We start from the raw sequence: 162876 nt of genomic DNA, 5'->3' as shown, positions 1-162876 counted from the left end.
GGAATTCATTGAGAGATTGAACTCTCAAAACTGAACGAACAAAGAACGTCACGTTTCTTGTAAATATTCCTTAGAAAGGAGGTGATCCAGCCGCACCTTCCGATACGGCTACCTTGTTACGACTTCACCCCAATCATCTGTCCCACCTTAGGCGGCTGGCTCCAAAAGGTTACCCCACCGACTTCGGGTGTTACAAACTCTCGTGGTGTGACGGGCGGTGTGTACAAGGCCCGGGAACGTATTCACCGCGGCATGCTGATCCGCGATTACTAGCGATTCCGGCTTCATGCAGGCGAGTTGCAGCCTGCAATCCGAACTGAGAATGGTTTTATGGGATTCGCTTAACCTCGCGGTTTTGCAGCCCTTTGTACCATCCATTGTAGCACGTGTGTAGCCCAGGTCATAAGGGGCATGATGATTTGACGTCATCCCCACCTTCCTCCGGTTTGTCACCGGCAGTCACCTTAGAGTGCCCAACTGAATGCTGGCAACTAAGATCAAGGGTTGCGCTCGTTGCGGGACTTAACCCAACATCTCACGACACGAGCTGACGACAACCATGCACCACCTGTCATCCTGTCCCCCGAAGGGGAACGCCCTATCTCTAGGGTTGTCAGGAGATGTCAAGACCTGGTAAGGTTCTTCGCGTTGCTTCGAATTAAACCACATGCTCCACCGCTTGTGCGGGCCCCCGTCAATTCCTTTGAGTTTCAGCCTTGCGGCCGTACTCCCCAGGCGGAGTGCTTAATGCGTTTGCTGCAGCACTAAAGGGCGGAAACCCTCTAACACTTAGCACTCATCGTTTACGGCGTGGACTACCAGGGTATCTAATCCTGTTTGCTCCCCACGCTTTCGCGCCTCAGCGTCAGTTACAGACCAAAGAGTCGCCTTCGCCACTGGTGTTCCTCCACATCTCTACGCATTTCACCGCTACACGTGGAATTCCACTCTTCTCTTCTGCACTCAAGTTCCCCAGTTTCCAATGACCCTCCCCGGTTGAGCCGGGGGCTTTCACATCAGACTTAAGGAACCGCCTGCGCGCGCTTTACGCCCAATAATTCCGGACAACGCTTGCCACCTACGTATTACCGCGGCTGCTGGCACGTAGTTAGCCGTGGCTTTCTGGTCAGGTACCGTCAAGGTACCGGCAGTTACTCCGGTACTTGTTCTTCCCTGACAACAGAGTTTTACGATCCGAAAACCTTCATCACTCACGCGGCGTTGCTCCGTCAGACTTTCGTCCATTGCGGAAGATTCCCTACTGCTGCCTCCCGTAGGAGTCTGGGCCGTGTCTCAGTCCCAGTGTGGCCGATCACCCTCTCAGGTCGGCTACGCATCGTGGCCTTGGTGAGCCGTTACCTCACCAACTAGCTAATGCGCCGCGGGCCCATCTGTAAGTGATAGCCGAAACCATCTTTCAGCTTTTCCTCATGTGAGGAAAAGAGTTATCCGGTATTAGCCCCGGTTTCCCGGAGTTATCCCAGTCTTACAGGCAGGTTGCCCACGTGTTACTCACCCGTCCGCCGCTGACTTCAGGGAGCAAGCTCCCATCTGTCCGCTCGACTTGCATGTATTAGGCACGCCGCCAGCGTTCGTCCTGAGCCAGGATCAAACTCTCCATATAAGAGTTGATTAAGCTCGTTTGTCTTTTCGAAAAAGACTAATGATTAAACGTTGACGTTTCTGTTTTGTTTAGTTTTCAAAGAACTAATGTGCTAACTTCTTTCGAAGTGACAACGATATTCATCTTATCATCTTCTTTTAAGTAAGTCAACAGCTTTTTTACTTTTTTCTATTCAATATTCAAACAGATAAAAAGTTTCATTGCCGCTGAGCGAATAACCCTTAGCGACAAAAACTATCTTACAATAATTTATGACCTAAAGTCAATACTTTATATAAAAAAATTGCATACGCCATAATTTTTCTCAAAACCATGCGCATGCATCTTTTCGTCTTTAGAGAATATACCTCTGTGTCCATTCTTCAATTATGTCCAGCATTTCAGCGCTCAGCGGCTTTGAAAGACTTCTTTTATAAATCGACTTCAGCTTTAGCATAGAAGTTTCCTCTTCCTGATCTCTAAGAAGATGGTTCATATTCGGGACTTTATAGCTCTCAGCTGGGCCATTCACTTTTTCAGCAAAAAGATGCACATGCTCAGGATCCACTTGAACATCTTTATTACCGGTAATAGCAAGAACGGGACATGTAATTGCAGCCAAATCTTCTTCCATATTATATTGAAAGTGCTCTCTTGCCCATTTTGCATTGATCTTTGTAAATCCCTTTTTCATTACTGCCTCTTCTGATTCCATCATTTCATCGAAAATTTTCTTTTGTTTGGAAGCAGCCGTTTTATGAACTTTTAAGGCACGGAGAATAACTCCATTAAATCCTTTCATCACTTTAACTTCCTCTTCCAGCAGTTTTACTTGCAGCTCAGATGCATTCCTGACATTTTCCGCGTGACCGGCAAGAAAGATAATACCTGCAGCTTCCGCCTTCTTATTAATAGGAGGAATTAATGTACATCCTTCACTGTGACCCAGCAGAAAAATTCTTTTATGGTCAATTTCCGGCAGTTCGAGAGCCGCCTTTACAGCTGCTGCTCCGTCGTTAACTAAATCCCACATGCCTGTTTGATAAAAGTCACCGCCGCTCACACCGGCTCCCCGTTTGTCATATCTAAGAACCGCCACCCCAAGGGATGCAAAAAACTCAGCAAGCATCTTATAAGCATTCATATGCATAACCTTCGCATTGCCTTCCCGGTCAACAGGGCCTGAACCATGAATTATAATAATAAGAGGAAGCTTTCCTTCTGACTCCTTCGGAAAACTCACTGTCCCCTTTATTTTTACATCTGTATTAAATTCGAACTCACGTTCTTTCATTATGAGTACCCCCAATTAATGACTTTACTTATGAGACGCTTATTAATAAATATCGTTCAGTTTTTTAATTATTTTTTTGAGGCAATACTAAGAGCAATTCTTATTCGTATTAGAAAGGGCTGATTTTATGCCAAGGAAAGCAGCATCAGCAGACAGCGGGGAAGAGACCAAGAAGGATACTGAAGCACCATCAAATACCCCTATCACAAAAAATGAGGATGACATCAGCAAGCTAAATCGGATGCTAGCTTCTGTTTTAAATTATCTATCGGATGATGAGGTAGAAGAAATCGATATCGAGTATCTGCTTGCAAATACGGAAGGACTGCGGGAATGGTGGAAGCAATACAGGGAAAATAATAAGAAACAAATCGAGGAAGAAATTAAGAAGTCACTTGGCTCATTATCGCTTGAGGAGCTCGAGAGTATCCGCGAACAAATAAAGAGTAAATAGCTTTGCCATTAAAAAGGACTCGTTTGCCTATAGCATACGAGTCCTTAACTTTTTATTGTTCCACAAGCTCTCCGCCTGTTAACTCAATATGTCCTTCTCCCCAGTTGCACATCGCATCCAGGATCGGGCGAAGTGACCATCCGTAATCTGTTAGTGAATATACAACCTTAGGGGGCACTTGATCATAAACAGTGCGGTTTACAACTCCATCCTCTTCAAGTTCGCGAAGCTGCTGAGTCAGCATTTTTTGCGTAATCCCAGGCATAAGGCGTTTAAGCTCACTGGTTCGCTTTTCACCTTTAATTAAATGACACATAATTACAACTTTCCACTTCCCGCCAATCACATCTAAAGTAGCTTCTACCGGAATATTGTAAGCCAACTTCCTTCCCCCTCTTTTTGATAGGCACTAGAAAGTACCTACATTACTTTAAAGTGCGTACTATTCATTTCGAATCATGCCATCCATAATAGCATAAGGAAGCATAAAACAACATGGTGAAATTGACCATAGGGTACTTTTTAGTGCCTGCATTACTTTAAAGTACGTACTGTTCACTATGTTTGACATGCTCCATACTATCTATCATAAGATTGCATGGCCAAGGCGCCTGGCTATACTTTCTTAACTGCTATTACTTTAATAAGGAGGATTCATTGCTGATGAATTCAATTGCAATAAATAGACAAAAAGAAAAAGGCAGTACTCCAGCCCTTTTTGCACTCGCAATCAGTGCATTCGGCATAGGGACCACAGAGTTCGTGCCTGTAGGGCTTTTATCTACCATATCAGGTGATTTGGGAATATCCATTACATTGGCCGGTTTATTGATTTCCGGTTATGCCATGGGAGTTGCCATTGGTGCACCTGTACTAACTGCTTTAACCAGTAAAATGAACAGAAAGTATTTGCTTATGTCATTAATGGTTTTATTTATCATCGGAAATTCTGTCGCAGCCATGTCTTCATCTTTTGCCCTTTTGCTTGCTGCGCGTTTTATAACAGCTTTTTCACACGGCATCTTTTTCTCAATTGGTTCGACCATTGCTGCTGATTTAGTTCCTGAAAATAAACGGGCCAGTGCGATCGCCTTTATGTTCACCGGCTTGACTGTAGCAACCGTGACAGGTGTACCGCTCGGAACGTTTATTGGACAGATATTTGGCTGGAGAGCCACCTTCTGGGGAGTGGCTCTGTTAGGGATAATTGGGATTATCGCCAGTGCCATACTGATTCCTGCAAATCTTAAACAAGCACCAGCTTCCAAGTTTAGTGAACAGCTGAAAATTTTAAACAGCGGAAAACTGCTTTTAGCATTTAGCATTACTGCACTCGGATACGGAGGAACTTTTGTAGCTTTTACCTATCTGACACCCCTTCTCGAAGATGTAACAGGGTTTAGCGCAAAATGGGTCAGCATTATTCTGCTTGCTTACGGAGTGGCCGTGGCTATTGGCAATGTTCTTGGCGGAAAAGCTTCTGACAAAGATCCATTAAAAGCGTTATTTTGGATGTTTACTCTGCAAGCCATTATTTTGGGCCTTCTCACTTTTGCAGCACCTTTTAAAATTCTTGGGCTTATTGCTATTTTTCTAATGGGCTTATTTGCTTTCATGAATGTGCCAGGCCTTCAAATTTTAGTGGTAAACCTGGCTGAGAAATATGTTCCTTCAGCTGTCAATGTGGCTTCCGCATTAAATATCGCAGCGTTTAATATCGGGATTGCTATCGGCTCATTTGCCGGCGGACTGATTGTCGACTCTATCGGCTTAATTCACACACCCTGGATTGGCGGAATAATGGTGCTTGGGGCCGTATTTCTGACGGGATGGCTAAAAAAACTTGAGAAACAAATTGACTAATTAAGGAGTGACTTATATGAATAAACTATCTTTATCTGCTACTGCAGCACTTGCAAATGGAGTTAACATGCCCAGGGTTGGCCTTGGTGTATTTAAAGTGGAAAAGGAAGAAGAACTAATAACAGCTGTTAAAGCAGCAATTGAGATTGGATATAGAAGCATCGACACAGCTTCCATCTACGGCAACGAGGAATGGGTCGGAGAAGCCATCCGCCAGTCTGACTGTAATAGAGAGGAACTTTTTATCACTTCAAAAGTGTGGAATTCCGACCAGGGCTACGAAGCAACTCTTAAGGCGTTTAACACCTCATTGGAAAAAATGAGGCTTGAATATCTTGACCTTTATTTGATCCATTGGCCTGTTGAGGGGAAATACACGGAAACTTGGAGAGCACTGGAAGATTTATATAAAGAAGGCAAGATCAAAGCGATTGGCGTCAGCAACTTTCAGATCAGCCATTTAGAAAATCTATTGAAAGCAGCTGAGGTCAAACCTATGATTAACCAAATTGAATTGCACCCGAAATTGGCTCAAACTGAACTTCGCGCCTTTGCTGCCAAACATAACATGCATATTGAAGCGTGGGCTCCACTAATGCAAGGCGGATTATTCGAAAACGAGGTCCTGACTGAAATGGCTGAAAAACACGGAAAATCCATTGCCCAAATTGTCCTGAGGTGGCACCTGCAAAACGGCATTATCGTCATCCCTAAGTCAACAAAACCTCATCGCATAGAAGAAAATGCAGGTTTATTTGATTTTGAACTATCTCAGCAGGACATGGAATTGATTAATTCCTTAGATGAACATTTACGCGTCGGCCCAGACCCTGACAATTTTGATTTCTAAATATACCGACGAGGAGCAGCAAGCTCCTCGTCTTTTCTTATCAATAACTTGATCAGGTTACTTAATAAAACAGCCTTTAATGAACAAGATAAAAAGAAACAATCTAAGTCGTTTGAAAAAGAGCCAGAGAGACAAAGGGGGTTCCTGCATAATGATTTTTCTTATATACCTCATGATCAATATGTTCGTATTGTTTCTTTTTATTAAACTAAAGAAACATCTGCATATTTTGGAAGTCCTCGTCTATTGGATGGTGAGCTCGTATCTTTTTCAAAATCTTTCAGCCCTATGCTATATGAACTTCAAAACTCTCGTCATTCCGGAACAACTGAGCTATGAATTCGCCCATTTTCTTAATCGTATTTTGCTTTTCCCTGCATTGATGGTCCTTTTTTTGAACTATTTTCTTATCCAGAAAACATACAAGAAAAAGCTCCTTTTAATCATCTTTTTTATCTTGATCTTAGGCGGGCTGGAATGGCTTGGGCATACAGCTGGAGTGCTGATTCATGTTCATTGGAAAATTTGGTGGTCATTTACTTTTTGGCTGGTGTCACTACTGGCATTAATCGGCTTTATGAAGTTTTTCCGCAAAATCCTATATAGAGGGGATTAGACTTTATGAATGTAACATTTGATTGGAATGAATGGTTCTTTATTATATCTTCCGCAATTGCCATACTCTTATTTCTGCCGATCCGTAAGTACTTCCCCCCCGTTTTAGTAACGGTCATATGGATTTATAACCTTGCATTGGTTGCAACCATTGATTACTTTCTCCTGGCCACGCCTTTTCAGATGTATCTATTTGGTGACAACCCTACTTATGAACTATCGGGGGCCCTCTTTCATTTTTTTATGTACCCTTGCTCTGCTTTGCTGTTTTTATTTGGCTTTGACCGCTGGGAGCTATATGGCAAAAAGTCTATTTGGTACATACTTGGCTGGAGTGCCTTTTCCCTATTCTTCGAATGGCTTACTGTTAAAAATCATGCACTGATCTATACAGGATGGAAGCTGGTCTATTCAATCCCGGTTTATCCGGCAGCGGCTGTCATGCTCATTATTGTGTTTCGCTTTGCAAAAAAGAGACTTATGGATCCCGAGCTTGAAGGTTCTTCCAAGATAAATTGAAAAAAGCAGGGACTCTAAAATGGTACCTGTAGGAAGGACACTCGAAAAAGAGAGTGTTCAACCTACAGGTATTTTTTATATACTTGAATTAAGAATATGGGGATTAGGAGACATTATGAGTAAAATAACTTTTTCAGCTAATGAGATAAAGACACTTCAAAAAAATCCAAATGTACAGCGTGTCAGTGAAAGCTCTATTACCTACACAGATGAATTTAAAAGTAGATTCATAGATGAATACCAAACCGGCAAACTCCCTCGTCAGATCTTTGAGGAGAATGGATTTAATGCGGACATCATCGGCATTAAACGAATTGAACAGTCAGCTCACAGGTGGAAAAAAGCCTATGAAAAGAATGGCCTAATTGGACTTAAAGATTCAAGGAAAATGAGTTCCGGAAGACCTATGAAACGCGAGCTTACAGCAGCTGAAATAATTGAACGGCAAAAAGCAAGAATTGAGCTTTTGGAAGGACAGGTGAACTTGTTAAAAAAGCTAGAAGCGACAGAAAGGAGGCTGCTAAACTCAAACGAAAATCTAACTCCGAATAAGGCATACCAATTGATCCAGGAAACTATTGAACAAAATGGCTTTAAGGGGATGACCAAGTATTTTTGTGGTCTTCTTGATGTATCCCGTTCGGGATATTACAGCTACCTGAAAGCCTCCTCTGTCCGGGAAGCAAGGGAGAAACTTGACCTTGAAGCAAAGGGAATCATCCTAAAGGCATTTAACAAACGCGGATATAAGAAAGGTTCCCGCTCCATAAAAATGATATTGGAGAATGAATTTAACATAGTCTTTAGCCGTAAAAAGATACAGAGAATCATGAGAAAATACGGAATCGTTTGTCCTCACAGAAAACCCAACCCTTATAAAAAGATTGCGAAAGCTACAATGGAGCATCAGGTTGTCTCCAATAAACTAAACAGGGAATTTAAGCAAGGGATACCGGGAAAAGTGTTGCTTACGGACATTACCTATTTACCATATAACGGTAAGTGCATGGCTTATTTGTCGACCGTAAAAGACGCTTCCACCAACGAAATTTTGGCTTACCATGTGTCTGACCGAATCACATTGGACATAGCCACGAAAACGATCCATAAATTAATGAACAACAAGAAAGTTAAACTCCATAAAGATGCCTTTATCCACTCAGACCAAGGAAGCCATTACACAAGTCCGAGTTATCAGAAGCTATTAAAGAAAAACGGTCTGGGTCAGTCCATGTCAAGGAGAGGCAACTGTTGGGATAACGCTCCACAAGAATCATTCTTTGGCCATCTTAAAGATGATGTTGATTATAAATCGGCCACATCATTGAAGGAATTGCGGTCAAAAATAAAACATTATATGGTCTACTATAACAATTACCGTTATCAGTGGAACTTAAAGAAGATGACCCCCATTCAATATAGGAATCATCTTCTAGCTGCTTAACCTCTTTTTTTATATTGTCCTTGAAATAGGTGCCAGTTTACTCCCCCTGCTCTTTTCAATTTATTTAATTGTTTTTAAAAGCGGCAATGTAATCTCTATTAAAGTACCTTCACCAATCTTGCTTTTATATACAATGCTGCCATGATGCTGCTTAATGATCTTATGGCAAATCATAAGTCCAAGACCTGTCCCTTTTTCTTTTAATGTATAAAAAGGTTCACCCAGTCTCGGCAGAAATTCGTCAGGTATTCCGCACCCCTGGTCCTGGAATGAGACAATACATTCCCCGTCATTATTACTCTTGAGGGAAACCTCAATCTCCCCTCCGTCATCCATAGCTTCCATGGCATTTTTTAAGATATTCAAAAAAACCTGTTTGATTTGATTTTTTTCACATAATATCAAAAAATCACTATCTGCAAAATTCAGCTTAAACTGGATTCCGTTCATATTTGCCTGCGGAGATAATAAATCGACTGTATTCTCAATAATATCCGTTAACTTAGCTGTGTCCATTTGTATGGCCTGAGGTTTTCCAAGCGAAAGCATTTCAGTGGTGATATTTTCAATGCGCTCAAGTTCGCTTAGCAGCAATTCATTAATTTGGCTATTGCCGCTCTTATAAAGCTGCAGAAACCCTTTAATGGTTGTAAGCGGGTTTCTGATTTCATGGGCAACCCCGGCTGCAAGCTCCCCGACAATCGATAATTTCTCAGACTGCAAAAGAAATCCCTCTGCTTTTTTTCTCTCAGAAATATCCCTGCTAATCATGACGACATGCTCGATTACACCATTTTCACCTTCAACCGGCATACAAAGTGATTCAAATTCTATCCAATGGCCTTCTCTATGCTTTAGGCGGAACTCCATAGCCATTCTCTCATTATTCTCAAATATCCTTTGCATGCCTGCCTGAAATTTTTCCGATTCATCAGGATGAAGAACAATATCCACTTCCATCTTTTGCAGTTCGGTCACTTCATATCCTAAGACGAACTCATGAGACGGAGATAGATAACTCAAACTGCGATCCCTGTCCATGACAGCGATAAGGTCTGATGTATTTTCAGCGATTAACCGGTACTTAGACTCACTTTCTTCCAGCGTTTTTTCCATCCGCTTTTTTTCTGTGATGATTCGAATCAGCCTTTCATAGGATTCAATCAGCAAACTCCCAACAATGACACCAAGACCCACAAACAGAAGATATTGCAGATGAAAAATCGGGCTGTCTCTAAAAACGTTAAAAATGATAGGCACCGTTATAATATAAATGACACAATACACACCATATAATATGACCGTTTTTTTAACCGCCTTATGGTGCTGGGTATATCTATGTATGACAGTGAAAGCAATCAAAATAAGCAGCAGCCCTATTACAGCAGGCAGCCAATTCTCACTGACTGCAAGCCTTGTGACAAGAGCAATCATTGCGGTAATAAAACCTGCTCCCGGTCCCAAATAGGAAAACACCAAAATCAGAATGGCATATCGAATATCATAGGAATAACCCTGCTCGTTAAAAGATAAACCCACTAGAATGACAGAAATAATGCCTGCATATATGCCGCCCAAAAGATGCAGGTCCTTAAGCGGTTTATGACTCATAAACGAGCGGAGAATTAAAGGCACACTGACCAGTAATGAAAAAATGGAGAGATTGACAATGTAGTCTAATAGTATCAAGGAGGTTCCCACCTATATTGAGAAATTCTTAATATTCTTTCTTTATCATAAACCAGAGGTGATGACCTTTCCACTACTATTTTAGTACCCGCAAAAGGAAATGTAAAAAAGGCCAATCCAGGGAAGGAAAGGCCTTTTTTCGCTATACTTTCTTCACAAACTCCGATTTCAGCTTCATGGCGCCAAAACCTTCGATCTTACAGTCAATATCATGATCGCCCTCCACCAGGCGAATATTTTTCACCTTGGTTCCAATCTTAATTACAGAAGAAGTGCCTTTCACTTTAAGATCCTTAATGACGGATACCGTATCTCCATCAGAAAGGACATTTCCATTAGAATCCTTAATCACCTTTTCGTTCTCAAGACTGTTGATTTCGGATTCCGCTGTCCACTCATGTGCACACACAGGACAAACTAAGAGCACCCCATCCTCGTACGTATACTCTGAACTGCATTTTGGGCAATTAGGCAAACTAGACATTTCGTTTTCCTCCATTGTTCAGCATTTTTTTCCGTTTAGCTATGAAAACCAATACCATTATAGCCGCTATAATAACGAATGCAATAACAGTATATAAGATGTATGTTTGATTTTCATTCACATCCTGTGGAATAAACCGGTTCGCAATAGGACCCACAGATATTAAAAAGGGAATTATAATCGTAAACCATGTTTTTGTATAAATAGCAGAAACAATAAATATAACCGCACAAACAGCCACAATTACATTATTCTGTATGGGGGTTGCTGTAAAAATCGGTTCAAAACCCTGTTTCTGATTCCAAAGTAAAACCATCACCATTATGCCTGTCATAGCAGCGCCAGTTCCTAAAAGAAGAACCGTACTCCACTTGGAATGAAGAAATTTAGGAAGCACTCTGAAAATCAGAACACCATAACCTCCGACTGCGATTACTCCTGCGATAATAGCGATCCAAAGTATACCTTTGGATAAAGAAAAGTTCCCTTCAATTGCAGGGCCTATGCTGACATAAGCACCCAGCATAAGAATCATCAGCGGCACCAGTCCCGCCACCTGACGATAATCGGTAGTCATTGATTCTCCGATGCTTTTCATATATCGCTTTGGGCTATCCCCGATAATATGAGACACATCTTTCCCATCGGCTTCAGCTTCCATTAAATGCACTTCAAGCTCTTCTGTTATTTCATTTATCTCATCATCGTTTTTTCCTTTTGACATCAGGTAAAAACGAAGCTCTGTCAAAAACTGTTCAGACTCTTTTGAGACCATTGTTTATATCCCCCTTTTATTCAATACATTCTCAACAGATGAACTTACCTGTTCCCAGCGCACAATAAACAGGTCCAGCTCCTGTTCCCCTTTTTCAGTTAATGTGTAATATTTTCGTTTAGGTCCAGCCGTTGACTTTCGCAATGTAGCACTGATCAGCTCTTCCTTTTGCATACGCAGAAGCAGCGGATAAATTGTGCCCTCGCTCAATGAGCGAAATCCATATGACTCCAATTTCGCCGCCAGTTCATACCCATATATCTCCCCTTCTTTAATGATAGCTAATAGACAACCGTCCAAAATTCCCTTTAACATTTGCGTGGTATCTGACATTCACCTTACTCCTTCCACTACCTTGTATTACAAGATAATCACCTGCAGTTAAATACCTTGCAATACAAGATATACTTTTAATATAACCCCTCACTATATTGTAATGCAAGGTATTTTTATAAAAATAGGAAATTTATTACCATTTGATTAATCAATTTTACCTTGCATGTCGATTGTTTTCAGCCAAAGAGGGAATAATAATTCAATGCGGACCAGCCGCTGCTTAACTCATGCTTAATCACATTCTCAATTATATACTTAAATCTCATATTAGTTGAGATTATCACAGGCAAAAAAAAGGTAATAATGATAAGAAAGAGTTATACTGTTTTTAACGGAATCAAGGCTGCTTTTAAAGTTCCATTCCGAACTGATATCACCTATAAAAAAAGCGGAATTTATATTGGCTTCCTATCTGTGCATTTAAAGTTTCCGCCAACCAGGCGAAAAGGGACAAAGTTCACAGCTTTTCCCTTGACAAAAAAATCAACGTATATGATAATTATTACCGAATTAGAATTATTATTAAATAGTTCGCTATTTAATTAATAATCATATCACTCAACCATTTTAAGGAGGAATTTAATCATGGCATTAATCGGTTCAGAAGTACTACCATTCGCAGCAAAAGCTTACCATAACGGTGATTTCATCGATGTTACTGAAGAAAACTTCAAAGGAAAGTGGAGCGTAGTATGCTTCTACCCTGCAGATTTCACATTCGTATGCCCTACTGAATTAGAAGACCTTCAAAATGAATATGCAACTTTAAAAGATATGGGAGCAGAAGTTTATTCTGTATCAACTGATACTCACTTCACTCATAAAGCATGGCACGATAATTCAGAAACAATCAACAAGATTGAATACGTTATGATTGGTGACCCTAACCAAAGAATTTCCCGCAACTTCGAAGTTCTGAACGAAGAAGATGGACTTGCAGAACGCGGAACATTTATCATCGATCCAGATGGCATCATCCAAACTGTTGAAATCAACGCTGGCGGAATCGGCCGTGACGCAAGCCAGGTTGTAAGCAAGCTTAAAGCAGCTCAATATGTACGCAACAACCCAGGTGAAGTTTGCCCGGCTAAGTGGAAAGAAGGATCTGAAACACTTAAGCCAAGCCTTGATCTAGTAGGTAAAATCTAAGGAGCACGATAATCATGTTACTTGATGCAGATATTAAAGCACAATTAGCTCAATATCTTCAGATGATGGAGGGCGACATCCTTCTAAAAGTCAGCGCTGGGTCAGACAAAGTATCCAGCGACATGCTGGCTTTAGCAGATGAGCTGTCCAATATGTCCTCTCACATTAAAGTTGAGCGTACTGAATTACAAAGGACGCCAAGCTTTAGTGTAAATCGTCCAGGTGAAGATACTGGCATTACCTTTGCAGGCATTCCTCTTGGACATGAATTTACTTCCTTAGTGCTTGCTCTGCTTCAAGTTAGCGGAAGAGCACCTAAGGTTGACCAGAAAGTCATCGACCAGGTGAAGAAGATTGAAGGCGAATATCGTTTTGAAACTTATGTCAGCTTAAGCTGCCACAACTGCCCTGATGTAGTACAGGCTCTTAACGTCATGAGTGTTCTTAACCCTAATATTTCACACACTATGATTGATGGTGCTGCTTACAAAGAAGAAGTAGATGCTAAAGAAATCATGGCAGTGCCGACAGTTCTTTTAAATGGCGAATCATTCGGCAGCGGCCGTATGTCCCTTGAAGAAATTCTGGCGAAAATGGGATCAGGCCCTGATGCATCAGAATTTGCAGATAAGGATCCTTATGATGTGCTTGTCATTGGCGGCGGCCCTGCTGGATCTAGTGCTGCCATCTATGCAGCACGCAAAGGTATTCGCACGGGCATCGTTGCTGAACGCTTTGGCGGCCAGGTCATGGATACTTTAGGCATCGAAAACTTCATTAGTGTGAAGCACACAGAAGGACCTAAGCTTGTTGCAAGCCTTGAAGAACACGTGAAAGATTATGGCATCGATGTCATGAATCTGCAGCGTGCCAAGAGACTTGAAAAGAAGGACCTTGTTGAAATCGAACTTGAAAACGGTGCTGTTCTGAAAAGTAAATCAGTCATCCTTTCAACTGGTGCACGCTGGAGAAACGTCAACGTGCCAGGCGAAGCAGAGTTCAAAAACAAAGGGGTCGCTTACTGCCCTCACTGTGATGGACCATTATTTGAAGGCAAAGATGTAGCTGTTATCGGCGGAGGCAACTCCGGTGTTGAAGCAGCGATTGACCTTGCAGGGATTGTTAACCATGTAACGGTTATCGAATTCAATCCTGAATTGAAAGCAGATGCCGTTCTGCAGGAACGCCTGAACAGCCTTCCTAACGTAACGGTTGTTACAAATGCTCAAACAACTGAAATTACCGGAACTGACAAAGTAAACGGTATTTCATACATGGATCGTGAGACAGAACAAACACATCATGTTGAACTGCAAGGTGTGTTCGTCCAAATCGGCCTGGTTCCTAACACAGATTGGTTAGGCGACCAGATCGAGCGTACCCGCTTCGGCGAAATCGTTGTAGACAAGCGCGGTGCCACAAACATCCCAGGTGTATTTGCTGCAGGAGACTGTACAGACAGTGCCTATAAGCAGATCATTATTTCTATGGGATCCGGCGCTACCGCAGCTCTTGGTGCGTTTGACTATCTGATCCGAAATTAATTTCCAACCTAAAACCGCTTACTGCTTTTGGCAGGAGCGGTTTTTTTATTTCATTATTTACTCTCCATTGCCACTGCCTTAGAAAACTGCTTTCACCTATTTCAATCAAACGTTTGATTAAAAAAAGAAGCACAGACATAGCCTGTGCTTCACCATTTTTATCAATGTACCAATAAACCTTCTTTGTACTTTTTCTCAAGCGTTGGCCAATACTCCTTGTTGGCTTCGATAAGATCATCCAGTATCTTTTTCGCCACAATGGCAGATGGAATCGTCTTGTTAAGTGTAAATGCCTGCAAGGCTTTTTCATAAGATCCTTCTGTTATGGCCTCCACCAGAATTTTCTCTGATGCCAATTGCTGTTCGATCATGGCTTTGTGGAAGCACGGTATTTCTCCGACATACTCAGGAACAGGTCCCTTATTGGTAATTAGGGCAGGCACTTCAATCATGGCATCTGCCGGCAGGTTAGGAATGGTTCCTTTGTTTTCTACCATTACGAGATAGCGTTTTGCCAGATTCTGTGCAATGGAAACAGTGACATCAACAATAAAGATTCCGTGTACACCAACATGGAATGCATCGTCCAGGATGCCAGTCTCCTCAAACTTACTGACCGTTTCAAATAATGATTTTTCTCTGCCAGCCATAACCTCATTTGCACGGGTATACTCTTTGTTTGAGTTCTCTACAATATAATCCGGCAGCAGGTAATACTGCAGATAAGGGTTCGGAATGTAATCCGGGAAGAAATCCATTATCGGCTTGATGTTCTTAAATGTCTTGATCCAGGATGAATCGGCATGACGATAGTCGATTTTAGAAATGTCCTCTGTCAGCAGACCCCATTTGCTGATATGCTTACGAAGCTCAGGAAGACGGTCAACTCCATCCACTTCAACTTTTGTAAACCAGCCGAAGTGGTTTAAACCAAAGTAATCTACCACAAGGTCTTCTCTTTCAACCCCAAGGATCCCCGCCATGTTGCGCATCGTTGCCACCGGCATGTCGCAGATGTTAATGACCTTAGCATTGGGACGCAGTTTGCGAACCCCTTCCGCTACAATGGAGGCAGGATTTGAATAGTTGACAATCCAGCATGATTCCTTCGCATATTTCTCTACAAAATCAATAAGCTCAACCATTGGGAAAATTGTTCTTAAACCATATGCCAGTCCGCCTGGCCCACATGTTTCCTGGCCGACCACATTGTGTGACAGAGGAATTTTTTCATCCAATTCCCTCATTGCATATTTGCCGACACGCATTTGTGCAAACACAAAGTCTGCATCTTCAAATGCTGTTTCCGGGTCGGTTGTCTCGGTTATATTAATAGAATCTGTATACTCTGCAATAACCGCTTTGGCTGCAACTACTACCTTCGATTGACGCTCTCCATCAATATCGTAAAATCTGATTTCAGATAGCGGTAAATCTTCTAATCTATCCATTAAGCTTCTCACAATACCTGGTGTATATGTGCTTCCGCCGCCAGCAATCGCCAGTTTATACGTTTTCATAGTTAAGTCCTCCCAGTTTTTGATCGACTTGATCCCGAACAGATTTTACATTTAGTCCATATACAACCTGAACGTTGTTGCCTGACTTGATGACACCTTTTGAACCGGTTTCCTTTAACATCTGTTCATCCACTGCACTTGGATCCTTTAAAACAAGTCTCAATCTTGTATAACAGTTATCAACATTTTCGATATTTCCGCTTCCGCCAAGTGCCGTTACAATTGTCTCTCCAAGAGGAGATCCTGCTGAGGCATTTCCTTTTGCCTGAATGCCTGCGGGCTGAACCTCTGCTTCTGTCCCTTCTTCACGGCCAGGTGTCTTAAGGTTGAATTTCAAAATCAGGAATCTGAAGATGATAAAGTATGCTGCAAACATGATCAATCCTACGACAATGAACATCGGCCAATTAGACTTCTCCGTGCCAAGCGGCAAGTTATAAAGAAGGAAGTCAATAACACCATTTGCACCGATGGCATGAACACCAAAGATGTTTAAGAGCATCATTCCTGCACCGGCCAGAACGGCATGGATAAAGAACAGGATTGGAGCGGTAAATAGGAACGCAAATTCAATCGGCTCCGTTACCCCAAGCAGAAATGACGTGACAGCTGCCGGAAGCAGAATCGCTTTTGCCATTGCTTTTTTATTTTTATCAGCTGTAACGTACATGGCTAAAGCTGCGCCAATTAAACCGAACATCTTTGCCAGGCCGCGTGCATCCCAGTTCACTGTGCTGCTTAATACAGCCACACTTGGGTCAGCCATTTCCGCAAAATAAATATTTCTTGCACCATGGACGACTTCGCCTGCTACTGTTGCCGTTCCGCCTAATTCTGTATATAAGAACGGTGTATAAACGAGGTGATGAAGTCCTGTCGGAATCAGGATTCTTTCCAGGAAACCATAGATAAGGAAACCAAAGTCTCCTAGACTTCGAATACCATTAGCCAGTGCAGTAATACCATTCTGGACAATCGGCCAAAACTCTGCTGCAAGAGCACCTAAAATCATCGCACTTGGGATTGCCAAAATGGCGACAAAGCGGTGACCTGAATAGATGGAAAAAACGCCTTTAAATTCTGTATCGCAATATTTATTATGAAGAACACCAACTAAAGCTCCGATTAAGATACCTGCAAAAACACCCATTTCCAGAACTTGAACATTCAATACCATTGCCTGTCCGGAAATCTGCATTGCTTCTGCTGGAACTAAACGCTCTGAAAGATTCAGAACCTGATGCATCGCATTAATAAAAATGACAAAGGTTACTAATCCTGTTAATGCTGCATAACCTTTATCCTTCTTTGCCAAGCCGATCGGAATGCCGACCGCAAAGATCAGGGCGAGATTCTGAAGTATGGAAACTGCCGAAGAAGAGATAAACTTCCCGACATTTTGTATCATCGGATTTTCAAGAAATGGGACGTACTGTGCCAGATTTCCGTTACCAAAAACATTACCAAAAGCAATGAAAAGACCAATGATCGGTAATAGTAAGATCGGGGCAAACAAGGATTTTCCAAATAGCTGGAGACCATTCACCACTTGTTTCATAGTTGTCTTCCTTTCTAAGTAAAAGTAAACGCTATCATTTCATATCCACAGTATAGCTTGGAATCTAAACTGCAGGAATGGGAATGGCGGATTCTGTACAATGTCACTAAATAAAGTAACATGTTACATGGCCTAATATTCTTTGATAATCCCTTTTTTAATAGCTAAAATCAGAATAATATCAATGAGCATAAACATATTCGACTCAAATGAGGTAATCTCAAATTCACGCTGGGATTCGATGGTCGGATCAAGAATAGTAAACACAATATCAGCCAATTTCGCCGTTGTGCTTGTATCATTTCCTGTGAACAAAACGGTCTTTAAGCCCTTTTCCTTAGCAATCTGTACTTTTTCAATCACCTTGCTTGTCTCCCCGGATCGCGAAAAGACAATCATCAGCCGATACTTCTGGATATTATTAAAGAAAATCGCCCGGCTGTCACTAGTCGATGTATTTGAAACGTAATATCCGAAAAGCTCCAATTTCTTAGCAAGATAATTAGAGAACAGCGTAGAGAAGCCTGCTCCGTAAAAATAAATCATCTTATGCTTTTTAATTTCATTTAAAAACTCCTGGATGCTCTCCTCATCTATGTAATCAAATGTAGTTCTGATATTTTTTATAAATTCACCAATACCTGCTTCCATTGGAAGATGGATCTCTTCTACTGATCCAGCATCTGAACTGTGAACCTTCTTAACTTTAAGGCCAAGATTATATACAAACTCACTGTATCCGCTAAACCCAAGCTTTTTACACAAACGAATGATGGACGTAGTTGAAACAAACAGCTCATCCGCTGCTTTCCGAATACTTAATTGCTGGTCATCTATTCTGCTTTCGATCAAAAAAGAGAGTATCTCTTTCTCTGACTGATTCAGGTCTTTATCAATTGTATAATCTAAATAGATCTTCTCTGCATTATCCATTGGTTCACCTCTTTCTTATTATGGACGGGTGGTTTTATTTAAGCCATTTCTATTATAAATGAGACAGCTGAAAATTTTACTGTTTTACAGCAAAAAAGGGATGCCGCATTAACGCAACTCCCCTCTCGATCTTTAATTCACCGCCATTCTCCCCAGTGGCCCATTTTCATCAATAATATCCTGCAGATCATAAACGGATATCGGAAACATTGGGAATCCATAGGCGTATGGCGTGATTTCATATAGCTGGAAATAGACAACAAGCGCTTTGTCTGCAATGTAAAAATCCTGGTCTGGCTTGATTGCAGTAAAATCAACCAGGAGCGGAATGTCTCTTTCTTTAATTTGCACAGCAATCAAGTCAGAAATCCGTTTTACATAGTTGCTTCCCGGCTTGAATAAATCGTTAAGTGCCGCCTGCTTCCCCTTCTGAAGATCAAACGTCAGCGATTTTATTACTGTCATTCCATGAGCAGCATGATAATGATACACATAGTTGTTCAAAGACAAACTCAGCACATCCCGCTGATTATTTTTAATTTCATAATATCCATACAAATCCACAACGGTTGTATCCATATTGCCTGTCTGTTCGTTAATGAGCTGCTGGTTTTGCCTGAGAATGGTATTGTTTATAAATTCCTGCAGCTGCTTATTGTGCATGCCTGATACACGGGGGTAATAAACGACTTTGGTGGGCCCGGTGCTGATTGTCATCGTTTTAATGCCTACTGGAAAGTTGATTGCCACGGCCATCCATCCTTTTTGTTTTTTAACACATCCTATTCAACTCTGAAAAGTTGGCAACATCCATCTGAATATTTACATTTCTTTACTCAATTAAGCTATGCTCTTCCTGTGATTTTGTTATATAATATTATATAACGATATATTTCTGGAGGAGCCTTTATGAAATTAAACAATTCAAGTTCAAGGCCTTTGTATGAACAGTTAATGCATAATATAAGGGATGCTATTGAAAAGGAAGTGTATCTTCCAGGTAAAAAAATTCCCAATGAAGGTGAACTTTGTGACATTTATGGAGTCAGCCGAATCACCGTTAGGAGGGCCATTCAGGATTTGGTGGAAGAAGGCCTATTAGAGAGAAAGCAAGGAAAAGGCACATTTGTATGCAGAAGAAAGTTAGCGCGGGAATTAGTCACCATAGATGGATTCTCTAATTTCAGCAAGCAGCTGGGGAGAAAATCCTCTAAAAAAGTATTAGGCTGCGAAGAAATTAGAGCAACAAAAGAGATCGCGAAAGCTCTTCAGCTGGAAGTTGATTCTCCAGTATTAAAGCTTTCACGAATCATGTATTTTGATAATGAGCCCTTTTCCATTGATGTTGCACATTATTCTCTTGAACGATTTCCAAACTTGATTAAGAGGATCTTTGATTTTGATTCCACTTATGAAGTATTGAAGAATATTTATCATGTGGATATGCAGGCAAGTTCATCAAAAAAAATCCTTACGGCTGCACCGGCAACTGAAAAAGAAGCAGAACATCTTGACTGCGACATGGGAGATATACTTTTTAATATCGATAAAACGGTCTATGATGATAGTGGTGTACCTATTCATATTTCCATGACGAAAGTTCCCACCACACATATCGCCTTTACTATCTCAACATAAAAGAAGAACCAGCTCCTAAATGAAGCTGGTTCCTTATTTTTATCCAACCAATGCCTTACCAAATCCAAACGCACCATGGACTTCACATGTTCTTGCCGCTCTATAGGCAGCAGCCTGCAATGATTCTTCAATTGGATTTCCATTTAACAGATGTGTTAAAAACCCTGCTATAAATGAGTCCCCTGCTCCAAGTGTATCAATCACATTCGCCTCTTCAATTCCTTGATGGTATATGTTTGTCCCGTCTGACATGACAACTCCATTAGAGCCTCTTGTTATAACCGCGTTTGGGCACCCAAGTTTATGGATTTGGTTTATTAACTCTTCTATTTCTTCCTCTCTATAATCACTTCCTGAAACAAAGGCATAATCAATATAGGGACACACCCTTCGTAAAAGCTCATCGGTATAATGATTGGAAAAATCGTAGGAAATCGAAATAGATTCAGACAGTTTCTTCAGCTGATCATCCAAACTGCTGTAGATACTCGTATGCAGAACATCATATGTTCTAACATAATCATAATCATCTTCATCCAGTTTCAGCCTTAATTTTGATTGAATGCCACCTTTATTGGACTTGACAAAAATTCTGTCCCCTTCCTCATTCAGGTCCACATATGCTTTGCCGCTCTCTCCAAACGCTTTCCGGATTTTGCTGATTTCTACTTTACTTAGTTTCAGTGATTCGATAATATGTTCACCTTCAGCATCGCTTCCCACAATCCCAATAAATGCTGCTTCCTCAGCCCCATACTGTTTTGACAAAACCGCAACATTTAAAGCGTTCCCTCCAGGAAACATTTCGTTCCGATCCTTATATACATCTACAACATTATCCCCTATTGCAATTAATCTCATAATTCTGCTCCTCCTAACCTTTTACACTGCCTGATGCAAGCCCGCGAATAAAGTATTTTTGCATAAATAAAAATAAGATGATGATCGGTGCTGCAGAAATCATTAACCCCGCCAATAAAACTCCCCAGTTTGTTTGGAGAGCATCCCTGAATTGCATTAACCCTGCAGGAATGGTTTTTAATGCATCAGAATCAACGAAGATTAAAGCAAACATAAATTCATTCCAAGTAAAATAAGCTGTCAACACAACACCCGTTAATAATATTGGCAAATTAAGCGGAATAAAGATTTTCGTAAAGATCGCCCAAGTATTGCAGCCATCTAAAAAAGCTGACTCCTCTAACTCTTTTGGTACATCGAGAAAAGCTGCCCGAATCAGAAGGATGGTGATTGGAATACGATAAGCCACATACGGGAGGATCAGTGCCAGATAAGTATCATGAATACCCAATGCCTGAATGAGCTTATACAAGGGCACTAGGCTTACCTGCGGGGAAAGCATCATGCCTGCCATACAGATAATAAGCAATGCATTTTTGCCTTTAAATTCAAATCGGGTTAAGCCATACGCCCCTAGTGCACTAAGGAAAACCGTCAAAAAACAAGTAGTTATGGTAACAATCGTACTGTTCAAAAAGTATCCGGAAATACCTGTCTCCCATGCATGAGCATAATTTGAAACAAGCCAGCTTTGCGGTAAAGCCCAACTATTTGCGAAGATCTCTTCTGTGGTTTTGAAAGAATTAATAACCATCCAAAATAGCGGATAAGCTATGATAACAAAATAGAAGATTAATATGGAGAATAAAGGAATTCCTTGTATTGCTGATTTATACCTTACAGGCTTTTTAATAACTGGTTTAAATTCTTGATGCGCAATTGCTTTGTTCGTCTCCATCCTAACCATCCTTCCCTGTTTTAAATAACTTCATCTGCACCAGCGAAACCAATAAAGTCAGGATAAGAATGACTGTCGCAATTGCTGACGCATACCCCATTTGATCCTTGAAAAACGCTGAATTATAGAGGAGCGTTCCTAAAACCTCACTTGCATTTCCAGGCCCTCCCCCTGTTAAGATGTATGGTTCATTAAAGACGGTAAACGCTCCTGTCAAAGTGATCAAGGATGCCACAAATAGCATTTCTTTTACTTGAGGAACTGTTACGTAGATAAATTTACGAATTTTCCCTGCACCATCAATATCAGCAGCTTCATATAATTCCTTCGGGATGGCCTGAATTGCAATAATAAATAGCATCATAATGTAACCAATGCTCTGCCATTGAGATACAGCGATAATGGCGAAGATAGCTGTCTCTGACTGACCCAGCCATGCTCTTGTCCATTCTTCAAGCCCTAAAAGAGCAAGCAGACTGTTTAATAAACCGATATCAGGATTGTATATAAAACTGAATAATAGAGCGATGACCGTTATGGAAATGACAACAGGGAGAAAAAATACAGTTCGGAAAAAACTGCTTACCAACCTGGTAATAGGATCTTCCAGAATGGCTGCTAATACCAATCCTCCAAACACTTGAAAGATTATGGATATAACGGCATACCAGATATTATTTTTCAGTGCTATATAAAAAACCTCATCTTTAAAAAGAGTAAGGAAATTTTCAAAACCAACAAACACTTTATCAGGAGAAAATGCTGAAAACTCATAAAAACTAAATCGAAAGTTTTCTAGAATGGGATAATAAACAAATACGCCCATTAGCAGTAAACAAGGGGCAATATATAAAAATGGAACGAATTTTCGGCTAAGCATATTGGCCACCTCTTTCTTTTAAAAGGGGAGGCCAATATCAGCCTCCTATACCTTTGTATATGGTTTATTTACCTTATTTTTTTACCTTTTTTGCTGCATCTTGTACATCAGCCATCACTTCTTCTGGGGTTTTCTTTCCGTCCAGCATTTGCTGTGTGCCATTCAGGTATGCATCAACAATCGAAATATCAACAGCAGTATCAAACCATAGATACGTTTTATCAGCATTGATAATTAAATCAATTGCTTCTTCTTGTAACGGGGAGGCATTTTCGGATGTTGTTGTCCCTTTAACCGCACTATATTCACTAACTTCTTTCAGCTGTTCAGTACCTTTTTCCTTTGAAGTTAAGAACTTAACAAACTCCATTGCTTCTTCAGGGTGCTTAGTTTTAGAAGAAATCATAATTCCCTCTGGTGCAGCAGTGATTGAATTAGGGTTTCCTTCTCCTCCTTCAATGCTTGGTGTATTAAAGACGCCTAAATCCTCACCTAAAGAAGGTTCAATTAGCCCAATTTCAGCTAATTGGAAATAACCTATTGCTGCTTTGCCGCCATTGAAAAGTTCACGAGCGTATTGATGGTCAACTGAATTTACACCTTTATTGAAGTAAGGTTCAAGTTCCATAAACTTCTCCAATGCCTTCACATATCCAGGGTGCGAAAAAGCACCTTCAGGGTTGTTCGAATTATAATCCTTAGCAATTACATCTTCAGGAACAATCAGTTCATTTAGAGATCCAATATAATGAGAAATCGTCCAAGGTGCCTTGCTTCCAAACGTAATCGGAGTAATGCCGGCTTCTTTTATCTTTTCTGAAACCTCGATGAGTTCACTCCAAGTTGCAGGGGGTTCTAAATTTAAATCCTTGAAAATCTTTTTATTAAAGAAGAAGGCTTTTCCGTCCGTTGACCAAGGAATTCCATATGTTTTTTCATCCAATGTAAATGGCTTGAATTGGGACTCTATAATTTCTCCTGACCACTCTTTATCACTGTTGATATACTCTGTTAATTCAAGTGCCTGGCCGGCACGTACAAAGTTATAAGCGAATTCTCCGCTCCAGGAGAAATAGACATCAGGCGGATTCTTGGATCCTAGTACAACGCGGATTTTCTCTTTGTATGAGTCATTCAAGACCGCTTCTGTTTTAATCTTTATATTTGGATGCAGCTCTTCAAATTCTTTAACAGCTTTTTCAAAATATTGCTTCTTAGGTTCAGTAGGCCAACGATGAAAAAAACGGAGTTCAACAGTATCGCTATCACTTGAAGAAGATGTGCCGGCAGATGAATTACAGCCAGTTATTAAAGAAAGGAATAAAATTGAGAGAATCCCTGCGAGTGCTAACCTTTTCATCTTTATTTGCCCCCCTATAAATTAAATAAAGCAGTGGAAAAGTGGAGCCGCACTTTTCCACTCTATTAACTTAGTATTCTACCTTCCACATATATCTGCGCTTTGACAATGGGTGGTTACGCTGCTCTGCTAAATTGTCCGCATACTTTCTTAACACAAAATTTAGAACAAGAGGAGCAATATAACCTTTAACTCCTTCATCGATGCCTGAAAAGTCAAAATCTTTTGCATCCAGAACAACTATTTTCTTCCCATATTTCTTAGAGAAATCCAGTGCTCTCTCTTCTAAGTATCTTGTTTCATCCAGTCCCAGTAGAATGATAAAAGGTGTTTCCTCATCGATGATTTCAAATGGACCGTGGAAATATTCACCTGCATGGATGGCATGTGAGTGAATCCATTGCATTTCCATTAGGATACAAATCGCAAATGAATATGCAACTCCATAGTTTGCGCCGCTAGCCATGGTATAAATAATCTTCTCATCTTTGTACTGTTTTCCAAATTCTACAGCAGAGTCATGCGATTGTGAAGCCGCTTTTTCATACACAGATTGTAAGTTTTCAAGGCTCTTCTCAATCGCTTGAAACTTTCCATTTCCCTCCACCTCTTTTAGAACTCCAAATACGAGCTGATAGATAACCGAGTAGTTTGTCGTAAATGCATTCGCTTCTTGTCCCCACTCATATTTGAGAACAACATCTGAAGCCTGCGCCAAAGGAGAACCAGGCTCATTCGTTAAAGAAACAGCCAAAGCGCCTTTGCTTCTGGCAAACTTTGCAGCTTCTACTGTTTCAGGAGTTGTACCAGAATGGGAGCAAAGGATCACTAAAGAATTTTGACCAAGTTTCGAATGATTGCGATGAATGAATTCGTTGGAGCTATATAAATGAGCATCGATCTTACTTGCTTCCCGATCGATTGCATATTTGCTTGGATACATAAGCGCGGAAGAACCTCCGCAGGCAACAAAGAACACATTTTCAATATTTTTCTTCTTTACTTCTTCAAGTGCATGTTTAATTTGATTTTTTACATCTACCACTAATTCTGTTGTCATAAATAAACTGCCTCCTTGGTTTTTTTATATAAATAAACCTCTACCCTCCTCAAAACAATACACAACTTTATAATACGTTATATATTGTTATATTTGTTTATATAATATCCCCTACTGTTTTCGTAGTCAACATACTTTTCTGAAAATTTTAAATACAATTATCGACATTCCAGTTTAACTTCCTGTCGAAAATAAGTAGATGATGACGTTTCATAGAATTAAACTAACTGTATCGTATTGGTTATAGGTATGGGACATAATGTATAATTCTATTGGTTAGTAAATTTTTATGTGAAGACAGGAGTAAGAACATGGATAACCGCCAAACCAGCCTAAAACCATTCATTTCACTCATTCTATCAACAAAAATTCCAAAGACTGCGCTCATCATTGGTTTAACAGCGAGCATTTTAACCACCCTGACCGGGCTGGCGGTTCCGCTGCTGACCAAAAATCTGGTGGACGGTTTTTCGGTTGAATCTTTAAGCGTTCCGCTCATCATCGGAATTGGGGCAGCCTTTATCTTCCAGGCGATTATCAGCGGGATTTCCATTTACCTGCTTAGCTATGCGGGCCAAAAAGTGGTGGCTCGGCTTCGGGATCGGATGTGGATGAAGCTCATAAGGCTGCCGGTCCGTTACTTTGATCAGCAATCCAGCGGCCAGACAGTCAGCCGCGTAGTGAATGATACCAGCATTGTCAGGGAGCTGATTACCAACCACTTTCCGCAATTTATTACCGGTATTATCAGTATTATAGGTGCAATCATTATCCTGCTTGTGATGGACTGGAAAATGACTCTTCTGATGCTCACTTCTGTTCCTATTACACTGGCCATTATGATTCCTCTTGGCCGAAAGATGGCAAAAATATCACGGGGCCTTCAAGATGAAACGGCCATCTTTACCGGAAACATTACCCAGACACTCGGTGAAATCCGCTTAATGAAGTCTTCTGCAGCAGAGCAAAATGAAGAAGAAAAAGGATTGGATGGCATCGACAAGCTGCTTGGCTACGGTTTGCGGGAAGCCCGCATTTTTGCCATGATCGGCCCTACGATGTACCTGATCATGATGGTGGTCATCGTCATGATCATCGCCTATGGAGGCATGCGTGTGGCCAGCGGATCGATGTCAACGGGTTCTCTTGTTGCCTTTTTGCTGTATTTGTTCCAGATTATTATGCCGATCACTTCATTTGCGATGTTTTTTACACAACTGCAAAAAGCGAAAGGCGCAACAGAACGGATCATAGAAATCTTAGAAGAGCCATTGGAGGATGGACAGGACGGCATCGAGATGGATATCAGCAGCAAGCCGATTATAATCCAAAATGTTTCCTTCTCCTATAGCGAAGAAGAGAGTGTTCTGGAAAATATCTCACTGGAAGCCCAGCCAGGCCAGATGATTGCATTGGCAGGTCCAAGCGGAAGCGGAAAAACCACCCTGTTTGGATTGCTTGAACGATTTTACGAGCCAGCTGCGGGTGAAATTAAAATTGGCCATACACCCATTCAGCAGATATCACTTAAATCCTGGCGCAGTCAAATCGGTTATGTTTCACAGGAAAGCGCTATGATGGCAGGCACGATCCGTGAGAATTTATGCTACGGACTGGAAAATTCCGAAAGCATTCCGGATGAGAAGTTATGGGAAGTTGCAAAAATGGCATATGCCGATCAATTCATTGCCGATTTTCCGAAAGGGCTTGATACAGAAGTTGGTGAGCGGGGGGTGAAGCTTTCCGGAGGACAAAGGCAGAGGATTGCCATTGCACGCGCATTCCTGCGCGATCCTAAAATATTGATGATGGACGAAGCTACCGCAAGCCTCGACAGCCAATCGGAAGGCATCGTCCAGCAGGCGCTTATCCGCCTAATGGAAGGCCGGACAACTTTCGTCATCGCCCACCGCCTTTCAACAATTGTCGATGCGGATCAAATTGTCTTTATTGAAAAAGGCCGGGTGACGGGAATTGGCACACATTATGAATTAACACAAACTCATGGGCTATACAGGGAATTTGCCGAGCAGCAGCTTGCATAAGAAGTGGCCAGTCTATCGCAAACTGGCCTTTTTGCTGCAGAGCATAATTCCAGCTTTCATTAAAACGAAATATTGTGATAAAATGTGACAAATTATCCATACAAACGGAAAGTTAAATTCCTTATAATGGTATTAAGGTTACACCTACCCAAAAAGGAGGTTGTCGACTATGCCATTAGATCATACGAAAAACATGCTTGAAACGTTAAAATACTACAGCGATTGCCAGATCACTCAAACGTTTACAAGAGATCAGTCACAGGTTCTAGTGGTCCGTTATATAAAAGAGACCCATTCTTTTGAGGTTACTTATACGGGAACTTCAATAAAAAGAACGTATCCTTCTATTGATTCCGCTGCGGTTGCCATTGAACAGGCGATCGGAAATCATTAATTCCTCACATGTCTCCCATATCAAAAAACGCAGCCAGTACTCTCTATCCCGTACCAGAACTGCGTCCATTTCTTTTCAATCAAACGTTTGATTGATTTTTTTCTGCTTACAATTGTCCATTTACCTTGCTTCTTCAACCTGAAGAACCTTCTTAATCTCCCTGCTGTCTTTTGCCAATATGCTTTTCACATTTGGCCCGAACCATTCCAGTGAAGCGTCCATTTCCATCATTTCAGCAGCCTCTCTTAAAAACAGGCGATAGTCCACCGCTCCTTCAAACAGTGAAACCATGCCTTCCCTGCTGCCTGCTGCTGCATATACATTATTAGGGGCAAAGACGCCAAGCTTGCTGCGTGACTCAATATTTTTGAAATGAAAATGCGAAACATAGGGCTGGAGCTGTTTAAGAGCAAATAGAGGATCCACCCCTGATTCCCATATGTGCAGGACATCAAAATTAACCCTTAGTGCCGGATGGTCCGTTTCCTCAAGAAGCTGAAGTGCAGAAGATGGATTATCTGTCAAAGTATTCGGATGAGTTTCTACCAAAAGCTGCATTCCCTCTGCTTCAGCCATTTTACAAAGCATCTTCAAGCGCGAAACAAGCTCAATCCGCTCTAATCTGCTGATATCCGCACTGCCCTTGTTCCCGGCAAATGTCCGTATTTTGTCCGTTCCCCAGCGGTGCGCAAGTGAACATAGGGCGTTCATTTCGGCCATTAAGGCAGGAAGCGGTGCATCCAGGGGCAAATAATCGCTCAGCATACTTGTCTCCAGATTGTATGAGCTCAGCCACTCACTACCATAATGGATATCTTCCGCCAGATTTTTGGCATGGACACCCCATAATTCAATTCCCTGTAACCCATTATTTTGGGCCCAGTGTGCAATTTGGTCAATGGATTGGAGATGATGCCGGAATGAGATGGTGCAAAGAGAAAGTTTCATAGAATGGCCTCCTTCATATTTTGAGATTGCTGCAGTTCAGACCAGGCCTCAAAGCTCTCCTGCAGCCCTCTTTTTATTTGAAATTCCAGAATATTCTGTTCTTCCAGCTTTGCAGTAATTTCGTCCACTAACCGCCTGTTTCCAGTCATAGCGAGCTTCATGGCCCGGTATTGGATAGCTGTATACCCTTTCACAAGTTTTTCGATTTCATCACACCAGGCTTCAAATCCTTCTTCATCATAGCCAAGCGATTCCCAGAAAAACGCAAAAGCATGTTCATAGGCGTACTTCCGTATGGCGAGAACAGGCAATTCCCTTAAAGCCAGTGTCAGCCCTGACAGCGGAAACTTTTCTTGTCCAGCAGCATGAAGCTCGATGATTTTTGCCACAGCATCTGTCATTGGGTTGCAGTCATGCTTAATGCATGTGTTAAAATACGCTTCAACCGTTTGGGCAGTTGGCGGGATAATACCCGCAGCATCAAAGAAATAGCCGCCTTCAGCTGAAGGATCCTCAATGGCAGCCAGGATCCGGTCTCTTGGAAGCACTCCTTCCCAGCGAAAGTCGGGATCATACATAAACCATTCCTCTTCGTTTTCCGTCCTTTCCAGCATCACGTAGTGTGGAAAAGGGCTTTGATGAAATTTATTTTCCCGCTCAGGAAGCTTCGACAGATCGAGCATCACCATTACATACTGATGGGGCTTTTTGTTTTCCAGCAATCTCAGCATTTCCTTCATATTTTCCTGTTTGCTTTGCTTTTCGTCGTACCATTTATGCAGCTTGATGCCATAAAGCATTTCATACCACTGATGAAAAAAACCATGGTCGATCCGATTGGAATGATACGTTAAAACTCCATTTTCCAGCACATCAAAATCGGCATCCCATACTCCGAAATAATAGGGCCGATGGTCAGCTCCTTCTGTCTTTTTGACTGCTTCGCACACACAGCTTACAAAACAATGCACTTTAATCATCCGGATCCCTCCGCTGCAGCTGGCTCCTGCTGGCGCTCCAGAAAATCAGCCAGGCTTCCTGCCGTCCGGAAGTCTTTTGGCACAAGCATTTCATCTGGAATATCAAAACCCATGTCTACTTCCAAATGGAGGATCAGCTGCAAAATCATGATGGAGTCCATATACAGGTCTTCATTTAAGCGCGCGTCTTCATGGAAAGCTTGAATAGAAGGCAATTCTAATTGATCCCGCAAAATGTCATAGATTACCTGTAAGATCTCTTGTCTTGTCATGCCAGCACTCCTTCCCCCAGCCTTTTCCGGCTGACCTTACCGTTTGGCAGCTTTTCGATTTCCTCCACTTTCTTAAATTCCATCGGAACCTGGTATGGGGCGAGATAACCCCTGCACCATTCCCTCAGCTCCTGTTCTTCAATGGGTTCAGAGCAGACATACTGTGCACAAACTCTTTCCCCTGAAAGCGGATGGACTTTTTTATAAACAACTGCCTCTATAATTCTCGGTTCTCCCTGCAAAACGTCTTCTACTTCCTGCGGATAAACATTCAAGCCTGCTACATTAATTGTGTCATCCATTCTAGCCAGAAATGACAGAATACCATTTTCTAAATAGCCAAGATCTTTTGTATAAATTGTTTTTTCCGAATCATGAATAAGGATTTCACCAGGATTTTGGAAGCTTCCGGCCTCCACTTTGACGTGCGGAAGCGGGTAGCCCATTTCACGCGTGTCGCTCACATCCGGATGAATGGCCACACATCCCGCTTCAGAACAGCCATATTGCTGAAGCACTCGGTTTGAAACCTTCTTTAATGCTTCCAGCCAGCCTGCAGGCATGAGCGTGCCTGATGTCATGACAGCATCCAATCGCTGCCCATCCGTTATTAACAGTGTTAAAGTATGCAGCAGTGCAGGAGCCCCGTAAAGAATATGCTTAGGATGTTCCTTCAGCTTTTTCAGCACATACTTAGGGTTCATATTTGTCAGAATGACCGGTTCTGCCCCGCGCCTTATGCACGCCAATACACCGCAGATTAAACCATAGGAATGGGTCGTAGGACAGGCAACGACTGTTGCAGTCTGATTATCAGCCGGCAAAACTGAGACATAGCTGTCCAGCTCGTTCTCAATCGATTCCCATGTGCGTTCAATGCACTTCGGATCCCCGGTCGTACCCGAACTCATTTGCACCAGAACTCCTTCCTTCTTATTTATTTGCTGTGACAAGTGAATCGGCAGGTGGATATTTTCATAAAGAAGGAAATGGCTTCCGGCCTTAATTGCCATCCTGATGGCACCTTCTTTCGGTACAGAGGGATGGAGGGGGACAATGGATCCTCCTTTACTGCGTACAAATAAACAGAGTGCAAGCCATTGAAAAGCATCCGGCATACAAACAGCCAATCTACGATTCCGGCAATCTTTTAAATGAGGTATATTTTCAAATACCGTATATTGTCTTTTAAGATCATCCCGCGTATAGTACTGATCATTTACAAAAAACATCTCAATTCTCCTTTGGGTTCTATGCTAAAGAGTTAGTGACAAGATGGCGGAACCCGCCAGCTTCTTCTTTTTGGACCTTCCTTTTCAGCAGCGACTCTGCATAAACCATAGGGGCTGTATGCTGCAGAAGGTAATTTCGGAAAATCAATTCAGGATAGCAGCTCATGTGCCCGGCAAGCGTCTCGCCAGCCAGCGCCCAAAACTTTTTCTCACTGTAGCCGTACTGCTCTTCAAGCGCAAAAGACAGTTCTGTTAGATGAAAAACAAACAATGTATCCATAACAAGCTCTCGTAGTGCTTCAATGGAATTCATCCAATAGTACTCATTGTCCCCGCCTTTTTTAAACTGCTCATGAATCTCTCCAAAGTCAGGAATCCGGCTGGGCTCTGCCAAAAAGTCATGATGATACTCTGTACTGTCATGGAAATCCCGCAAAACAACACGGGTTGGCCAGCCGTTTTTATGAAGGAGTATCATGTTCTGGGCATGTGCCTCCACAGCTATGCCATGAGCGGCGAGCATATGCCAGACCGGAACCACACTTACTTCCATCAGCCTTTTTAACCAGCTTTCAATTCCATAGTATTTCAGCCATTCACCTATAAATGGGGAACCATCCCTCTCCATTAAAGGAAGTGCTGTAAAAGGCACAGCCTCCTCACCCTCTTCCATGTAGAGACGAACACTTTCCCGCCAAATAGCTCCCAGTTTTGCCTCTGTTTCTTCATCTGTAGGCTGATAGGCAATCCCTGCATACTCCTTCAAAATGATCAAGGAAGCTTCTTCCTTTAAAAATGGATCAGCTTCCACCGTGTCAGCTATCCATTTGGAAATATGGGGAGCAGCACAGATGGCGTGAGTGTCTAATGTTCTAAGCGATGAGGTATTCACCATATTCATAGATAGTTTTAAGTGAGCTTTCTTTGGATTCGCCACGTTCCAAAGCGTCCGGACCGACTGGGTTGCCCGGTAAGAATCCCCGCTGCTTTTTAGCAGAACGACATCTCCTCGCTCCAGTTCATCTTTTATATGATTTACCTGCCATGGATGTATTGGCAGAAAAGTGTATTCTTCAAAGGTTTTTCCCAGCTCATGCAGCTCGGTCAGCAGCTGTCCGAACAGAAGAGGACCCAGCTCCTTCTCCCAGAATTCCTTCTCACCATGTGGGAGAGCCATTTGGCTATGCTCCCGTCTGAATGCAGCCCATTGCAGCTCAAAAGATCGCCCTGCTTCCGGACCAAATGCAGCATGGTCTTCAAGAGAGAATCCAGTCCTTGCCTTAAAACATGGATGATAGGGATGCCCTTCCCAAACTTCAGACTCCAGGTCTTCATAACTGAATGTTCTCCTTGAAAGAGACGGCATGAGATATTTTTCATTCCATTCACTCAGCAGAATGGTTTGAAGCAGCTCGTGAATAAGCTTGTTTCTTCTATCCGGGTCGGATACAAGGTCCTCTGCCAGCTCCTCTATGCTCGTTGCCGTACGGGAACCATTGCTTTGCACGGAACAGATGCTGTCTTCCTTTAGCCGCACACGGTCAAATGCTGCAATCCTTCCCTCACAGCAATAAGTCCGCTGATTTCCGAAAACGGTGAAGCTCAATAAAGGTTCTTCCGGCTGGTGCGCTGTATTTTCATAATCCATCAGCCCTTCAAAAAGAACGGCCTCCAGTAACTGTCGTATGACTCTTTTTTCAGCTTTCTTAGATGGCAGCGGATGCAGCTTCTGCATAGTTCTCCTCCTCATTCACAAAGGCAAAAGGATTTGGGATATAGGTGTAAACGGCTTGTTCGTTCTTCGCCAGCAGTTCATCCACATCATGGAAGCGGGTCAGCAGGTTGGCTTTATAAGCAAGTTTTTCTGAGTGCAGGATATGGCCGATGAATTCCTTGCCCTGTCCAGACAGCTCTTTTTCAAGAATGCAAAGCTGTTTCCGGCACCATTCAATCAAACGATCTTCACTGATGAGTCCTTCCTGCCCAAATCGGCAGATGACTGAAAAGAGCTGATTCATAAACAGGTAATAGGTGAATCGTTCCTGAATGAGATCATCCTCATAAAATAGTTCCGGGCAATCTGCCAATGACGGCAGCAGTTTGCATAGATTTCCTCTATAAGAGTTTGATAGATAGTAGCCTTGATTATCACGGTAGTAATAAGCTTCCGGGTATCCCGAAGATAAATCCAGAACGCTGTTTTGCTGATGGGCCTCAAGTGCCAGCCCATGTTGATCATATAAACGGATCAGAGACTCAATTGAGCATCTCCAGTATTTTTCGAACCAGTCCATGCTGACTTCCAGCGGATCTCTCACTTCCGATTGTGCCAGCCTTTCAATCGTCCTCTTCAGTCTTGAGCGTTCATCCGGAAGCGGATCCTGAACCAATGCCGCGATGGAACTCATCCCCTTATCCGCTCCTTCTGGAAAAGGGTTGGACCGAATAATGACCTCGAACCCTGATTCTTTATGCCCCGGCAATTCAGCTGTTATATAGGCCGGATCATCAATCATCCGAAATGACGGATATTTTTCCGTAAAGCGAAGCTTATCCATTAGTTCCGTCATAGCGGTGCCTGCCTTTAGTTCATGAAGGCGGTTCGTCCTTAATGAATTCGTAATTTTTACCGGAACAGAAAATTTGAACATCCAGTCATTTTCCGGGCTGTAAACCGTTCTGATAGAAGAGGTAGCTGAATAATAGGCTCCCATTGGGCCAAGATCTTTTATAAGATTTTTTTCAACCGCCTCTCTGACATAATTCTGCTGAAGCAGCCATTGAGCCTGAAGAGGGTGCATCGGAATGAGGCAGTTGTTATGCGGGACAGTAAAATGCGGTATCGATTTCTTTAGTGAATGGAGTATAATATCGCTTGCGCTATTTCGATTAGCTGAAGCTTCCCTGATGAACTCTCGGTCTACTTGGAAATAGTGAAGCTGAAAACGGCCTTTTAACTCCGGTGCATACTGCGGATGCTGCCATCCAGCCATTCCCTGCCTGCTCTTTGGTGTAGGGTGAAGCCAGTGACCAAACAAAAGTGACTGCTCGGCTTCAATGAAGGTGCTTTCTTCGGAATACAGGCTATTCTCGTCATTCATTCTTTCTTCAATGTACGAAGCCATTGTCTGATAGCTCTCAATCAGCCTGAGCACCAGCTCATCAAAATGGGATGCAAGTTCATGGCAGCCATTTGATTTAGCCATTAAATGCAGTTCGTGGATAAACGCAATCATCATAGGAAGCCGATCCTGCTGCATCCATTCCCGCCTTTGGCTGCAATATTTAAAGGCACCGCCGATCAAATGCCTTCCAGTTTGTGATTGGTAAATCACTTCCACAGCAAATGCTGCAGATTGACCTGGAAGTTCTATCTCCACTACGAATTCGCCTGATAGAGTCATTGATGGCCGCTGCTCCTGCATCCATTCCTCCCTTTCCATCCAATGTCCGCAATCTACTTCTCTTAAGTAACTATTTATAAAAGCTTGAAACGTTGCATTTTCTGCAATTTGTTTGGCTGAATGATGCATAATTCCATCCTTTCACCGAGTCTTTAGACCTAGTAATTGATAACCATTCTCAACAATGGTTAAAAAATTTGATTTCTTCTCTTGAAAGAAATCAATGTAATGGCAGAGACAGGGACCTGCGAAAGTCCCAGCCTCTCATTAAGGTGTTTATTCACTTAGGAGCAAGGATTCAATCTCTTTCAATCCTTTTTGGCGCTCAATCGGATCCCAATATCCCCATGTGGTCTTAAGAGTATGTACGTTGCCGTTCTGAACAGCTTTCAGGCTTTTCCAAACCTCGCCCTGTGTAACAGAATCATAGAACTCTCCACTATTAAAATAAGAAACATCGAGGATATGATCAGGATTATACTTTGCTAATCCTTCAATCGAAATATTCTCACCGAAGTCCTCAGGAAGGTTTTCTGCAGGTTTTAATTTCAAATCATCAAATAGTAAGGAATTTGTTGCATGGTTTGTACGTCCATATACACGAATATCTTTTTTGTTAATTGCTACTGCCATAAATGTTTCATCGCCCATTTTTTCACTTACGCGGCTGCCGATATCTTCTGCTTCCTTCTCAAGATCTTCAATCACTTTCTTGCCTTCTTCAAGCTTGCCTGCTGCTTCGGCAACCTTCAGATGGTCTTCCTTCCAATCACCGCCAACTTCTACTGCAACGGTTGGAATGGTTTCAGACAGCTGATCATAAAGAGGCTTATAGCGATCACTGATAATTAACAGGTCCGGATCCAGCTTTAAAATTTCTTCCGAGTTAATTTCATCAGCATAAGGCAGTGCCTTCACACCTTCAAGCTCCTCTGTTAAATGCGGAGGAAACTCATTATCATACGCCATCACGGCATAAGGCTTTACACCAACAGATACGAGTGATCCTTCCCATGATACATGCGACAGCAGAACGATTTTTTTCGGTTCGGCAGGAACTTCTGCTTTTCCGTATAAATGCTCAACGGTTCTTGTTTCCTCTGTTTTCGCCTCTTTCTTCTTTTCAGCCGCTTCTGTAGAAGCTTCCTCTTCTTTTCCACAGCCTGTTAAAACAAGTAAAAATAACATAAAAACAATGCTCAAAGGAGCAAAAAACTTCTTCATGGATCATTCCTCCAAAACAATAATGAAATTCATTCTCAATGATAATCATTATCACCATAACTGAACATGGACATTTTTAACTTCCTCCATGAACAAAATGAATTTCTGTAATAAAAAAACAGCCGCAAGTCTGCAGCTGTTTCTTCTAAGCCGTTAAGCTTTTAGTTTGGCTTTAAGAATGCTTGAAGGAAACTCTTCCAGCATCCTCCTCCTCCCAATCGGACCCCACGGATCCCACTCATGGCTTTCAGGGTAATAGACTTCTCCGGTCCGGACAGCCCGGATTTTATTCCAACCTGGAGTATGGGCAGTTCTCCACACATCCTTTTCATAACTCCATAAAATGAGAAGCTTGTCAGGGTTCAATTCAGCAATCTCGTTCAAGCTGACTTTCCGGTAACCCTCCTCATGCAGATTTGGATGAGGCTGGAACCCCAGGCTTTGATAAAGAAGCTCGAGCAGTGCATGGTTTCCCTTCCCGTAAAGGCGTATTTCTTCCGGGCGAATCCAAATGACAGCCCACAGTCCATTTCTCGTTAAGGGACACAGCTCATCCCGCACTTTGCATTCCATACCGTGAATGTCTTTTTCTATGCATTCGGCACGGCTTTCGCAGCCGAGCAGCGATGCTATTTCATAAAGATAATGACGCCAGTCCTGCTTCAAAGGCATATGATGAACTTGCTCCTGTTTTGAAAACAGCACACTTTGAAGCTGAAATTGATGTAAGGGTGTTTTAATAATGCGGTCCGGATGGGTCAGCAAAATATCATCCGGCTGAAATGGTTTTTCTGCGTTTAACAATTTAGTTCCTTCGAGCTCTTTTTGAAGATAGCTCGGCACCCCGCTGCTCGCAGAATAGACGGTTGGGTAGGACGGAGCTGCAACCGGCTGGATTCCGAGTGAAATAAGATGATCCTGCAAAAACAGCTGGCTTACGACAGCAATTCGTTCACTGGCCCTTTTCATGAAAACAGTCGGGGGCATCCCTTCCCTGCTTTTGAAAAGGCGGCTGAAATAAAATTCATCCTGCAGCCCTATTTGCATGGAGACTTCTTTAGCTGTAATTCCTTTCTTTTGAAGCAGCAATTTTTTGGCAGTCTTCATTCGTTCTGCATTTAAAAATTCTTTCGGAGTCATTCCAGTCCTTTTGCGGAAAGCCCTTGAAAATGTAACAGGGGTCATATTTGCTTTTGAAGCTAATTCCGCAACGGTTAATGGACGGGACAGGCTGTTCCGGATCAGTTCCTCTGCTTCTTCCATTCTGTCGATTTCGGTTGCGTCTGTCAGAATGGACAGCATCTCCCAGAGCAGGGATTGAAATCTGCATTTGGCCGAAATTGATTTTTCCTGCCGGCTTTTCTTCATCTCTTCCCAGAGGGGGACCATTTTTGCAGGGACCTGGTCAGCAAGCGGACGGGATAACAAGTCTTTCAGCATATCGCCTTCTTTTGGCCAGGAAAGCAGATAAACAGAAAGAAGCGAAGAAGACGACGATGTGAGGGTGCAGGAATCCGCAAGGAAGAAGCTTTTGCCCTCTTCAGCCTTCAATCTCTGGTTCCCGCTTACCAAAGTACCCTTTCCCGATGATATGTATAGGATTATAAAATGACTGTACTTTTCATTTATTGCCTGAGAGCCCTCACGCAGGTTGAATGATTCAATTTCAAACATATGGCACTTCAGCATCATATTTAGACACTCCCTTCTTTTTCCTGAAATATGAATTGACAAATGCTGTGGAAGGATAGTAGATTAATTACGATCTTCTCAGACGATAACGATTCTCATTTTCACTTAAAAAAAACATAGAAAAGGACTGATCATCATGGCCAGAACTGCTGCTGATATAACCGAATCCCTGCAGCCCGTTCACTTAAAATCTATTAAATGGGGCCTAATTGGCTTAGTATTTGTTTTCTTTGGCCTGCTCGCTTCAATCGGACTTGGAGCCATATGGATCTCCCCTTCTGTCGTTTGGGACTCTTTTGTCTCTTTTCAAGCCGGCCAAATTGAACACCAGCTGATCAGGGAAGTGCGAATCCCGCGGGCATTGGCTGCTGCCCTAATTGGGGCAGCACTTGCGGTGGCAGGAACTATTATGCAGGGAATCACACGCAACCCGCTTGCCGATCCTTCAATCATCGGCATCACCCATGGAGCAGGGCTGGCAATCGCTATTTCGCTAGCATTTGTTTCGAGCGGATCCTACTGGATTCTTCTGGTCTGGTCATTTGCAGGCTCTGCTGTTGGCGCTATGCTAGTCCTCTCTTTTTCCATGATTTCAAAAGAGCGGATATCTCCTGTAACCTTGACGCTTGCCGGTGCTGCGTTAAGCACATTATTCAGCGCTCTATCCACTGGCATTGCCCTGTATTTCCAGGTGGCACAGGACTTGAGCTTCTGGTTTGCGGGAGGACTATCCGGAACCAAATGGCAGCATGTTTTTATACTGCTTCCCGCTGTTATCATAGGGCTGCTGCTGTCCATTTGGATCAGCCGCTCTCTGACTATATTGGCTTTAGGGGAAGAAGTGGCTGCGGGCCTCGGCCAATCCCAGCAGAAAGTCAGGTGGATCGGGCTCATAGCCGTTATTCTATTATCCGGCGCAGCCGTTTCCATTGCAGGTGCGATTGGCTTTATTGGCCTTGTCGTTCCCCATATAGTCCGGATGCTCATCGGATCTGATTACAGATGGCTTATCCCGTTAAGTGCCATTGCCGGTGCCTTTCTCCTCGTACTCGCCGATATCGGCGCACGGATGATCAATCCTCCATTCGAGACACCTGTCAGCGCAGTGACCGCCTTGATTGGCGTTCCGTTTTTCCTATATTTATCCCGTAGAAAAGGGGGTTATATGTAATGGATTGGAAGCTTGCTTTAAGACAGTCCAAAACCTGGCTGGCAGCCTTTGTCTTTATAATCATGGCAACCTTTGTATTGAGCCTGTCGACTGGCGTGATGCCCATCCGTTTTTCTGAAATACTGAACACGTTAGCCGGCAGCGGCACCCCGAGGCAGGAACTGGTTTTATTTCAGCTGAGATTGCCGAGAATGGTCATTGCCATGCTGATTGGTGCCGGCCTTGCTCTATCAGGCAGCATTCTTCAGGGACTTTCCAGGAACTCCCTCGCTGACCCGGGCATTCTCGGAATCAATGCCGGCGCTGGACTGGCTGTCGTTTTTTCAATCTATCTTTTCGGGCAGGAAAAAGGAAGCCTGCTCTCTGAACCTTTTTTTCTGCCCGTTTTCGCTTTTATCGGCGCTCTTGCCATTGCAGCTCTGATTTACCGGTTCTCTTGGAAAGGCGGTATAGACCCGGAACGCCTTCTCCTTGTCGGTCTCGGTTTTAATGCTCTCTGCGGTGCTCTTCTGATGATTCTGCAGCTGAAAATGGATCCAAAGGATTTTCAGCAGGCGGCCATTTGGCTGACAGGAAGCATTTGGGGAACCGGGTGGCCTTATGTATGGGCGTTGCTGCCATGGATTGTGATTCTAATACCGGCTGCCTTTTATAAAGCAAGGACCATGAATCTTCTTCAGTTTAAGCAGGAAGTTCCGGTTGCCCTTGGCTTAAAAGTGGAGTCTGAACGCCGCTTGCTTCTTTGCCTTTCTGCTGCCCTTGCAGGAGCATGTGTGGCTGTCGGCGGCGGAATTGCTTTTATCGGCCTGCTCGCTCCCCATCTGGCACGGCGGCTGTGCGGACCCAATTACTTCAGCAGCCTGCCATTGTCTGCACTGATCGGGTCAGCACTGGTGCTCATGGCAGACATGATTGGCAAAAACCTTTTGGCACCAGCTGATATTCCTGTCGGGATTGTCATCTCGGTTATCGGTGCACCCTACCTGATCTTCATGCTGCTGACCCGAAAAGGTTCCGGGATGAAGGTATAAATTCAGTAAAAATGCCCATTCCCCTTAATGAATGGGCATTTCAGCTTTATTTGACTTCTGCAGGCTCTCTGTATTGCTTTTGCCCCAGCACATGATATACATCCTGGCGGCTTTCAATAATAAATTCAGGCTTTGGCTTCCCGCGATTCGCACGATGGCCAGCAAGATGTACATCGCTTGTTTCCCAAGCCTTCCATGCTTCTTCAGATTCCCAGCGGATCATAACAATGATTTCTTCCTCTCCGCTGCGCTGTTTTTTCTTTAATACATTCAAATCAAGAAATCCGGGCTGCTCTTCGATGATTCCTTCTCCTGCAAAGCGGTCCACCATTTTATCCCCATGGCCCTCTTTAACCATAATTGTCTTTAATTGAATAAACATGCCTATTTCCTCCTCAGTTCTTTTTTGTTATTATAATTGATAACGATTTTCATTTTCAACTGTTTTAAAAAATAGATTCATTATTTTGTAAGTTTATAGTATCTTTAGATTATCGAAATTTTACTAATTGTGAGGCCGTTATATGTGGAAAAATAAAAATGTGTGGATTCTTTTAACCGGTGAATTTATAGCAGGTCTGGGCCTTTGGCTTGGCATTATAGGAAACCTGGAGTTTATGCAGGAAAAGGTTCCTTCTGATTTCCTTAAATCACTTATTCTTGCATCCGGTTTGCTCGCAGGAATTGCAGTCGGCCCCTTTGCCGGCAAAATTACAGACCAGCTGAATAAAAAGACGGTAATGCTCGGAGCAGGATTTGTCAGGGCCATCAGTGTTATTTTCATGCTGATTGCTATTCAAACGGGATCTGTGTGGTGGATGGTTCTGTTCCTGGTTATGATTCAATTGTCAGCGGCCTTTTACTTTCCTGCACTGCAGGCAGCCATCCCTCTTGTAGTTGCCGAGAAAGATTTGCTTCAGCTGAATGGTGTGCACATGAATGTGTCCACTCTTTCGAGGATATTAGGTACAGCACTGGCTGGTGTTCTGTTAGTCATTCTGCCATTATCCATGCTTTATATCGGGTCGCTGGTCGCTTATCTGGCTCTATTCGGTTTAACCTGGTTTATGGACTTCGAAGAAAAAGGGGAAAAGCAAGGCCCTGGAAAAGAATCTGCGAAAAACAGTGGAGGATTCAAGGAGGTTTTCCCGATTATTAAAGGCCTCCCCATTGTATTCATGACACTGATCTTAACCCTGGTCCCGCTGCTGTTTCTTGGGGGGTTCAATCTGATGGTCATCAACATCAGCGAGCTTCAGGACAGCTCATCCATTAAAGGGTTAATTTATACTGCAGAAGGAATTGGCTTCATGCTCGGCGCATTTATCGTCAAGCAAATCAGCCAAAAGCGTTCGCCATATGCTATTTTATTTTTCTTCTCATTTGTCATTGGCGTCTCACAGCTGCTTCTGTACTTTGCGGATGTGCCCGTTCTATCCATTGCGGCCTTCTTTGTATTCGGATTTGCCGTTGGCTGCTTCTTCCCAACTGCAGCCACCATTTTTCAAACAAGGGTGCCAAAGGAATTCCACGGAAGATTCTTCTCCTTCCGAAACATGCTTGATCGTGTTATTTTCCAAATTGTGCTCCTGCTGACAGGATTCCTGCTGGATGCCGTTGGACTTCAGGTAATGGTCGTGATCTTCGGTATACTATCCTTAGTCATGACGGCTGCTTTCTTTGTTAAATCCAAACAGATTCGGACCGAAGTACAGATAAAAGAAAAGATCAGTACGTAAAAAAAAACGGCTCACATCGTGTGGGCCTTTTTTTTACTGCTATTTTGCCTTATTGCCTGGTGTTTTTATAGTTTATGTGCGGATAGCCTTATTTTATGTGCGCTTATGCCCCTAGCGAACCAGTTGCTTCACCAATTCCCGGTTCCTCTTTTTAAAAACATCATTATGTGATGAAACCATCGCTGCCCCGGCTGCATCAGGTTCAATGTACTGCTTCGCTTTATTGACTGCATTCGCAGCATCCTGGAAGGCTCCCGCAATCAAGTGAAGCTTGCCATCATGCTTAAGAATATCCCCGGCAGCATATAGCCCTTCAACTGACGTCTCGCTGTTTGCATTACCGGCAATATAGAAATCTTCCAGCATATTAATATGCAAATTGCTATTTTTCAAGAGTTCCGTATCCTGCTCATATCCATGGTTAATCACCACTTCATCGATGGCAAGATATGAAACCTCGCCCGATTCATTATTGGTCAATTCCACCTGTTCAATTTCCTCGTGATTTCCGCCGGCAATTAATTTGGTGATGGAGGTATGGTTAATGCAGATAACCGAACTATTCATCAGCTGTGAAACCTGAGCTTCATGACCAGTTAGGGCATCTCTTCTGCAAGTGATGTATACCTGCCCGGCAACGGGCTCTAATTCATTGGCCCAATCCACTGCCGAATTCCCTCCTCCTGAAACAATAACTGTTTTATCCTTAAAGTGTGCAAGTGACTTAACAGTATAGTTCAGATTGGAGACCTCAAAGCGCTCTGCGCCTTCAATTTGCAGCTTTTGCGGCTTTAGAATACCGCTGCCAACTGCCACAATCACTGTTTTTGAGTAATGCTCTTCTCCTGAAGACCCTTTTAAAACAAAAACTCCATCTTCATTTTTACTGATGGATTCCACCTTTTCATTTAGGACAACCGTCGGATTAAAGGTCAGCCCCTGCTCGACCAGCTGTTCAATCAGCTTTGCTCCAGGAGTTGGAGTTAACCCGCCGACATCCCAAATCATTTTTTCGGGGTACACATGGATCTTTCCGCCCAGCTTCGGCTGAAATTCAATCAGTTTCGTTTTCATTTCCCTTAAACCGCTGTAAAAGGCAGAGTATAGCCCCGCCGGACCTCCTCCTATAACCGTTACATCAAAAATGTCCATCTGCTTCATATCCGTTCACTCCTATAACCAATTATTATTGATTATCATTCTCACTTCAACTATACGTCCTTTCTTCTTCTTTGACAATGAAAATTTCCCTTTGTGCTTTTCCTTTAAATACTGTTGACTTATAACTTAACTAGACTTATAGTAAAAAGGAACCGACACTGATAATCATTATCACTAATTAAAATAAAATTTTCACATAAACGGAGGTTACATAATGGTCCGTCTATATACAGATGGCTTGAACATTGGGTATAGCGAACGGCTAATTGTAAAGGATCTCAGCGTCCAGATTCCCGATAAGAAAATCACAACCATCATTGGTCCAAATGGCTGTGGGAAATCAACCCTTCTAAAAGCCATTACCCGAATCATTTCCCATCAATCAGGCACTGTCATCTTAGATGGGGAAAACATTTCAAAGGAAAATACGAAAATCCTTGCCAGGAAGATGGCGATCCTGCCTCAAACACCTGAAAGTGCAAGCGGTTTAACAGTAGGCGAGCTCGTCTCATACGGCCGCTTTCCATATCAAAAAGGATTCGGAAGATTGACGAAAAAGGATTATGAAGTCATTGACTGGGCTCTCGAAGTGACAGGAACCAAAGAATTTAAATTTCGGCCTGTAGATGCTCTGTCAGGCGGCCAGCGCCAGAGAGTGTGGATCGCCATGGCACTTGCACAGGAAACAGACATCATTTTCCTTGATGAACCAACCACCTATTTAGATATGGCACACCAACTTGAAGTTCTCGAACTTCTTCAAAAGCTGAATGAGGAACAGGAGCGTACCATTGTAATGGTCCTCCATGATTTAAACCAGGCAGCCCGTTTTGCCGACCATATCGTCGCATTAAAAGATGGTGAGATTGTTAAATCAGGAAGCTATGAAGAAGTCATTACACAGGATGTTTTAAGGAAAGTGTTCAATATTGATGCAGTCATTGGACGCGATCCCCGCACAAATAAACCAATGTGTATAACTTATAATTTACTAAAAGGAGAAAATCAACATGAAGAAACTATTGATCCCATTTACGATCTTGCTGCTTCTGCTAATTAGCGCCTGCGGCAATACAGAAGAAAAAGATACGAGCTCGTCTGAACCAAAGGAAGATAAAAAGTCAGGTACAATCACATATGAATCTGAAACAGGACCGGTTGAGGTACCTGCTGACCCTAAGAGAGTTGTCCTCCTTTCAGGCTTTACAGGAAATGTTATGCAATTAGGCGTAAATATCGTCGGAGTGGATACCTGGTCCAAAAACAATCCTCGTTTTGAAGAACAATTGAAGGATGCTGAAGAAGTATCTGAAGATAACCTTGAAAAAATTATTGAACTGGAACCAGACTTGATTATTGCCTTATCTACTGTTAAAAACTACGATAAACTTAAGGAAATTGCACCAACTGTAACGTATACATGGGGTAAATTAGATTATCTTTCTCAGCATGAGGAAATCGGAAAGCTTCTTAATAAAGAGGAAGAAGCAAAGAAATGGGTAGCTGATTTCAAACAGCGTGCTGAAGCGGCCGGGGAAGACATCCGCGCAAAAATTGGCGAAGATGCAACCGTTTCAGTATTTGAAATCTTCGACAAACAGCTTTATGTTTTTGGCGATAACTGGGCACGCGGAACTGAAATCCTGTATCAGGCAATGGACTTAAAAATGCCTGAAAAGGTTAAGGAAATGGCCTTAAAAGATGGCTACTATGCCATTTCAGCTGAAGTGCTTCCGGAGTATGCAGGAGATTATATGGTGATAAGCAAATACTCTGATGCAGATCATTCATTCCAGGAAACCGATACGTACAAAAATATCCCTGCTGTGAAAAATAATCGTGTCTTTGAAATGGAAGGCAATGGCGCTTCCTTCAGTGATCCAATCACACTTGATGCACAGTTGGAGTTCTTTAAAGAATCATTTTTAGGCAACTAATACTGCAGGAGGGATTCTTAATTTTTAGGAATTCCTCTTTCCTATTTAAAAACACAGTTCCCGAATGGCAAAAACAAACCCGAAGAAAGATGGAAGTACAATGACTAAAGATACTCAACCCTTCATTCCATTTATATATAAACTTGCGGCAGGCCTCATCATTTTTGCCGGCATGTTTGTGGCTGCCTGTGTGTTCGGGGCAGCCGATGTTACGGTCAGAGATGTTTGGCTTGCACTAACCTCCAATGCTTCCGGAGAAAAAATCTCCATCATTCGTGAAATCCGTCTGCCCCGTGAAATTGCGGCCATTTTTGTCGGAGCAGCTCTTAGCATCTCTGGCGCCATCATGCAGGGAATGACAAGAAACCCTCTTGCTGATCCAGGCCTGCTCGGATTAACGGCCGGAGCAAATGCTGCGCTTGCCATAACTCTTGTTCTTATCCCTTCAGCAAATTACATTGGAATTCTGTTCGCCTGTTTCATCGGTGCGGCTATCGGTGCAGGGATGGTTTTCGGCATTGGCGCCATGAAAAAAGGAGGCTTTTCTCCGATTCGAATCGTTTTAGCCGGAGCCGCCGTTTCTGCCTTCCTTTTTGCAATAGCTGAAGGCACCGGCATCTTTTTTAAGATTTCAAAAGATGTCAGCTTGTGGACAGCAGGCGGGCTCGTCGGCACATCCTGGACCCAGCTGCAAATGATTGTACCGGTTATATCAGCAGGCATACTTGTTTCCCTTTTTCTTTCCAGGCAGCTTACGATACTAAGCTTAAACGAAGAAGTGGCTGTAGGATTGGGACAAAATACAACTCAAATTAAATTCATCCTGTTTATCTTAGTCACCCTGCTTGCAGGGGCAGCTGTTGCACTGGTCGGCAATATGGCATTTATCGGATTGATGGTGCCTCATATCGTCCGTGCTATAGTCGGTACCGATTATCGTTTTATTCTTCCCATGTCAGCTCTCACAGGAGCGTCATTCATGCTTCTTGCCGATACACTCGGGAGAACCATCAATGCTCCTTACGAAACTCCTGTGGCGGCCATCATTGCCGTAATGGGGCTGCCTTTCTTCCTGTTCATTGTTCATAAAGGGGGTAAGGCGTTCTCATGATTCAGCCGGAGTTAGTAAAAAAACAGCGAATTTTAATGGCCTTTTTATCAGTACTTATTATTGTTACCATTGTTATTGGAATGGGATTAGGCTATGCCTCCCTTTCCTATGACCGGTTAATCCCGACCATCCTGGGACAGGGAACTTTTAAAGAGGAGTTTGTGTTATTTTCCATACGGCTGCCGAGAGTGTTTATCACAGTGTTAGCCGGCATGGCACTGGCGTTATCGGGTGCGATTTTACAGGGAATCACACGCAATGACCTGGCGGACCCAGGCATCATCGGCATAAATTCCGGTGCAGGGGTTGCGGTCGCCGTTTTCTTTCTGTTCATCCCGATTGAAGCAGGTACTTTCGTCTACATGCTGCCATTATGCGCATTTTTCGGTGCTTTGCTTACTGCTATTCTCATCTATGCTTTTTCTTATAAAAAAGACGAGGGGCTTTCGCCTGTAAAAATGGTGCTCGTCGGAGTCGGGTTCTCCATGGCGCTATCCGGTGTGATGATTGTCCTGATTTCCTCAGCTGAAAGAGAAAAAGTCGATTTCATAGCAAAATGGCTGTCAGGGAATATCTGGGGAACAGATTGGCCTTTCATCTGGGCACTACTCCCCTGGCTGCTTGTGCTTATTCCATTCACATTATATAAAGCAAATCGTTTGAATCTATTAAGCTTAAGTGAGCCTGTCGCCATCGGCATTGGAGTATCCATTGAAAAAGAGCGGATTACCCTTCTGCTTACAGCCGTTGCACTGGCGGCTTCGGCTGTGTCTGTAACCGGCGGAATTGCCTTTATTGGATTAATTGCACCGCATATGGCTAAAGCACTTGTCGGGCCGCGGAATCAGCTTTTCCTTCCGATCTCCATTCTTTTAGGCGGCTGGCTGCTCCTATTCGCCGACACGCTCGGCCGGAACCTGGCTGATCCGGACGGCCTGCCAGCCGGAATTATGGTTGCGATTATCGGAGCTCCATATTTTATGTATCTATTATTAAAGAAATGACGTGCCGGCCTGCACGTCATTTTTTTTATTTTTTATGTTTTTTTCTGGAATTCTTGGGCAAATATATAGAGTCTTTTCATTTAACAGTTTAATAGAATTGGAGGAATTTAGATGTTTTTTCATGTAAAGGAATTGCAATTTGAAGCGAAGCCGGAACGTCCGGATCCCATTTTTGCCAAAAAGCTTCAGGAATTGATTGGCGGCCAATATGGTGAAATGACTGTCGCCATGCAGTACATGTTTCAGGGCTGGGCCACTCGCGGAAATGAAAAATATCGTGATCTTCTCCTCGATATTGGAACTGAGGAAATTGGACATGTGGAAATGCTCGCTACAATGGTTGCCAGACTGATGGACGATGCCCCAGTTAATCAGCAGGAAGAAGCAGCGAAGGATCCAGTGGTAGGAGCGATCATGGGAGGAATGAATCCTCAGCATGCCATTGTCTCCGGACTTGGCGCACGACCGGCTGACAGTGTTGGGAACCCTTGGATGGGGACTTATATTACAGCCAGCGGAAACTTATTAGCAGACTTCCGTTCAAACTTAAATGCAGAATCGCAGGGCCGCCTGCAGGCTGCCCGTCTCTATGAAATGACTGATGATAAGGGCATTAAAGATCTGCTTTCCGTCCTGATTGCAAGAGACGCCTACCACCAAAACCAATGGGCTGCTGCGATTGCAGAGCTTGAAGAAAAAGAAGGCCTGCTTGTCCCGAGCACCTTCCCTCGTGAAAATGAGCGCACAGATGTCGCCTACACACTCTACAACCTGTCAGCAGGCGAAGAAAGCAGCACTGGCAGATGGGCACAGGGCCCTGCTCTTGATGGCCAGGGAGAATACAAATATGTAAGCAATCCAAAGCCGGAAGGTGACAAGCCAATGCTTAAGCCGGCACCTCCAAATCTTCATAACACATTGCCAATGGATTTAAAATAAATTCCGAACAAGACAGGCTGAAGCATTCAGCCTGGTTGTTTTTTCAATCAAACGTTTGATTGAATTGGGCTGGTTTTCCTCTTTCATATCCATCCTCTCCATTGACTTCCTTCAAATTTTTTATATGATAAAACCATCTCACCTTAAATCCTGAATAGAATAATTTCCTTGCATTCACTCTGAACATTAAGGTTACCCTCACTATTAAAAGGGAATGAAAATAAATAATTCAACCGCCGGAAAGGATCTAGTTTGCATGATTTATTTTTTTACCGCCGCATTGATTATATTTATTAGTTACGCAGTTCTGCCCACTTTACTCATACGTTCGCTGAAATGGGGAATTGTAAAAGATATAACGCAGCCAAATTCCATTGCATTAACCTTTGATGATGGTCCAGATCCCCAGTATACCGGGAGGCTCCTGGATATCTTAAAAAAACATGAAGCAAAGGCAGCCTTTTTTGTTGTCGGGGAAAAAGCAGCCAAGCATCCATTGCTGCTTAAAAGAATGCAGGCAGAAGGGCATACAATTGGAATCCATCATTACCGGCATATCTCAAGCTGGATCCTTTCACCGGGATTATTAAAAAAACAACTGGAGCAAACAAAACAAATTATTGAAGAAACAATTAATGAAGAAGTCTATTTCTACCGTCCGCCATGGGGCCACTTCAATTTATTTACCCTTTGGACAGCAAGGAATTATAAGATTATTATGTGGTCGGGGATTTTCAAAGATTGGAAGATCAAGCATATCAGGAACACCCTTTCCGAGTCGCTTGCAAAAGAAACCGTGCCTGGCCGTATTTTTCTTCTCCACGACAGCGGTGAAACTCTTGGGGCCGACTCCAGTGCACCTGAACATATGATTAGCCATCTGGACGAGTATTTGCAGCAGGCAGCACTGAAAGGGATCCAATTTATTTCTTTAAAAGAAGAATATCAGGGGCATCGCACATGAGTACTGAAACCATTATTGAATTTATTTCGTCATACGGGTACTGGATCATCTTTCTCTTTTTATTTTTCGGGATTGTCGGCATTCCAGCTCCGGAAGAATCGCTATTGTTCCTGATTGGCGTGTTAATTGGAAATCACAAATTAAGCTTTGCCGTATCTGCTGTGTGCGCTGAAGCAGGTGTGCTGCTCGGAATGCTTTCAGCCTATTGGATCGGTAAAAAAGCAGGGACGCCCTTTCTCAGAAAATATGGCAGGTATATTGGCATCACGGAAAAGAGATGGAATACCGCACAGAAAAAGTACATGGAAAATCATCGCTTTATGATTTTTGCGGGTTTTTATATGCCGGGAATACGTCAGATCAGCCCGTACTTTGCCGGCATTTCAAAAGTTCCTTTTCATCAGTATCTTCTATATTCTGCGGCAGGATCCTTATGCTGGGTGCTCCCAGTCATCGCAGCAGGATACTTTGCAGGAAGTTTCTTAGATATAAATCCTGAGTATGTTCCATATCTAGGGGTTGTATTATTAGTTTTATTTATAATTTACATGCTAGTTAAAAATACGAAAACTAAATCCAACTGACAGAAAGGAGGGTATCATGAAAGTTCTCCTGCTCCCTTTATTTCAATTCCCCACGGGGCATTCAAAAGTTGCCAACACACTTCAGGACCATATTCAAAGCCAATATCCTGATGCGGAAATCAAAATAGTCGACTTTCTTTCCTATTGCAGTGATAAGCTTGAAAAGCTGGTCTCAGGTATATACTTAAAAGGATTCCTGGGTGCTCCTTTCCTTTACAGAGCCTTATATTACACGATTATGTATAAACAGCATCCTTTTAAATTGCAGCCTGATTTACAGGTTCTATCCTATTATTTTGAAAGAAAAATGCAGAAGTTCCTTGATGAAGAAAATCCTGATTTAATATTTTGCACTCATTCTTTTCCATCCGGGATCATCAGTTCACTCAAGCAAAAGGGACGATACCGGGACATTACTGCGGTGAATGTTTACACGGATTTTTTTATAAATGATATTTGGGGAAAACGCGGAATAGACTTTCATTTCGTTCCTCATACTGAGGCGAAGGAAAAGCTTATTAATAAACACCATATTCCGGATGATCAAATTTTTGTTACGGGCATTCCGGTTCATTCTGCCTATCACCTCCCGGTTCCATTTAAGAAAGATAACCGGATACGCCATATCCTGGTTGCAGGAGGAAACAGCGGCTTAGTAAACTGTGATTTTATAGAATCTATACAAAAGGTTCCTCATATTCGATTTCTGATCCTGTGCGGAAATAATGACGAATTATATAGCTCACTCAATGCACTTGATTCAAAGCAGATCGAGCCAATTGGATATATTGAAGACCCCTACGAAATGAACCGGCTTTATAATAAAGCGGATGCTATTTTGACCAAACCAGGCGGAGTGACAATTAGTGAAGCGCTGCAAAAGAAGCTTCCTATTCTGGTCCATACCTCACTTCCAGGACAAGAGGAAATCAATTTGGACTATTTGCTTGAGAAACATCTGGTGACGGTCATTTCCGACAAACAAATTACTGAACAGCTTAAAAACGAAGAAGCTATAATTAGTCTAAGAAAACACATTGATTCTTATCTGGAAAAAGTCACTTGCCCTTTGGACTATGCCATCTTCATTTCAATTAAAAGCACCGGCAGAAAAACGCCGGACACTGTTCATTCCTTGAGAGCCGTTCCAACTATCAAGTAAAATTTCAGGTCATTAAAATATATAAACAGCCTGGAATCTCCAGGCTGTCTTACATTTTCAATCAAACGTTTGATTGATTAATCCTTCTTCATAAAGAATATCCTCAATACCTGGGCCATCGCCCTGATCAGCTATGTCTTCCTCACAGCCAACCGAAAAATAGGTATACGAATAATCATATCCGTCTCCCTGTACACCGCCTGCTCCGCCATGTGAAATACAGCTGTCCGGTATAGGTTCACGCTTTCCCTTGTCATCCACATAATAGTACAAGTCTTCAATATACCCTTCACTCTGCGGTAAAGAGGTAATGGCATATCCCCTGTCATTCACCCGAAATACATCATACTCCCCTTCTGTCTCAGGCGCAGGAGCAATCTCTATCTCATGAACAATTCTCACCTGACCAGTATACCCTTTTGGAATTAGATAAAGGTCATGCGTTTTCTCTTCCAGATCTGCCTGCTGGAGCATCCAAAAGAACCCTGCCGGGAGCAGACAGGCGATGAGAAACCCGGCTGTATTTATGGTAATTCTCCTGCCTCCTGGCATCTCACGGTCCCACTTTCGCCACTCGTCAACCAAAAAGAAAAGAACCGCAGCAATTACTGCATAATAAGCAAACCCTTCCACAATAAAATAAGTCACAGCAGCTAAAAAGGTATGTATAAATGCAGATGCCGGGAATCGCCATACTGCCAGATTTCTGGTTAGAAACTCAGAAAGCAGTGAAACCGGAATGCCGTATATAACATTTCCGAATAAACAGTACAAAAAAACCACGATCAGGAAAAAAGAAAACAGTTCCCCCTCAGAAAAGAAAAAGAGAAGCCAAAATCCAAAGGTAAAAAGAATGGAAGCCTGCAGGGCCGTTTTTATTTTTGATCCCAGCATTGATATAAATTCCCTCCCTTTATATTGTGATTAATTTCACATATATACAGCATACAAACAAGGCATTTCCCATACTCCCTATATAAAGTTGCGCAGAAGGAATGTGGGGAGGCCTGCTCCCCTACCTGACAGACCCGGCCTCAATGACTTCTATTGCCCATTCAACTCCTTCTTCTGCCATTTTTTCCGAAGGGTTTGTGTGTGGTGTGTACTCCATGACAAAAAATACACCCTCACATTCCGTTGCTAAAAAATCCATCAGCTTCTTAATTTTATGATGCCCATCATTCTCATGAGATGGATGCACAGGCACCCAAATATATTTATCGCCCTGGTATTCAATGTTATGTAAATGAACAACTCTTACAAACCCGGACCATTTTTCTATATAATTTATGGCCTTCTCCCCTGCGGCTAATATATAATCCCCGATATCAACACAAAGGCCAAGTCCGTATTTCCTCCATGTCTCTACAGGAAAATGGTCAAGATATTGAATTCCTGCTGGCGATTGCTTGAATCCCACTTTAGGTTCACACACAATCATAATCCCATATTTTCTCTGAAGAGCACTGAGTTTCTTGAGTCCCTCCTCAATGATCTCTGCCGGATTCCCACTTGTTTCCTTTTTAAAGTAAGGAAAGTGCACCAATATGTATTCAGCACCAAGCCGGGACATCCTTTCCACTTCCGCCTCTAACTGGATCCAGGCTTCCTCTGGATTCATACTGACCTTTTCCAGAAGATCGTATTTGCTTTGTCCCCGGAAAAGAGGCGAATGAAGACCAAAGCTTTTGTTTGTTTTGCCCAGCAATTCAATAAAGCATTGAAAGGATTCCTCATCTTGAAATTCCCCTATCTCAATATGCGGCAAATAACTTTTAAAAAGTTTATGAAACAGCTTGCTGTCTGACAAAATGACGCTTCCTGATACCCCTATTTTATGAACCATTATATCCCCTCTCTTATGAATTGTTATAACAATCTTATCATACCTTCATGTAACTTATTGGGAAATAATGCCGTCTATTCAGTAAAATAGGTGAGGTGTACTTTATGTTTAAAAAGGTATTTACATCAATAATTGGAGTAATGTTATTATTCATTCTTTTTTTCCGGAGCGGAATTATTCTGGATTCCATCGGCATTCATTTTGGAAATCCAATTGCAAAGAAACTGGAGGTGCCCTCTGATTACTCACAGGCCGATTCAAATCAAAACGGCATTGCTGATCCGCTTGATATGGTCCAGACAGCCAGAAAAGAAGTGGAACAGCGCACGCCATATAAAAGTGCCTACTATGCGGGAGGCTATCCGCCCGATGGCGAAGGTGTCTGTACAGACGTGATATGGAGAGGATTCCAAGGAGCTGATGTAATCATAAAGGATCTTATTGATCAGGATATCGCCGGGAATACGGACTTGTATTCAAGAGTCCAGGGCAAGCCTGACCCGAACATTGATTTCAGAAGGGTGCCAAACCAGAATATCTTTTTTAGCCGGTTCGCAATGTCATTAACAACAGAACTGATTCCAGGAGATGTTAAGAACCTTAAGCAATGGCAGCCGGGTGACATCGTGGTTTTTCTTTCCCCTAAATTCGACCATGCGGCAATCATATCTGACAAGCGGACGAAGGATGGCATTCCATACGTGATACATAACTCCACACCATTTGCAGCAGAAGTAAAACTATCTTCTTTTAAGACTCCCATTACCGCTCATTACAGATGGGATTTTGAAAAAACGCCTGCGCTGCCATAAAGCAGATGCAGGCGTTTTTCTTATCTTACTGCCGCCGGACTGCCCGCCGGCCACTCTTCGCAGGTATAAGCCATCTCCCAGAAGCCAAGCTCCAGCTGGCAGCTTTTTCGGAAAGCGTCCTTCATTCGCTGCCTTTCTTCCGGTGATGCCGCATCAGCAAGCTCATCCAAACGGTTTCTCATATTCATGGTCACAGCTTCGACCCTTAAATTTGCATAAAAAGAGATCCACGGATAAAACGGATGGTTCTCATCTGGCTCATATTGCTTCATGAGCTCAAGCCCAATCTCCCAATAAGTCCATGGACAAGGCAATAATGCAGAAAGGATTTCACCCATGCCGCCTGTGTGGGCATGATACATCATGTGCTTAACATAATGATCAGCTGTTGGCGGGAGCGGATAACCCTGCAATGCTTCGTAATCCACGCCAATCTGCTGGCAAAAATTATGGTGGGGATGTACTTCGCTGTTCAATACGAATTCTATTTGCTGATTAAAATAAGCAATATCCTTACGCTCTGCAGACTTTGAAATGGCAATCCCATAAATATGCATGAACGCATTCAAATACTCAAAGTCCGCTTTAATGTAATGAGCCAGTGCCTCTTTCGGCACATCCCCTCTCCCGATACCCTGGACAAATGGATGTTCAAATATCAGCTGAAACAAATCTTCATTTTCCTTGCGCAGTATCTCTGAAAAAGTCATAAAAAATAGCCTCCTTAATTAAATACAGAAGCTGCCGGGGAAAAAGCATGAGGATTTATATTGAGGTCCTCACTGCTTCCCTGCGCTGGCATTATCCAGATCAGGTTCCAAGGGACAAAGGAAAAGCTCCTTATCTCAGCCGTAGCGCCCCTAGCAGTTTTCTCACATTATTAATTATTTTTTATCGATTGTCTAACTTGATGTTTTCGCTCATAAATTTTGAATTTTGCCCATAACTCTTGAAAATGCTCATAAAGTCAGGTTGCTATGCTGCACTCGCTTACCTGCTTACTCAACTAGCTTTACCAGCCCAAAATCATCACATATTCTGAACCAAATTCTTCTCTTTAACCTTCGCTAATACTATCCAGCCTATCGACGCACCGGCAATGCTGCTGACCAGAAACGGCGGCACAAAGAAGAATGCACCAGCTGCACTGCCCATGAGAAACTTTGCGTATGGAACGGTAAACAATGCACCGATTATGCCGGTGCCCACCACCTCTCCCACTACAGCCCATATTTTCCGGCCGAATTTCAAATAAAGGACACCAGCCAAAAACGCACCGATCATGCCGCCTGGAAACGCAAGCAGCGTCCCGAATCCAAGCAGATTACGAAGCAAAGCAATCATAAAAGCGACGCCTGCTGCAGGCAAGGGGCCAAGCGTCACCGCGGCCAATACATTCACCGCATGCTGGACCGGATAGGCTTTGGCTATACCTGCCGGGAACCAGAGCAAATGGGATCCCAGTGTCCCAATCGCCGTAAATAAAGCCATAGTAGTTAACAATCGGGTTCTTTTCATCTAAACCTCCTTTCTAAAAGGGCAGCCTGATTGCTTATCAGGATGAGAAGTATGTATACAAAAAGGCCGGATCCCCACAAAGGACCCGGCTTGGTTTAAGTATATGAATCGACAGATTGTCAAATCCTACTTCCCTCCGCTGGCATTAACCAGATCAGGTCCATAAGAGTCGGAAAGCTATAAGCGCTTTCCTCTCAGCCCGCACATTCGGGGCACCCCTAGTAGTTACATAGATATTTAATTTGATAAGCTGTTTCAAGCTTAACAAATTATTCCGGCACTGTCATCAAACTTTTAACTTATATACTTTTCCTGATGCACTGGATTAAGCGCTCTTCAATTTCTGCTGCGAAGCTTTGAACAGATTCGTCATTGATTAGCTCAATCATACTTGTCGGCTTAGGCATCCCAATTTTCGTTTTGCCCTTGTCTTCATAAACGACAATTTTACAAGGCAGGAAGTAGCCGGCCATTTTATTCTGTGTTAAAACGCGATGTGCTTCATTCGGATTACAAACCTCTAACACATGGAATGCCTCGTTATATTCCAGGCCTTTTTCCTGCAGCTTCTCCTGAACATTAAACTGCCATAGAACTCCAAACTTTTCGTCCTTCAGACTTCCTTCCAGTGAGGATATCGCTTCTTCAATTGATTTTTCGGTTTCAGCTGTGTAATCGAACATGACTGCATCTCCTTTAGTATTGGCATATTAATCATGTACCCCTATAGGTATAGTAATAAACACAGTCTTAACTGTCAACATGCCAAGCTTTTGTTAGAATGCTTTATCGAATTAACTGCAGACCAGCAATATCCTTTAAGCTCCCCACCCCTGCCAGAGAAAGCGACACTTTTGTTTCTTCTATAAAGTTGGCAAGCACTTTTTCAACTCCATCCTCCCCGCCAATGGCCAAGCCGTACACATACGGCCGTCCCAGACAAACGGCGTCAGCTCCAAGTGCCAGAGCTTTAACCACATCTGAACCTCGTCGAATGCCGCTGTCAAACAATACTGGAATCCTTCCTTTAACTTCCTTCGCGATCGGTTCAAGCGCATCAATCGCCGCAATCACTCCATCAAGCTGTCTGCCGCCATGATTAGAGACAATGATTCCGTCTATCCCTCTTTCAACGGCCAGCCTGGCATCTTCAGGGTGGAGAATGCCCTTTAATAAAATCGGCAGGCTGGTTTTCTCTTTTAATCTGGAAATATGCTCCCAGCTTAATGTTGGATGATGAATATTATCAAGGATTGCCTGTACGACATCGCCGTCCTGGAGAGAAGCCATAAAGACTGGATCGCTTTCATAATTTGCTTTTCCATAGCCAATCTTTAACGGGGAAAAATTGTTTCTTAGATCAGCTTCCCTCCATCCCATCATCACCGTATCAACCGTTAACACAATTGCCTCATACCCTGCTTTCTCCGCACGGCGAACCATGCTGAAGGAGGCTTCTTCATAATTGGACCAATATAATTGGAACCATTTTGGACTCGAATCTGTTGCCTTTGCAATTTCTTCAATGGAATAACTGGATACTGTGCTCTGAATAAAAGGAACTCCAAACGAAGCTGCCGCCCGGGCAGATGCCAGCTCACCCTCACTGTGTTCAAGCCGCTGCATTCCAATCGGCGCAAGGAATACTGGATAAGGATACGTTTTACCAAATAAATTCACACTTATATCCGGCAATGAAACATCCCTCAGCATTCTCGGAACAATTGAGTATTTTGCAAAGGATTCGATATTCTTTTTCAGCGTTTCTTCCCCGCCGGCTCCTGATTGGACATAGCCAAATCCGCCAGCCCCCATCACTTTCTCTGCTTCTTCTTCCAGTTCCTTAAATGAAATAGGAAAATTTTCTGCGAAACTAATATTCTCTACTTTTGCCATCTTCCAGCCCCGCCTTTTTTTGAATTTATTGAAAATAATATCACTTTTTTTGATTTTAAGAAACCATGTAATAATTTTGGAGCCTCTTCTCTGCAAATTAGCAGGGATTTCACAAAAAATCGGGAATAACCATTTTAACTAAAAGAAATTGGAGTGTAGCAAATGCTAATCAAACAGCCTTTTGATGAATTCCTGAAATTCCATTACGAAAGAATCAATGAAAGCAAAATGAAAGTCACTTTGCCCATCCAGCCTCTCTTTATTAACAGCGCCGGACTGGTGCATGGAGGGATCATTTCCACTCTTGCGGATGTAGCAATGGGGAATATTTTCGAGCCGGATGAAAACCAGATGCAATCCGTGGTCACCGCTGATTTGAAGGTCAGTTTCTTAAAGGGGGCCACAGGGGAATATCTTGTTGCAGATGCTCACCTTGTGAAAAGAGGAAGAAGCCTCAGCCACACGGATTGCCTGATTTATAACGATCAGGATCAGGTGGTTGCCAAAGCATCGGGGATTTTCGCAGCTATCAATAATATAGGGAATACGCTATAGAGCATATCGTAAAAGAATTATCAGATCTTGCTTAAGTAGATTCTAAGCCTGCAGAGGCTTTTTTTCGAAAAAAATGTAATATATATTTTACTTTTTGCAAATATATATTACAATAAAGGTAAGAAAAGGAAATGAGTGAGGCACTTGAAAGAGTTCACTATAAAAAACAAGGTAAAGCTTGTACGCATTGAAAAAGAGCGTTTAACTCAGGGAGAACTTGCAAAGCTTGTTGGCGTAACCCGGCAAACGATGAATTTGATTGAAGCACAAAAATACAACCCGACCATACGTGTCTGCCTCTTAATCAGCAAACACTTGGAAACACCTTTAGATGAGCTGTTTTGGATTGATGAGAACCATTAAAGGAGGAAATGTAATGAATGTAAACAGCTGGACTATCTGTTTAGGAGCTTTTCTTGCTTTTCTAGCTATTACACTTATGACAGACAATATTCAATGGGGGTTTGTCGCCGGATTGTCCATAAGCGTTGGCGGCTTCAAATGGCTAAGGATTAAAAGAAAGGAGGCCAAGGAAGAACTGGAGTACGATGAAAGGGTGAACCTCAATATTTTGCAGTGCTCTCTATATGTCTACTCTGGGGCCCTTGTCCTCCTCCTGAGCTATCTCATCATCTCCAGCCAAATATTAAATAACATATCGATTAATATTGAACTTTTAATCTGGTATTTAGTCATTACATTATTTTTAGGTTTTTATATCGTTCCAGTCATTATAAAAAGAAGATAAGGAGGAGTTTTCATGAATCAGCATTTTATTATTATCGGAGCAGTCCTGTTAATTCTTGCATTTTTGATCGGAGTAAAAAAGCAGACATGGCTTTTGTCGGGGTTCAATCAGCAAAGGGTCAGTGATAAAGATAAACTGGCAAAGATTATAGGCATATACAATTTAGTAATGGGGCTTTTGCTGATAGCCGGAGGTTTCATAAACCATCCGGATGCCCAGATACTTTTTCCCATTTTGCTGGTGGGCTATGTCATTTTACTTGGGTATGTGAATATAAAAATGATGAAATAACCTTTGCGGTATTGGCTGTCCATATTTCCTCTTTAGAAAATCATATAGCTGCATCTCTTCTATGTGAGTCTTTTGTTTCTCTTTTAGACCCTCTCAGTCACACAGATTGCCTGATTTATCCGACAAGGATCAGATATCCAGACCTCCAATTTTCTTGTAATCTAATGATTATCCCCCCTTCCTTCGGGTATAGTTACAAAAATCAAGAGGGAGGATTTCAACATGGAGCATATTAAAGCGATATTGATTAAATTTGTTATGATTACAGCTGTGCTGGGAATTATTTTAACTGGAATTTTTGATATCAGCTTTACGGAAACACTTATTATTAGTTTCATTCTCACTCTAGGGGCTTATGTAATTGGGGATATGATGATATTCCGTATGTCCGGTGATGAAACAGAGCATACGAAAAGGAATACCATTGCAACCTTATCTGACATTGGTTTAAGCTTTGTTGTCATCTGGCTTTTAAGCGAATTAATGGCATCAGGGAAAGACGACTTGGCAATGGCGGCATTTATCTCGGCTCTTTTGATAGGTGCAGGTGAATGGTTCTTCCATGTCTACTTGGATAAACGTGTTTTTGATTATGATGGACGTGAGTAATATTTGAAGAGACCTCTTGGCAGGGTCTCTTTTTTCCTTTATGATCATTGTGAATTAATTGATTTAGTATTCGATCTCATCATAATCCTTAGGCTGCGGAACCGGCTGATCCCCCTTATATTTTCCAAACTCATTGACAAGCTCCCTCTCCTCTTTTGGACCTTGTGCCTGTTTTTTATTTTGCTCATCCCTTCTGGTCAATTCATTTGCTCCTTCCTTATAGTTCTCAAAATTAATATGTGCTCATTACTAATATTTAAAGCATACTTTAGAAGGATTTTTCCTGAATCCTGTAAAATAGATAAAAAAACAGCACAATCAGATGATTAATAAAAAGGAGATTACCATGGTAAAATTAGAACCTTTTACAGAAAAAGATTTCGATTTGCTCATCAGCTGGATCAGCACACCGGAATTAATGGTTCAGTGGAGCGGTGCTCATTTCGAATTCCCGCTTGATCATGTGCAGCTTGCTAAGTATATACGCTCTGCGAATCTGGAAACCAGCTCGGATTATATCTGCAAAGTTATGGCAAACGATGAAATCATCGGTCATATTTCCCTTGGAAGAGTAGACCGTGTCAACGAAACTGCGAGGGTTGGCAAGGTTTTCATCCACTCCGCAGCACGGGGGAAAGGGTATGCTTCAGAAATGATTCATCAAATCCTGAACTTAGCCTTCCAGGAGCTAAAATTAAAGAGAGTCAGTCTCGGGGTTTTTGATTTTAATCTCCCTGCTATTAAGATTTACGAGCAGGCAGGTTTCCAAAAAGAAGGACTTCTCAGGCAGACCAATAAAGTTAAAAATGATTATTGGAGCTTAATAGAAATGAGCATCCTGAAAGAAGAATGGCAAGCTAGCGCCGGGCTCATGGGTATTCAATCAAACGTTTGATTGAATAGTGCTCATTAAAAAAACAGGGCGGAAAAACCCCGCCCTGCTTGATCAGCTTGCTTTTTCCTCTGCTGGCATTTCCTGTTTTTCCTTGGAAAGGAACCATCCAGCTAACGCAATACCAATTAAGACTGCATAGAAAGTAACTTTCCATCCGGCCGACTTGGCAAATCCTTCTGGCAGGATGGCCAGCGCCGGATGGGACATTGTGTAGACAGCCAGTTTAACACCAACCCATCCGACAATACCAAACGCTGCAATCTCAAGTCCAGGTCTCCTGTGAAGAAGATCCACAAAGAGGTTTGCAGCAAAACGCATAATAATCAATCCGATCATACCGCCGGCAAAGATGACAAAGAACTTTCCGCCGTCAAGCCCGCCTACATGGCCAAGTCCTGAATCCGGAAGAGCAACAGCCAGGGCGACCGCTGCCAGAATAGAGTCTACAGCGAAAGCAATATCAGCAAGTTCTACTTTAAAAACCGTCAGCCAAAAGCCTGATTGTTTTTTTGGTTTCGTGATCTCTGCTTCTTCCTCGCCTTTTTTCACAAGAAACTTTCTTAATATATGATTAGCCGCAATGAACAGAAGATACAGTGCTCCAATCGCCTGAACCTGCCATACGTCAACTAAATAAGAAATCGCAAATAAAGATCCAAAGCGGAAAACAAAGGCTCCTGCCAATCCGTAGAATAATGCTTTTTTCCTCTGCTCCTCCGGAAGATGCTTAACCATAATCGCCAGCACCAGCGCGTTATCAGCAGCCAATAAACCCTCCAGCGCCACAAGCAGCAGCAGCACCCATCCATACTCAAGTATTAGTGATAATTCCATCTAAGCACCCTCCCTCATTTCACCTTTGTGTATTTTTCGTCTAAACGCTTTTCAATTTTCTCAAGCATTGCTTGATCTCTCAGCAGCTCTTCTTTGTTTTTCTTAATTAATTCAGCAAAAGATATCTTAGCTTTTTTCATTTCGGTCTCCTTTCCTTCTATTTTTTAAGTATTGAAAGCTTCGCGCTGTTTCCCTGCAGTTATGTCGATTGAGGATTTTCATTGCCAAGCTATATCAGGCAATAAAAAAACCTCTACCAGCAAGCGGTAAAGGTTTTAAAAAAACAAAAAGACCTTTACCCGAAACAGGCAAAGGTCTTGCTAACAACGTTTAGGTTGCCAACAAAGCCGGGAGCTCTTAACTCCGAAATGACGACTCTGCTGTAAAAGCTACTCCCCTTTAGGAGAAACTATTCAACTATTTAAATTAATCATATTCCAATTTGTTCAAAATGTCAATGCTTATGCAAATCGGTAATAAATTAAAATGAATGTCGCAAGGACGAAAATAAAGTTCAGGAATACAAACACAAATTGATCTGCTTTAGTTTTATGCAGCTTGATCGGCGGGTTATAGAAAGACACCCCTTCAATGATGAAAATAATCAGCACAATATGGATCATAAAATGCCCGATCACTTCTGTCATGCCAAACAGCATTGTGGTAGTGATGAAAATAACAGTCACCACGAAGCCAACTACACGGTTAAGAATTCCTACTACAAGAAGGTAACCGACTACAAACTCAATGAATGCAGCCATAACAACGAATGCAGCAGGTGCAAAGCCGAATGTCGGGACTCCGTGATTGGCCACAATATCCAGAGACATGCTTGGATATACCCATTTCTCAACAGCCACCCAGCATAAAGATAAACCTGTGCCCAAATATAAGAATGGAAATCCAACCTTCTCCAGCTTCGTGCTGCCGACCAGCAGGACTCCAATAATAGCTACATAATATCCATAATCAAGCATATGGAAAATGCCATTCTGCATGGTAACGTACACAAACAGTCCCAGTAAAATAACAGCCCCGGCCTTTGTTGAAATATGATGCGGAATTAGCAGAAAGCCAATCGTTGCCCATGTTAATATCATAGCAATCGTGCTGGTTAAATGAAATTCAGGCGCAAACAATGTTCCGTTCGTTACCTGGATGATTAACGCCGCAGCAGTTCCATACTTCAGGATATATCTGCTGTATTTGCGGAACCCTGAGAGCCAGTCATCCAGCTTTTTGACTTTGGCCCATTGGGATGTCCTTGGGATAATCAATGTCAATAGCGCAAGGACAATCGCAGCCGCCAGGGCCAGTCCCATAAATAGAGGTGATAATATATTTTCAATGGTTTCCTTTTGAGGCGCCACATTCGTGAACCATTTCACATGAGCGCTTGTAAAAAAAGGTGTCATGACTAAGCCTGATATTAATAATAACTGAAATATTTTTTTCATGGTTTATTGTGCCTCCTTGATGGCATTTAAAATTATATAAACAATATAAGTACAGTATTAATATATTATACTTTTCATTCCAGTGGATTATTCAAAAATGAACATTATGTGAAATGTTTCACAGGTTAACACACAATAAAAATACAGGCTAATTTGCGCCTGTATTTTTATTCCCTATTTTTCTTTTTTCAGAGCTGAAAGTACCGGTTTTTTCTCTTCATTCTTTCCCTCATCTGACACTAAGTCCTTTGCCGCGCTTTTAAACTCAGTTAATGTCCGCCCAAATGCCCGCCCAATCTCGGGAAGCTTGGATGGCCCAAATATGATCAAGGCAATGACAAGAACAAGAATTAAGCCTGGAATGCCAATGTTGGATATCATCTTCTCACCATCGCTTTAATGTAATACTTTTTCACGCTGTTTTTTAAGTTGCTTTTCATGTGCCCGGGTATGGGCACGATGGCGATCTTCTTCCACCTCAGAAGAGATTCCAGCCCCCTGAGGTACAGCAGATGCCGATACCTGCTTCAAGCCAGCCTGATCTTTTTCAAAAACAAATGATGCTCTTGTTGAAATATCCGCTCCAGGCTCTGTTACGAATGGAAGAACCCGATAATCCGCACGCCATTGCTCTGCTGTTACCCGGCAGCGGACATAGCCTCTATAATTATTAAAGAACTTAATATGCGGATTCTCTGCAAGCGTCTTTTCCGTATCTGCTCTCACATCTGATCCGTTCCCTCCTGATGTGATAGAGGTTCCGACAAATTCGGCACCAATCAGCTTTGCATTTGGATCATTATAGTCTGTGAGAATATTGGAAGCCCAGCTTGCATGAACGTCCCCAGTCAGGACAATCAGGTTTCCGATATTGTTTGAAGCAGCAAAATCAGCCAAACGCTGCCGGGCAGCAGGGTATCCATCCCATGCATCCATGCTGAACTTCGGCGAAGCAATTGTCCCGAAATTTCTCTGGGCAAAGAACACCTGCTGTGCCAGTACATTCCAATGCACATTAGATCTGCTTAGATTGCTTTCAACCCATTGTTCCTGTTCCTTGCCAAGGAGAGTCCGGGCTGGATCAAGCGAATCCGGTGTATGCGGCTGCATCACCATTTGCCTGGTCATCCCGATATTGCCGGGAATCAAGCACAAGGAATGACGCCAGGCTGCCATAGCTGAACTCCCTATACAATTGCATACCATCACCATTTGGCATGGAAGATAACCGGAGCGGCATGTGCTCATAATATGCCTGATAAGCGGCTGCCCTGCGTTTAATAAATGCTTCAGCTGACTGGCCCTTTTCCGGAATCCCTGCTGCATAGTTATTTTCCACCTCGTGGTCATCCCAAGTGACCACCCAAGGGAAAGCAGCATGAGCTTCTCTCAGATGCGGATCAGTTTTATACTGGGCATGGCGATTCCTGTAATCTTCTATAGAGATAATTTCCGGTCCGCTATGGTGGCGGACGTTTCCTGTTGGTGAAATATATTCATTTGGTCCATATTCATATATGTAGTCGCCAAGGTGAATGACAAAATCCAAATTTTCCTTTGCCATATGCTGATAGGCTGTAAAAAATCCATGTTCATACTGCTGACATGAAGCAAATGCAAATGATAGCCCTGAAACTTTGGCACCCGCAGGCGGAAGTGTCTTTGTTTTGCCGATTGGGCTTAGTTCATTGCCGCTTTTAAAACGATAATAATAGACAGTGTCCGGCATTAAGCCTTCTGCCTCCACGTGCACTGAATGCGCCAAATCCGGCACCGCAATTTCTGTTCCGCGTTTAACAACTTTTCGGAAGTGTTCATCTGCAGCAAGTTCCCATTTGACTGGTACAGCATGATTTGGCATCCCGCCTCCATTAAGCGGATCGGGTGCTAGCCTTGTCCATAAAACCACACTGTCCGAAAGAGGATCTCCTGATGCGACACCGAGCGTAAAAGGGTATTTGCTGAACTTAGGCGCAGCATCAACCGTTAGATTACCCACCCCTAAAGATTGCGCCATAGCCAGCGCCAGCGAAAAACCGGCTATTTTCCCTGCACCAGATAGAAAGCTCCGGCGGTCAATGTCCCTCTTCAGGTTCTCTTCATTAAATTTCCTGATTAAATCATCAATCGATCTCTCATTGTTCATTTTCTTCACCTCTTAACATGGATTCACAATTGATTATAAGAGGTGTTTTTTAAAGTAATATGAAGACATGTAAAGGAAGAAAATAGATTCTCTGCCTATTTTATCAGGACTTTTGTAAGGATTGGTTGTTCATACAGCCTATAATCTATATTTGCGGTCAACAATCCTTTGTATTCCCGCACCTTTTGCCCCAGATTTTTTTACAATATAAACATAGAATATTAACGAATCCTGTCAGATTCTTTTAGTTTACTAATCTATAAATAGTGGTTATGATGATAGTTATAATCTTGAAAAGGGGTGAGGGAATGACGAAACGTCAGGTAATGCCACTTTTACTGCTGTCTGTGTTTTTATCCTTTCTCATTACCCAATACCCTGGAGTCCATTATAATGACATTCCGATGGACCAAAGCAAAGCGGTAACAGTTTCGGACTTTACCGAGAGCTTCCTATTAAAAGATGATCCCAAAAAGCATATCTTCACGTTGGATATCATCTCTTTATCCATTACAATCCTGACAGTTATCCTTTTTGTATATAGTGCTCTGCACATCGCCCGCAGGAAAAAGATACTTTATACTCCAATTTTCTACGAGGCGAATTATGTCATTCAAGCTCCTTAATTGTCCAGCAAAACAATTAAAGGAGGAAGACATAATGTGGATTAGATTTTTAATGATTGGGTTATTTTCATTAACAGCTTCCAGCCTGTTCTTTTATCAGGGGATGGAAATGTATCATGCTTTCACAGATTTCTTCAGACAAAAATAAAGAGTAGGCGCCCGGGGATTCCCTGGGCGTTTTTAATTCATTTAAAAACCCGGCCTGTTTTATTCCCAGGCCGGGTGTACTTTCTTACTGTGCTTTTGCATATTTATCGTCTATTTTTTTTTCGATCTTCTCAAGCTCACGGCGATCTTTTAAAAGTTCTTCTCTATTAACCTTTATCATTTCAAGCATTGATAATTTTTTCTTTTTCATTTCTGCTCACCTTCTTTCATGATGGTAATCTTTCTGGATGCAAGATCTTTTTTTCAGTGCCGCTTAAAAAACAATCGTCTTATTACCATGCACTATGACTTTGTCTTCCACATGCCAGGCGACTGCCTGTGCGAGGACCTGCCTCTCCACATGCCTGCCGGCAATTTTGAGATCCTGTGCAGTGTGCCGGTGGTTAACCCGCTGGACATCCTGCTCAATGATCGGCCCTTCATCCAAATCATTTGTTACATAATGGGCGGTTGCCCCAATCAGCTTGACTCCGCGGTTAAACGCCCGGGCATAAGGATTGGCTCCCACGAAGGCCGGCAGAAAGCTGTGATGGATATTGATAATCCTGTTTGGATATTTGGAAATAAAGCTTGGTGAAAGAATCTGCATATATCTCGCAAGCACAATGAAATCCGCTTTTCCATCCAGCAGCTCAACCGCCTTTTGCTCAGCTTCCGCTTTAGTATCCGGCGTAATCGGAACATGATGATATGGTATTCCAAAACCCTCCACCACTTCCCTCATGTCAGGGTGATTGCTGATCACTAAGGGAATATCCACTTCAAGCTCCTTTGATTTCCATCGCCACAGCAGCTCGAGCAGACAGTGATCCATTTTAGAAACAAATATGGCCATCCGCTTGCGCTCGCCTTTGCCGCTCAGCTTCCACTCCATAGAGTATTCCCTGGCCATCTCAGGCAGATCTTCTTTCAGTTTTGAAAAGGACTCATCAAAATGATTCATATCGAATTCAATCCGCATGAAGAAGATGCCTGCCAGCGGATCGGTTGTGTGCTGGTCAAAATGCACAATGTTCGCGTTATGCTCCAGCAGAAAGTTAGAGACTGTGGAGATGATGCCTGGCCTCTCTGGACAGGATATCAGCAATGTCGCCCGGTTTGCGTTAACATTTATATTCATCTAGATTCCTCCAACTGCCTTGCCATCCATATAAAAAGGACAGAAAAAAGGCGGCTTCTTTATCCCCCTTCTCTGTCCTTTTACCTGAGAGTTTGACCCCTTTGGTGTCGCATAGTCCATGCGCGCTCTCCAGAGATGCGTCCGACTGAGGTTCTGTCTACCTGAGAGATTGGCTTCAAGGGTATTTTTGAAGCTTGCTCCTTCGGTGGCTACTGTATGCTCTCTCCCGCAGCCGTCATTCGCTCAATATTTTTGTTATTTTCAGAATAATATATTTTTTAACTTATGTCAATCGAACTAGGTTTCTTTCACAAAATTGCCACAATTCTCAGCCTGTATTTATAGCTGATTTCCTTTGGGAAAAAGAAAAGCTTGAAGACAATGTCTCCAAGCTTTTTTACACAGCAGCCTTCGGTTTTGGCTCCCTTTTTTGCCATGCAACCGTGATAAATAACGTAACAATCAATAAGGCCAGACCGAGAACAAACGGATAGGTTATCCGTACATCGTAAAGCACACCGGCAATCGTTGGCCCCAGAACGTTTCCAATGCTCATATAAGCATTGTTCATTCCCATCGCAAACCCCTGTTCATTACCGGCCATTTTTGAGATTAGCGTGGTTAAAACCGGGCGCAGAATGGAAGTTGCAAGGAAAATGATCAGCGAAATAACGAAGAAAAGTGCATAGCTGCCTGCAAACAGTGAAACTAGGAATCCTGACGCGGCAACAGCCAAAAAGATATTCAATACCTTTCCCTCTCCGAATTTATTAACCACCCGATCGACTACGAATAACTGAACAATAACACTAATGACACCCGTTGAAGTCACCATAATGGCAATTTCCTGCGGAGTAGCAGCAAACTCATTATCAAGGTAGAGCCCCAGCACTGATTCATACGCCATTAGTCCAAAGCTCATCACCAATGTAATGACAAGCGGAATAAAATATGGCTTCTTAACGGACATGGCCAGTTTCTTGACCATCGGTTCCTCTTCAGGCATCTCACCCGGCACTGTCTGCAAAGTGCTGCTTTCTTCGAGGAGGACAATGGAGAATAGAACAGCCACTAGAGATACTAGCGCTGAGATCAAAAACGGCATTTTCAGGCCGAAGTCTGCCAAAAACCCGCCAATTCCAGGTCCAACCACAATTCCAAGTGACATCGCAGCTGATACAAGGCCATTCCCTTTTGCACGCTGCTCCATGGTAGTAATATCAGCAATGTAAGCAAAAATGGCTGGAATCAGCAAGGCAGCTCCAACGCCACCAATAACACGTGAAAAGTATAGCAGCCAAATGGAATCTACTGCATAAAAGACCAGCATGGATAATGTCAAACCAGCTAACCCGTAAATAATCATCTTTCTGCGGCCGTACTGGTCAGCCCACTTCCCTGCAATGGGAGAAAAAATCAGCTGGGCACCCGCAAAAATGGCAATCATCAGGCCTGCTGCCGTTCCTCCCTGATTGATGGATTCCAGATAAGCCGGCAAAATCGGAATGATAATCCCAAAGCTTCCGATTGCAATAAACATATTGATCATCAAAATGATCATCTTTTTCTTCTGATCCCCTGACAAAACGGATACCCCTCCTTCTATATGTGAAAAATTTACATTATTTTTTTCGGCACGCTAAATAGCTTATAATGAGACATGCTGCTTTGTCAAAGGAAAAAATAGAGAAGCTCCAGCAAAGCTGAAGCCTCTTTTAATTACCCTTTAAATTTGTCCGGGAATTGCTTAACAACCGCATCAGAAATGACATCTGCCATCATAATAATATGCGACACTCCCTCATCAATCGAAACAATTCTTGCTTCCCAATCCTTAACAAGACTTGCTGTCAGATCATCTGTTACTAATTCTAAATGCTTATAAAGCAGTTTTTTCACATCTTCATTTTTCAGATTTGGATTGGCTCCGCTTAGAAAAGCAGCGATATCATCGGCATTGCGATACCATTTTTTGTTCAGCTGGTTCACCTTTGCTCCCTGCCCGCTCTTAGCTGCCTCTACAATATCACCCGCAATGACAATATGCTCTTTAAGAAGTTCTGTCAGCTTAGCTCCTGCAGCTTCGCCGTAATAAGGCTTAATGGAATTTCCTATGTCCTCCTGATTTCTAAGCAGGCGGGCCAATACCTGCTTCTGATCCTCTGCTCCGGCAGTTGAGGCACTTGTAATATAGTTGCTTGTCCATAATACATGGTCGATCCAAAGCTTGCGGAATTCGTTTTCAAATTTAACCTCTGATTGGGTGAGACACGGTTTTTGTGCAGCTGCACTGCCCGGTGCTGTCAGCATATTCAGGGGCATGAGCAGCATTATTCCTATGATCAGTAATTTCTTCATATCCTTTTCTCCTTCCAAATTGAAAAAGTTTCCTTCTTATTTTGATTATCTTAAGATTTTTCATTCCAAAAAAATAAAGCCCGAGGCTAATGCCCCAAGCTTTTTCAATCAAACGTTTGATTGATTTGCATATATAGCCTATTTACTTTGGCTCTTTTCGTTTAAACAGATTTACCTTCACAAAATGATCACACCGCTGCCACCGCAGCAAAAAACTCATTATAAAGCGCCTGTACCGCACGTACCTCATCCACTGCCTGGACGCCGAACATCATGCTCACTTCAGAGGAGCCCTGATTGATCATTTCCATATTTACTTTTGCTTTAGCGAGAGCTTTGGAGGCACGGGCCATTGTTCCGATGTTCTGGCGCATCCCCTCTCCAACCACCATAATTAGTGAAAGGCTGTGCTGAATTTTCACTTCATCTGCATGAAGCTCATGCTGTATGCGGCTCAGAATTTCTTCCTCCATCCCATCAGTAAATTGGTTTTCCCGCAGGATAATGGAGATGTCATCAATTCCTGATGGTGTATGCTCATAGCTGAGGCCATACTCTTCCAAAATGGTCAGCAGCCTCCTCCCAAAGCCGACTTCCCTGTTCATTAAGTATTTGCCGACATAGATGCTGCAGAATCCCTGATCACTGGCAATCCCGATCACAGGTCCGTTCGTGTTATCCCGCTCGTTCACAATCCTGGTGCCGGGAGCAGACGGATTATTGGTATTTTTTATCTGCACAGGAATTCCAGCCCGAAATGCCGGTACAAGCGCTTCATCATGCAGGACAGTAAAGCCTGCATAGGAAAGCTCCCGCATTTCCCGGTATGTCAATTCTTTGATTTCTTTAGGGCTTTCTACAATAAAGGGATTTACCGAATAGACCGCATCCACATCTGTAAAGTTTTCATATAAATCCGCCTTGGCTGCACCAGCCAAAATGGAGCCTGTCACATCCGATCCGCTTCTAGAAAATGTGAAGACCTTGCCATCCGTGCTATATCCAAAGAAACCCGGAAAAATGATGATCCCGTCCTGCTCCCTTAATGCAAGCAGCTTGTCATATGCTTCAGGAAGGACCTGAGCATTGCCGGGCTCCGGACTGACAAGCAATCCTGCTTCCTTCGGGCTCACATATCTTGCTTCTATTCCCTGCTGCTGAAAATAGGCTGCTACAAGCTTAGCGTTGTTATCTTCACCACTCGCTTTGATCAAATCCATGAAAACTTCAGGATCATGCGTATCACTGGAAAGCCTCGCAATAAGGTCCTCCCTGATGATATCTTTAATTTCCGGACCAAGCTCTAATTCATCAGCGATTTGGCCATACCGATCCAATACAGCTTCAGCCAAACCATCTGCAGCTTCCCCCTGAATCCGTTTCTCTGCACATGCGATTAATAAATCAGTAACCTTGTCATCCTCTGAAAATCGCTTTCCAGGAGCCGAGACAACAATGATCTTCCGCTCTGGATCCGCAATTACAATATTGAATACCTTCTCGATTTGCTTTCCTGATGCTAAAGAAGATCCTCCGAACTTCACCACTTTCATTCTGACATCTCCCAATCTCTGAAAATTTAATCTTTATTTTACTCTTATCCTCACAGAAATCAAGAGAAAATTCCACCCTACAAAAACAAATGTTCATCTTAAAAACACATTATAATATCCGAATATAATATTTTTACTTGTTTTTTATGAATACACCGTTAAATAATATTATTTTAAGAAAACAAAGGAAAGCGCTTACACTTACTGTTTATTTTTTGGGATTAACTAAAGCAAAAAATGATCAAATTAGTGGTTTTCACTCTCCTGCAATAGGGTATATGTTAAGGATATTTATATAAAGAATTAAATCGTAAAACACAGGAAGGGAAAAAGTCTATGGGAATCCTAGTTGTGGACGATAACCAAGCCAACTTATTTGTAATTCAACATATATTAAAACGCGCAGGGTATAAAGAGCATTTAACGTTTTCTTCTGCAAAGGATATGTTTCAGCATCTCCAGGGATATTCACCTTTTTCAGCTGATATAAAAGCAGACGTGATTCTGATGGATATAATGATGCCGGAAATGGATGGAATTGAAGCATGCCGCCGGCTTCAGCAAATTCCACATTTGAAGGATATCCCAGTGATTTTTGTAACTGCATTGGAGGACTCAAATAAAGTTGCAGAAGCTCTTGATGCGGGCGGGACCGATTATGTAATGAAGCCCATTAATAAGACGGAACTGCTTGCCCGCATTCGTGCTGCCTTAAGGCTTAAATATGAGAAGGACTGGCATAAGGAGCAGGAAAATAAAATCAGGAATGAACTGGATTTATCCATGCAGGTACAAACCAGCATGCTGAGCGAACCGATTTATCATGAACATACACTGTTAAAGGCTTCCTACCTGCCAGCCAACAAACTTGCAGGAGATATGTATTACTGGCACCAGATAGATGAACATCGCTATGCTGCCATACAGCTGGATATGATGGGCCACGGAATTTCTGCTTCTCTTGTATGCATGTTTATCTCTTCTGTTCTCAGAGATGCCATCAGAACATGCAGTGATCCTGAATACGTCATGAACGAACTAAATCGGTGGATGAATTCCCTTAACCAGCGCAATCAGCGAATTCCATATTATTTTACAGCTATTTACCTCGTCCTTAATAAAAAAGACAAAACAATCGAGTATGTAAATGCCGGACATCCAGCGGGATATGCGCTTGTAGACAAAGATGAGATGGTCAGGTTATCCAGTAATATGTGTGCAGTCGGCTTTTTTGAAGATATTTCGATACAAAAAGAAACAATTCCCTATACAGATTCCATTCAGCTGCTCTTGTTTACAGACGGGGTGGAAGAAGCTGTAGAGCAGAATAATCTCAATCCATGTGAGTATCTTCAGCGCTTCGCATCGTTTCACTGGAATGCAGCCAGAACAGCAGAGCCAATCGATATGATACTGACTAAGCAGCAGCAGGCAAGCGCTGATGATGATATGTGTATTGTTCTTATTCAGGCAGATTAGGATGAATACATATTTTTTACATAAAAACAGAGTGCAGTCCCTCAAAAATGGGGACCGCACTCTGTTTTATTTTACATGAGAAACCTTCCTGAATATCTTTTCCTGCAGGTTGATTTCTTCGAATACCGGGTATTCCATCCGCAGCGCTTCCTTGCTGCCAAGCCCCAGAAACCCTCCCATGCTGAGGCTTTCATTAAAAAGATTAAAAACGTGGCTTTGCAGGTCTGTATTAAAATAGATCATCACATTGCGGCACATAATCACATGAAACTCATTAAAGGAGCCATCAGTCACCAGATTATGCTGGGCAAAAACCATTCGATCAAGCAGGGATGCATTCAAATAAGCCGCTTCACAATCGGTTGTATAGTATTCAGAAAAGGATTTTTTTCCGCCTGCCATAATGTAGTTCTTTGTATAGAGCTGCATTTTTTGCAGCGGGATTATTCCGCTCTCTGCTTTTTTAAGCACCTTTTCATTGATGTCTGTGGCATAAATCTTCGTTCGCTCTCCCAGCCCCTCTTCTTCCATTAAAATAGACATGGAGTAAGCTTCTTCCCCAGTCGAACAGCCTGCATGCCAAATTCTGATCTCCGGCAATTCCCTGAGCACCGGGACAACCTCATTCCGAAAAGCCTTAAAAAAAGAAGGGTCCCGGAACATTTCTGTCACATTGATTGAAAAATCGCTCAGTACCTTTTGCAGGTACCCCTCTTCATGTATAACCTTTTCTGTGAGACTTGTTATGCTGGGCAGCCGATCCCTGCTAAGACGAGCTTGAATTCTCCTGGCAATTGAAGAGCGCATATATTGCCGGAAATCATATCCGGATAAACTGTATATAGCCTTTAAAAGCAATTCTATTTCTAATTCTTCCTTTTTCAATTCCTTCATTCCTCAACTTTCGAGAATAAAATGATGTTGACGGTTTCCGGATGTTGTCCGGACTCCTCTCTGCCATCTATGAAAGCCATACTCTCATAACAGACAGCAGCTGGTCCAGCTTTAAAGGCTTGCTGATATAATCTGTTGCACCCGCTTCCATGCATTTTTCCCTATCGCCTTTCATTGCCTTGGCAGTAAGGGCAATGATTGGAACATCCTGGTGTCTGTCCAGCCCGCGAAGCCTCTTCATGGTTTCATAACCATCCATAACCGGCATCATAATATCCATTAGAACAATATCGATCTGTTCTGTACCCATTATCAAATCGAGGCACTGCATCCCGTTTTCTGCTGTTAGGACATTCATGCCTTCTTTTTTCAAAGCATTTTTCAGCGCATAAATATTTCTGTGGTCATCATCTACGACAATGACTGTTTTGTCTTTAAGCTCTGTACCTGTCTGCTGATGCCCTGCTTCCGTATCTTCTTTAGCATCTTGTGCTTCAGGTGTCTCAGAAACTTCCATGACAGGCTCAACGGTTACAGCAGCTTCTTCGAAAGCAAGCGAACCGGCCTCTAGTTCAGGCATTCCGTTTGGAAGATTCGGGATAACGAGTGTAAACCGGCTTCCTTTTCCTTCTTCACTCTCCACTTTGCAGATACCGCCGAGCAGCTGGGCAAATTCCTTGGAGATGGACAATCCCAGGCCCGTTCCGCCATATTTTCTCATCGTTGCGCCATCAGCCTGCTGGAAGGCTTCAAAAATCAGCTCCTGCTTCTCGGACGGAATGCCAATACCTGTGTCGAGCACTGTAATTTTCAGCCAGTCATTTGTATAGCTGGATAACGGCAAGCCAAAGAAATCGCTTTTTGAAGCTTTTTCAAACGTAACTGCTACTGAACCTTCTTCCGTAAACTTAAATGCATTTGAAAGGAGGTTCTTCACAATTTGCTGCAGCCGCTGCTCATCAGTATTGAATACAGAAGGAACTTCTTCAGAAGAGCTTACAGTAAATTTAAGATTTTTATGCTTTGCCACCTGTGTAAAATGCTGCTGCAGACGCTGCGACATTTCTCCCATATTGACTTCCTCAAAGCTGATTTCCAGTTTCCCTACCTCTACTTTTGAAAGGTCGAGGATATCGTTAATGAGAGCTAGTAAATCCTGTCCAGATGTATGTATAACCTTGGAAAACTCTTTCTGCTCCTCAGTAAGGATTTGATCCGGGTCTTCTGCCAGCATTTCTGATAAAAGCAGGATGCTGTTAAGCGGCGTGCGCAGCTCGTGGGACATATTTGCGAGGAACTCTGACTTGTATTTTGAGCTTAGACCCAGCTGTTTTGCTTTTTCCTCCAGTTCTTCCTTGGCAGCCTGAAGTTCTTCAGATTTCATTTCAGCATCTCTGGAGCGCTCTTCAAGCTGCTCATTGATGATACGCAGCTCTTCGGATTGACTCTGCATTTCTTCAGATTGCGCCTGCAGCTCCTCAGACTGGGATTGCAGCTCTTCAGCCTGTGCCTGCAGTTCCTCTGTCTGTGCCTGGGATTCGGCCAGTAAGCGTTCAATCTCCATTCTTCCAGAAATATTCGTAATGGCTATTCCTAGTGTTTCAATTACTTTTTCTATTAGTTTGATTTGTGCAGGAGTGAATGGCCTCAGACTTGCCAGTTCCACAACTGCCACTGCCTCGTCCTTAAGCATAACGGGAGCCATCATGATGCTTTTCGGCCTGACATCTCCCAAACCGGTTGATAAGACCTTGTAATCCTCAGGAACGTCCTCGAGGAAGATTGTTTTCTTATCCCTGACAGTTTGCCCTGCTAAACCTTCCCCCTCATAGAAAAAGTCTCTTCCAGCATCTTCGGCTCCATCTGCATATGCAGCTTGTTTTTTAAATATAAGCTTGCTTCCGCTGTCATCTTTCACATAAATGGCTCCGAGATCAGCTCCGGCGGCAGGTGCCAGCCTTGATATAAAATCATCTGCCAAATTGGCTATGGTCACATGCTGGCTATAGATGCTTACTAATGCAGCAGACTGGCTTTGGATCCAGTTTTGCTCACTGATTTCAGCCGAATAGCGCTGTTCTTTCTTATAATAGTTCTCAAGGGAATCAGCCATCGAGTTGAAGGCTTTCGCAATTTCACCGATTTCATCTTTTGTTTCGATATTCAGTCTTGAAATGGAAGAAAGGTCCTGATAATCAATCTCCTTAATCCCTTTTGTAATCAAGCTGATGCTTCTGCCTGTGCTTCTGATCACCCATACGGTTACTCCTACGATTAAAACAATGGATAATGCAACCGCAGCAACCAAAGTTGATACTAACTGGCTATACGTGTCATTTGCACCATTCAGCGATTCCGCCATAAGGGATTCCTGATATTCTTTAAATTCAGCCAGCTTGTTCAGCAGTGCGTTTCGGTTTTCTCTCTCACTTCTGTATAGCGCTTCTAAAGAATCCATTTCACCGCTTGCCATTAAATCAGTAAAGCTGTTTTGCATGTGGGCATATGATTCGTATGCCTGCTCCACTTCTTTTAAGAGCAATTTCGATTTCTGTCTATTTAATTCTTGCTCTAGATTAATTATTCGGTTTTGTATCCCCTCATGGTTGGCTTTCACCAATTCAGCTGTCATGGCTGAATCGCTTGTGTCTTTGTCGGTGAGCACACTCAGCAGCTGCTGGTCAGTCTGGTAAAAAAGCTGTCTGATCTCTGTAGCCTGGTTTACCTTATAATATCGATCCTCCACAATTTCCAGCATGTTTGCCTTCATTCCGTTTACCATAGACAGAATGACAAACATCAGAATAAACAAAAAAAATACGGTTAAGCCCAATCCCATTATTTGCTTTCTTTTAAAGCTCACCTGTTCTCTCCTTCTTTCCCCCGATTTTTCTTCACATTTTTCTTTTACATGTTCATGCTTTATGAGATTAAGGTTTTATAGACCAGCTTCTTTACCCTTATTTGATACAAACCAAACCTATTTTTCTATTTTTTTCATAAAAAAAGAGGAAGGATTACTCCTTCCCAATGTTTAACGATATTCCTTAACTCTTTCCCCTGCTGAAGTCATCCATTCAAACTGGCGGAGCTTCAGTTCAAATAGTGTCAGAGGATCCTGGTAAATCTCAGGATTTTTGCGCATATCGCTTAATGCTTCTTTATTTTCCGCAATGTTCGTATATGTCTCTTCAACTGTATGATTCAATACGTCAAACGGATTTCTGAAGAACATCTTAATATCCCGCTCAAGCGATTTCTCGAAGAGTTCGAATTGCTGCATGAATTTATCGGTAATGAATTCTGCAATTTCGCTATAGTCTTCATGCTCAATGAACTGTTTATATTTATTATGAAGCATGGTTTTATTCTGCTGAATGGCTCCAAACAGCTTTCCTGCACTCTTGAGCAGGAACTGTGATGGTGAAAAGCGGTTTAGAATATTGGCCTTTTCAAGCTGAACACTCCCTCGCGTCATCCGGTCAGCGTCGCGGCGCCAGTCATCCAGGACCCTGAAATCACAGTCCAGCGCGATTTTATCCTCGCCGTATAGCTCATTGAAGCCTTGGCTCATTTCATCCAAATACGCCTGGCTGCTTCTGAACTCTCCTTCACTTTCCGCAATCCATTCCTGAATGGAAACATGAAACTCCGGCAAAACTGTGTCTTCAATATATTGATGTACCCGATTATTCATTTCCTCATTTAGTTCAGTATGGATTTTTCCAAAATCACTGTCTTCTGTCACCATTTCTGAACAATTCCGAAGCAGTTCCGGAATCTGCTTCTCAAGATCCGCTCTCATTTCATCTTTAATCTTGCTGTACGATCTTTTAATCGTCCGGACCTTCTCTTCTTCCATATCCATCAGCTGATTCTTGGCACCCTTTAGTTTTGTCACCATCTCTTCATTCCATTTAATCGTATCAATCAAGCTATTTTCCATCTCAACACGTTTTTCAAGCAGGAATTTGATGGATTTTTTTATATAGTAAAGAACCTTAGCTGTACGTTCTTCTTTCCTGTTCCGTCCATCGATCATCGACTTGATAAAGACAGCTAAATCATTGAGCTGGCTTTCGCTTTCATAATAGGCGGAGAAAGCAAACACCTTTGCTTTCGGGAAATAGGTTTGAACACGGGACTGAGTTTCGTCAAGAAGCTCAATGGCATCCTGGCTGTCCGGAATCCGATCCATTTTACTGAGAAGAAAATGAATAGGCAGTTCCGGAGCCTGCTCTCGCATTCTTACAGCAAGATCCAGCTCTTTATCTGTCAAAGGGGAATCCGCATTCAGGACAAATAGCATACTGTCAGCGAAATGGAGGTATTGGAACACACCATTTCTGAACTTGCTCTGCCCCGCAAGACCCGGGGTATCTATGACAGCGAGTCTGTTATTCTGTAAAAAATTGAATGGCATCTTGCAGCGTATGAGCGTCTGCTGGCTTTTCTCTGCACTTTGCCTAAAATCCTCAAGATCAGAAATGCTTCTGACTTCCTCGTCTGTAATAGCATGGATTTCCGCTTCATCACTATCCTTGAACAGCACCGAAGCAGAGGTTGAATCCCCCATCAGTTCTTCACCGAGAAGAGTGTTCACAAACGAGGATTTTCCATTTGATGCTGCACCGGCAATCAGCAAGTGGCCGGAATCCAAATCAAGGAGCTCACGGACCATCCATTCAAATCGCTCACCCATCAGGACGCCTTTATCCTTTGCCCATTTCATGATATTTTCGAAAAGCTTAAAGCTTTCCTCCAGGCCTTCCTGATAACGGACAGAACGGTTCACAAGGCTTTCTGCTTCACTGACAGCAGAAGAATCAATATTGGATGGAAATATTTCGCTCCATGCCAGCACTGCCGATGCCGACACAAGATAATGAGAAGGAGCAGCTATTTTCACCCAATTCGTTATATGATTTGGAATCAGATGGGATAAGTCCCGGATTAAATGCTTCCCGCTGATCATTTCAAGATAAGTATCTTTATAAAGCTCCGAAAGCTCGCTCCATGTATGTGATCGTCCCGGCTCCATATCCAGGAGAAGATGATTGTATTCTTTCAGCCATGGGAAATACAGATCTGATGTCTTGTAGCTAACCCAAAGAGCCGCTGATAACCCTTCAAAGTTAGCCTGATCTGTACGGTACAGCACTGAAAGCGCCTCATTGAAATAGTTCGGCTCCATCTTTGCTGTCCGCCCCTGTTCCACATATGAATGAAGAACTTCAAACCAGGCTAGGGACTCGGTCCTGATGGCTTCATTGACAGCCAGCTCCACTGCATTTCCCCAATCGCTGTGTTCTTCAAAGAATCCGCGTGCCAGATCGGTCACATCCGGATAATCCGGATTTAACCGGACAGCCTCTTTAATAGATTCAACAGCCAATTCAAGCTTGCCGCGCTGTATGTAAAGTGAAAACAGCTGGAGGAGCACCTCGGTCTTCAACACCTCTGAGTCTGTTTCAATCGATTTATAAAAGTCCTCTGCATTTGAAAGCAGATCTAATTCAAAATAGGCATCAGCCATATTTTTCTGTGCCCATGGCCCCAATTCATTCGGAATGCTTTCCCACTTAAAAATGGCCGCTTCGTAATCCTTGTTAAGGAAATAGACTTCACCCTGGGCGAAGCGGATATTAGTTAAATCAGGCACCTCGTTCTGCTGCTCAGCCACATACAGTTCACCCAAAACCCTGATCGGATGTACATTTTCATTAGATTCCATGAAGGTCTTATAAAAGGTTTTGCTGATTAGCTGCTTCTCTAAAGTCATCTTGATCCCCCGCAGTGCTATTTTTAAAAGCTCGCCTAAAGGCGGCGGCTTTTAAAAGAATTTTATTGATCCAGCCTGCTGATTTCCTACTTTCATAGGGCTTTATCAGCATACTTTATAAAAAAACGCATAATACGCCAATTTTCATCCTTTATCCTTATATTGTAGCAAAAACTTTTCTGCAAAAAATTTCATTTCTCTATCATTTTTGAAACATTGCTGTATTCCTGTGTAATATTTTTAATAGTTAGAATCAGCTTCTCTCTATTAATACCACCTCTAATCAAAATAAAAACTGGCAGACAGAAATATATATTCCTGCCTGCCAGTTTTCATTCTTCATTATGAGGCCTGCTGCGGCCGGGCGGCCCGGCGCCGTTTCCCATAGAAGACTGTAACAGCCATGCCCAGAATCAGGAACACACTTGATATTTGGAAGAGTGCCGCCGTTTCCACATACTGTGCAAGCACCCCAAACACAAGCCCGCTTAGTCCAATGCCAAGGTCGATGGAGGAGAAGAACATTCCATTTGCCACACCGCGCCGGTTGGATGGTGTCATTGATAACGTCCAGGACTGCAGAGTAGGAATCAATGAGCCAAAGCCAATTCCAAACAAGATTCCGCTAATGATAATAAACAAATTCGAATGAGCGAAGGAAAGTACCCACATTCCTATGAAAGTCAGGAACGTGCAAAGCAGCACGAGCCCCATAGGCCCCCGCTGGTCAAACCACTTTCCGGCAACCGGCCTTGATAGTGATGCCATAATCGCATTAAACAGGTAGAAAAGAAATATCTGATCAATGCCCCGCTCTTCGCCAAAAATAACGATGAACGTTACGATGGAGCCATATCCAAATGTCACAATTATGGTGATGAACGCAGGAAACCAGCTGGATTTTTCAACTAAAGAGCCCAGGTAAGAGAATTTAAGATCCTCTTTCCTTGTTTTCATAACAGCCTCAGGTGTTTCGTAGCGGACAATGGCCAGGAGCACAATGGCAATCACCCCAAGTAGGCTTGAGATATAAATAAGATTTGTAAAGGAAGTAATCTGATATAGGTAGATTCCAAGACTTGGAGCAATGATCATTCCAATCGTAACGCTCAGGCCATAGTAACCCATTCCCTCTCCGAGCCTGGAATTAGGCACTACATCTACAGCCGCTGTCCCATTCACAGTAGTTGACCAGCCCCAGGCAAGCCCATGGATGAATCGGAACAGCAGAAAAATCATCACCACGCTTGAAAGCGGATAAATAATGGTTATTGCCAAAAGCGCTGCTGCCCCAATTAGCACCAGCTGCTTTCTTGCTTTATATTCGAGCATGAATCCGATGAAAGGCCTGCTCAAAACGGCTCCAATCGAAAACAGTGCTGTTACCAGCCCAATTTCAAGACCAGTTGCCCCTATGGACTTGATATATGGAGGCAATGTTGGGATCAGCATCTGAAACGACATAAAAACAAATAAATTCCCGACCATCAGCATAATGAAAGACTTTGTCCATAAAGTCTCTTTTGCAGCCTTTTCCAAGTGCATCCCCCTTTCATCCAGTAAAGAAAATGATTTTAAATTATTTCGCATCACTAAATGCTATCATAACTGGTTGCAAAAAGGAACGGGAATTTGCATCAGATCAAGGCATACAACAACGAATGGGACAATGGGAATATCCTTTTAAAGTCAAAAAAAAGGAGCCTGATTAAGCTCCCCTCATCACCCCTGAAGGCTGCTTGTTTCCAGTGCCCGCTGCAGAAAATGCAGTGTTCTATCTATAATGATATCCTGATCGTTATCCAACGTAGCCACATGATAGCTGTTGTCCAGGGTGACTAATTCCTTGGCAGCTGATTTAATGCCGCTGTATATTTCCTGTGAATTAGAAGGAGGAACTACATGATCTTCTTTTGAGACAAAAATCAGCGCAGGACAAGTCACTTTCCCTAAATCGGCTTTCACCTTCTTCATAAGTTCCGTTATTTCACCTAGCGATTTTACCGGTGTCTTTTCATAGGCAAGCTCTTTTATTTCAGGATTTTTTATGTCTGAACCAATTGCATCAAGGAAACGGACATCCTCCAGGCTGGCTGCTGCCGCCATATCAGGAATCTCAACCGCTGCATTAATCGGGATAATCCCCTTAATCTCGGGATATTTCTCGGCCATATACAATGTCAGGGTGCCGCCCATTGACAGACCTGTAACGAATATCGTACTGCAGCGCTCTTTCAGCCACCGATAACCTTCTTCAACAGAATGAATCCAGTCCTGATAGGTCGTTGTTTCCATTTCTTCATAATGAGTGCCATGTCCCCTAAGGCGTGGACCGCAGACCGTATATCCAGCATTTGCATAAGCTTCCCCTAGCGGACGCATACTTTGAGTTGAACCGGTAAAGCCATGAGAAACCAGAATCCCAATCTCATTTCCTTCAAAATAAAAAGGTTCTGCTCCTTCTAAAACCGGATACTTTACAGACATGTTCCTTCCTCCATTCAATAGATTATTTCCTATTAAGAGATATTCTGTTCAACTCCCTCTATTCCTCCTCCTTTGAAAGTATTTAACATTTTTGTAAAACTTCGCATCCAGCATTGAGAAAAACTTTTTTTCCACCATCGTCTTGTTTATAATAGATAGAATGAATAAAGAGTATTGCCCTAAAAACGATAGCAAACACAGCTAAGGGAAGTTTCGCTTTATTTTCCTTCCCGATATTATTAAAATAAGTACTAACTACATAAACAGAAAGGCTGATACCGGTTTGGAAAACAATTCAAATTTTATACGAACGATTATTAAAGAGGATCTGGAGTCGGGTAAGCGCAAAGAGGTCATTACCCGTTTCCCTCCTGAGCCGAACGGTTATCTTCATATCGGACATGCCAAATCGATTGTCATCAACTTCGGCCTGGCAGACGACTTTAACGGCAAGACGAATCTTCGTTTTGATGACACGAACCCGCTTAAGGAAGATCAGGAATATGTGGATGCCATTAAAGAAGATGTTAAATGGCTTGGCTACGAGTGGGAGGAGCTTCATTTTGCTTCAAACTACTTCGAAGAAATGTATAACCGCGCTGTTCTTTTAATTAAAAAAGGAAAAGCCTATGTGGATGACTTAAGCCAGGAAGAGATCCGCCAATACCGCGGAACACTGACAGAGCCTGGAAAAGAAAGTCCATACCGCAGCCGTTCAGTTGAAGAAAATCTGGATTTATTTGAACGCATGCGCAAAGGTGAATTCGAAAACGGAGCAAAAGTTCTTAGAGCGAAGATTGACATGTCTTCACCGAACGTGAATTTGCGCGATCCGGTTATCTACCGTGTTTCACATGCAACTCACCATAATACAGGTGATACATGGTGCATCTACCCGATGTATGCTTTTGCCCACCCGCTTGAAGATGCAATCGAAGGGGTTACCCATTCTTTATGCACCACTGAATTTGAAGACCAGCGCCCGCTATATAACTGGGTTGTCTCAGAGTGTGAAATGGAAAGCACGCCACAGCAAATCGAGTTTGGCCGCCTGAATATTACTAATACAGTAATGAGTAAAAGAAAGTTAAAGCAGCTTGTAGAAGAAAATTATGTTGATGGCTGGGATGACCCGCGCATGCCGACGATTTCCGGTTTAAGACGCAAGGGCTACACTCCGGAAGCAATCCGCGAGTTCGTAAAAGAAACGGGTGTGTCAAAAGGCTCTGGTGTAGTGGATGAAGCAATGCTTGAGCATTTTGTGCGCGAAGACCTGAAAATGAAGGCTCCCCGTACAATGGGTGTACTCCGTCCATTAAAGGTGGTAATTACAAACTATCCGGAAGATCAGACTGAAATGCTTAATGCAGAAATCAATCCGGAGAACCCGGAAATGGGCATGCGCCAAATTCCATTTTCAAGAGAGATTTATGTAGAGCAGGACGACTTCATGGAAGATCCGCCGAAAAAATATTTCCGCCTCTTCCCTGGCAATGAAGTCCGCTTAAAGCATGCTTACTTCATCAAGTGCAACGATGTCATCAAGGATGAGAATGGCAATGTTGTAGAGCTTCATTGCACATATGACCCTGAAACAAAGAGCGGATCAGGCTTTACTGGCCGAAAGGTTAAGGGTACGCTTCACTGGGTTGATGCCAAGAGTGCCATTCCGGCTGAATTCCGTTTGTACGAGCCATTGATCCTTGACGAAGATGCCGATCAGAACGCTGAGGCAGATACAGATGAAGCTCTTGAAAACGAAGCAGAAGGCAAAACCTTTCTTGACTACGTGAATCCGAATTCGCTTGAAATTGTTCATGGTTTCATCGAGCCAAATATGAAGGATGTAAAAGCCCAGGATAAGTTCCAATTCTTCCGCCATGGCTATTTCAATGCAGACCCGAAATATACGACAGCAGAAAAACCTGTCTTTAACCGGATTGTTTCACTGAAGAGTTCATTTAAATTGAAATAGGCATTAAGCTTGAGGGATGCTTTCCTCAGGCTTTTTTACCCGTAAAGCGATTCATAAACTGCATTTCCGCAGGAAAGTATGGTAAGGTTTAAAAAGTAAGCATTTACATAAGGAGGAATAGATTATGTCAAATCAGCATGACCCAAATACATTACCGCCGAAAACATGTTCAGTAGACCGTATGGTGACAGTTAAAGAGGACGTTGAAAAGGTTCTTGCAGGAAAGAAAACAGCTACACGCCGCAACGGCCGCTATGCTGATGTGGGAGAAATCATGACACTTGAGGGACAGGACTTTGTTGTAGAAAAAGTTTATTCACAGTCTCTCGGAGAGTTAACTGACGAAGATGCCCGCCAGGAAGGCTTTGAAAATTTGGAAGACTACAAGCAATCCATCCTTTCCATGCATCCGGGAATGCCTTGGCTTCCGCAAATGCGTGTATGGGTTCATGAATTCAGCGCAGTGAAGAAGTAATCTGCCGGAATGGACATATTGTACCGAATACTGCTGTATATCCATGTCAGCAGTGCCATTCTTTCTGTTGGACCATTTTTTATTCTGATCCCAATCGTCAATAAATTGGGAACGGCTCATCCCGGGGTCCAGCAGGCATATATCGGCATCTTCAGGACGTCCGTGCGCCTTGTCAAGCATGCAGGACATGTACTTGTAGGCTCGGGTATCCTTCTAATCGTGAACAGCCACTGGGCCTGGACGACATCTTGGATCGTCGCTACCCTGGCAGTCATGGGAGGCTCAGTCTTTTTTCTCGCCCGGGCCTTCACTCCCGTCCTTAGGAAATTTGATGAGCCGGGAGCAGATCAGCATTTCCTAATCAGAAAGCTCACCCGCTCCGTCTGGATCTATCTATTTTTGTTAATGCTCATGCTCTGGTTCATGGTAGCCAAGCCGGTGCTTTGGTAGGAATCAAAACAAGCGCTCATGATGTGCGCTTGTTTTTTTATGCATGGATAAATTCATATTTTCTCGGCTTGATGCAGCTTCTATTCACTTTTGCTGAATATGCGGTGTCTATCTTGGCATTATACAACCTCTGCGCGAATAATCAGAATTTTCACCCTTGCAACTAACTCATTATTTCAAAAACCTTTCCGGAAAATCGGTCATAATCACTTCGACTCCTGCATTATTTAACAATCCGCTGCGGGTTTCATCATTTACGGTATACACCCGAAGCGGAAATCCTGCTTCTTTTGCTTTCCTCCCAAACTCGGATAGAGCAAACCTCTCTTCACAATGAATGCTGTCTGCATCGATTTTTTTGGCAATTTCGAGTGTATTTTCAGGAATGCCTTCAATCAAATACCCCGTCTGTATAGCTGCATGAGAGTCCCGGACTCTCCTCAGGCTCTCCGCATTGAAGGATGAGATAATGACACGCTGTTCCAATCCATATTTAAGTATAAGGTCAATCACCTTTCTCTCCATCCCAGGATAGTCAATCAAATCATTTTTCAATTCAATATTAATCAGCAGTTCATTGCCCTCCATCACTGCCCATTTTAAAAATTTCTCCAGGTCAGGGATTGTTTCTCCTGCGTTCACATCCGCAAACCAGCTCCCGGCATCAAGCTTCAGGATTTCTTCAAAGGTCATGTCCTTTATATAGCCGGTTCCGCCAGTCGTTCTGTCCACTTTTTCGTCATGAATGATTACAAGCGTACCATCCTTCGCCATTTGCACATCCAATTCAATGCCATCTGCTCCTGTCTCCAATGCAGCCTGAAAAGCGGCCATCGTGTTTTCCGGAAAACGTCCACTGTCACCGCGATGCGCAAATACTTTCGCTTTTTTATTCAATTTATCTCCTCCTATGACAAAAACATCATCATTAATATTCTATTCTACAACCAGTACCAAAATCATTTTTTCATTCCAAGAAAGCCCGCTCAAGTTTCACTTCGCATTAGATTCCATTATAATGAAAACTATGAAACTTCTTTCTTTCCAGTACGTATAACAAATTATCCATACATAAAAACGAATTTAGGAGTGAAATCTGTGGGAGTTCGATTGAGCAAGGGACAAAAAGTAGATTTGACCAAAACCAATCCTGGTTTGCAGGTTGTGATGGCAGGATTGGGCTGGGATGTCAGCCACAATCAATCTCAATACGACCTGGACGCTTCAGCATTTTTAACAGGCGCATCCGGCAAAGTGCAAAGTGACAGTGACTTTGTGTTTTATAATAATCCTTCCGGCGGAAACGGATCGATTCTCTACAGCAGTGACAACAGAACGGGAGCCGGCACCGGGGATGATGAACAAATCCGCATCGAGTTGAATAAGGTGCCGCAGCATATCCATCGAATTGCATTTACTATTACCATTCATGATGCCCAGATGAAGGGTCAGAACTTCGGACAAGTTTCAAATGCCTATGTGAGAATTTTTAATGCCATGACGAACGAGGAACTGCTCCGCTTCGACCTTGGCCGTGATTTTACTGTTGAAACAGCCATCGTCGCTGCAGAGCTTTACCGCCACAATGGCGAGTGGAAATTCAATGCCATTGCAAGCGGATTTCAGGGAGGATTAGCTGCCCTCTGCCGCAATTTCGGTGTTTCCGTAGATGATGAACCTGTTCCAAGTCAGCAGCCGTCATTCGGCCATGGCCAGTTTCAGCAGCAGGCAAATTACGGACAGCAGTCTCATGGATTCAGCCCACAGCAAAGCCAGCAGACTCAATCAGGCTACAGCCCGTCGTCTTTTGGCCAGCCTGCCTACAATCAGACTGCATATAGCACACCTCCTTCCCAGCCTTCTGCCATGGGCGGCCAAACAGGTTTTGGACAGCCGGTACAGGCTCAATCCTATACAGATGGGAATATTGCCTGCACCCGGTGCGGATCTACTAACATCCGCACCGGTCAAAAGGGATTTGGCCTTGGAAAAGCAGCAATCGGAGGACTCATCCTTGGCCCTGTAGGACTTCTTGGCGGCTTTATTGGTAAAAATCAGCTGAAGCTCACCTGTAATGCCTGCGGCAATTCATGGTCGCCTAACCAGACAGATTACGCTCAGTGGGCCAATGACCAAAAGCGCCGCGCACAGGAGCTGTTCACCCGATTCAAGAGCCAGGATGTCATGGATGCCGTTGTAGCTTCATGCGCTCTTGTCGGCATGGCAGATGGCAGACTTGATCCATCTGAACGCCAAAAGATGATCGAATTTGTAAACAGCAGCCAGGAGTTAAAAGTATTTGATACCCAAAAGGTGATACAGCAATTCAATATGTTCGTCCAGCGGATTGAGATGGACCCGATCATCGGCCGGGCTGAAGCCTTCAAAGCAGTTGGCCGGGTAAGAAATAAGCCTGAGATCGCCCGCCTTGTAGCCCGTTATTGCATCGCGATCGGTTATGCTGATGGGAACTTTGATCAAAATGAAAAACAGGCTGTTACAGAAATCTGCATGGAACTCGGATTAAACCCGCATGAATTTCTATCCTGATTTTTCAAAGCTCTGCCCTAATGCGGCAGAGCTTTTTTTTGCATTTATTCCCTCCGCCTCCTGAATATGCCGCATACAAAGGTCACATGCGGGTATACTCAAAAAGATAAGAGGTCTGTTATTTTAAAAGGAGGTAATATTTTTGAAGGAAAGTTCATCAACTGAACGCTATATGCCCATGACTTCCTCCACGAGCGGGATGATTGTAAACGAAGCGGATGGAGTTTACTGCCTGACAGTTCAGATTGTTAATGTTTGTTTTGTGCGAATATCAGAAAAGCCCGGCGACTGGGTTTTGGTTGACGCAGGTATGCCAAAATCTGCAGAGAAAATCATGGATGCCGCCGAAGAAATTTTTGGGGAGAACGCCAGACCGAAGGCCATTATTCTTACACACGGCCACTTTGACCATGTTGGTGCAATTATTGATTTGGTTGAGCGCTGGCAGGTTCCTGTATACGCACACACACTGGAAATGCCCTTCTTAACCGGACAGCAGGATTACCCAAAACCCGACGCGAGTGTTGAAGGCGGACTTGTCGCAAAGATGTCCCCCACTTTTCCGCATGAAGGCATCGATCTCGGAACCCATATACAGCCTTTGCCTGACGACGGAAATGTTCCCCATATGGAAGGATGGAAATGGATCCACACACCAGGTCATACCCCTGGCCATGTTTCCTTGTTCAGGGAATCGGATCGTGTGCTGATTGCAGGTGATGCTTTCGTAACAGTGAAACAGGAATCCTTATACAGTGTCCTCACCCAGGAACAGGAAATCAGCGGCCCGCCCCGCTATCTGACGACAGATTGGGATGCGGCCAGGACATCCGTACAGAAACTTGAAGCCCTTCAGCCGGATGTAGCCATTACTGGACACGGCATACCCATGGCTGCCGCTGTATTAAGAGAAAGCCTCACCAGACTTGTGAATGATTTTGATGAAATAGCCGTTCCAGATCACGGAAAATATGTAGACGGGGAACGCTAGACAAAAAGCAGGGTCCAGCAAAATGACTGGATCTTGCTTTTTTGATGTTTAAAACACTCAAATAAAGGAAGAGTATAAAAAACGAATTTTAATAGTTCAGGAGGTTCATATATGCATCTTGAAAACTTTACAGGTCAAAAGATCCAAATAAAATTTAAGAACTTTCCAAATGATCTCGTCGGCTCCATTACAGGTATTTTTCAGCCTGATGAGTGGTACCTTGTTAAACTGATCAAAACAGAAAGCATGGGAATCTGGGTTGAGAACCCTTGCTTCAAGCGAACAATGGTACAAAAAGAAGACGGTACCAACATTCCGGAAGAACAGCAAAAGGAAGAAGATTGCGTCACCCATTTTCTGATCCGCTGGGATTACATCAGTTCTGTCATTACCTTCCCGGACAAGACGACGCTCGGTGTTGATAAGAAAGCCAAATTAATAGGTTTTCAGCCCTCATAATAGATAGATCATCCCCCGGTGCTTTACACCCGGGGATTTTTTATTAGAAAAGTTTCCCTTTATAGACTATGATATATTTACCGACTTTTCAAAAAATAATACGGAGGCACACACATGACAAAAAGAACCTGTATCATTACACACGATCTGGAACCCTCACAGCTTGAAAAAATAAAAGAAATCATTCCCGATTGGGAGCTCATCTCCGGCAAAGATTCCGCAAACTGGCAAAATGAAATGAAAAAAGCCGAAGTCATCGCCGGCTGGAAAAAGGAACTTAAAGAGATGGTTCTCGAGGGGGACAGCAAACTCCGCTGGTTCCAATCCTGGAGTGCAGGTGTCGATTCCCTCCCCCTGGCAGAAATGGAATCACAGGACATCCAGATTACGAGCGCCAATGGCGTACATGCCAACCCTATTTCTGAAACCATTTTCGCTCTCATGCTCGGGCTTACCCGCAAAATCCATACATATGTGAAAAATCAGCAAGGCAAAGTATGGCACCATTCCGGGTTAAAGCTCGAAATACATAATAAAACCATCGGCCTGATTGGCGCAGGAGCCATCGGAAAAGAAACGGCCAGGATTGCCCAAGCATTCGGCATGAAGGTAATTGGAGTTCGCCACTCCGGAAAATCTGAAGAGTATTTTGATGAAATGTATACGTCCGGACAGCTGAACGATGTGCTTCCTCAATGTGATTATGTTGTCGTCACCCTTCCGCTTACACAGGAAACCTGGCAACTATTCCGCTCCGAACAGTTTGCTCTCATGAAGGATTCTTCCTTCTTTATCAATATCGGACGGGGTGAAATTGTAAAAGAAAGAGATTTGATCGACGCACTGCAGAACGGCGTGATTGCCGGTGCAGGGCTTGATGTATTTGAAAAAGAACCGCTTTCTGAAGACAGCCCGCTGTGGGAGCTTGATAATGTCATCGTTACTCCGCATACAGCCGGATCGACGGAACACTATACCAGACGTGTGATTGAAGATATATTTATTCCCAATTTAAAAGAGTATATAACCAACGGTATACCAGGCATTAATCTCGTTGATTATCAAAAGGGATATTAATAGAGAGGGCCTTGCAGATGCAAGGCTCATTTTTTATAAGCTACGATATAAAACCCCTCTTCTTCCAACCATTCCGCACAGAATATTTCTTTGATATTGTGATAGCCTTCAGTTTTAATAGACTCCCTCAGCCACTCTCCATCTTTACCCAGTAATTTCAGGCCGTCTTCCACTACTTCTCCTTCATCGATCAGTAAAATGGAAGGATTCTTTTCCTTCACCTCAAGTTTCATCATTTCCGGAGTGACAGGCTCTTCTTTTTGGTATTTCATTACACTTAAGCCCCCATTGGTTTCAAGGTAAGCATATTTGACTTCATTCATGCTGAATATCCCTTTCTGGCGCAGCATAGTCCTCAGCTGCTCCATTTCAAGATGGTTTTTTTCCACCTCTTTCATATCCAGCTTGCCTTCCTTGACAAGGATCGACTCGCTGCCCTTTAAAATCCTTCTGAAAATATTTTTCTTTTTTGCCAGAATTTCAATCATATAAATAAAAGCTCCCCATAGGAATGCAGAATAGATAACTTGAAGCTCCGTTACTTTTTCATCATAAATCGTTTCCTCAATGATCCCTCCAAGAACAACCGCATAGACAAAATCAAACGGGGTTACCTGTGAAAGCTCCTTCTTTCCAAGAATACGGGTTACCGCTAACAGTGTTACCAGCCCCACAGCCATTTTTAGTGTTATTGATAAATACATCCAAGCTCCTCCTCTCTCTATAGCCTCTCTATTCCCCTTTGCGGTCTTTGAATACACCTTTCCCACTATTCCACTTTTTGCAAAAAAAAGAAAAGGTGACAGGTACCTATACCACTTTGTCTGACTGGTATAGGTGCCTGTCACCGCTATTAAAAGATACTTTACATATACTGGCTGTTTTCTTTTCTCCGCTTCCTGAATAATAAATCCTCCAATGCTCCAGATCCTGAAAGGACACCTCCCACAATAAGAACCAGCCCAAGCAAGTGGTTGATGGTGATAACTTCACCAAGAATCAGCGCTGAGCCTGCCAGTGAGAAAAAGGTATTCAGGTTCAAAAAAATACTGGCTTCTGCCGGCCCTATATTACGGATGGCTGTGTTATAAACCATATGGCCGACAGCTGTTGCCAATACGGCAGATGCGGCAAACGCAGCCCAGACATAGGCTGGCGCTTCTGATATGCCCTTAAGTCCGCCAGGTTCCATTACGCTCGCCATTACAAACAGGATCACTCCCCCAAAAACCAGCATATAGCCTGTCAGCAATCGCGGATCAAGCGTTTTCGAAGCCTTGCTGATCACAATGAAGCTAAGAGCCTGTGAAAGAATGGACAGGAACACAAAGAAATCGCCCGGTGTTAAGCTCGATATCCCTTTATTTCCTGAAAGAACAATAAAAGTCACGCCTGCACCGCCAAGCAAAAAACCAAGCACCTGGATGCCTGTAGGCTTGTGGCGCAGCAAAATGGAAGACAGGATAGCTGTCAAAAGAGGACCCGCACCTAAAATAAGCCCTCCATTCACTGCACTTGTCCCCGTTAGGCCTATTGCCAGAAAAAGATGGTGGCTGACAACACTCAGAAGGCCGCCAAAAATAATATACGAGATTTCCCTAACGCTCGGCTTCCTCACTTTTCCCATTATGCCTAATAGTAAAAACACCGTTATGCCTGCAGTTAATATTCGCAGAGAAGTAATTGAAACCGGAGGAAAATAACTGACAAGAATCTTAATTATGCTGACATTCAATCCCCATAAAGCCATGATGGACGTGAGGAGAATGTATGTTTTTATGTTCTTCACATTGATCCTTCTTTCCAAAAAATCCAAATTCATAATTTGTATCATTTTATCATATTTCAAATGGGAATATGTCTATTTAAAGCTTTAAAAAGTGAAAGTTAACGGGCATGAAAAACACCCTTCTGGACAAAATAACCATCAGCAGAATGAAGGGAGGGATCTGTTTGTCACCCGCTCAAGATAAATTCTTCAACAAACTCGTTGCTATTCAAGGCGATCTTACCCGGCATGGGATTGAATACTGGCAGCAATATTCCCACCTCGGCACATGGCAGTTTTGGACTGTTGCATGTCTGCTCATCCTGCCCCTGGTGCTTGTATATTTTAAAATTGACCGGAAGCTCATTTTTCACATCGGCTTTTTTGGTTTTGCTGTTCAAGTCCTTTTTTCATATGTGGACGCAGCGGGAATCCGTTTCGGTTTGTGGGCCTACCCGTATCAGCTGCTGCCTTTCATACCCAGCTTGTCATTAGATGCAGCCATTATCCCCGTCACTATTATGCTCGTATATCAATGGACCTAAAAACAATAAAAATTACTACCTTTATGCTCTATTAACTGCATTGGCTTTCGGATTTGGCTTTAAGCCCTTGCTTGTCGCACATGGCTTATTCCAAAAGTATAAATGGGTTAATTATATTTATATATTTCTTATTTACATTACCCTATTCCTGCTGGCCTACTGGCTTACCAGAGTTTTTCGATGGATGAATACGCGTGAAAAACACAAGTAAAAGAGCAGCCTCCCTTAAAGGAACGGCTGCTCTCATACTTATTTCACTTCTTGCTCATAAACCATCTCTGGTGCTGCTTTCATTTTATGCTTCTTTTTCGGCTTAGGGCCCATGTTATCAAAACGCGCTTTATCATAAATGGCAGCACCCACAATTTCTGCTGTATCCTGGAGCTTTTCCTTGCTGATTTTATCAATTGTGTCCTCTGGAGAATGGTACCACGGCTCTGTAGGGCTGTGAATGAATAATGCGGCCGGTATGCCCGCTTCTGCGAATGGAACATGATCACTTCTGCCGCCCTGATATACTGGTGTCGGCTCACCGTTCAGCCTTTCACTTGATGCTTGTGATAGCTCTGTTACCAGATTTTCTTTTCCATCCAATGTCATCATCACTAAATCGCCTGCATCCCTGCTTCCAACCATATCAAGATTAAAGTTCGCAATCGTCCTGCTGATCTCATCGTCAGAAAGGCTGTCAACATAATGATAAGACCCAATCAATCCCAGCTCTTCAGCTCCGAAAGTCACGAAGCGGATTTCTGTATCAGTCGGAATGTTCTTGAATACGCGTGCAAGCTCTAATGTCATCGCTGTTCCGGAAGCATCGTCATTCGCCCCAGGCGCCCCGGCTACAGAATCATGGTGTGAGCCGACTACAATAATGTCATCGTTCGCTTTCTTTTTGCTGGTCGGTTTTTTTGTGGCAATCACGTTATGGGAAACTTTTTCTCCTGCCTCCGCACCTTCAATGGTCAGGGAAGCTGTTAAGGTTTCACCGCTCTCCAGCAAAGCAAGTATGGCCTCACCTTCTGCTTTTGACAGGGCTAACGCCGGAATATACTCTTCATTATGTTCTCCAAGTGTGCCGCTTAATGGACCCTCTGCATTATTAAAAACAATTACACCGGCAGCGCCTTTTTCGGCTGCGTTTAGTACTTTCTCAGCAAAAGAAATGGAACCTCGCTGAATTAGTGCAATTTTGCCTGTGAGATCAGCACCTTCCAGTTCTTCGACTGTGCCCAGACCGGCAAATGCCAGCTCCCCGCTCACATTCCCATTGACTGAATAGGTAAAGGATCTTGGCTGCAGTTCTCCTTCATAGCCGTCAATGGTCACTTCCATACTGCTTGGAGGTGTATATCCATAAAACGTGAATGGCTGAATCTCCGTTTCATAGCCATAGGACTCGAATTGGCTTTTAATATACTGAACAGCGTTATACTCCGATTCCGTACCGGCTACACGCGGGGTTTGTGAAAGAAAATCAATATTATTATAGATATTTTCTGCATTAATTTTATTGACTGCTTTCTTATCGAATACATTTACCGGCTGGTTCTGGTTTACGCCGACTGGCTGTGCAAAAGCTGCTTGTGCTCCGACTGCCCCAAAAACAAGAGTTGAAGCTAACGCTACTTTTAAAATTGGCTTCCTCATCTAGTACCTCCAATAGAATAATAGATTCCGCTCATTAAATATTATAATGTTTCGAAAACTCTTATAAGGGTACAAGATACTAGAATCCTGTAGGTACAAAAATCTATATTTTGGATATTTTGTTATTATTAGTAAATTTATAATAGGAAGAATAGACAAAAAAGAAGGCTGCTCAATGCAAGCCTTCTCCCATTCTATTTCATTAAATCATGGTCCACATAACGCTCGCCGTTCAATTCACTGATTACATTAATCGCCACTTTCGCACCGTCTCCAGCTGTAATGATTGTATGGACGCTGACTCCTGCAATAGTTCCGGCTGCCCAAATGCCATCAACATTCGTCTTACCGTCAGCATCAGCATCCAGAACCGTTTTAATGCGAGGCTCAGTCCCTGCTTTTGTTTTCAAACCGGCTTTTTCTGCTAAATCAGTTGAAAGACCAGCTGCTACAATCACATGTTTCGCTGAATATGATTTTTCTCCTGCTGTTACAGTAAAACCACTTTCAGCTTTTTCAATGTTTTCTACAGTTCCTTCAGTGATCTCTGCCCCAAACTTAACAGCTTGCTTTTTGCCTGTTTCAATCAGTTCCGGGCCAGTGATTTCCATAACGCCATAATGATTTTCAACCCATGCACGTTTAGTCATGCTTTTATCATTATCCACAACCACTACCTTCTTGCCCGCTTTGGCGGCAAACAGCGCAGCACTTGCACCGGCAGGACCTGCACCCACTATTAAAATATCAAACATCCATACTTCCTCCTTTAACACATTATTTACTTATAGTTTATCCAAGCTAATAATAATTGTAAAATAATGTGATTCAAGGGAAATTGTACAATTTAATCCTCATCTTTGATATCCCGGTCCTCCGGTATCGGCTCATTTAAAATTTCCTCCACCAGCTCCCTGTATTTTTCCACCTGCTTTAGATGGGCATTAAACTGTTCCTTGTAAATTAAATACTGTTCTCCGTCATAAATGGCGCGTATTTTCCTTTGCTGAATCAGGCTTTCTACATATGACTCAGGGTAAGATAAATATTCTGCGGTTTCTTTAATGGTCAGATACATGCTTGTCCTTCCCTTTCTTTTTCCTTATAATATGATTTTACTAATTTCCTGGCACTAGAAGACTCTGCCAAAATCATATAGAATAGAAGCTATATATAATCTGTATATGCAACCTGTATATTCTATTATTATACGTGAAAAATACTAATTTGACTGAATTCCAGCTTTTTTTCAGCCAAATAAAGAACAGGAGAAATATAAGCTAATGAATAAAAAAAAGGTATTGGGCTTATATGTGATCATCAGCCTTATTTGGGTATTCGGAACGAATTACCTTTTACATATGCTTGAACCTTCTTCTCTTGTCAGTTTTCTATTCAGAGCTAAAGAATTTCTGTACATCATTGCTACAGGATGGCTGCTCTATTATTTTATAGGCAAAAGAGATGAGCTCAGCGCCTCAAGAGAAGAAGAAAAGCGCCTTTCCACTTTAATTAATTCCATGGTGGATTTCGTTAATTTCAAAGACGGTCAAGGCCGCTGGATTGAGTCTAATGAGTTTGGACTTAAGTTATTCAATCTCGAAAATGTCGATTATAAAGGCAAGAAGGACTCAGAACTGGCCGAGTACACTGATTTTTATGCAGACGCACTTCGCTACTGTGAAACATCAGATGAAGAAACCTGGAGAAACGGTAAAATTACACGCATTGAAGAAGTTATTCCTTTACCTGACGGAACAGAAAAAACGTTCGATACAATTAAAGTTCCGCTCTTCCATGCCGATGGAAGCCGCAAAGGACTGGTTATTATCGGCCGGGACATTACAGAAAGAAAGCATGTGGAGAAGCTGCTTGCCGAAAGCCAGCAGCAGTATAAATCCCTGTTTGAATATAATACCGAGATAGTCTTTATGACAGACCTTCATAGCACAATTACGAAAGTAAATCCCCAATTTAAAGCCGTGACAGGATACAGCCCTGATGAAACATTGGGTAAAAGCATCAATGAAATAATACCGGTTCCTTATAAAGCGAAGGCCATTGAAGACTTTACAGGCATCCTTGAAGATAAACAGCCAAAGACCTGTGAGTTTGATTTCAATCATAAAAATGGCAGCACACTGACTATTCAATGCACTGCCCTTCCGCTTATTGTGAATGGTCAAATTGCCGGGGTCATCGGATATGGGAAAGATGTGACAAAGCTTCGTCAGGCTGAAGAAAGACTGCGCCGCACTGAAAAGCTTTCTGTGGTTGGGGAGCTTTCTGCAAGTGTTGCGCACGAAATCAGAAATCCTCTGACATCCTTAAAAGGCTTTGTGCAGCTCATGCAGCTGGAAGATGAAAAGCATCAGTTCTATTATCAGATCATGCAGGAGGAACTGGACCGGATCAACCATATTGTCGGCGAGCTGCTGCTTCTTGCCAAACCTCAGGATATTTGTTTTACAAAAGCAGATGTCCAAAAGATCCTGTTTAATGTCATTTCGCTTTTAAAAACAGAAGCCAGCATGCACAATGTCCAGATTGAATTTCTGTTAAAATCTGATGTTTATATGATTGAATGTGAACCAAATCAGCTAAAGCAGCTTTTTATCAATATCATAAAAAATGCCATCGAGGCATCTAAAGAAGGCGGCAAAGTAACCGTTACACTGCTGGCGGAAGACCATCTGCTGACTATCCTGGTTAAAGATAATGGCTGCGGCATGTCGGAAGATCGCCTAAATAGGATCGGTGAACCTTTTTATTCGTCAAAGGAGAAGGGAACAGGCCTCGGACTCACAGTCAGCTTCAAGATTGTCCAATCCCATAATGGTTCCATTTATTTCAATAGCGAGAAAGGGAAAGGAACAGAAGCTGTCATCAAGCTCCCTGTAAAAAAACAAACACCTGCCACTGAAACTGAATTAACAGTTTAAACAGCAAAAGAGCGATGTTCAATCAAACGTTTGATTGAACATCGCTCTTCTTTTAATTTCCCTTAATCTCCAGCAGCTTCAGTCTCAAGTCATTTTCCATATTGGCCAGGTCATGTTCCGCCTGCCGGCGCTTATTCCTGCCTTCTTCCTGGATCCTCAAGGTTTCTTCAAGAGTAGAGATCAGGTTCTCCTGTGTTTTCTTTAATGTTTCAATATCGACAAGGCCCCGCTCATTTTCACGTGCCGTTTCAATCGTATTCACTTTCAGCATCTCCGCATTTTTCAATAGAAGATCATTGGTGGTTTTTGAAACCTTCTTCTGGGCTTCGACGGCATGGCGCTGGCGAAGCAGCGTCAAGGCAATGGCCACCTGATTTTTCCAAAGAGGGATGGCGGTCATGATGGAAGACTGGATTTTTTCAACCAATGCCTGATTGGTATTCTGTATCAGCCGGATCTGCGGCGCACTTTGAATCGTTATTTCACGGCTCAGCTTCAAGTCATAAAGGCGTTTATCCAGGCGGTCAGCAAACTGAATCATATCGTTTACTTCTTGGAACTTCATCTGATCATTTGACTCTTCTGCCTTCTTCTTCAGTTCAGGAATCGTCTTTTCATGAAGTTCTTCAAGCTTCAGTTCACCGGCTGCAATATAGACATTTAACGCATGAAAATACTCTTTATTATTATCATAAAGCTTATCTAACATGACAATGTCGGAAAGAAGCGCATTCTTGCTTCTTTCCAATTTGACGCTGATGCGGTCGATTTGAGCTCCCGTTTTCTGGTATTTGGACAAGACTTCCTGAACTGAACCGGAAATCTTTCCGAACATACGCGCAAAAAAGGATGATTTCTCCGGCTTCAGCTCATCCGGATTCACATCGCTGAATTTTTTCATCAGGTCATTGATGATCGTTCCCACTTCACCAACGTCCTTTTTCTGAACATGCTCGAGCATAGTATGGGAGAACGATAACAGCTTTGATTGAGCTGGTGTTCCGTATGAGATCATCGCCTGGTGATTGGCAGGATCGATTTGCTTTGCAAGCTGATAGGCTTTTTCGCGGTTTTCTTCCGGGATCACATCTATCAGCCTTGTCCGCTTTTCCGATTGCAGCGGCGAGGAAACAGGCTGCTGATTCACCCCGAAAGGATCTGCCAGCAAATCATCCATCAAATCAGTATTTTTTAACAGGGACGGTTTTTCTTCGGTCATTTTAATCTCCTGCTTTCATCATGAATTCTTGATTCTTTTATCTTCTCAATCGAATTCCTGGCAACATCAATTTCAAGATGAAGCTGATCAATATCTTCCGCTATAACCCGGTGAAGATCTTCCTCCACATGATGGGTAAGTGCATCAAGTGTACGTCTCGTTTCCTGGAGGGACTGATCCAGTTCACGGGATTTTCTCGGCTGGGAAGATAGAAAGACATACTTTTCCGCCAGCTCCACAGCAGAATCCAAATGGGAAAAATAAAACTGCTCCGCCTGATAGAACCGTTTCGGCTCACTTCTGGTCAGTCTGTAAATCCTCCTTGTCACCCTCATGAACTCCATGCGCTGCTTCAGTGTCGGGAAATGCCGTATTGAGAACATCGCTTTGTGCAGACGGGTTATTTTGCGGCGTGCCTCATCAAGATTTCGCTTTATATATTGGTATTCCCTTTTCGTCAATCCATGCTTTTTCAAAAAGCGGCGGCGCTGAATCAATCCTCCGGCCCAATAAGTGAGCAGCCCGGCTCCAGCTCCATAAACCCCTGACAGAAAAAATGTTTGCCCGAAAGCAAAGTAACTGGCCAGCCAGACACTGACAGACAATGGAACAGCCGTCAGCAGGCGAAAAGCAAATGCTAAAAAGGAATTCATATTTATCGACTCCTACTCATAGTCCTACTTATTTATACGTAATTGATAAACCTAAAGTTTCATCCACAGACATCTTTCAGCAAAAAAGGCATATATCCTTAAATCTATTAAAACACTTTTAAAAAACTTCTCAAGTTATACGATACAAAATAACACGATTGCCCGCCATAGACCACAAAAGTAATCGTTGCTAAGACCTGAGACGTATATTTTGTAAAAAAAAGCACCTGCGGAAATTTTCCGCAGGTGTTTTATGGCTATTTAACCGCCAATGCACGCTTGCCCATGGCATTGTAGATCTTAATGAACTTCTCTTTTGGCATTTTAACATCTTTTTTAACAGCTTCACTGTCATTAAAATAAACATAATCGGCATCCACACCGGTTACGACAATACAGTGCAGAGGTGTCGGTGCACTGATCGTTTTGCCTGCAGGCGTTTTCCAGGTTCTTTTATTCGGCATTTCATGGCTGATTGTAAACCATGCCAGTACAGGGTTACCCTCTGAAACAGCTTTTTCTATTTCCGAGAAATCCTTCCCGGTCAAATTTACACCGCCAGGACGATATTGATCAAGCAGCTTTTTCAGCGGCCCCGGATTTATCGTGTGTCCGTTGCCAAAAGGTGTTCCAACAAACCCGACATCAGGGTCCCCCCAGGTTTTAATTGATCCGTCTGCATTTCTTACCAGCTTGGTTGAGTCATATGGCATTTTTTTTGCTAGTGTGGTTTTGCTGACATTCACTCCATAAAACTTCAGTGCCATCGCCAGTGAAGTGACTTCACATCCGCTTGGCAGCTCTGGCCGCTGGGCAATGAGCGGCACATTGGTCTTGGACAGGCGGGCGTCACTGACTGTCACATAATCACCGCTTACATAACCCGTGCCGCCATTGTAGGAAATTTTATACCAGCCATTGCTTTCCTTATGTATAACATTCAATTCAGATCCGTTTTTCAAGGACCCTATTTTCCCGTAATTTGTACCTGAACCTTTCCGGACATTTAATGAGGTAGCATCCACCCGGTAAAGTTTTTCATTTGTTTTAACATATTGGCCGCTGACATAGCCTGTTTTGCCATTGTACGTTATTTTGTACCAGCCGTTCGCAAGACGGTCAATAGCCTGAATACTGCTGCCTTGGGCCAGGCTGCCAATCCGGCTGTAATTTGTACCTGGACCGGAACGGACATTCAGACTGGTTGCATCCACTGTGTAAGTATAGGAAGCTGCTTCTGCAACTGCCTCGTTTGAAAAGCTCGGAATTGACGGCGACAAGACTCCTCCTGCTAAAATAGCTGCAGCAACAGTCCCTTTTAATATAGCTCTGTTTCCATATGAACCTTTTAAAATTGCCATACACTTTCCTCCATATCCCTCATTTTTTTCTGTCGAACTTTGCGGACTACTCTAAAAATAAAGATTCGCAAACTTCAAGTCTACCTCTTTGGGACTGGAAAAATTTTATTGATTCTATTGAATCAGTTTGAATTAGCTTATTTAGCGGAGTCAGTATATTTGGCATCTGTATATCTTCCTTTTTGAAAATGTTTATTTATAAAAAATGCAGGGAATAAGCTCTTGTACCAATTTACTTACATCTTGGAGGAAACATAATGAATAAGCACTATTTTTATATAGTTATTTTATTAATAGGATCGATTGTATTTCCTTCCTCAGGATATACAGAGGATTCTAAGAAGGAAAACAAGGTTGTACTGATTTCCTTTGATGGAATGAGAAACGACCTGGCAAAAGAGTTTGTAAAGGACGGCAAGCTTCCTCATATTAAGTCACTTATGGAGAACGGAGTAGCCGCCAAGGATTCCAAGACTGTAACCCCCTCTCTGACCGCACCATCACATGCGGCAATTGCTTCAGGTGCAGTTCCATCGGAAACCGGCATGGTCAGCAATAAATGGCAGGACCCCAACAAGGAATTGGCCAATGGAGAAAGCGCTTTTCATCAGCCGCTTGATAAAAGCCCGCTTTGGGCAGAAGCCAAAAAGAATGGCAAAACAACAGCAACCGTGCTGTTTCCCGGGTCAAACCCTGATGCAGGCGAACAGGCTGATTATGCAGTTTATTATGGTGAAACCTGGGCAGAAAGCTCTCTGGATAAGCTTCAGTTCAAAAAAACAGAGAGCTGGGAGCACACCGAAAACAGCTTTAGCCCTGCAAAAGAAGCTGCAGTGAAGCTGCCATTGAAAAAAGCAAAGAATAAAGAGATCTATATATTAGCTTTAGACACTTCGGATGATGGAAAAACCGGCTATAACCGCTTCATTTTTTCGGAAAACCGTTCGGCAGACTCCGAAGATGTTATCGTCAATGCCAATGAATGGGGGTCAATTCCTGTTGAAGCTGACGGTGAATCTGCAGGGTTCTGGTTTAAGCTGAAAACTGATGCCAGCCTTGAGAAAGCGAGCATTTACCGTACTGCCGTTACGTCAGCCCTCATTGAAGGTCCAGAAGGATTTGAAGAGGAGCTTCTATCGGAATTCGGCTTTTTCCCCGTCCAGGATGATACAAAGGCTTTTGAAAAAAAGTGGATTACTCGGGAAGAGTACGAGGAAATTGGTTCGCGTTTTGTCCGCTGGGCAACTGATGTGTCTCTTTATATTAAAGAAAAATACCAGCCCGATCTGCTGATGTTTTACACACCCCAGATTGATTATGAATCACATCATTTTCTGCTGGCAGATCCGCGGCAGCCCGGGTATTCAGAGGGAAATTCCCAAAGACATTCGAAATACATTGAATGGGCCTACAAGCTTGCAGATGATGTAGTAGGACAGACGATGGACAGCCTTAGCGAAGAAGACCACCTTCTTGTGGTATCTGATCACGGCATGGAGCCAGTCCACACCATTCTGGCTCCAAACACACTTCTGAAAGAAGCAGGTCTTTTAAAAACAGATAAAAAAGGCAGAGTGGATGAGGAGAAGTCCAAAGCAATGGCTGTAGCCAGCGGATCAGCTGCCCAAATATATCTGAATGAAAACCTCTCCAAAAGAGAAAAGGAAAAGGCTGCAGACCAAGTGTTGAAACTCTTTAGCGAATATAAAATCAAATCCGAATTTAAGACAAAAATCCTAAAGGGCTATTTGGGTGAAGCCGGTGATTTCCTCGCCGAAGGAAAGTTCAGCCAATTTAATCAAACGGCAAAGCATTTTTCCAATTACCTCTTTAGGAAAGAAGAAAAGCCTTATCAGATTGCCTATGATAATAAAAAAGAGAATAAGCACCCTAATCAGGGAGACATATTGCTGCTTGGTGCAAGAGGCTATATGATGGGCAGCAGCTTAACAAGCCCCCAAATGCCGGCAATAGAACTCGGCAGCCATGGCGGCAGCCCTGATCGGAAAGAACTTAAGGCTGTATTCTTTGCACAAGGCCCTTCTTTTAAAAATGACAGCCGAATTGGCTCGATTACCGTACTGGATATCGCCCCAACCGTTTATAAACTGCTGGAGATACCGGCTCCTGACTTTTTGGAGGGGAAAGTTCTAAAAGATGCTTTAGAATAAAAACACGGCCTTGCTATGTGCTGCAAGGCCGTGTTTCATTTTTTAAAAAAACCACACCTAAAGAGATGGGCAGAACAAACTATATACAATCCAATTCTACAGTCACCGTAGTTCCTTCACCTATAAAACTATCGATAGTCATCAGCCCTTGATGTTCCTGTATAATCTTGTTGCTGACTGTGAGCCCCAGACCGATTCCTTTATCTTTTGTTGTATAAAAAGGTGTCCCAAGATGCTTAAGCATTTCATCATCAATGCCTGCCCCTTCATCTGCAAAAGCAATCCTTACACGCCCGCTCTCTATTTGCTGCGTGCTGACATATACATTTCCTCCGTTTGGCATAGCTTCAATCGCATTTTTTAAAAAGTTCACAAACACTTGCTTCAGCTGAGGAGGTGAACATAACAGCATAATATCATTCTCACTATGTTTGAGATGAATCTGGACATTATGAAGCAGTGCCTGCGGATGAAGCACCTTAATCGTACTTTCCAGAATAGACATTAAGTTTCCTTTCTCAAACTCGATTGCCTGAGGCTTTGCCAAAGACATGAACTCATTGACAATGATATCAATTCGATCAAGCTCTTCCATAATAATGGAAAGATAATTATCCTGTTTTTCCTGATTAATGCTTGATTGGAGCAGTTTTGAAAAACCTTTTAAAGAAGTCAGCGGGTTCCTGATTTCGTGGGCAACCCCTGCAGCAAGCTGTCCAATAATGGAAAGGCGATCCAAATTCCTCAAAACAGCATCATTATTCACTCTGTCAGTTATATTTCTGCCTACTGCCACAAATAATTCAATTTCACCCCTATCGTTGAAAATAGGGGAAATGCTAGCCTCTACGAAAACGACATCACCATTGGCCGTATTCATTTTTGTCTCAAGGAGCTGAGGCTCTCCTGTTTTAAGCAGGTTTTGAGAGACCTTGTTAAACTTTTCCCTCTCTTCCTCTGAATATATGAAAGTGGTGCAGGACTTCCCCACAAGCTGCAGCGGCGAATATCCCAATACTTTTTCATGAGATGGGGATGCATAAATCACCGTTTGTTCCCTTGTGAAGACCTTGATCATATCTGTCGTATTCTTCGTAATTAAGTCATACAGTTCCCTGGTTTTTCTTAATTCCCTCTCCATACTTTTAAACTCTGTCATATCACGGAATATAGCCAGAACAGCTATGATTTTTCCCTTGGAATTTCTGAAAGGAGAATAGGAAACCGATATATCCAGAATCGAACCATCCTGATGATAGCGCTGTGTGATCACATTGCTGTAAACCTTCCCCAGCTTGACCAGTTTTATAATCTTCTTCACTTCTTCCAGATTCTGAAAATCGGTAAATTTCCTGCCGATAACCTGCGCTTCGGTATAGCCAAAAATCACCGTATACATATGATTGACCCTTATAAAACGGTTTTCCATATCAATGATGGCAACCCCATCTGCCGTACAATTCAGGAACAAATCGAGCAATTCATCAGGATTGGAATATATCGATTCACCATCATTACCAAGGATCGGGAAATCATTGACCATTAACCTCACCCCATTTAATAACTCTATAAACTATATTTTACAGAATTATATGAAAAAAAGTATGAGGATTCTTTAGAGCTCAATAAAAAAAAGCAGCTTTCCCTCAGGTCAGCTGCCCTCTTTCTGTACTCCCGTAAAAAACTCCCACAGAAATCACCCCATCGAAACCCGCATTCCTTCGTTTTCGAGATCGAAAAAAGTCATCCGAATTCTCCTTCTCCCGCTCCTTCCCCCCTCTTTTCATGCTTTTTCTCACGCTTTTCTCCCTCTTTTTTTTCACGCTTTTTCTCCAACTCGAAAAAAGTTTTCCGACTGACTCAAAAAGAAAAAGGCTTATCCCGTAAGGGATAACCCTGGTTTTATCACGCTTTTTTTCCGAAATCTTTTTTCTCACTCAAAGGAGAAATCGGAAAGGTTTTTTGTGACGGGTTAGGAATTTTAATTTTTAGTTACATAGAAGATTTAAGGGTTAAGGTTAAAGGTATAAGATTTCTCCTTTATTTGTATTCAAATTAGTTCAATGGAAATAAAGAACTTACACTGTTAATATTTGCTCCTTTGAATACTTTGTACCTTTTTCACCTTCCCATGTAGTAGTGATCGTAAATTTTCTTGGTGTACCCATATGCACAATCACATGTTCTTCAAAACTTTTCCCTGGTTCAAGAAACTCGTATGGAACTTTGTCTCTCCATATTACGCCGTTATATTCAGGTGGAATTTCATAATCGACATTATAAGCTGTAGCTTTACCAGAATTCCAAACTTTGAGTTTGTATTTGTTCTTGGCTATATTCACTATTCGAGCATCGACACATGCTTTACTGGCTTGTTCTCGTTCTTTTTCCTTTTCCTCTATCGCATATCTCTTTAGTTTCTCCTCTAATTCATTGAGCCTATCCCTTATCTTATTTGCTTTCCTGGAATCTCTAAAGGATAGGATGGATAATAGGATAGCTATTGATGGAAAGCCGTATTTCACAATGTCGACAAAAATCTCTTTAAACTTTAACCACAGTTCGATTGAATCCATAAAGCCTCCTACTTAAACAACTTCTTGAAATCCTTCTGGAGTTGTTTAACAATTTCTTCTTTAAAGTCTTCGACATTAGCCTCAATTACCTCGCTGTTATCTTCAAAAAGTTGTTCTTTTGTTGTTACTCTCCCACAATCCGAACACTTAACCTCTGCTTCATCAGGGGCATCCTGTATATCTTCGATTGATTCGTCAACACATGAAAATTGGTCATTTCCACACACAACACACTTTAGGGTCACAATTTTTTCCATATCCTTCATTGACACTAACCTCCTATAAATCAATGTTTCCGAACCAGAACAACCATAAAAACTTGGCCACTTTTAAGCATAATTCATAAAAAAATCTACAATCTGTTTTTAAATTGTTTTAACTCTTCGTCTGCTATCATTGCCTCAATTGATTTGGAATTTAGCAATGTTTTTCATTTTTTCTTACTTCTTCATTAATTTTTGTGATTTGGTTTTCACTTATTGTGTAATTCCTCGATTCTTCTATTCTATGATTTAAAAATTCTCCAAACCCTTTAACAGCGCAAACCTGAGGGATTTTTATAGTTCCTCTTTTTACAATCTTAGTTTTATCCCAACCTCTCATATTATTGGGATAAATATGTGAAACTATAATAATACCTGGTAACTTGGTATATACAAATAATGTATCTTTTCCATTTGACGCAATTGTACTGTCAATTGATCTTAATAAATACATATTGGGTTTATCAGGCAATGTTAGATTGTCACCAACCGTTGCTATTGTATCTAAGAAGAACATATGGTGGGCATAAGAACCAACATTGTTACTGTTACCAAGTAAAAACTCTCTCCATATTGCAGATGCGGTATCTAAATGACTCAATAGAAAATCGGGAATCTCTTTTGCAGTATCTTTTTGGGTAGTAATTATTCTCCATTGAACGGAAATGACAAAATATATTAACCATATATTATAATCAAATCGTTTTTCTCCATCTTGAAATGGTTTAAAAATTTTTTCTGCAAATAATTTTTCACTTTTTGAAAATAGTTGTTCGCAATCATTGCATAATAAAGGTAATTTCGTTATATCTTGCTGTCTCCTATCAGCATTCTTTGTTTCACGTAAATAGCCAGTTGCCGATGTATCTTTCAGCCACTTTCCAACAAACTTTGGAATTATATGACTTGCTTTTAATGGCTTTTTTTCTTTGCAAAGGAAACATTCACTTGTACCCGTTACCATTAAAATTCATCCTTTCCAGCATCAGAAATAAAATATCCATTACTCCCTTCTTCAATCTATTGGTGTTAAATTTATTCATTACTTTTTAACTAACCTTATAGTTGGCTCAGGTTCCTTGAAATTCAAAGTACCTCTATTCAAGTTACACAACATCTCAATATACTCTTGTGGAACTGCCATTTCTTGAATCAACTGCAATTCATTTTTTACATTGTTTTCAAGCAACATGAGGATGCTTTTCTTTAGTACAACAGGCTGTTGAAGAGGAAATACATCATCAAGAGGTTCTTTCGTTCTAATTTTTTTCATAGACATTTGTTTCTGTAAAGAGGTGTACCGACTTTCATCAATTAGCCCTAAATCGAAACATCTATATATCATTGCTCCCATAGACACATTCCAATATTTTTTCAACTCAATAAAGTGTAGCAAAGAAGTTGATGTCACCGTCTTTGCAAAGGCCTCTGCAGGTAATAAAAAGGCAGAAGCGAAGCGGTGTGCTTGGTTCTCCATTTGTTTGAATTCAAGTTTATTTAGCACTTCTTGATTGTCAATATCCTTATGCATTAGAATATGTCCTAACTCATGCCCTGCATCGAATTGCCTTCTAAAAGCAGATTGTTTATCATTCCCAAGAAATATAAACGGTCTTCCTTTTCTATGCTGGCAGAAAGCATCTACCTTTTGGCTATCCGTATCTACAGAGAAGACCATAATCCCATTTCGCTCTATTAAATGGACAATATTAGGGATTGGCTTATCACCAATACCCCAATATTCACGTAAATTTTTTGCCAACTTCTCAATGGATTCATTATCCCATTCATTATCGAACTCAGTTATGTCTGGCAGATTCAGTTCTGGAAACTCAATATAGTCAAATAAATACTCGTAAATATATCCAGCCAAGAGGGTTTTGTTTAGCTGAGTTTCTTTACTTTTTTTTGTAGCTGTAGCATTCGCCCTAAAAAACGTATTACCAACAAACTGATCCTTATAATCTTTATAAAAAAAGTTTTTCGGGAATTTTAGAGTATTGATTATAGCCATCATTGTTTCAGATTTAGGCGTATAATCTCCAAGTTCAAATTGGGATATCGCTTGCTTTGAAATGTGGAGCTGTTCAGCAAGTTCACTGATTGATAACCCCCGTATTAAACGAGCCTCCCTTAGCCTTTTTGGATTAAATTTCAATTCTTGATCAGTATTCATATACTTTTACTCCCAACTATTTACGTAAATCTATGATGACGTACTATTTTTTAGTTTTAAGACAATTTCATCGTCTGCCGTTGTAGTTTTTAATGTAACTTTAATATCTTCCAGGTTATGGCTATTTAGACCAAAGAGACTGCCAGTTGTAAGATTAATATCATCTGTAATGTCTTCTTTAAAAATCCAATCTTCCTGGTCTGGTCTTAAAGCTCCCTCAAAAACAATATCGCTCTTGCTATCATAGCAAACGATGATGCCAAAAGGCTGATTAGCCTCGCCTAAAAATAGCGATCCTTGATATACAGGGACATCTTTCAACAATTCATCTTGTGGAACCCCCATATCCAAAAGGCGATTCAAGTTGGCAGATGAAAATTCTTTTCTATAGCCACTCGGACTCATTATATATTTGCTTTTAGGCAATTTAGAAAGTAGGATGAATATGTTTCTTACGGTATCATGAATTGCAATATATGGGTGAAATCCAGCAATCTTGGGATAAACTTTCATTTGTGTGTGAGGATTCTGTTCTATCATTCTCAAAACATGCTCGTTTATTAAATCAGATAGCAAATGAGGAGTGTGCTTCTTGGTGACTGTGTTTGGGATTGATTGGGTTGACTCTCGAAACGCTTCCTTGCTATTCTTAATTCCTTGAAGGATTAAGTATCTCTGTTCAGGACTCAACATACATTCTTTTATTTTAGAATTCATTAACTCACTCTCCACTCCATAATCTACCATTATTATTTACTTTTTTGTCTAATTAGTCAAGTTTCATATTCAAATAAAATTAAAATGTAAAGTTATTTAGATTTCAACATGGTTTTACTATTAAAAAAATGTCAAGACATCATGCCTGAACATCACAATCCAAGTAATATATGATTTTATGTACATCCTTCTAATCAACTGCTCATTACTTATAGAGGTACACTTCAATCTTCTTTACATATTTTTAAAATTCTGTAGTGATTATCATATTTTTTCCTAAGTCTTGATAGATTGGTATATCCAAATCGGATCACCAACATTGGGTCTTGGAAAGTTATTTTTGTGCAAGAGTCGGTATTTTTAATTTCATATATGTTTTAAATAATATATCAGTTTTTCTTTCTCGCTTTATTACATATTCAACAAGGCTTGTTTTTTGTTTAATCAAACGTTCGATTAAACAAAAAACTGAGAAAACGACTGATGGTATGTCTACCGAATTATCAGGGTTATGTCATACCTTATAGTTTTGTCTCCCGCTTTTCCTCGATTGTTGATAGGTCGGGGATAACTGGCTTTTTCTCACTCTTTTTATAAAAATGATTATTCTCGGTGTGGATAAACTGTGGAAAAGTCTGTTTTAACAAATAAGGGTTTTATTCTTCAGTTACACAATTCTGTTTTTCTCTTTGCTACCTTAACCCTTAACAAAAAAGAGAAAATACGTTAGTTTTTCGTCTTTTTGCTATCTACTATGGACTCCCGCAAAATTCCCTTCCGAAATCACCTACCCAAACCCGCATTCCACCGAAGTTCGAAAAAAGTCTTCCGAATTCTCCTTCTCCCGCTCCTTCCCACTCTTTTTCACACTTTTCTTCACGCTATTTCCCCTCTTTTTTTCACGCTTTTTCTTTAAATCGAAAAGAGTCTTCCGTTTGACTCAAAAAGAAAAAGGCTTATCCCGTAAGGGATAGCCCTGTCTTTCTCACGCTTTTTTGCGAGATCTTTATTCTCACTTGATGGAGAAATCGGATAGGTTTATTGTGTTGTCGGTAAGAAACTTTGGTCAGTTACATTTCCATTCCAATCCCGCGACTGCTTCACAATGCATAGTCTGCGGGAACATGTCCACAGGCTGCACTTCGATGGTTTTATATCCGCCATCCTCCAAAATACGCAGATCCCTTGCCAATGTTCCCGGATTGCAGGATACATAGACGACTTTCTTTGGCTTCATACTTAAGATGGTTTTCAAAAGGGCTTCATCACAGCCCTTTCTCGGCGGGTCAACGACCAGCACATCTGCCATGTTCCCCTTTTTATACCATTCAGGAATTACTTCTTCTGCTTTCCCCACTGCGAATGAAGCATTTGTCATCCGGTTCAGTTCCGCATTCCTCTTCGCATCCTCAATGGCTTCCGGCACGATTTCAACACCGAACACTTCTTTTGCTTTCTGTGCCAGGAAAAGAGAGATGGTGCCAATACCGCAGTACGCATCGATAACTTTTTCTTCACCGCTCAAATCCGCATATTCCAATGCCTTATCATATAAAACCTTCGTTTGCTCCGGATTCACTTGATAAAAGGAGCGTGCTGAAATCGCAAATTTGATATCGCCAATAAAATCATAGATCACTTCTTCGCCCCAAAGGACTCGTGTAACATCTCCCATGATCACATTTGTCTTCCGCGAATTCACGTTATGGACGATGGATTTAACACCTTCGATGCTTGATGCAATCTCTTCCGCAATCTTTTGCTTATGCGGAAGCTCGTTCGTCCTGGTAACAAGAACAATCATCACTTCGCCGGACGCAAGCCCATAGCGCGCCATCACGTGGCGGAGCTCGCCTTTATGCCTGCCTTCATCATAAGCGCGAACACCATAGCGGCCGCAAATTTCCTTTACCTTTTGAACAACCTCATCATTTTTTTCCTGCTGAATGAGACATTCCTTCATATCGATGATCTGGTGGGTGCGCTGCTGGTAAAACCCGCCGATCAGACCGCCCTCCTGCTCTCCAATCGGAACCTGCGCTTTATTTCTGTAGCGCCACGGATCCTTCATGCCGAGAACCGGATGCACCTTGACGCCCTCAAGCTTCCCGATTCTTTCCAGAACATCTCTGACCTGTTTTTCCTTGGCGAGAAGCTGGCCTTCATAGCTCAGGTGCTGCAGCTGACATCCGCCGCATTCCTTATAAATCGGGCAGGGTGCTTCTACCCGGTATGGGCTGCTTTCGTATGTCTCGATCAGGCGCCCAAATCCATATCCCTTATTCACCTTAATCACTTTTACCTTTGCTCTCTCACCGGGAAGCCCATCCGGCACAAAAAGCGGATAACCGTCCACCTTTGCCACTCCTGCCCCTTCATGGGTCAAATCCTCAAATGTAACATCTATATAATCATTTTTCTGCACAGGTAATGTTCTGCTCATCATTTTCTTCCTTTTCAGCTTAATTCCGTGACCTTTTTTGACTAGACAGATTGTATCATAAAACAGGGGTAAATACGAAATGGATATCTTTCGGATTCTGAATCTTTGCATAGCCTGGAGCATGCCTATTAGCAGATTCTAACCCTTTATTTGCATATTTTCCGGTCTATTTGCAAGGTTTCCATATCTATTTGCTCTTTCACTCTTCTATTGGCAGGAATACTTTTCTATTTGAATCGTTCACAACTTCATGTGTTTTCGCAAAATTAAAAGCCCGCCCTGTAATAGAGCGGACTTCCTATTATTCGCGGGAGCTTTCCCAATCGGTGGGACGGTCTTCTTCACGAATCTGGTCAATAGGGACAAATACTTCCAAATGTCTGTACAGGTTTACGAATTCGGCAGGAAGCAGCCCGCCAAATTCACCGTCAAGATTGAGCTGTACTTTCTCTTTGGAGTGCACTTTAATGCGATTTGCCTGCGTGTAGATGACGTTCGGATCCTTTACATGCTCACCCCGGACTGCCATTGTCGCGATCCGGATAAAATCGGCGAGGTTGGTTTTCTTTAAAATCAGCAGGGAAAATAGCCCGTCATTAATACAGGAATCCGGCGCAAGCTTCTCAAACCCGCCGACTGAATTTGTCAGACCGACAAGGAAAAGCATGACCTCACCCTCAAAGATTTTGCCATCAAACTCGATGCTCACTTCAGTTGAACGGATTGAAGGCAGCATTTCAATTCCCTTTAGGTAATAGGCAAGCTGGCCAATCATGGTTTTAAGCTTGCTTGGCACCTCGTAAGTCAGCTCTGTCAGCCTTCCTCCACCGGCAATATTAATAAAATATTTATCATTTATGCGGCCAATATCAACAGGAATGGTATCTCCTTTTACAATGATATCTGCTGCCGCTTCCACATCTCTTGGAATATGGAGAGCACGGGCAAAATCATTGGTTGTGCCCGTTGGGATAATGCCGAGGCGAGGACGGTAATCCTGTTCGGCGAGTCCATTTACAACCTCATTAATCGTACCGTCTCCGCCTGCTGCAACGACCAGGTCGAATCGGCGTTCAACAGCTGTCCGGGCAGCTTTAATCGCATCCCCTTCACCTGTGGTGGCGTGGCATGAGGTTTCATAGCCAGCTCTCTCCAATTTTTGCAAAACCTCTGCTAAATGTCTCTTAAAAATTTCCCGGCCTGAAGTCGGATTATAAATAATTCTTGCTCTTTTCATAGCCCATCATCCTATTATTGAAATATCTAAACTTAATCCTCTTTATTCCATCTTTTTACATCATAGCGAATAGTCCACGGCTTAGCAATTATTCACTGCTATCCGTTTCTATTCTATTCACTTCCTGCTATTTTCACAAGTAGTCAGATGCACAAATGAATTATACCCTCATTAGGCAAAAAAGTATCGTAATTAAGTTATATTTCTTGGCCTGTTGATCTAAAATCATCATTAGCCAGGATAAGGCAGAGCATTATTCCTGTTTCAGGTCCTGCAAAACAAGGCTCTTAACATAGTCAATAATGGTTCTATATGGATATTCATCATTGATTACTCTATGAAGCATGGCCCCGTCCATAAAAGTCCAGAACAATCCCGCTACATGATTTGGGTCTGCAGCGGAACGGAATTCCCCGGCATCCTGTCCTTCCTCCATAATATCTGTTATCAGCTTTAAAAAGAACTTCTTTCCCCGTTCATTGAGGATTCGATTCAGGTTCTCATCTCTTGAGGAATGCAGCGTAAATTCCAGCTGCACAGTTATTCTGTCTTTTCGTTCCTCGCTGAATGGGCTCATATCCCTGTACAAGTCAAACAGGTATTCAAGTTTCTCTTCCGCGGAGGATAACATGGATATTTTCTCTGCAAGTCTTGCATTAGCTGATTCTGTCTGCTCATTCAACAGCTCCAAATAGATTTCTTCCTTGCTTTTAAAATAATTATAGATGGCTCCCTTGCTTATTCCTGAGTAGGCGACTATATCATCTATGGTTGCTGCCTGAAATCCTTTTTTGGCAAAACAGGCCAAGGCGCCAGACAGGATCTCTTTCTTTTTTTTCCGTTTATATTCCTCTGATACAATAGGCGGCAATTCTGTCCCTCCAAGGCAACTGATTTATTCTCTTTCAGTTATGCATTTATCAGCAGCACTTTCGGCTGATTTCACTGTCTTTCAGAACTTCTTCTATATACAGGCTGGCATGTTCACTCGTGATTTCCGTGCTTTCCTCCGCCAATCCCGCTCTTATCAAGTCTTCTTTCATTTTAGCGAGAAATAAATCTCTGATAGCTGCTGAACGGCACGGCTGCAGCTGCGCTGCCAAATCCCAAATCCATTGCTCAAGATGGACACTCTTGCTCTTTTTTTGCATTTCCTGCGGAACCTGCCTTCTTCCCATATCTCCCACTCCCCAGGTATTGTAATTAAAATAAACTGATCGGTCTTTTTTATTGTAAGTATTTTTATATGAATTTTCAAATTTTTTAATGTAAAAAACTCCTAACTTCGGTTAAGAGTTACTCCTGATCTATTTGATTTTTCTCCCGGTACATGGTTACTAATCCCCCAATAAGCACAAAGCAGGCGAAGGCAAGAGGGAACCAGCGCTCAAACCAGGAGGCTTTAGGAGGAAGCCCACTCTGTTCCTGAGAAGCTTCTTCGGGGGTTCCGCCTGCAATCTGAGCCATAACAAGATTGGTAAAGGCCTCTTCCCCTGGCATTGCGGGCAAGGAGTACTCCTCCTCTTCCATCGCTTCGAGGTATACTTCCAGACATTGATCACATATATAGAGATGATCTTCATAGAGTTCACGCTCAGGTTCAGAAAGCTCATTTTTCGAATATTTCCGCCATTCCTCTAATGAAAAATGCTCCATGAAAATCATCTCCTTCCAATGTTCCTTACAGGGAGTGCTTTGAAGCACAAATAATATCCTGCAGGGTATTATTTTTATCAAACATATCCTTAAAACTATTCGAATAACATGCTTTCTTTTTGAGTGCCGAAACAATCATAATTTAGAGGAAAGAATAATTCAATACCTTTTTTATAATAATCTCTCACTAAAAAAGTTACAGAATTTTCTATTCCGGATAATGATTAATTCTCCCTTTTCACTAAACCATTATATGGTAAACTGTAAGCAATGACTACATGCAGAGGAGGCTAGTAAAAAAATTTCAAATAAAGGACAACTCTAAATAACAATTGAATATATTGATGAAAAAGGATGAATACGATGACTCTTCTTATTTACCTGGCAGCATACTTGATAGGATCAATTCCTACTGCCTTATTGTTTGGCAAATTTGCCTTTGGAATTGACATTCGTGATCATGGCAGCAATAATCCTGGTGCGACTAATACATTAAGGGTTCTTGGCAAGAAAGCGGCTATTGTGGTTCTGCTGGTGGATGTGAGCAAGGGTGCTGCAGCTGCGGCAATTCCTGTGATTCTGAACGCTGAGGCTGATCCGCTAATAGTCGGGATGGTTGCAGTTGCCGGCCACTGCTTTCCGGTCTTTGCAGGATTCCGCGGAGGAAAAGCCATCGCAACCACCGCAGGTGTATTGCTTTATGTAAATATTTGGATGTTTTTAATCGCCTATATTTCTTTTGTCGCTGTCATTTTCCTAACGAAGTATGTATTTTTTGGCTCTTTATCAGTGGGTGGATCCTTGCTTATCTATTCCTTATTTACTGAAGGCACTGAACATGAACTTATCTTTTCTATTTTCCTATTATTTCTGATTTTCCTGCATCGTTCGAACATTAATAACTTTATTGATAATAAGGAGCCTAAAATCAATGATAAGCGCTTAAAAGATGACCGCATCCCTCCAAGAGATGATAAAAAGCGTGCTTAATTGAAACCCGGACCCTGCATTCGGGTTTTTTTATTATTTTTCACATGAAAGCAGCTCTTTAAGCAAAACCTTTGAATAAAGTGCGTTCGAAGGAGCTTGCATATGTTCTTGATCTTAAAAATAGCGAGTCTTTACTTAATCACAATCATGATTATGAGACTGATGGGGAAATCGACGATTATCCAGATGACTCCTTATGACCTTGTCGCTATCATTATCGTTGGCACAGTGGCTTCTGAGCCTCTCATTAGCACAAAATACGGGCCAACATTAGCAGCATTGGCCATTCTGGTAGGCCTTCACATTCTCTTCTCTTATTTGACTTTAAACCAAATTGGCAACCGATTTTTTCTTGGTGAGCCGACGATGCTGATTAAAAATGGTGAAATCCTGGAAGACAATCTGGAAAAGTCCCATCTTTCCATGTCTCAGCTGCTGTCCATTTTAAGAAGCAAAGGCTACCCGAAGATTGCGGATGTTGATTACGCTATTCTCGAGCCAATCGGTGAAGTGAGCATCATACCGAAAGTGGCCAATACGCCTGTCACAGTTGAGCATTTAAAGATCCCCATTCAGGATGAGGGGCTCCCGATTGCAGTGATTGTGGATGGCAGGATTCAGACCCGTAACCTCGAGCTGCTCGGACAGACCAAGGATTGGCTTTTAGATCAGCTTCGTCAAAACGATTTGAATGAGAAAGAGATTATGTACGCTTATGTGAATGAAAAGTCAAAGAAGTTGAATATAAACAGACGCAGATAATTTTACAAAATAGGTTTATTGACTGAAATTAAGGGTATTTAACATTAGTTACATACCAGAAAAATAAGTTGCTTTACTATACATATCAATATCAGGGGGTAATGGTATGAAAGAAGCAGGCCTTGTGCTTGAAACAAAAATTGATGGCTTTAATTTTAATTGGGACCTGGAAAAAGGTCAGTTTAATTTTGAAGGTGAAGACTCAGTCCTCTTTTGGATAAGTTCAGCCATGAAAAGCTTTTTTGATACAATTGAAGAGATTTCAGGCAAAGAAACCTCCAGTCTTGTACTTGAGACCGCCGGTTTCAGGCAGGGAATGGTTGTTGGAAAGTTTTTTAAAGACATGAATCTGCATATAACTGAAGTGGCCAATATCATCCCCAGAATATACGCGTCTGCCGGCTGGGGGAAATTCATCATTACTAATGTAGATCCCGCTGCCAAAACAGCCAGGGTCAGAACTGTTGACAGCTGGGAATATAAGATTAACAGGGAACAAGGGAAAACTGAGTCCGGAACCTTTCTGCCGGGACATTTTGCAGGGATCTTTTCAGCTGTGTTTGGGAGAAGCATCTGGTATAAAAAGGAATCTGACCAGTTAGCCGGCCACGAATATACAGAGCTGGATTTCTTCCCTTCAAGCGTTACGGTTGAGGAAAATATCCATGATTTAACGAGACGGGAAGAATCAAAAAAAATCAGTGAGCTTGAGAAATTAGTGGAAGTGCGCACGTTAGAACTTAAGCAGCTTGTTAAAGAAATCTCTTCACCGGTTATTCCTGTCCTGGATGGAATTGTTGTTGTCCCTCTTTTGGGAAGATATGATGAATTCCGCTCTGAAGAACTCGTCGATAAAACTCTTCATAGCCTTCCGAAGCACCAGGCAGATTGCCTAATCCTGGACCTGACCGGGTTAAATCAGTCCATCAGTGCCTACACGGTGGAATTCTTAAGCAAATTGGCTGCTGCAGCTAATCTGATCGGCACAGAAACCATTCTGGTCGGCATTTCTCCGGAACTTGGCACTAAAATTACGGAAACCAACTTTAATCTCTCTAAATTTAACTGCTTCACAAACCTGCAGCACGGCATTTATTATGCTCTTTCCAAAAAAGGCAGGAAAATCTTTTAATCATACAAAAAGCTGATTCCGCATTGGACGGAAGTCAGCTTTTTTATGTTTTTTATGATGCATCTGCAAATTATGTGCGGATAACCGGAATTTTTGTGCAGATAAAATTTTTTATGTGCGTTTAGCGTTTTTTGTGTGCGGATAAGTTTTTTTATGTGCGCTTAGCTTTTTTTATGTGCTCTCAGAACCCGGGGATGGCTCCTATTTCTCTGCCTGCACTTTCTTCGGCGCCCCCCTATATTTCGCTTCGCGCAGTTCCAGGACGTATGCCTCAAGATTCGGCATTCCCATGTCTTTGGCAATGCTGATTTCTTTTTCAATATCATATGGAATCCGGACAATCTCAATGGAAAAAGGTGCAGCCTCTTTTGATAAGTATTCCCCATGCAAGATTGCATAGGCAGCCTGAGGGATATCAAGGGAGTTCCCGACGCTTCCTGCATTGAATAGTGTCTTTTGCGGATGAATCGGTTCAACCAGGGCTGCGTGAATATCCCCGTACCCGACAACATCCGGAATCCTGCCTTCCTCTCCGGCAGTAATATTCTCCGTATTCTCGAACATAGCCAGCTTTTCGTCATGTGAATCCCTCATGGGCACCACCCGGTGATAAATGCTTTTGGCTGAAGCATGGTAGAGTCTGATATATTTTCCGCTCATATAAAAATCGTAATGGAACGGAAGCGTGCCTAAATAGGATAAGGCCTCTTCCCCCAGCTGTCTCTGATGCCACTGCCCCTCTTCAAAGTCCAGCGGCTTCTGCATAAAGTCATCCCAATTCCCCAGGAGGACCACTTCACAGGTCTCTTTAATCCGTTCAACGGCTTTAAGAGAATTGGGTCCTTTTCCTATTAAGTCACCCAGGCAAAAAATATTCTCTATTCCGCGTTCGCGGATATTGTCCAGAACAGCCTCCAGAGCTGTGATATTTCCATGAATATCAGATATTACGGCTACTTTTCCCATGTTTGTCTCCTCCTTACTTTTTTTATATTTCTCCAAAACACCCAAGCTTCCTCTAACAATTGAAAAAAACAAAATTTGATTTTTCCCTGGACCGCCATTACATTAGAAATATGGTAAAATAACAGCATGCCAAAACCAACATTACATATAGAAGGAGTAAGAATTATGTCAAAAGTATTTGTCTTCGGACACAAAAACCCTGACACTGACTCAATCTGTTCAGCACTTGCTTATGCAGAATTAAAAAACAAATTAGGCGTTGATGCAGAGCCAATCCGCCTGGGCAAGGTAAATGAGGAAACACAATATGCCCTAGATTATTTTAAGACTGAAGCTCCCCGGCTTGTTGAGGCAGTATCCAAGGAAGCCAGCGAAGTAATTCTTGTAGACCATAATGAGTTCCAGCAAAGCGCTGATGATATCAGAGATGTGAAAATCCTTGAGGTTATTGACCACCACCGCATTGCGAATTTTGAAACAAGCGATCCGCTTTACTACCGTGCAGAGCCTGTTGGCTGTACAGCAACCATTCTGAACAAAATGTACAAGGAAAACGGAGTGGAAATCAGCAAGGAAACTGCTGGCCTTATGCTTTCTGCCATTATTTCCGATTCCCTGCTGTTCAAATCTCCAACATGCACAGATCAGGACGTTGCAGCAGCACGCGAGCTTGCTGAAATCGCGGGAGTAAACCCTGAAGAATATGGTCTCGAAATGCTGAAAGCAGGAGCAGACTTAAGCAAGAAGAGCGTGAAAGAGCTAATCTCCCTTGACGCAAAGGAATTCCAAATGGGAAGCTATAAAACAGAAATCGCTCAGGTTAATGCTGTGGACCTGAATGACGTACTAAGCCGCCAGGAAGAATTGGAGGCTGTCATTACTGAAAACATTAATAGCAAAGAGCTTGACCTTTTTGTTTTTGTTTTAACTGATATCCTTAACAACGACTCAGTTGCCATTTCTCTTGGCAAAGAAGCTGCTGCAGTTGAAAAAGCTTATGATGTAACACTTAAAAACAACAGTGCCGTATTAAAGGGCGTTGTTTCACGCAAAAAGCAGATCGTACCGCCTCTTACAAACGTATTGGCCGGCAAATAATACAGAAGCAGTGCCGCACTTGGCACTGCTTTTTACTTATCCAATAATGCTTCTGTCCCCTTAACAAGCCTGGTCATCAATTCCTTCACTGTCACCTCTTTAGCCATTCCCACTCCCTGACCGGCCCATAATGACATAAACTCCGGCCGCTCCAGCTTCGCTGCATGCTTCCGGATAGGCGCTGTCATATCATTCTGCAATGGATAAGGCAACGGCTGCACACCTTTCATTTCCTCCATGAATCTGTTGCGAATCCCTCTTGCAGGCTTTCCTGAGAATGCTTTCGTCACAGCTGTCTGATCTTCCCTTGCATTTAATAGAGCATGCTTGTAAAGTGAGTGAGCCCCGCTTTCCCTGCATGTAAGAAAGGCCGTTCCAAGCTGGACTCCTGCTGCCCCAAGAATCATGGCAGCAGCCATACCCCGGGCATCCATGATTCCGCCTGCCGCGGCCACAGGACAGCTTACTGCATCTGCCGCCTGCGGTATGAGAGCCATGGAACCGATCATACCGCTTTCTTCCCTGTGAAATGTTCCGCGGTGCCCCCCAGCTTCAAATCCCTGTACAACAATAATATCTGCGCCCGCTTCTTCCCATTCCACTGCCTCATTGACATTTGTTGCGGTTCCAATAATCATCGTACCCTGTTTCTTTAATTCTGAAATAAAGGCCGAATCAGGTATGCCAAACGTAAAGCTGCAAACAGGCACACGTTCTCCCATCAAAACATCAAGCTGTTTTTTGTATAAAGCAGCATAATCCTTTTTCGGAAGAGTTGACTTTACCTCCATACCCAGCTCACTGCTGTATCGTTCAAGCACATTCCCCATGCTGCTGATATCATCTGAATTCACTGACACATCAAGATCCGGAACAAAGAGATTGACGCCAAATGGCCGATCTGTCAATTTCCGAATTTGTTTTATATCTTCTCTTATCTCATCCGGACTCATATAGCCTGCACCCATATTTCCAAGTCCGCCGCAATTTGATACCTCACTGATTAATTGCGGCGTTGTCATCCCTCCAGCCATGGGAGCCTGAAAAATAGGGTATTTTATATCCAGCATCGCAGTGATGGAATTACGGTTCCAGCCCATTTAAATCACCCTTCCTCCTTTATTTCCCCGAAACAAGAGCATCTATTACACTATCAGCAACCGTATGCCAAATCTTAGAATCCTCCTGATAGGAGGCAGTTAATCTCCTGTACATGCTCATTTGTTTTTCCTTAAAGTCTTCAGCATCCTGTGCAGGAAGCTTGCCTCTTTCATCATCCACCAATTCCTGAATCTGTTTGGCACGCGGTCCCCAAATAGCTTTTTCGTCCCCTTCTTTATCTATAAAAATATAAATCGGTATCGCTCTGGATGTTCCGTTAGTCAAATACTGGTCCATAAGCTCAAGGTTCTGATCCCTCAAAACAAAACGGACGTCCATGCCGGTTTCCTCAGCTATTTTTAGTAGAATCGGATTATTCAGCATGGCATCACCGCACCAGTCCTCAGTAAGGGCAATTACTTTCATGCCGGTACCCTTAAGGTCTGCCAATCTTGTTTTTTCCTCATCAGATAAAGAGAAACGATTATATATTTTATTCATCTCTTCTTTGTTAACTTGCATCGCTTCTATATAATTCTGCGGACATAGACCCTTCGCAAACCAGTCCATTAATTCCATAAACCCACTCCCTTTTTTCGATTTCTTTAGTGTTTATTCTTTACCATCCGCTTTCATTCCTGCATTTGCTGTAGCACTTTGTAAAACTGAATCTTTTCCTGGGAAATAGACTTTATTTTTGTCGAATACAGGAAAAGCTGATGGATTTCCATCAGCTCACCTTTTATCTTTTCTGTATTTCCTGCTGCAATAATTTGTTAACAAGCGGCGGGTTGGCCTGTCCTTTTGTGGCTTTCATAATTTGGCCGACTAGGAAGCCGATTGCTTTTTGCTTACCATTTTTGAAATCCTCGATGGATTGAGGGTTCGCATCGAGCGTTTCACTGATAATTTTAAGAAGTGCCCCTTCGTCCGAAATTTGGACGAGGCCTTTTTCTTTTACGATTGTTTCCGGATCTCCGCCATTTTCAACCAGCTCTTTGAATACTGTTTTGGCAATTTTAGAAGAGATCGTGCCGTTTTCAATCAGCTTAATCATGCCGGCAAGTCCCTCAGGTGTCAAAGCTATATCGGCCAGCTCTTTTTGTTCAGCATTCAAGTAAGCTGACAATTCACCCATTACCCAGTTGGAAGCCTGTTTCGCGTCTGCTCCTTTATTCACAGCTGCCTCAAAGAAATCAGATGTTTCTTTTGTCACTGTCAGGACAGCTGCATCATAGGCCGGCAGCCCAAGTTCCCTGATATAGCGGTTCTTTCTTTGGTCCGGAAGCTCAGGAATCTCGGCACGGATTCGCTCTTTCCACTCTTCATCGATATGAATATCAAGTAAATCAGGTTCAGGGAAATAACGATAATCATCCGAACCTTCTTTTACCCTCATTAGAATAGTTTTATTGGTGGCTTCATCATAGCGCAATGTTTCCTGCTGAATTGTTCCGCCAGAACTTAGAATCTCTTCCTGCCGCTTCTCCTCGTATTCCAGTCCTTTGCGGACAAAGTTAAACGAGTTCAAGTTCTTAAGCTCTGTCTTTGTGCCAAATTCCTCCTGGCCGACAGGACGAAGAGAAATATTCGCATCACAGCGAAGTGAACCCTCCTCCATTTTACAGTCAGAAACGCCAGTATACTGGATGATGGACTTTAGCTTCTCCAGGTATGCATATGCTTCTTTTGGCGTGCGGATATCCGGCTCAGATACAATCTCGATCAGAGGAGTACCCTGGCGGTTATAGTCTACAAGAGAATAACCTTTAGCATGAGACAGCTTGCCTGCATCCTCTTCAAGATGAATCCGCGTAATGCCGATCTTTTTCTTATAGCCGTCGACTTCGATCTCAATCCAGCCATGTTCTCCAATGGGCTTGTCGAATTGCGAAATCTGGTAGGCTTTAGGATTATCCGGGTAAAAATAATTCTTCCGGTCAAATTTTGTAACAGGTGCGATTTCACAGTTCAGCGCCATCGCAGCTTTCATTCCGAATTCAACTGCCTTTTTATTAATGACAGGCAGCACTCCAGGGTAGCCGAGATCGACTACTGTTGTGTTGGAGTTTGGCTCCGCCCCAAAATGGTTAGGGCTTGCTGAGAATATTTTAGAATCTGTTTTTAGCTCAACATGTACTTCAAGTCCGATAACCGTTTCGTATTTCATGAATTTCCCCCCTTACAGTCCCGGTTTTTGCTTATGGAATTCTGTAGCCTGCTCAAATGCATGTGCTACACGGTAAACAGTGCTTTCATCAAAATGCTTTCCGATAATCTGAAGGCCTAGCGGCAATCCATCCGCAAATCCGCAAGGAACGCTGATTCCAGGAACCCCGGCAAGGTTAACTGGAATGGTCAGAATATCATTTGCATACATAGTCAGAGGATCAGACGTATTTTCGCCAATCTTAAAGGCAGGAGTTGGTGCTGTCGGTCCAATAATGACATCATACTTTTCAAAAACATTTTCAAAATCCTGTTTTATCAGCGTGCGCACCTTTTGAGCCTTTTTGTAGTATGCATCATAGTAGCCAGAGCTTAAGGCAAATGTTCCAAGCATAATGCGGCGTTTTACTTCATCCCCGAAGCCTTCTGCACGGGTCTTTTTGTATAAATCGATTAAACTCTCAGGATCTGCTGTTCTATAGCCATAGCGTACGCCATCAAAGCGAGCCAGGTTGGCCGATGCCTCGGAGGAGGACAGCAGATAATACGTTGCCAGTGCATATTTCGAGTGCGGCAGGGAAACTTCTTCCCAAGTTGCCCCCAGTTTTCCCAACACCTTCAGGGCATCCAGCACTGACTGGCGCACATCTTCATCTACACCTTCAGCCAAATATTCTTTTGGTACGGCGATTCTCAACCCTTTAACATCGCCAGTTAAGCTTTCTGCATAGCTTGGAACATCTACATTTGCTGAAGTAGAATCCATTTGGTCAACACCTGAAATAGCCTGAAGCAGATAGGCGTTATCTTCAACTGTGCGGGTAATTGGTCCAATCTGGTCCAAAGATGATGCAAATGCAATCAGTCCGAAACGGGATACTCTTCCATAGGTAGGCTTTAACCCAACAACTCCGCAATAAGAAGCGGGCTGTCTGATTGAGCCGCCTGTATCTGATCCAAGAGAAAATAAAACCTCCCCTGCTGCAACAGAAGCAGCAGAGCCGCCGGAAGACCCGCCGGGAACTCTTTCAAGATTCCAGGGATTTCGGGTTACCTGAAAACCTGAGTTCTCATTGGATGATCCCATTGCAAATTCATCCATATTCAGTTTACCGATTGTAATGGTTTCAGCATTATGTAATTTGGAAGCAGCCGTTGCATCATAAATCGGGTCAAAGTTCTCAAGAATTTTACTCGCACTGGTGGTGCGCAGCCCCTTCGTTACGATGTTATCCTTTACTCCGATCGGCATACCGAACAGGAGGCCTTTCGCTTCGTCCGTGCCGATTTTTTCATCCATTTTTTTTGCTGCTTCACGGGCTCTTTCTTCATCAAGCGTCAAGAAAGCCTGTACTTTGTCCTCTACTTCACCGATTCGCTTGTACGATTCACTGACAAGATCGGTAACCGTGATTTCTTTTTTATGTAAAAGCTGATGAAGCTCAGATACCTTATGGTCAAATAAACTCACCATTTTCCCCTCCCTACTCAATAATAGACGGCACTTTTATATAGCCATCCTGATGTTCCGGCGCATTTTTCAAAACTTCTTCCTGTGGAAGCCCTTTATTCGCCTTATCTTCTCTCAATACATTTTTCATATCAAGAACATGGGATGTTGGTTCAACATGATCTGTATCAAGCTCATTCAAAAGCTCTGCAAATGAAATCATTTTGTCCAGCTGTTCCGTATACGCAACAGCTTCCTCTTCAGTCATCGCAAGTCGCGCCAAATGTGCAACATGCTTAACCTGATCTATTGAAATTCTCGACATTAATGCCACCTCCAAAATTTGAAAACTGTCAATGCACAATTATTATGATCATACCAAACTTTCACGCGTTAAAGCAACACGCGAGAACGGGCTGTTTCAGCAATCTTCTGCTTATTTTACCATGAGTTGAGGGGGAAATGTGTGTTTGTGTCTTTCTCTAGAGGATATATGAAAAGTAAAACCGAATTAATGGGGATGCGACTATAAGTACAGGAGGTATGTAATGGAATTTTTCCGATTTGATTTGGATGTCAGCAGGGAAATTAGTCAATTCAGCAGCCACAATGCCAGCATCAGCCCGATTATCAGAAACAAAACAGCTACAGTTGGGTGTATCCATCTTAAGGATAATAGTGTACTAGGCATGCATCCGGCAACATGTCCCCAGCTATTTCTCATCGTTGACGGCGAAGGATGGGTTAAAACCACTGGCGGTGAGCAGGCTGCAGTCCAAAAAGGAACCGCTGTTTACTGGTCTGAAGGCGAGGAACATGAATCAGGTTCTTACCTTGGCATGACTGCAATTGTGATTGAAGGTCCTGATTTGGACCCGCATAAGTATCTGAAGCCTTTGGAATAGAAAGCGGAAACCTGGCATTGGCCAGGAAGAGTGGAAGTTGGGCCGGTATTACGATGCCCTTCCCCCAAAAATAGAGCAGCGCGCCAGACGCTGCTCATTTCCGCTTAAATAGTTTGGCAAACAGGCCGCCTTTATTCGCCTTTTTCGTCTCCGATTTGACCGTTTTCCTGTCCACAAATATTTCCGGTTTATCAATCGCATAGTCATAGGCCAGAACCAGCCCAACCTCTGAATTATGTTCTTTATTGGTGACAATTGTATATTCTACTTTATTGGATGAAGCCAATTTTATATATTTTGACAAATAGGAGTAACTCATATTTCCATTCAGATAAAGATGGGCTTTGCTGTTGGCTTTAAGTGCTTCTTCCACCTGAGGATAGGTTCCATCCTCCCTCATCTGCGGCTGCTTCAGGGCAATGACAACCCTCTCCCGAAGCGAGCCTAGAAACTTGCGGCGCTCATCAGGCTTGGTCTGTTTCTGTCCATGAATCCCCTGTTGAAGATAATCATCTATATTTTCAGCCAATTGTACATCCTCCGTCCTTATTTGACCTCAATGCTTACATTGTATTCAGTATTATGCCCTATTTCAAATTTAACCTATATAATATGTATGTTTTCGCAGGAGGTACTGTGCTTGCCTGATAAGCAAAAAATACCTCCCTTCCAAGGAAGAGAGGTGTAAATTAGGAGAATATACAAGATAAAAAATCAAGTTACAAAGGACAGAAACTAAACTTCCTGCTTTTCAGTGAACTGTTCTTCCTCGGTTGATCCCTTTAAAGCGGTTGTCGAGGAAGTCCCGCCAGTGATGACCATGGAAACCTGATCGAAATAGCCTGTGCCTACTTCACGCTGATGTCTTGTCGCCGTGTAGCCATGTGTTTCGCTGGCAAACTCGGCCTGCTGCAGTTCAGAATACGCAGCCATTCCGCGGTCTTTATAGCCGCGTGCCAGTTCAAACATGCTATGGTTCAGAGCATGGAATCCTGCTAAAGTAACGAACTGAAACTTGTAGCCCATTTTGCCGAGCTCCACCTGGAATTTTGCAATCGTTTCGTCATCGAGCTTTTTCTTCCAGTTAAATGAAGGAGAGCAGTTATACGCTAACAGCTTGCCAGGGAATTTTTCATGAATGGCTTTTGCAAAACGTCTAGCCTCATCAAGATCAGGTTCAGATGTTTCACACCATACCAGATCTGCATAAGGAGCATACGCCAATCCCCGAGCGATCGCTTGGTCGAGTCCTGGTTTTGTCCGGAAGAATCCTTCAAGAGTGCGTTCCCCTGTAATAAAAGGTGCATCATATGGATCTACATCGCTGGTTATCAAGTCAGCCGCGTTAGCATCAGTCCGGGCAACAATAACTGTCGGCACTCCCATAACATCTGCTGCCAGCCTTGCAGATATTAAATTCTTAACAGCAGTCTGCGTTGGGAGCAATACCTTTCCGCCAAGATGGCCGCATTTTTTTTCAGAAGAAAGCTGGTCCTCGAAATGTACCCCGCCGGCACCCGATTCAATCATGCCTTTCATAAGTTCAAATACATTCAACTGGCCGCCGAACCCTGCCTCAGCATCTGCTACAATTGGAGCGAACCAGTCAATGGAATGATCCCCTTCCATATGATGAATCTGGTCAGCACGCTGAAGTGCCTGATTAATTCTTTTTACTACACTTGGAACGCTGTTTGCTGGATACAGGCTTTGGTCCGGGTACATATTTCCGGACAGGTTCGCATCTGCAGCAACCTGCCAGCCGCTTAAGTAAATGGCCTTCAGCCCAGCCTTAACCTGCTGTACAGCCTGGTTTCCTGTTAACGCCCCTAATGCATTGACAAAATCTTCTTCATTCACAAGCTTCCATAACTTCTCTGCACCACGGCGAGCTAATGTATATTCGATATCAATTGATCCTCTTAACTTAATGACTTCCTCAGCGGTGTACGGTCTTTCTACTCCATTCCAGCGTTCATCCATTTCCCAGCTTTCCTGCAACTGACGCACTCTTTCATCTGCCATTTGATTAAATCCTCCTTTTAATTTAGAAAAATCATCATTTCAGCAAGATCCCGGCTGCAAAACACTCTGTAACATAACAGAACTAAAAATATAGTTCTGTTATGTTATTAGTCTACGTTGTTATAAAACAATTAAATATCTATGTGTTGTATTATATAACAGTTAATCCGGAATGGGAACCCCTTAATTAAAAAATTTAAAATTTACTGAATATAACATCCTGCTTCTTTTCACCTTCACCCTCTGTGTTATGATATAGAGATTAGTTATTTTTTTAATCATTCTGATGGATGAAGGAGAATGTATGGAAGATAAAAATCGATCTTTATATAATTATCTAGTTGAAAAAGCCCCTGAAATGACGAAGGATTGGAGAAGTTTTCAGGTCGTAAAGGCTGGTTCCGACTATTCCGCCGATGCCCCGCTGGAAAGGGCAAGGAAAGTTGAGGAGCAAAATACAAAGTATTTCAGGACTGTAGCAAAATCGCTGCTTCAGACAGAAGAAGAAATGAAGGAAACGATAGCCAACTGGACAAAGCAGACGTCCGCTGATCGGGTTAAATCCAGAACCTCCCTTGTCGATGTTCAGAGAAATCTTTCGATATTCCGAAAGGTTTATTGGATGCATATAAAACGTTTTGCTGAAACTGCCGACTTGGATATTAAAGCAGAGGATATATTTCATTGGCAGGAAGTTATTGATTATACGCTGGATTATGTAATGGAAACTTTCACCGAAAACTTTATGGATATATTGCTGAGCCGATTAAGCGCGCAATCTATATTAATAAAAGAACTAAGCACGCCGGTAATCCCCCTTTCCTCAGATGTTGGGCTGCTGCCGCTCATTGGGGATATTGATACAGAACGGGCCAAGTTTATTATGGAATCTACTTTGCAGCAGAGTGTAAAGCTGGGGATTACTCATTTAATCATTGACCTTTCGGGTGTCATCATGGTCGACACAATGGTTGCCCACCAAATCTTCCAGGTTATCAGCTCATTAAAACTTATCGGTGTTCAGTCAACCTTGCTCGGCATCCGTCCTGAAGTCGCACAGACAGCCATCCAGCTCGGAATTGACTTTAAGGATATAACAACGGAAAATTCTTTAGAGAAAGTATTCAGCAAATTAAATTTGTAATTTTACTGGGGCCTATCACAATTAGGTCTTTTTTGTTGTCCATTAATAATCACTCCTGTTTTCAAACTTAATTTTATAAATTTAGATGAATAGATATGTTTATATATGTACTATAACAGCAAATTAATGCGAAATATCGTATATTTATTCATTTCTAACTTAGTAGTTTTTTAGATTTTTTGTCCATTACTCATTATTATGTTATGATAATAAACGTCTTTTTAATGTGGACATTTCCCCAAACTATTTTTTTAACAAACACAAAACTGTATGTTACTGTATAAAAGGTGATTTTCCTACGAATGATTTTATGGGGATACTAAGAGAAAAATGGAGGTGAACAAATGGATTTCACTATGGCGACGTGGCTTTGGCTTCTTATTCCAATGCCATTATTAATCGTACTATCAGGCATCTCATATTTTGTTGAAAGGAGAGAATAAGTAAGTATGGATATAAATATACCAACGTTAATTGCGATTATTGTGTATCTGGTCGGCATGCTGCTGATTGGCGTGCTTGCAGCCAGAATGACTAAAGATTTATCTGATTATGTATTAGGCGGCCGAGGGCTGGGACCTGGCGTTGCAGCCTTGAGTGCAGGGGCATCCGATATGAGCGGATGGCTGATGCTCGGCTTACCTGGTGCCGTATATCTAGGAGGTATGGGAGAGATTTGGCTTCCAATCGGATTGGCTGTCGGCGCATATTTAAATTGGCAGTTTGTGGCCAAACCACTGCGTGTATACACGGAAGTAGCCAACGATTCTATTACGGTACCCGGATACTTTGAAAACCGATTCCATGATACTTCAAAAATATTGCGTGTTGTTTCGGCAATCGTTATTTTAATCTTTTTCACTTTCTATACTTCATCCAGCCTTGTCGGCGGTGCCATCTTATTAGAGAACTCATTTGGGATGGATTACACACTCGCACTCTGGGTAGGAGCTGCTGTAATTTTGTCATACACATTGTTTGGAGGGTTCCTTGCAGCCAGCTGGACAGATTTCATTCAAGGAATTTTAATGTTCCTTGCCATGATTATTATACCGATTGTTGCCATTCAGGAGCTTGGCGGATGGAATGAGACGATGCAGAAAATCGGATCTATGGATACTTCTTATTTAGATGTCTATTCCGGTGCCACTTTTGTTAGTGTAGCTTCATTATTAGCATGGGGATTAGGTTATTTTGGACAGCCTCATATCCTTGTCCGCTTTATGGGATTAAAATCTACAAATGATGTGCCAAAAGCACGTTTAATCGGTATGACCTGGATGATTATTTCCTTATTCGGAGCTCTGTTTGTAGGCTTTGCAGGTATCGCATATTTTGCAGATTCACCGCTGGCCAATTCCGAAACCGTGTTTATCATGTTTTCACAAGTACTATTTAATCCATGGGTAGCCGGATTCTTATTAGCAGCCATTCTCTCAGCAATCATGAGCACAGTTGACTCTCAATTGCTCGTTTCTTCAAGTGCATTGGCACAGGATTTCTATAAATCTATCTTCAGAAGAAATGCTTCCCAAAAGGAAGAAATGATTGTTGGCAGAATTGCTGTATTGGGCATTGCCATTATCGCTATCTTCTTAGGGTATAATCCCGAAAGCAAGGTATTGGAACTTGTCAGTTATGCCTGGGCCGGATTTGGTGCTGCCTTCGGACCTGTCATCATTCTGAGCCTGTTCTGGAAACGCATGACGCGTAATGGCGCTCTAGCCGGCATTATTGTTGGTGCTGTAACAGTAATTGTATGGGCACAGCTTACCGGCGGACTGTTTGATCTGTATGAACTGGCGCCTGGCTTCCTATTTGCAGTTCTGGCAATTATCGTTGTCAGTCTTCTGGATAAGGCACCATCAGCAGAAGTTCAGGAACAGCACGATCAATTTAAATCTGTTCTTATAAAATAAGTGATGAAACCCTCTTCCTATGTGGAGAGGGTTTTTTGTATTCTCCCATAAAGGAATAGTCTTTAGCTTGAGGTGCCGGAGAACTATAAAGAAGGTATGTTTAAATTACTTCCGCTCCTAGTGTCTTTTCAAAATGCCTTAAAGCCCACTCATGGCCCTCCTGGTCAAAGGATGCGACAGCATCTTTATAAACCACAATTCTAAAGCCCTTATTATAAGCATCAATAGCTGTATGCAGGACGCATATGTCCGTGCAAACACCTGCCAGGTGCACTTCCTCTATACCGCGTTCTCTCAGTTTTATCTCCAGGCCGGTTCCTGCAAATGCGGAATACCTGGTTTTGTCCATGAAATAAACATTTTCAGCGTCCTTGTTGGTTTCATAAATCTCCTGCAATGAACCGTAAAGATTTCTTCCTTCCGTGTTTCTGATATTGTGAGGGGGAAATAAATTCGTTTCCGGGTGATGGATGTCTCCTTTATCATGAACATCAATGGCAAAAACAGTGTAATGCCCGCTTGCGATAAACTCTTGTGTGAGCTCTGTGATTTTCTTTTCCAAGAGCTGTCCGGGCCTGCCGCATGTCAGGGCACCGTCTTCAGCAACAAAATCATTTGTGTAATCAATATTGATTAGGGCTTTAATTGACATTTTTTCATCACTCCAATCTGCAGTTCTTCTTTCATCATATACCTCAGCGGGCTGAATATCCAACTAAAAAAAGAACAGCAACCAAGTTGCTGTTCCCGCCTCCGAATGGAGATCTTTTAATACATTTCAGAAGTAGTCTTCGCCTGCATGTGCAGAAGAATGTAATCAGGTCCGCCCGCTTTGGAGTCTGTTCCTGACATGTTGAATCCGCCGAATGGCTGGTATCCAACGATCGCACCTGTACAGCCGCGGTTGAAGTATAGGTTTCCAACATGGAAATCTTCACGCGCTTTTTGGATGTGTTCACGGTTCTGTGTGATCACAGCTCCTGTTAAGCCGTACTCTGTGTTGTTGGCAATTTCAAGCGCATGGTCGAAATCTTTTGCTTTTGTGAAGCCAACGACCGGACCAAAGATTTCTTCCTGCATTAAGCGCGCATCCGGTGCAAGGTCAGCGAATACAGTCGGTTTGATGAAGAAGCCTTTTGAATTGTCCCCTTCTCCGCCTGTCATCAGCTTGCCTTCTTCTTTGCCGATTTCAATGTAGCTCATGATTTTGTCAAATGCACCCTGGTCGATGACAGGACCCATGTAATTGCTTTGGTCTTCAGGGTTGCCCTGTGTTAATTCATTAGTTAACTCGACCACACGGTTCAGAACCTGATCGTATACATCTTCTACGATTACTGCTCGTGAACATGCTGAACACTTCTGGCCTGAGAATCCAAATGCAGAAGCCACGATGGAAGTCGCCGCCAATTCAAGGTCTGCTTCTTTGTCGACAACGATCGTATCCTTGCCTCCCATTTCCGCGATCACGCGCTTTAGCCAGATTTGGCCTTCGTTTAATTTAGACGCGCGCTCGTTGATGCGAAGACCTACATCACGTGAACCTGTGAAGGAAATGAAGCGGGTGTCTTTATGGTCAACCAGGTAGTCGCCCACTTCTGCACCGCTTCCCGGCACGAAGTTTAGAACGCCCTTTGGAAGGCCCGCTTCTTCCATTACTTCAACAAATTTCGCAGCCACAACCGGTGTTGTAGAAGCTGGTTTTAATAGAACTGTGTTCCCTGCTACGATCGCAGCAACAGTTGTGCCGGCCATGATGGCAAGCGGGAAGTTCCAAGGAGAGATGATGATGCCCACTCCCAATGGAATGTAGTCATAACGGTTATATTCATTCGGACGGCTGTTGACTGGAACACCGTCTTTAATTTCTAAGATTTGACGTGCATAGTACTCAAGGAAGTCAATCGCTTCCGCAGTATCAGCATCTGCCTCGTTCCAAGGCTTTCCTGCTTCCTTCGTTAATAGGGCAGAAAACTCAGCTTTTCGGTGGCGGATAATCGCAGCAGCTTTGAATAATACATCTGCGCGTGTTTCCGGCTTTACTTTTCTCCATGTTTTGAATGCTTCCACAGCGGCCTGCATCGCTTTTTCCGCAAGCTCGCGGTTTGCCTTTGAAACACGGCCCACTACTTCTTCTTTATTAGAAGGATTGATTGATACAATTTTATCTTCAGTAGAAATTCTTTCTCCGCCTATTAATAAGTCATAGTCTTGTCCTAAATAGCTTTCGACTGTTTTTAATCCCTGTAAGTATTCTTCTCGGTTTTCTTCTGCTTTAAAGTTTGTGAAAGGTTCATGTTTGTACGGCTGTACCATGATGCCATCCCCCTTTAATAAATTCGTTTTTCATCCACCATTTAATAATGCAAGAACTGTGCCAAATTTAAAAAGCTGATAAATGACAGTTCTTATAAGCTGAAAGCAAAATTTTTTTGCGTTTTTTGAAATACTAATAGTTTCTGGTGCAAATTTTCATTGCATATATTCAATTAAATATATACTATTGAATAAACTGCCGAGTGAAGGAGATTACAATGAATCACAGGGAAATTGAACAGCTCCAACTAAACAACAAGATCTTTCAGCGGATATTAGATGAAATTGATGTTGGTGTCCATGTAGTGAATGAGGAAGGAAGAACAACTTTCTACAATAAAAAAATGGCTCAAATAGAAGGCATGAATTATGAAGATGTATTGGATAAAAATCTTCTGGATGTGTTTTCTTTCAACCAGGACGAAGACAGCACCTTACTTCAGGCGCTCAAAAATGGCAGCAAAATTAAAAATGCCAAACAAACCTATTTTAACAATAAGGGGCAGGAAATCACCACGATCAATAATACTTTTCCAATTATGGAAGATGGCGAACAGATTGGCGCTATGGAAATCGCACGTGATGTGACCAAGCTTGAAAAGCTGATCAGAGAAAATATGAATAAACGCGGCGACACCCGCTATACTTTCGATAGTATAATTGGCTCAAGCGACGAGATCAATGAAGTGGTTGAAGCGAGCAAAAGAGCAACCCGGACAAGTTCTTCTGTCCTGATTATCGGAGAGACCGGTACAGGAAAAGAGCTCTTTGCCCAAAGCATCCATAATGGCAGCAGCCGATCTTCAAAACCATTTATCTCTCAAAATTGCGCTGCTCTTCCAGACAGTCTGATAGAGGGTCTTCTATTTGGCACAAAGAAAGGTGCATTTACAGGCTCCATTGAAAGGCCTGGATTGTTTGAACAGGCAAATGGCGGGACTTTGCTGCTTGATGAAATTAATTCACTTAATCCATCCCTGCAGGCAAAGCTATTGAGAGTTTTACAGGAAAAAACGGTCCGCAGGGTTGGTGATACGAAAGACCGGACAGTAGATGTTAGAATTATAGCAACCATTAACGAAGACCCGATTGATGCTATCTCAGAAGACCGCCTGCGAAAAGATTTATATTACAGGCTGAGTGTTGTTTCCCTCTTCATTCCGCCTCTGCGAAAGAGAAGAAAGGATATCCGGGATCTTGCACAATTTTTCATAGAAAAATACAATCAGCTCTTTGGAATGAATGTAGCGGAAATCGATGAAGAAGTAATGAGCAAATTCGAGCAATACGATTGGCCGGGCAATGTACGGGAATTGGAGCATATTATCGAAGGAGCCATGAATCTGATTGATCAGGAAGAAACCATCAGCTATGTGCATTTGCCTCTTCATTTCCGGAATAAGCCTCAATTCAAGGATGAGCAGAACGAAACCGGTCATTTGGAGGATTTGCTGCTTCAGAAAAACAAGCCTATTAAATCACTTGAACAATATATACAGGAAGCCGAAACCTACTATCTAAAGAAAGTCCTTAAACACCATGGCAATAATATAACCCAAGCTGCAAAATCCCTTGGCATGAGCCGGCAAAACCTGCAATATAGGCTGAGGAAGTACGGAGTCAGGAAAGAAAACAGCTGATTGAATCCGGCGTGAAAACCTGCCAAAAATCGAGTAAAAACGAAAAGCTCCCCACTGGGAGCTTATTTGTATATAATATCATCCCGAAGCGCTGCAACACGAGTCAACGCTTCATCAATATCCCTCTCACTCACTCCAAAATGCGCAAGTGCATCATGCAGATGTCTGGCAATCGCATCAAAGTGTTCCGGCTGCAGATTCATGCCCTCATGTGCTTTTGCCATGGAATTGCCTGAATATTGATTCGGCCCTCCCAGAGCATAACTGATGAACTTGGATTGATGGCGTTTCTGCTTTACCATATCGGTCTGCTCGAAAAACTGATTGACGTTCGGATCCTTCAATACCAGGTCCTCGTAAAAATAATCGACAACCTTTTCAATAGATTCTCCGCCGCCTACTTTTTCGTAAAGTGTCTGCTCTGCCATATTTATCTCTCCTTTCAACAAACTATATTCTTTGCTAACTGACAGCTCCTATTCAAAATTTTACAGTCTGAATCAATTTACCTTTACCCTCTTATCTTCTCAAAAAACAAAAAAGACTCCGAGGGTACGGAGCCTGAGATTTAAGAAGCTAATTGATCTTTCTCTTCCATTTCTTTTCGTTCCTGATCACTCATGAATGTTATTTTGTAGCCAAGCATCGCAAAGATAATAGCCAGAATCGGCACAGTGAAATTTAAAATCGCGTATGGTGCATATTCAAATGGATGAACCGCCAGAGTTGACATGATAAACACCGCACAGGTATTCCAAGGAACAAAAACGGACGTGACGGTACCTCCATCTTCAAGGGCCCGCGAAAGATTTTTAGATTGCAGATTTTTATCCTTAAATGCCTGTGTGTACATTCTGCCCGGCAGCAGAATGGAAATGTACTGCTCTGCAGCGGCTACATTGGTAAAGAAAGCAGATAGCACGGTAGTGGCTACTAAGCTCCTTGCTGAACGGGCCAATTTCAGGATCTGTTCAACAATGGCTTTTAACATCCCGGTCTGCTCCATAACTCCTCCAAATGCCATCGCCACGATCGTAAGGGACACAGTATACATCATATCGTCAATGCCGCCTCTATTAAATAGCTCGTCCACCATCGTGTTTCCTGATTCAATCGAAAACCCGCCCTGGAGTGTATTCACAGCATCCCCTGCAGCGCCTCCCTGTACAAAAATATGGCAAAGCCAGCCAAGGAAAACACCAATAGCTAGCGCGGGCAATGCAGGCACTTTTTTTGCCACTAATCCTATAACAATTAAAGGGACTAATAAAAGCCAAGGGGAGATGACAAAGTTCTCCGATAAAACATTCATGACACCAGAAATTTTATCATTATTCAAATCATCTCCGCCAAATTGCCTTCCCAAAAACCAATAAGCAATAATGGCAATGGCCAGCGCTGGAAGGGTTGTGTAAAACATATGTTTTATATGTTCAAAAAGATCTGTACCAGTAATTCCTGCAGCCAAATTAGTTGTGTCTGACAGCGGTGACATTTTATCTCCGAAATAGGCGCCTGAGATGATAGCTCCCGCCACCATTGGAGCCGGAATGCCCATGCTGATTCCAATTCCCATTCCGGCGACGCCAATCGTTCCCATTGTAGACCATGAACTTCCGATTGCCAGAGTGACAATGGCACAGATAATACAAATTGAGACTAAAAACATGGATGGCGTCATCAGCTTCAACCCATAAAAGACCATGGTCGCTACAATTCCCCCGCCAATCCAGGATCCAATAGTCAAGCCCACCATTATAATAATTAAAATAGCCGGAAGTGCCAGCTTAATACCTTTATAAAAACCTTCCTCAATATCGTTCCATTTATAGCCAAAACGCCATGCGATGAAAGCGGATACAATTGTTCCTGCAATTAAAGGCACATGTGGGCTCCCTTCAAACTTAACAATTGTAATAATCATTGCAGCAATCATTACCAGCAGCGGCAGCACTGCAAACCAGAAGGGAATTTTCTTTCCTGTTGTTTCTTTCATAATGTTCCTCCTTTTAAAGTTACACGTCTGTAGGTTTAACTATTGCAAGATTAATGCCAAGATATAAAATTCAAACATTTTTCAGACTATTTACCCTGAAAAAATTTAATTTACATACGTTTTATGTAGGTAAACATGCAAAATATATTGTCGAGCGCCCGCTCATTTTGCATACAAAAGCAAATATTTTTTGCATCAAATAAAAATAAAAAACCGGGCAGCAAAACCCGGTTTTCATTTTTATTACTTCTTAATAAGATCCTCGCGCTGGGACTGGTCAATCCACTCTTGAAGCTTATCTTTAAGTGTATTGAATCCCTGTGCAGATTCGTCTTCCATTTTGATTGGAGCTGCCTGGCGCTTGCGAGGCTTTCTTGCTTTCGCTTCTGCTTGTGGCGCTTCTTCTGTTGCACGGATTGACAAACCGATTTTTCCTGCTGCTTCGTCAACAGAAAGAACCTTCACTTTTACTTCATCGCCCACTTTAAGATGCTCATTAATATCTTTTACGAAACCATGAGTCACTTCGGAAATGTGGACTAATCCCTGTGTATTCTCATCTAATGCTACGAACGCACCATATGGCTGAATACCCGTTACCTTTCCTGTAATAACACTGCCTACTTCGATTTTCTCAGACATGAAAACACTCCTATTTAAATTCAAATTTTATCTCTTTATACGCAATAAGAAATTATATCACAACTTGATCAAAATATCAAAAGGAATTCAAATGGAAACACCAGACATTTTTATTCCATAATGAATCACAGACTGTCATTCATTATAATAAAACAATCCGCAAACAATATGTAGACATTCTATTTGTTTGTTAACTAAATGTTCATGAAGTACAAAAAGGATCTTACGTTTACCATGATAAAATATAGTTAGAAGAAATTGTTAACGGGAGTGATGGATATGTCAAATATCGGCCATAACATTAAAGCTTGCCGCGAACGTGCAAACATGACCCAGCAGCAGCTCGCATTAAAGGTGAGAGTGGGGACGGGTACGATTGCAAAATACGAAAATGGAGATCAGATCCCTGATACACAGACTGTTTTAAGAATCTCAACAGCCCTGGATATTCCAGCTTCCGAACTGCTTGAACAGGAACTGCAGAAGGGCCAGTCAGGAATCGATTATGAAATCGAACAGCTTGTGCGTGAAATTGGCACAAAAAAAGCAAAGCTTATCTTGCGGAAGGCTAAGGAATTCAGTGAGGAAGATTTCCTGCGTGTCATGCAAATGCTATATGAAATTAAATATGATCAAAAAGTTTTATAAAAGGGAGTATATAAAAAGGGAATACTGGTTAGCCTTGAAGTATAAGGCTTTCTAGTATTCCCCCCTTTTTGAAGTTGACAATCTGTTGTGGATTGTCCTTTTTTTATGCCTTCTGATTTTGCTTTACAAAATGGCTAATTCTCTTAATCGCTTCCTGCAGGAGTTCCATGGAAGTGGCATAAGAGCAGCGCACATGGCCTTCCCCGCTTTCGCCAAAAATATTGCCTGGCACGACAGCTACCTTTTCCTCCAGCAGCAGCTTTTCTGCAAATTCTTCAGAAGAAAGCCCGGTACTTTCAATTGAAGGGAAAGCATAAAAGGCTCCACCCGGCATATGGCATGTTAGCCCCAGTTCATTTAGAGACTGAACAAAATAATTCCGCCTGCGCTTATAGCTCTTTTTCATATCCTCGACATCTGATCTGCCGGTCTTCAAGGCTTCAAGTGCAGCAAACTGTGCCATCGTAGGTGCGCACATCATCGCATACTGGTGAATTTTCAGCATAGCCTGCGAGATCTCCTCAGGAGCACAGACAAACCCTAATCTCCAGCCAGTCATGGCGAACCCTTTTGAAAATCCCGAAATTAAGATTGTTCTTTTCTTCATCTCTCTGAGGGCGGCAAAACTCGTATACTCATCATCATAAGCAAGCTCTGCATATATTTCATCAGAAAGAACCAGCAAGTCGTACTTTTCAGCTATTTGTGCAATTGCGTTCAGTTCATCTCCGGATAACATTGTTCCAGTCGGATTATTGGGCGAACAAAGCATAATGGCTTTAGTCCTGCCGGTTATTGCGTTTTGCAGCTGCTCAGGCTGAATCTTAAACCCATTCTCCTTTAAAGTCTGGACCTGAACAGGCACACCTCCCGCCAGTGTTACTAAGGGAACATAGGAAACAAAGCTTGGTTCAACCACAATTACTTCATCACCCGGATCAAGGATTGCCCTTAGAGATATATCCAATGCCTGGCTCGCTCCCACCGTAACGATAATTTCATTTTGGGGTGAATAAGAAACTCCGAAGCTTTTCTGCATATAATCTGCAATTTCCTCCCGCAGTTCCATTAACCCGGCATTAGCCGTATAAGAGGTATATCCCTGCTCAAGTGAAAGGATGGCTGCTTCACGCACTGACCAGGGTGTGATGAAATCAGGTTCACCCACCCCAAGGGAAATGACTCCTTCCATTCCTGCAGCAAGGTCAAAAAAGCGGCGAATCCCGGAAGACTTAAGCTCTTCTACCGTTTTGGATAAATAAGACTTTGTTCCCTTCATTACGGTGACACCACAATTCGTTTGTCATCTTCATTTTGTTCAAAAATAGTGCCGTCATGCTTATATTTTTTTAGAATAAAGTGTGTTGTTGTCGACAAGACGGAATCGAGAGTCGACAGCTTTTCTGATACAAATCGGGCTACCTCATTCATGGAACGGCCTTCAATGATGACAGAAAGATCATAGGCGCCGGACATTAGATAGACAGACCTCACCTCTTTGAAACGGTAAATTCTCTGTGCAACTTCATCGAATCCTACCCCCCGTTTTGGAGCGACCTTCACATCAATCATAGCGGTAACTCCCTCATGGCCATCCACCTTTGACCAGTCAATAACAGAATTAAAACGCACAAGCACTTTCATTTCCTCGAGCTTATCTAAAATGGTTTCAGTTTCCGCCACATTTAATTGAGCCATTTTCGCAATGTCTTCAACAGGGATTCGTGCACTGTTATTTTCTAAAATCTCAAGAACTTCGATTTGCTTTTCAGTTAATTTCAATACTTGTCGCTCCCATCCTTTAGTGATTTACTCTATAAAATAGTTCCATTATAGCAAAAACTTCGAAAAATAAATGTGTCACTTTCATTATTTATTAATTTCTTTAAAATCATATGTGTCAAGATTAAGATTAAGGGGAAAATACTGTGAAACTGAGTCTAGGAGGAGGAAGGCCCATGGAACGAGCGACATTTTCAGGAACAGAGCCAATTAATGGAACAGATGTTTATTATGAATACTATAAACATGAGTCCTCCAGGAATACCCTGGTTCTGCTGCACGGTTTTCTTTCATCCACCTTTAGCTTTCGCAGGCTGATCCCTCTGCTGCAAACGGAATTCAATGTGGTTTCGATGGATTTGCCGCCCTTCGGCAAAAGCGGGAAATCCCAGCAGTTCGTCTACTCCTATAAAAACCTGGCTGATACGGTTATCCGCTTATCAGAAAAATTGGGCTTTGAAAAGGTCACATTAATAGGTCATTCCATGGGGGGACAGATTGTTTTAAATGTTGCACATTCCAAGCCTGATCTGGTTGACCAGGCCGTACTGCTGTGCAGTTCCGGATATATGAAACGAATGAAGCCTCATATTATCTTTTCAAGCTACATACCATTCTTTCATTTGTATGTGAAATTATATCTTCAGCGCTCAGGGGTAAAACAGAATTTAAAAAATGTTGTCTACGATCATTCCATGATTGATGATGAAATGCTCTATGGCTATTTGTCGCCCTTTTTAGAAGACGATATTTTCCGGGCCTTAACCAGGATGATTCGCGACAGGGAAGGCGATATGCCTGCCGCTGCATTGAAGAAAATAGAAACACCGTGCCTTCTAATATGGGGAGAACATGACAGGGTCGTTCCGCTTCATATCGGGAAACGGCTGAATAAAGATTTAAAAAATTCCAAACTGGTGGTATTAAAAGATACCGGTCATCTCGTGCCGGAAGAGCGGCCGGAAGATGTTCTTAAGCACATCCGGACTTTTGTAAATTCCGTTCAGGTGTGCAAATAAAAAAGGCAGCCCCCGGGACGAGAGCTGCCTTTTTTCACTTTACATAGAGCAGGAGCCATTATTCTTGATTTCAAGAAGACGCCCGGAGATTTCTTTGCAATTTTCCAATGGAATGACTTCCTCAAAGGAAAATTCATATATGGATTGAATCTTCCCGGCTAATTTCAGCTGATCATCCAGATCATGGACTGCCTGAACTGAATCCGCAATTTCAGTGTCATAGTTGCCTGGCCCAACTCCAAACGGATCCCATTGATCCAGTGTATAAACTAGCAAAAGATTGGTTTGCTGAATTTCCATTTATATCACCTGATTATTATTCGGCTGAATGAAGCCGCAATATTTTAATTTTTAGCATCAATATCATATCATAGAGTCAGGATACTTAAAAGAATTCTAAAGGCGGTGACAGATTTGGATCGTTTTAATTTCCATCAAAAAATCAGCAGGGAAAATACAGCTTCTGTTAAGTGGGATCGGACCAGGGAGGTTTTCGGCAGATCCGATGTATTGCCGATGTGGGTAGCGGACATGGATTTTCAGCCACCAGAGGAAGTGAAGAAAGCCATAGAGGACAGAATAGCTCATGGAGTCTACGGATACACGTTTGCTCCTGATTCAACCGCAGACTCTATTGGGCAGTGGCTATACAGGCGGCATGGCTGGAAAATCAATAATGAGTGGATTTTATACAGCACCGGAGTGGTTCCCTCCATCGCAACTGCGATCCAGGCTTTTACGGAAAAAGAGGAGAAAGTAATGCTTCAGTCTCCCGTATATACTCCTTTCTTTGAAATGATTAAACAGAATGGCCGCAAAGTCGTTAATTCTCAGCTGAAGCTCGAGAACGGCCGGTACGAAATTGATTTTGCCGATTTTGAAGACAAATTGAAAGAAGGAGTGAAACTATTCCTCCTATGTAATCCGCACAATCCGGGCGGCCGCATGTGGACAGAAGAGGAACTTAGGAAAATAGGGGAGCTCTGTGTAAAATATAATTGCCTTATTCTTTCCGATGAAATCCATTCTGATTTAATTTATAAGGGCCATAAGCATTATCCCATTGCTTCAATGGATCCACAATTCGCAGACATTACGGTCACCTGCATAGCTCCGACAAAAACCTGGAACCTTGCAGGGATTCAAGCTTCAGCTGCCATTATTAGCAATGAGAAGCTGCGAAAGGCATTCCAGGCAGAACAGCACAAGCAAGGATTCTTTACGCTTTCGGCCTTCGGCATCATCGGCATGGAGGCAGCTTATCGCCGTGGCGAAGAATGGCTTGATGGTCTGATGGATTATCTCGCCGAAAATAAACGGACGGCAGCTGCATTTATTGGTGAGCACCTTCCCGGTATTCGCCTGATGGAGCCGGACGGCACCTATCTCCTATGGCTGGATTGCCGCGGATTGGGATTAAGTGATGCCGAACTGCGCCAAAGGCTTTTGGAAAAAGGGAAACTCGCATTGGAGCCTGGCCCGAAATACGGCCCGGGCGGTGAAGGCTTCGTCCGGATGAACATTGCCTGCCCGCATGAAGTATTGGCGGAGGGACTGGACAGGCTGAAGCGGGCTTTTGAGTGATAGTATGTGGGGGCACGGCGGGGAAGCCGTGCTTTTTTTGTCTGTTGTGTGGAGGTTGCGGTGGTCCGATGATTATATACCCTTTTCGTTGGTCGTTACATTTCCCGCACTCACAAGTAAAATCCCCTCGCGTTTCAAGCAAGGGGATTTACAGTACATATTCAGCAAGCACGCTCTGCACTTCGTAGATGTTCAAGTTTTTATTAAAATGCTTTTCAATAGGTTCGTCTGATCCTGAAATCCAAATTTTTAATTCGGCCTCCAGATCGAAGCTGCCTGCGGTTTCAATGCTAAAATGGGTAATGTTTTTATAAGGGATGCTGTGATACTCGATTTTTTTCCCTGTGATTCCCTGCTTATCCACCAGAATCAGGCGCTTGTTTGTAAAAATGAATAAATCACGGACCAGCCTGTAGGCTTTTTCAACCTGTTCACTTGGAGCAAGGACGGCTGAAAACTCGTCCTGAACCTCCTTAATGTCCGCTTCAGAGGCATTGCCGATAAAGCCATCGAAAATTCCCATTTAACCAACCTCCATTATAAGGTTAACTCCATTATACGGATCGTCCGGAAAAATTCCCAGTGATAAAGGCTTTCCCTTTCCGGAAAGCCTTCACTTATTTATTCTTCTGTTGACTGATCATCCTGTGCCTTTTTCTGCCCTTCTTCTTTTTTATCTTTTGAAATACGGCCGCAAGCAATGCGTTCTCCGGAATCTCCTGCCGGCTGGGTCATACCGTCATCCGGCCCGTCATGGATGACAATGGAGGTCCCTTCCTTTGTCAGCAGTGAAGTTTTGTCTTCTTTTAACGTGACCTGAGGCGCCATAAAATCAATCTTAACTTTGCCGTCATCCTCGACAATCAGGTTGGGAAGATCACCCGCATGGGATCCTTTTGGGTGAAGCAGACCATGTTCCTTATTGTCAGGATTGAAATGATTCCCGGCGGATTTGAAATCAGGGGGTTCGCATTTTGCTTCTTCATGGATATGGATAGCAAGCTCACCAGGCGGCAGTCCGCTCAAATCTCCGGTCAATTTTACTCCGCTAGCCTGTTCCTGCACCTTAATGATGCCTAATGAATCGCCTGCAGCATTATACATTTCTACCTCTGTATTTGTAATGTTCTCTTCCCCGCAGCCGGACAGAAGAAGAACAAAACCCAGCATCAAAGCTTTTCTCATGATTGAATCCTCCATCAAGACAATTTGCCTTTAGTGTTGCCCAATCACTTTATTAATAAACAAGAAAAGCGCAATCGCTCCGCTCAATCCCTCCCCTCAGATAGGCAGGTGCTGGAGCTGGATCTTACAAAAAAAGAAGAACAGCCGCTCAGCTGTTCCCCTCTTGTCTATTTTGCCTGTCAATGCGCTCTTCAAGCTCTTTCGCTTTGGCTGCTTCGCGCCTTGATACACGGATAATTAATCTCATGGTAAGAATGGCCCCAATTAAGAAGATGGCAAACGTTAAAGCTGCCGGGCCGTATTCTGATTTATCTTCAGGAAAATACAAAAACAGTGACAGTACATACCATTGCAGCATTCTAATCCATCCTTTCTGCTAAAAGCAGTGTCCATTAAATTATTATATCAGCAATGATTGCACAGTCCAATGAACTTATTTCAATACCTCGATCTTTTCAATAACCACATCTTCTGCAGGCTTGTCCTGTTCGGCTGTTTCAACCGCTGCAATGCTGTCGACTACATCCATTCCCTCAACAACCTGTCCAAAAACGGTGTGCTTATTGTCAAGCCAAGGTGTACCGCCTTTTTCATAAGCTTTAATGATTTCTTCCGGATAGCCGGCCTTTTCCATTTGTTCTTTCAGGCTTGGATCAAGTGTCGTGTTCTGGACAATAAAGAATTGGCTTCCGTTTGTGTTTGGACCGGAATTCGCCATTGATAAAGCTCCGCGAATATTATAGAGCTCATTGGAGAATTCATCCTCAAATGCTTCACCGTAAATGCTTTCTCCGCCCATGCCGGTTCCCTCAGGATCGCCGCCCTGAATCATAAAGTCCTGAATGACACGGTGAAAAATCAAGCCGTCATAGTAGCCATCTTCACTGTGCTTAATGAAATTTTCAACAGCTTTCGGGGCCTGGTCCGGGAAAAGCTTAATTTTAATATTCCCTTTTGATGTCTGCATTTCCACCAGTCTTTCATTTCCCTGAACTTCTTCAGTCAGCTGCGGAAAATTGTCCGGAGTTTCACTTGACTGGTTATTTGTCTGTTTTTCTTCAGTCTCAGAGCCATTAGCATTGTCCGCTTCTTTTTCAGTGCTTGTCCCGCATGCTGACAGGATAAACATCAGAATTAGAATGGGAGTTAACATTCGCCATTTCATTGTTTTTCAGCCTCCTATAAAAAACTAATCATTTTTTAGCTTACCTGATTTATTGAAAATTTGCACTTTGTTTTTTCAGGCTTCATAATAGGGCTAAAGAAAATGAAAAAGGAGAGGTTAGGTTGGCAGAAGTAAAGATCGGCGACAAAGTAACAGCCATCTATAAAACAGGCAAGTATATCGGGGAAGTGACAGATATCCGGCCGCAGCATTACCTGGTCAGAGTGCTTGGGATCCTAAAGCATCCCATGCAGGGCGATTTGCATAATCCTAAAGAAGCGGACGTGATGCTTTTTCATGAACGCCGCGCACTTGCATACAGAGAGCAGACGAATGTGCCTAAGCAAATGGTAAAGCCCTTCGAAGAAGAAATACCAGATTATAAGGATTCGCTTCAAATAGCACTGGATAGAATGAGAACGGAGCTGGAAGGAGATTCTTCTCCATGGGCTGAGCAAAGCATAAGAAATCTGGACTCATTGGAGAAAGATTATTTTAAGTAAAATGAATACAAGCCAAATCGCTTTGATGGATTTGGCTTGTCAGGCAAATTTATTAAACAGCTTCGAGAAGTCCACCCGGTCGCCAATTGTCGTAGGCTCCGGCTTTTGCAGATACTTTTTATCCTTTTCTACCAGTCTGAAAATATTGTAAGTCGTCAAGGCATCATCCAGAGCCCGGTGATGTTTTCCGGTTCCTTCCTTGCCGTATTCCTGAACTGCTTTCCATAATCCTGTCTGGTTTTGGTCCCCAAAGAATCGCTTATATTCCATCGAAAGGTCCACTTCCCTGCCTCTGAATGGAAAATCCACTCCAGCCTGGATACAATTATTTCTAAGCACCTTCATATCCATATTTCCCCACGTAACGATTGTGCAGGAACGATTTCTGTTCATATCCTTCATTTTCTTGACCAATTCAAGAAAATCCATTCCCTGGTCTACTTGTTCCTGTGATATATGCAGAAAGGATTTGCATCGCTCGGACAATAGCGGAAACCGGACAGGAGTTACATATGAAGAGAACTCTTCACAAACCTGATTGCTGATAACTGATACAATGCCTGCTTCGATAATTTCCGGAAAAAAACCTCTGAAAGCACTGCCTTTATCAGGCATGGTAAACTCAAAATCAATAAATAGGTATTGATGTTCTTCCCCCATGTTTTCACCTGCTTTCCCTTAAAATTTAACGGACTTAATTTCTTATATTATAGCATGAAATATTTCAATTTTCTGATCAAATTGCTTTTATGCCGGAATTTTTCAGCATGACCTGTCTTCTTCTTAAAAAGGCTTAACTCCTCGGAAAAATAGCCGAAAAAATAGGATAGAGGTTTAACATAATGGAGGCGGATTCCTTTGCGTTCCTGGTCTGGATCTATCATCATCATTCTTTTGCTTCCTATTTTTTCTTTACTGGTAATTGCTGTTTCTGCTGAATCGCAAAAATTTCTGGGCTTTCATGAGCTGCTGGATGAAAAGCTTGAAATAAAAGAAGTCACCCTGCCCCAGACTAGTTTTATTAAAGCAGGCAACGGTCGCGTAATCTCTGAAATGTATGGTCCGGTAAACAGAATTAACCTATCGTCAGGAGACATTTCCCCTTTTCTTAAGGATGTATTTATCACAGCAGAGGACCAGCACTTTTATGATCATTCAGGCTTCGATATTGCTGCCATTGGACGTGCCCTGGCCATCAACATCCGATCGGATGATATCCAACAAGGGGCCAGCACCATCACCCAGCAGCTGGCTCGTAATATTTTTCTGAGTCATGAACAATCCTACAACCGCAAACTCAGTGAACTCCTATATGCATATGAGCTGGAGCGGAAATTATCCAAAGAAAAAATTCTGGAATTATATATTAACGCAATTTATTTTCATAACGGGGCTTACGGAATTGAGGCTGCATCCCAGCTTTATTTTAAAAAAAGCGCAAAAGACCTGACCAAAGCTCAAGAAGCCTTTTTGGCCGCCATCCCAAACAATCCATCCTTATATGATCCAATTAAACACTTTGACCATACAAAAGAAAGACAAGTGCGGCTGATTGATCAACTAAAAGAAAAAGAGCTGATTTCCACTAAGGAAGCGGAAACTATGAAAAGTGAACCGATTCAGCTTCAGGTCAAACAAAGAATAGATTTATATCCGGATTATGTTTCATATGTGGAGGCGGAGCTGCGGGAATTAATCTCTGTTAAAGAAGGCTACCATGACAAGCTTCTTAAAGCAGGTGAACAGGAACAAGCATCCGTGAGCGCCAAGCTTGATAAGAGAATATCCCAGATAATGGAGCAAGGTATAATTATTGAAACTGCCCTGAATCCTGCCCTACAGGAAAAGGCTGCAAATTCCCTTAATAAGCGTCTGCCCTTTAAAGATGTGGAAGGTGCAGCAGCTGTGATCGATAATGAATCATATGAAATTACAGCGATTGCTGGCGGAAAGAATTATAAAAAATACGACTTTAATAGAGCTTTCCAGGCATACAGGCAGCCCGGCTCCGCTATTAAGCCGCTGCTTGTTTATGCCCCATACTTTGAGCAAACCGGCGCAGACATTCATGAACAAGTGAATGCAGGCCCTTTCTGCAAAAATGGGTTTTGCCCCCAGAATTATGGCGGTGCCCGCTATGGTTTAACAACACTCGAAAAAGCATTTATTTATTCCTATAACACACCCGCAGTAAGACTGCTGGACGACATTGGAATTGATGCTGGTTTTCGTGATTTAGATAAGTTTGGTTTTAAAAAGGTTTCAGTTAAGGATCATACCCTTTCCGCAGCTATAGGCGGGTTTACATACGGAATGACACCGCTTGAGCTTACATCTGCATATACTGTGTTTGCAAATGATGGTTTTTACCGGCCGGCAAGATCCATCCGTAAAGTCACTGATCTGAAAGGGAATTTGCTTTATAGCTGGGAGGATTCTAAAACGCAAGTTTGGAGCGAAAAAACGATAGAAAAAGTGAGGAATTTATTGGCCAAGACCGTTCAATCCGGCACTGCACGGAAAGCACGTATGCCATTTGGATATGCCGGCGGCAAAACTGGGACCACTAATGGCTATCATGATTTCTGGTTCGTGGGCTTAAATGGGCAGTATACAGCAGGGGTCTGGGTTGGAAAAGATCGGCCCGCCAATCTGGCTGCTATCGAATCGGCCTCTCCCCAGCTGCTGATTTGGAAGGATATAATGTCTGATTAAAATGATAAGTTTACCCTAAAAGGAGGCCCTTTACAGCGGCCTCCTTTTACTATATCGGCAAACTGGCCATGATGCTGTTGTATATTTTCAAAGAAAGATAGAATATACCTGTTAAAAGAGAAGACCAGACAATAACCTGAAAAAAAATCACACCAGCGATGCCGGCTGCAGTCAATGACGAACTGGCTTTATAAACAAAATAACTGAAATAAACAAAGGTAGCGGCCGCAAAAAGGATGCCAATCCCGATATAACTGAATAAACTCAGAAGCGACAAAGCACCTCCAATAAAATAGATGGCCGAACCTTGTCTGGACTTTGTCAGACTTTCCCCTTCCAGATCTTTTGAAAAAAATAGAAGTGAAAGTCCATTGATCATATCCGCAACCAATTTCAGGGCTGCAAACACCATAAAAAAAAGGATCAGGAGGAGGACCGTTAGTGACAGCTTTACACCGCCTTCTGAAAAGAAATCCAGCATCCCCTGGTATATACCTGTACTTTCCAGGAAGTAAACTAATTCCATTTGGGTTTTTAATGCCAGAGAAGTACTAAACAAAATAATTGCTAAGAGCGGAAAATAACTCGTCAGATATGTATTTTTCATTTTTCCCCATCCATATGTGTCTATCTTTACTCTAGCTATCTATTATCATTGATTTTCATAATTATTACAACCGTTAATCCTAGCTGTATATTTCCATTCTTCCCAGCATAAACATAAACCATATTCTAGTAATTTTAAGAGACAAATAGAGAAAAAGGGGGCAGGGTATGAAAAAAGGAATGTGCTGTTTTTTGTTTGCAGTCCTGCTAATCGCGGGATCCCTAATGCCTGCGAAAGCTGCTAATGCTGAAAAAGAGTTTGAAGACATACTCGAAGAACAGCTTCGAAGCACAGTCCATTATTACAGCGAAAACTCCTTTTCAGTCATCGATGCGTACGGAATGCAGGGACAGGTAACAAAGATCGTTACATCCGATGACCCGCAGACATCAGAAAATGAAGAGGTTATTGAGGAATATACTTCCCATATCGGCATTGTTTTTTTGGAATTGGAACAAAAACGGGATGACTTATTTATATTTAAGAAAAAAGATTTCTTTTATTATGATTTTGACAAAAAAGAATTTCTGACAGCATCTAATGTGCTTGGCAATGAATCAATCAGGGAGTTCTTTGAACGGTATGTTGATGATATCGAAAAAAGCATTACCCCCTTCTCTAAGTTACTCTTCCTGTTTTTCCTTTCGTTTATTATTACGGTTCCTCTTGCTATCATGGTTGTTCAAAACCGCACCCGCAGTAGATCTTAATGCAGCAGAAAGAGAGGATGTGCCAAAGCACATCCTCTCTTTCTTATGATGCTGTCTGTATCCTCACATATTCCCTAGGTTCAAATACTTTCAGCTTTTGTTCTTTTCCAGCTTCCATTTTATAATCTGCGGGTAATAATTCGACCACTTCTTCGTCTGCAGGAATATAAAATTCCCTTTTGGTCTGGTGGTCCAATATCCAGGCGCCTGCAAACAGCAGGGCAAAGATTGTAATGGCTGCTGAAATTTTATGTTTAATCATGCATAACACCACCTGCTAGTAGTGTGCTTAAATGAATCATTTATTATACAACTGTGCTTTCTGTTGATATATTTTTTCAAAAAAATTTTCCCTGATACATTCGTGTTTCTACCTATTTAATAAGAATGGATAAATCCTTTACTGATAAGGGTTGGAAGAATGCACAGACTTTCTTTTTAGGTTATAATTTGTTCTGAGGTGCATGAACGGATAGTAATGATGAATATGGCACAACTGTCATGCCTGCCCTGGCTGGATAATATGGGGGAAGGTGGAAAAACTTTTATTAAGCGCTTACTATAGCAGAAATAGATTATACATTCTGCGGAAGAAAAATACATTATTCCAATTATCCATCCTGAACCATTAGATGCCATATAGCGGCTTCATCAAGCTGCCTGATAGGATATTCTGTTGAATAACTCGCAATTAATTTAAAGGGGGTAATGTCTTGTCTTTGCTTCACCTGGCAATAATTTCACCATTTTTGCTTGCCATCCTTGTGCCTATTGCGTACAAGCTGTTCAGGCAGATACATACGGGTTGGTTCGTTCTTCCTCTGCCAATCCTTTTATTCAGTTATTTTATTTCTTATTTATCCATCACCTCCGATCAGCAGTCCGTCACAAAATCTTTTGCATGGATTCCCGCTCTGGGTATTGATTTCTCGGCAAAAGTTGACGGTCTTGGTTTGCTTTTTGCTTTGCTGATTACCGGAATAGGATCATTGGTTGTTCTGTATTCCATCTATTACCTTGATAAAAATAAAGAACAACTGAACACCTTCTATGTGTACTTGCTTCTATTTATGGGAGCCATGCTTGGGGTTGTCCTATCTGATAACCTGATTGTGCTTTATACTTTCTGGGAATTCACGAGTTTTTCTTCATTTCTGCTAATCGGGTATTGGTACCACAGAGAGAAATCAAGATATGGTGCACAAAAGTCGATGATCATCACCGTTTTCGGCGGTCTTTCTATGCTTGGAGGCATCATCCTTCTTTATTTGATGACAGGCACTTTCAGCATTTCGGAAATTATCGCTGGATCAGATGAAATATTTTCACATTCATTATTCGTTCCTGCTCTGCTTTGCTTTTTGCTTGGAGCTTTTACCAAGTCTGCGCAATTTCCATTTCACATCTGGCTGCCGGATGCCATGGAAGCTCCAACACCCGTCAGTGCATATCTGCACTCGGCAACGATGGTTAAAGCCGGCATTTATTTAGTAGCACGTATGAGTCCGGTATTTGCTGAGCATTCGCTCTGGCTCTGGCTCATTGCGGGATTTGGGATTACAACCTTATTCTGGGGTTCTTTTTCAGCTGTCAAACAGACTGACCTTAAAGCCATTCTGGCTTTCTCAACAGTCAGCCAGCTGGGCATGATCATGTCCCTTCTCGGCATCGGCGCTGCAGCGCTTCACTTTGAAACAGTGGATGACAGTTATTTTACGGTTGCCACTACTGCAGCTGTTTTTCATTTGATCAACCATGCCACCTTTAAAGGAAGCCTCTTCATGGTAGCCGGAATTGTCGATCATGAAACCGGAACCCGTGATATCCGCAAGCTTGGCGGTCTGATGAACTTTATGCCGATTACCTTTACTCTGGCGATCATCGGCACATTTTCCATGGCCGGTCTTCCGCCTTTTAATGGATTCTTAAGTAAGGAAATGTTCTTTACAGGCATGGTCCGTGTTCTGGAAATGGATATTTTCAATTTGGATACATGGGGATTCTTGTTCCCTGTTCTTGCCTGGGTGGCAAGTGTGTTCACGTTCATTTACAGTATGATTCTTGTATTCAAAACGTTCACAGGCAAGTTCCAGCCTGAACAATTAGAAAAGAAACCGCATGAGGCTCCAATCGGGATGCTGATTTCACCCATTATCCTGGCTTCACTAGTTATCATTATCGGTTTCTTCCCTAATATTATTTCAAACACGCTCATCTCCCCGGCACAGGCTGCCATCATGCCTGTTGAAGGATATGTGTATGATACTCATATATACTTCTGGCATGGATTTACGCCTGAACTGTTCATGACTTTAGGTGTTATTACATTGGGAATTCTGCTTTTTGTCACTCTGCCGAAGTGGAGAAGTGTGTATAATTTGTTTCCTGAGAAATTGGCTCTTAATCGTTTCTATGACAGTGGCCTGTCAGGGATTCAGCATGTCGCACACAAATTTACAAAGTGGTACATGAATGGCTCCATCAGAAACTATTTAGTTTATATTTTTACATTCTTTATTATTACATTGCTGTCTGTCCTATTCCTAAAGGATGCATTTAAATTTGATGCGAGTAATGTTTCTGCCATCAGATTTTCAGAAATTGTTCTTGCTCTCGTAATCACTATTGGATCCATTACGATTTTGTTTGTGAAATCAAGATTGACATCCATTATCCTTTTAGGTGCAGTCGGCTATACCGTGGCGCTATTCTTTGTTATTTTCCGTGCTCCGGATCTTGCTTTGACACAACTTGTTATTGAAACGATTTCAGTTGCTTTATTCCTGCTTTGTTTCTACCATCTTCCACAGATTAAAGATGAAGAAAGAATGCCGTTTAAAGCGACCAATGCAGTCATCTCCATTGGGGTTGGACTGGTCGTAACACTAATTGCTTTTTCAGCACACAGCAATAAATTATTTGATTCCATTTCACAGTATTATATTGAAAACACTTATGAAAAAGCTGCCGGCAAAAACATGGTAAATGTTATTCTCGTGGATTTCCGCGGTTTTGATACGATGTTTGAAATAACGGTTCTCGCTATTGCTGCGCTAGGCATATTCGGAATGATCAAGCTTCGTCTGGGAGGAGGAAAGAAAAATGAAAACAAATGACGTCATACTGCAGACAGCCACTAAAGTTGTTTTGTTTCTCATCGTTCTTTTCTCAGTATATATTTTCTTTGCCGGACACTATACACCCGGAGGCGGTTTCGTGGGCGGCCTGCTAACATCAGGGGCACTCATTTTACTCTTGCTGGCCTTCGATATGAAGACAGTAGAAAAAATTCTGCCTGTTAATTACATGTATATGATTGCAGTTGGCCTGCTATTTGCAATTGGAACAGGAGCAGGCGCGCTGCTCTTCAATGTTCCATTTCTAACCCATGCATTTACAGGTGTAGACCTCCCAATCCTGGGACACTTGTCACTTCATACCGCAGCATTGTTTGATCTCGGTGTTTTCCTCGTTGTTGTAGGTGTGACAATGATCATAATCAAAACGATAGGGGAGGATGACTAATGGAAATATTAATGTCCGTTGTTGTTGGAATTCTTTTTATGTCAGCCACCTATTTGATGCTGTCAAAGAGCCTGCTGCGCATCATTATTGGAACTGCGATATTAAGCCATGGTGCCCATTTGCTTATTTTAACAATGGGAGGTCTTAAAAGAGGTGCTGCACCGCTTCTTGGTGAGTCTGCAAGCTCCTATACAGACCCGCTTCCGCAGGCTTTAATTTTAACTGCAATTGTCATCGCATTTGGTGTAACTGCCTTTTTCCTAGTATTGGCATACCGGGCTTATCAGGAACTTGGTACAGACAATATGGACAAATTGAGAGGAAATGAAGGAAATGATTAACTTTTTGATACTGCCGATTTTAATTCCCTTAGTAACGGGAGTCCTTCTAATCTTCGATGCCAAACATATCATGCTGCAAAGGTGGATTGCAGGCCTTTCAGCGTTGATAACTGTAATAGTATCAGTGCTATTAGTTCAAAAGGTTAATAATGATGGGATTCAGACATTGAACTTATCTAATTGGGAAGCTCCTTTCGGAATTACACTCGTTTCCGATATGGTCTCCGCCTTGCTTGTATTAACGACAAGCATCATTGCATTGGCATGTGTAATCTATTCATTTCGCGGAATAGACGAAGATAGGGAAAAGTTCTATTTCTACGCAGCTGTGAATTTTTTGATCGTTGGCGTAAATGGAGCATTTACAACCGGTGATATTTTCAACCTTTTCGTATTTTTCGAAGTCATGCTTATGTCTTCCTATGTACTGATCGTAATAGGGGGCACGAAAATCCAGCTGAGGGAATCCATAAAATATTTGCTCGTGAATGTCATTTCTTCAGCTTTATTTGTAATTGCTGTAGCATACTTATATTCCATTGTCGGAACGCTCAACATGGCCCATATTTCCGTTCGGATCAGTGAGATCAGTGAAATGGGACAGCCTGGCATCATTACAGTAATTGCCGTACTTTTTTTGATCGTCTTTGGCCTGAAAGGGGCAATTTTCCCTCTGTTCTTCTGGCTCCCTGGATCATATTATGCACCGCCTGCACCGGTTCTTGCACTATTCGGAGCCCTGCTCACAAAAGTGGGTGTATACTCAATAGCCAGAACATATACTTTATTCTTTTACCAGGATGGAGGCTTTACTCAACAGCTTTTAACCATTTTGGCGGTCATTAGTATCATTTTTGGTGTAATTGGAGCAATTGCTTATTGGGATATTAAGAAAATTGTCATTTACAATATCATAGTAGCTGTTGGAGTTATTCTCTTTGGCATTTCAGTTATGACCCCAGATTCACTTACTGGCGCAATGTTTTACCTGATACACGATATGAACATCAAAGCAGCACTGTTTTTACTTGTTGGTATTATGGCAGCTATAACTGGAACGAGTAATCTTAGAAAAATTAGCGGGTTAATAAAACGCTATCCCGGATTGGGCTGGACCTTTTTCCTTGCCGCGCTTTCGCTATCCGGTATTCCCCCGCTGAGCGGCTTTGTCGGCAAGCTCTTAATTATTAAAGGGGGATTCGAGGCCGGGCACTACTGGGGAGCAGGGATCGTCTTAATGTCCAGTCTTCTTGTCCTATTCTCCATTATGAAGATATTTATCAATGGTTTTTGGGGAACACCCCGTGATTACGAAGGAGCAGATAAAATACCTGTTAAGAGGATGATGGCTGCTCCTGTGATCCTGGTTGCTATTGCCGTCTTTTACGGAGTCGGCTCTGAGTTCGTATATCCGTATATCTCTCAGGCTGCTGAAACGCTTGCAAACCCAAGCATTTATATAGACGCAGTCTTAAAGGAGTACTGATTATGGCATTTCAAATTTTATTAAATATGTTCCTTGGGTTTATGTGGATGTTCTTAACCACAACCTATGATCCGGTAGCTTTTTTGAAAGGATTTCTTTTCGGACTGCTCATTATTTTTGTCTTCAGGAGATTCTTTCAATCACGCTTTTACCTGCTGCGCGTAATCGCAGTGATCAATTTATTGCTGATTTTTATTAAAGAACTGATTCTCGCAAACATATCAGTGTTAAAAGTTGTTCTTAAACCGAAGCTGGACATGAAGCCAGGTATTTTTGCATTCCCTACTGATTTGGAAAAGGATTGGCAAATCACCATTCTAGCTAACCTGATTACATTAACACCGGGAACCTTAACCATTTCTGTTTCCGACGACAATAAAATATTGTACGTGCATGCAATGGATATGGGTGAAGTGCAGGACGAAATTGATTCTATAAAAAATTCATTTGAAAAAGCAATCATGGAGGTGAGCCGATAATGATCAAGACTGTTGTAATGATTGCCATTCTGTGTATATCGGTCGCCACACTGGCTTTAATTTACAGGGTGATCAAAGGCCCAACCACTCCTGACAGGGTTGTAGCATTGGATGCAATCGGGATCAACCTGGTTGCCATCGTAGCACTAACCTCCATTGCACTTAATACAAATGCCTATTTGGAGGTCATCCTTCTGCTTGGAATACTCGCTTTCATCGGGACTGTGGCCTTCTCTAAATATTTGGAGAAGGGGGTCATCATAGAACATGACAGAGATCGCTAATTTCTTTATTATCGTGTTTATTCTGTTAGGGGCCTTCTTTAGCCTTGTTGCAGCTTTCGGTGTTATCAGGCTGCCTGATGTTTATACGAGAAACCATGCTGCTTCAAAATCTGCAACACTTGGTGTTTTATGTGTCCTTTTGGGAACATTGCTTTTCTTTTATTTTAAGGATGGCTATTTTAATTCAAGAGTCGTTTTGGGGATTATTTTTATATTCTTGACTTCCCCCATTGCTGGCCATTTACTTGGACGGGCAGCATATAATTCCGGAGTCAAGCTATGGGACCAAAGCGTCAGGGATGATCTGAAAAATGTCCCAAAAGTAAAAGAAACTGCCGGTAAATAAAAAAAGAAAACCCACGGGGAACTTTTTCTCTCTCGTGGGTTTTTTGTACGTTTATTTTCTTTTAATTACTGCCATAGTACATCTTGATGTGCATACCAGTTTGTCATTTTCATCTGTAATTTTGATATCCCAGACCATTGTGGTTCTTCCCTGATGCAGCACTGTTGCGACAGCCGTCACGATTCCATCTTTTTTAGCACGTATATGGTTAGCATTGATCTCAAGCCCTGCAACGGATTCCGTTTCTTTGTCGCAAAGTTCAAATGCTCCTATGCTTGCAACAGTTTCCGCAAGAGCGACAGATGCTCCTCCATGCAGAAGGCCAAACGGCTGGCGGGTGCGTTCATCAACAGGCATAGTGGCAACTACACGGCCTTTTTCAAGTGACACGATTTCCATTCCGAGTGTTTCGATTAGAGTCCCTTTCAATTCCATTCCCCAATCCCCTTTCGCTATGTAAAATGTTGTCATACTATACTTCATTATATAAGAACAAACTATGGATGTCCTCCTGGACAATCACAAAAAAGAGGTGACCGTCATGGATCGTGTACGCGAAGGATTAATTCCAGCTGTTCTCGGCACCGCTGTTACTGCGGCAGGCTATGCAATGAAACAAAACCGCAGAACAAACAATATGTTTTCAGATACCATCGTTGGTTTTGGGCTTGCCCATATTGTACTTGGGGCCATCGACCTGGTAGAGCACCGTAATCAGTACTAAGTATAAAAGGCAGCATCTGGCTGCCTTTTATATTATAATCCCAGCCCCTGATCATGCAGCTTTTCCTGCTCCTTCCCCCGTTTTCTTCTGGTAATGCGGAAAATAAGGAAGATTGCAGCAATGCCTGCCAGGCCAATCAGTATTTCTTTTTCATGTTTGATGATAGTGTCAATATGATCTCCAAATACGTAGCCGATCGCGAAGGCTAAAGACAGCCATATCAGTGCGCCGCTGTATGCAAATAAAGCGAATTTTTTAAATGGTAATTTACTGAAGCCATATAAAAAAGGGAGGAAGTTTCGGATACCCGGAACAAAATAGCTGAAGGAGAGGGAAAAGGCATGATACTTTTCCATTAGCTTTAAAGAAGAATCAATCGTTCTAGACATCCTTTTGCTTTTATGAAAGTACTTTAGCAAAGGCCTTCCGATTAAACGCCCGATGGTATAGCAGGTTGACAATGCCGCCAAAATGCCAAGATAAATGACAATGAATGCAAGCACAGGGTGAAGCGTTTTTAAAGAGGAAGAAAGTCCAACAGTCATAACAATCAATTCATTTGGCACAGGAAAAATAAAAACTCCTACCCAAAGCCAGAGAAACAGCCCCAAATATCCGTTATTTTCAATGATTTCCAAAATCAGTTCCAGTTCCATTTGGGGCCTCCTATCTATGTAAGCTGTGCACAATTAATTACCACACTAATATATTCTTCATTCCCTTCTTTTACCCCTTTTCTAATAATATCAATCCTTTTAAAAAATTCTCTTCCTATCCACCTCTTATGCCTAACTTTTGGTGAAATAATTTTGTTCCTTCATAGGAAAAGCCTGGTTTTCATATATTGGGAATGCGTGCATTTATTATTAATCGAAAGGGGCAGAACCGGATGTACCCCTATTATTATTTTCGCTACCCAAAGCCCGGATATAATCCTCAGCATCAAAGCTGCTGGAATTATCCGCAGGCCTATCAGACTTATTATCACCCTGTACATTTCTACAGGACCTTGCCTGCTGTGGATCCTCAAATGTTCATGAGCTCTGCAAAAAAAATGGAGGTCCTCATGAGAGATGCCAGCACATTGCTTGTAAATATGGCAGAGTCAAAAAAGTTTTCTTATGAACTGATGTCAGCGGCCCAGCAGTCCAACAAGGCGGCAGTCGAAAACCTGCTGAAATCGACAGGCATCTCGCGAGTCCCTTCTGTTGACTATACACCCGACGGGCTAAGACTTCATTTCGAATCAGACAAAGAGGATCCTCAGAAATGCTGTGATTTAACGCTAAAACTGAGATGGATGTAAATAAAAAAGCTCTCGATCAAGAGAGCTTCTCACGTGTTTAACGGTAATATGGGTTTCCATATGGGCCATAGCCAGGGTATCCGCCACCGCCGTAAGGAGCATATGGTGCTCCTGGCGGGCCATAGCCATAGAAAGGCGGTGGAGGCGGAGGGCCGTAAAATGGACGTGGAGCAAATAAAGCTGCTCCCAGTCCTCCTCCCAGGAAACCGCCAAGCAAGCCGCCGACAAAAGGAGCTCCTAAAAAGAAAAACCTTTCGTTCCCGTTTCTATATGGGCCTCTATAATAATACATGCAGGGTAACCTCCTTCATTTTCAATCCCTTCTCTATTTAATATGCAAATGTCCTTATTTTGAGTGGGCGACTAGAAAAGCGGAAGGCGCCCGCTTATCGGCGACAAGCATAAGACGAGCTGGCTAAAAGGTTGTTCTTTAACCTTTTGGACGGATTGGCTTATGACCTCGAGCCGATGGCGCCTGGAGCTAGACAACACTAGAAAAGCGGAAGCGCCTTGCCCACCCCCGACAAGCACAAGACGAGCCTCCCGGAAAGGCGTTCTTTGCCTTTTTGGGAGGATTGGTTTGTGACCTCGAGGGGGTAGGCGCTGGAGCTAGAAAACACTAGAAAAGCGGAAGGCGCCCTGACTGCACAAACAAAATCCCCTTAGCCTTTTGGCCAAGGGGATTTTTTGTATATTAGTTAGCTGCTTTTACTTTAGCAAATGCATCTTCGACAGATACATACTCATAGCCAAGGTCTTTAGCAACCGCTGGGTATGTGATGCTTCCGTTTACAACGTTTACGCCAAGTTTTAGTGCTGCATTGTCTTCAATCGCCTTTACAACACCTTTGTTTGCAATTTGCAGAGCATAGTTAATTGTAACGTTTGTAAGAGCAATTGTAGATGTTCTTGGAACTGCACCAGGCATGTTTGCAACAGCATAGTGAACAACGCCATGCTTATCATATGTTGGGTTGTCATGAGTTGTAATGTGATCAACAGTTTCGAAAATACCGCCCTGGTCAATCGCTACGTCAACAACTACTGAACCAGGCTTCATTGTTTTAATCATTTCTTCTGTTACAAGCTTAGGCGCTTTAGCTCCCGGGATTAGAACCGCACCAATTACCAGGTCAGCATCTTTTACAGCTTCTGCAATGTTGAAAGGATTAGACATTAAAGTTTGGATGCTGTTTCCGAAAATATCGTCAAGCTGACGCAGACGCTCTGGGCTTAAGTCGATGATTGTAACTTGTGCTCCAAGTCCGATTGCCATTTTCGCTGCGTTGATTCCAACCACACCGCCGCCAACGATGGTAACTTTTCCGCGTGATACCCCTGGAACACCTGCAAGAAGGATTCCCATTCCGCCATTCGTCTTTTGAAGGAATTGAGCTCCAATTTGAGCAGACATGCGTCCTGCAACTTCACTCATTGGAGTAAGAAGAGGCAATGTGCGGTTTACTTCTACTGTTTCATAAGCAATCGCTGTAACACCTTTTTCAGTTAATGCTTTTGCAAGCTCAGGCTCTGCTGCAAGGTGAAGGTATGTGAAAAGAACCAAACCTTCACGGAAATAACCATACTCGGAAGCTAGCGGCTCTTTAACCTTCATTACCATTTCAGCAGCCCATGCTTCAGCAGCAGTATCTACGATAACGGCTCCTACTTCAGTATAATCTTCGTTAGTGAAACCGCTTCCAATTCCTGCATCAATTTCTACTAATACTTTATGTCCGGACTTTACTAATGCGTCAACGCTTGCTGGTGTCGCAGCAACACGATTTTCGTTATTTTTAATCTCTTTAGGTACTCCAATAATCATGGAAAAATCCCCTTTCAATCTATCAATTATGATATTTACTATTGTCAGTATAATAATTTTAGTAAAGCGCTGTCATTGTTAAATCGGTAAAATAAAAGAGCCTCCATTTGTGGAAATCTACAAATGAGGGCTCTTCTTTTCCATTCTCCGGATTTTAAGCTCAAGATATAAAGAAAGTTTTGTATTCGTATTCTTCAGGTCAACTTTCCCAATATCGGTTATCCTCTTTAATCGGTAATTCAGTGTATTCATATGAATATGCAGCTTTTTAGCTGTTTCATTCACATTGCTGTCATGATCAATGAAGGCTTCAAGAGTAGTGAGCAGATTAGTCCGGTGCTCAAGGTCATATTTAGTAATCTTTTCGATAGCCGGGTGCTCATACGGTTCCTTCCGTTTCTTTTCAAGGATGGCATCAAGGTAGCGGAAAATGCCAAGCTGCTGATAGCTATAAACATGATGGATCTCTTCTGGGAATTGTTCTTTAAGACTCAGAACCTGCAATGCCTCCTGATAGCTTTTTTCCACTTTTTCAAAGTGCTGATAAGTTGTTCCTGTTGCCCCGTTTATATGATCAATGCCAAAACGTGTTTTCATTTGATCAATGAAAAACTCGATGAATTCGATAAAAGTATTCTCAGCTAGAGCAGGTTCAGGAGGCACTGCTAGAATTACGAATTCGTTCCCCATCGCGGCATGAAAGGTTATATGAACCTTTTGGCTTGTCGTGATCAGATAGATGATCTTTTGCTCTATTTTAGAGGTAACTTCTTCTTTAAACCTAAAGGCTAGCACAGCAAACGGTGATGGCGGTTTTATGCTTAACTCCTCAAATCTTTCTGAGATTTCATCATGGGTATGGAAACGGCCGGTTAACAGCTCCCAGAAAAAATCCCGGTAGCCCTCAGCTCTTTTTTTCTTTTGGGCGTTTAATCTTAACATTTCCGTTCTTGCAGACTGTGCAGCCAGCTTTAGCATATTCAGCTTGCTTTCAGATAAAGCGGCTTCTTCTTCAACAGCCCAGATGTAGCCCAATACCTCATTATGATTGCGTATTGAAATGGCTACCCGATTTCCCAGTCCTATCTCCTTTATTTCAGGAATTCTAAGTGGTTCGCCGCTTTGCATCAGCTGCGGAATCACACGATCCTTCCATAAACGATTAATCACCTTCTCAGGAACCTTTCTGCTGATGATTGTAGCGATTCTCGCGGTATCTGTCTGGTCATCATGTGTGCTGTATGCCAGCAGGCGATGATTAACATCTTCTATTGTAACAGGGCATTCCAGGACATCGCGTATCTTATCTACCAATTCCTCCAGATCACTAAATGCCCTCTTAAACGGATCTTTTTCCATTTTATTATCACCCAATCGTAAAACTTCTTTAATCTGCACTTTCTCTATCCTATTATATTATACCTCAGGTTCCACCCTGTACTCTACCAAAGCCATCAGGCCATTCGACATAATTCGAGCGGTGCCCGTCACCTTTTTTATAAAATTGCTAATAGTTTTACTTTTTTAATTTACCTTGAAGTTATATTCAGATAATTTTACAATAGGACATGTTCACAAAAAACTCATATTTTAATAGTTTGATTTACAGATTTTGAAAGCGTTAACATCTGGGAGGCGATGATTTATGCTTGAGACGCTTAATAAAATTAACGGGGTGCTCTGGGGCACACCAAGTTTGATTTTGCTTTTTGGTACGGGTGTTCTTTTAACATTCATGCTAAAGGGCCTTCAGTTCAGAAGGCTAATATATGCGTTTAAATTAGGATTTACAAAAGAAGGTCAGGCTACATCCAATGATGAAGGGGATGTCAGTAACTTTAAGGCTCTAATGACTGCTCTCGCAGCAACCATCGGTAATGGTAATATCGCCGGTGTTGCCACTGCAATTACACTTGGCGGACCAGGAGCCATCTTCTGGATGTGGATTGTTGGTTTGCTTGGAATGGCAACCAAATATGCCGAAGCATTACTCGCAATGAAATACCGTGTAAAAAATGCAAATGGCGAGTACTCCAGCGGACCGATGTATTATGTGGAACGCGGACTTGGCAAAAAGTTTAAATGGCTTGCAGTTGCCTTTGCCGTCTTTGGTGCTTTTGCAGCACTGGGCATCGGAAACAGTGTTCAATCGAATACAATTGCAGCTGTTATGGATACTTCTTTTGGAATTAATAATTGGATTACAGGCGTTATTCTTGCTGTATTGGCAGCCTTAATCATCTTTGGCGGCATTCAGCGCATCAGTACTGTTGCAGGATTCTTTGTTCCGGTTATGGCCTTTCTTTATATCGGCGGGGCATTACTGATACTCGCTGTTAACTATGATCAAATCATTCCTGGTTTCCAGACTATCTTCTACTATGCCTTCAATCCGGTAGCAGCGACAGGCGGTTTTGTCGGTGTTGTCGTATCCGAAGCAATCAAGAATGGTGTTTCCAGGGGTATTTTCTCTAATGAAGCCGGTCTTGGTACAGCAGCGCTTATTGCAGGAAACGCAAAGACAGACCATCCTGTAAAACAGGCTCTTGTTGCGATGACTGGTACATTTATTGTTACAATCGTAGTTTGTACGATGACCGGCCTGGTGCTTATCATGACTGGTTTCTGGGACACAACAGGCGGATTGATCTCTGGTGTGGCACATGATGGCAGCCTTGACGGCGGGGCATTAACAAGTGCAGCCTTTACCCATGTTCTTGGAACAGCGGGTGAATATATCGTTGCTTTCTCTGTAATTTTCTTCGGCTTCTCAACAATTGTCGGCTGGTATGTATATGGTGAAAAATGCTTTGAATACCTTGTTGGCACAAAAGGAATTATGGGATACCGTGCCATTTACATTTTCGCAACTGGAATCGGTGCGGTTGCCAACTTAACTACTGTTTGGGCATTTGCCGACATGGCAAACGCATTAATGATGATTCCTAACTTGATTGCACTAATCCTTCTAAGCAAAGTGGTTGTTAAAGATACTAATGAATTCTTTGAAAACCACTATAAAGCAGCAAATAAGCAGTTAAATAAGGCTAGCTAATACTAATATATGTAAAACAAACACAGGTCCCTTCACTTTGATCTGTGTTTGTTTTTGTTTAGGCGGTATCCCTAAAGCGGAAATAACGGCAGGTCATTTTCTCATGAATATAAGCAAATATCCGATAGTGATAAAGAAACTCACCAGTTATAATTCCTTCTTGTTCAAAAGAATACGCCTCTAAAAACGCTTCTATTCTATCTTCATCCGCATCATCCCATGCCCCTGTCATCCAGACTTTATAGGCAAGCTTGCTGTTTAAACCTGGATATCCGCTTTCTTCAAAAAGCTCCTCGATTTGTTCTCTTTCCACCTTTTCGCCTCCCTCCCCCGTTTGTTATCCATCCTTTTCTGTTTTTGTCTTCCTTATACATTTTTGGGACAAGGCAAATATACAATTTTAGCACCACATGAGGTGAACTTGTCTATACTATATCGAAGTCTATTTTAAAAATCAGGATTGCTTCTTAATAATAAATAAGGGAGGGATAACGTTGGAATTGAACGAGTTATTTCATTTAGGCAATAAAACAGCCATTGTCACTGGAGGAGGACGCGGACTCGGTGAGCAAATGGCAAATGCACTTGGGGAAGCAGGAGCAAATGTTGTCGTCTGCTCACGCAGAATTGAAGCATGTGAGCATGTCAGAAAAAGCCTTGAAGCCAAAGGAGTTAATGCCCTTGCCATCGAATGCGACATCACCAAGGAAGAAGACATTCAGAAGGTCATCCAAAAGACCCTGGAGACATTTGGAAGCATCGATATCCTCATTAACAATAGCGGTACATCCTGGGTTGCACCTTTTCTGGATCTGCCTGCCGATAAATGGGACAAAGTCATGAATGTGAACTTAAAAGGGCTGTTTTTATTTTCACAGGCTGCCGCAAAAGTGATGACGAAGCAGGGAAGCGGCAAAATCATTAATATTTCTTCCGTAAATGGAATGAGGGGCACCCACTCGGCATTTCTTGATGCAGTGGCTTACAGCACAAGTAAAGGGGCAGTTATCGCACTTACAAAGGATTTAGCTGTAAAATTGGCTCCTGCCGGCATTCAAGTAAACGCTATTGCTCCAGGCTTCTTTCCTACCAAAATTACAAAAGTCCTTGAAAAATCGAGTTCAGTTATTCTCAAAAAGATTCCTGCCGGAAGATTTGGCAGCGAACATGACTTAAAAGGAGCAGCTGTCTTCTTATCATCCAAAGCGTCTGATTACGTGACAGGACAGGTATTAGTCGTAGATGGAGGAATGACGGTATCCCTTTAAGGTTTCACAGAGCTAACTTTAAAGAAAGGAGAAAGTTTATGTCTATTAACCATACAGAAGCCCTATTGCAGGCAATAAAAAAGTTAGGAACAAAAGTGGAAAGAGAACTGAATGAATCTATTCAGAACTCTATTAACAAAGAAGATATTTTCAAAAACTTAGTCACCCGTTCCGAGGTGACTGCAGCAAGCATGAAAAAACTCCGGGACGCCATTGAGACACTATCCATCCCTCTTAACTTTCCTACCAAGACCGACGTAGCAAATGCAGCAAAACTAACTGTTCAGGCTGAAGAAAAAATGGATCAGATTGACGAAAAAGTCATCGCTTTGGCCAGATCAATTGAGGAAATAAAAAAAGCACTTGGCAGCCCTGCTGAAAGCGCGGAAAAATAAATGGCTCAAAATACAGCTTCCAAAAAACTGCTTGGATTTTTTAATACTCTTTTACAGCCTGCTCCGGAGATCAATTTAACTCCAAGAACTGCAGTCTGGAAAAGAAATAAGGCTACTCTCTGGCATTATGCCCCTGCCAGCAAAAAATACAGTATTCCCATTTTCCTTGTTTATTCATTAGTCAATCAGCCCTTTATTCTGGACCTGGGACCTCAGAACAGTTTAATTGAGGCTTTGGTTAACAGCGGGTATGATGTCTACTTGCTGGATTTCGGAATTCCGGGCTATGAGGATAAAGACATTACGATGGAAGATTATATTACTGAATACATCCAGAAGGGGGTAAAAAGAGCTTTATATCACTCGGGAGCAGACGAAATAACTGTGATGGGCTTTTGCCTGGGAGGCACCTTTGCAGCCATTTATGCGGCCATTGCGGATGAACCGGTCAAAAACTTAGTATTGTCTGTTGCACCGGTTGATTTCAGCATTGTCCCGGTCTTTGATAAATGGGCGGATGAACTGCGAAATGGAGAAGGCAGCCTGGAAACCACTTTTGATGCATGGGGACTTATCCCCGCCTTTGCCATTAAATCAGGTATGCGGCTTTTTACTTCCCCCCTCTATTACTCTCCATATTTATCGCTTCTGGCCAGGGCCGATGATGAAGCTTATGCGTCCCGCTGGAAGCGATTTAACCATTGGACCAATGGCCATATTCCATTTGCAGGGGCTGCACTGAAGCAAATCCATCAAGATCTTTTAAAAGACAATAAGCTTGTGAACGGTACATTAACGATCGGAGAAAAGAAAGCCTCCCTCAGTAATATTAAAGCTAATTTGCTCGCTGTCGCTTCAGATAATGATCGGCTTGTTCCAAAAGAGCAGATTCTTCCGGTCATGGACCTGGTGTCCAGTGCTGATAAAACTTTTCATCTCCTTCAGGGCGGGCACGCCAACCTGACTTCAGAAGGAAAAGTTCCTGACTATATGGACAAATGGCTGTCAGCAAGATCAGGAAAAATATGATATTTATCATTCCCCTGCCTCGCAGGGGATTCAATATTTAAAGGAGGTAACTTGATGACTTTATGGAATTATCCAAATTATATTATAAACGACTACACTGTCAGTGCTTATATGGGTTTTGCTTCATTTGTGTTTAGAGACTTATTTTCTGCTTAGTTTTACGACCATGCAATTGCTGCATGGTTTTATTTTTTTTGTGTTAGCCCAAATGGTGTTTTTACATGCTTAGCTGCAAATAATAAGCAAATGAACAATAGGCAATCACAGGAGAGCCTTAAGCAGGCATCTGACAATGACAAGAGCAGAAGGAGACAAATAATGGACTTGAAGATTTTCAAGGCAATCAACCGTTTATCCGGTCGAATAGCATTTATTGATTTTTTAATGATTCTTTTATCAAATAGGGCAAGGTATTTATTTTTATTTGTCCTGGCATGCATGTGGCTGGCCAAAGGACCTTCCAGAACAGCCGCAAAAAAAGCTGCTGCTGCTTCTCTGATTGCAATCTTTGTAAATAAGGTTCTAAAAATTTGTTATTTCAGGCCCCGTCCCTTCATAAAAAATAAGGTTGGCCTTTTAATTCCAGCCAAAAGAGACTCAAGTTTCCCAAGCAAGCATACAGTAGTTTCGTTTGCTGCTTCTATCGTCATTTTTTACGGAAACCGATTTATAGGCCGTATTTTGCTGTGGGTTTCAGCATGCACAGGCTTCGCCCGCATCTGGGCAGGCCACCACTACCCTTCCGATGTTATTGGCGGTGCTCTTATTGGCGGAACAATAGGCTGGTTCACAGAAAAGCTTTCAAGACCAGAAATAAAGTGAAACTTCAATCAGTGGGGGGGTTCCTTATCCCCCACTGATTGTTAGTCGCGTTCTAGTGTCGCTAAGATC

The 162876-nt window shown here is 42.4% G+C and carries 164 protein-coding genes, 1 rRNA gene, 1 pseudogene and 3 riboswitches; of the genes and pseudogenes, 69 read left to right on the top strand and 97 right to left on the bottom strand.

Annotated elements, in window-relative coordinates; genetic code table 11:
- Nucleotides 1-74: 74 nt before the first annotated feature.
- Both BK139_RS10695 and BK139_RS10690 read right to left on the bottom strand, forming a co-directional pair.
- Nucleotides 75-1624: ribosomal RNA gene (locus BK139_RS10695) — 16S ribosomal RNA — on the bottom strand.
- A gap of 334 nt (nucleotides 1625-1958) precedes the next feature.
- Nucleotides 1959-2897 (bottom strand): alpha/beta hydrolase, encoded by a 939-nt coding sequence (locus BK139_RS10690; protein WP_076258435.1) that lies wholly within the window; start codon nucleotides 2895-2897, stop codon nucleotides 1959-1961.
- Between the two features lie 127 nt (nucleotides 2898-3024).
- On the opposite strand from BK139_RS10690, the gene BK139_RS10685 reads away from it, so the two are divergent.
- Complete coding sequence (locus BK139_RS10685; RefSeq protein WP_076258432.1) at nucleotides 3025-3351, top strand: hypothetical protein; 327 nt, start codon at nucleotides 3025-3027, stop codon at nucleotides 3349-3351.
- A gap of 52 nt (nucleotides 3352-3403) precedes the next feature.
- On the opposite strand, the gene BK139_RS10680 is transcribed toward BK139_RS10685, so the two are convergent.
- Nucleotides 3404-3733, bottom strand: coding sequence for a winged helix-turn-helix transcriptional regulator (locus tag BK139_RS10680; protein WP_061793047.1), 330 nt, complete (start codon nucleotides 3731-3733; stop codon nucleotides 3404-3406).
- A gap of 281 nt (nucleotides 3734-4014) precedes the next feature.
- Here BK139_RS10680 and BK139_RS10675 point away from each other — a divergent pair, with 281 nt between their 5' ends.
- From BK139_RS10675 to BK139_RS10655, 5 genes are all read left to right on the top strand, one after another.
- Nucleotides 4015-5214, top strand: a complete 1200-nt coding sequence (locus BK139_RS10675; RefSeq protein ID WP_076258454.1) for an MFS transporter — start codon at nucleotides 4015-4017, stop codon at nucleotides 5212-5214.
- A 16-nt stretch (nucleotides 5215-5230) separates the two neighbouring features.
- Nucleotides 5231-6064, top strand: a complete 834-nt coding sequence (locus BK139_RS10670) for an aldo/keto reductase (RefSeq protein WP_076258429.1) — start codon at nucleotides 5231-5233, stop codon at nucleotides 6062-6064.
- A 151-nt stretch (nucleotides 6065-6215) separates the two neighbouring features.
- Nucleotides 6216-6680, top strand: coding sequence for a CBO0543 family protein (locus tag BK139_RS10665; RefSeq protein WP_076258426.1), 465 nt, complete (start codon nucleotides 6216-6218; stop codon nucleotides 6678-6680).
- A gap of 5 nt (nucleotides 6681-6685) precedes the next feature.
- A complete protein-coding gene (locus BK139_RS10660; protein ID WP_076258424.1) occupies nucleotides 6686-7198 on the top strand; it encodes a hypothetical protein in 513 nt (170 codons plus the stop codon).
- Between the two features lie 115 nt (nucleotides 7199-7313).
- Complete coding sequence (locus tag BK139_RS10655; protein WP_076258451.1) at nucleotides 7314-8642, top strand: IS3 family transposase; 1329 nt, start codon at nucleotides 7314-7316, stop codon at nucleotides 8640-8642.
- Between the two features lie 60 nt (nucleotides 8643-8702).
- Here the strand turns inward: BK139_RS10655 and BK139_RS10650 are convergent, their stop codons facing one another.
- From BK139_RS10650 to BK139_RS10635, 4 genes are all read right to left on the bottom strand, one after another.
- Nucleotides 8703-10331: an ATP-binding protein gene (locus BK139_RS10650; RefSeq protein WP_076258422.1), complete on the bottom strand. Its 1629-nt coding sequence runs from the start codon at nucleotides 10329-10331 to the stop codon at nucleotides 8703-8705.
- 142 nt (nucleotides 10332-10473) lie between these two features.
- Nucleotides 10474-10815 carry a zinc ribbon domain-containing protein YjdM gene (locus tag BK139_RS10645; RefSeq protein ID WP_076258420.1) on the bottom strand — a complete coding sequence of 114 codons (342 nt, stop codon included), beginning with the start codon at nucleotides 10813-10815 and terminating at the stop codon, nucleotides 10474-10476.
- Nucleotides 10808-11590 carry a hypothetical protein gene (locus BK139_RS10640; RefSeq protein WP_076258418.1) on the bottom strand — a complete coding sequence of 261 codons (783 nt, stop codon included), beginning with the start codon at nucleotides 11588-11590 and terminating at the stop codon, nucleotides 10808-10810. The genes BK139_RS10645 and BK139_RS10640 overlap by 8 nt, the downstream gene beginning before the upstream one ends.
- 3 nt (nucleotides 11591-11593) lie before the next feature.
- Nucleotides 11594-11923: a PadR family transcriptional regulator gene (locus BK139_RS10635; protein WP_076258416.1), complete on the bottom strand. Its 330-nt coding sequence runs from the start codon at nucleotides 11921-11923 to the stop codon at nucleotides 11594-11596.
- A gap of 588 nt (nucleotides 11924-12511) precedes the next feature.
- Between BK139_RS10635 and ahpC the strand changes: the two genes are divergently transcribed.
- Nucleotides 12512-13075, top strand: coding sequence for an alkyl hydroperoxide reductase subunit C (gene ahpC / locus BK139_RS10625; RefSeq protein ID WP_009335870.1), 564 nt, complete (start codon nucleotides 12512-12514; stop codon nucleotides 13073-13075).
- Nucleotides 13076-13089: 14 nt separating this feature from the next.
- Entirely contained in the window at nucleotides 13090-14619 is a 1530-nt protein-coding gene (gene ahpF / locus BK139_RS10620) for an alkyl hydroperoxide reductase subunit F (RefSeq protein ID WP_076258412.1), read from the top strand.
- A 161-nt stretch (nucleotides 14620-14780) separates the two neighbouring features.
- Here the strand turns inward: ahpF and BK139_RS10615 are convergent, their stop codons facing one another.
- The 4 genes from BK139_RS10615 to BK139_RS10600 form a co-directional block, all read right to left on the bottom strand.
- Complete coding sequence (locus BK139_RS10615; protein ID WP_076258409.1) at nucleotides 14781-16139, bottom strand: 6-phospho-alpha-glucosidase; 1359 nt, start codon at nucleotides 16137-16139, stop codon at nucleotides 14781-14783.
- Entirely contained in the window at nucleotides 16126-17697 is a 1572-nt protein-coding gene (locus tag BK139_RS10610) for a PTS transporter subunit EIIC (protein ID WP_076258407.1), read from the bottom strand. The genes BK139_RS10615 and BK139_RS10610 overlap by 14 nt, the downstream gene beginning before the upstream one ends.
- Before the next feature lie 132 nt (nucleotides 17698-17829).
- On the bottom strand, nucleotides 17830-18630 hold the full coding sequence (locus BK139_RS10605; RefSeq protein WP_076258405.1) for a MurR/RpiR family transcriptional regulator: 801 nt from the start codon (nucleotides 18628-18630) through the stop codon (nucleotides 17830-17832).
- 132 nt (nucleotides 18631-18762) lie between these two features.
- Nucleotides 18763-19380: a DUF3298 and DUF4163 domain-containing protein gene (locus tag BK139_RS10600; protein WP_175609099.1), complete on the bottom strand. Its 618-nt coding sequence runs from the start codon at nucleotides 19378-19380 to the stop codon at nucleotides 18763-18765.
- Nucleotides 19381-19539: 159 nt separating this feature from the next.
- Between BK139_RS10600 and BK139_RS10595 the strand changes: the two genes are divergently transcribed.
- Nucleotides 19540-20268, top strand: a complete 729-nt coding sequence (locus BK139_RS10595) for a UTRA domain-containing protein (RefSeq protein ID WP_076258403.1) — start codon at nucleotides 19540-19542, stop codon at nucleotides 20266-20268.
- A gap of 39 nt (nucleotides 20269-20307) precedes the next feature.
- Here BK139_RS10595 and BK139_RS10590 read toward each other — a convergent pair whose 3' ends face one another.
- The 5 genes from BK139_RS10590 to BK139_RS10570 all read right to left on the bottom strand — a co-directional run bounded on the left by BK139_RS10590 (nucleotide 20308) and on the right by BK139_RS10570 (nucleotide 25327).
- The gene (locus BK139_RS10590; RefSeq protein ID WP_076258401.1) at nucleotides 20308-21129 is read right to left on the bottom strand and encodes a PfkB family carbohydrate kinase; all 822 of its coding nucleotides are present in this window, start codon (nucleotides 21127-21129) and stop codon (nucleotides 20308-20310) included.
- 13 nt (nucleotides 21130-21142) lie between these two features.
- Nucleotides 21143-22027, bottom strand: a complete 885-nt coding sequence (locus tag BK139_RS10585) for a carbohydrate ABC transporter permease (protein WP_139325616.1) — start codon at nucleotides 22025-22027, stop codon at nucleotides 21143-21145.
- A gap of 1 nt (nucleotide 22028) precedes the next feature.
- Nucleotides 22029-22907, bottom strand: coding sequence for a carbohydrate ABC transporter permease (locus BK139_RS10580; RefSeq protein WP_076258397.1), 879 nt, complete (start codon nucleotides 22905-22907; stop codon nucleotides 22029-22031).
- 73 nt (nucleotides 22908-22980) lie between these two features.
- Complete coding sequence (locus BK139_RS10575) at nucleotides 22981-24267, bottom strand: ABC transporter substrate-binding protein (RefSeq protein ID WP_076258395.1); 1287 nt, start codon at nucleotides 24265-24267, stop codon at nucleotides 22981-22983.
- A 70-nt stretch (nucleotides 24268-24337) separates the two neighbouring features.
- On the bottom strand, nucleotides 24338-25327 hold the full coding sequence (locus BK139_RS10570; protein ID WP_076258393.1) for an SIS domain-containing protein: 990 nt from the start codon (nucleotides 25325-25327) through the stop codon (nucleotides 24338-24340).
- A gap of 311 nt (nucleotides 25328-25638) precedes the next feature.
- On the opposite strand from BK139_RS10570, the gene BK139_RS10565 reads away from it, so the two are divergent.
- The gene (locus tag BK139_RS10565) at nucleotides 25639-27372 is read left to right on the top strand and encodes an ABC transporter ATP-binding protein (RefSeq protein WP_076258390.1); all 1734 of its coding nucleotides are present in this window, start codon (nucleotides 25639-25641) and stop codon (nucleotides 27370-27372) included.
- 169 nt (nucleotides 27373-27541) lie between these two features.
- Complete coding sequence (locus BK139_RS10560; RefSeq protein WP_076258387.1) at nucleotides 27542-27766, top strand: hypothetical protein; 225 nt, start codon at nucleotides 27542-27544, stop codon at nucleotides 27764-27766.
- A gap of 120 nt (nucleotides 27767-27886) precedes the next feature.
- Here BK139_RS10560 and BK139_RS10555 read toward each other — a convergent pair whose 3' ends face one another.
- The 8 genes from BK139_RS10555 to BK139_RS10520 all read right to left on the bottom strand — a co-directional run bounded on the left by BK139_RS10555 (nucleotide 27887) and on the right by BK139_RS10520 (nucleotide 37518).
- Nucleotides 27887-28714: a sugar phosphate isomerase/epimerase family protein gene (locus BK139_RS10555; protein ID WP_076258385.1), complete on the bottom strand. Its 828-nt coding sequence runs from the start codon at nucleotides 28712-28714 to the stop codon at nucleotides 27887-27889.
- Nucleotides 28711-29694 (bottom strand): DUF6005 family protein, encoded by a 984-nt coding sequence (locus tag BK139_RS10550; protein WP_076258382.1) that lies wholly within the window; start codon nucleotides 29692-29694, stop codon nucleotides 28711-28713. The genes BK139_RS10555 and BK139_RS10550 overlap by 4 nt, the downstream gene beginning before the upstream one ends.
- Nucleotides 29691-29966: a petrobactin biosynthesis protein AsbD gene (asbD, locus tag BK139_RS23700; RefSeq protein ID WP_076258380.1), complete on the bottom strand. Its 276-nt coding sequence runs from the start codon at nucleotides 29964-29966 to the stop codon at nucleotides 29691-29693. The genes BK139_RS10550 and asbD overlap by 4 nt, the downstream gene beginning before the upstream one ends.
- On the bottom strand, nucleotides 29963-31198 hold the full coding sequence (locus tag BK139_RS10540; protein WP_076258378.1) for an AMP-binding protein: 1236 nt from the start codon (nucleotides 31196-31198) through the stop codon (nucleotides 29963-29965). The genes asbD and BK139_RS10540 overlap by 4 nt, the downstream gene beginning before the upstream one ends.
- Before the next feature lie 19 nt (nucleotides 31199-31217).
- Nucleotides 31218-32933 (bottom strand): IucA/IucC family protein, encoded by a 1716-nt coding sequence (locus BK139_RS10535; RefSeq protein WP_076258376.1) that lies wholly within the window; start codon nucleotides 32931-32933, stop codon nucleotides 31218-31220.
- Nucleotides 32905-34731 carry an IucA/IucC family protein gene (locus BK139_RS10530; protein WP_076258373.1) on the bottom strand — a complete coding sequence of 609 codons (1827 nt, stop codon included), beginning with the start codon at nucleotides 34729-34731 and terminating at the stop codon, nucleotides 32905-32907. The genes BK139_RS10535 and BK139_RS10530 overlap by 29 nt, the downstream gene beginning before the upstream one ends.
- 147 nt (nucleotides 34732-34878) lie before the next feature.
- A complete protein-coding gene (locus tag BK139_RS10525; RefSeq protein WP_076258370.1) occupies nucleotides 34879-35826 on the bottom strand; it encodes an ABC transporter substrate-binding protein in 948 nt (315 codons plus the stop codon).
- A gap of 153 nt (nucleotides 35827-35979) precedes the next feature.
- On the bottom strand, nucleotides 35980-37518 hold the full coding sequence (locus BK139_RS10520; protein ID WP_286148493.1) for an AraC family transcriptional regulator: 1539 nt from the start codon (nucleotides 37516-37518) through the stop codon (nucleotides 35980-35982).
- Nucleotides 37519-37654: 136 nt separating this feature from the next.
- Here BK139_RS10520 and BK139_RS10515 point away from each other — a divergent pair, with 136 nt between their 5' ends.
- Nucleotides 37655-38689 (top strand): FecCD family ABC transporter permease, encoded by a 1035-nt coding sequence (locus BK139_RS10515; RefSeq protein ID WP_076258368.1) that lies wholly within the window; start codon nucleotides 37655-37657, stop codon nucleotides 38687-38689.
- Complete coding sequence (locus BK139_RS10510; protein ID WP_076258366.1) at nucleotides 38689-39720, top strand: FecCD family ABC transporter permease; 1032 nt, start codon at nucleotides 38689-38691, stop codon at nucleotides 39718-39720. Before BK139_RS10515 ends, BK139_RS10510 begins: the two co-directional genes overlap by 1 nt.
- A 46-nt stretch (nucleotides 39721-39766) precedes the next feature.
- Here the strand turns inward: BK139_RS10510 and BK139_RS10505 are convergent, their stop codons facing one another.
- Nucleotides 39767-40102 (bottom strand): antibiotic biosynthesis monooxygenase family protein, encoded by a 336-nt coding sequence (locus BK139_RS10505; protein WP_076258363.1) that lies wholly within the window; start codon nucleotides 40100-40102, stop codon nucleotides 39767-39769.
- Nucleotides 40103-40244: 142 nt separating this feature from the next.
- On the opposite strand from BK139_RS10505, the gene BK139_RS10500 reads away from it, so the two are divergent.
- Nucleotides 40245-41459 carry an MFS transporter gene (locus tag BK139_RS10500; protein ID WP_076258360.1) on the top strand — a complete coding sequence of 405 codons (1215 nt, stop codon included), beginning with the start codon at nucleotides 40245-40247 and terminating at the stop codon, nucleotides 41457-41459.
- A gap of 111 nt (nucleotides 41460-41570) precedes the next feature.
- On the opposite strand, the gene BK139_RS10495 is transcribed toward BK139_RS10500, so the two are convergent.
- Nucleotides 41571-42620 (bottom strand): NAD(P)/FAD-dependent oxidoreductase, encoded by a 1050-nt coding sequence (locus tag BK139_RS10495; protein WP_076258358.1) that lies wholly within the window; start codon nucleotides 42618-42620, stop codon nucleotides 41571-41573.
- A 214-nt stretch (nucleotides 42621-42834) separates the two neighbouring features.
- Here BK139_RS10495 and BK139_RS10490 point away from each other — a divergent pair, with 214 nt between their 5' ends.
- From BK139_RS10490 to BK139_RS10455, 8 genes are all read left to right on the top strand, one after another.
- The gene (locus tag BK139_RS10490) at nucleotides 42835-43680 is read left to right on the top strand and encodes an ABC transporter ATP-binding protein (protein WP_076258355.1); all 846 of its coding nucleotides are present in this window, start codon (nucleotides 42835-42837) and stop codon (nucleotides 43678-43680) included.
- Entirely contained in the window at nucleotides 43631-44557 is a 927-nt protein-coding gene (locus tag BK139_RS10485) for an iron-hydroxamate ABC transporter substrate-binding protein (protein ID WP_076258353.1), read from the top strand. The genes BK139_RS10490 and BK139_RS10485 overlap by 50 nt, the downstream gene beginning before the upstream one ends.
- Nucleotides 44558-44657: 100 nt before the next feature.
- A complete protein-coding gene (locus BK139_RS10480; protein WP_076258444.1) occupies nucleotides 44658-45668 on the top strand; it encodes a FecCD family ABC transporter permease in 1011 nt (336 codons plus the stop codon).
- The gene (locus BK139_RS10475; protein ID WP_076258350.1) at nucleotides 45665-46672 is read left to right on the top strand and encodes a FecCD family ABC transporter permease; all 1008 of its coding nucleotides are present in this window, start codon (nucleotides 45665-45667) and stop codon (nucleotides 46670-46672) included. The genes BK139_RS10480 and BK139_RS10475 overlap by 4 nt, the downstream gene beginning before the upstream one ends.
- A 111-nt stretch (nucleotides 46673-46783) precedes the next feature.
- Complete coding sequence (locus BK139_RS10470; protein WP_076258347.1) at nucleotides 46784-47611, top strand: manganese catalase; 828 nt, start codon at nucleotides 46784-46786, stop codon at nucleotides 47609-47611.
- A 256-nt stretch (nucleotides 47612-47867) separates the two neighbouring features.
- A complete protein-coding gene (locus BK139_RS10465; RefSeq protein WP_076258344.1) occupies nucleotides 47868-48575 on the top strand; it encodes a polysaccharide deacetylase family protein in 708 nt (235 codons plus the stop codon).
- Complete coding sequence (locus tag BK139_RS10460) at nucleotides 48572-49159, top strand: DedA family protein (RefSeq protein ID WP_076258342.1); 588 nt, start codon at nucleotides 48572-48574, stop codon at nucleotides 49157-49159. The genes BK139_RS10465 and BK139_RS10460 overlap by 4 nt, the downstream gene beginning before the upstream one ends.
- Nucleotides 49160-49175: 16 nt before the next feature.
- Nucleotides 49176-50321: an MGDG synthase family glycosyltransferase gene (locus tag BK139_RS10455; protein ID WP_076258340.1), complete on the top strand. Its 1146-nt coding sequence runs from the start codon at nucleotides 49176-49178 to the stop codon at nucleotides 50319-50321.
- Nucleotides 50322-50378: 57 nt separating this feature from the next.
- On the opposite strand, the gene BK139_RS10450 is transcribed toward BK139_RS10455, so the two are convergent.
- On the bottom strand, nucleotides 50379-51215 hold the full coding sequence (locus BK139_RS10450; RefSeq protein ID WP_076258338.1) for a DUF6843 domain-containing protein: 837 nt from the start codon (nucleotides 51213-51215) through the stop codon (nucleotides 50379-50381).
- Nucleotides 51216-51336: 121 nt separating this feature from the next.
- Nucleotides 51337-52167, bottom strand: coding sequence for a TIM barrel protein (locus BK139_RS10445; RefSeq protein ID WP_076258336.1), 831 nt, complete (start codon nucleotides 52165-52167; stop codon nucleotides 51337-51339).
- Nucleotides 52168-52271: 104 nt separating this feature from the next.
- Here BK139_RS10445 and BK139_RS10440 point away from each other — a divergent pair, with 104 nt between their 5' ends.
- Complete coding sequence (locus tag BK139_RS10440) at nucleotides 52272-52979, top strand: DUF1287 domain-containing protein (protein WP_076258334.1); 708 nt, start codon at nucleotides 52272-52274, stop codon at nucleotides 52977-52979.
- A gap of 20 nt (nucleotides 52980-52999) precedes the next feature.
- Here BK139_RS10440 and tenA read toward each other — a convergent pair whose 3' ends face one another.
- The 4 genes from tenA to BK139_RS10420 form a co-directional block, all read right to left on the bottom strand.
- A complete protein-coding gene (tenA, locus tag BK139_RS10435) occupies nucleotides 53000-53689 on the bottom strand; it encodes a thiaminase II (protein ID WP_076258332.1) in 690 nt (229 codons plus the stop codon).
- A 60-nt stretch (nucleotides 53690-53749) separates the two neighbouring features.
- A riboswitch (TPP riboswitch) is annotated at nucleotides 53750-53851 on the bottom strand.
- A 157-nt stretch (nucleotides 53852-54008) separates the two neighbouring features.
- Nucleotides 54009-54497 carry an energy coupling factor transporter S component ThiW gene (gene thiW, locus BK139_RS10430; protein WP_076258330.1) on the bottom strand — a complete coding sequence of 163 codons (489 nt, stop codon included), beginning with the start codon at nucleotides 54495-54497 and terminating at the stop codon, nucleotides 54009-54011.
- A 114-nt stretch (nucleotides 54498-54611) separates the two neighbouring features.
- Nucleotides 54612-54727: riboswitch (TPP riboswitch) on the bottom strand.
- A gap of 69 nt (nucleotides 54728-54796) precedes the next feature.
- On the bottom strand, nucleotides 54797-55180 hold the full coding sequence (locus tag BK139_RS10425) for a DUF302 domain-containing protein (RefSeq protein ID WP_076258328.1): 384 nt from the start codon (nucleotides 55178-55180) through the stop codon (nucleotides 54797-54799).
- Between the two features lie 103 nt (nucleotides 55181-55283).
- The gene (locus BK139_RS10420) at nucleotides 55284-56393 is read right to left on the bottom strand and encodes an alpha-hydroxy-acid oxidizing protein (RefSeq protein ID WP_076258326.1); all 1110 of its coding nucleotides are present in this window, start codon (nucleotides 56391-56393) and stop codon (nucleotides 55284-55286) included.
- Between the two features lie 162 nt (nucleotides 56394-56555).
- Here BK139_RS10420 and BK139_RS10415 point away from each other — a divergent pair, with 162 nt between their 5' ends.
- The 5 genes from BK139_RS10415 (at nucleotide 56556) to BK139_RS10395 (ending at nucleotide 58596) form a co-directional block, all read left to right on the top strand.
- The gene (locus BK139_RS10415) at nucleotides 56556-56948 is read left to right on the top strand and encodes a PaaI family thioesterase (protein WP_076258323.1); all 393 of its coding nucleotides are present in this window, start codon (nucleotides 56556-56558) and stop codon (nucleotides 56946-56948) included.
- A gap of 144 nt (nucleotides 56949-57092) precedes the next feature.
- A complete protein-coding gene (locus BK139_RS10410) occupies nucleotides 57093-57311 on the top strand; it encodes a helix-turn-helix transcriptional regulator (RefSeq protein ID WP_175609098.1) in 219 nt (72 codons plus the stop codon).
- Between the two features lie 13 nt (nucleotides 57312-57324).
- Nucleotides 57325-57696, top strand: a complete 372-nt coding sequence (locus BK139_RS10405) for a hypothetical protein (RefSeq protein ID WP_076258320.1) — start codon at nucleotides 57325-57327, stop codon at nucleotides 57694-57696.
- 12 nt (nucleotides 57697-57708) lie between these two features.
- Nucleotides 57709-57987 (top strand): DUF3784 domain-containing protein, encoded by a 279-nt coding sequence (locus BK139_RS10400; protein WP_076258318.1) that lies wholly within the window; start codon nucleotides 57709-57711, stop codon nucleotides 57985-57987.
- Nucleotides 57988-58209: 222 nt separating this feature from the next.
- The gene (locus tag BK139_RS10395; protein ID WP_076258316.1) at nucleotides 58210-58596 is read left to right on the top strand and encodes a DUF2512 family protein; all 387 of its coding nucleotides are present in this window, start codon (nucleotides 58210-58212) and stop codon (nucleotides 58594-58596) included.
- A 63-nt stretch (nucleotides 58597-58659) separates the two neighbouring features.
- On the opposite strand, the gene BK139_RS23940 is transcribed toward BK139_RS10395, so the two are convergent.
- Complete coding sequence (locus BK139_RS23940; protein ID WP_160169269.1) at nucleotides 58660-58797, bottom strand: hypothetical protein; 138 nt, start codon at nucleotides 58795-58797, stop codon at nucleotides 58660-58662.
- 145 nt (nucleotides 58798-58942) lie between these two features.
- Here BK139_RS23940 and BK139_RS10390 point away from each other — a divergent pair, with 145 nt between their 5' ends.
- Complete coding sequence (locus tag BK139_RS10390; RefSeq protein WP_076258314.1) at nucleotides 58943-59491, top strand: GNAT family N-acetyltransferase; 549 nt, start codon at nucleotides 58943-58945, stop codon at nucleotides 59489-59491.
- Nucleotides 59492-59542: 51 nt separating this feature from the next.
- On the opposite strand, the gene BK139_RS10385 is transcribed toward BK139_RS10390, so the two are convergent.
- From BK139_RS10385 to BK139_RS10365, 5 genes and pseudogenes are all read right to left on the bottom strand, one after another.
- Complete coding sequence (locus tag BK139_RS10385; protein ID WP_076258311.1) at nucleotides 59543-60325, bottom strand: TerC family protein; 783 nt, start codon at nucleotides 60323-60325, stop codon at nucleotides 59543-59545.
- Nucleotides 60326-60339: 14 nt separating this feature from the next.
- Complete coding sequence (locus BK139_RS10380) at nucleotides 60340-60465, bottom strand: FbpB family small basic protein (RefSeq protein WP_076258308.1); 126 nt, start codon at nucleotides 60463-60465, stop codon at nucleotides 60340-60342.
- Nucleotides 60466-60786: 321 nt separating this feature from the next.
- The gene (locus BK139_RS10375) at nucleotides 60787-61782 is read right to left on the bottom strand and encodes a hypothetical protein (protein ID WP_076258306.1); all 996 of its coding nucleotides are present in this window, start codon (nucleotides 61780-61782) and stop codon (nucleotides 60787-60789) included.
- A 174-nt stretch (nucleotides 61783-61956) separates the two neighbouring features.
- Nucleotides 61957-62163 (bottom strand): twin-arginine translocase TatA/TatE family subunit, encoded by a 207-nt coding sequence (locus tag BK139_RS10370; protein ID WP_076258303.1) that lies wholly within the window; start codon nucleotides 62161-62163, stop codon nucleotides 61957-61959.
- Between the two features lie 15 nt (nucleotides 62164-62178).
- Nucleotides 62179-63928: pseudogene (locus BK139_RS10365) on the bottom strand (alkaline phosphatase D family protein).
- Between the two features lie 308 nt (nucleotides 63929-64236).
- Here BK139_RS10365 and BK139_RS10360 point away from each other — a divergent pair.
- Nucleotides 64237-64554: a hypothetical protein gene (locus tag BK139_RS10360; protein ID WP_076258301.1), complete on the top strand. Its 318-nt coding sequence runs from the start codon at nucleotides 64237-64239 to the stop codon at nucleotides 64552-64554.
- 232 nt (nucleotides 64555-64786) lie between these two features.
- Here the strand turns inward: BK139_RS10360 and BK139_RS23695 are convergent, their stop codons facing one another.
- From BK139_RS23695 to BK139_RS10340, 5 genes are all read right to left on the bottom strand, one after another.
- The gene (locus tag BK139_RS23695; protein ID WP_139325615.1) at nucleotides 64787-64912 is read right to left on the bottom strand and encodes an FbpB family small basic protein; all 126 of its coding nucleotides are present in this window, start codon (nucleotides 64910-64912) and stop codon (nucleotides 64787-64789) included.
- A 63-nt stretch (nucleotides 64913-64975) separates the two neighbouring features.
- Nucleotides 64976-65842 (bottom strand): formyltetrahydrofolate deformylase, encoded by an 867-nt coding sequence (gene purU, locus BK139_RS10355; protein WP_076258298.1) that lies wholly within the window; start codon nucleotides 65840-65842, stop codon nucleotides 64976-64978.
- Nucleotides 65843-65980: 138 nt separating this feature from the next.
- A riboswitch (glycine riboswitch) is annotated at nucleotides 65981-66081 on the bottom strand.
- A gap of 158 nt (nucleotides 66082-66239) precedes the next feature.
- Nucleotides 66240-67427 (bottom strand): MFS transporter, encoded by a 1188-nt coding sequence (locus tag BK139_RS10350; protein WP_076258295.1) that lies wholly within the window; start codon nucleotides 67425-67427, stop codon nucleotides 66240-66242.
- Between the two features lie 134 nt (nucleotides 67428-67561).
- Entirely contained in the window at nucleotides 67562-68200 is a 639-nt protein-coding gene (locus tag BK139_RS10345) for a glycosyltransferase (RefSeq protein WP_076258292.1), read from the bottom strand.
- Between the two features lie 188 nt (nucleotides 68201-68388).
- A complete protein-coding gene (locus BK139_RS10340; RefSeq protein ID WP_076258290.1) occupies nucleotides 68389-69753 on the bottom strand; it encodes an aspartate kinase in 1365 nt (454 codons plus the stop codon).
- 336 nt (nucleotides 69754-70089) lie between these two features.
- Between BK139_RS10340 and BK139_RS10335 the strand changes: the two genes are divergently transcribed.
- Nucleotides 70090-71232, top strand: a complete 1143-nt coding sequence (locus BK139_RS10335) for a SpoIIE family protein phosphatase (RefSeq protein WP_076258288.1) — start codon at nucleotides 70090-70092, stop codon at nucleotides 71230-71232.
- A gap of 66 nt (nucleotides 71233-71298) precedes the next feature.
- On the opposite strand, the gene BK139_RS10330 is transcribed toward BK139_RS10335, so the two are convergent.
- From BK139_RS10330 to BK139_RS10310, 5 genes are all read right to left on the bottom strand, one after another.
- Nucleotides 71299-72126 (bottom strand): CheR family methyltransferase, encoded by an 828-nt coding sequence (locus tag BK139_RS10330; RefSeq protein WP_175609097.1) that lies wholly within the window; start codon nucleotides 72124-72126, stop codon nucleotides 71299-71301.
- Nucleotides 72127-72193: 67 nt separating this feature from the next.
- Nucleotides 72194-74989: an ATP-binding protein gene (locus BK139_RS10325; RefSeq protein WP_076258284.1), complete on the bottom strand. Its 2796-nt coding sequence runs from the start codon at nucleotides 74987-74989 to the stop codon at nucleotides 72194-72196.
- A gap of 171 nt (nucleotides 74990-75160) precedes the next feature.
- Nucleotides 75161-77908 carry a dynamin family protein gene (locus tag BK139_RS10320; RefSeq protein ID WP_076258282.1) on the bottom strand — a complete coding sequence of 916 codons (2748 nt, stop codon included), beginning with the start codon at nucleotides 77906-77908 and terminating at the stop codon, nucleotides 75161-75163.
- A 342-nt stretch (nucleotides 77909-78250) separates the two neighbouring features.
- Nucleotides 78251-79453 carry an MFS transporter gene (locus tag BK139_RS10315; protein ID WP_076258280.1) on the bottom strand — a complete coding sequence of 401 codons (1203 nt, stop codon included), beginning with the start codon at nucleotides 79451-79453 and terminating at the stop codon, nucleotides 78251-78253.
- A gap of 177 nt (nucleotides 79454-79630) precedes the next feature.
- On the bottom strand, nucleotides 79631-80395 hold the full coding sequence (locus BK139_RS10310; RefSeq protein WP_076258278.1) for an alpha/beta hydrolase: 765 nt from the start codon (nucleotides 80393-80395) through the stop codon (nucleotides 79631-79633).
- Between the two features lie 283 nt (nucleotides 80396-80678).
- Between BK139_RS10310 and BK139_RS10305 the strand changes: the two genes are divergently transcribed.
- From BK139_RS10305 to BK139_RS10295, 3 genes are all read left to right on the top strand, one after another.
- On the top strand, nucleotides 80679-82370 hold the full coding sequence (locus BK139_RS10305) for a glutamine--tRNA ligase/YqeY domain fusion protein (RefSeq protein WP_076258276.1): 1692 nt from the start codon (nucleotides 80679-80681) through the stop codon (nucleotides 82368-82370).
- Nucleotides 82371-82494: 124 nt separating this feature from the next.
- Complete coding sequence (locus BK139_RS10300) at nucleotides 82495-82845, top strand: ASCH domain-containing protein (protein ID WP_076258274.1); 351 nt, start codon at nucleotides 82495-82497, stop codon at nucleotides 82843-82845.
- Between the two features lie 9 nt (nucleotides 82846-82854).
- A complete protein-coding gene (locus BK139_RS10295; protein ID WP_076258271.1) occupies nucleotides 82855-83295 on the top strand; it encodes a hypothetical protein in 441 nt (146 codons plus the stop codon).
- Nucleotides 83296-83466: 171 nt separating this feature from the next.
- On the opposite strand, the gene BK139_RS10290 is transcribed toward BK139_RS10295, so the two are convergent.
- A complete protein-coding gene (locus tag BK139_RS10290; protein WP_076258269.1) occupies nucleotides 83467-84192 on the bottom strand; it encodes a glycerophosphodiester phosphodiesterase in 726 nt (241 codons plus the stop codon).
- A 201-nt stretch (nucleotides 84193-84393) separates the two neighbouring features.
- Between BK139_RS10290 and BK139_RS10285 the strand changes: the two genes are divergently transcribed.
- The 4 genes from BK139_RS10285 to BK139_RS10270 all read left to right on the top strand — a co-directional run bounded on the left by BK139_RS10285 (nucleotide 84394) and on the right by BK139_RS10270 (nucleotide 88372).
- Nucleotides 84394-85845: a TerD family protein gene (locus BK139_RS10285; protein ID WP_076258267.1), complete on the top strand. Its 1452-nt coding sequence runs from the start codon at nucleotides 84394-84396 to the stop codon at nucleotides 85843-85845.
- Nucleotides 85846-86017: 172 nt separating this feature from the next.
- Entirely contained in the window at nucleotides 86018-86836 is an 819-nt protein-coding gene (locus tag BK139_RS10280) for an MBL fold metallo-hydrolase (protein ID WP_286148509.1), read from the top strand.
- Nucleotides 86837-86947: 111 nt separating this feature from the next.
- Nucleotides 86948-87295 (top strand): hypothetical protein, encoded by a 348-nt coding sequence (locus BK139_RS10275; RefSeq protein ID WP_048009723.1) that lies wholly within the window; start codon nucleotides 86948-86950, stop codon nucleotides 87293-87295.
- Nucleotides 87296-87409: 114 nt separating this feature from the next.
- The gene (locus BK139_RS10270) at nucleotides 87410-88372 is read left to right on the top strand and encodes a D-2-hydroxyacid dehydrogenase (RefSeq protein WP_076258263.1); all 963 of its coding nucleotides are present in this window, start codon (nucleotides 87410-87412) and stop codon (nucleotides 88370-88372) included.
- 26 nt (nucleotides 88373-88398) lie between these two features.
- Here BK139_RS10270 and BK139_RS10265 read toward each other — a convergent pair whose 3' ends face one another.
- Nucleotides 88399-89076, bottom strand: a complete 678-nt coding sequence (locus BK139_RS10265) for a DUF421 domain-containing protein (RefSeq protein WP_076258261.1) — start codon at nucleotides 89074-89076, stop codon at nucleotides 88399-88401.
- A gap of 161 nt (nucleotides 89077-89237) precedes the next feature.
- On the bottom strand, nucleotides 89238-90161 hold the full coding sequence (locus BK139_RS10260) for a DMT family transporter (protein ID WP_353615006.1): 924 nt from the start codon (nucleotides 90159-90161) through the stop codon (nucleotides 89238-89240).
- Nucleotides 90162-90325: 164 nt separating this feature from the next.
- On the opposite strand from BK139_RS10260, the gene BK139_RS24335 reads away from it, so the two are divergent.
- On the top strand, nucleotides 90326-90685 hold the full coding sequence (locus BK139_RS24335) for a CBO0543 family protein (protein ID WP_286148466.1): 360 nt from the start codon (nucleotides 90326-90328) through the stop codon (nucleotides 90683-90685).
- A gap of 249 nt (nucleotides 90686-90934) precedes the next feature.
- Here BK139_RS24335 and BK139_RS10250 read toward each other — a convergent pair whose 3' ends face one another.
- The 3 genes from BK139_RS10250 to BK139_RS10240 form a co-directional block, all read right to left on the bottom strand.
- On the bottom strand, nucleotides 90935-92335 hold the full coding sequence (locus tag BK139_RS10250) for a M28 family peptidase (protein WP_076258257.1): 1401 nt from the start codon (nucleotides 92333-92335) through the stop codon (nucleotides 90935-90937).
- A gap of 194 nt (nucleotides 92336-92529) precedes the next feature.
- Complete coding sequence (locus BK139_RS10245) at nucleotides 92530-93090, bottom strand: FAD-dependent oxidoreductase (protein WP_076258255.1); 561 nt, start codon at nucleotides 93088-93090, stop codon at nucleotides 92530-92532.
- Between the two features lie 92 nt (nucleotides 93091-93182).
- Nucleotides 93183-93413: an excisionase family DNA-binding protein gene (locus BK139_RS10240; RefSeq protein WP_076258253.1), complete on the bottom strand. Its 231-nt coding sequence runs from the start codon at nucleotides 93411-93413 to the stop codon at nucleotides 93183-93185.
- Nucleotides 93414-93618: 205 nt separating this feature from the next.
- Between BK139_RS10240 and BK139_RS10235 the strand changes: the two genes are divergently transcribed.
- Nucleotides 93619-95277 (top strand): PAS domain-containing sensor histidine kinase, encoded by a 1659-nt coding sequence (locus BK139_RS10235; RefSeq protein ID WP_076258251.1) that lies wholly within the window; start codon nucleotides 93619-93621, stop codon nucleotides 95275-95277.
- Between the two features lie 52 nt (nucleotides 95278-95329).
- Here BK139_RS10235 and BK139_RS10230 read toward each other — a convergent pair whose 3' ends face one another.
- From BK139_RS10230 to BK139_RS10220, 3 genes are all read right to left on the bottom strand, one after another.
- Nucleotides 95330-96496 carry a toxic anion resistance protein gene (locus tag BK139_RS10230; protein WP_076258248.1) on the bottom strand — a complete coding sequence of 389 codons (1167 nt, stop codon included), beginning with the start codon at nucleotides 96494-96496 and terminating at the stop codon, nucleotides 95330-95332.
- Nucleotides 96493-97149, bottom strand: a complete 657-nt coding sequence (locus BK139_RS10225; protein WP_048009740.1) for a 5-bromo-4-chloroindolyl phosphate hydrolysis family protein — start codon at nucleotides 97147-97149, stop codon at nucleotides 96493-96495. The genes BK139_RS10230 and BK139_RS10225 overlap by 4 nt, the downstream gene beginning before the upstream one ends.
- Nucleotides 97150-97406: 257 nt before the next feature.
- Nucleotides 97407-98510, bottom strand: coding sequence for an SH3 domain-containing protein (locus BK139_RS10220; RefSeq protein WP_076258246.1), 1104 nt, complete (start codon nucleotides 98508-98510; stop codon nucleotides 97407-97409).
- 257 nt (nucleotides 98511-98767) lie between these two features.
- Between BK139_RS10220 and BK139_RS10215 the strand changes: the two genes are divergently transcribed.
- Nucleotides 98768-100681: an alkaline phosphatase family protein gene (locus BK139_RS10215; protein WP_076258244.1), complete on the top strand. Its 1914-nt coding sequence runs from the start codon at nucleotides 98768-98770 to the stop codon at nucleotides 100679-100681.
- Nucleotides 100682-100760: 79 nt separating this feature from the next.
- Here BK139_RS10215 and BK139_RS10210 read toward each other — a convergent pair whose 3' ends face one another.
- The 11 genes from BK139_RS10210 to BK139_RS10160 all read right to left on the bottom strand — a co-directional run bounded on the left by BK139_RS10210 (nucleotide 100761) and on the right by BK139_RS10160 (nucleotide 111749).
- Entirely contained in the window at nucleotides 100761-102224 is a 1464-nt protein-coding gene (locus BK139_RS10210) for a PAS domain-containing sensor histidine kinase (protein ID WP_076258241.1), read from the bottom strand.
- Between the two features lie 535 nt (nucleotides 102225-102759).
- Complete coding sequence (locus tag BK139_RS10205) at nucleotides 102760-103257, bottom strand: hypothetical protein (RefSeq protein ID WP_076258239.1); 498 nt, start codon at nucleotides 103255-103257, stop codon at nucleotides 102760-102762.
- Nucleotides 103258-103265: 8 nt separating this feature from the next.
- Nucleotides 103266-103523 carry an ECs_2282 family putative zinc-binding protein gene (locus tag BK139_RS10200; protein ID WP_076258237.1) on the bottom strand — a complete coding sequence of 86 codons (258 nt, stop codon included), beginning with the start codon at nucleotides 103521-103523 and terminating at the stop codon, nucleotides 103266-103268.
- Between the two features lie 151 nt (nucleotides 103524-103674).
- The gene (locus tag BK139_RS10195) at nucleotides 103675-104484 is read right to left on the bottom strand and encodes a hypothetical protein (RefSeq protein WP_076258235.1); all 810 of its coding nucleotides are present in this window, start codon (nucleotides 104482-104484) and stop codon (nucleotides 103675-103677) included.
- Between the two features lie 78 nt (nucleotides 104485-104562).
- On the bottom strand, nucleotides 104563-105696 hold the full coding sequence (locus tag BK139_RS10190) for a helix-turn-helix domain-containing protein (protein WP_076258233.1): 1134 nt from the start codon (nucleotides 105694-105696) through the stop codon (nucleotides 104563-104565).
- 30 nt (nucleotides 105697-105726) lie between these two features.
- Nucleotides 105727-106413, bottom strand: coding sequence for a hypothetical protein (locus BK139_RS10185; protein WP_076258231.1), 687 nt, complete (start codon nucleotides 106411-106413; stop codon nucleotides 105727-105729).
- Between the two features lie 1066 nt (nucleotides 106414-107479).
- Nucleotides 107480-108856 (bottom strand): 23S rRNA (uracil(1939)-C(5))-methyltransferase RlmD, encoded by a 1377-nt coding sequence (gene rlmD / locus BK139_RS10180; RefSeq protein WP_076258222.1) that lies wholly within the window; start codon nucleotides 108854-108856, stop codon nucleotides 107480-107482.
- A 301-nt stretch (nucleotides 108857-109157) separates the two neighbouring features.
- Nucleotides 109158-110093 (bottom strand): diacylglycerol kinase, encoded by a 936-nt coding sequence (locus BK139_RS10175; RefSeq protein ID WP_076258221.1) that lies wholly within the window; start codon nucleotides 110091-110093, stop codon nucleotides 109158-109160.
- Between the two features lie 253 nt (nucleotides 110094-110346).
- Nucleotides 110347-110964 carry a TetR/AcrR family transcriptional regulator gene (locus tag BK139_RS10170; protein WP_076258220.1) on the bottom strand — a complete coding sequence of 206 codons (618 nt, stop codon included), beginning with the start codon at nucleotides 110962-110964 and terminating at the stop codon, nucleotides 110347-110349.
- 49 nt (nucleotides 110965-111013) lie between these two features.
- Nucleotides 111014-111271, bottom strand: coding sequence for a hypothetical protein (locus tag BK139_RS10165; protein ID WP_076258219.1), 258 nt, complete (start codon nucleotides 111269-111271; stop codon nucleotides 111014-111016).
- A 118-nt stretch (nucleotides 111272-111389) separates the two neighbouring features.
- Nucleotides 111390-111749 carry a hypothetical protein gene (locus tag BK139_RS10160; protein WP_076258218.1) on the bottom strand — a complete coding sequence of 120 codons (360 nt, stop codon included), beginning with the start codon at nucleotides 111747-111749 and terminating at the stop codon, nucleotides 111390-111392.
- 363 nt (nucleotides 111750-112112) lie between these two features.
- Here BK139_RS10160 and plsY point away from each other — a divergent pair, with 363 nt between their 5' ends.
- From plsY to BK139_RS10145, 3 genes are all read left to right on the top strand, one after another.
- Nucleotides 112113-112739: a glycerol-3-phosphate 1-O-acyltransferase PlsY gene (plsY, locus tag BK139_RS10155; protein ID WP_076258217.1), complete on the top strand. Its 627-nt coding sequence runs from the start codon at nucleotides 112113-112115 to the stop codon at nucleotides 112737-112739.
- Between the two features lie 102 nt (nucleotides 112740-112841).
- Nucleotides 112842-113501 carry a DUF421 domain-containing protein gene (locus BK139_RS10150; RefSeq protein ID WP_076258214.1) on the top strand — a complete coding sequence of 220 codons (660 nt, stop codon included), beginning with the start codon at nucleotides 112842-112844 and terminating at the stop codon, nucleotides 113499-113501.
- Nucleotides 113502-113607: 106 nt separating this feature from the next.
- A complete protein-coding gene (locus tag BK139_RS10145) occupies nucleotides 113608-114633 on the top strand; it encodes an STAS domain-containing protein (RefSeq protein WP_076258211.1) in 1026 nt (341 codons plus the stop codon).
- A 201-nt stretch (nucleotides 114634-114834) separates the two neighbouring features.
- On the opposite strand, the gene BK139_RS10140 is transcribed toward BK139_RS10145, so the two are convergent.
- Nucleotides 114835-115599, bottom strand: a complete 765-nt coding sequence (locus BK139_RS10140; protein WP_076258210.1) for a metallophosphoesterase family protein — start codon at nucleotides 115597-115599, stop codon at nucleotides 114835-114837.
- 165 nt (nucleotides 115600-115764) lie between these two features.
- On the opposite strand from BK139_RS10140, the gene BK139_RS10135 reads away from it, so the two are divergent.
- Entirely contained in the window at nucleotides 115765-116697 is a 933-nt protein-coding gene (locus tag BK139_RS10135) for a manganese-dependent inorganic pyrophosphatase (RefSeq protein ID WP_076258209.1), read from the top strand.
- A gap of 32 nt (nucleotides 116698-116729) precedes the next feature.
- Here the strand turns inward: BK139_RS10135 and BK139_RS10130 are convergent, their stop codons facing one another.
- The 5 genes from BK139_RS10130 to gatC form a co-directional block, all read right to left on the bottom strand.
- Nucleotides 116730-117797, bottom strand: coding sequence for an NAD(P)H-dependent flavin oxidoreductase (locus BK139_RS10130; protein ID WP_076258208.1), 1068 nt, complete (start codon nucleotides 117795-117797; stop codon nucleotides 116730-116732).
- A 19-nt stretch (nucleotides 117798-117816) separates the two neighbouring features.
- Nucleotides 117817-118377, bottom strand: coding sequence for a thioredoxin family protein (locus BK139_RS10125; RefSeq protein ID WP_076258207.1), 561 nt, complete (start codon nucleotides 118375-118377; stop codon nucleotides 117817-117819).
- Between the two features lie 163 nt (nucleotides 118378-118540).
- Complete coding sequence (gene gatB / locus BK139_RS10120) at nucleotides 118541-119968, bottom strand: Asp-tRNA(Asn)/Glu-tRNA(Gln) amidotransferase subunit GatB (protein WP_076258206.1); 1428 nt, start codon at nucleotides 119966-119968, stop codon at nucleotides 118541-118543.
- Between the two features lie 12 nt (nucleotides 119969-119980).
- Nucleotides 119981-121438, bottom strand: coding sequence for an Asp-tRNA(Asn)/Glu-tRNA(Gln) amidotransferase subunit GatA (gene gatA, locus BK139_RS10115; RefSeq protein WP_076258440.1), 1458 nt, complete (start codon nucleotides 121436-121438; stop codon nucleotides 119981-119983).
- 13 nt (nucleotides 121439-121451) lie between these two features.
- Nucleotides 121452-121742, bottom strand: coding sequence for an Asp-tRNA(Asn)/Glu-tRNA(Gln) amidotransferase subunit GatC (gatC, locus tag BK139_RS10110; RefSeq protein WP_009335962.1), 291 nt, complete (start codon nucleotides 121740-121742; stop codon nucleotides 121452-121454).
- Between the two features lie 223 nt (nucleotides 121743-121965).
- Here gatC and BK139_RS10105 point away from each other — a divergent pair, with 223 nt between their 5' ends.
- Nucleotides 121966-122322, top strand: a complete 357-nt coding sequence (locus BK139_RS10105) for a cupin domain-containing protein (RefSeq protein ID WP_076258205.1) — start codon at nucleotides 121966-121968, stop codon at nucleotides 122320-122322.
- A gap of 94 nt (nucleotides 122323-122416) precedes the next feature.
- Here the strand turns inward: BK139_RS10105 and BK139_RS10100 are convergent, their stop codons facing one another.
- Together BK139_RS10100 and aceA are read right to left on the bottom strand one after the other, a co-directional pair.
- Nucleotides 122417-122851: a YueI family protein gene (locus tag BK139_RS10100; RefSeq protein ID WP_076258204.1), complete on the bottom strand. Its 435-nt coding sequence runs from the start codon at nucleotides 122849-122851 to the stop codon at nucleotides 122417-122419.
- A 206-nt stretch (nucleotides 122852-123057) separates the two neighbouring features.
- Nucleotides 123058-124347 carry an isocitrate lyase gene (gene aceA, locus BK139_RS10095; protein WP_076258203.1) on the bottom strand — a complete coding sequence of 430 codons (1290 nt, stop codon included), beginning with the start codon at nucleotides 124345-124347 and terminating at the stop codon, nucleotides 123058-123060.
- A gap of 304 nt (nucleotides 124348-124651) precedes the next feature.
- Between aceA and BK139_RS10090 the strand changes: the two genes are divergently transcribed.
- Together BK139_RS10090 and putP are read left to right on the top strand one after the other, a co-directional pair.
- Nucleotides 124652-125491, top strand: coding sequence for an STAS domain-containing protein (locus BK139_RS10090; RefSeq protein ID WP_076258202.1), 840 nt, complete (start codon nucleotides 124652-124654; stop codon nucleotides 125489-125491).
- Between the two features lie 449 nt (nucleotides 125492-125940).
- Nucleotides 125941-127410 carry a sodium/proline symporter PutP gene (gene putP, locus BK139_RS10085; RefSeq protein WP_076258201.1) on the top strand — a complete coding sequence of 490 codons (1470 nt, stop codon included), beginning with the start codon at nucleotides 125941-125943 and terminating at the stop codon, nucleotides 127408-127410.
- A gap of 100 nt (nucleotides 127411-127510) precedes the next feature.
- Here the strand turns inward: putP and BK139_RS10080 are convergent, their stop codons facing one another.
- Both BK139_RS10080 and pruA read right to left on the bottom strand, forming a co-directional pair.
- Complete coding sequence (locus tag BK139_RS10080; RefSeq protein WP_076258437.1) at nucleotides 127511-128062, bottom strand: cysteine hydrolase family protein; 552 nt, start codon at nucleotides 128060-128062, stop codon at nucleotides 127511-127513.
- 116 nt (nucleotides 128063-128178) lie between these two features.
- Complete coding sequence (pruA, locus tag BK139_RS10075) at nucleotides 128179-129726, bottom strand: L-glutamate gamma-semialdehyde dehydrogenase (protein WP_076258200.1); 1548 nt, start codon at nucleotides 129724-129726, stop codon at nucleotides 128179-128181.
- Between the two features lie 218 nt (nucleotides 129727-129944).
- Between pruA and BK139_RS10070 the strand changes: the two genes are divergently transcribed.
- Nucleotides 129945-131366 (top strand): sigma-54 interaction domain-containing protein, encoded by a 1422-nt coding sequence (locus BK139_RS10070; RefSeq protein WP_076258199.1) that lies wholly within the window; start codon nucleotides 129945-129947, stop codon nucleotides 131364-131366.
- A gap of 62 nt (nucleotides 131367-131428) precedes the next feature.
- On the opposite strand, the gene BK139_RS10065 is transcribed toward BK139_RS10070, so the two are convergent.
- The 3 genes from BK139_RS10065 to yugI all read right to left on the bottom strand — a co-directional run bounded on the left by BK139_RS10065 (nucleotide 131429) and on the right by yugI (nucleotide 134004).
- Entirely contained in the window at nucleotides 131429-131794 is a 366-nt protein-coding gene (locus BK139_RS10065; protein WP_076258198.1) for a group I truncated hemoglobin, read from the bottom strand.
- Nucleotides 131795-131934: 140 nt separating this feature from the next.
- Nucleotides 131935-133362, bottom strand: coding sequence for a Na+/H+ antiporter NhaC (gene nhaC, locus BK139_RS10060; RefSeq protein ID WP_076258197.1), 1428 nt, complete (start codon nucleotides 133360-133362; stop codon nucleotides 131935-131937).
- A 243-nt stretch (nucleotides 133363-133605) separates the two neighbouring features.
- A complete protein-coding gene (gene yugI / locus BK139_RS10055; protein ID WP_035332058.1) occupies nucleotides 133606-134004 on the bottom strand; it encodes a S1 domain-containing post-transcriptional regulator GSP13 in 399 nt (132 codons plus the stop codon).
- A 279-nt stretch (nucleotides 134005-134283) separates the two neighbouring features.
- On the opposite strand from yugI, the gene BK139_RS10050 reads away from it, so the two are divergent.
- Complete coding sequence (locus BK139_RS10050) at nucleotides 134284-134652, top strand: helix-turn-helix domain-containing protein (RefSeq protein ID WP_076258196.1); 369 nt, start codon at nucleotides 134284-134286, stop codon at nucleotides 134650-134652.
- A gap of 103 nt (nucleotides 134653-134755) precedes the next feature.
- Here the strand turns inward: BK139_RS10050 and BK139_RS10045 are convergent, their stop codons facing one another.
- Entirely contained in the window at nucleotides 134756-135931 is a 1176-nt protein-coding gene (locus BK139_RS10045) for an aminotransferase (RefSeq protein WP_076258195.1), read from the bottom strand.
- The gene (locus tag BK139_RS10040; RefSeq protein ID WP_048011708.1) at nucleotides 135931-136434 is read right to left on the bottom strand and encodes an Lrp/AsnC family transcriptional regulator; all 504 of its coding nucleotides are present in this window, start codon (nucleotides 136432-136434) and stop codon (nucleotides 135931-135933) included. The genes BK139_RS10045 and BK139_RS10040 overlap by 1 nt, the downstream gene beginning before the upstream one ends.
- Nucleotides 136435-136610: 176 nt before the next feature.
- On the opposite strand from BK139_RS10040, the gene BK139_RS10035 reads away from it, so the two are divergent.
- The gene (locus tag BK139_RS10035) at nucleotides 136611-137453 is read left to right on the top strand and encodes an alpha/beta hydrolase (protein WP_076258194.1); all 843 of its coding nucleotides are present in this window, start codon (nucleotides 136611-136613) and stop codon (nucleotides 137451-137453) included.
- 39 nt (nucleotides 137454-137492) lie between these two features.
- On the opposite strand, the gene BK139_RS10030 is transcribed toward BK139_RS10035, so the two are convergent.
- Complete coding sequence (locus BK139_RS10030; protein ID WP_076258193.1) at nucleotides 137493-137753, bottom strand: DUF1871 family protein; 261 nt, start codon at nucleotides 137751-137753, stop codon at nucleotides 137493-137495.
- Between the two features lie 114 nt (nucleotides 137754-137867).
- Here BK139_RS10030 and BK139_RS10025 point away from each other — a divergent pair, with 114 nt between their 5' ends.
- Nucleotides 137868-139037 carry a MalY/PatB family protein gene (locus BK139_RS10025; RefSeq protein ID WP_076258192.1) on the top strand — a complete coding sequence of 390 codons (1170 nt, stop codon included), beginning with the start codon at nucleotides 137868-137870 and terminating at the stop codon, nucleotides 139035-139037.
- 148 nt (nucleotides 139038-139185) lie between these two features.
- On the opposite strand, the gene BK139_RS10020 is transcribed toward BK139_RS10025, so the two are convergent.
- The 4 genes from BK139_RS10020 to BK139_RS10005 form a co-directional block, all read right to left on the bottom strand.
- Entirely contained in the window at nucleotides 139186-139560 is a 375-nt protein-coding gene (locus BK139_RS10020) for a PH domain-containing protein (RefSeq protein ID WP_035332043.1), read from the bottom strand.
- Nucleotides 139561-139658: 98 nt separating this feature from the next.
- Entirely contained in the window at nucleotides 139659-140222 is a 564-nt protein-coding gene (locus BK139_RS10015; protein WP_076258191.1) for a superoxide dismutase family protein, read from the bottom strand.
- A 148-nt stretch (nucleotides 140223-140370) separates the two neighbouring features.
- Nucleotides 140371-140580: a hypothetical protein gene (locus BK139_RS10010; protein ID WP_035332039.1), complete on the bottom strand. Its 210-nt coding sequence runs from the start codon at nucleotides 140578-140580 to the stop codon at nucleotides 140371-140373.
- A 75-nt stretch (nucleotides 140581-140655) separates the two neighbouring features.
- Nucleotides 140656-141387, bottom strand: a complete 732-nt coding sequence (locus tag BK139_RS10005) for a peptidylprolyl isomerase (RefSeq protein WP_076258190.1) — start codon at nucleotides 141385-141387, stop codon at nucleotides 140656-140658.
- Between the two features lie 122 nt (nucleotides 141388-141509).
- On the opposite strand from BK139_RS10005, the gene kapB reads away from it, so the two are divergent.
- A complete protein-coding gene (kapB, locus tag BK139_RS10000) occupies nucleotides 141510-141890 on the top strand; it encodes a kinase-associated lipoprotein KapB (protein WP_076258189.1) in 381 nt (126 codons plus the stop codon).
- 39 nt (nucleotides 141891-141929) lie between these two features.
- Here the strand turns inward: kapB and kapD are convergent, their stop codons facing one another.
- A complete protein-coding gene (gene kapD, locus BK139_RS09995; protein ID WP_076258188.1) occupies nucleotides 141930-142550 on the bottom strand; it encodes a 3'-5' exonuclease KapD in 621 nt (206 codons plus the stop codon).
- A gap of 198 nt (nucleotides 142551-142748) precedes the next feature.
- On the opposite strand from kapD, the gene BK139_RS09985 reads away from it, so the two are divergent.
- Nucleotides 142749-144605 carry a transglycosylase domain-containing protein gene (locus tag BK139_RS09985; RefSeq protein ID WP_076258186.1) on the top strand — a complete coding sequence of 619 codons (1857 nt, stop codon included), beginning with the start codon at nucleotides 142749-142751 and terminating at the stop codon, nucleotides 144603-144605.
- 49 nt (nucleotides 144606-144654) lie between these two features.
- Here BK139_RS09985 and BK139_RS09980 read toward each other — a convergent pair whose 3' ends face one another.
- Nucleotides 144655-145212, bottom strand: coding sequence for a DUF5366 family protein (locus BK139_RS09980; RefSeq protein WP_076258185.1), 558 nt, complete (start codon nucleotides 145210-145212; stop codon nucleotides 144655-144657).
- 167 nt (nucleotides 145213-145379) lie between these two features.
- Between BK139_RS09980 and BK139_RS09975 the strand changes: the two genes are divergently transcribed.
- Nucleotides 145380-145922 carry a hypothetical protein gene (locus BK139_RS09975; protein WP_076258184.1) on the top strand — a complete coding sequence of 181 codons (543 nt, stop codon included), beginning with the start codon at nucleotides 145380-145382 and terminating at the stop codon, nucleotides 145920-145922.
- Nucleotides 145923-145965: 43 nt separating this feature from the next.
- Here the strand turns inward: BK139_RS09975 and BK139_RS09970 are convergent, their stop codons facing one another.
- A complete protein-coding gene (locus BK139_RS09970; protein WP_076258183.1) occupies nucleotides 145966-146184 on the bottom strand; it encodes a hypothetical protein in 219 nt (72 codons plus the stop codon).
- A gap of 451 nt (nucleotides 146185-146635) precedes the next feature.
- Between BK139_RS09970 and BK139_RS09965 the strand changes: the two genes are divergently transcribed.
- From BK139_RS09965 to mnhG, 7 genes are read left to right on the top strand one after another with little or no spacing between them, the layout of a single operon-like run.
- A complete protein-coding gene (locus BK139_RS09965; RefSeq protein WP_076258182.1) occupies nucleotides 146636-149038 on the top strand; it encodes a Na+/H+ antiporter subunit A in 2403 nt (800 codons plus the stop codon).
- On the top strand, nucleotides 149025-149447 hold the full coding sequence (locus BK139_RS09960) for a Na(+)/H(+) antiporter subunit B (protein ID WP_076258181.1): 423 nt from the start codon (nucleotides 149025-149027) through the stop codon (nucleotides 149445-149447). The genes BK139_RS09965 and BK139_RS09960 overlap by 14 nt, the downstream gene beginning before the upstream one ends.
- Nucleotides 149447-149788: a Na(+)/H(+) antiporter subunit C gene (locus BK139_RS09955; RefSeq protein WP_076258180.1), complete on the top strand. Its 342-nt coding sequence runs from the start codon at nucleotides 149447-149449 to the stop codon at nucleotides 149786-149788. Before BK139_RS09960 ends, BK139_RS09955 begins: the two co-directional genes overlap by 1 nt.
- Complete coding sequence (locus tag BK139_RS09950; protein WP_076258179.1) at nucleotides 149781-151274, top strand: Na+/H+ antiporter subunit D; 1494 nt, start codon at nucleotides 149781-149783, stop codon at nucleotides 151272-151274. The genes BK139_RS09955 and BK139_RS09950 overlap by 8 nt, the downstream gene beginning before the upstream one ends.
- A gap of 2 nt (nucleotides 151275-151276) precedes the next feature.
- Complete coding sequence (locus BK139_RS09945; protein ID WP_076258178.1) at nucleotides 151277-151753, top strand: Na+/H+ antiporter subunit E; 477 nt, start codon at nucleotides 151277-151279, stop codon at nucleotides 151751-151753.
- Nucleotides 151753-152037 (top strand): Na(+)/H(+) antiporter subunit F1, encoded by a 285-nt coding sequence (locus tag BK139_RS09940; protein ID WP_076258177.1) that lies wholly within the window; start codon nucleotides 151753-151755, stop codon nucleotides 152035-152037. The genes BK139_RS09945 and BK139_RS09940 overlap by 1 nt, the downstream gene beginning before the upstream one ends.
- Nucleotides 152021-152383, top strand: coding sequence for a monovalent cation/H(+) antiporter subunit G (gene mnhG / locus BK139_RS09935; RefSeq protein WP_076258176.1), 363 nt, complete (start codon nucleotides 152021-152023; stop codon nucleotides 152381-152383). Before BK139_RS09940 ends, mnhG begins: the two co-directional genes overlap by 17 nt.
- A 51-nt stretch (nucleotides 152384-152434) precedes the next feature.
- On the opposite strand, the gene BK139_RS09930 is transcribed toward mnhG, so the two are convergent.
- Nucleotides 152435-152818, bottom strand: coding sequence for a hotdog fold thioesterase (locus BK139_RS09930; RefSeq protein WP_048012008.1), 384 nt, complete (start codon nucleotides 152816-152818; stop codon nucleotides 152435-152437).
- A 106-nt stretch (nucleotides 152819-152924) separates the two neighbouring features.
- Between BK139_RS09930 and BK139_RS09925 the strand changes: the two genes are divergently transcribed.
- On the top strand, nucleotides 152925-153107 hold the full coding sequence (locus BK139_RS09925) for an asparagine synthase (RefSeq protein WP_076258175.1): 183 nt from the start codon (nucleotides 152925-152927) through the stop codon (nucleotides 153105-153107).
- A gap of 32 nt (nucleotides 153108-153139) precedes the next feature.
- On the opposite strand, the gene BK139_RS09920 is transcribed toward BK139_RS09925, so the two are convergent.
- Entirely contained in the window at nucleotides 153140-153763 is a 624-nt protein-coding gene (locus BK139_RS09920; protein WP_076258174.1) for a DedA family protein, read from the bottom strand.
- 194 nt (nucleotides 153764-153957) lie between these two features.
- Between BK139_RS09920 and BK139_RS24590 the strand changes: the two genes are divergently transcribed.
- Entirely contained in the window at nucleotides 153958-154413 is a 456-nt protein-coding gene (locus tag BK139_RS24590; protein ID WP_483310646.1) for a YuzC family spore coat inner layer protein, read from the top strand.
- A gap of 37 nt (nucleotides 154414-154450) precedes the next feature.
- Here BK139_RS24590 and BK139_RS09910 read toward each other — a convergent pair whose 3' ends face one another.
- From BK139_RS09910 to BK139_RS09900, 3 genes are all read right to left on the bottom strand, one after another.
- The gene (locus BK139_RS09910; protein WP_076258172.1) at nucleotides 154451-154705 is read right to left on the bottom strand and encodes a hypothetical protein; all 255 of its coding nucleotides are present in this window, start codon (nucleotides 154703-154705) and stop codon (nucleotides 154451-154453) included.
- Between the two features lie 402 nt (nucleotides 154706-155107).
- Complete coding sequence (ald, locus tag BK139_RS09905) at nucleotides 155108-156238, bottom strand: alanine dehydrogenase (RefSeq protein ID WP_076258171.1); 1131 nt, start codon at nucleotides 156236-156238, stop codon at nucleotides 155108-155110.
- 117 nt (nucleotides 156239-156355) lie between these two features.
- Nucleotides 156356-157597, bottom strand: coding sequence for a PucR family transcriptional regulator (locus tag BK139_RS09900; RefSeq protein ID WP_076258170.1), 1242 nt, complete (start codon nucleotides 157595-157597; stop codon nucleotides 156356-156358).
- A 286-nt stretch (nucleotides 157598-157883) separates the two neighbouring features.
- Between BK139_RS09900 and BK139_RS09895 the strand changes: the two genes are divergently transcribed.
- Nucleotides 157884-159293, top strand: a complete 1410-nt coding sequence (locus BK139_RS09895) for an alanine/glycine:cation symporter family protein (protein ID WP_076258169.1) — start codon at nucleotides 157884-157886, stop codon at nucleotides 159291-159293.
- A gap of 58 nt (nucleotides 159294-159351) precedes the next feature.
- On the opposite strand, the gene BK139_RS09890 is transcribed toward BK139_RS09895, so the two are convergent.
- On the bottom strand, nucleotides 159352-159606 hold the full coding sequence (locus BK139_RS09890; protein WP_076258168.1) for a hypothetical protein: 255 nt from the start codon (nucleotides 159604-159606) through the stop codon (nucleotides 159352-159354).
- Nucleotides 159607-159787: 181 nt separating this feature from the next.
- On the opposite strand from BK139_RS09890, the gene BK139_RS09885 reads away from it, so the two are divergent.
- The 4 genes from BK139_RS09885 (at nucleotide 159788) to BK139_RS09870 (ending at nucleotide 162807) form a co-directional block, all read left to right on the top strand.
- Nucleotides 159788-160561 carry an SDR family oxidoreductase gene (locus BK139_RS09885; protein ID WP_076258167.1) on the top strand — a complete coding sequence of 258 codons (774 nt, stop codon included), beginning with the start codon at nucleotides 159788-159790 and terminating at the stop codon, nucleotides 160559-160561.
- Between the two features lie 38 nt (nucleotides 160562-160599).
- Entirely contained in the window at nucleotides 160600-160956 is a 357-nt protein-coding gene (locus tag BK139_RS09880) for a hypothetical protein (RefSeq protein WP_076258166.1), read from the top strand.
- Nucleotides 160957-161985, top strand: a complete 1029-nt coding sequence (locus BK139_RS09875; RefSeq protein WP_076258165.1) for an alpha/beta fold hydrolase — start codon at nucleotides 160957-160959, stop codon at nucleotides 161983-161985.
- Between the two features lie 318 nt (nucleotides 161986-162303).
- Complete coding sequence (locus BK139_RS09870; protein ID WP_076258164.1) at nucleotides 162304-162807, top strand: phosphatase PAP2 family protein; 504 nt, start codon at nucleotides 162304-162306, stop codon at nucleotides 162805-162807.
- The last annotated feature ends 69 nt before the right edge of the window (nucleotides 162808-162876 follow it).

The organism is Paenibacillus sp. FSL R5-0490 (assembly GCF_001956215.1).
Lineage (GTDB): Bacteria > Bacillota > Bacilli > Bacillales > Cytobacillaceae > Cytobacillus.
This window is presented reverse-complemented; position numbering and strand designations above follow the sequence as displayed.

What these genes read in the sequence shown, in the direction of transcription:
- BK139_RS10690 (WP_076258435.1), bottom strand. Translation starts at nt 2,897, where the DNA reads ATGAAAGAACGTGAGTTCGAATTTAATACAGATGTAAAAATAAAGGGG.
- BK139_RS10685 (WP_076258432.1), top strand. Translation starts at nt 3,025, where the DNA reads ATGCCAAGGAAAGCAGCATCAGCAGACAGCGGGGAAGAGACCAAGAAG.
- BK139_RS10675 (WP_076258454.1), top strand. Translation starts at nt 4,015, where the DNA reads ATGAATTCAATTGCAATAAATAGACAAAAAGAAAAAGGCAGTACTCCA.
- BK139_RS10670 (WP_076258429.1), top strand. Translation starts at nt 5,231, where the DNA reads ATGAATAAACTATCTTTATCTGCTACTGCAGCACTTGCAAATGGAGTT.
- BK139_RS10665 (WP_076258426.1), top strand. Translation starts at nt 6,216, where the DNA reads ATGATTTTTCTTATATACCTCATGATCAATATGTTCGTATTGTTTCTT.
- BK139_RS10660 (WP_076258424.1), top strand. Translation starts at nt 6,686, where the DNA reads ATGAATGTAACATTTGATTGGAATGAATGGTTCTTTATTATATCTTCC.
- BK139_RS10655 (WP_076258451.1), top strand. Translation starts at nt 7,314, where the DNA reads ATGAGTAAAATAACTTTTTCAGCTAATGAGATAAAGACACTTCAAAAA.
- BK139_RS10645 (WP_076258420.1), bottom strand. Translation starts at nt 10,815, where the DNA reads ATGTCTAGTTTGCCTAATTGCCCAAAATGCAGTTCAGAGTATACGTAC.
- BK139_RS10640 (WP_076258418.1), bottom strand. Translation starts at nt 11,590, where the DNA reads ATGGTCTCAAAAGAGTCTGAACAGTTTTTGACAGAGCTTCGTTTTTAC.
- BK139_RS10635 (WP_076258416.1), bottom strand. Translation starts at nt 11,923, where the DNA reads ATGTCAGATACCACGCAAATGTTAAAGGGAATTTTGGACGGTTGTCTA.
- ahpC (WP_009335870.1), top strand. Translation starts at nt 12,512, where the DNA reads ATGGCATTAATCGGTTCAGAAGTACTACCATTCGCAGCAAAAGCTTAC.
- ahpF (WP_076258412.1), top strand. Translation starts at nt 13,090, where the DNA reads ATGTTACTTGATGCAGATATTAAAGCACAATTAGCTCAATATCTTCAG.
- BK139_RS10615 (WP_076258409.1), bottom strand. Translation starts at nt 16,139, where the DNA reads ATGAAAACGTATAAACTGGCGATTGCTGGCGGCGGAAGCACATATACA.
- BK139_RS10610 (WP_076258407.1), bottom strand. Translation starts at nt 17,697, where the DNA reads ATGAAACAAGTGGTGAATGGTCTCCAGCTATTTGGAAAATCCTTGTTT.
- BK139_RS10605 (WP_076258405.1), bottom strand. Translation starts at nt 18,630, where the DNA reads ATGGATAATGCAGAGAAGATCTATTTAGATTATACAATTGATAAAGAC.
- BK139_RS10595 (WP_076258403.1), top strand. Translation starts at nt 19,540, where the DNA reads ATGAAATTAAACAATTCAAGTTCAAGGCCTTTGTATGAACAGTTAATG.
- BK139_RS10590 (WP_076258401.1), bottom strand. Translation starts at nt 21,129, where the DNA reads ATGAGATTAATTGCAATAGGGGATAATGTTGTAGATGTATATAAGGAT.
- BK139_RS10585 (WP_139325616.1), bottom strand. Translation starts at nt 22,027, where the DNA reads ATGGAGACGAACAAAGCAATTGCGCATCAAGAATTTAAACCAGTTATT.
- BK139_RS10580 (WP_076258397.1), bottom strand. Translation starts at nt 22,907, where the DNA reads ATGCTTAGCCGAAAATTCGTTCCATTTTTATATATTGCCCCTTGTTTA.
- BK139_RS10575 (WP_076258395.1), bottom strand. Translation starts at nt 24,267, where the DNA reads ATGAAAAGGTTAGCACTCGCAGGGATTCTCTCAATTTTATTCCTTTCT.
- BK139_RS10570 (WP_076258393.1), bottom strand. Translation starts at nt 25,327, where the DNA reads ATGACAACAGAATTAGTGGTAGATGTAAAAAATCAAATTAAACATGCA.
- BK139_RS10565 (WP_076258390.1), top strand. Translation starts at nt 25,639, where the DNA reads ATGGATAACCGCCAAACCAGCCTAAAACCATTCATTTCACTCATTCTA.
- BK139_RS10560 (WP_076258387.1), top strand. Translation starts at nt 27,542, where the DNA reads ATGCCATTAGATCATACGAAAAACATGCTTGAAACGTTAAAATACTAC.
- BK139_RS10555 (WP_076258385.1), bottom strand. Translation starts at nt 28,714, where the DNA reads ATGAAACTTTCTCTTTGCACCATCTCATTCCGGCATCATCTCCAATCC.
- BK139_RS10550 (WP_076258382.1), bottom strand. Translation starts at nt 29,694, where the DNA reads ATGATTAAAGTGCATTGTTTTGTAAGCTGTGTGTGCGAAGCAGTCAAA.
- asbD (WP_076258380.1), bottom strand. Translation starts at nt 29,966, where the DNA reads ATGACAAGACAAGAGATCTTACAGGTAATCTATGACATTTTGCGGGAT.
- BK139_RS10540 (WP_076258378.1), bottom strand. Translation starts at nt 31,198, where the DNA reads ATGTTTTTTGTAAATGATCAGTACTATACGCGGGATGATCTTAAAAGA.
- BK139_RS10535 (WP_076258376.1), bottom strand. Translation starts at nt 32,933, where the DNA reads ATGCAGAAGCTGCATCCGCTGCCATCTAAGAAAGCTGAAAAAAGAGTC.
- BK139_RS10530 (WP_076258373.1), bottom strand. Translation starts at nt 34,731, where the DNA reads ATGCATCATTCAGCCAAACAAATTGCAGAAAATGCAACGTTTCAAGCT.
- BK139_RS10525 (WP_076258370.1), bottom strand. Translation starts at nt 35,826, where the DNA reads ATGAAGAAGTTTTTTGCTCCTTTGAGCATTGTTTTTATGTTATTTTTA.
- BK139_RS10520 (WP_286148493.1), bottom strand. Translation starts at nt 37,518, where the DNA reads ATGATGCTGAAGTGCCATATGTTTGAAATTGAATCATTCAACCTGCGT.
- BK139_RS10515 (WP_076258368.1), top strand. Translation starts at nt 37,655, where the DNA reads ATGGCCAGAACTGCTGCTGATATAACCGAATCCCTGCAGCCCGTTCAC.
- BK139_RS10510 (WP_076258366.1), top strand. Translation starts at nt 38,689, where the DNA reads ATGGATTGGAAGCTTGCTTTAAGACAGTCCAAAACCTGGCTGGCAGCC.
- BK139_RS10505 (WP_076258363.1), bottom strand. Translation starts at nt 40,102, where the DNA reads ATGTTTATTCAATTAAAGACAATTATGGTTAAAGAGGGCCATGGGGAT.
- BK139_RS10500 (WP_076258360.1), top strand. Translation starts at nt 40,245, where the DNA reads ATGTGGAAAAATAAAAATGTGTGGATTCTTTTAACCGGTGAATTTATA.
- BK139_RS10495 (WP_076258358.1), bottom strand. Translation starts at nt 42,620, where the DNA reads ATGAAGCAGATGGACATTTTTGATGTAACGGTTATAGGAGGAGGTCCG.
- BK139_RS10490 (WP_076258355.1), top strand. Translation starts at nt 42,835, where the DNA reads ATGGTCCGTCTATATACAGATGGCTTGAACATTGGGTATAGCGAACGG.
- BK139_RS10485 (WP_076258353.1), top strand. Translation starts at nt 43,631, where the DNA reads ATGAAGAAACTATTGATCCCATTTACGATCTTGCTGCTTCTGCTAATT.
- BK139_RS10480 (WP_076258444.1), top strand. Translation starts at nt 44,658, where the DNA reads ATGACTAAAGATACTCAACCCTTCATTCCATTTATATATAAACTTGCG.
- BK139_RS10475 (WP_076258350.1), top strand. Translation starts at nt 45,665, where the DNA reads ATGATTCAGCCGGAGTTAGTAAAAAAACAGCGAATTTTAATGGCCTTT.
- BK139_RS10470 (WP_076258347.1), top strand. Translation starts at nt 46,784, where the DNA reads ATGTTTTTTCATGTAAAGGAATTGCAATTTGAAGCGAAGCCGGAACGT.
- BK139_RS10465 (WP_076258344.1), top strand. Translation starts at nt 47,868, where the DNA reads ATGATTTATTTTTTTACCGCCGCATTGATTATATTTATTAGTTACGCA.
- BK139_RS10460 (WP_076258342.1), top strand. Translation starts at nt 48,572, where the DNA reads ATGAGTACTGAAACCATTATTGAATTTATTTCGTCATACGGGTACTGG.
- BK139_RS10455 (WP_076258340.1), top strand. Translation starts at nt 49,176, where the DNA reads ATGAAAGTTCTCCTGCTCCCTTTATTTCAATTCCCCACGGGGCATTCA.
- BK139_RS10450 (WP_076258338.1), bottom strand. Translation starts at nt 51,215, where the DNA reads ATGCTGGGATCAAAAATAAAAACGGCCCTGCAGGCTTCCATTCTTTTT.
- BK139_RS10445 (WP_076258336.1), bottom strand. Translation starts at nt 52,167, where the DNA reads ATGGTTCATAAAATAGGGGTATCAGGAAGCGTCATTTTGTCAGACAGC.
- BK139_RS10440 (WP_076258334.1), top strand. Translation starts at nt 52,272, where the DNA reads ATGTTTAAAAAGGTATTTACATCAATAATTGGAGTAATGTTATTATTC.
- tenA (WP_076258332.1), bottom strand. Translation starts at nt 53,689, where the DNA reads ATGACTTTTTCAGAGATACTGCGCAAGGAAAATGAAGATTTGTTTCAG.
- thiW (WP_076258330.1), bottom strand. Translation starts at nt 54,497, where the DNA reads ATGAAAAGAACCCGATTGTTAACTACTATGGCTTTATTTACGGCGATT.
- BK139_RS10425 (WP_076258328.1), bottom strand. Translation starts at nt 55,180, where the DNA reads ATGTTCGATTACACAGCTGAAACCGAAAAATCAATTGAAGAAGCGATA.
- BK139_RS10420 (WP_076258326.1), bottom strand. Translation starts at nt 56,393, where the DNA reads ATGGCAAAAGTAGAGAATATTAGTTTCGCAGAAAATTTTCCTATTTCA.
- BK139_RS10415 (WP_076258323.1), top strand. Translation starts at nt 56,556, where the DNA reads ATGCTAATCAAACAGCCTTTTGATGAATTCCTGAAATTCCATTACGAA.
- BK139_RS10405 (WP_076258320.1), top strand. Translation starts at nt 57,325, where the DNA reads ATGAATGTAAACAGCTGGACTATCTGTTTAGGAGCTTTTCTTGCTTTT.
- BK139_RS10400 (WP_076258318.1), top strand. Translation starts at nt 57,709, where the DNA reads ATGAATCAGCATTTTATTATTATCGGAGCAGTCCTGTTAATTCTTGCA.
- BK139_RS10395 (WP_076258316.1), top strand. Translation starts at nt 58,210, where the DNA reads ATGGAGCATATTAAAGCGATATTGATTAAATTTGTTATGATTACAGCT.
- BK139_RS10390 (WP_076258314.1), top strand. Translation starts at nt 58,943, where the DNA reads ATGGTAAAATTAGAACCTTTTACAGAAAAAGATTTCGATTTGCTCATC.
- BK139_RS10385 (WP_076258311.1), bottom strand. Translation starts at nt 60,325, where the DNA reads ATGGAATTATCACTAATACTTGAGTATGGATGGGTGCTGCTGCTGCTT.
- BK139_RS10380 (WP_076258308.1), bottom strand. Translation starts at nt 60,465, where the DNA reads ATGAAAAAAGCTAAGATATCTTTTGCTGAATTAATTAAGAAAAACAAA.
- BK139_RS10375 (WP_076258306.1), bottom strand. Translation starts at nt 61,782, where the DNA reads ATGAAAAAAATATTTCAGTTATTATTAATATCAGGCTTAGTCATGACA.
- BK139_RS10370 (WP_076258303.1), bottom strand. Translation starts at nt 62,163, where the DNA reads ATGATATCCAACATTGGCATTCCAGGCTTAATTCTTGTTCTTGTCATT.
- BK139_RS10360 (WP_076258301.1), top strand. Translation starts at nt 64,237, where the DNA reads ATGACGAAACGTCAGGTAATGCCACTTTTACTGCTGTCTGTGTTTTTA.
- BK139_RS23695 (WP_139325615.1), bottom strand. Translation starts at nt 64,912, where the DNA reads ATGAAAAAGAAAAAATTATCAATGCTTGAAATGATAAAGGTTAATAGA.
- purU (WP_076258298.1), bottom strand. Translation starts at nt 65,842, where the DNA reads ATGAATATAAATGTTAACGCAAACCGGGCGACATTGCTGATATCCTGT.
- BK139_RS10345 (WP_076258292.1), bottom strand. Translation starts at nt 68,200, where the DNA reads ATGAAGAAATTACTGATCATAGGAATAATGCTGCTCATGCCCCTGAAT.
- BK139_RS10340 (WP_076258290.1), bottom strand. Translation starts at nt 69,753, where the DNA reads ATGAAAGTGGTGAAGTTCGGAGGATCTTCTTTAGCATCAGGAAAGCAA.
- BK139_RS10335 (WP_076258288.1), top strand. Translation starts at nt 70,090, where the DNA reads ATGGGAATCCTAGTTGTGGACGATAACCAAGCCAACTTATTTGTAATT.
- BK139_RS10330 (WP_175609097.1), bottom strand. Translation starts at nt 72,126, where the DNA reads ATGAAGGAATTGAAAAAGGAAGAATTAGAAATAGAATTGCTTTTAAAG.
- BK139_RS10320 (WP_076258282.1), bottom strand. Translation starts at nt 77,908, where the DNA reads ATGACTTTAGAGAAGCAGCTAATCAGCAAAACCTTTTATAAGACCTTC.
- BK139_RS10315 (WP_076258280.1), bottom strand. Translation starts at nt 79,453, where the DNA reads ATGCACTTGGAAAAGGCTGCAAAAGAGACTTTATGGACAAAGTCTTTC.
- BK139_RS10310 (WP_076258278.1), bottom strand. Translation starts at nt 80,395, where the DNA reads ATGTCTGTAAAGTATCCGGTTTTAGAAGGAGCAGAACCTTTTTATTTT.
- BK139_RS10300 (WP_076258274.1), top strand. Translation starts at nt 82,495, where the DNA reads ATGTCAAATCAGCATGACCCAAATACATTACCGCCGAAAACATGTTCA.
- BK139_RS10295 (WP_076258271.1), top strand. Translation starts at nt 82,855, where the DNA reads ATGGACATATTGTACCGAATACTGCTGTATATCCATGTCAGCAGTGCC.
- BK139_RS10280 (WP_286148509.1), top strand. Translation starts at nt 86,018, where the DNA reads ATGCCCATGACTTCCTCCACGAGCGGGATGATTGTAAACGAAGCGGAT.
- BK139_RS10275 (WP_048009723.1), top strand. Translation starts at nt 86,948, where the DNA reads ATGCATCTTGAAAACTTTACAGGTCAAAAGATCCAAATAAAATTTAAG.
- BK139_RS10270 (WP_076258263.1), top strand. Translation starts at nt 87,410, where the DNA reads ATGACAAAAAGAACCTGTATCATTACACACGATCTGGAACCCTCACAG.
- BK139_RS10265 (WP_076258261.1), bottom strand. Translation starts at nt 89,076, where the DNA reads ATGTATTTATCAATAACACTAAAAATGGCTGTGGGGCTGGTAACACTG.
- BK139_RS10250 (WP_076258257.1), bottom strand. Translation starts at nt 92,335, where the DNA reads ATGAGGAAGCCAATTTTAAAAGTAGCGTTAGCTTCAACTCTTGTTTTT.
- BK139_RS10245 (WP_076258255.1), bottom strand. Translation starts at nt 93,090, where the DNA reads ATGTTTGATATTTTAATAGTGGGTGCAGGTCCTGCCGGTGCAAGTGCT.
- BK139_RS10240 (WP_076258253.1), bottom strand. Translation starts at nt 93,413, where the DNA reads ATGTATCTGACCATTAAAGAAACCGCAGAATATTTATCTTACCCTGAG.
- BK139_RS10235 (WP_076258251.1), top strand. Translation starts at nt 93,619, where the DNA reads ATGAATAAAAAAAAGGTATTGGGCTTATATGTGATCATCAGCCTTATT.
- BK139_RS10230 (WP_076258248.1), bottom strand. Translation starts at nt 96,496, where the DNA reads ATGACCGAAGAAAAACCGTCCCTGTTAAAAAATACTGATTTGATGGAT.
- BK139_RS10225 (WP_048009740.1), bottom strand. Translation starts at nt 97,149, where the DNA reads ATGAATTCCTTTTTAGCATTTGCTTTTCGCCTGCTGACGGCTGTTCCA.
- BK139_RS10220 (WP_076258246.1), bottom strand. Translation starts at nt 98,510, where the DNA reads ATGGCAATTTTAAAAGGTTCATATGGAAACAGAGCTATATTAAAAGGG.
- BK139_RS10215 (WP_076258244.1), top strand. Translation starts at nt 98,768, where the DNA reads ATGAATAAGCACTATTTTTATATAGTTATTTTATTAATAGGATCGATT.
- BK139_RS10210 (WP_076258241.1), bottom strand. Translation starts at nt 102,224, where the DNA reads ATGGTCAATGATTTCCCGATCCTTGGTAATGATGGTGAATCGATATAT.
- BK139_RS10205 (WP_076258239.1), bottom strand. Translation starts at nt 103,257, where the DNA reads ATGGATTCAATCGAACTGTGGTTAAAGTTTAAAGAGATTTTTGTCGAC.
- BK139_RS10200 (WP_076258237.1), bottom strand. Translation starts at nt 103,523, where the DNA reads ATGAAGGATATGGAAAAAATTGTGACCCTAAAGTGTGTTGTGTGTGGA.
- BK139_RS10195 (WP_076258235.1), bottom strand. Translation starts at nt 104,484, where the DNA reads ATGGTAACGGGTACAAGTGAATGTTTCCTTTGCAAAGAAAAAAAGCCA.
- BK139_RS10190 (WP_076258233.1), bottom strand. Translation starts at nt 105,696, where the DNA reads ATGAATACTGATCAAGAATTGAAATTTAATCCAAAAAGGCTAAGGGAG.
- BK139_RS10185 (WP_076258231.1), bottom strand. Translation starts at nt 106,413, where the DNA reads ATGAATTCTAAAATAAAAGAATGTATGTTGAGTCCTGAACAGAGATAC.
- rlmD (WP_076258222.1), bottom strand. Translation starts at nt 108,856, where the DNA reads ATGAGCAGAACATTACCTGTGCAGAAAAATGATTATATAGATGTTACA.
- BK139_RS10175 (WP_076258221.1), bottom strand. Translation starts at nt 110,093, where the DNA reads ATGAAAAGAGCAAGAATTATTTATAATCCGACTTCAGGCCGGGAAATT.
- BK139_RS10165 (WP_076258219.1), bottom strand. Translation starts at nt 111,271, where the DNA reads ATGGGAAGAAGGCAGGTTCCGCAGGAAATGCAAAAAAAGAGCAAGAGT.
- BK139_RS10160 (WP_076258218.1), bottom strand. Translation starts at nt 111,749, where the DNA reads ATGGAGCATTTTTCATTAGAGGAATGGCGGAAATATTCGAAAAATGAG.
- plsY (WP_076258217.1), top strand. Translation starts at nt 112,113, where the DNA reads ATGACTCTTCTTATTTACCTGGCAGCATACTTGATAGGATCAATTCCT.
- BK139_RS10150 (WP_076258214.1), top strand. Translation starts at nt 112,842, where the DNA reads ATGTTCTTGATCTTAAAAATAGCGAGTCTTTACTTAATCACAATCATG.
- BK139_RS10145 (WP_076258211.1), top strand. Translation starts at nt 113,608, where the DNA reads ATGAAAGAAGCAGGCCTTGTGCTTGAAACAAAAATTGATGGCTTTAAT.
- BK139_RS10140 (WP_076258210.1), bottom strand. Translation starts at nt 115,599, where the DNA reads ATGGGAAAAGTAGCCGTAATATCTGATATTCATGGAAATATCACAGCT.
- BK139_RS10135 (WP_076258209.1), top strand. Translation starts at nt 115,765, where the DNA reads ATGTCAAAAGTATTTGTCTTCGGACACAAAAACCCTGACACTGACTCA.
- BK139_RS10130 (WP_076258208.1), bottom strand. Translation starts at nt 117,797, where the DNA reads ATGGGCTGGAACCGTAATTCCATCACTGCGATGCTGGATATAAAATAC.
- BK139_RS10125 (WP_076258207.1), bottom strand. Translation starts at nt 118,377, where the DNA reads ATGGAATTAATGGACTGGTTTGCGAAGGGTCTATGTCCGCAGAATTAT.
- gatB (WP_076258206.1), bottom strand. Translation starts at nt 119,968, where the DNA reads ATGAAATACGAAACGGTTATCGGACTTGAAGTACATGTTGAGCTAAAA.
- gatC (WP_009335962.1), bottom strand. Translation starts at nt 121,742, where the DNA reads ATGTCGAGAATTTCAATAGATCAGGTTAAGCATGTTGCACATTTGGCG.
- BK139_RS10105 (WP_076258205.1), top strand. Translation starts at nt 121,966, where the DNA reads ATGGAATTTTTCCGATTTGATTTGGATGTCAGCAGGGAAATTAGTCAA.
- aceA (WP_076258203.1), bottom strand. Translation starts at nt 124,347, where the DNA reads ATGGCAGATGAAAGAGTGCGTCAGTTGCAGGAAAGCTGGGAAATGGAT.
- BK139_RS10090 (WP_076258202.1), top strand. Translation starts at nt 124,652, where the DNA reads ATGGAAGATAAAAATCGATCTTTATATAATTATCTAGTTGAAAAAGCC.
- putP (WP_076258201.1), top strand. Translation starts at nt 125,941, where the DNA reads ATGGATATAAATATACCAACGTTAATTGCGATTATTGTGTATCTGGTC.
- BK139_RS10080 (WP_076258437.1), bottom strand. Translation starts at nt 128,062, where the DNA reads ATGTCAATTAAAGCCCTAATCAATATTGATTACACAAATGATTTTGTT.
- pruA (WP_076258200.1), bottom strand. Translation starts at nt 129,726, where the DNA reads ATGGTACAGCCGTACAAACATGAACCTTTCACAAACTTTAAAGCAGAA.
- BK139_RS10070 (WP_076258199.1), top strand. Translation starts at nt 129,945, where the DNA reads ATGAATCACAGGGAAATTGAACAGCTCCAACTAAACAACAAGATCTTT.
- BK139_RS10065 (WP_076258198.1), bottom strand. Translation starts at nt 131,794, where the DNA reads ATGGCAGAGCAGACACTTTACGAAAAAGTAGGCGGCGGAGAATCTATT.
- nhaC (WP_076258197.1), bottom strand. Translation starts at nt 133,362, where the DNA reads ATGAAAGAAACAACAGGAAAGAAAATTCCCTTCTGGTTTGCAGTGCTG.
- yugI (WP_035332058.1), bottom strand. Translation starts at nt 134,004, where the DNA reads ATGTCTGAGAAAATCGAAGTAGGCAGTGTTATTACAGGAAAGGTAACG.
- BK139_RS10050 (WP_076258196.1), top strand. Translation starts at nt 134,284, where the DNA reads ATGTCAAATATCGGCCATAACATTAAAGCTTGCCGCGAACGTGCAAAC.
- BK139_RS10045 (WP_076258195.1), bottom strand. Translation starts at nt 135,931, where the DNA reads ATGAAGGGAACAAAGTCTTATTTATCCAAAACGGTAGAAGAGCTTAAG.
- BK139_RS10035 (WP_076258194.1), top strand. Translation starts at nt 136,611, where the DNA reads ATGGAACGAGCGACATTTTCAGGAACAGAGCCAATTAATGGAACAGAT.
- BK139_RS10030 (WP_076258193.1), bottom strand. Translation starts at nt 137,753, where the DNA reads ATGGAAATTCAGCAAACCAATCTTTTGCTAGTTTATACACTGGATCAA.
- BK139_RS10020 (WP_035332043.1), bottom strand. Translation starts at nt 139,560, where the DNA reads ATGGGAATTTTCGATGGCTTTATCGGCAATGCCTCTGAAGCGGACATT.
- BK139_RS10015 (WP_076258191.1), bottom strand. Translation starts at nt 140,222, where the DNA reads ATGAGAAAAGCTTTGATGCTGGGTTTTGTTCTTCTTCTGTCCGGCTGC.
- BK139_RS10010 (WP_035332039.1), bottom strand. Translation starts at nt 140,580, where the DNA reads ATGCTGCAATGGTATGTACTGTCACTGTTTTTGTATTTTCCTGAAGAT.
- BK139_RS10005 (WP_076258190.1), bottom strand. Translation starts at nt 141,387, where the DNA reads ATGAAATGGCGAATGTTAACTCCCATTCTAATTCTGATGTTTATCCTG.
- kapD (WP_076258188.1), bottom strand. Translation starts at nt 142,550, where the DNA reads ATGGGGGAAGAACATCAATACCTATTTATTGATTTTGAGTTTACCATG.
- BK139_RS09980 (WP_076258185.1), bottom strand. Translation starts at nt 145,212, where the DNA reads ATGAAAAATACATATCTGACGAGTTATTTTCCGCTCTTAGCAATTATT.
- BK139_RS09975 (WP_076258184.1), top strand. Translation starts at nt 145,380, where the DNA reads ATGAAAAAAGGAATGTGCTGTTTTTTGTTTGCAGTCCTGCTAATCGCG.
- BK139_RS09970 (WP_076258183.1), bottom strand. Translation starts at nt 146,184, where the DNA reads ATGATTAAACATAAAATTTCAGCAGCCATTACAATCTTTGCCCTGCTG.
- BK139_RS09960 (WP_076258181.1), top strand. Translation starts at nt 149,025, where the DNA reads ATGAAAACAAATGACGTCATACTGCAGACAGCCACTAAAGTTGTTTTG.
- BK139_RS09955 (WP_076258180.1), top strand. Translation starts at nt 149,447, where the DNA reads ATGGAAATATTAATGTCCGTTGTTGTTGGAATTCTTTTTATGTCAGCC.
- BK139_RS09950 (WP_076258179.1), top strand. Translation starts at nt 149,781, where the DNA reads ATGATTAACTTTTTGATACTGCCGATTTTAATTCCCTTAGTAACGGGA.
- BK139_RS09945 (WP_076258178.1), top strand. Translation starts at nt 151,277, where the DNA reads ATGGCATTTCAAATTTTATTAAATATGTTCCTTGGGTTTATGTGGATG.
- BK139_RS09940 (WP_076258177.1), top strand. Translation starts at nt 151,753, where the DNA reads ATGATCAAGACTGTTGTAATGATTGCCATTCTGTGTATATCGGTCGCC.
- mnhG (WP_076258176.1), top strand. Translation starts at nt 152,021, where the DNA reads ATGACAGAGATCGCTAATTTCTTTATTATCGTGTTTATTCTGTTAGGG.
- BK139_RS09930 (WP_048012008.1), bottom strand. Translation starts at nt 152,818, where the DNA reads ATGGAATTGAAAGGGACTCTAATCGAAACACTCGGAATGGAAATCGTG.
- BK139_RS09925 (WP_076258175.1), top strand. Translation starts at nt 152,925, where the DNA reads ATGGATCGTGTACGCGAAGGATTAATTCCAGCTGTTCTCGGCACCGCT.
- BK139_RS09920 (WP_076258174.1), bottom strand. Translation starts at nt 153,763, where the DNA reads ATGGAACTGGAACTGATTTTGGAAATCATTGAAAATAACGGATATTTG.
- BK139_RS24590 (WP_483310646.1), top strand. Translation starts at nt 153,958, where the DNA reads ATGCGTGCATTTATTATTAATCGAAAGGGGCAGAACCGGATGTACCCC.
- BK139_RS09910 (WP_076258172.1), bottom strand. Translation starts at nt 154,705, where the DNA reads ATGTATTATTATAGAGGCCCATATAGAAACGGGAACGAAAGGTTTTTC.
- ald (WP_076258171.1), bottom strand. Translation starts at nt 156,238, where the DNA reads ATGATTATTGGAGTACCTAAAGAGATTAAAAATAACGAAAATCGTGTT.
- BK139_RS09900 (WP_076258170.1), bottom strand. Translation starts at nt 157,597, where the DNA reads ATGGAAAAAGATCCGTTTAAGAGGGCATTTAGTGATCTGGAGGAATTG.
- BK139_RS09895 (WP_076258169.1), top strand. Translation starts at nt 157,884, where the DNA reads ATGCTTGAGACGCTTAATAAAATTAACGGGGTGCTCTGGGGCACACCA.
- BK139_RS09880 (WP_076258166.1), top strand. Translation starts at nt 160,600, where the DNA reads ATGTCTATTAACCATACAGAAGCCCTATTGCAGGCAATAAAAAAGTTA.
- BK139_RS09875 (WP_076258165.1), top strand. Translation starts at nt 160,957, where the DNA reads ATGGCTCAAAATACAGCTTCCAAAAAACTGCTTGGATTTTTTAATACT.
- BK139_RS09870 (WP_076258164.1), top strand. Translation starts at nt 162,304, where the DNA reads ATGGACTTGAAGATTTTCAAGGCAATCAACCGTTTATCCGGTCGAATA.